Origin of the sequence: Psychrobacter immobilis (assembly GCF_904846235.1) — a bacterium.
In the GTDB taxonomy this organism is placed as follows: Bacteria; Pseudomonadota; Gammaproteobacteria; order Pseudomonadales; family Moraxellaceae; genus Psychrobacter; species Psychrobacter immobilis_C.
In genome coordinates this window covers 57,672-220,765 of the sequence record NZ_CAJGZN010000004.1, presented here as the reverse complement: position 1 = coordinate 220,765, position 163,094 = coordinate 57,672, and the positions used below count along the sequence as shown (strand labels likewise).

The following is a 163,094-nucleotide window of genomic DNA, read 5'->3' as shown; positions in this document are numbered from 1 at the left end:
CGGGCGGTTAGAAAGACTTGTTGCTTCTCAAAAAAGCTTGATAATCACTTTAAAGTATTCGATCTGGTGTTCTTTTATATCAATTATGGCTACGTCTGATGCCAGCATACTTTTTAGAACACCACCAACATTTTATTTAAATACTAATGCAAGATATTATTGCATCAATAGTTAATTTGCAAATGATTTTACAATCGGTTCAATTAGTAATTGCAAGTATATCTTGCAATTAATATTTGGCTTATATTCATATGGCTCTAAATCTCTTATATAGACTATAAAAGGTATAGATATCAAAATTACATCTTTACCCATCATTATCTAAAATTAATTTGCTATATTTAACTCAGTCAATCGCTTCAATCATGTTGTCTATCTCACAATATAAAGAGTGCTTTTCTTATATATGCCTTGAATAGTGTGCCGATAACCAACAGATAGAGCACGTCGTTCTCATAATCATATGGCGATAAAATAGTTACCGAGATTAGATAATAAATACTCGAATAAGGATAAATTATGCAAGACAATCAACTAAGCAAAGAAGAGATCAGCCAGTTGACTGAAGCTGACTGGAAAGAGCGTTTAACCGCTGATGAGTATCATATTATGCGTGAGAAGGGCACTGAACGCCCATTTACAGGTGTATATAATGATGCGACTGATGATGGCGTTTACCGTTGTAAAGGCTGCGGTGCAAGCTTATTTGACTCAAGCAATAAATTTGATGCGAGCTGTGGCTGGCCAAGCTTTGATCAAGGTATCGATAACAGCGCGATTGAAGAGCACGTCGATAACTCGCTAGGCATGACTCGCACCGAAGTCACTTGTAGCAACTGCGGCGCACATTTGGGCCATGTATTCCCTGATGGTCCTACCGAGACAACAGGCATGCGCTATTGCATCAACTCAGTATCTATCGATTTAGATAAGTCTGAGAAGTAAGTAGTCTAAGTAGTATTAGAAGTGTGAAAGGGAAGTGCACGGTGCTTCCTTTTCAATAGTTTTATTATGTGTATGATAGAAAAAGAAGTAGCGCATAAACACCCAAAACAATAAAAACCTCAATTTAAGGATAAATAATGAGCACAATTTATGATTTTACGGCTGAGCGCATGGATGGTAGCTCGCAAGCGTTTTCAGATTACCAAGATAAAGTGTTATTAATCGTCAATACCGCAAGCAAATGTGGATTTACGCCGCAGTTCGAAGGCTTAGAGTCGCTATATCAACAGTATAAAGATCAAGGACTGGTCGTCGTCGGTTTTCCTTGTAACCAATTTGGTAGCCAAGACCCAGGTAGCAACGATGAGATTGGTGCGTTTTGCCAAAAGAACTATGGTGTCAGCTTTCCGATGATGGCAAAGACTGATGTTAATGGCGCAAATGCTCATCCTATCTATGAATGGCTCAAAGAACAAAAGGGTGGTGTGCTGACAGATGGTATCAAGTGGAATTTCACCAAGTTCCTAGTCGATAGTAAAGGTCAGGTGATTGACCGCTATGCACCAACGACCAAGCCAGAAGCCATCAAAAATGACATCGAGCAAGCATTGGCTAACAAATAAGCATTAAACCTAAAAAATATTGATTTTGTATGAAAATATAAAATCAATAAAAACAAATGCTTGCTAGATATTCTCATAAAAATTGAAAAAATACCTAAAAAAGTGGTAAATACTGTTTGACACCCAACAGTAAATCTATATAATACACACCCACAGCAACGGAGCTTAGTGACAAACTTAAGAGCTCAGTTGATGTTGAATAAATTGCCTAGCAATTGTTCGAAGGGTGATTAGCTCAGTTGGTAGAGCGTCTGCCTTACACGCAGAATGTCGGCGGTTCGAATCCGTCATCACCCACCACTTCTTAGCAAGTGGCTAAACAAGCTAAGAGACCTAAGCAGCGGTAGTTCAGTTGGTTAGAATACCGGCCTGTCACGCCGGGGGTCGCGGGTTCGAGTCCCGTCCGCTGCGCCATATTTAAAACGAATTTAAACTTCCGAGTTTAAGCAAGTTTCGCCTCAAGCATTAGATTGTTTGAGGTTTTTTTGTGTCTGTTTTTTATGTATCTATGTTCTATGAGTGATAAGTCAGGTAAGAAAATACAGTAAGAGTCAGAATCTAGAATTAGAACCTAGTACTATGACTTATATTTACTTAAGTCATATCGCTTAAAGGTCAGATAAATACGACGACCCTTCTTTTATATCAGTCTTATACTGAGGAAAATAAGGGTCGTTGTACTTATTTTAGGTATAGCATGTCTTAGTTACAGTACATTAAAATGCCTCTGCTTAAAACTCATTGTTTAAAACTTGAGACGCGTTTAGCTCGTTGTGAATTTTAGCTACAAATAAAAGGCTATTCATGCGTTGCTTGCCATGCGCCCATTGACCCTAGATAGATATCAATGTGCTCAAAACCTCGACTAGCGAGCCACCCTGCTGCTATTGTTGCTCGAGCACCACTGGCGCACATCAATGTATAGTGGCGACTTTGGTCAAGCTCATGCCAACGCTTGTTTAGGTGACCAACATAGATATGCTGTGAGCCTTCAATCGCATTGGTATTCCTCTCATCAATATCGCGCACATCGAGCAATGTCCAGTTCTGAGCATTATTAAGACGATTTTCTACCTCGGTTGTATCGATCATAGGGGTTTGCTGCATCTGCTCACCTTTAGCAGCGGCAGGGACGACACCCACATAGCCACCTATAACATTATCAAAAGCAATACGTACCAGATGCTCCATCGCAGTCGCAAGTTGTTCTTCATCAGAGGCAATCAGTACCAAGCTTTGTCCTTCCTCGATAAACCATCCAGCAAACGCAGGTAGCATGTTGACAGGTAAGCTCATAGAACCGGGCAGGTGTCCTGACGCATACGCCATTGGTTCACGAATATCGATGAGATGATCAGCATCGCAGTCATGCAGCTGTTTGAGCGAAAGGTTACGCGGACGCATAACGACTGGAGGCGCTTCACCACCTTCCATATTAAGGCGCTCCATCAATCTGAAGTAGGGTGGTTGATAATGGTTTTCGCTCGTCTTGAAGTCAATAAATGTCTCACGATCGGTAATCTGTAAACGTGGGTTGTTCATTCTTTCGTGACCGACGGTAGAAAACTCGCGTTCTGCCATGCCTGAACCACAGACGGAGCCTGCACCATGAGCTGGATAAATAATCGCTTGATCCCCAAGCACTAAAATATCTTGTAACGAATCATAAAGTAAACCTGCAACTTCTCTACGACGCTCAGGATAGAAGTCAGTACGACCGACATCACCTACAAAGAGCGCATCGCCAGTAAAAACGCCAACCGCCTTGTCTGGGTACGCCGTATCGAACAGCGCATAAGCAAGATGATCATCAGTATGACCAGGCGTTTCTAAGACACGGATTTCTAATTGGCCAATTGAAAAGCAATCACCATTACGTGCGGTCTCAGCATAGACCACAGGTTGTTCTGGATTAGAGCCATGTAAAACTGTCGCTCCCGTCATTGCGGCCAAGATAGGTACGCCAGAAACCAAATCCTCATTACGATGTGTCTCAAAAATATGAGTAATCTCAAGTCCTGCTGCGCGCGCTTTTTCTACATATATCGCACAGTCACGACGTGGGTCAATTACCGCTGCTTGACCGCCAGAGCCTACCAAGTAGGATAGGTGCGAAAGTCCAGGTGTCTTAAATTTCTCTAGTAACATGGTCATTTCCTTATTATAGTTATGTCAAATGAGCTTTTTGCCAGTAGCATATTGCTAGCCACGTTGATTTATCTGATTGAATTCTTATTCGGGGAAATTATTTAATAGCTATCAATATACAATAACATATATTAACTTTATATTTATATAGGTATTTATCCCATGAACAGTGCTTTTTTGGATTGATGAATGAAGTAAAAGAATATAGATATAATAATTTTTTGGCATTACGATCGTGAATTTGAGTAAGTGCAATAGGTACAGAAGGAGTCCATGTGGAAAGACGAGACTTGTGAAAAGCAACCATTATCATATGGTGTCATTTATATTGAAGCCGTAGGATATATATTAATCCAACGTGAAAATTATAAGTAAGTCACTATTCATTTAAGTTCACTATTCTAGTATTCTAAGAGCGGTAGTTTCTTTAATACGGTTCCTTGTATTTGGCATTGTAGGCTCTGTTTTGTTGTTGTTTACAAAAGTAGTTCTAGGTTACTTACTTTCCTATAATATTTCCTTTTCTGGTAAGAATGATTATAAAAAACAAATTATAGTGACTCAGCCTATGTACGAAATATTTCTTTTATATACCATGCTCTTATTTTCTTCGCTTATCACTATTATTATAGTGGGTACTTTTTTAGTAGATGCATTTGTCTATTTATTTGGAGAGAAAATCAACTTCAAGACCGTTTCATATAACATATCTCCTGTTGGTAGAGAGTTTTGCTTAGGACATTGGCACTCTATAAATATAGTCTACGAATATGAGGTATCAGAAGAGAACTATAGTAGTAATTTACTTAATTCTACGAATTCTGTGATGAAGCTTAGCTATGAAAGTGCTAATGCGAGACTGTTAAAGTGTCTGAATGAAAGTAAAGTTTACGTTGTTAAATCATTTCCTAAAATATCGATGATAATGCCTTTCAATCAAGATCTTAGATATTATTTAGGATTGATATTTAGCGTCTCATGTATGCTTTTTTCAGGACTAAAAATTCTATAGGTGAAATAAAGTTATTAAATGGTAGGTAGTGGGGCTGAGGACAGACGGCACATGGCTATTTATCCTTGGCAGCGCACAACTACTTATCAAACCATTGATTAAACTAGTCAGCTTGATTCATGTTGGTAGGGTATTTAAACGCGCAAAAAAATAATAAGTTGCCGGGGCAGGTAATATTATATCAAGCCATAGCATCAAATTATTTAATACTATCCCTATCCAATCTTACTTCCGAAACTGATAATTTCTAATACTTAAGATGCATTGCTTATCATGGTTTGACTCGTCGTGCCATGATCAGTAATGCCTGATGTCTCTAGGAAATAATAACCTTGTTCAAAACATATTGAACTATTTTTAATATGTCTGTATTATTGGACATATGGAAATAACTAATGCTATCGCAAGCTTTGCTGCGCTCTCTCAAGATACTCGTTTAAAGGCTTTTAAGCTGCTAGTCAGCCATGAGCCTGAAGGCCTACCTGCGGGTGAAATAGCCCGTCAGCTCTCTGTCCCTCACAACACAATGTCAGCCCATCTATCGGTGTTGGCACGAGCAGGCTGGGTAGTCTCACAGCGTCATAGCCGACAGATTATCTATCGTGCTTCGCTATCACATATGGATAACGTCATTCAGTTCCTGCTGCAAGATTGCTGTGCGGGACATCCAGAATTGTGTGCATCACTCATGGATAGTCTGAGCGGGTGTAGAGTAAATGAGTCTGCTGAGCAAGGTAATGATTAAACCAATTATCAATTCAATAAATACATAAAATAGGTGTAAACACTATGAAGCCATTAATCTTTCATAATCCTAAATGCGGAACCTCTCGTAACACGCTTGCCATTATTAAAGCATCAGGTGAAGAGCCAGAAGTGGTGGAATATCTGAAAAATACACCAACCCGCGACCGTTTAGTTGAACTATTGGCACAAATGCAGATTTCGCCTAGAGAGCTACTAAGAAGCAAAGAAGCTATCAATGATGAGCTTGGTCTAGACAATCCTGAAATGTCTGACGATCAAATTATCGATGCCATGATTGCGCATCCTATTTTAATCAATCGTCCTATCGTGGTGACTGATAAAGGCGCTGCTCTATGTCGCCCTTCAGAGCGTGTGTTTAAACTGCTAGCAAATCCAGTAAGTAGCTTCACAAAAGAAGACGGCGAGGTTGTTACTCATGACAAGCACTGAGGTTGACCACACATCGTCAGTTGATCCTACTGTTTCGCCAGAGTCTGGCTTCGACGATTTGCCCAATATCGATATAGATAATCTTCAGCCTATCGACATTGAGTCTCTGGTTGCGCCAAATGACTCACGTCATCCGCCGAAAATATTAGTGCTATACGGTTCTGTCCGTGCACGCTCGTTTTCTAGATTGGCCGCTGAAGAGTCTAGCCGATTGCTACGTTGGTATGGTTGTGAAGTAAAAATGTTTGATCCATCCGGCTTGCCGTTGCCTGACGATGTAGACTCAGACCATCCCAAAGTGCAAGAGTTACGGGAGCTGGCGCAGTGGTCAGAAGGCATGCTGTGGGTGAGTCCAGAGCGTCATGGTAGTATCACCAGTATCATGAAAGCGCAAATCGACTGGATACCGCTGTCACTAGGTGGCGTGCGTCCAACTCAAGGTAAAACACTAGCACTGATGCAGGTCAGTGGTGGTAGTCAGAGCTTTAATACGGTTAATCAGATGCGTATTCTCGGGCGCTGGATGCGGATGATTACTATCCCCAACCAATCTTCGATACCCAAAGCGTTCTTAGAGTTCAACGACGACAATCGCATGGATATGTCTCCGTTATATCTGCGTCTTGTCGATGTCTGTGAAGAACTAGTGAAGTTTACCTGGCTCACACGCGGACGTTCAGATTATCTCACTGATCGTTATTCAGAACGCGTTGAGAGTGCTGAAGAACTATCGAGCCGCGTCAATCAAAAATCGATCTAACCTCCTAATTGATCTAACCCCCTAATCGATCTAATTCCCTATATTAAATCGGCTGAATAAAGTCAGCTTAAGTAAGGTCGTATAATGCTTGCATTTGCTATTTTTGTGGTCACTTTAGTCTTAGTTATTTGGCAACCTAAAGGATTGGGCATCGGCTGGAGCGCCATGGGTGGTGCTTTAGTCGCGTTAGCGCTTGGCGTCGTGCAGTTATCAGATGTGGGTATCGTCTGGGATATTGTCTGGGATGCGACCTTTACTTTTGTGGCGCTGATTATCATCTCGCTTATCTTAGATCGGGCAGGGTTTTTTGGCTGGGCAGCATTGCACGTGGCACGCCTTGGTAATGGGCAAGGGCGCTTATTGTTTCCGATGATTGTCGTGCTCGGCGCCTTTATTTCTGCCTTTTTTGCCAATGATGGTGCAGCGCTACTACTGACTCCGATCGTCATCGCTATCTTGCTACGTCTGAAATTTTCGCCACCATCAGCGCTGGCATTTATCATAGCGACTGGTTTTATCGCTGATACGGCAAGCCTGCCATTGGTTACCTCAAATTTAGTCAATATCGTCAGTGCCAATTATTTTGATATTGGTTTCGGTCGTTATGCGGCTGTGATGGTACCGGTCAATATAGTGTCTGTATTAGCGACGCTACTGGTGTTGTGGGTTGTCTATGCACGTCATATTCCAAAAACCTACTCGACTAGCGAGCTAAGCGCTCCAGAGTCTGCTATTACCGATCCATTGGTATTCCGAGCTGCTTTTCCACTATTGGGCTTACTACTGGTCGCCTATTTTGCGACTGAGCCGTTGGGGCTACCTATTTCATTGGTCACGGGCATCGCTGCTGTCGCGTTAATGGCAATCGCTGGTCGTATATGGCAAGGCGGGCGTGGTGCGGTGGTCTCGGTGAGCGATGTGGTACGCAAGGCGCCTTGGCAAATCGTACTATTTTCAATCGGTATGTATCTAGTGGTATACGGTCTGGGTAATGCAGGTCTTACCGCCTATGGCGCGCAAGTACTTAACTGGTTGGGTCAACAAGGCGCAGTCATTGCTACGGTTGGAACTGGGTTTTTGTCCGCTATAGTCGCTTCTGTTATGAATAATATGCCAGCAACCCTAGTCGGCGCGCTTGCTATTGATCAAGCACAAGTGCCTGCTGCAACGCGAGAGCTGATGATTTATGCCAATGTCATTGGTAATGATTTAGGACCTAAGTTTACGCCGATTGGTAGTCTTGCAACCCTTTTATGGCTGCATGTGTTGGCAGAGAAGGATTACAAAATCAGTTGGGGACAGTATATTAAGATTGGATTAGTGATTACACCGCCAGTGTTGTTAGTGACCTTGTTAGCCTTGGTGTTCTGGTTGCCACTGTTGCCAAGCTAAGCTAGCCAATAGATAACTTGCTATAGTAATATTCTATCGTGACAATGATATTTACTTTTGAATATCATTGTCATAATCAAGTATGAGATAAAGTAGTGATTAGCGCTTATCAAAATGGCAAAATAGATAAACAATATTAGGGTCTGTTGAACATCCAAATATTAGGACTGCTGATCGCTAAAATCGCATCAAACTAGGCGTAAACCGACGATAATGTCGAGACCTTAACTAGGCTTGCAACAACGTTTGAGGTGATTTTAGCATCAGCCTTTCAAGACAAGGCTATTTTTTGCCAATACATGGCGAAATTGTCTAACCTAGAACGACTAGGCGTCAAAAATTTCACTGCGTATTGTTTAAAAAATAGTCACTGCCAGTACCACATTTGAATGTTCAACAGACCCTAAATGAGACACATAAAAAAACCCCCATCAAAGTGATGAGGGTTTTGGCAAATGCCATAATTGAATTAATCATAATTCAAAAAATTTACTACTAAAATGTGGCTCTCCAACCTGGGCTCGAACCAGGGACACACGGATTAACAGTCCGTTGCTCTACCAACTGAGCTATTGGAGAATAGGCTGTAAGTAACTAATCGCTTACAACGAGCCTTAGAAGTCTCTAACGAGTTCTTGCTAAGTGGGGCGTATTCTAGCAAAGTTAAAAAATACGTCAAGCCTTTTTTTGCATAATTAGTAAAAATTGTCATTTTAATGATGAGATAGCGTGTTTTTCCTAGTTATGCCCAAGCCTCGCGTAAAAAAAGACGCCCTATATAATGTATAGGGCGTCTTTTTTATGAACAGCGGTAAGACTGATTGCTCTTTACGATTTATTCAGCAACGTCTAAGTCAGCCACTGCTTTTTCGATACGTGATAGTGCATCTTTCAATGTTGCCTCATCAGTAGCGTACGAGATACGCATATAGCCGCCAAGACCGAACGCATCACCAGGTACGACTGCCACGCCAACTTTGTCCAATAACCATGCTGAGAATTCAGTACATGACGACAGGCCCGCCGCTTTGATGAGCGGTACGATATTTGGATACACATAAAATGCGCCATCAGGACGCAGGCAAGTAATGCCTTTAATGGCGTTTAGACCATTAACAACTAGGTCGCAGCGCTTCTCAAATGCCGCTACCATTGGCTCAAGTACGCTCTGATCGCCACTGATGGCTGCTTCTGCAGCGACTTGGCTGATGGAGGTTGGGCATGAAGTAGACTGTGACTGTACTTTTTTCATCGCGCCGATGAGTTTGGCAGGGCCGCCAGCGTAGCCAATACGCCAGCCTGTCATCGCATAAGCTTTAGACACACCGTTTAGGATAATGGCACGGTCTTTTAGCTCAGGCGCGGCATTGAGGATATTGTAGAACTTATCACCCGTCCAGCGGATGTGCTCGTACATGTCGTCTGATGCCACATACACGTGTGGATGCTTTTTCAATACTTCAGCGATGGCCTTTAGCTCATCTAACGTATAAATCATACCCGTTGGGTTAGATGGGCTGTTTAATACCAACAATTTAGTCTTGTCAGTGATCGCTTCTTCTAGCTGCTCAGGGGTGATTTTGAAGTCTTGCTCAGCCGGGCATTTGACGATGACTGGCACGCCTTCTGCGATGATAACCATGTCAGGATAGCTGACCCAGTATGGCGCTGGAATGATGACTTCGTCGCCAGGATTGATAAACGCTTGGGCAAGGTTAAAGAATGACTGCTTACCACCGACCGATACTAGGATTTCGTTTGGCTCGTAGCTGATGTCATTGTCACGCTTGAATTTCTCGATGATGGCTGTTTTTAGCTCTGGCGTACCATCGACAGCCGTATATTTAGTGAAGCCATCATTGATTGCATCGATTGCTGCTTTTTTGATGTGTTCAGGGGTATCAAAATCAGGTTCACCAGCGCCCAAACCGATAATGTCTTTACCAGCTGCTTTTAGCTCTTTGGCTTTATTGGTAATCGCTAGCGTAGGTGATGGTTGGATGTTGTTGACGCGGTCAGACAGTTGCAACTCGCTCATGAGAGATCCTTTTTTATATGAGGGTGGGGTTGGTGAAAATCTGATATTAATTATATAACGTTTTCATTGCTATCAGGACAAGATGTCAGATAGTTTTAAAAAAGATAGCGTTATCTTACCGTGATACGGCGGTCATTCGACTATAGACGATGGTGATGATGCTTCGGCAAACGACGCGATTGCTAGTTTTTGCATTGTAGCATGCTGATATTGAGCTGTCTTATGACGCTAGTAACAGAATATTGTGTTGTTGCTTGTGATAGCAGGGTACTTGTGAAAATGACAAATAAAACGCTGAGATTAAGCTTAAGCCTATATGATTGCGAAGACACAACAATAAACCTGTAGCCGACCACTATAATTATTTAGATTTGTTAAATAAAATGGCTTATAGCTTAATGAAATGCGACCAATGATATCTGCGAAGAATAACAATAATAGCTAGCTGTTATCAAAAATCTAAGGTTTTATTAGGTAATCAGTTTAAGAGCATTAATTCCATATTATGAAAATACTTAAAAAGATAAGAATACTCAAAAAGGATATTTGCGATGACAGATTCTACTGAAAAATTACATATTCTCATTACTGGGGCGACGTCAGGCATTGGTAAGCAGTTGGCAAAAGACTATCTGCTAGCAGAACATCATGTATATGCAGTTGGCCGTGACGACGAAGCGTTGTCTGAACTTCAGGCGTTAGGCGCGGAAACGATTGATTTAGACCTCATGGATCGAGAAAAGGTCATCGAAGCTTTTGAAAAAATCGACAATGTTGATTTAGCTATTTGCGGTGCTGGCATGTGCGAGTACTTAGATATGCCGAACTTTGATAGCAGTGTGTTTATGAAAGTGATGTCGGTCAATGTGGGAACGTTGTCGCATGCGATCGAAGGGGTATTACCAAAGCTAATTGCTTCAAAAGGTTGCTTGGTCGGTATCGGTTCAGCGTCTGCTTATGTGCCTTTTGCGCGCGCTGAAGCCTATGGTAGCTCAAAAGCTGCTATCCATTATCTGATGAAGACCCTACAGATTAGCCTTGCTCCGTATGATGTGTCAGTCAGCTTAGTCGTACCTGGTTTTGTTGAGACACCGATGACCAAACAGAATGACTTTCCGATGCCATTTATCCAGACGCCAGTGCAGGCCAGTCAAGCCATACGCGATGGTATCGAAAGCGGGCATGAGGTGATTGAATTTCCAAAAAAACTAACCATGCCTTTAAAAGCATTGGGTACGTTGCCTGATTTGGTTTGGCAGCAAGTTAGTGAAAAACTTAATAAAAAGTAATCTACTATCAGTAGAACTCTCAGCCATCATATCGACAGAAAAATACAGAAGGGAATGCTTTTATGCCGTTTACTCGTTTCAAACGTGCCAGTAGCCAAGAAAATGCTACCGATGCTGCAACAAATTCTGACCATCAGACTGCCCAAAAACGTATTGCTATCATCGGCTCAGGTGTATCAGGACTGACATGCGCCCATTATTTAGGTACGCAACATGATGTGACGGTATTTGAAGCCAATGATTATATCGGCGGGCATGTAAATACGATTGATGTGGCACTACAAGACGGTAGAAAAGCAAAGAGTAGCAATGTAGAGAGTAGTGCGATAGATACAGGATTTATTGTTTTTAATGAGCGCACATACCCGAACTTCTTTCGTTTGCTTCATGAGTTGCAGGTGCCGTTTCAGGCAACGGACATGAGTTTTTCTGTCAAGAATACTGCACGTCATTTTGAATACAATGGTCATACGCTTAATACTTTATTGTCACAACGTAAAAACGTACTTAATCCAAAATTTTGGCAATTTATCAAAGATATCTTGCAGTTTAATAAGCATATCAAACAGCTACGCCAAGATTATGATAGTGCGCGCTCTCAAGGACAAGATGTCAGTAGCTTTGCAGAACAAACGCTTGGTGGTTACTTAGCACAAAAGAAGTATGGTCAGCTATTTACTGATAACTATCTATTGCCAATGGTCTCGGCTATTTGGTCAACCAGCCTAGATGAAGTACAAGATTTTCCACTGGTGTTTTTTGCACAATTCTTTGACAACCACGGTTTGCTCGATGTGGTCAATCGTCCGCAGTGGTTTACGATAAAAGGCGGTTCAAAACAGTATGTCAATAAACTGATTCCACGCTTTATCAAAGCGGGTGGCAAGATACGAGTCAATAGCCCAGTACAATCTGTGGTTCGTGATGGTGATCAAGTGATTTTGACGGTGAAGAATGCTTTGACAGTGCAGGATAAAGATAACGCTGACAACCGTAGCGAAAATCTTGTATTCGATGAAGTTATCTTTGCTTGTCATGCAGATACTGCGCTAAAGATTCTAAAGGATGCAAGCACCGATGAATCTGAAGTATTAGGTCATTTCCGCTTTACCAAAAACACGGCTGTATTGCACACCGATACCAGTGTCCTGCCGAAGAAACCACTGGCATGGGCAAGTTGGAATTACTTAATAGATGAAACAGTTTCAGGCAGTGTTAAGGATGACCAAGCGTCTGGAAACGCACAAGTACCTGCAAAGCCAGTGCTGACTTATCATATGAATATCCTGCAACGTCTGACCAAAAAACACAATTATTTGGTCACACTAAACCCATCTGTAGACAATAAAAGTGTCGATGATAAGCAGATAGTTAAAAGCATCGATTATAGTCATCCAGTGTTCGATCTTGCGATGATTGATGCGCAGACTAAATGGTCGAGTATCTCTGGGAACGGTTCGCACACGCATTTCTGCGGGGCTTATTGGTTTAACGGCTTTCATGAAGATGGCGTACGTAGTGGATTACGCGTCTGTCAGGCGCTTGGTCTTGATATTGATATAAAAAACGAGGTTGATCCAGCTCATTTACCTGACGCTGATAGCGCACATACGCCGTTCCGTTATAAAGATTTGCCTATAAAAGCGGATACCAAATTACGTAGGTTGAATAAACGTGAAGTAACCACAGCGACGACTAATCAGGAACTGGTTGAGTATGCTAATCGTTTACAGAATTCAGCTGCTGATACTAGCCAATATAAGAAACGTGGCTTATTCGGTCGCCGTAAAACCAAATAATGTGACGATTAATGCCGTTATGTATTCTAAGTGTTTTGAAAAATTCGCCATATAAAAAGTACGCCGTTACACAAGAGATTATTTATGACCACGTCCGCTCAAGATACCAATGCTATGCCAAGTCATGAGTCTTCTTATGATACAAATGCATTGCCGCATCAGCTGTTTGAGGGCACGACATGGCACAGTCGGCTGCTACCTAGTATAAATAAATTCGTTTACCCGTATCGCTATTGGGGCGTCAATATCAGTGCGCTAGCAGCAGGGCAAGAACTTCCTGAAATTAACACGGCAGCATTTGATGAGAGTAAGTTTTTAGAAAAATTACCATTACGTACAGTGTTACCAAAAAAGCTACTAGCAAAAGGTCTGCCTCTATTTTCAGCAAAGAAAAATGCGCTACAACGATTCTGTGCTGATGATTATTTACAGCATATTGAGCTACAGCATACTGACCTACAGAGTACCAATAGCCTAAGCAATGATAGAAAGCTTGATAGTAATGGACAGTCTGTTCAAGCACTAGAAAAACGCATAAGCCGAGCATTCGAGAAATATGCAGGGAGCGCACCTGAAGGCGATATGTTGGGATTACTTGTCTGCCGTAATATGGGCATGTACTTTAGCCCAGTTAATTTTTACTTAGGGTTTGATGCGCAGCAAACGCCCACTCATTTGCTGGCTGAAGTGTCTAATACGCCATGGGACAAGCGTCATTACTACGGGTTTTTGTTAGAAGGAGAGAATTCTGAGTTCTGTCATGACAAGGACTTTCACGTATCACCTTTTAACCCTATCGATCAGCTGTATCGCTGGCAGGTTACGGTAAAACGTACAAAGACAGACGAGCAACCTAATACTGGCTTACAAGTGCGTATCGCTATCAATATCAGCGATGAGCGCGGTGACGTTCTAAAAACTGGCATAAAGATATCAGGAGTGCCAATGACAGAAGATGCTGTTCGTCATAGCTTGCGAAAAAACCCATTGATGAATATGACATCATTAACCCGTATTTATTGGCATGCGTTTAAGCTCTATGCGATTAAAAAGGTGCCGTATATCAACTACGATGAAAAATTGGCCGACAGTCAACAGAAAAGCAGCTAGCAGTATCGAACGCAAAAGATGTCTTATATTTACAGCAATCTTAAATATCAACAATCTAAAAATCTCGTTAATGTACTACTAAAAATCAACTATTGAACAATAAAGCATTTAAACAAGGATAAATACACGATGCCAGCACGACCGACCGATCGAGCACCAGTCACAAAACTAGAAAAATTAACTGCTCGTGTGAGCAAAGTGGTTAATGAAAGTGCTGTACTACAGCCAGTCAGCAATAGTGTGAATCACTTAGCTAGAAAGCTTATATTTCGTGCGTTACAGCACATTCAGTTTGGTAGCCTCACGCTGATTGAAACATTTGGCGAGCAGGAACCTAAGACAAGTAGTTTTGGTAAAGTAGCTACTAAAGACGCTGGTAGTTCAGCGGTTGGTCGCCATTCACTACATGTGACATTACAGATTCATGATAGCGCTGTCTATCGTCAGCTATTACTTGGTGGCTCTATCGCGCTAGCAGACAGCTATATCGATGGTGAATGGGATACGGATGATCTAACAGGTTTGATTCGTTTGGCAGCTCGTAACTTAGCCGTACTCAATAAACTAGAAAATCGTTTTGCTGGTATTAGTAAAGCATTTGAAAAAGCGAAGCATCAACTACGTAGCAATGACAAATCTGGATCCAAATCCAATATCCTAGCGCATTATGATTTGGGCAATGACATGTATGAACGGTTTTTGGACGATACGATGATGTACTCATCAGCAGTTTATCCTACACCTGACGTGACGCTTAGCGATGCTCAGCAGCACAAACTATCGCTTATATGCCAACGTTTACAGCTCAGTGCTAATGATAATGTGATCGAAATTGGTACAGGGTGGGGCGGCTTTGCTATCTTTGCGGCCAAGCACTACGGTTGCCATGTGACCACCACGACTATCTCTGATGCTCAGTATGATGAAGCACAGCGACGAGTCGAGGCGGCAGGTCTGTCTGACAAGATTACATTGCTTAAGCAAGATTACCGCGAGCTGACAGGTCAATATGACAAGCTAGTCAGTATCGAGATGATTGAAGCGGTGGGCCATGAGTACTTACCGACTTTCTTTGCTAAGTGTAATAGCTTGCTCAAGCCGACAGGTCTTATGGTATTGCAGGCTATCACCTTTAATGATCAAAATTATCAAGACTATATCGACTCGGTTGATTTTATACAAACACACATTTTCCCAGGTGGTTGTCTGCTCTCAAACCAAGAGCTGACGACCCAATTTACTGAGCAGACCGATATGGTCGTCAAACAATTGCATGATTATGGCTTCGATTACGCCTACACACTGCGTGATTGGCGTGCTGCGTTTATGGCGCAGCGTGCAGAGATTCAAGCGCTTGGCTATGACGATGCCTTTATCCGCCTATGGGAGTTTTACTTTTGCTATTGCGAAGGTGGCTTTTTGGAGCGCACGATCGGTGTGGTACAAGTTACTGCGGTGAAGCCTAACAACATTGATACGCTGCATTTTTCCGATTTGCCATCTGCTGTCTTAAATCATAAAACGGTTTTGAACAATGAGACATTTAGTGAAGAAGATAGGGCAGACACAGCATCGGTATAAGTTAAGTGATACAGATATGGTTTGTTCATAACATTCATAGAGTCTCATACTGCATGAACAGTTTGAGACACATATGTTGAGAGGTTGTACATTGAAAAGTTCTACATCGAAAGGTTGTATATTGAATGGTTCTATGATGCTTGCAGGGCACGCTTATCACGAAGACCTGAATAGCGTGTGACCGCTAATGCCATTAAAGAGATAACAGCACCGATCCAAGCCGTGTCTTGCAATGACATATTTTCAACCACGCTACCACCGATGATTGAGCCTAGTGCAATACCGATATTGAATGCAGCAATATTCAATCCAGAGGCAACATCGACAGCGTTTGGTGTATATTTTTCAGCTTGCTTGACCACGTAGATCTGTAGGCCTGGTACACTACCAAAGGCGAAAGCACCCCATACCAAAATAGTCAGCACAGCAGCAATCTTGGACTGCATAGTAAAGGTGAACAGTAAAAGAATGACACTTAAGGCGCTAAATATAATGCTAAGCGCACTAATAGGGCCACGTTTATCTGCAAGTTTTCCGCCCCAGATATTACCGATAGCAACGGACACGCCATATACGAGCATGATAAGCCCAATGGCTGATGGCGCAAATTTGGTCTGCTGCTCTAAGATAGGTGCTAGGTAGGTAAATGCCGTAAACGTACCGCCATAACCAAGAATAGTCATGAGATAAACCAGCAGTAATTGTGGTTTTACAATGACTTGTAGTTGCTCTTTGAACGTTGCAGGGATAGATTTTTTGAGGTTTTTCGGTACCAATATGGCGCTACCAATTAAAGCGATTAAACCCAGTACTGAGACGACCAAAAACGTAGCGCGCCAACCGAAATGCTGTCCAATCCATGTGCCAAGAGGTACGCCAGTGACGAGCGCTACGGTAAGCCCAGTAAACATAATGGCAATTGCGCTGGCTTCTTTTTCTTTACTGACGAGACTGGTAGCAATCATGGAACCAATAGAGAAAAACACACCATGCGCCAGACCGGTCAAGATACGGGCAAGTATTAAGGTTTCATAACTGGGTGCTTGCCAAGCTAGCAAGTTGCCGATGACAAACAGACCCATTAGGCTCATCAGTACTATTTTTCGATTCCAGCGGCCAGTGAGTGCGGTAAGTATAGGGGCACCGATGGCAACACCGACAGCATATAAGCTAACGAGTAACCCTGCTGAAGGTAAGCTCACGCCCAGATCGGCGGCAATAGTTGGTACCAATCCAACGATGACAAATTCGGTTGTCCCAATTGCAAATGCGCTTAAAGTAAGCGCCCATAAAGCGAGTGGCATAACGACATCCTAATAATTAAATGATGCGCGTAGTTTGACGGATTTATAGTTTGCGAAAAACAGCACAAATGACAAAATACCTTTGTCAATTTTGTAAAGGTAATCATGATGATGGGACATGCTAAAACAGAAGACATAGAGATATTTTTGACGGTAGTAGACACGGGTAGTTTTACTGGCGCTGCCAACCTACTGAATCAGCAAGTAGCCAAGGTATCTCGTGCAGTGTCCAGACTCGAAGACACGCTGCAATGTACGCTGTTAAATAGAACGACACGGCGTTTGGAGCTGACGGAGGAAGGGCATGTCTTTATAAGATATGCGCGTGAGAGTTTAAATACGTTATATACCGGTGAAGAAGCGATTAAGCTGTTAAAACAAGCGCCGAGTGGGCATCTACGAATTGACGCCGCGAGCCCGTTTGTCTTTCATCAATTGACGCCTTTGGTTGGTGATTTTGTGGCGCAATATCCACACATTACTCTCGACCTTACCTCGCATGACAATATTATTGATTTGCTTGAGCATAAGACGGATCTAGCTATCAGAATTGGCGACTTAAAAGACTCAAATTTGCATGCACGTCTATTAGGTAAAAGTAAGCTGCGGCTAGTAGCCAGTCCTGAATACTTACACCAGCATAATGAAGTGACTCATATTGATAATTTGAATGTTGATGATTTAACCACCCATAAATTAATTGGCTTTAACGATGCGTCAAAACTAAATAGTTGGCCACTAAAAACTCCAGTGAAGCTCAATTTTCATATGACTGGGAGTAGTGGCGAGACTCTACGTCAGCTATGTCTAAATCATCAGGGTATCGCTTTACTATCACATTTTATGATTGGTAAAGATTTGGAATCTGGACGATTGATTGAGGTATTACCTGAAGCAATAGTCAGACCAAACAACCGTGAAGCCATACAGGCGGTATATTACAAAAACAGTGCCGTATCTTCGCGTATTCTGGCATTTTTAGACTTTATTCAACCAAGACTGACACTATAAATTTTATCCGTTTTTATTCATTTTATAAGAGGTAATATCATGGGTTACGTTTTTATTTATCTCGCTGCTGTGGTTATCTTTTTGGGTGTCGATGCTGTATGGCTAACGACCATGAAAGGCGCCTTTTATGAGTCGCGTATCGGGCATCTATTGGCTGATGAGCCAAACATGATGGCCGCTGGCGTTTTTTATATGTTTTATATATTGGCGCTTTGTATTCTGGTGCTATATCCGCAAATCAAAGCTGGCGCATCTGTTGGTCATATCTTCTTACTCGGCGGGTTAATTGGCTTGATGGCTTATGGAACATACGACTTTACCAATTTGGCACTGTATAAGGGCTTTACGCTAGATACAGCGTTGGTTGACTTTGTATGGGGTGGTATTTTGACCGGTTCGGTTAGCGCCATAGTAGCGTGGCTTGCGTATCGCTTTCACTGGTTAAGCTAATGCTTATATCTTGGCCTATATAACGCTGTTTAAATAGCTCCAATTTACATAATTTAGACTGTCTAATGACAGAGGTCTGTTTGTGCTAGACGGCGACCTGCTGTATAAATGGTAGACATAATAAATAAGTGTCAAACCATTAAGGAATATTATGCCGCAATACAATACCAGCTCCACTGCCAAAAAAGCCCCATTAAACCATGAATTATATATGTCAGTACTTATGACGCCCGATATGGCGAATTTCATTGGCAACGTGCATGGTGGAGATTTGCTGAAGATGCTTGATCAGGTCGCTTATGCCTGTGCCAGTCGCTATAGTGGTAACTATGTGGTGACACTGTCTGTCGATCAGGTGATGTTCCGTGAGCCGATATATGTGGGCGAGTTGGTTACTTTTGCCGCCAGTGTCAATTATGTTGGTAACACCTCAATGGAAGTAGGTATCCGCGTCGAAGCAGAAGATGTGCGCGGTCGTACCGTCCGTCATACCAATAGTTGTTACTTTACGATGGTGGCTATCGATGACAATGGTAAACCGACATCCGCACCGCCACTCGATATCAAAAACAAGATGCAGCAATGTCGAGCCGATGCAGCAAAAGAACGAAAGAAGCTGCGTATGGAAAGCTCACATCGTCCTAGTTGCGACTTCGAGGAGATTAACAAGCAGTTTGGCGAGAACGAAGAAAATGCCGAGGTGGAAAAGTAGCCCAAGTTATTCAAAGCTATCTAAAGTTATTCAAAGCTATCTAAAATTGTATAAAGTTATCTAGTTTTATTGAATTAATAATTCATACAACGACTCACTAAAAAGACACTGATATTGTAGAGCGCTTATTTTAAGCTGATATATATTTCAAGCCATCTATCTACGGCAAAAATTCTATATAAATACGTTATTTCAGTGAGTCTAGCATGAGTCTAAAGCCATCTATTGCTAATCCCCAGCGTCATTTACCAGCCTCTCCTAAAGCGCAAACACCTCGTGCACGTGGGGCGGGCAATCCTAAAATTCCAAATGACCCTGAATTAAAACATACCCTTAACCAAAGCCCTGAAACCAACGATGAGCATTCAGGCTCACTCATTACCGTGTTGATTGCGGTTGGGGCCAATCTGGTTATTGCAATCGCAAAAACTGTTGCCGCCTTTATGACAGGCTCAGCCTCCATGATTGCAGAAGCAGCTCACTCATGGGCAGATGCTGGCAATGGTACTTTGCTGATCGTCGCAGAAAAAAAATCCATCAAACCTGCTGATAAAAGCCATCCGTTAGGCTATGGCAAAGAGTCTTATGTTTGGTCGATGATTGCGGCTTTCGGTGTATTTACGGCAGGCTCGATTGTCTCTATCTATACCGGTATTAAGGAATGGAACGCTACTGAGTCTGAGACTAACTATACGATTGGCTTTATCGTATTGGCAGTGGCGTTTGTGCTCGAAGGTATCTCATTGGTTCAGGCATACAGACAGAGTAAAAAACATGGCGAGGCACTTGATATCAGTGCACTTGGCTATGTCGTAGATACTTCTAACCCAACGTTGCGCGGCGTATTCTTTGAAGATTTAGCAGCGGTTATCGGCTTGGTGATTGCCGCTGCTGCTATGGGTATGCACGCTTATACGGGTGAACCATATTGGGATGCGTTAGGGTCTATCATTGTTGGTCTACTATTGGGTGTCGTTGCCATATTCTTGATCAGTCGTAACCGAGATTTCTTAGTCGGGCATAGAGTCACTGACCGGATGCACGAATACGTTTTAAGCGAGCTGCTGAATCATCCAGATATCGACAGTGTGTCCTACCTGCATCTAGAGTGGGTTGGACCAAAAAAGATATTTATGGTGGCGGCAGTAGATATCGCCGGCAATCAAAAAGAAGAGCATATCGCTCAGAAGTTTGAAGAGATTGAAAATCTATTCAGAGGTAATCCAGTCTTTCAAGAGGCTATCTTGACACTGTCCGAACCTAACGCTGAGCTGCTAAGTTTAGAGAATATTTAATTTAAAAGCTTAGTAGATTAAGTATGTGGTAGAGAAATCCTATCGAATGCTTTTAAGTATTCTTTTTAAATTAACAAAACGCTAAATACAAAAAAGCCGTCAATCATGACGGCTTTTTTTATAACTTTATAACTCTAGTACTTAGTGACTAGTCGAATTAAATACTATTAGTTCTTTGGTGCGTTTGCGCCGATGAACCATGCATCTTTATCGACAATGCGACTAGCTTCTGTAAATAAGTCAGCGGTGTCTTCATCACCTGCATCGCCAGCTGTGGCAATTGCTTCACGCAATGTCTCGGCTACTTTCTTGTAGCGGCTTGTTAGCTCACGTACATGCTGATCTACCTCAGTGATGTCGGTTGGGTAGTCATCTAGGATAGACTCTTTTACTACTCGACTTGCTAAACCGTTTGGTTGGCCACCTAGGATTACAATACGCTCTGCGATAGTATCTGATACTTCAAGGATACGATCTGACGTCTCATCTAGTAATTGATGCACACCGATAAAGCCAGTACCTTGTAGATTCCAATGGCACTGTTTACCATCTAAGGTTAAATCGATAACGTTTGCTAGGTTAGCGTTTAGCAAATCAATCATTTTTTTCGCAGTTTCGTCTGAAATACCACTTGCGTAACGTTCTCTCATATTTTACTCCGTCATTTATTTAAAATTATTATATTGAATGAAAGTTCAATGTATTTTTATTGGTCTTCTATTCGATGACAATCAATTCAAAACTAATCATAGGAATTGCTATAAAGCTATCTATTCACTAGTACTGCTCACTAATACTCAAAAGTCATCAACTTGTTAATTCAAGAACGATAATAGCAGCTTAACTCAGTGTTGGAACCCTTGAGTGTTAGGCTTTGTTGAGTGGTCGTGTAACGAGTCTGTTAACCGTGAAAAGCTTTGTAAATTTATCGAATACTGTGTGCGTTTTTTATAACGATGTAAGTTTTATCCGCTACTATTAAGCCTTAACTTTTAATAAATCTTACCTTTATATACTCATATTTTGGGCAACGAGAGAGCGTTTCGACTATAGGATAAGACTCCTTATTCTCCTTTAAAAACCGCTGCTCAGACCCCATATTGTTATAAACCTTAAGAAGAAGAAAACCATTATGCGAATGCCTGAACCGCGCTCATCGCGTCAGTTAAATCAATTGGCCACTCAGCTCCAAGGCGAAGCTGAAATTAGTGGTGTTAATGCGTCAGGGACGCAAATATCAAGTCGTGCCTTTGAGATGGTGACTGACTTTGAGCCAGCAGGCGACCAGCCGCAAGCCATCAAAAAGCTAGTTAACGGTATCAATTCGGACATGGACGAGCAGTTGCTACTAGGTGTGACTGGCTCTGGTAAGACCTATACCATGGCGAAGGTCATCGCTGAAACTCAGCGTCCGACCATTATCATGGCGCACAACAAAACGTTAGCGGCTCAGCTATATGGTGAGTTCAAATCGTTTTTTCCTAATAATGCGGTCGAATATTTTGTCAGCTATTATGATTATTATCAGCCAGAAGCGTATGTCGCAGCGAGTGATACCTTTATCGAAAAAGACAGCGCCATTAACGATCATATTGATCAGATGCGCCTGTCAGCCACGCGTGCCTTGTTAGAGCGTCGTGATGCGATTATTGTCGCTTCGGTATCCTGTATCTATGGTTTGGGTGATCCAGAAAGCTATCTAAAAATGCTACTGCATGTCGTTGTGGGCGATAACATTGACCGTACGGCAACTATCAAGCGTTTGGTTGAGATGCAGTACACGCGTAATGAGCTAGATTTTGGTCGTGGTACGTATCGGTTGCGTGGAGAGCTGTTAGATATCTATCCTGCTGAGTCTGAGCAGCTAGCCGTACGCGTGCATTTATTTGACAACGAAGTCGAAAAGATTACGTGGTTTGATCCCTTAACAGGGAAAACAGTACGTAGTGTGCCGCGTATTACGATTTATCCAAAGTCGCACTATGTGACGCCGCGTAATAAGCTAGAAGCTGCCAGCCACACGATTCGTGCTGAGTTAGAGCCGCGTTTAGAGTACTTCCGTGACAACAATAAGTTGATTGAAGCACAACGTCTCAAAGAGCGTACTCAATATGACTTGGAGATGATTCAGCAGCTTGGTTACTGTAACGGTATCGAAAACTACTCGCAGCATCTCTCTGGCCGTCCATCAGGGGAAGCGCCGCCGACATTGTTTGATTATATTCCAGAAGATGCCTTGTTGTTCCTTGATGAATCACATGTGACGGTTTCGCAGATTGGCGCAATGTATAAAGGCGATAGATCACGCAAAGAAAACTTGGTCAATTATGGTTTTAGATTACCCAGTGCGATGAATAACCGCCCGATGAAGTTTGAAGAGTGGGAGCGTATCAAGCCCAAAACCATTTATGTCAGTGCCACGCCAGCATTGTATGAGCTTGAGCATAGCGAGCAAGTCGTAGAGCAGGTCGTCCGTCCGACGGGTCTGATTGATCCTGAGATTGAGATACGTCCTGTATTGACGCAAGTCGATGATGTGCTATCAGAGATTACCAAACGCCGCGAAAAGGACGAGCGTGTACTGATTACTACATTGACCAAGCGTATGTCAGAAGATTTGACCAGTTACCTCAAAGAGTATGATGTAAAAGTCGCCTATCTACATTCGGACATCGATACTGTCGAGCGTATGCAGATTATTCATGAGCTTCGTACTGGCGTACATGATGTTCTGGTCGGTATCAACTTATTACGCGAAGGCTTGGATATGCCTGAGGTATCACTGGTAGCGATATTTGATGCGGATAAAGAAGGCTTCTTGCGTTCAGAGCGTTCGCTTATTCAGACCATTGGTCGTGCCGCCCGTCACTTGAATGGTAAAGCCATTCTCTATGCTGATCGCATTACGCCAAGTATGCAAAAGGCAATAGATGAGACGGATCGCCGCCGTGATAAGCAGATTGCCTTTAACCTTGAGCATAACATCACGCCAAAAGGTGCTCGCCGTAGTATCACGGACAAGATTGATACGGGCGAAAGCTTGGATGCCAATGACAATCAAGCTATCCCAGTTAAGAGTAACTTGCCAGATATCGATATCAATATCTTGCGTAGCCCCGATCTGCTTGCCAAAGAAATCAAACGATTAGAGAAGCAAATGCAGCAAATGTCGCGTGATTTGAAGTTTGAAGAAGCAGCAAAAACGCGTGATAAAGTGCTGGAGCTAAAAGCACATTTAATCTGATAACTTGGGTCGAATATTGAAGCTAAAAAGAGGCTAAACAATAGCGAAGGTGAGGTGCTTTTTAAGTACCTCACTTTTTTATGGTTTATTCAATATCGGAACGTACAGAATACTTGTAATACAACGCATTGCCACTTACCATATCCGCATAAATCTCACCATCCATATAATATCTCAAAAATTTAAGTCACATGCTAACAAGCCGAGCACGTGTAATGCTCTATTTGGGCTAGGCTTATTGTTCTTATAGGTCACATCGTCAACATAGACTGAATTTTTGGAATAGACATAATCTAGGCGTATTATTCACTGTGCTTACCAACAACTTAATAGAATTAAACTCTAACGAAAATTCACTCGGCATGTCAGATGCTGCCAAACAAGCCGTTATCGACTCTTTAGACATCAGCTTTCGCTATCCCGATGACCAACGTGCGGCGCTGATTACCAAAGTTGCTGAGATAAATGATGTGACAGAGAGTCAAATTTCTCTAGGCAGTGGCTCTAGTGAAAATATTCGTACTGTCGTCCAAATGCTACAAAATCAAGCATTAGTAGAAGGCAAAAAATTCCAAGTTATCGTGCCGCATCCAACCTTTGCCTATGCTGAGTTATATGCGACATCTATCGATGTACCTGTGGTCAAAGTACCACTGACGACTGAAAATTACGCCTTTGACTTGCAAGGTATGCAAAAAGTGGCTGATGACTTTGACGGTATTAGCTTGTTTTATCTGTGCAATCCAAACAACCCAACGTCGACTATTACTGACACAGTAAATCTCAAAGAATGGGTAGGAAATGCAACAAGTAACCATTACTTTTTATTAGATGAAGCTTATTCGGAATATGTGACTGATCCAAGTTTTGAGAGTGGTGTTACATGGATACGAGAGGAGTACTCTGAAAATATCGTTGTGGTGCGTACCTTTTCAAAACTATGTGCACTCGCTGGCATGCGTGTCGGCTATGCAGTTGCTAGCCCGCAAATGATTGCTAGATTAGAAGCATTCATCTCGATTGATAATACTAACTTATCAGGCGCTGTAGCTGCATTAGCAACTCTAGATGATGAAGATTTTCTAGCATTGAGCTTACGTACAGCCAATCAATCACGTCAACTGGTTGAGCAAACATTAGATGAGCTTGGTTTACGCTATTTGCCATCACAGGCAAGCTTTATATTTCATGAGATACAAGGCGATGTGCAAGCCTATATCGATAGAATGCGTGAGCATGGTATTGCGGTCGGGCGTGAATTTGCGCCAATCACTGGCTTTAATCGCTTAACACTTGGCAGACCTGATGAGATGGCGGTATTTGTAGGGGTACTCAAATCATTTCGTGAAAAGGGTTGGGTCTAGCTAAATTAGTTAATGTAGTTCAATAATATAAAAAGGAAATTGCTTATTGGCAGCTTCCTTTTTTGCTGAATCTATTTTTCTGGTTCTGTTTCGTTGGATCTATATCCCATTCAAAATCAATCGCACATTTTTACCAACATCAAACGCAGTTTTACATATCGCACCTTAACTAATCTAACGCTATCTTATAGGATAACTGAGTAAAGCATGACCCGTTAATCACACAGATGAATACTGGGTAACAGTCACAGTGCTCGGCATGCTCACGTACCTTATAATTATAAAGTTAGGGATGTACCTATGTTCGATATCAAATCATTTTTTAAACGAGAAGTAGAAAAAAAGCTTATCAATGTAGATGACTATATTTTTATGCCAGAACGCGTAGAGATGGAAATTGAAGGTGGACTATTAAATTGTGTGTTGAATAGTGATGGTCGCGTAGATATTTTTTATAGTAAAGACGGTGTCACTGAGGTGGGTTCAGCGTCGCGCAAGCACCCATTTACAGCATTTGAAAAAGAGCTATACCATGGTATTTATGATGATGTGATTAATGATTTAATTAAGGAAGTAGATAAAATTATTGATAGTACTTCGAAGTATTTCCGTCGTAGCCAATCATTACCTTTTACGGCCTCTATAACTTCTCAAGCATCTGACACAAATAAATTTTAGGCTAATTAATTGAACTAATCTATTAGCAATAAAAAGGGTGCATTATGTATAACGCACCCTCTTTATTATTTTTTATTCTAATAAATAACTTAATTGTTCTATTGAACAAAGCTTGTATAGCAGCTCTGTAGAGATTTGGCGACGACTTGTGCGACTAACTGAGTACGGTACTGAGAGTCAATCGCGGCATTGCCCAGCTCAACAATCGTCACTTGCTGCGGTGCTTGCTCACTGACACAGCCACAAACATTGGTTTTAACAGATTCTTGCTGTGCTTCTGTCATGGCGACGCTTGCAACACGCCATGCGTTTTGTTTTTCAATTTGGCTACGGCATTGGTTGTCAATCGCAGCTCTAAAAACATTCATGCCGATCTCGTTTGCGGTACCGATTGCTGTACCTGTGCCGTTGTTTGTAGCACCTGTTGTGGTACATCCCGCCAAGGCAAAAGTCGCTAGCATCATCGTTGAAGCCAAGATTTTTTTCATAAGTTAGTCCTTTAAGGTGTCTGTCATAAATAAAGCTGTATATTATCAGTAAAACCTAGCAATGACATCATTAACCACAGGGGCATTTTATTTTAGAACTCTATAACCTATATGTATTAACCACAAAAAAGCCAGCTAAGTAATCACTTAACTGGCTTGATATAGACTAAGCTATTCGGCTTATTTATACGTTTTTGCCGTGTTCTTTTTGCTGAATATCTTTTGCCAATTTATAGCATTCGTTGATATGGTCATTAGCAATTTTCTTAAAAATCGTATAGCCCATAGTCGCAGCAACCAATTGACCGCCAAGTGGGATAAACTTAGTCACTTGTTTGGCAGCGATACGACCACCGAAACCTTGAATGGTTTTCTTAACGATACCGCGTGTTGCCATGAGTCCAGCGAAATCTACAGTACGATCTTTTACTGCGCTCCAATGCACTTCGCGAGATTCCAAGTTAATGGCTGATTGACGGTCTTCAATGAGACCAAAACGCTCACTAATCTCTGGAATCAACTGCGTCAACATCCCCGCGTCAACTGCCACATCAAAAAATGGTACTGGCACAACCGCTACACCAGCAGAAACTCTAGCGCGTCTTTTTACCATTCCCTGACATTCTTTTTTAACCTTCTCAAGGTCTAGGTTAGGGTCGATCGTATTTGGAAGTTTTTCAGCAAGTGGCGTGGTTTTCATAAAGTGTCCTTATAAATAATTAAAATATAAATGATAAAAAGTTCAATAAACAACAAATTCTTTAGTTGCTTACTATTTTATGGATTTATGCGTGGCTTACAATCATTGCTTTGTAGCAAAATGAATGAAATTACTCATACTATGCACCTTTTTTGTAAGTGATTAAACGAAGGCAGTTTACATGAGCTATAAAAATGGCAGTATCAATTATTGCTAATTTACAGGCATTATTCATCAGGTTGTACAATGCCTAATGATATACAGAGGTAGTATAAATTGTCATTGTGAGCCTCTACTAAAGCCAGTAGAATACCCTCATGCTAAATTTAACCTCCCGTTATACCAGCACTCGCATCGACGAGTTGCCCGCCGCGCTGCAACCATTTGCCGCTCAATCATTCACGCTTGCCCGTCTGTATGCAGGGCGAGGTATCACTGCGCCTGATGAGCTGGAGACTAGCCTATCAGGTCTATTGCCTGCTGAGGCCCTACACGGTGTCACAGAAGCCGTGCGCTTATTAGATATGGCCATTGATGAGCATCAGCGTATCTTGATCGTTGGTGACTTTGACTGTGATGGTGCCACCAGTACAGCCTTAATGATGCGCGCGCTCACAAAGATGGGTGCGGTCGTTGATTTCCTAGTACCAGATCGTTTTAAGTACGGTTATGGTCTGACGCCAGAGATTGTCGAGTTAGGTATTGAGACTTTTCAGCCAGACGTGATAGTGACGGTTGATAATGGTATCTCAAGTCATGAGGGCGTAGCGCGTGCCCAAGCTGATGGCATCACAGTGATTATCACTGACCATCATCTCACGACCAAAGAGACGCCACCTGCGGAAGCAGTGGTCAATCCAAATCAGCTAGGTTGTGACTTTGCTAGTAAGGCATTGGTTGGAGTAGGCGTAGCATTTTATGTGCTCGGACGCTTAGCAAAGCTACGCCGCGAAGCTGGCAAGTCTACGGTACAGGTGAGTCAATATTTGGATTTGGTCGCACTTGGGACGATTGCAGACGTTGGGGTACTGGATAAAAACAACCGCATTTTGGTACATCATGGATTATCAGCTATTCGTCAAGGCCGCTGCTGTATGGGAATACTGGCATTGCTTGAGCAAGCGGGCCGTGATCCCAAGCAGCTTCATGCGCAGGATTTCGGTTTTGTATTAGGCCCACGTATCAATGCAGCTGGGCGCATGGACAATATGCGCATCGGTATCGAGTGCTTATTAACTGAAGACTGGAGCACCGCACAACGTTTGGCACAAGAGCTTGAACAGCTGAACCGTACGCGTCGTCATGTAGAGGGCGAGATGCGTGCGCAAGCTGATAGTATCGTACAAGCATTGGCTAATGAAGATAATAGTGATGAGAGTGTGAGTAGTGATAGTGATGATAATGGCAGTAACGATGACACAATTACTCAAGCTTTCTCTACTGCTAAGGCTAGCAATGCAGGTGCACGTAGTATTATTTTATACCAAGATGACTGGCATCAAGGAGTCATTGGCATTGTCGCTGGTCGCCTAAAAGAAAGCCATTATTTACCCAGTATCGTTTTTGCACCCGCAGACACTGAACAAACGGATGAAGATAGTGCCATCAAAGGCTCTGCACGTTCTATCGCTGGCGTACATATTCGTGATGCGATTGAACAAGTTGCTGAGCGTTATCCAGACTTAATCAGTCACTTCGGTGGGCATGCGATGGCGGCAGGTCTGACCCTCAAGCGACGCAACTTTGAGGCATTTGTCACAGCTTTTAATGAAGTGATGGCTCAGATGGATGATGAGGTATTTGCAGAGCAAAAATTCACCGATGGACCTTTGCAAGCAAGCGATTTTAGCTTATGGTTTGCCGAGCATTTAGCCGATGCCAGTATCTGGGGTCATGGGTTTGCACCGCCGATATTTGATGGTGTGTTTGAGGTATTGAGCTTTAAGATTTTAAAAGACAAACATCTTAAGTTATCGCTGCGCTATCCAGACGTTCAATATCCGATAGAGGCCATTTGCTTTAACTTCGATAATGAGGCGTGGGATTACCGTGCTAAGCAAGTCCATTTGTTATTTCAGCTAGACATCAATGAATGGAATGGCAAACAAAGCTTACAGCTGATGGTCAAGGATTTGGCTGTGGTAGAGCACGGCTAAAGCGACAATGTCAAACCGATAATACTAAACGCGCTCAAATATGGACGCGTTGGCATTATTGACGCTCAATTAGTTTAGGGCGTGTTTTCAATTCACCCGATAGTCATCTAAATGGGCTAAAAATGGCTAAATCTTGCCAAACATCGTCAAATAGCTGGTTGATATCCCGATATTATCTGCGCTATTTTTCTTGTTTGATGGCAATTTATCTCATTTCTATCACTGTCTTTGAAATGAAGACACGCCCTAGTATCAGTATTTCCACTCTAATGTGGGGAACTGCCAATCGTAACGAATAGCCAGCATACGCAAAGTAAAAATCGTACTCATCGTAGAGATGTCAGCTACCCAATCTGTCACGCCTAAGTTCTTTAGAGCGAAGTACAGCACCCCACCCGTCAACGCTGCCGTAATATAAATCTCTTGCTGTAGTACCAATGGAATCTCATTGCAAATCATATCGCGAATGATGCCACCAACTACGATGGTAATCACACCTAACAATAGCGCTACAGGTACATTGGCACCTATACTATCAGCGACTTTGATACCGATCAGCGTAAATGCTGATAGACCAATGGTGTCAGATAGTTTGAGGAACTTATCCACTCGTCTGGAGTTTGGATGAAAAAATATCTGCATCGCTAGTGATGAAATCGTAATGAGGGTCAGATAGCTCATATCTACCATCCAAAATAACGGATGGCGATCCAGAATGACATCACGTACCGTGCCGCCGCCGATAGCAGTGACAATAGACACGAGCAGACAGCCGAAGACGTCGAAGTTTTTGTGCTTGGCAAGTATCGTGCCTGAAACGCTACAGGCGATGATGCCAATCATATCGAAGAAATATATCAAAGAGCGTGGGTCAAAAGTAGTGATCAGTACGGTAGGGTCCAATACGATAGCCAACATGGGCAGTTCTCACTATTTTCAATTATTGTCAGTCAAACAAAGGCTATCTACGCAGAGTCTTGCTCAATTAATCAGTTTACGAGTCGAATAGAAGGCAGATGCCAGTCGAATCTGAGCGCGAGCATACGAACTGCAAAGATGACAAACAGCATAATAAATTCATTGAGACTGGCACCGACTCCAAAATACTGTAAGCATAAATACGTCACAGACCCTGCGATACTGGCAGTAATATAAATTTCACGCTGTAGTACCAGCGGAATCTCATTACAAATGATATCACGTAGTAAACCACCGATAATGGCAGTCCAGACACCCATCATAATAGCAATGAGGGGAGACATGTCTAAGGTTAAGGCTACCTTAAAACCAATGACACTAAAAGCTGCTAGCCCAATAGCATCAAAGAGCTTTAACGCATTATCAATCTTATGATAAAGGTGAAAGAAGATTTGTAAGATAAGGGAGGTCACCGTGATAACGATCACGTAATTAAGATCAGTCATCCAAAATAGAGGATGACGGTCGAGAGCCATATCGCGTAATGTCCCACCGCCGATGGCATTGACCATCGCCACCAAGATACAACCAGCGATATCGAAGCCTTTATGTTGCGCAAGTAAAGTCCCTGCAATCGCGCAGGCAACAATGCCAACCATGTCCAATAAATATAATAGAATATCAGGAAAAATCAAAGCATTACCCATGGTTATATTGCCAAATCGTGATCATCAAAGTGATAGGTGTTTTTTAGGCGGTTATTCAATGCATAAATTTGACGAAAGAGGTGTAGTGTTACAGTGCCATTTAGCCATCTTTTGCAAATAATATCAGTCCTACAATAATCAGCCCTATACCGACCAGTCCCATCGCCGAAGGTATGGCGTTATCTAACAATAATATACCCCCAATTAAAGCAAAGATAACTTCACTGGCTTGGGTTGAGTCGACGCCTGCAACCTCGCTTGAAGTAACAGCTTGCTCGCGCGCATACAAAAATATAGTGGTCGCTGCCACGCCTGCTAATAGGGCAACGAGCAACGTATTGATTATTTGTGAGGGGTGGGGCTGGTCAGGGCGCACTATAATGCCCAAAAACAGCCAAAATGGCAAACACCCGAGAGTCATTAGCCACACCTTGTTAAAAGCATTTTGCAGTAGCGTGGTTTCGATAGAAGGAATACGAGCAATTAGATTTTGTAGGGATGAGGTTGCCGCAGTGTTGTTACTTTGAAGTACGCTATCGAGGTCGGTAGCATCATATGTCGTAGCTGGCAAATCATAAGCTTCGGATATGAGCGGTTCACTCTGCTCGTTAATATCAATACTGATGCTAGCTCGTTGAGCGTTCAACGCCGCTGCTTCTTGTAGATGAGTATTGCGCTGGCGAGCATTATGAGAAGCCTGCCAAACCAGCTGGTTACCAATTGGGTAGCTAAAAGCAGCGATAAGAGCAGGTAGCGCACCGTACAGCAGCATGTCAGACATGGGAACGGTGTCAGTTATAGAGGCAGCATGCAGACCTTCGCTGATATTGACGAGCGCCACACCGATAAAGACAATGACAGCATATACGATGAATTTTTTATCAAAACGTTGACCAAATGCCAATAGCACAAGCAAACTGGCGACGACGGTAAACATAAAGGTAGCCGCTACTACCCATCCCGCAACATGATCTGCGGCATAGCAAATACCAGTATAAAACAGTCCAAACCCGATACTACCAGTAATGCCCCAGAAGCCCCAATGCTGTAGAAAAATTCTCATTAGCGCTTTAATACGACCAAAGCCATGTTGCATCGTAATAATGGCGGTAATAATGACTAGCATAAAGACATAGCGTAGACTCGCTGACCAAAACCAATGTCCACCTGCGCTACTCATAAGCTCATTTAAGATAAATGTCGAGCTAAAAAACGCACCTGCTAGCAAGCCCAATAAAATGAGTTTGATCATACCGCTACCTTATCCATGGCACTCAACGTGTTCACACTTTTTGTTTGTTACTTGCTGATAATTACTTGCTGATAGTTACTTGCCTTTGGCATCTGCCCAAATGATCTTATGCAATTGTAGCTGAAAGCGAACTGGCAAGGCATCAGCCAACATCCATTCTGCTAGCTCGCGCGCCAATACAGGTACTTCAGGGCTGAGCTGTTCATCGACATCATCTGCGACATTAAACATCGGAGAGAACCATACCGTACCGACCAATTCGTTTAGCTTATACTCGGTCAATTTAGCTTTTGCCCAGTCGTAATCTGTACGATTCATAATGACAAACTTGATTTGATCGTGCTGAGTGAGATAGTCGAGGTTTGACCATAGATTTTTATCGACTTCGCCTGAGCTTGGCGTTTTGAGATCCATCACCTTACTGACTGGTGCTGGCACGTTTTCTACCGTGAGTGCGCCTGCGGTCTCAAGGGATATCTCATACCCGTCGCTCAGCAAACGTTTCATCAATTCAATGGCATTTGGCTGTGCTAATGGTTCACCGCCCGTCAGACAGATACGCTTGCACGGATAACCTTTGATGGTTTCTATGATGGTTTCTAATGATTGACGTTCGCCGCCAGTAAAAGCATATTCGGTATCACAATAGACGCAGCGCAGCGGACAGCCCGTTAGACGCACAAATATCGTCGGCAAGCCTGAAGTGATTGCCTCACCTTGTAAGGAATAAAAAATCTCAGTCAGACGTAATCCTGCTTCGGGGTCAGTAACAGGGATAGCGGCGGTGCGTAATGATGATTCACTCATAATATTTCAAATACAGTTAAAGGTCGATAAGACGATGAAGCGCTTATCAATCGTAATAAAAAGGCAGGGGATGGTACGAATGATTTTGTGTTTGTATAAAGACAAACTAAAAGAGGATTATAACGTAACGCGTTATATTAAGCTGCAAAAAAGATGCTGGAGTCATCCCCCAGCATCTTCATATAAAACAATATTATGTACCAAATAATGGTACGTGCCAAATATTTAGGCTAGGCGTAATAGCTCGTTTACTGATGTTTTTGCACGAGTTTGCGCGTCAACTTTTTTCACGATGATGGCAGCGTACAAGCTGTGCGTGCCATCTTCTGACGGTAAGCTACCTGGTACGACAACAGAACCTGCTGGTACACGGCCACGATGAATCTCGCCAGTTTCGCGATCATAGATGCGCGTCGATTGACCTATATAGACACCCATAGAGATGACAGCGCCTTCTTCAACGATAACGCCTTCAACGATTTCAGAGCGTGCACCGATGAAGCAGTTGTCTTCGATGATAGTAGGGTTTGCTTGCAATGGCTCTAATACACCGCCGATGCCAACGCCACCTGATAAATGCACGTTTTTACCGATTTGAGCACATGAACCAACGGTCGCCCACGTATCAACCATCGCACCTTGATCGACATAGGCACCGATGTTGACGTATGACGGCATCAATACTGCGCCTGCTGCGATGAAAGAACCTCTACGTGCGACAGCTGGTGGTACAACGCGTACGCCTGCTTCTTTAAACTGCGCTTCGGTCCAGTTAGCAAATTTAGTTGGAACTTTGTCATAGAACTGTACGTGTTCGCCAGCGGCTTGGACGTAGTTGTCGTTTAGACGGAAAGACAATAGTACGGCTTTTTTGGCCCACTGATTGACAACCCATTCACCATCTTTCTTTTCTGCTACGCGCAGGCTACCGTTGTCTAGTTGCTCAAGTACTTGATTGATAGCATCACGCACGTCTTGTGGCATATTAGCTGGGCTGTATTCGTTGCGATTTTCAAATGCTTGTTCGATGGTTTGTTGTAATGACATAAAGGTTCCTAAAATGAATGAAAGGGAGGGTGATCTTAATGTTATGGTTAAAGGCTTATATGACCCAGCCTAAAGAAAATTCAAGGTATGGCTTGGTCCAAAAACTTGCTTGCCATATTGTCGCTAATTTGACCGCTTTTAGCAAACGCGTTGAGGGTCTTATTGTGACAATATTGAATGAGTTGTTTTCAGATACTCCCTCAAAACAACTCATTTATCATAATTTAATTGTCTGCCGTGTTGGTCTCTATCCACTCTAAAATATCTTGATAAACGGTCTGTTTATCCTTTTCGTGCAGCACTTCATGGCGCATATTAGGATACAGCTGAATATCGACATGACTGAAATGACGTTTGTCCAGACGCGTGACAACCCTACGTATACCGCGACCCATTTCACCAATCGGATCATCTTCACCGCTGATAAATAGCATTGGGAAGTTTTTGGCAATAGTGGTAGCCCAATTTTTATTCAGTCCAGTATCCATAAGCGTGAACAATGTCATAAAGCCATTATTGGTAAAGTCAAAACCAGTCTTAGGATCGGCTTCATAGGCTTCAATGTTTGCGGTATTTTCACTGAGCCACGCAAACTGTGAGGACGAATTGCGATCAGATAGTTGGCTGTTAAGGACTTTGTTCATCACCTTGGCAAAAACTGTATTCGGTTGTCGTGGGGCGACTCTGGCTAGTAGCTTGTTAATAGGTAATAGAACCTTGGCCAGTGGGTTAGCGTCTGCGGAACCCATTAGGATGGCGCCTGTGAAATTATGCGCATGATGCTTGAGTACATTGCGCACGATAAACGACCCCATCGAGTGACCCATCACAAAATGCGGAACGTCTGGATGACGGTCTTTTAAGCTATCGGCCATGACAATCACGTCTTTTAAAAGTGACTGTACCGGATGCTCTTCACCGAAAAACCCAAGATCGGCCTCAGTCTTGATCGTCTGTCCATGACCCAAATGGTCATAAGTCGCCACAGCGATACCATTGTCTGCCAAAAACTGTGCAAAATCGCTATAGCGACCGCTGTGCTCTGCCATGCCATGCACAATCAATAAAGTTGCGCTAATCTCGACGTCTTTGCTACTTGGCTCAAAAAAGTCATGATGCAAGTAGTGAATATTGTCAGAAGACAAAATGTGATCGTTACTGTTATCGATATTGGTGCTCATGTAATGTTCCTTGATTACTTATAATTTTCATTAACGGTTTTGACGATGTTTCTCAAATAATGGGTCAAGCAGCGCAATTTATCATGCGGCTCTTATAATGTCCTATTGTACTGGGCGATGATAAATAATTTCATCTTATTTTATGATTTTAATTCAGTTATACAAAATCTCATTCTACTAATAACGGTTAAAGCAGTAACTATGATTGAATCCGTATAAGCCACATGAGTCACATAAGCCATTTACGCTCTTACTGTTCGCCCGCAACAGACTGGTCTTATTTATATGATACTTTTAAATGAGTTTTTAAAGTCATTTATATCAATCAACATTCCATCAAATATTAACAGCAACTAACCGCCTTGATAAAATCATCTATGACGAAATTTTCATCGAAAAAGACACTACTATTGGCAGGCGCAGGTCATGCTCATATTGGTATGTTGCGTCGACTTAGCGCCGCGCGTTTAAAGGACGCCGATACGATAGAGGCAGACATTCATTTAATTAGTGAGCAACCGCAAACCATCTATTCTGGCATGTTACCAGGTTGGATGGCAGGGCATTATCAGCTGCATGATATCAGTATCGATATCAAATCGCTTTGTGTGCGAGCAGGTGTGAGATTCATTCAGCAGTCGCTTGTAAAAGTAAACGCAGCGTCAAACAAGGTGGTTACGACTGGCGATGAACAAACGGATTTTGACTATGATGTCTTGTCTCTAAATACGGGCGCAGATACAGACATGCGTTGGCAACCTGACCACAATAGCTACAACGAGTACAGAAGCGATAATGACGATAACAATACTGGCGCTGCTAATACTAACGTGATTGCCATACGACCATTATCAACATTTATCACTCAATGGCAGCGGATTCTAAAGGCCGCTCAGCAGTCTGAAAAGTATCAATTGGCTATTATCGGAGCAGGTGCTGCGGCCATAGAATTGGTGATGGCAGCCCAAGTCGCGCTACGGAACATCAATCGTAATCATCAGGTGACATTAGTATGCGGTGAGAATCTATTGTCAGGGTTTAACTCAGGCTTTCGTCACCGAGTTGTTCAGCAGTTACATCGCCATGGCATTACGATAATTCGAGAACGAGCGACCGATTATCGTGATGGTAAATTATTGACTACGCATAAATCATTGCCCATAAATGCTGTCATCGCTGCGACTGGCGTCATAGGGTCGGCATGGACGGGTTCTACAGATTTGGAGATAGAAGGTGATGGGTTTATCGCGGTGAACGATAAGCAACAGAGCATCTCTCATCCTAACGTGTTTGCGGTTGGTGATGTGGCGACACGAATCGATAAATACGTGGCGCACTCGGGGGTTCATTCAGTGCATGGTGGTGCTGTCGAAGCTGATAACTTATTGGCCTATCTGGGTGACAACGTAATGAAGAGTTATCAGCCAAAGTCGCGCACGCTATATCTGCTGTCTTGCGGTGACAAATACGCCATTGGTAGTTGGGGTAATGTAAACCTACAAGGCCGCTGGGTATGGCATCTCAAGAAGTATATCGATAAGCGTTTTATCGAAGTTAATAAGAATTGACGAAGCTGATAAGAACTAACGAAGGTTAATGCTCATTTAGAATAAACCATAAAATCCATATGATTAGTTGTCAATGCTTATTGATAATCAGGTATGATTGATTAGATAAACCGTAAAGTGAGCAATCAAGTTTTACGTTGTCAAACTTAAAAATAAACAGTAAAAGCAATGCGCTATCTATGTTTTCTAATCTTCAATGTCACGTTGCTATCCTTTTTTAGTTGTACTGCTAACAGGATTTTAGACCACCATGAAATCAACTATCGAGCTACTTGAGCATACGGATTTTCCAGCGATAAAACGACGTCAATTGACGATATTGCAAGTCAATATGGGCTATTTATGTAATATGTCCTGCGTGCACTGTCATGTGGCTGCCAGTCCTTATCGTACCGAGATGATGTCACGTGAGTTGGTTGAGCTGATACCAGAGGTATTACAAGCACAAAACATCGATACGCTTGATTTGACGGGCGGTGCGCCTGAAATGCATGAGGATTTTAAGTATTTGGTCACGGCCGCTCGGGCTCTAGGTGTCAAAGTGATAGACCGTTGTAATCTGACTATCCTTATGGAAGAGGGTTATGAGGATATGGCGCAGTTTTTAGCAGACAACCAAGTGGAAGTGGTGGCATCTTTGCCTTGTTATTCCTTAGAAAATGTCGATAAACAGCGCGGCAAAGGTGCGTTTGACGACAGTATATTGGGATTGCAGAAGCTCAATCAGCTGGGGTATGGCAAGCTTAATTCAGATTTAACATTAAACTTGGTTTTCAATCCGCAAGGTGCGACGCTACCGCCCAATCAACAACAGCTTGAAGCAGATTATAAGCGTGAGTTAAAAGCGCACTTTGATATTGAGTTTAACCATCTATTTGCCCTAACAAATATGCCGATTCAGCGTTTTGGGGCGGTGCTACTGGCAAAAGACCAGTTCCACCCGTATATGGATTTGCTCAAAACTAATTATATGGCTGCCAATTTAGCCGAAATCATGTGCCGTTCGACCATTAGTGTCAACTGGTTGGGTGAACTGTTTGATTGTGATTTCAATCAGCAGTTAGAGATACCTGTACCAAATAAGTCACGGCGACACCTAAGTGATTTGTTAACGCAAAACCCGTCTGGTGATGACATTGCCATTGCTGACCACTGCTATGGCTGTACAGCAGGACAGGGTAGTAGCTGTGGCGGCGCGTTAGAAGAGGCAGTAGAGCCAGCGCTAGTAGCCACGCCTTAGCCGTTCTAATGTCAGTGCTTTTAATATAAGCACTTTAAACATAGGTGCTTTTAGCATACATAAAAATTTAGGTAAAAAACAATCAGTGTAAACGGAGTAAGTCCTATGTCAGTATTTAACTTTTCTGCGAAGACGTTTTTCGCCCAACCAGTTATTGCTACGACTATTTTATTAGCAAGCGTGGCTGCTCATGCTGACTTCAACCATCAGAGCTGGGATAGCTTATTAAATAAGCATGTGACTATGACCAACGGTGGCAAAGCTTCAGTGGTCAATTATGCTGGTATGAAAGCAGATCAAAGTAAGCTGACAAGCTATCTGGAAGCGACGAGCAAAGTGTCTCAATCAGAGTTCAATCGTTGGAGTAAAAACGAGCAGTTGGCATTTTTAATCAACGTTTATAACGCTGGTACGGTTGATTTGGTATTGACGAAATATCCAAACGTCGAATCCATCAAAGATATCGGCGGACTGTTTGGGTCACCATGGAAGCAAGAGTTTGTTTCGCTACTTGGTAAGACGCGCTCACTTGATGATATTGAGCACAACCTGATTCGTGGTTCTAAACGTTACAACGATCCGCGCATTCACTTTGCAGTCAATTGTGCCAGTATTGGTTGCCCTGCATTGCAAGATGATGCCTTTACCGGCAAGCGTTTAGACAGTCAATTAGAGCAGGCAACGTCTAAGTTTTTAGCAGACAGTAGCCGCAATAGTCTCAAAGGCGATACGCTAAGAGTGTCACCAATTTTTAAATGGTATAAAGAGGATTTTGCAACCAACTGGCGCGGCACAAAAGATTTAGCAGGTTTTCTAGGTTGTTATAGCTCGTCATTAGGATTGAGTAAAGCTCAGACAGCGGATCTCAAACAAGGCAAGATAAAAATCAGCTATACCGATTACAACTGGAATTTGAATAAAAAATAAGCCAGTTTTTAATCTTAATCGCTGATTAACGTGACGGTATATCCATTGAACCTATCAATTATTGTTCCTTTATTAAATGAAGCGGATAACTTGCCTAAGCTTATGGCTCATATTGCCAGTCTCGATCTAGCACCCCAGCAAGTGATATTGGTCGATGGTGGTTCAGTAGATGGCTCGGTTGCTATCGCCAACAATTTGCTCAAAAGTACAGAGATTGCTCAATCAATCATTGATTGGCATATTATCGAATCTACCGTAGGGCGCGCACAGCAAATGAATGCGGGCGCTATATTGGCAACAGGTGACGTGCTGCTATTTTTACATGCTGATACCGAGCTACCAGCTGACGCGATAGATAACGTTCAGCAGGCAATAGCTCAGTACGATTGGGGACGTTTTGATGTCTGTTTAGATAGCCGTGAGCCATTGTTAAAAATCGTCGGGTTCATGATAAATCAACGCTCGCGCTTAATGGGTATAGCCACTGGCGATCAAGCAGTTTTTATCAAAAAGTCTTTGTTTGGGCGAATGCATGGCTATCCTGATCAGCCACTGATGGAAGATATCGAACTGTGTAAACGGCTAAAGAAAATTGCTCGACCAGCTTGTCTAAAAACTAAAGTCACGACCTCAGCGCGGCGTTGGCAGCAGCATGGTACATGGCGGACGATTTTTTTGATGTGGCAGTTGCGCTTTGATTATTGGCGAGGCGTATCGCCTAGCGTCTTAAAGCAACGCTACTATAATTAGTGAAGTTATTTGGTTTATCAACATGATAGACAAAAGAAGAAAGAGTTTGTCCTTGTACATTTGACCAATTGAGAGACCGTTATAGTGACAGCTGATTCATCTGCAAAACAGCAAGATACCTGCATCCTTCTGTTTGCAAAATATCCAGCGCCTAATAAGGCGAAAACCCGCTTACAGCCAGCACTGGGTATAGATGGCGCTGCACGTATGGCAAGGCAGCTATTACTGCATAGTATTGAGCAGGCTATTGATACGGGCTTTTCCGTTGAGCTATGTGTGAGTCCAGCACCAACAGATCCATGTTGGCAGGCGCTTGATTTGCCCAACTCACTGCGTTGGTCTACGCAGGCCGACGGTGATTTGGGTTTGCGTATGTTGATAGCCAGTCAGCGGGCATTGGGACGTTTTGACAAGGTTGTATTAATTGGTACGGACTGTCCTAGTCTTACGACAGCATGTATTCAGACAGCGGTACAGCAGCTAAATCAAAACGATGCGGTCATGATTCCAGCGACTGATGGTGGTTATGTGCTGCTAGGGTTTAGACAAGTTAATGACAGCATGTTTTCGGACATTGTTTGGAGTACGACTAGTGTTGCTGCTGTCACCAAGCAGCGCATAGCGGCATTAGTTTGGACACTTGCACTATTTGATCCTTTGCACGATATTGATGAGCCTAAAGATCTAGTACATTTGCCGTCAGGCTGGCTAGATTCTTACATCAATATTAATATCAAAGTGGATAACTACTGATAACCGATAAGTGACAACTAGGTTGATAAACTCACTAATGTAGTTGCATATTCTAAGATGATTCACTAAGAATTTTAACTGGATGGCACATTCAATAAGGATATTGTTATGCATGACGTCGTGCAAAATTACTATGGAAAAGAGTTACAGAGTACCAATGATTTAAAGACCTCGGCTTGTTGTGATATCAGCAATATGCCTGAGTGGCTCAAGCCATTACTCGCAAATATTCATGATGAAGTATTGAATCGCTATTATGGCTGCGGTCTGGTATGTCCAGCACTGCTTGAAGGCTGTCGAATTTTAGACTTGGGCAGTGGCTCAGGCCGAGATGTCTATGCATTAGCGCAATTGGTGGGCGAGAGTGGGCACGTAGTCGGTGTGGATATGACCGATGAGCAGCTAGCGGTCGCCAAGCAGCATCAAGCCTATCATGTCGATAAGTTTGGTTATGACAATGTGACTTTTTTACATGGCTATATCGAGAAACTAGATGAACTAGACCTTGAGGCTAATAGCTTTGATATTATCGTCTCAAATTGTGTTATCAATCTATCACCAGATAAAGCCGCGGTCATGGCCAGTGTGCAGCGTTTGCTGAAACCTGGTGGGGAGTTTTATTTTTCTGACGTCTATGCCGATCGCCGTATCCCGCAACACTTAATCGATGATCCCGTTTTATATGGAGAGTGTTTGAGCGGTGCATTGTATTGGAAGGATTTTAACCGTTTGGCACGAGATGCAGGATTCTTAGACATACGTTTGGTTGAAGATCGCCCACTTGAGATTACAGATCCTGCTTTGGCAGCTAAAATCGGTGATATTCAGTTTTTCTCTGCAACTTACCGCCTATTTAAAATCGACTCGCTTGAGGATGCTTGCGAAGATCACGGACAAGCGGTGATATATAAAGGCTCTATCGAGCAGTCCCCGCATCGGTTTGATTTAGATAAACATCATGCTATCGAAGCTGGTCGGGTATTCCCAGTATGTGGCAATACGTTTCGAATGCTGCAAGAATCGCGCTTTGCGCCGCATTTTGAGTTTATCGGTGATGACAGTCGCCACTACGGTATTTTTGCAGGTTGCGGTGAATTAATGCCATTTAATCAACCTATGATGCTGGCATCTGGTGCAGGTGGTTGTTGCTAACATTAAAGTGGTGTATTTAGCATAAATTTAAATATACATGCTTAATTATAAAAAAGGCCATTATTTTAGATAATGGCCTTTTTTGATTCAATGGGAAACAGCACGATTAAAATTAGACCGATTAGCAGTAGTCAGTCCAAAATGAAGAGTACGTATTAAGATTACGTTAGCAAGGCGGCCAGTCTAATCTTGGTATGCTCGTCCATCGCATCTATAGGTGTGACTAATGCTTGTGCAAGGGCATTGTGAGCGATTGACTCAGGTAGTTCGGCAGAAATTAAAGCAACAGCTTCCTGTATCACTTTTTGAGCATTGTCCGCATTTTTCATTAGGTTCTTTATCGCATAGTCGGCACTGACGGCTTCTTCCGTCGGATGCCAACAGTCGAAGTCTGTCACCAGAGCTAACGTGGCATAAGCAATACTGGCTTCACGTGCCAATTTGGCTTCTGGCATATTGGTCATGCCAATAATATCTGCCTGCATTTGACGATACCATTCTGACTCTGCACGGGTTGAGAACTGTGGACCCTCGATACAGACATAGGTCGCTTTTGAGTGACTGGTGCCTTCTGCAATATCTGCATTGTCATATGCACGCGTCAAGATTTCTGCGAGGGCAGGACAAAGCGGGTCGGCCATTGATACATGAGCGACTGCGCCCGCGCCAAAGAAAGTACTCACTCGCTGCTTGGTCATATCAATCATTTGATTTGGAATGACCATATCTAGTGGCTTAAGCGATTCTCGTAGAGAGCCAACTGCTGATACGGATACGATATAGCGTACCCCAAGCGTTTTTAGCGCATAGATATTGGCACGATAAGGCACTTCGGACGGGGTCAGTCTGTGGCCCTGACCATGCCGTGTTAGAAATGCGACGGTCACTCCCTCAAGCTCACCTAAGACAATATCATCAGATGGACTACCATAAGGCGTCTGTATCGTTATACTGCGTTTGTTGGTCAGTGATGACATTTGGTAGAGACCGCTGCCACCGATGATAGCAATATCAGCAGATAACGTTGCCAGTACTTCCGTGTGGGGTATTGTCATAAGGACTATCCGAATGGGTTAATAAAAGAGAGACACAGGCTAGTGCCATGTAATATCCTGAACCAAAAAATAGCTCAGATAAAATATAGCAGAACTTTTGTACTTATAGTTATAAATCGAGATAGTTATAAATCGAGAATTCTCATTAATTTGCTATATCTAAAGATTCCTAAGAAATAATACATCATGGCGATATTTGTCAGATATCGATAAAGGTTTACAATAGCGACAATTTTTGTTTTAATATTTATTAAATGGAACTTTGTTTCGCATAGCAAAACATACGTATATGTTAGCTCAATGAATGAATGACCTATATTTTCTCTAATAGCTTTAAATATAAGGTATTGAAAGAAAAAGAGAAAGTAAGCTAAGGTTTATTTGTTGGCGGAATTACTATATTATTACTCGTCTGTAACGTATTTATGTATAAATACGTATATTGTTAAACGTATAAAACCGATCACTTCAAGGATGAATTCAATGCTTAATTCTTTAAAATCCCCATTACTTTTGTCAGCTATGTTGAGTGCTGCGTTAGGTCTAACTGCATGCTCATCTCCAAGCTCAGAGGGCAGTGATACTGCATCTGCAGATAGCGCGGCAACAGATACTGCAGCAGATAAGCTTGATACTAAGTTTTTGACCATCGCTACTGGTGGCGCGTCTGGCCCTTATAACATCATTGGTACTTCATTGTCTGAAGTCTATGTCAAAACTTTTGGCGTAAACTCAAAAACTCAAACCACTGGCGCATCAGTCGAAAACGTCAATCTATTGACCCAAGGCAAGGTCGACATGGTTTTGGCACTAAGTGACGTGGTGACGGATGCTGTCGAAGGTAAAAACAACTTTGAGCAGCCAATCACTAACATTCAACAGATTGCTGTTTTGTACCCTAATGTGGTGCAAATCGTAACCTCGAAAAAATCTGGTATCAAAAACATTGAAGATTTACGAGGCAAGCGCATTGCGGTAGGCGATCAAGGTTCTGGTACAGAAGTCAACGCTCGTACTTTACTGGAAGGGTTTGGTATCACATATGATGATGTCACCGTTGATTATCTAGGCTTTGCTGAAGCTGCTGATGGTATGAAAGCAGGTAAGATCGAAGCGGCATTCTTTAGTAGCGGCCTACCAAACTCATCTTTGATGGAGTTAGAACAAGGCTTAGATTTGCAGATTGTCACTATCAACCAAGACAAGCTAAAAGAAATCATCGCGACCAAGCCTTACTTCAAAACCTTTGAGATTCCTGCTGGCACTTATGGCAACGAAACAGCCGTACCAACTGCCGCAATCATGAATGCACTATTGGTTAGCTCTGACCTATCTGAAGCGGATGGTTATAAACTAACCAAAGCATTGTTTGATAATTTAGATGGTCTAAAAACAGCTCACCAAGCGGCCAATGATATCAGTCTAGAAACCGCTCGTGATGGCATGGTAGCCCCAATCCATCCTGGAGCTAAAAAATACTATGACGAACAAGCAGCCAAGTAATTCATTATGGTTATCAACTGGCGCGGCATTTATTGCAGCGCTGGTTTTTTTTACGCTATGGTTAGGCTCTACGCTTCAGTCTGTCGTTGAAGTGCGAGTCGCAGGCGTAGACGGTGCTGATGATAAGGTTTGTTATTTCACTGAGCCTGATTTTCAGATACGTTGGATACATTCTGTAGAAAAACAGTGGTGGGAAGAACAGTATCAACGCATAGACGGCAGCAGTACAGCAGGTGCGGAGCTGTTACTGACCACGACCTATTTTGAAGCGTTCGGTGCAGGGACGCCCTCCACCGAAATGCTCGCTCCTATACAAAAGCCTGGCTATCTGGGTTATCAAATTAACGAAAAACTGCCTCGCCTTAATTGGGTCGTATCTAGACTGACCAAAGGTGAAATGGATTATGGTGGTCATCGTTTCTTGATTCACCAGTGGGTGCCAGACTATTCTGAAGTGGTGATCATGCCTAAGACGTATGATTTAATTGATAGATTTAAAAAGGACTTTTGTCATGAACTCCCAAGTGACGGATCAAGGTAGTGTGACTACCATGCCAGATGCTCAAGTTGATAACGATGCTGAGGCGGATGCGGTCAACCGAGCAGTATTGGAAAAATATGACCGAGAGTCAATCACGCGTCATATCACTCAAGGACCAGTAAAATATTTCATTGCTGGCATTTGTATACTCTATTCACTGTTTCATTTATATATCACTTTTAATCCAATGCCAGCACTGTTACAGCGCTCTGTACACGTGGGTGTTGGTTTTGCATTGATATTCCTAATTTTTCCAGCCAGCAAAAAAAGCAGTCGCAAGCGAGTGGCATGGTATGACTGGATTTGGTTTGCCTTGTCTCTATCCGGTATGGGCTATCTCATTTATGAGTATCAAGATATCGTTACCTCGCGTGGCGGTATGGCCAATCAGGTCGATGTGATATTTTCTTTGATTACGGTAGTCTGCGTGTTAGAAGGCAGTCGCCGTATTACTGGTTGGATTTTGCCAATCTTGGCCGGCATATTTTTGGCCTATCCATTTGTTAGTCATTTAGACTTTATGCCTGACAGGCTTTTGACTCGCCCTTATGATATGGGTGATATTTTTGGTCAATTATTCTTAAAAACAGAAGGTCTATACTCTGTCGCGATTGGGGCATCGGTAACGTTCATTTTCTTATTCATTCTGTTTGGTGCGTTCTTAGCACGTTCGGGAATGGGGCAGTTGTTCAATGATTTAGCATTGGCCATCGCTGGTCATAAGAAGGGCGGACCTGCAAAAGTAGCAGTCATCTCTAGTGGTTTTATGGGTAGTATCAATGGCTCAGCTTTATCCAATGTGGTTAGTACGGGTGCCTTTACCATTCCGTTGATGAAAAAAGTCGGCTATCACAAAGATTTCGCAGGTGCAGTTGAGGCCAGTGCTTCGGTTGGTGGGCAGATTTTGCCACCGATTATGGGTGCTAGTGCCTTCATCATGGCTGAGACAACAGGCTTGCCGTATAGCACGATTGCCTTAGCAGCATTATTGCCAGCGATATTGTACTATTTAGGCGTCATTGCGCAGGTGCATTTCCGTGCTGGACGTCGCGATCTAAAAGGTATCGCTAAAGAAAATTTACCAGCGGTCAAAGAAGTATTAAAAGCCCGCGGTCACATGCTATTGCCGATTGTCTTCTTGATTTTCTTATTAATCAGAAACGTACCTGTGGGATATGCAGCAGCTTATACCATTGGCTTTACCGTTGTGATCAGTATGCTACGTGCTGAAACGCGCATGAGCTTTTCTGATATTCTGGGTGCATTAGAAGATGGTGCGCGCCAGTCACTAGCGGTCATGGCGGCTTGTGCGGTTGTCGGTATTATTATTGGGGTTGTGAGCCTGACCAGTTTTGGTACGGTGATGACCTCATCTATCGTCACGCTAGGTGCAGGATCACTATTCTTTACGCTTATCTTAACGATGTTGGCATCAATGGTTTTAGGCATGGGATTACCATCTATTCCTGCCTATATCATTACGGCGACCATGGCTGCACCAGCATTGGCCGGTTTTGATATTCCAATCTTATCAGCGCACATGTTTGTTTTCTATTTTGGTATCTTTGCCAATATTACACCGCCTGTATGTCTCGCAGCCTTTGCGGGTGCAGGTATATCCGGTGGTGATCCGATGAAGACAGGGTTCTTGTCCCTCAAGCTTGCCCTAGCTGGATTCATCGTGCCGTTTATGTTTATCTATAATCCAACGATGTTGATGATAGATCCAACCGGTTTGGCAGTTACAGCAAAAGATTTCCCGCTGCCACCTATTGTAGATATTATTACAGTGGTAGTGACTTCGGTAACTGGTGTCATTGCACTGAGCTCAGCACTCGAAGGGTACTTCAGAGGCGGTATGAATACGGTGACTCGTGTTATCTTAGCTATTGGTGCTTTGCTATTGATTTATCCTGAGATTACGACTGGTATCGCAGGTGGTGTGATTGTTCTTGGTATTGCTGTATTCAATATAAAAACAGCTGGAAAGCCAACGCCAACTTTAACCGTGTAAAGCATTGGGTTTAATCATTCTTAAATCTAACAAAGCTCAAAAAAAGGGTGAATAACAAATTTGTTATTCACCCTTTTTAATATTCTTAAGAAATGTTTTAGCGACTGCTGTTCGCAACTACTTTCACATCACTTTATTGCTAAATTAGCAGCCAAGTTTACCTTCAGCTTCTAATGCTTTTTTGCTACGGATAGGTGCTGGGCAGTCTTCGCCGTAGTACTGACGATCTGCAAAGTAGCTTGAGCGTACCATTGGACCTGCCCAAATGCTAAAGAAGCCAATCTTTTTGCCGTAGTCCATATAGCGTTGGAACTCGTCTGGATGGACATAACGATCGACAGGCGCATGGTTTTTACTAGGCTGTAGATACTGACCGATAGTGATCATATCTACATCATGAGCTTTTAGATCATCGAGTAGGGCATAGATCTCTTCTTCTGTCTCGCCAAGACCAACCATAAAGCCGCACTTGGTGGCGATATCAGGACGACGCTCTTTATAAATCTTAAGCAAATCTAGCGAATGCTGATAGTCAGAACCTGGACGGAAAGCTTTGTATAGACGTGGCACGGTTTCGATGTTGTGGTTAAACACATCTGGTGCAGTCTCTGTCAATAAATCTAATGCGATATCCATACGACCACGGAAATCTGGCACTAATATTTCAATCAAACAGTTTGGGCTAAGCGCTCTTGACTCGTTTAGCACTTCTACAAAATGTCCCGCACCGCCGTCTTTTAGGTCATCGCGATCGACAGAGGTGATTACGGCATACTTAAGCTGTAAACCTTGAATGGTCTCAGCAGTATGACGCGGCTCATCCTTGTCTAGCTCATTAGGACGACCATGTCCTACATCACAGAATGGGCAGCGACGCGTACAGATATCACCCATGATCATAAAGGTGGCTGTACCATCAGCGAAGCACTGTGGCAGGTTAGGGCAGGCCGCTTCTTCACAAACGGTATAAAGCTTTTGCTCACGCAAGGTTGCTTTGATACGAGCGACTTCAGCAGGCGAGGACATTTTTACCCGAATCCAATCAGGCTTTTTCTTTGCCTCGACAGTCGGGATCACCTTAATTGGGATACGGGCAACTTTGTCATAGCCACGCAGCTTTTCGCCTTGGATGGCTTTTTTTGGTTTGGCCTTAGCAGCAGGTACATGTGTTTGTACGGCAGTTGTCATAATGGAGTTATCTCTTAACCCTTTATATTATAAGGGTTTATGGAATTATCAGAATGTTTTATGAGTGCAGATATTATAGCAGAAATTTGATCGTCAATTTTTAAACAATATTGTTAAGATTACTATGATTGCTCGGACGACCATAGTTTTAAATATCTATATCAATTTCTAACTCATTCAGTATATCTATGGCAGCGCGAAACGCTTCTTGAGTAGCAGGTGCACCGCAGTACGGCAAGCTATGCATGAGCACTTCTCTAATCTCAGCGACACTAGCCCCGTTGTTAATGGCACCGCGTATATGTCCTTTCAACTCATTTGGGCTTTTTTGGGCAATTAAAAAGGCAATAGTGATTAATGAGCGATACTTGCGTGGTAATACTGAGTCATCTTGCCAAGTGCTGCCCCAAGCGTGTTCAATAATCCAATCTTGCAGCGGTTGGGTAAATCCTGTGGCAGCATCAAGCGAGCGTTTGACATGCTGCTCACCCATCACCTCAGTACGTACCTTGAGACCATTGTCATAGTTAGGATTGTTGTCCGTATTGCTATCAGTCATATCGTCGTCCTTAATGTTTTTACCAAATCGACTGCTAATCAATCGACCATTAACAAATCGATATTGCTACATTTTTTTAAGCGAGACTTTATCGAAGTTGTTTCTTACAAAAGCGTATATCAGTCATATGGTGTCTGCTCAGTCATAAAGCAAGTACTTATTGATAAGCGTAATCAGGCAAATGCCAGTTATAATGAGCGCTATAATCATATTATTGATGGCACTATTTTTATAATAAATGTTCAATATGGCCTTACTATGCGCCTTTTCAGAGCTGAGCCATTAACATTTAAAGCGTTTTAAGCTATGATTGCACGGATAATTATTTCATATAGTATATAGACGCAGGCAGTCATGCTGACTACCCACGTAATGTGCTACACCCCAACTGACGAGGACGACTATTGTGTTAGAAGCTTATCGTAAACATGTCGAAGAACGTGCTGAGCTAGGAACTGTACCCCTACCACTAAATGAAAAACAAGTAGTAGAGTTGGTTGAATTATTAAAGAACCCGCCTGCAGGCGAAGATGCGTTCTTGATGAACCTATTAGAAAACCGTATCCCTGCTGGTGTTGACCAAGCAGCATACGTTAAAGCGGCATTTCTGGCTGCTATCTTAAAGGGTGAAACATCATCACCACTTATCAGCAAGCAAAAAGCCGTTGAAATTCTAGGCACTATGCAAGGTGGCTACAACGTTCAGCCATTAGTTGCTGCATTAGATGATAGCGAAGTTGCACAAGACGCTGCTGAAGCACTAAAGAAAACTTTGCTAGTATTTGACGCGTTCAATGACGTGACTGAAAAAGCTGAAGCTGGCAACACTATTGCTAAAGAAGTGATTCAGTCTTGGGCTGACGCAGAATGGTTCTTGAACCGTGCTGAAGTACCAAAGAAAACCACGTATACGACGTTCAAAGTAACTGGCGAAACCAACACGGATGACTTGTCACCTGCGCAAGACGCATGGAGCCGTCCTGATATCCCATTGCATTCACTAGCCATGCACAAAAACTCTCGCGACGGTATCAATGCTGACGAAGAGGGCGTTGTTGGCCCAATGAAGCAAATCGAAGCGCTTAAAGAAAAAGGCCATCCGCTAGCCTATGTTGGTGATGTTGTTGGTACTGGTTCTAGCCGTAAGTCTGCAACCAACTCAGTATTGTGGTTGATGGGTGAAGATATCCCTAACGTGCCAAACAAACGTGGCGGCGGTTTAGTACTTGGTAACAATATCGCTCCTATCTTCTTCAACACTATGGAAGATTCTGGCGCATTGCCAATCGAAAAAGTGGCAGTTGATAACCTAAACATGGGTGATGTGTTTGACATCTATCCGTACGAAGGCAAAATCACTAAGCATGACTCTGATGAAGTACTATCAACGTTCTCACTAAACTCACCAACATTGCTTGATGAAGTTCGTGCTGGCGGCCGTATTCCATTAATTGTTGGTCGTGGTTTGACTAACCGTGCTCGTGAATACATGGGTCTTGGTCATTCAGACATCTTTGCTAAGCCAGAAGAGCCAGCTGATACTGGTAAAGGCTTTACGCTTGCCCAGAAAATGGTTGGTAAAGCGTGTGGTCTGACAGGCGTACGTCCAGGTATGTACTGTGAGCCTAAGATGACGACTGTCGGCTCTCAGGATACGACTGGTCCGATGACGCGTGATGAGCTAAAAGACTTGGCATGTTTGGGCTTCCAAGCGGATCTCGTGATGCAGTCATTCTGTCATACTGCTGCTTATCCAAAGCCAGTTGACGTTGAGACTCAGCACACACTACCTGACTTTATCATGAACCGTGGCGGCGTAAGCTTACGTCCAGGTGATGGTATCATTCACTCGTGGCTTAACCGTATGCTACTTCCAGATACCGTTGGTACTGGTGGTGACTCGCATACTCGTTTCCCAATGGGTATCTCGTTCCCAGCGGGTTCTGGTCTAGTTGCTTTCGCAGCTGCAACTGGTGTAATGCCACTTGATATGCCTGAATCTGTTCGTGTTCGTTTTGTTGGTGAGCGTCAGCCTGGTATCACCCTACGTGACCTAGTACATGCTATCCCTTATCAAGCGATCAAAGAAGGTTACTTGACGGTTGATAAGAAAGGTAAAATCAACGAGTTCAACGGCCGTATTCTTGAAATCGAAGGTCTAGAAGATTTGACTGCTGAGCAAGCGTTTGAATTATCTGATGCCTCAGCTGAGCGTAGTGCTGCTGGTTGTACCATCACTTTGTCTGAAGCGTCAGTGACTGAGTACCTAAACTCAAACATCACGCTGCTTAAGTGGATGATTTCAGAAGGCTATGGCGATGCACGTACGATCAGCCGCCGTGTTGAGCAAATGCAAGAGTGGTTGGCTAACCCAAGCCTCATGCGTGCTGACGACGATGCTGAATACGCGATCGACATCACTATCGATATGAGCGAAATCAAAGAGCCTATCCTTTGCTGCCCGAACGATCCAGATGATGCAAAAACGCTAGCAGACGTGGCTGGTGATACCATTGATGAAGTATTCATTGGTTCATGTATGACCAACATCGGTCACTTCCGTGCCGCTGGTAAATTGCTACAAGACGTACCAGCAGGTAGCTTGAAGACTCGTCTATGGATTGCACCACCTACTAAGATGGATGCACGCCAGTTGATGGAAGAGGGTTACTACAACATCTATGCACAAGCCGGCGCTCGTACTGAAATGCCAGGTTGTTCACTATGTATGGGTAACCAAGCACGTATCGCACCGAAATCTACTGCGGTATCGACCTCAACTCGTAACTTCCCGAACCGTCTAGGTCAAGGCGCTAACGTATACCTAGCTTCTGCAGAGCTTGCAGCAGTCGCAGCGGTACTTGGTAAATTGCCGACTAACGATGAGTATCAGCAGTATGCTGGCATGCTAAACAGCATGGGTGATGAAGTCTATCAATACATGAACTTCGACCGTATGGAAGACTATACTGAAGAAGCAGATAAGATTAACGTTGCTCAGTTGACTTAATATATGGTCTAAAACGTTTTTAAGTTCTAAAAATAAACCCCGTATCGTTATGATGCGGGGTTTTTTGCTGATGGCTTCAAGACAAGTAGTATTCATTTACAAACTTTTATTGAGTATCTATAATCAAAGCCAATGGTTGATAATTTTCACTGACGATTTCTACTTTTCACGACTGAGATAAAAAGCCCTATGGAAAATAATATCAAGCTCAATAAAGCGACACCGCCACCATTGCCCGGATCTACGATGGCTAACAATCATAATGATGAAGAAAATTACGGCATCATTGACTGGTTTAAAAAAGGCATGAGAAATTACACGAATTTTTCTGGCCGTGCTCGCCGTAAAGAGTATTGGTATTTTTTTCTAGTACAAATGGGAGTGATGATCGTTGCAATGCTGATAGACGCAATAATATTCAGCTCAGAGACAGGTTTATTTTACATAGTAGCAGTACTTGGTTTATTTCTGCCTGGTCTTGCCGTGACTATCCGCCGCTTGCATGATACTAGCCGCTCAGGATGGTGGTTTTTGATAGGGATAGTACCACTAATAGGATCTATTATATTGCTGGTATTTCTAGCGAGTGATACCAAGCCTGAAACCAATAAATGGGGTCTACCGGCAAAATAGTCCGGCTAAAACAGGCGCCAATCGTTAATAAAACGGCTTACGCCTGTTTACAAATGTCCTCACTGATTTTTGAGTTTGGTTTCTGTATAATATAGGGGCAGGCGGAAACCGTGGCTCTGCACTTCATTGATTTTTTCTAACTCGGGACGGACCGATACTTTGATATGCATCTTGCTATTTAAATACAGGTGCTTTGGAGTCTTGGTTGATGACCTTATCACCGCTTAAACGTCGCTTAATTTATGTGACTACTTTCGAAATTATCGCGATTATCTTATCTACTCTTATATTGATGAAACTCAGTCACAGTGATGCATCAGAATCCTTACCAATCGCCGTAATGATGTCGGTAGCAGCCGTCGTTTGGAACTTTATATATAATACCGCTTTTGAAGCGTGGGAGCGCCGCAGGCGTATTGTACGTCGTACGTTATGGATACGCAGTGTTCATGCTTTTGGTTTTGAAGGTGGGTTGGTATTGATCTGCTTGCCACTATATATGATTTGGTACGATGTTGGTCTAGTAAAAGCCTTTATGATGGAAGTAGCGCTACTGCTATTTTTCTTAGTTTACACTTTTACGTTTACTCTGATTTTTGACAAGATATTTACTTTACCTCATCATTCTAAACCCGCGACCGCTTCTTGATCAAAGGCATTGGATAAAAAAGGGCTACCATATTGGCAGCCCTTTTTTGATGGCATTATTGTTTATCTTGTTATTTACCTTGATATACAGGCTTACGCTTTGCTATAAAGGCGCTAACCCCTTCGATAAAGTCATCAGTTTTTGCCATTACGGTCTGTTGCTCTACTTCCGTATCTAAAGCTGCGCTCAAACCAGCGAAGGCGTGTACGTTGAAGCTCTCTTTCATAGCGGCCAACGCTTTGCCTGGCAACTGGCTCAATCGTAGCGCCAATGCTTGTACGGTGGCGTCTAGCTCGTCAGCACTAACCACGTTGTTTACCAGATTTAAGCGCGCCATATCTTCTGCTTTTAGCTTATCACCTAGCATTACAAGCTCAGTGGCTTTTGCTGCACCAACCAATTGGTTTAATAAGTAAATACCACCTGCATCTGGCACTAGGCCAATATTGACGAACGCTTGTACAAACTTCGCATTGTCTGCGGCAATTCGGAAGTCACAAGTAAGCGCCAAGTTCATACCAGCACCAGCTACAGCGCCTTCTAATTTGGCAATAATCGGCTTATGGATATGACGTAACTTTAAGCTGACTTCGCCTACGCCTTCTACCATGCCTCTTAATTTGTTTGAAACAATATCCTTGTCTAATCCTTCAGACAACATCTCTTTAATATCGCCGCCGCTTGAGAAGTTACCACCAGCCCCTTGTAAAATAATTGCACGTACTTGATCATCTGCGGCCGCTTTATCTAGCGCTATCAAGACTTGGTTTTTTAAGGGTGTGCCAAAAGCGTTTAAGCTTTTTGGATCGTTAAAGGTAATGGTAGCAATGTGCTCTGCAACTTGATAATCGACGAGAGACTGTGACATTTGAGATTTCCTTATTTTAAATGACTGTTTTAATATGTTGTATCAATGACAACGCTTTTAGATAAAGGTGAAAATGGTTCAATGCTGATTACTATAGCAGCTTGCTACGATTATAAAAGCGTGTTTTGTGGGCGCGTAAGACACATCTAAATACTGGTAAACTTTACTATTCTATCGTAAAAGCTGATGCTAGCTAATGAGACAAAACGACTGGCTCGTAAAAAGGCTATGACCTAAGGGGTTAATGGATTATGCTAATATGTTAGGTTGAGCGTAAAAGAGTCGTAAAAGACACAAGGGTACGCTCGAACTTTTCATTGATCAAACAAGGATGTGGTTATGCCAACTATCACTGTAAATAACGCTGATATTTATTACGAAGACAGCGCACCGAATGACACACAAAAGCCTGTTATGGTATTTGCTCATGGTCTACTGTGGAGCTCACAGATGTATGATAAGCAAGTGGAGCACTTTCAAACAGACTATCGTTGTATTGCTTTTGATTTTCGCGGGCAAGGTCAGTCGCAGGTTACCAAATCTGGCTACGATATGGAGACGCTGACTGAAGATACGCTTGGCTTACTTGCAGCGCTTGGTATTGATAAATGTCACTTCGTTGGGCTATCTATGGGCGGGTTCGTGGCTCAACGTATCGCGCTCAAACGCCCTGAGCTGCTATTGTCATTAACGCTGTTAGAAACCTCTGCTGACCCTGAAGATCCAAAAAACATACCTCAGTATCGCAAGCTGGTCAAAGCGATTCGCTGGCTAGGTATGAAGCGTGTGAGTAATAAAGTGATGCCAATCATGTTTGGCAGTACGTTTTTGGCGGACAAACTGCGCAAATCTGACCGTAAGCAGTGGCTAACAATGCTACAAAGCAATCGCAAGGGCGGTGTGGTCAAAGCAACAATGGGCGTGATTGAGCGTACCGGTACTTATGAGCAGTTGGGTGAGATTACAACGCCGACACTGATTGTGGTTGGTGATGAAGATGCTGCCACGCCTTATGCCAAATCTGAACGCATGCATTTTGCTATCGCTGGGTCTAAGCTTGCTATTATCAAAGGTGCGGGTCATACATCGACAGTAGAAGAGCCTGATCAAGTGAACCAGGTACTTCGTCAGTTTTTGGAAAGTTGTGCTTAATATAGCTACTGTGCGAGAGCTTTAAAACCTCATATCTATAAAAAACCTGAGCATATATCTATATAAAAAAGCCGCTACCTGTTATTTGATAGCGGCTTTTTGTATGGTGCAAGTTGTTAAATGGCAGATAGCTAGCTATATCAGCGATGACAGCTACATTCGTGAGCTGTACTGGCTATGCCCGTCATCAATGGTTCCAAAGGCTTCTGCACGATTGACAATCTCAGTCGCCCAAGCACGGTGCGTCGCAGGCTCTAGCATCGTATTATTGTACTTAAACACCGCTTTGGCTTCAGTGTGAAGGATCGCTTGCGCTTCATCCAGTGTACTCAGTGGCACACAGTAAGCTTGCTGTACCAATGCAATTTGGCTTGGATGAATGACAGTTTTGCCCACCATCCCTAAGCTGACATCTCGGTTTAGCTCTTGCATAAATAGCGTCGGTTGATCCAAGTACTCAAATACTGGCGCGGTAAGATAAAATCCGTGCGGCACAAAACAGCCCAGCATTTGATAAGCCAACGTACCGATAGGTGAATCGTAAACAATACTGTTTTTTGGGCGACGTAAGCGCAATGCTGCGAATAAGTCATTACCACCGATACGTAATGCAAAAACTGGCTGGCTAAACGCTTCTTTAAAAGCGATGGCAAGCTCCTGATTGTGATGCGGATTAAACAGCGCTGCGGTTTCGAGCGTCGGCATAAGTAGTTGATCTACTTTTAGGTTCTGACAAGCCATGCGCCAGTTAGATAGGCTATACATATCAACTTTTGGCATGACGAAACCATCGATAAGATCGATATGGGTATAGTCAGCCAGTTGCTGTAGCATCATCGGGCTACGTGGACGTATAAAGACCAGCGGACGCGTCGGATACTGGGCATGAATTTTCGCCGATTTAGATGGTGCATTGATGCTATTCACATGTTCTGCCCAAGTATCCAGCAGGGTGCGCAAACGCTCAAGCGCTAACTCTACATCCTGCTGACTGACCGCATCCTCTAGACAGATAATAATACTATTAATCGTCGGTAGTTTATCTCGCTTGATGACTTGCCAAATATCTTGGCGAGTCGCAGGCATGTATAAGCTAGCACCGAGCTGATATGGATGGTGTGTGTGCGGTTTGACCATCGCATGACGCTCAGTGATCAGATGCGCATAAGATTGGGTATCATTGTAAAGGTCTGACTCGGTTTTTAGCATATCTGACATAATTGGCATCATAAGTAGAGAATATAAGAGAACGAAAAAGAAAGTATTTAATACCGTTAAATGTATTAAGTGTCTTGGGAGCGCTGCTTGATAAGCGTGATGGCTTGATAAGGCAGTATTTTATCACCTAATACACTGATAGTGATGTTTCGTTGCGCACATAAGTGGCGTAGCAGCACGGTATCAGGGTGCTCAGCAGTGGCGAGCAATATGCGCTCTGGATCACGGCGCAATATGGCACGTGTTGCCTCGGCAATAGTCGGCTTAATACGGTTGCGATTGACGATATGATAATCTGCTGCCAGCGTCTCTATCAACGCCGCAGTCTGGTAGCGTGGCTGCTTGTAAGTCGGTAAACGAGTTGGAGTTGCAGCCAATGATCGTCTTACGGCATCGATATGATCAATAAATGCCAAGCTGTGATCTACCTCAATTAAATCATCATAAAAAACACTGCGATGCAGGCCTGTTGACGGCTCTGTATACAAACTGCGTGAAATTAATCCCGATACGGTGCTGTTTAACAACCCTGATGGGATCAACCAGTCTTCTTCACTAGCCGCCAGCCAAGCAACGCCAGCCGGATCGGCAAGAGTCAATAGCGGAATGACGTCAGCGCCTTGATGAAAAATATTGGCAAAATTAGCATGAGTAGAATCACTAAAAGTCTCTAGACTACGAGCCAACTCTTGATAAATAGCACCTTTACCTGTCCAGCCATCAACGAATACGACTGGACTGTTTGGATAAGCCTCTAGTAGCATTTGCAGTGCCACTGGATCAAGACCACGATCGCGAATGATACTGATGCCATAATGTACACTTGGCAAGCGATAGCTACTGTCTGTATCCGATAGCGCACGCTGCAATAATACCCCGATCGGTAGACCAGCTCGCACCAAACTGACCAAAACCAGTGGATACTCATCACTCACATTCTGCTGAAAAACATGATGTAGCGTATGAGACAAATGAGCGATATCGGTCGCGGTCCTTGTTGACCCTTGCTCTAATGCCTGTATGTATAGCTGCTCATGAATTGTAGTAGGTGCTTGCTCTAAAGTCAGCATGTCAGAGTAATGGCGTTGTCCGCTTTGGATAAGTGCTTCTTTTTGACTGACGGGCACATCGGCAACCGAGTCCTTATCCACCATATCGAGTAGGACAGTGACATCGCTTGCAAGATAGCTGCCTGAGCCATAGTTTTGCAGAGCAGCTCTTTTTATCTGTATATTAGGTAAAGTCATAGTATGAATAATAGCACTCGTGATGATAACAGTGGATTTGCGTGGCTGCAGTTTAAGCTGATGATTTAAACTAATGGTTTAGCCTGACGATTTAGACTGGTATTGCTCATGCAGTTGGCCATGATTGGGCATACCGTACCAGTCCAATAACTGCAAGAAAGGCAGGTCAGCTAAGCTATCACCAAAGCCAAAACTGGGACGCTGATGGTCTAAATGATGCTCTAATAAAAACTGTACCGCATGACGCTTATGAACCGCATGGGGCAATATCGCTAGGTTATTAGCATTCACATGTACATAGAAATCTTGATCAAAATCACGTATTAGAGTGGGCAGTTTCTCAGCTAAATCTACGAGCGCTTGATGGTCTTTCTGTGCATGTTTGATAGCCAGATAAATGGTTAGCTCTTCATCAACAGAACCATTATTAAAGCTATCGATATGCGGTGTAAATACTAGATGACTTTGCTCGCTTTGACTATGACTGGCAAACAATTGACTTAACTTAGTAAGCTTATCTTGCAATGGCACAAGCTTACTATATATATGCTGCTGCCAACTGCTCAGCAGCGCTCCGTCAGACGTTAAAATAATCGCTCCATGGGTCAATACTTGCCAGCTATCAAATAGCAGTTTAACGCGTTTTATTTCACTACGATCCCGCGCCGTCACTACGATTAATTCAGTGCTGGCAAGTAGCCAATTAAAAAAGGTTGCTTGGCGCTGGCTCATAAAACTCAGTGGCTCGTCTTGTTTATTGACCGTCGCACAAACCAAAGTTTCAGGCTCAGTAGTGGGTAAATCCCAAGCGTTAATTTTACGCTGGGTTTGGAACAACGTGTCATCCAAATCCATCAAGGCATAAGGCTTGATGATATCTGGGTTGGCTTTAAAAAATGAGGTAGTCATATGTTCCTATTGCATTGATTGTCTTTGAATAATTGACTTTGATGTACAAATTCGTCTATCAAGTTTTTTGTTCTCAAATAAGTTCTTACTGCATCAATTTTGAATAATAAATATGCTTCTAGTATGTAGAGAGGTATCATTGCAATATAAAATAGTGTTTGATTTTGAAAGAGAACGAGAGATAAAAAACCTACTATCAGTATCCAGATCAAGAAAAAAATAATAATGAAAATATTGAATCGATGATAGTTATTGCTCCAATAGCTACTTAAACCTCTAACCTTCTTGATGTACTGTCCATCTTCGAATCTTATTATAGAACCTGATTTTAAAGCGCTAAGCTCATGTAGGTTAATTTTTAAAAACTTCTGAGACATCAGAAACTCTATTTCTTCAACCTTATAGTCTTTGAGTAGGTACAAGCGCTTGTAAAAAAGTTGCTTGATTAGGAATGGTTGGTTACTCAGTCGTTCAAGAAAATTTTCGTCATCAATTATTTTATAGAGCATTTCAAACTGTTTATCATCTTTAGCATCAACACGATTAACGATATAAATAAAAAGCTTTACTAATACGAAAATACCGGAAAATATAAGCGCTATGATTGCTAGTGAGGATTCACCAAACCCTGTAATGGTTTTGATATAAGTCAGGAGCTCAGCTATTTCCATGACCTGCACCTACCACCAGCACGTTATCCAAACCTTGCCACATAGCATCCACGCTATCAGCTGATGTTTCTATACACAACACTATCAAATCCCAATTACTAGGCTCAACGTTATAAGCAAAATTGGTCATACCCAGCCCGTAATTGTCACTAAAGCTCAGCATCGTGGTAATTGCTCCACCAAGCGCAATCGGTGAACGGGTTAATGCGCTAAAATTAACCATGGACGCTGTATCGTCGTTGAGCTTGTCGGACTCTGTTTCAAGCCATTCAGCCAATAGAAATGGCAACCAAACAAACTCATTGCTACCCAATACTAGGATTCTTTTTGGTAGCTGAGTAACATCGAAGTTTTCCTGGCCATCGAAGCGCGTAAATGCAGTCTGAAAACTTGAAAGATAGTTAGCAAAACCCTCTGTACTGTCTAGCGTTGGAAAACGCCCCCAGTTGCCCGTATCACCGAGCGCCTGACTACCAGCGGCAGTAGTATCAACCGATGGCATCGTGATGGGTTCAGGATTGGGTGCATCTGTCCATTGCCATGCACCAGACAGTAAATGATGACGATGAAACTCAATACCAGCGAGACGATCGGCCATACGTGCAGGTTTAGCATCTGACTGTGGATTAGGTGTTTCTTGATCTAATGACCAGTCGACCAATGTTGTTAGATGCACTTGCTCTAACTGGCTCAGTCCTGCTTCACGTAAGGCAGTGACGACATTCACACAGGTATTACCCGTTGAGGCTTCATCATCGACCATAATCAGTGTTTTACTAGCCAGTAGCTGCGCTTGAGTAACGCTATCTTTACTCTGATAAATCAAATGCTGGCTGGCATGACTGTGGTCTTCACAAAATGTCGTCAGCAAGGAGTCGGTACCATTCGGATCACTACTTTCATCGTGCTGTGCATGACGCGTAGAGTTCAATAGCAGAGCTTGAGGATAGCGCGTTTGGAGTGCTTGATGGACACCAGCAGATAGACCAACAGCGGTCTCTGCCATACCAATGACTAGTACTGGTTCAGCCAAGTCACTAGGCACTAAATCAGCCAAATCAGTAAATGCGTTTCGCATAGTGCTTGGCGCAACGGGAATATGACGACCTAGTACTTTTGAGACAAACAAAAACGCACGCTTTGGATTGATACGCTGTGCAAATCCAAGTAAGTCTTCTAATTGATAATGGTCGTGTTGTTCTGCGCCATTTTTATTAGTGACTGATTTATTAGTGGCTGAGTTGGTTTGGTAAGTCAGATCTAGCGTACCACGGGGTAGGGTGATGGTCGTACTGTGTTGCTCATTTAACATTCATATTCCTTGGCGCTTTTATTTATATATCGAATAGATTTCTTAACCCTGACAGCCAACCAGCCATAAGGCACTGCGACTTTGCTTGCTTAGCTGAGGTGTTGTAAGAGGCGTAGCACTGGTCAAATCAGACGTGTTCTCCAAACTGATGCCAGCGCTCGCCAGTAGGGCAGATAATAACTGAAATTTCACCGCATAGTTCATATTTTGTGCATGTTCATGTACCAGACTGGATGTGACCATACCGACCACCTCTCCAGTCGGCAATAATAAAGGACTACCACTAGATCCAGGCTGAATGGGTGCGGTGAATTGCATATGACGGATATCGTTATTTAAACCTGTCAATCCTGATATACAGCCTTGAGTGACTTGCAGTTGGCTACTCAGTCCTGATAACGGAAACCCCAGTGTGGTAATGGTCTCACCCAATATATCAACACATTGCTGCGCCAATGGGAGGTAGCTAGGCAAAGGGTCGCTAACTCTAATAATAGCTGAATCGCTTCCGATATCGCTGAATACGACTTGTGCCTCGCGATCAGGCTGACCTTGCTGACGTATGCCAACCATTGCTGCTGACTCAATCACATGATAGCAGGTCAGCAGATGATAGGGATCAATAGCAAACGCTGTTCCTGTCCAAGTCTCGCCTGCTTGTACATGACGGGGAGGGCGAGCTTCGTTTTTTGGTTGAGTACGCTGCTGCTGTTGCGCTTCTTGAATAAGTGTATGTGTGCTAGGTGGACGAATATCCAGACTAACCTGTACATGATGCTCAAGGCTTGCTAAGCCTTGTGTTGATGCCTCACCAAGTGCCCGACACTTGAACTGTCCATTACGCTGATATATTTCTAATATAATCGCTGCTTTGACATGCCGCTCGTTCGTTGTGAAGTTATAGCGAATATCTCCGTTGTTGAGCGTGAGGCTTACGTCGTTCAACTCTACCGCTGGCAAGTTTAGGCTTGGCTCATGATAAACATAAGCAATCAGTTGTAAGAAACTAACGCCAAGCGTATCAAATAGCTGGGGTAAATCTAACTGCCATGTACTTGGATTATCCTTGTTATCGAGCTGAGCCCAGTCTTTAGACTCATGTAAATAAGCAGGACTACAAACGGCTTTACGATAGGCATCTAATGGCAACCACAATAGCCCAAGCTGCTGTCCAAATCCCAATGATTTAGTAGTAGAAAATGCGATCGAACACTTTGTATTTTCGATAACCGTATTGGCTCCTAGCACTAATTCGACTTGCTTCAACATCACATTTCCTTAGTTTATTTGCGTGATTATAATTATTTTTATTGTTTAATGATTTTATCCTTGAGACTAAAGTCTGACTATACAAAGGTTTTTTATTTTATTTTGAACCTATTATTCTACAAAGAGAAAATGTTAATAGGTGTTTTAATATATAGTTAAGATTAATTGCATAATAGATATATCAAGATATATAGGTTTAAATAGTTTCGGAATTCCTTTTAATAATTAATTACTTTTAGAAAATAATGATGGGGGTTTATAGTCTAGCCATTTGTCGGTTAATGTAGCCACTTATCGGACAAAGCCATATAGTGTATTGCTACAAAACAAGATTCCGGTGATAATACAATCAAAATCTATTGCTATTTAGTAACTCTACTGTGACTAAGTGTTATCTGTAAATTCTAAATATAGTATTTGATTTAAACCTATTAATTCTAATCTTATTTTCAAGCTTATTACTGTTTCTCGATTAATGAATTTCTAGTAGTTAGAGCGCTTATATGCCTAATAACTATAAAAATCGAAGTTTCATCTACTGAATATAGTTCATTTCTTATAATATAAAAGATATATAAAAACTATCATATGGTTGATGTCTGCATATCTTTTATATTGTGAGAAAGCCAGTTGGTCGGACCTTTGAAACGTTATTCACATTAGCTTATCTAGATGGCTTGATATAAGAAAGCGTAGCAGTATTTTAAGAAAAGGAGTGCTCTGTGAAATTCTCTTGTGCATTAGAAACGTCTTCTGAACGTATTCGTCTGGTCAATGTTATTTCGCCGCTTATCAAAGCAGGTTATCAGCTGGTCTCCCAAAGACAAGAGGCTTCAGAGAATGGTGGTAATATCATTCATGTGATCGCAAGAAGCCTAGGCTCTAAAACGCAAGCAGATCTAATCGATGACTTGTCTTCAATTGAAGGCTGTACGCTTTTTAATCTAGAAATCGATGAAGAGGGCGGCTCGTCAGCTGCCCCTGCAAAGAAGACATTGGATGAGAAAAGCGTCTTATCAGCCATCGGTGCTTATTACCCTAAAATAGCAGATATTGTCAGTCAGTATGAAGATAGTTTACCTATTGAGCGACGTGTGACGGCATTGCAGGAGTTGGGTCGTAAGGTTGGCGGCGGTATTTACCAGCGTGATTATTCACTTGGTAGTCCACTAAAGATGCCTACTACGATCACTCGTGAGCTTGTACCAGCACTAAAAGGTCTGTCTAAAGTTAAAGCAAAGAATAATGTGATCTATTTAATCAAATGTCCATTCTGTAAGTCGTCAGATCATACTCACTCAGGATGCCATTTTATTGTGGGCTATATAGAAGGCTTTTTGGCAAGCAACCCTGCTATAGATGTGGTTCAAGTTGAAGAGACTAACTGCGGCGCAGGCAGTACCAATATTTGTGAATTTACCATTGGGTAAGAAAAACTGCGTGTAGATAATTTCATGTCTATGCAAAAAAATCAACGAGCGAATGACGCACCATGTTGCAATAAAAGTAACGTTATTTGACTCAATTCTTATGATAGATAAAAGGCAAAAAAATGATGGAAGTTGAATATAACTTACTTTTGGTGTTGGTCTCATACGCCATTGCAGTATTTGGTTCTTATGTTGGCTTAAACCTTGCCATTCGAGTACCTTCTGCTAAGCCAGGAACGGATTTGTATTTTTGGGTAGCGCTATCATCGATTGCTATCGGTGGTGCGATTTGGTCTATGCATTATATCGGTATGATGGCTGTAGATATGAAGATGCCTGTGACTTATGACTTAGGGCTAACAATTGTCTCAATGCTACTCGCGATTTGTTTCGTTGCAGTTGGTATTGTTATCGTAGGTCGTGGTGAACCAAGCGTTGCTAAGTTAATCGGTGGCGGTGTGCTTACTGGGCTAGGTGTTGCAGCCATGCATTATACTGGTATGGCTTCTATGCAAATGGACGCTATCATGTCATACAATATACCGCTGCTTATCCTATCGATTGTGATTGCTATTGCAGCTGCTATCGCTGCGCTATGGTTGGCATTCAATCTACGTGGTACATTACAGCGTTTTGGTAGTGCCTTCATCATGGGTCTTGCAGTTTGTGGTATGCATTACACTGGTATAGCCGCGATGGAAATGACGATGACTGATCATTCGATGTCTATGGATTATACGCATGCAGGTGCTATTTCTTCATCAATTATGATCTTCATCGGTTCAGCAATTGTATTAAGCTTACTATGGGTCATCGCTTCTAAAAATGCACCTAAGCAAGCGACACTAGCATTTGGCGAGTAATTTTAAACGCTCATTTTTAATACCAATTGAAAGTGAAAATAAAAAAGGGTTTTTAGATATTAATCTAAAAACCTTTTTTATGCCTATTCAAATCATTTGCTAACCACGTGCATGCTTAGCAGACTATTTATTCATCACCCTTTTCAATTTTCACACTCATCATAATAGAGCGTACTTGGCATGGTTCAATATGCTGAATATTGGTCTCTAAGTTAGGTCTCTCTGATAACCCCAACCAATAAGAAAACCCAATTTGCGTTAAGTCAATCCCGCTATGAGATGTATAACCAATACCACCTGATGGACGACTATTGATCTCAAGAACACGGTGCTGACCGCTATCATCAGCCTTAGTTTGTACACTGACGATGCCATCACAGCCAAAAGCCCTAATCAGTGGGATTACGACATCCATGACAGACTGCTCATAACCAACGTGTTGTATTTTCCCTGTTTTATGACGAGTAACAGCAGCTAGGACTTCACCATATTCACAGACCACATCGATAGAGTATTCTTGCCCTGATAAATAAGGCATAAGCAGCATGGGAATAGGGCGCTCATGTACCATTTGACTGTTAGTATAGGCATTTACAAATTGGGCTGTATTTATTTTTTTCTCTTCAGTGAAATATAAGTGCTCAAAGCTATCGTACTGCTCGTCATATTCTTTACCAGTGTCTAGTCGCCAAAACCCTTGTGCAAAAATACCGACGACAGGTTTCACGCATAGAGGTTGGTCACCATGCTCGGCTAATAAAGCCTCAAGCTCCGCCGTATTATTAAAACGCCATGCGTCTGCCACTGGAATGTTATGAGTGTGACAATGCTGCATAAAAGCAAATTTATCATCGATTGATTCTAGTGCTGTTACGCTGGTTGCGCCCGTCAATAAGCGAATACCAGCAGCGTCAAATTTCTCACGATGCACTTCATAATCGATACCATTGCGTCCAGTCAGTAGTACTTTTACGTTATGCTTTTGAGCTTGCTCCAATACGAACTGCCAACGTGGTATAGCAGTTTCATCAGTCATTTGGATATCAGTATCTACGATCGAGTCAGATGGCTCACGATAAATCATATCGGCGAATTCGAAAATCTCAGGTCTATCATGACGGTGTGAGGCAATAACTTGAAAAGGGTTATTTGATTTGCTCTTTAGACTTTGTAAGCTCTCTAACATATCACGCTGGCTAGATTGGCCTTCAGCTAACCACGCTGCTACTGGCATTGAAGGGTTACTATTGTCAGCAAGATTATTCATAATTCTCTCAGCGTTGTCGTTAGGTGTAGGGGAATGGGCAAGTCAATATTGCTACTGCAAATCTAGTAGTAATATTAGCAAAGGTATACGGTTTAATAGGACGTATTATATACAAATGATATGCGTTATAAACGCCTCTAATAAAATAGTCACAGGGATTTGTAAGGATGACTTTAGCGCTTATATCGCGATTGTCTGGTTCAAAAAATTCATAATATCCATGCTACTATATGACGACAGTCAGCATGACAATGACAACAGCATAATAAACAATCTAAAGGACGTATGATGAGTCAAAATCAACCTCAAAAACTAATTGCAGGTGCCAATGCACCACTATCAACTGACAATATTAGCATTCGTATTTTAAGCCAAAATGCCATCGATTGTGCCGCTTATCGCCTGACTAATGACGGAAAAGTACGCGGTGATGGTGACATGATATTTTATGGTCAGACGCGTAGTGATGACGGCAATGTTAGCTTCCGAGGTCATGACAGTGATGGTTTTTTTGATGTTAACTTGTCTGCACAGCCTGCAAATATTGAGAAAATTGCATTAGCGTTCTCTAGTGCGCAAACATTGTCGCAAGTTGGCGATGTGGACATTCAAGTTCTGCAAGGTAATCAAGTGCTAATGACTTGTCAGCTGAGTAGCGCTGGACGTAATGAAAAGGCCATTATATTGGCTGAATGCTATCGCAGACAAGGGAGCTGGAAATTCCGTTTTATCGCCCAAGGTTTTGAGGGAGGGTTAAAACCTTTGTCTGAGCATTTTGGTGTTGAAATAGCTGATGACGCACCTGCTCAAAATCATAATCCTGCACCAAGCCAACCTCAACCTATCAACACGCAGCGACCAATCAATACGCAAAAAGCAGGCAGCATGTCTCAAGCTAACAACCCGCCACCGATTCCTGCCAGTCCTTCGATTAACTTAAGTAAAATAACCTTAACTAAAAACCAATCTAGCATTAATCTAAAAAAACGTGATGACTTTGGCAAAATTTCAGTCAATTTAGACTGGAACCAACGCCCTCAAAGTGATAAATCAGCGCCCAAAAAAGGCATACTGGGAGACCTGTTTAAGCAGCATCAATCAAGCGGTATCGATTTAGATGTCGGCGCTATGATTCATCTAAAAAACGGTGAAAAAACCCTGATTCAAGCGTTGGGCAATCGCTTTGGTAGTTTACAATCAGCGCCTTATGTTTGCCTACGTGCGGATGATAGAACGGGGCAGGTAAGTGGCGGTGAATGGCTAGATATTAACGGTCAGCAATGGTCACAGATTGAAGAAGTATTTATCTTTGCATTTATCTATGAAGGCGCACCTAACTGGGAAAAAACCGATGGGGTTGTGACTATTCATGTCCCAGAGCAATCACCGATTGAGACACGTTTGACCGAAGGTGCTGGTAACTTACCGATGTGTGCCATTGCCCGTTTGGTCAATCAGCAGGGCAGTATTAATGTTGAGCGTATCAACCAATATTTCAAAGGTCATCAAGAGATGGACAAAGCGTTTAATTGGGGCTTTAGCTGGAAACGTGGACGTAAATAGTATTCTTAACTATAGATAATAAGCATAAAAGAGCGGCCCATCTATTGATAGATGGGCCGCTCTTTTTTGAAATAAACTACTTAACTAGATTGGTAATAATCCAGTTCAAGTCTCAAGTCAATTATGCATGCGGTGTTATAGCAGGCATTAAGTCGTGGAAAGTACGGCCAGAAGCTGTCTCGCCAATCGCATGCATTTTCCACTCATTATTATGACGATAGACCTTTGCCATTACCATCGCTGTATGTCCACCTTGGGCAGACAAGTTATAACGTGCTACTTCGCTATTGTTATTGGCATTAACGATACGGCAAAAAGCATTTTCTACGGTCTCAAACGTTTGACCAGTAAAGCTATTGACCGTAAATACCAATGAGACCACATTAGCAGGTACTCTTGAGAGGTCAACGTTGATGACTTCATCATCGCCATCACCGTCGCCAGTACGGTTATCACCAGTATGCACGATACTGCCGTCTTTCGATTTTAGCTGACTAAACCAAATGGCATCGACCGCTTGCTTATTAGCATCAAACATAATGCATGAAGCATCTAAATCGATAGAATCGCCGCCAGAACCGCCGCCGAATAATTTTCCTAAGAAGCCACCTTTTTTATCTTGTGGCCCTTGCGCAACATCCCAGCCTAGACCTAGTTTAACTTGAGTCAGCTCGCCACCAGCCTCTTTGCTTAGGGAGATTTTTTGACCTTTTTGAAGACTAACTGCCATGTGAGTATCCTTATAATAATTGTGGGTAAAACCGTTGAAAAATAACGCTAAAAAGTATTATAAATTGCGAAAGGTGTTATAAGATATTGTCTAAAAAGCCACCACCGCCGCCACGTCCGCCTGAGCTACTACCTAGGACGCTTTGTATCCAACCTTGATAACTGTCACGATTGCGTGAACAAATAATGACTTTGCCACTTCCGGAGAAGTTCAGAACCATACCTTCGCCACTAGTAACAGAGTTGATAATATTGCTCATGATGCCTTTTTTCTTACTGGTCGAAACTGACAACTTGTATTCAAGATTCGAGTCCCAGCAGACCACATGACCGTTATCAATAATGACGTCTTTGTCTGGTGTGACATCAATCTCAAACAACGAGCCAAAACCAGATACCACGACTTGGCCTTGGCCTTGGGTCTGCATCACCATAAAGCCGCCCGTATCACCAAATACTGCACCGCCTAAATTGCGCTGAATATTGGCTCTAATGTCGACGCCAGTTTGGGCCGCGACAAATGCACCATCGCTGAGTGTATACTGCTGCTTGCCAACTTCTATGATTTGCATATCACCATCGAGCGTGGGCGCAAGCAAACAGTCGCCCTCACCATTAACCGCTTCAATCTGCTGTTGAAACAACGATTCATCGTTTGCAAAGCGGCGCATCAGTGACTGCATCAGCCCACCTTGTAGCTTACCTTTCAGCTCAAGATTGGACTCCATCATCACCATTGCATTGGCTTCACAATAAATTGAATCGCCTTTTTTAAGATTACAATGCAAAAAAGGTTCAATAGTACCGATTAAACTGAATGTTGCGGCCATGGCTTGCAAATCCTTATTCTAATATCTTTGTTAAATGCTCTTAATGTGTGCGTGTGCTTTTAGGTACTCTATAGCTTTTATGATAAGCCAATTAAATTTAAAGCCATCAAATGCGTTAAAGGGGCACAATTGATGGCTTATTAGATCATAACCAGACGTCTGATTATGATAATTGGCTTGCTAAACGTTTACGTTGGTTCTAACGTTAAACATTTACGCCATAAGAGGCTGCTAATGGTCCAAGACCACCGCTGAAACCTTGACCAACCGCACGGAATTTCCAATCACCGCTGTGACGATATAATTCACCGAAAATCATCGCTGTCTCAGTGCTGCCGTCTTCTGATAGGTCGTAACGAGCGATTTCAGACTCACCATTGTCGTTTACAACGCGGATGTAAGCATCACCAACTTGACCGAAGTTTTGGTTACGTGCTTGGCCTTCATAGATGATGGCACAGATAGCTACTTTGTTGACGTCAGCTGGAATGCTCGCAAGATTGATTTTGATTTTCTCATCATCGCCATCGCCTTCGCCAGTACGGTTATCACCAGTATGCTCAACAGCGCCGTTGTCTGATTTTAGGTTATTGAAAAAGATAAAATCTTGGTCGTTACGGACTTTGCCTGCTTCATTAATCAAGAAACCGATTGCATCTAAATCAAACTCTTGGCCGTCAGTGGCACGTGGATCCCAGCCTAGGCCGACTGTAATGTTAGTTAAACCTGGTGCTTCTTTTGATAAGTTTACGTTGCCGCCTTTTGTTAAGCTAATAGCCATACAAATATCCTTTGGATTAATAGTTAAGTGGATTGATTGATAAAAAATAAACTAAAAGTTGTGCAGTGACTGATACCTCAGAGCAAATAATAAAAACTTACCTGTACGCTATGCCCTGCATATCATTAGGTTTTACTATACTAAGCGTTTGCTCACTAAGCAAGGCGTATTTTGTGCGCTTACTATATGCTTACTAAGGGACATAATACTTCTGTATCTTTGATAATTTCTAATCAACTTAGCAATAGTCGTTAAGATATTGTTATGAAAAGTAATGTTTCATACAAAAAGGATTTAGCACAAAGGTAGCTTAGATAAAACAATCGCTTTAAAAAGCACCGACTGACTATATGGGCTTAGAATAAACCAACTCATGCCTTAGGTATGCTTCGCAGCTAGTATGAGAGCATGGCATTATATAAAAAACCTATTTAGATAAATATACATGTATCTCTCATTCTGCAAAAACCGACCAGCCAGTTTTTTGTACGAAGCGCTCTAGTGCTTTTAGTCCAAGCTTAGAGTTACCTACATGATCAAGCCCTGGTGACCAAACCGCGATAGACCCTTTACCCGGTGCTATCGTCAAAATACCGCCACCAACACCACTTTTGCCTGGTAAGCCCACACGGTAAGCAAATTCGCCAGAACCATCATAATGACCACACATCATCATCAATGAGTTAATACGACGTGCTCGTTTTTCATTGATTACACGTACTCCTGAGTGCTTATCAACTCCGTTAGATACTAAATAAAGACCGGCACTGGCCAGCTGTTGGCAGTTCATTGCAATTGAGCACTGATGAAAATACGTACCTAATACATTATCCACATCGTGTCTTAAACGACCAAAGGATTTCATAAAGTGCGCCAGAGAGGCATTCCGGTCCTTGTGCGCCATCTCAGAAGCCGCTACTTTATGATCAAAGCGAATGGACTCATCATCTGCAATGAGGTGAACAAACTGCAGAATTTCACCCAGTGTCTCTTTGGGTTTATGCCCCATCATAATAGCATCCACCACGGCAATGGCACCAGCATTGATAAATGGGTTGCGCGGTCGGCCAGACTCATGCTCGAGCATCACAATTGAATTAAAAGGATCGCCAGATGGTTCGCGTCCGACGTGTGTCCAAAGTGTATCGCCTAGCTTGCCAAGACCAATGGTTAGGGTAAATACCTTAGAGATACTTTGGATGGAAAACAGAGTGCTTGCATCACCTGCTGCATACATATGCCCATCAGGAGTCGCTACAGCTATACCGAACTGGTTCGGATCAACATGAGCCAATTGCGGGATATAATCTGCTACTTTGCCGCGGTCAGTTTCTCTTGCCATCTCTGCGGCAATATCATCAAGAATTTTTTGCATATCGTTTATAGGGTCTTATTTCGACAAGTTATTTAAAGATGAGGATTTTAACTGAAGATAGGGTAATAGTAACAGGGCAAACGTAACTTTAACCATTGATTGTCTCAATTATTGGTTATTCCGATATCTTGGGGCTTCAATATGACCTGATAGGGTGGCAAAAACAGTAAGGCAAAATTGTCAAAAAAACAGGCCATACCTGATGATATGACCTGCTTAGATGTATAACTAAATACAGACTACACTGAGAACATGCCTTAGTTCAGGCTTGCTTTCTCAGCTTTACGATGCTGAAGTGACGCTAGCAGCGCCCAACCAATAAAGGCAATACCAATCAGACCAGTGATAATCTCTGGTACATGGAACTTCACTGACAATAGCATAATCAGTGCCAATGCGCCGATTGCATAATGCGCACCATGCTCAAGATAGATGAACTCGTCAAGCGTGCCTTTGTCTACCAAGAAAATAGTCATAGAACGTACGAACATCGCACCAATCGCAAGACCTAACATGATGACAATCACGTCATTGGTAATTGCAAATGCGCCAATCACACCATCGAAACTGAATGAAGCATCTAGGACTTCTAAGTATAAGAAACCAATGATACCGCCCTTCATAATGGCACTGGTCGCCGCAGCGCCCGAACCGTTTTCTTCATTTTCTAGGTCTTCTTCCAAATCGCCCTCAAGCATACCTGATACGACCTGTACGCCCAGATAAACCAAGATACCCCAAACACCTGCGATTAGAACAGCGCTTGACTGCTCTGCATTAGCCCACGATACCGCAATCATCAAGACGATAAGCGCTACAAATACGCTCATGGCATCGACTTTGCCTAGCTTAGCTAAACGGCTCTCAAGCCAGTCAAACCAATGTACTTCTTTGTCATCAAAAATAAAGTTCAAGAATACCAATAGTAAGAAAATACCACCAAATGCTGAGATTTCCGCATGGTGTGCCATTAGTCTTGCCGAGTACTCTTCAGGGCTATATAAAGCCAAGTTGATGACTTCCATCATACCAAGGTCGGCAGTAACCGCGACGATGACAATAGGGAAGACCAATCGCATACCGAATACGGCGATTAGGATACCAACGGTTAAAAATATCTTTTTCCAAAATTCGTCCCAGCCCTTAAGGACTGAAGCATTGACCACCGCATTATCAAAAGATAATGAAATCTCCATGACGGCCAAAATAGCGGTAATAGAAAGAGTGGCTATCATGCCACCCATACCGCCATGTGAATATCCCCACCATGCTGCTATTGCCAAAGCAATTGCGGTGAAAATAAAGTCTAAATAAAAATGTCTCATGACACATCCTGTATGGTTGCGTAAAGCTAAGGTCTACCTAGTATAGGCATGAACCGCAAAAAAGCGGTTATTACTAACCACTTTTTATGCATAATTTTAAACGAAACGTAAAGCATTACTAGTCATTTGGCCATTAAAAATGTGACTATTTGCAACGATGGCGGTTTGCTATTTTGGACGTGATGACGGTGACTAATAACTGACTAAATACCAGTAAATAATAGTTTTAGATATCAACACCGTATTGCTGACACATCGCTTGCAAACCGCCTGAATAGCCTTGACCAACAGCACGGAATTTCCATTCGCCGTTGTGACGATATACTTCGCCAAACACCATCGCTGTCTCTACAGAGTAGTCTTCTGCTAAATCAAAACGTACCACTTCAGTGCCTGTCTCTTCGTTAACGACACGGATAAAGGCGTTTGCGACTTGACCAAAGTTCTGGCTGCGAGCAGCAGCGTCATGAATAGTCACGGTCACGACTACTTTATCTACGTCTGCAGGTACTTGAGTTAGGTTTACTTTGATAACTTCATCATCACCGTCACCTTCGCCAGTACGGTTGTCACCAGTATGCTCGACAGCGCCATTGTCAGACTTCAGCTGATTATAAAAGATAAAGTCATGATCGCCGCGCACTTTGCCTGCGCCATTTAACAGAAATACGCTAGCATCAAGGTCGAACTCAGCACCAGAGGTGGCGCGCTCATCCCAACCAAGACCGATAAGTAGCTTGGTTAAGTTTGGGTCGGTTTTCGTTAGCGATAAATTACCGCCTTTATTAAGTGATAAAGCCATGGTGTTATCCTTTTTATTAGACGTTAGTGGTTTATGAGGTCATCGAAAAAAGGCGATGCTTACGCAATAACTGCGCAAATCCATCGCCTAGTAACGCTCTATCATAGCAACAAAAAATGGCCCAATCAAAGCTGATTGGGCCATTGTTATATTTCATATACATTCGGCAAAAAACAGAAGTTTCAGATACTTATATTGCCCTTATAAATCTATAGTCTTATTTATCAAAATCCTGTTTAAGGTCTTTAAGTTTTAAATCTAAAACTTCGAATTATAGACTTTGACGGTGACGAATCTCAAAGCTTTGATGAATCGGTTTTTTGATATTGAAATCAAAGCCAATGGTTTTTTGCGTGATATCAATGATGTCATAACGCTGAGTCAACTGCTCATCTAACTCAAAACGCGTAAAGTTGTTAGAAAAGTACAAGACACCATCAGAGGTTAGGCGGTTCATCGCACGATTAATCAATGCCGCATGATCACGTTGCACATCAAAAGTACCTTGGAATTTTTTAGAGTTTGAGAAAGTCGGCGGATCAATAAAGATAACATCGAACTGTTCGGTATTGTCTTTAATCCACTCAAAGATATCGGCAGCAACGAATTGGTATTTATTTCGGCTAACGTCCAAACCGTTCAAGACAAAGTTTTGTTTGCCCCAATCTAGATAGTTCTGTGACAAATCGACGCTAGTGACTTTTTTCGCACCAGCAAGCGCTGCATGCACACTTGCGGTACAAGTATAAGCGAACAGGTTAAGTACTGCTTTACCGCGACTGTTATCTTTGATACGAGCACGCATATTACGGTGATCGATAAACAGACCAGTATCTAAATAATCTGTAAAATTGACGTAAAGGTAAGCACCATCTTCGCGCGCAACATGAAACTTGCCACGTTTTTCTGTGGTGTTCTGCTTGCTGTACTGATCGTTACCAGACTGACGAGCACGCGTTTTGATAAAGATCTGTTCACGGTTAATATCAAAGACTTCACGGATACCCATCAATGCCAAGTTGAAGCGTTTCTTTGCAGTCTCAGGTGGGATGGTCTTTGGTGGTGCATATTCTTGCACATGCGCATAATCACCATATAAATCAATCGCGACTTTAAAATCAGGTAAATCAGCATCGTATACACGAATATTGCTTACATTGTCTTTTTTGGCCAGTTTCTTAAGCTTAGCAAGGTTTTTTTGCAGACGATTGATAAAGTCTTGTCCATCTTCTACTTCAATCTCGCGTTTCTCAAAACGACTGACAAGGTTGCCCGTTTGCCCAGCGATGAGCGTTCCGTAGCGGAAATAGACGGTAATAGCACCATTATGACAACGTAAGGTTTTTGGTTCTTTAATCGGTAGAATATCTACTTGTTCAACATGAGAGGCCAATATGCCAAGCATCGGGTCAATGCCACTACCGGCAAAGCTGTCTTGCAAGATAAGCCCAATTGCTTGATACAACGGCTTAATCATTTCTTCATCACCCAAACGCTCACCATACGGTGGGTTGGTAATGACCAAAGGATTGCTCAATCGACCATCATTGACTAATGGCTTGAGCACGTTGCTGAGTTGGTCAAGCGCACGATGTTCGATATCGAGTAGCGGTAAAAGGTCTTGTAAACCTGCGGCAATAAGGTTTTTCTCTGTAGCAAGAATCGCACCACTATCAGCATCAAAGCCCAGCATAAGCGGCAATGTATCAGGCTGCTCATTGGCAATCTCTAATGCTTCACGAAAACGCGTTTGAGCATCATCGATCATTTCTTGCCATAACGTCTCGTCATGATGCTGCCACTGATAAAAACCAAATTGATTGGCAGCTTTGTCGATACCCACGGCATAGTCGCAATGCATCAATAGCGCTTCGATAAGGAAAGTTCCAGAGCCGCACATTGGGTCAATTAACGCATTATAGAAAGGTGCATCGCCAGCTTCATTTTTCTTGTGCCAACCAGCACTATAAAGTAGGGCAGCTGCTAAGTTTTCTTTTAATGGTGCTTCTGTCATAGCCACACGGTAACCACGGCGATGCAAACTGGTACCTGATAAATCTAGATACAACTCAGCTTGCTTGTCATTGATGGTTGCAAAAACAGAGAAGTCTGGGTTTTTGCTATCGACGTTAGGACGGCTGTCGTAAACTTCGTTAAAGGTATCGGCAATCGCATCTTTGATACGTAGCATGGCAAACTGCTGACTGACGGCGACACGCTTATCGACAGACAGACGAATAGCAAAGGTTTGCTCTAGGCTAAACTGCTCAGTCCAATTGACCGATTTTGCCAAGCCGTATAGCTGCTCCGCAACGTCGTATTCTGCATTGATGTTTTTACGTTTAATTAGCATCAATACCCGCGATGCCACGCGTGACCATAGGCAGATAGTATATAGCTCACGTAAGCCACCAGTTACGGCTAGACGGCCGGTACTTTTGATTTCGCTGTCAATGCCAAAACTGGTTAGCTCAGTCTGCAGTGGTGCCTCAAGCCCATCGGCACAGGTAATAATAAGATCAAGCGACAACTCTGGTGAAGCTGCTGTTAGAGATGCGGGCGCGGTTTGTTCGGTCATACGGGTACCTGTGGGCTAAATTGACAAAAAAGCAAATAATAAGATAATCGGTGTAACCGGCAATTTTACCATAATTCACAGTAGGATGGTTCAAAGTAGCCGTGTTTAAGATTTTAAGATGTGATAGTCAAATACGTGAAAATAAATTCTCTACTTACCCTTCGTCAGTGGTAATTCCTCTGGAACGATTTGAGTGGTGGTTGCAAAGGGCTTGGTCGCAATAGGGTAGTCAACATCCTTTGGCATTAGCAGTCGCATATGCGGATAGGGCGTAGAGATATTAGCCGCATCAAATGCAATTTTAATTTCTTCTTGCAGCACTTCTTTAATTTTAGGTATACGTGCCACGGCTGCTGGTTTGACCCAAAAACGTACGATAAAGAACACCCCGTACTCGCCAATTTCTGCCACGGTCGCTGAGGTCTCAGGACGATTAAGCACCGCATCGGTATCGCTAAGTACTTGCAAAATTTCCTTGCGAGCTGTTTCTATATCATCTTCGAATGCGATACGTACGCGAATATCAAAACGTATAAAGTTCTTGGAAGTCAGGTTAATTACCTCGGAGGAGGCAACGTTAGAGTTTGGGATAATGACAGTGATGTTGTCTCGAGTGAGGATATGAGTGGTGCGCAAGGCAATAAGCACCACGCGTCCCTCATTATCATTGATATGAATCCAGTCCCCAACTTGAAACGACTGCTCCAGCAAAATAGTGATACCGGCGATAAAGTTGGCAAGCGTCGATTGAGCAGCGAAACCGACAGCTAAACCGACAATACCCAAACCTGCAACTAACGATACGATATCAAAACCAAATTGTGCCATCACGCTGGCAAGCCCAAGTACCAATAGGAGTACCGACAAGATATTTTTGAGCAGCTGCTCTATCGAGGCATTGAGTCCATAATGCTGTAGGACTTTATGAATAATCTGACCAGACGACGCCCACAGTACGTAGTAGATACCAGCCCACGTACTTGCTTTTGCTGTAGCCTTGATGGTTTCTGGTTCAAAGTTTATCTGACTCATGATCGCTATCAGACTGGCGACAATCCAAACGTAACGTAGCGTTGAGCGTGCAATCTTGGTACGGCGATCATTTAAACGAATTTTGGCTCTGCTTTGCTTGAGAATATAATTGGCCAACCAATAAAAAAATCCCAATACCGCAAGCAGTATTAGGATCTTTATGCCAGTGCTAGCAAGCTCTACTGCTTGAGAAGACCAATTGAGCGACTCTTCATCTATAGATCCGCCAAGCGCAAGGTAGAGACTAGTATGTAGGTCACGAATGATTTCTTTAAAAAAGTCGGTAACACTAGCGATTGACATTGCTTCGTCCATGCAGGGTGTGTGTATACAAGGTTTGATAAATGAGGTGTCCGGTCACACGTCACCTCAAGTTGTCTAGTCAATCAAATATAGCATGAGTGATGACTAAGCCTAACTCTATTTTTTAGAGCAAGACCTAACTGTAAATTAAAAATTGTCTTCTTGCGCGTCTTGAGATTGATAGGGTATCTCCATTTTGTCCTGCACATCACGTAATGCCGTACGCAGTCCTTCTAATATCGTAGGGTGATAAAAAGGCGTGTCAAGCATCTCTTTAATGCTCAAGTCATTGGTAATCGCTGTGGCTAATATATGACCGATGTATTCGGCATCAGGGCCCACCATGCTCGCGCCTAATATTCTGTCGGTTTTTTTGCAGGCATAGATATGTAGTAAGCCGCAGTTGACACCCATCACACGGCTACGTCCTTGATTATCAAAGCTCACGCTACCGATAACAAATTCGAGTTCTGAATCTTTTTGAATCTCTGGTAGCGACATACCAACATTGACGATTTGCGGTGAGCAAAATACGATAGAAAACGGCGTCGCAGGTGGGCGAATATAGGCCGCTTCTGTATTTTCGCAGACCATACTACCTGCACTATAGCCTTCATCGCTGGCCACATGCAATAACGGAATATTAGCATTGGCATCACCAACGATATAGACGTTTAAGTCGCCAATCTGACCTGTTTTTTTACTTAAATCTTTTGGACGGTTCTTATCGTCTAGCTCAACACCTAAGTTTTCGACACCTAGCTGCTTAATATTGTTGCGACGACCAGTAGCAACTAAGACGTACTCGCCTTGCCATTGCTGAGACTCACCAGCACTGTCTTCATATTTGATAAACGCACTTTTATTACCTTCATCTGCTTTTGTGCCTACATCGGTAATTTCGCTGCCTAGATGCATGGTCAATTCATGACCTAAGCAATCGATCGCTTTATTATTGATATCATCATCTTTTAGACCAGCCACTTGTTTGGCACGGTTTAGCAGCGTAACTTCCACACCTAAACGTGTAAATGCTTGCGCAAGCTCTAGACCAATAGCACCAGCACCGACGACAGCCATCGTTTTTGGTAAGTCTTCAAGTTCAAAGACACTATCAGACGTTAGCATGGTATCACCAAGCTTATCTGCCCATCCATCAGGAATAAACGGCGAGCTACCGGTGGCGATAATGATTTGCTCAGCAGCAATCAGCTCATCATTGACCTCGATTAGCCCTTGCTCATTAATACGAGCACGACCGTCGATTTTCTTATGATCAGGCCAGCTGTCCACTTGCTTTTTAATGTAGCTGGCAAAATGACTGCGTTCGTCACGTACACGTTCCATGACTCGTTTGCCATCAATTTGCGCGGTCGCATGGATACCAAACTCAGCAGAACGGTTGGCATCATGTGCGCGATCAGCAGCTGCAATTAGCAGCTTACTAGGCATACAGCCGACCGCTATACAGGTCGTGGTCCAAAATCCTTCATTAATAATGACCACGTCATCTTTGATTTTACTTGCTTGGCGAAAAGCGTTTTGACCTGCGGTACCAGCACCAATAATAGCGACAGATACTTTGCGCGTGACTTCTCTTGGCGTATCGTCAGTGGTCGTGCCAGATTGTTTATTCATATTATTCTCTAATAGGGGCAAGGTTATATTCAGTAATAGACTGAATGCTTGGCTTATATTTTTTATTCGGTTTTTATCGTTCTTATGATTAATACTGATTCAACTATAACGTCAATAATACTAATTTAATTACAGAACCAGTGATTACGGCGCCAATATAGTCAGTAAGCGACTGGTATAGTCTTTGGCACGTAGATTACGCTGCGCATGAGTCAGCTCGCTGTCTTTATTGAATACAAATGCTGAACGTACAAGGCCTAACGTAACTTTGCCATACATATTCTTTTCTTTGATAACGTCAAAATACTGGCATAGCTTTTCGTCGGCATCACTGATGAGTGGAATCTGTAAATCATACTTGTCGATAAATTTTTCATGAGATTCAACGCTGTCACGAGAGACGCCGATAATGTCGTAGCCCAATTCGTCAAAATCATGAAGGTGCGAGGTAAACTCTGTTGCTTGTGTGGTGCAGCCTGGCGTATTGTCTTTGGGATAAAAATATAAAATCAAGCCTTTATCAGTATTAGCGACCATTTCTTTTAGATTGATTTCATCATGAATAAAGTTACCAGCAAGTTTGCGTACTATGGTTACTGGAAAATCAGGTAGGTGAATGGTTTCTGTTGTAGGCTTGGCCATTATAAAATCCTTATTAGTTTTAGTTATGTGTATTGGCTTAATGATGGTTCTATTTATAGTGTTCTTATTATAGGCAGATTAGTAGAAATAAATAATCAGTTTTACACTTTGCCCATTCATTGGCAACAAAAAGACTGGCAATAGCCAGTCTTTTGTATATCAAACGATTAGAGGTTACGCAGGTTTTTGCGGCTTTTTCAAATCCAAGCCAACGGTGCACTGCTGCAAATCTTTTTGCATCGCTTTCACATATGGCAGATTAGAAGGGTCTTTCTTATCTTGTGCGTAGCTTTCAATTTCCCACATTTGACCAATAGTCATGTTGCTGCGCACACCAATAGTACAGTTACATAGTTTGGTTGCGTTGCTTTTATCAGCGACTTTGTATTTGACTGCGCCATTGACACATGAATTGATATTGTCTTGCTTAATGTCAGCAGCGTTGGCTTGTGGCATGGCAAACAGGGCCGCTAAGGCTAGGGGTAGTACTGGCAACAACTTCATAAATTTCCTCTTACGGGTAGCGTCAATTTTTTATCTTTTGCTAAATGCAAAGTCAACTCATCAATATATGAGTGACCGATATCGTCAGTTACATCTTTCGATAAATATAATCGTTCATACGATAGCAAGTATGTCGATTAGAATACAAGAACGACGTGCTGTGTTAATGCAAGCGAATGTTGCGCGAATGTTGATGGGTATCACCATTTCACGCAATATTTAGCGTTAATGCATAGTCAGTTCGATATGATTTAAACATAAGGTAGGCGAGTAGACGTAATGCAAGTAGTAGACTAAGCACGCCTTATACCGTATCCAACTGATATAGGACTGACTAAAATTAATTAAGACTGATAATGAGTAGGGTCGGTTACGCCAGCTTGGGCAAAGCCTTGACGACGCAATGCGCAACTATCACAAACACCGCAAGCAAGACCATTGGCATCTGCACGATAACAAGAAATCGTCTGTCCATAATCGACACCTAATGACAGACCAAGCTCAATAGTTTGGGCTTTTGACAGTTGCTGCAATGGCGTTTGAATCGATAAGCGATGACCAGTAACGCCCGCTTTTGTCGCGAGATTGGCCATATGTTCAAAGGCAGCTATATACTCTGGGCGACAATCAGGGTAGCCAGAATAGTCAACTGAGCTGACACCGATGACGATATGATTGGCGTCAGCGACTTCGGCGACTGCTAACGCGTACGATAAGAAGATAGTGTTACGCGCAGGCACATAGGTATTTGGGATAGCGTCGTTATCGATTTCGTCGCGTTTTTTGCTAGGGAATTTGTCCGAATCACCGTCTGGCACAATCATGCTGTGATCTGTTAGTGATGAACCACCCAGTTGTGCGATATCAATATCGATGATTCTATGATTGACGCCTGCTGTCTCAGCGATGGTCTTTGCGGCCACAAGTTCACTATTATGACGCTGACCATAGTTAAAGCTGACTGCTGTCACTGATGCATAGCGCGCTTTTGCCCAATATAAGCAAGTCACCGAATCGAGACCGCCTGATAAAAGGACAACCGCATTTTGGCTTTTGGTAAGAGCAGCTAAGCCAGCATCGGATGCTTGATTGGAAGTGTTTTGCAAAGTAACGTTAGTCATAGTGATGTCTATTATTGGTTTACGAAAACGGCTATTTTAGCAAAAATACGTCTACTACAGAACCACGAAGCGACCAATCACCCGTCACTAAGCTGCCAAAGCAAATTTAAACAACAGGGTCATAAAATAAAGTCGGTATTACTGTCATCTTTTCAATCTGTTAGCAATATTTGTTATAATCGCAGCTTTTAAAGTATCAGTCACATGACATTGCAGATAATGCTTTAAAAGCCTTATCGCAAATCGCTTTATAGTAAAACCACCCTTATAAAGATATTGAGTAACTTATGACCGCAGCAACCTTATTTACGCCAAATATTCCTTCTCAAGCTGATGATGTATCTGATGCAACGAGCTTTGATACTCAGGCTTTAAACACCGATACTGATAGTAGGGAGTACGATGACGTCTCTGAAGATGGCAGTGATGAGGACATGATTGACGAGCAGTTTGCCGATGCGCAAGCACCTACTGAATCAGCGTACTTTCGTAAACTACAAAAGAAGCTGCGTCGCCAAGTCTCTTGGGCAATCCGCGATTTTAATATGATTGAAGATGGCGATGTGGTGATGGTCTGTGTTTCGGGTGGTAAAGACAGCTATACCTTACTTGATATTTTATTGCTGTTAAAACGCATTGCACCGATTCATTTTGATATCGTCGCGGTGAATCTTGATCAAAAGCAGCCAGGCTATCCGGAAGACATTTTACCTGCGTATCTAAACGAGCAGGGCATCGCCCACTATATTTTAGAAAAAGACACCTATAGCATCGTCAAAAGCGTGGTGCCAGAAGGTAAGACTTACTGCTCGGCATGCTCACGTCTACGCCGCGGCTCACTATATGGCTTTGCTAAACAAATTGGCGCGACTAAGATTGCCCTTGGCCATCATCGTGACGATATGCTGGCGACCTTCTTTTTGAACTTATTTCATGGTGGTGCGCTCAAATCAATGCCGCCCAAGCTACTGAGTGATGACAAGCAAAATATGCTGATTCGCCCATTGGCCTATGTCGAAGAAAAAGACATTATTGAATATGCCAAATTAAAGGAATTCCCAATCATTCCTTGTAACCTATGTGGCAGCCAGACCAACCTACAACGTGCTATTATCAATGACATGCTACGTGAATGGGATAATGCTCACCCGCAGCGTTTGGCTTCGATCTTTAAGGCAATGCAAAACGTTGCGCCATCACAATTAGCTGATCGTGAGCTTTTTGATTTTGAAACACTCAGTCTTGACCGTGATAATAATGAGCGTTTATTTGAAGGCGACAATATTCAAGCGGGGCAGACAGATAGTTTGGCTGAGATTGGTTTACCGGTATCACCAATGACGCAAACGTTCAATCCTAAGTTTGCTAGTGACAAGCCTTATTCGACAGAGACGGATAAAGCCGCGCAAAATGAGCGTAAAACACAGAAAATTCCAACGATTAACCCAGTGATTTAGTAGTTGATGGATTAAAGCTATATTAGATAATACCTATTAATTATTAGGCTATTAAATAGCTCAAAAAAAACCAGCCAATCTTTGATGAATGGCTGGTTTTTTTATGTCTGGATGCTAATAACAGCATTAACTCTTTGCAAAAACCGGTAGCGGGTCAAAACTGACCTTTGAACGAGGCAGTTTTGCGACATCTTGCATACGCCAATCATCTTTACCGTCGTTACTAACCTGTAGGTAATACTTGGCTTTTACAGGATCAATATCGACTTGGGCGCTGTATTTATTGCCCTCAACATGCTTAAGGACAACATCGCGGTCTTTTTTGATATCCGTTGCATGAGAAATAGAAAGTTCCAACGTATCAGGATAGGTAAGTGGTGTGCCGTTTAGCAGCTTGCCTGACTGGACGCTTTGCTCAGGGTAGTTAAGATAAAACACAATATCGCCATTTTCTGCAAATTGCATTTGTCCATGCAAGTCTAAGTCATACGTGAGCTTGTCACGAGACACATCGTGATAGAGCGTTTTGCCATCCATATACCAGTCGTCACGTACTACGCTATCACGGATCTGGTAAGAGTAATAAACAAACCAAATACAAGCGATCACGACCGCAGCAGGCATGCCAATCACAAAGATAACGACCATGTAATTTTTATACCATGGCTGCTTATCTTGATGTTTAAAGTTCGGTGCTGGAGTAGACATAAAATACCTATGCATCAGATACGCATTCAATAGATAGCTGTTCATTATATATCTACAAATGGTATCAACGGATAATTTGGCGGCTAAGCGCTGCCAGTTTAATGATAAAACGTGTATCCAATAGCCTTTCGCTATAACAATTAGTTATTTAACTACTTGCACTAGCTACAGACTACCGAATGATATACATGAAATTAAACAATAGGTCTGCTAATCATTTACTGACCTTGGGTCGTAAAGATATTTTGTTTGCTTACCTTATACTTACCGTTTTCGCTGCTCACATTTAGCGTGACAGGTGTTTGGCCAAACTCTATCACATCAGGATCACCATAAATACTAACTGGCATATCAAAGCTTTCGCCAGCTTCTAATGGTACATCGTTAAAGCGCAGCTCTAAGCTCAGCCCTTTTTGCGGTGCAAGCGTTATCGTGTAGGTATGAGCGTCCTGAGTCTTGTTGGTTAGCTTAACGATATAGCTGTTTTCGATCATGCCTTGATTGTTGATAGATGACAACTGATTACGGTCACGGCGGATATCAATCTCTAAGGGCACGCGATCGGTTAATGCATATATAACACCGCCACATAGTACGGCTAATAATGTCAAATAAGCAAATAATCGTGGACGCAATACGCGGCTTGGCTCTTTTTCTGCTAGCTGACGTTCGGTCGTATAACGAATCAGTCCACGCGGATAGCCGACCTTGTCCATCACTTCATTACAGGCATCAATACAAGCCGCACACTGGATACAGGCAACTTGTAACCCATCACGAATATCGATACCAGTAGGGCAGACCTGCACGCACATGGTACATTCAATGCAGTCGCCTAAGTGCTCTGGATTTGTGCCTTTTTTACGAGCGCCGCGCGGCTCACCGCGTTCATAATCATAAGATACGATCAATGTGTCTTTATCAAACATCACACTTTGAAAGCGGCCATAAGGACAAATCTGTACACACATTTGCTCACGCATGTAGCCTGCATTGGCATAAGTGGCAAAGGTAAAGATAAACATTGAAACCCATACCCATGTTGGCCAGTCAGGGAAGGGAATCACTCCTATTGACTGCCAGCTATGATATAGAGAATCTGTACCTGCCACATAACTAACAAAGGTCGCTGCTGTAATCACAGAAAGCAAAAACCAAATTGAATACACAACCGTACGTTTGAATACTTTGCTCGCGCTTAATGGCGCTTTATCAAACTTGATACGTTTATTACGGTCGCCAATCACCCATTTTTCGACATATTGGTATAGATGCGTCCATATCGTTTGAGGGCAAGCATAACCACACCAACCGCGCCCTGCATATACCGTCACCATAAACAGCGTAAACGCGGCAATAATGGCAAATGCAGCAATAAAATAAAAATCTTGCGTCAAAAACGTCATGCCAAAAATATAATAATGCTGAGATGGCACATCAAACCATATTGCTTGTCTATCATTATAGCGCAGCCATGGCAAAAGTAAAAAAGCCGCCAAAAGGGCATACATCGTGATGACACGAATATTTTGATAAAAACCTGTGACAAACCTCGGATGCACACGATGCTTGGTTGCATCAAGATCGACTTGTTGTACAGGAATTTTATTGGATTGTTGTGCTGACATAAACGTGCCTCTTTAAAAAAGAATCAGTCTGCTGGCATGATGAACAAACACCTCTAGCGTCGAGGTATATGAGTGTATGATGTTATCAATGTCAGTAAATAGCGGATAGGAAATTCGATGAAAAACCTTCTAATCTGCTTACCAAATGATCGATTGTAAATATAGTTGGTTCAACATAATCTTGATACAAGCAAAGGGGAGTAAAGGTACTACAAATAGTAGACTAAACAAACCTGCATCTAATTTATGTGAAGTTGACTATCGTGTTATGTGATTGAGTCAGAGCGATATAAAGCCATAACCAATAGACTATTTTAAAAAATAGCTATTCTAACATTCTCCCTACTAATAATGGGGTGATAATCGTAAAAAGCAACGAATATATGAGAACGTTTTCTAGTGTTTATAGCCGCTCATCATTGACATTTCTAAATAAAAATCAATACCGCTATACGCAAAAGGGAGAACTGCAATAACAGTTCTCCCTTCATTAAATCTCGTCCATATTCAGTACAGTAACAACGTCTTAGTTAGCAGTTGCTTCTTCATTTGCTACAGGCTGAGTAGCTGCAGCAGTAACCGGTGCTGCTTCAGGTGATTTGCTTGTTTTATCTGATAGTGAGTAGATATAAGCAGCAAGTAGCATGATGCGCTCATTACCTAGCTTAGTTTCCCACTGAGGCATAACGCCAGCACGGCCATAACGTAATGTATTACGTACAGTCTCACGCTCACCGCCATATAACCAGATATTGTCAGTCAAGTTTGGTGCACCTGCTGAAATCATACCTTTACCGCTTTCAGAGTGACATAGTGCACATTGTTGCTTAAAGATAGCTTCGCCTTGATTAACCAAGGTTTGATCAAGTTCACCGTTACTCTTACTACCGTTATTTGGAGATAGTGACAATACATATTCAGAAGCTGCACGTACACCGTCTTCGCCGATCTGATCGCGCCAAGCAGGCATACCGCCAATACGACCATTATGTAGCGTAGTCAGAATGTTGCTAGCTTCGCCGCCGTATAACCAATCATTGTCTGTTAGGTTAGGGTAGCCTGTCGCACCTTTAGCGTTAGAGCCATGACATACAGAACAGTTCTGTAGGAACAAGCGGCTACCAACTTTTAAAGCATTTGGATTTTCAGACAGTTTCTCGACGTAAGGAGCAAGTTCTGCAACTTTTTCGTCAATTTTAGTCTGTAGATCTGCTGGTGGGTTTTCGCTACGACGCATGGTCGCTTGTAACTCGTTTAGCGTACCAAGTGTCGTAGTCGCGCCTGCAGCGTCTGCTTTTACCAAAATGCTTTTTTCAAAGTTATCAGTAAATACTTTGTTGTTCTGTTCAAGTTCACTGAACAACTCGTTTTTAGAGGTCCAAGGTACCGTTTCGCCATCGACTTCTACTGTGGCAATACCGTCCCAATGCTTAGGGAACATGGCTGGGAAAAACACCCAGTAAGCGATGCCCCAGACGATTGAGCCAAAAAATATCACTAACCACCACTTGGGCAGGGGTTTGTCGTATTCTCGGATGCCATCATATTCATGACCTGTTGTACCGTCTTCTTCTACTTCTGGCTTGTACTTTAGAACCATCAAAAGGACGCCAAGAATAAATAGCCAACAAGCAAAACTAAATACAGTGATCCAAGAACTCCAAAAAAATGTCATCGTTTATCCTTATTGCGCTGCTCTTCAGACAGAGACTTTATATCCTCGTCATCAAGCGCAAGTTGTGCATCTTCTTCGAAGCGTTTTTTGTTTTTTGGCGAATACGCCCACCATGCAACGCCTACAAAGGCAACAAAGGCAGAAACGGTCGCAATTGTTTGTAATTCACCAATACCCATTAGCGCTGTCCTTCCATTGCGGTACCTAACTGCTGTAGATAGGCGACCAAAGCGTCAAGCTCAGTAGCGCCAAGCACTGCATCTGGAGCGCCTTCAATGTCTTCTTCAGTATAAGGAACACCGAAGCGATCGCGGAATAGACGCATTTTAGCTTGAATGTTTTCGCCATCTACTTCGTTAGTCGCCAACCAAGGGAAACCTGGCATAACTGATTCAGGCACTAGCGAACGTGGATTGATCAAATGTTGCTTTTGCCAATCTTCAGAATAACGGCCACCAACACGTGCTAAATCTGGTCCAGTACGTTTCGATCCCCATAAGAATGGATGATCCCACGTCGACTCAGCGGCACGTGAATATGGTCCATAACGTTCAACTTCTGCACGTAATGGGCGAACCATTTGAGTATGACAAACGTGACATCCTTCACGGATATAAATATCACGACCTTCAAATTCAAGCGCTGTCCAAGGCTCCATGGCAGGAAGGGGAGCGTTCACCCCACCTTCTTCAGGACCCTTGTTGTCATAGATCAATGGCACGATTTCAACTAGCGTTGCAAAACTAATAGCAATCACGATACCAATGACTAACAAGCCTGTATTTTTTTCAATAATTTCATGCGGTGTACCAGCCATGATCGCTCCTTATACGTTAGCTGTCGAAGGTTTTTCGACACTAGGTTCATGATCCGTTGGATCAGCGACATCTACAGGCTTACCTTCTGGCATTTTGAGTGTTTTATAGCAGTTATAAGCCATTACAAACATACCCGATACATATAAGAAGCCACCAAATGCACGGCCAATATATGGGAAATGCGAGAATTCAACAGTATCAACGAAGCTATATACCAAAGTACCGTCTGGGTTAGTAGCAAGCCACATCATGCCTTGGCCAATACCTGAGATCCACATAGACACGATATAGAAGATCGTTCCTGCAGTCGCAAGCCAAAAATGCGTGGTGATTAAGCTGATAGAGTACATCTTCGGTTTGTTATAAATACGTGGTAACAGTACGTATAGCGAACCAATCGTAATCATACCAACCCAGCCAAGTGCGCCTGAGTGTACGTGACCAACTGTCCAGTCAGTGTTATGCGATAGCGCATTCACTGTTTTGATAGACATCATTGGGCCTTCGAACGTCGACATCGCGTAGAACGACAATGCAACAATCATAAAGCGAATGATCGGATCGGTACGCAGCTTATCCCAACTACCTGATAGCGTTAGTACACCGTTAATCATACCACCCCAAGATGGTGCGAATAGGATGATTGAGAAGACCATAGCAAGAGACTGCGTCCAATCAGGAAGCGCTGAATAATGCAAATGGTGACCACCAGCCCACATATATGAAGCAATCAATGCCCAAAAGTGAACGATAGACAAACGATAAGAATAGATAGGACGGCCAATCTGTACAGGAACGAAATAATACATCATTCCAAGGAAGGCTGCCGTTAAGTAAAAACCTACCGCATTATGCCCGTACCACCACTGCACCATCGCATCAGTTGCACCGCCAAATAGCGAGTAAGATTTGAACGCGCTAACAGGAATCGCCATGCTGTTTACGATGTGTAGTAGTGCAATCGTAATGATGAAGGCGGCAAAGAACCAGTTAGCCACATAAATATGTGAGGTTTTACGTTTGATGAGTGTACCGAAAAATACGATGGCATAAGAGATCCATACCAAGGCAATTAGGATATCGATCGGCCACTCAAGCTCAGCGTATTCTTTAGTTGAGGTCAAACCTAGAGGAAGGGTAATAACAGCGGATACGATAACCGCTTGCCAACCCCAAAAGGTAAACCAAGCCAAATATGGCGCAAATAAACGCGTCTTACAGGTACGCTGAACGATGTAGTAAGACGTTGCGAACAGGGCAGAGCCACCGAACGCAAAAATCACCGCATTGGTATGCAGTGGTCTTAAACGACTAAAGGTCAGCCATGGAATGTCAAAGTTGAGTGCTGGCCATGCTAACTGTGAAGCAATGAACACACCAAGACTCATGCCGACGATGCCCCAAACGACAGCCATGATCGTAAAAAATCTTACGATAGTAATTTCATACTCACGGTCAACTGGGGCGACTGCTGTGTTTTGTAAACTCATTGGATGATTCCTTTACAGCCCGAATTATCAACAGAATTAACCAACAATCTATGTTGTCTGCACTATAAACACTCTCAAATTTGTATTTATACTAGCGCCAACACATGTTGTTTTTTGGCTTATTTAGTGTAATGACGTCATTAACTATCGATTTAGGCCCTTACTGTCTATTAGTTAATACTAATAAATAGAAATAGGCATTTCGTACATCTTACTTAAGGTCAATCGATAGTAGGATTGTTAATAGATCATCAAGGTAAATAAGAAGACGCGCCGTTTTGAGCATCAAACATCTCATAAGGCTAAATATGTATCTTAATTATTACGAAAAAATCTGTACTAATGAAGATAGATACCCATATCTATAGGGCTATTAAAACGCATTGACCATAGATGTATGCTAGCGGCGGCTGACAAAAAACACGATTATGTAATGTTTGGTTAAAACTCCCGACTCTGTTTAAGGGTATTGTAACGCAATCCTAATTAAATATCATCAGAACTATGCGCCAAAATACAAACTCTTTGGTATAAATGTTAGCGAGCAACTTATTATTGCTGTGCTACTCCTCTATTTTATACACAATTTTGTCACTATTCTAGATGCTCATTTTGATTGGATAGGGAAAGAAGTCGCTAGACATAAGCGTAGGCTTGCAAAGAAGTTTTGTAACAATAACATTGCTGAGCCGATAAATAGGTTTTACTTCTTATCAAGTCGCCCTTTATAATGAGGCTGAACGTCATTAATGGCTATGTATTGCATAGGTCTATTGATAGCAATCATTTTAATAATTCTAATAGTTAGGCCAACAGCGCCTCAAATGGTATTGGTCTGACAGAATATCAATTAAGGATAATATAATATGGCAGTTTTTTTGACAGATGAATGGTTTGAGCAAGTAGAAAAAATGGGCAACGAAGCAGGTGAGTTAAATTTACCGCCAGTACTTGCCAATATGGTCGTCAACCTAAAAGTGGCTGAAGCTGATAAAACTATCGAAGCCAATTTTGCAAATGGTTTGCTGCATCGCGGCTTAAACGATAATGCAACAACGACACTGCTACTAGATCGCGATATTCTACAGTCTATCATCACTGATTTTGATACCAATCAAATCATGGGTGCGTTTATGAGTGGCAAAATCCGTGTCGAAGGTGATATGTCTCAGTTGATGGCAGTACAGACTGCACGTCCAAGCGCAGAGCAAAAAGAGCTATACACTCGCATCAAATCAATGACGACGATGGCTTAATTGTATATTGATACGAATCTTACGTTACGTTTTTGCGTTGTAAGTCAGTAAGACATAAAAAAGCCCCTAATTCACATTAGGGGCTTTTTCGTTGGGTAATTACATAAGTAATAGCATAAAAAGCTGTAAAAAGTCTTTCAAACAGGTTAGCTAGCTTTTGATTGCTGCGTCGCATTTGATTGGTTTTCTTTGTATATCGCTGCTTGTAGCCATACGTTTGCTTGGACGTAGTCATGTACTTTGATGCTATTAGTCTCAGCAGTGTTGAGCGCACCAATACGCACTACAAAAGGATCTGCATCCTGCTCACGTAGCGTCACCACATCAAACAATATGATAGATTTACCATTGAAGACGGTTTCTTGCTTGCCAAGTACTTGACCCTGACACCAAGCTTCGTCTTCTTGTCCTAGCGTATCACCGAACAAGTAAGCGCACATATGACCCAAGTTAATCTCGACGGGTGCCATTTGTTCTTTGGTTTCAGGCTTCCATTCACTGATTTGCTCTTGTAGGTCATCAGGGATTTTTCCGTCATTTGCTGCCACGATATCGTTAAAGGCACGATGATAACGGATAGACTCTTGATCTTCGACCATGATGACTTCGTTTTGCTCGCTTAGCTTAATTTCGTGCGCCCAAGCACTAAAGTTCACATAGTAAGAGGTGTCGCGTTGATAAAGATGACGGTTGGTCGTATAGAGTTGATCAAATGCATAAATAATGCTGCCATCAGCAGTACGTAAGCGCAACACTGCATCGTGCGAGTTGTCATTGGCGATGACACGCTCAATTTTACAGTTCAATCCATAAGGACTATCGACACAAGGATAAGCATTGATAAAGCATTCTGGCTTACCATCCTTCATCGCGAGCACTTGATTAATATGGCATGGCTGATCTTCTGATAGAAGCAGGCAGCTGTCTTTTGCACTAACGTTGTTGTTCAGGCCTTTAGGCATAGCAGCGACTTCGATCATTTTTTGTAGCCATTCAGGCACATCATGACTCATATCATCGGTCAGAATACGCCAGTGATCGGCGTGACCTGCAGACTGCTCATCGGTCAACGTGATCTTGGTAGGAGATTGAATGTTTTTGTATTGATAATTTATGGTCATGAAAATACTCAAAATTAAGTCAGCGTGAGGTTTGTATCTAATACTGTGTTTGCTTGTGTACCATCGAACATTTTAAATGATTGGTTTATGATGGTCAGCGATATTATCAGTAAATAGCGAGTAAACCTCAATGAGGGGTTAATGACAATTGTCTTTAGCATATAATATATAGGTATTGGTACAGCTAATAGCAAGCCCCCTATAAAAAATAATAACAAAACCCAGTTTTTTGGTAAAAAATACTCTCAGTTGTTGCTAATGACTGGCACATATCAGCTAGTTTGTGTCAAACTAGCTCCCTTTTGACAGCTGTTATTGGCTCGTCTGACACCCTGTTTTTGTGTTTGATTTATATGTGAGTAGTAGCAACTGTATGATGCATTTACTACTGCTCGTTATGCAACCTATATAAAGTCGCACGTAGATAAGATAAAGAGTTTGAATATGTTTCGTCCTTTAGCGTTATTTATCGGCTTACGATATACCCGAGCAGAACGTAGTAATGGCTTTATCTCCTTTATATCACTCATCTCGATGATTGGTCTGACGCTTGGGGTTGCCGTATTGATTACGGTGCTATCAGTGATGAACGGCTTTGACCGTGAACTGAAAACCCGCATTTTGGGAATGGTACCGCAGGCTACTGTGGTCTCATCAGAAATTATTGGCGACTGGGAACAGCTCGCTGATCAGATTAAAGAAGACCCAGAAGTGGCAGCTGTGGCACCATTCATTCAACTGCAAGGGATGCTGACATCAAATGGTCAGGTCGCAGGTATCATGGTGACAGGTGTCGAGCCTGAATACGAAAAAAACGTCTCTATCATCAATGAGCATATGATTGAAGGTAGTATTGACACCCTGAAAAGTGGCGATTTCAGTATCGTGTTGGGCGAGGAGATGGTGCAGTCTTTGGGTCTGCAAATAGGGGATAAAGTGACGCTGGTATTGCCAGAAGCGTCACCATCACCAGCAGGTGTGATACCGCGATTTAAGCGGTTTACTCTGACAGGCATCTTTACGATCAGCCCAGAAGTAGATAGTCTCATGGCGTTTATCCCGATGGGAGATGCGGCAAAGTTACTGCGTCTGCCAGAAGGCGCGCAGGGCGTACGCATGAAGCTTAACGATATCTTTACTGCGCCTATAGCTGCGGAAAAAGCGGCTGCGATAGCACCTGAAAAGCTGTATCCAAATGACTGGACACAGACGCATGGCAATCTGTTTGGAGCAATTCAAATGGAAAAAGCCATGGTCGGCCTATTGCTATTTTTGATTATCTTAGTTGCTGCTTTTAACATTGTCTCAAGTCTGGTCATGCTAGTGACCGATAAAAAAGCAGATATCGCAATCTTAAAAACCTTTGGTGCGTCTCCTCGCTTGATTACGCAAGTCTTTATGGTACAAGGTGTGGTCATCGGGGTGATCGGTACTATCGCTGGTACGATACTGGGTGTGATATTTGCGCTTACGGTCAGCGATATTTTAGGCTTTATTAACCAAGCCTTTGGTCTGAACCTGTTTGATGCGTATTTTGTCAATTACTTGCCATCGCAGTTGCGTTTGTTAGATGTGGTATTAATCACAGGTGCATCGTTTGTACTGAGCTTTTTGGCTACGATTTATCCAGCGCGCCGAGCGGCTAAGATTCAGCCTGCTCAAACGCTACGCTATGAGTAATCGCAAACGCCTAAACATCGAAATAAATACCGAAATAAATAAAATAAAGGAAGCGCTATGTCTGCCATTTTAGAGGCGACCAATATCAATAAGATATATGATGAAGGCGCGGTCAGTACACAAGTATTGACTGGTCTTGATCTGACTGTTCATGCGGGTGAGCGCATCGCTATCGTTGGAACCAGTGGTTCAGGTAAAAGTACGTTGCTACATTTGCTTGGCGGTCTAGATACGCCAACCAGTGGTGAGGTTTGGTTGCATGGTCAGTTATTAAATAGCATGAATGAAACTGAGCGCGGTGCAATGCGTAACAAGCATTTGGGCTTTATTTACCAGTTTCACCATCTGTTGGCAGAATTTACAGCAATCGAAAACGTAGCCATGCCGTTGCTCATGCGTCCAGAAGTATCAACGACTGATGCTCGTAAGCAGGCAGTTGAGATTCTAGAAAATGTCGGTCTTGAGCATCGTCTGATGCATAGACCAGGTGAACTATCAGGTGGCGAGCGTCAACGTGTAGCGATTGCACGCGCGCTAGTGACCAAGCCATCGCTTATTTTGGCGGACGAGCCAACAGGTAACTTGGACTATGATAATGCGCAGAGCGTTTTTGGTCTGTTGTCAGAGCTACAAAGCACCATGCAAACGGCGCTACTTATGGTGACGCATGATCGCAATTTAGCGGCGCTTGCTGACCGTCAGTTGTTGCTACGCAATGGGCATTGGGAACAGTATTAATAGTTTTGTGTATTAGGTCGAAAAACTGACTGAAACGCATCTATTGGCGTTTGTTATGGATTTGATGGATGTCATATTAAAGAGTTATTGTTGTATTATTAAAAAAATATATCATAGAAACTAGCGATTAAGCGGTTGTGAGCCAGCCGCCTTATCTATTTTATAAGGATGCGTAAAATGCGTGAAGATGATAATCCAATTGCGGCTTTTGGCAGTGCAGAAGAAGGTGATGAGCCGTTAAAGCCTTACATCGATCCAACTTTGTTTGAAACGCTCGATAGACAGGCGCAAACCGAGCTACTGACTCCTGTGTTTGATGCCATCACTTTGGCTGGGGTTGATTATGACCTAAAAGTCCAAGACAGCGCGACAGGTAAGCGTTATACGCTTTGCAAAAATGATGAAGTCATTGAGATCGTACCGATGGATAGCAATTTCACTGACAAAGTTTTGAATGCTATAGAGAACAGTAAAGAAGAATAAGCTTTTCTAGCTTAGTTTAGCTAGGGCGTAAGCGTTATAGCCAGATAACAAAGATAAATTGCCTTATAACTTGTCAGATTCGTCAGAAGGTTTTTGCTGACGTTTCTGCCAGCTCGCTACGGTCTTATAACGCCAAATGGCCTTAAATGCCAAACCGCAAATAAGACTGGTGACTACGGCCAAAATCGTTAATCCGATACAAAATGCAGCAAGTGATACTGTACCGCGATAAGTAATGAACGGATTGGCACCATTTGATAATGCCCATAAGCTAAAATCAGCAATCATTCTACCGATGAATCGCAAGCTAATCACAGGTGCATCAATGATTTTTGCGCCGATATAGTATCCAGCATAAAAGATGGGCAAGCTAGTGACTGGGTTGGTAATCCATGTCAAACCAAGCGCCATAGGGACATTGGCACGAAAAATAAGCGAGCCAATAAGTGCCAGTAACATCTGTCCTGGCAGCGGAAAAAATGCACTTAGTACACCGATATAGACGGCCTTATTTAGGCTGTGTCGATTGAAATGCCATAACCTTGGATCAGCCAAGTGCGGTGCAAACAGCTTTAAAGTGCGACTTTCTAAGATTTTCTCTGGTGTAGGAAGTAGGTCTTTTAGACGTTTTTGGGGCACAGGATCGCCTTTAATCATTAACTACAGTCTACTCAATGGTATTGAGAAGCTGGTATAAAGTAATATATGGTGAGTAGGATAAAGGTTAGAACACACAGAATGGTGGTGTCAGATAGTTACCACCTAATACGTTGCCTCAGTATAGGGTAATATAAATATAAATGCTATTGCATCGCGTGTCATTTGCTATAGTAAGTAACCATATTTGGCCGAATAATATTTAAGTCATCAAGCAAGGAGTGCTGGTGTACTGGTTGATTGGTAGCCTAATAATTATAGTTATGATGGGCGTATTGGCAGTCGCAGATAATGTGATAATGCCAACTGACTTATCCTTGCTAGATATGATTGATCCATCCAATCTGTCGTTGGCGCTGATTGTATTTGCTACGTTTCTGTTGGCTTCTGCTCAACTCAACATACCCTCGATAGACAGCCACAGCGCTGATAACAGTACATCTAACAACACATCTCGCCATACTAAACTTCCTTTCCGAATTATTAGATACTTAGTCTTAGCTTTGTTAGCGACTGCGTTAGTGATAGGTAGCGCACTGCAAGCTTTGGTTACTCATCAACAAGCAGAAACCACTGAAATAACTGCACCGATACGAGTACAAGCACTCGTGCGTATCGAAGGGTTGAGCGACAGTGTTTATGATGCCACTACAGACAGCGGTTATCGCCAAGCAGCGGTGATAACGAACATCGCTCCATTGACCGTTGAGCTGACGCCCCAAGAGTTAGCAACTAAAACATCCGACTACTTAGATGCAAATAAAAATAGCCTAAGCACCAATTACGATGTTAATCCCAATGAAGTTAATATCAGAGTCAGCGAACACCGAATCTTACTTAACGCCTATCCAAGAAAGTCTGCGAATAAGAGCCAGTTTGCAGCCTTAAACGATTTGCAGCCCGGTGATGAGATATTCATGAGCCTAGCACTGGCGCCGTTAGCTACTTCTGAGCAAGCAGTCAATAACCCTACTGGCTTTGACAGTTATCGCTGGTTACGAGGTCGGCATATTGATGGCGTTGCAAATATTTTGGCCGTTAGCCCTACATTGGTAAATAGTAGCGAAATTAGCAATGAAATCAGCGATAAAAAATATTCGAAGCAGTCGCTAGACTCTGATTCATATCTTCAGCGCTTTCGTACTCGTATCGATCAGGGGCGTTGGCGATTACGACAGCATTTCTATCAAGACTGGTCAGCACAAACGACAGCAGAGCAACAAGCAAAAGCCGTGACATTAAGTCTGCTCACGGGTGATCGTAGCTTGATTAATCGTGATACTAAGGACTTATATCAACTGGCAGGTATCTCACATCTGCTCGCTATTTCAGGCACGCACGTACTGTTTTTAGCTATTGTATTGGCAGGCATAGTTGTACTGCTGTTTGATCGTAATTATTCAGCGATTTATCGTCGTATTCCGCGTTGGCAAGTGCGCTGGTGGGTAATGATTGGTGCCGCTTTTATTTATGCGCTATTTACTGGTTTTGACGTGCCTGCTGCTCGTACGGCTTGGATGTTATTAGCGATTGGATTCGTCAGATTGATATTGCTTCCTATCAGTACGATGCGCGTGCTATTGGCATTGGCTATATTGATGGCTTGGCGTGACCCTTACGTATTATGGCAGGCGGGGTATTGGCTGTCTTTTATCGCAGTGGCGTTATTACTCAAGTATGACGATAAGTCGTATCAGCATCAGACTACTGCTGTAACGAATTTATACGATGATAAGCCGCGTACTTATATCAATAGCGCGCTATCTAACCGTGTTTGGCAAACGATCAAGCGTGTATTTAAACTACAGTTTTGGCTGTTTCTTACTTTATTACCCGTTACGTTGCTTTTATTTGGTAAGGCGTCGTTATGGGGACTTTTTATCAATTTATTTGCTATCGGGCTATTTGGTTGGGTGATTGTACCGCTCAATCTATTAGCAGGACTATGTTACCTTCTGGTGCCGAGTATTGCTGATATTCTTTGGGTAATTATTAGTACGATAGTTGGTCATCTACACGATTTGATGAGTTGGCTCACGTCATTGCCAGCGCTATCGGATGCGTGGCTCTATACACCAGTTAATATCGCGATACTATCGATGGCTTTGCTAAGTGCATTGCCTTGGCTGCTGCCACGAGGTTTACTCAGTCGTTGGTTGATGTTACCACCATTAACGTTGCTGATGATGACGGTGTATGCCAATCAGCAGTCATTTGTCACGATGCCGACCCTATATATTCTACCAACAGGTGATTCGTATATAACGGTGGCATTGCTGCAATATCCTACCGTCAATGAAAACAGTACCAATTGGTTGTTCTTAGCTGATCATAGACCAGCATCTACACGAACGATGCCAAGCAGCCTAACAGCAGACAAATTATCTGAAACTTTAAAGCAGCAATTGGGTAGTTTATCTGTCGATAAGTTAGAGAGTATTGTCGTACAAAGCAGTAGTATTGGCCTGACTGATACGTTAATTCCTGACGATAAGAATATTGCTAATACCAAAAATCCTGAATTACTACCGACGACCGTTGCTCAATTAAATGACCGCTTAACCATTAGCCAATATTGGCAAGCAGGGCGTTCTGATCGTTGGTCTACATTTCAGCAAGCCTATAAAACAGTTAGGCAATCTGAAGATACGCCTATTATTAGTGCTCAACGTTGTGAGCAAGGCAAAATATGGCAATCGACTAACGATGAGTTGTCAGTACAGGCCATCACTGGTTGGAATGAAATAGGTGATACCAGCGTTTGGGATTGTACGATTGCTCTTGATACTAATTTGCCTATACGAGTTCTGAGATACAATGCGGCAGATCCACTCAATTCGTTACCTGTCAATTCACCTGTTAGCCCTCAAGTACAAGTAGCATCTAACCAGTTAACTGGCAAACAGTCAGAGTCTTTCCAGTCACGTCTGATTTTAAATGCTGATACTCATCAACGCGTTTGGCAACTGTGGTCATTACTATGTTCAGTTGAATCGAATAATGATGACATGCTATTCAAAAATACACGTTGGCTTGGTCATAGTACCTCGCAAATTACAGCTGATGCCATAAGTCGTCAAAGAGTCGATGAAGTTATAACCTATGATAATAAACCCTTAGACGCGGCATTATTGCTAAACAACTAAATCGCTAAATAACATTGATAGCACTCCCAATGCCGAAACTACTAACCCTCAAAAATAAGGCTTATATTATCAGTGTTACAATATAGTGATATTTCACAGTTATACTATTGAACCATTATCGAAATACCACCATACTTAGCAGCCTATTAATACAGGTCACAGATACTGTGAGACAGTATCAGTCAGGTATACACCACTGTTCTAGCTGTATTTCTCGACAACCTCATTTCATTGTTTTAGATTGTTTCTAACTTAGGAAGTTATATGCCCAACTGGCCACCAGACCCTAACAAACGTCCTGATAACTCGGCAAATCAGTCAACGCAACTGCAGCAACCAAGCCCGCCAAGTGGACAAGAATGGAGGGTGCTGGAAAACACGTTATTAGCGAGTGTGGTTGAGCAGCGCCGCGCTCGTCGTTGGAGTATCTTTTTTAAACTACTGACTTTTGGTTATATCTTATTGATATTTTTGACTCTTGGTCGTGGTTGCAGCAGTACGCCCACAGGTATGGACGCAGTCGATACTAGCGATCCACATTTGGCAGTGGTTGAGCTGCAAGGTGTCATCAGTAATGACGATGTGGCTAATGCGTATGATGTCAATGAAGCATTGAGAGACGCTTTTTCAAACAGTAACTCAAAAGCAGTAGCATTGGACATTAACTCACCTGGCGGTTCACCGGTACAGTCTGATGAGATTTGGCAGACCATGATGGACTTACGCCAAGAGTACCCAGACAAAAAGCTTTATGCGGTGATTGGTGATATCGGTGCGTCAGGTGCTTATTATATTGCGTCTGCTGCAGATGAGATTTATGTTAATCCATCAAGTCTGGTCGGATCTATTGGGGTCATTATGCCAAGCTATAATGTTAAAGGCTTAATGGACAAGGTTGGCGTAGAAGATCGTACGATTACGGCTGGTGAGTATAAAGATATCTTAAGCTTATCTCGTCCGTTGACTGACTATGAAGAAAATCATGTCGAAAAAGTACTAGCAAACACGCACAAGCATTTCATCAATGCTGTCAAAGAAGGTCGCGGTGACCGTCTGAAGAATCCTGAGCAAAACAAACTATTCTCGGGGTTATTCTGGACAGGTGAACAGTCTATTGAGCTAGGCTTAGCAGACAAAACAGGTAGTATCACAAGTCTAAGTAAGCAACTAGATCTAGATACGATCATTAGCTATAGCCCAACCGATCCGTTCCAAATGTTTATGGATCGTTTTGCAGTAAAGTTAGGTGCAGGTATTGGCTCTAGCGTTAGTCTCGACGTATTGCCACAAGAAAGCAACACTGGGCAGATGCGTTAAGCGTTTTATGTTCTAGATATAATGTGTATGATTGTTAAGGCTGAGCATATAATTGTGCTTAGCCTTAATTGTATGCACTACCAAATAAAAACCTTGGTCTGAGTGATAGCCTGATTAAATTAGCTATACAACTGTAACCATCAAACACAGTCGTCAAACTTGTCATATAAACATGGTTGGTTTTGAAGGGATTAGTTTTGATGCTGTTGGTTTTGACAATAGTACAAGGTTCAATCATTAAAAATAATATATAACATAAACGTTCCCACGAGAGTCTGTCATGAGTGATGAAATAAATTTGCAGTCCTTTGCTAAACTGCCTGTCTCTAAAATAACCAATAAACCTGTGCTGCATTTTGCTCATGCTAATGGAATGCCAAGCGCTGTATATGAGCCATTTTTTGAAGGTTTATCAGAGTTTTTTACGATTGAATATATTGCGATGTTGGGCGATACGCCTGATTATCCAGTGGATGATCATTGGCGTAGTCTGACGCAGCAAATCATTGATAGCGTAAACAGTGCTTGCGAAAAGCATGGCGTTGCACAGGTAGTAGGAGTAGGGCATTCGCTTGGGGCTATGTGTACGTTGCAGGCCACGTATCGTCAGCCTGATTTGTTTGCACAAGCGGTGCTTATGGACCCGCCTTGGATTTATGGCAAAGTCAGCTTGTTGTGGCATTTGGCAAAGACAGCAGACAGATTACCGCTTATGAATAATCGTCTGATGGACAAACTATCACCAGCTGGTGTGTCCAAACATCGCCGTGATGTGTGGGATAGCCGAGATGAAGCATATGAGAAAATGCGACATAAAGGGTTTTTTAAAAATTTTGATGAGCGTAGCTTTCAAGGATATATCGATCACGGCTTACATGAGCGCGCGGATGGCAAAGTGACATTGGCTATCCCTAAAGCCAGCGAAGTTGCTGTGTTCCGTACCAATCCCTCTTGGTATTGGCTTGCACCAAACCGTGGCCCCAAAGTGCCTGTAACTTTAATCATTGGTCAAGACAGCATCTTTTTGAAGCGTCGCTTTCCGCAGCAGATAAAATCGCGCTTGGGTATTCCTTATGAGACTCACGAAGGAGGGCATATGTTCCCACTTGAGCATCCAGAGTCTGTCTCAAAGCTAGTGTTAGGATTGATCAAGCAGCAACTGTCAAAATAAATGCAACATACCGTCAGTCATGCTTGTAATTGATATGAGCTGCCAGAGTATTTTTAAGTGATACCTTTATGCCAAAAAACCTAACTGCTTCATCTAGTACGACTGTCTCACTTAAGTCTCTGCCGCTATTTTCGCGCGTGGGTACATTCGTGCTAACAGTAGGAATGGTGCTTGCGTTTTTTATCAGTCAGTTGGTAGGTGTTTATGTCGCTGGCAAGATGGTATTACCTGCCGATGAAAGGACATCGATAGGGCGGATATTCTATTTTGGTAGTAATGATGGAACAGTTGTGAGCCTGTCTATACTCATCGGCTGTGTATTGCTAGTGGCAATTAGCATGCTTATCATTCGTTTAAAAGGTGGCAGTCTGTGTCAATATTTAGCACTAAAACCGTTCTCACTGTCGGTGGGTATAGGCATGCTTGGGTTGCTACTGATATTTATGATTGCCAGTCAGGCGCTGACGTATGTACTCGATATGACGCCGTTGGTGTTTGTTGATCCACTCTATCAGTCTGTCATTTCGGTTTGGCTGTTGGTGTTTGCCATGGTGGTCGTCGCGCCAATTTATGAAGAAGTTATCTTTCGCGGTATATTGTGGTCAGCCATCGCAGAACAGTTCACAGCATCATCATATTCAGCGAATCATGGGGCGATTGTCGCCAGCATTGTGACAAGTTTGATATTCGCTGTGATCCATGTGCAGTATGGCATCTATGAGATTAGTACCATCGTAGTGTTGGCATTGATATTTTGCTACGCACGGATTAAGTCGGGCTCGCTATTACTGCCAATCGTACTACACATTGTCAATAATGGTGCAGCGATGTGGCAGTATATTGTGCAAGCGGCGTAGATAAAATGCTGACCACAACGATGGCTGGCATGTAAATTCTATCGAGCCAGTTAGATATCAAAATTTGGCTACGTGTTAGAATTATGCATCAGGATTTAACGATAGCACTTCATCGGCCGCTCGCTTAATATCATCAATCGTAAGCTGAGGTTTGCCGCTCAATGCTTGACGCCACTTACGCGCGCCCATCAGACCTTGGAAAAGTCCCAAATAATGTCTTGTCATCGTTGGCAGCGCTTCGCCTTTTGCGAGTTGTTCTTCGAGATAGGGATAAAGCTGCGCTAAAATCTCCGAGCGCTTAGGTATTGTCTCAGGAGTTGCCTCATTCCATAAGCTATTGGCCTCTGCTAATAGATACGGATTGTGATAAAACGCCCGACCAATCATCACGCCATCGATATGCTGTAGATGCATTTTTATATCTTCAATTGTATCGATACCGCCATTGATTTCAATATCCAGCTCAGGGAAGTCCTGCTTTAGACGGTACACATCATCGTAACGCAGCGGTGGTATTTCGCGGTTTTGCTTAGGGCTGAGCCCCTGCAACCATGCCGTACGCGCATGTACGATAAAGCGGGTACAACCTGCCGCTGCGACTGTCTGCACAAAGTCCACCATAAACTCATAACTATCAAAGTCATCGATGCCAATACGATGCTTGACCGTCACTGGAATATCGACTGCAGCTTGCATATGCTTGACCAAGTCAGCGACGGTCTGAGGTTCTGCCATCAGACAGGCACCTATCTTATTGTGCTGTACGCGATCTGAGGGGCAGCCAACATTGATATTGACCTCGTCATAGCCATATTGCTGAGCAAACTCTGCGCATTGTGTCATTTCACCGATGTCTGCACCGCCGAGCTGCAATACAAGAGGATGCTCAAGCGTATCAAAGCGCAAATGCCGTGCTCGATTGCCATGTATCAATGCGCCAGTACTGATCATCTCGGTATATAGATAGGTATGTGGATTAAATAGTCGTGCAAAATAACGATAATCTGTCGTAGTCCAGTCGATCATTGGCGCAACTGAGAGGCGTTTGTTGGTCATATCAACCATGGTGATTAAGCCTTAATATTTGTGTCTTAAATAAATGGAGAAGGTGCAATGGATGAGACAACCCATTGCACCTTATTTTCAAGATTTTCTAGAGCTTCAAGCGTTATGCGAAGCGGCGATTGACTATCTTACTTATACAATAACGTGGTCAATCTTTTTTAACTCGGGCAAATTATAGAAATAAAGCCCCATAATAATACCGATAGAGCCCACAAAGGCAATATATAGCGCTGGCGAGAAACTGATGAGTGTCGTGGCGTAACCAAGACCAAAGGGTATCAGCACACCCACGATACCGTAGGTAATATTATAACAAAAAGAAATGCCGGTGAGACGTACATTGGTCGGAAATAGCTGCACTAAAATGGCAGGGATCATGCCCACGATACCGGCACAGAACCCTAGCAATGCATACATGATTAAGATATAGTCGCCACCCGCCTGCAGATGATAAAAGAACGCCAGTGTTTGAGCGATAAGTAAAACAGAACCAATGACCAAAATTTTACCAAAGTTCTCATGGGTCGAGATCATGCCATAAAAGACACAGCCAAGAACCATAAATACGATGCCCAAGCTATGAGAAAAGCTAAACAAATCACTGTCTAAAGTAAAGTTGATTTCTATTAGTTCTGGCAGTAGTAGGACAATGACAGAGGTGATACTAGATATCACTATAGTCAGTACCATACTGACAAAGATAGAGTGTTTGCAGCGCTTGAATAATACCGTAAATGGTCTACCTAGATTCTTACCAGTTTTTGGCTTATCTAACGCCAAGAAAAACGGAGTTTCTTTAACCAATCGCCATACCAACAATGGCAGACAGGTTAGTAAGGCGCCAACAAAAAACGGCAAACGCCAGCCATAATCAGTCAGCTGTACGGTGGTCATAAAGTCAGTCAGCCACAGAAAAAACGCATTAGAGAACAGTACACCTACCAAAAAGCTAGCCGTAACGTAGCTACAAGCCACTGACAAATACTGCCGAGGGACATGCTCCGCCACAAATACCCAAGATAGCGGTGCGTAAAGACCAAATGCCATACCTTGTATGATTCTCAGCAATATGAATAACGCAGGTGCAAGCGCACCCCACTGCGCATAAGTAGGCAGACACGCCATTGCGAGCAAGCTACCTGCCGTAACGATTATGCTCAGAAAAAAGGTCGGCTTTCGACCTTTGAGATCACCATAACGCCCGAACAGAATACCACCAAATGGCCGAGCCAAGTAACCAATGACAAACAGCCCCATTCCTTGCAGCTTAGCAACCGTAGGATCGTTATTAGCGGGGAAAATAGCAGCTGAGACAATGTCTGCAATGTACAAATAAATCAAGAAATCAAAAAAGATTACAGCGCTGATAAAGCTTACGAATATGACTGTATTTTTGTCTTTTTTAGACATCAGGGCGTATTGAGAACGAGTCGGCATAATAGATCACGCATCCACGGAGTAAAGTGGTCATTAAGACGATCATCGTTTAGATAATCGGCCATGATAAAAACCGGCAAATCAAAGTATATAAACAATGATTCGCCGGAACAGTAATTTTGTGTATTGTAATAAGAACTTTGATTACAGGATTTGGCTTTTAACAAAAGCAAAACTGCACATCCTGCAATTTTAGGGACTATTTAGAAAAGAGTTTACATATTACAGTAGCCAGTCAATGGGTAACCAAGACATAATAGTAAGCCAGATATGATCACTCATATCGACCCGTGGCTCTGACTCGTAAACGACTTCTTTGCCATCTTCCATGGTGTGCCACTCCAAGCTACCGTTGTCTAGCAGCTTAACTTCATAAGCTTGGTTTAGTAAATCATCACTCAGCGCCCCGTGCAGCTGTCTTGCCAACTCATCATCATTGATGATTACACCCATTTCAGTATTGATATTGGCAGAGCGAGGGTCAACGTTGTAGGAACCGATAAACACTTGATAGTCGTCTACCGCAAACGTTTTTGCATGTAGGCTGGTTGATGACTGACTGCGTGCACGCCAGAGTTTATTGTCACGTTTTTCTTCAGCTGCCGTTGATTTTAGCTCGTATATTTTTACGCCTGACCGCAGCAGGCTAGGGCGCCATTGACTATAACCAGAATGCACGGCAGTCACATCGGTCGCATCAAATGAGTTGGTTAGTATCTTAATATCGACACCAGCTTCAGCCAGTTTAACCAACGTATCGACGCCATCTTTGGTCGGTACAAAATAAGAAGAAATAATCGTCAATTTCTTGGTTGGGCTACCAAGCAAGTTACGCAACTGATGAACCAGGTTGGTATCGGCAGGAACTGTTTTACTTAGTTTGCCAACATCATCACTCAAGAACTGCATGTCGGTCCAACGGAAAGGCACACGCTTATTAATCAAGTCACTATCAATCGTAGAGTCTTTGATCGCAGCTTTATAAACCGTCAAGCTGCTGCCTTCGTTGTTCTCTTCATCCAGACCTAGCTTGTCTAATGCCTTCAAAAAATCAGGTGTAACGTCATCATCAAATTTCGCTAAAGTTTCGATGTCAAACGACAGCGGCGATGACCAGTAACTGGCAAAGCTATTATCAATGTCTGCGACGACTTTACCAATCAGTAAAACATCCAAATCCGCAAACTGGCTGCTTTGATCGTTACTCAGGTACTCATTACCGATATTACGTCCGCCGATAATGGTAATCTGTTTATCAAACGTCATGCTTTTATTGTGCATACGGCGATTGATACGCGGCAAACCTGTGACGTAGTTCAATGTTGAAAACTTACGGTGCATTAATGGGTTGATGATACGCACCGCAATGTTAGGATGACTGGCAAAGCGTAATAAATGCTGGTCGAACTTGGCACTATTATTAAAATCATCTAACAACAATCGCACGATTACGCCGCGCTCAGCCGCGTCCCATAAGTCTTTTAGTAGAAGCTGGCCAGCCTGATCGTTATGCCAAATATAGTACTGTGCATCAATATTGCGCGTGGCCATATCTGTCAAGATGCTACGTGCCGCAAAAGCATTCGCTCCGGTCACGATTGGGTAATAACCAGACAAATCAGGATGGATGTCGTTCTGCGCACTAATAGCAGAGACCAAGTCAGTGCTGCTGGTCTTAATCGTCTCACCTTGCGTCGTTTGCTCGTCTGAATATAGCGCCTCTACGCGTGCTGATAGTGCTTGGCTTTCCGGTAAATGTGGCTGCTTGGGCAAACTCTGGCAAGCGCTAAGACCTAAAGTCAGTCCTAGTGTTAGACTCAACGATAAGCTGCTTGGTTCTATACTGAACATCGACATAACGAATTTACCTTAATGAGCCTAAATGTACTGATAAATAATGATTCTGAGTGTTTAAAATACTCTTTTTAGATGTATTACCAGACTGTTGTTGTATTACGCGTGGCAAAATCTAAATCGTCGCTAAGCTTAGCAGCTGTTATGATATCTGCCTATTATAAATACGTTATTTTTGTTAGATTTAGCGCACGAAATCATTGTTTTTTAAGTAGTGTTTAATTATATATGTGGCAGATTTTAAGCAGTAGAATTGATGCATCTTTGGTATTCGAAAATAATATTTAGTGGCCATTTGAAACCAGCTGTGCGGAATAAGTCGACATGATATGATAACGCTGATAAATTCGGTCGATAATCAGAAGAATAAGCAGTCATTTTATTTCAATTAAAACACCAACCAAAGTAACGGAAAGTTTATGAGTCAGTCGCAAAACCATGATGAGAGCAGTTTGAACAAGTTAGATCCAAACTGGCGCAACGATGCCTTAGATTTAGGGCTTGATTATGGCATGCAGACCATCGCAGTGCGGGCAGGTCAACATCGTACAGACGAAGGCGAGCATTCAGAGCCTATTTTTACCACCAGCTCTTACGTTTATCGTTCAGCCGCTGATGCCGCTGCTCATTTTGACGGTACAAAAACAGGCAATGTTTACTCTCGCCATACTAATCCAAGTGTACGTACTTTTGAGCGTCGCTTGGCTGCATTAGAAAACGGTGAACGCGCGGTTGCGACGGCCTCTGGTATGGGTGCAATCCTAACCATGTGCTTGGCATACCTAAAAGCGGGCGACCATCTGCTCGCTGCCAATCAGTTATTTGGCTCGTCTATCGGTCTGTTTAACAACTATATGGCCAAGTTTGGTGTTGAAGTTAGCTATGTTGATTGCTTTGACAATGAGGCATGGGCTAATGCGGTTCAACCAAATACCAAGGTGATCTATTGCGAAAGCCCAAGTAATCCATTGGCGCAGATTTGTGATATCGGTTATTTGAGCGAGCTGTGCAAAGCCAATGACATATTACTCGTCGTTGACAACTGCTTTGCAACGCCAGCATTGCAGCGCCCGCTAGACTTGGGTGCGGATGTGGTCATTCACTCTGCAACTAAATATTTAGATGGACAGGGTCGAGTGCTGGGCGGAGCGTTGGTTGGTAGTGACAAATTGATGCAAGAAGCGTTCACGGTGGTACGCTCAGGCGGTATCAGCATGAGTCCGTTTAATGCTTGGGTATTTACCAAGGGGCTTGAGACACTTAAATTACGTATGCAAGCACACTGCCAAAATGCCAATCAAGTGGCAGAATTCTTGGTCAATCATCCTAATGTGAGCACGGTACATTTCTCAGGCTTGAGTGATCACCCCGCGCATGAGCTTGCCACACGTCAGCATCATATGAAAGATGGCTATGGTGCTATCATGGGTTTTGAAGTCAAGGCATCTGATAGCCGCGATACAAAAGAAGCGGCGTGGCATGTGATTGATTCAACACAAATGGTCTCTATCACCAATAACTTGGGCGATGCCAAAACCACGATTACTCATCCTGCAACCACCACGCATTTCCGTCTAACTGCTGAGGCTCGTGCCGAAGCTGGTGTCAAAGATGGTCTGATTCGTCTATCGGTAGGTCTAGAAGATGTGGAAGATATTATCAAAGACTTGGCACGTGGTTTAGACAGTTTGTAAAGATAACGGTATAATCTGCATTAACGCATTGCATTAACTTTACGTTATTAATTATTCATTACTATACGCACTAGCATAAAATACAAACCATAAATAACAAAAGAGGCAACTATGAACATTCAAGCATTGATGCAACAAGCACAAACGATGCAAAAGAAAGTAGAAGCGAACGTTGAAAACGCTAAGAAAGAACTTGCTAACAAAGAAGTGCAAGCAGAAGCGGGCAGTGGACTAGTTAAAGTAACGATGACTGGTCGTCATGTGGTTAAGCGTTTGACTATTGATCCAAGTCTGTTAGAAGATGAGCCAGATATGATCGAAGATCTTATCGCTGCTGCTATCAATGATGCGGTTCGTCAAGCAGATGCACTATATGAAGAAACGATGGCTGGCGCGACCTCGGGCATGGGTCTGCCACCAGGTATGCAAGGCATGTTTTAAGCATTAAATACTTCATACTGAAGACAAAAATGGGGTTGTTATCGATACGATACGACCCCATTTTTATAGCTACGATTTATAAATTCAGTTAGATAAAGTCAACTAAAGGAAGCTACTTTGCTTACAGCCAAATTTGATCAGCTGGTCAAACAGCTGCGTATATTGCCAGGCGTCGGTCAAAAAAGTGCCCAACGAATGGCGTTACATCTGCTCAGTAAAAAACGCCCACAAGGCATGGCACTCGCTCAAGCGCTTGATGATGCCATGCGTGATATTGTTGAATGTCAGCGTTGCCATAGCTTTAGCGACGATGCGGTTTGTCCACTATGCCAAGACCCTAGGCGTGATGACAGTTTACTCTGTGTGGTTGAGACCGCAGCAGATGTGATGGCGATTGAGCAAACCGCTGGCTATCGCGGTCGCTATTTTGTGCTTGGTGGACATTTATCCCCGATTGATGGAATCAGTGCGGATGACTTAAATATTGATCAGCTGGTATGGCGAGTCAAACAAGAGCCTGTTGAAGAGATTATACTGGCGACAGGTACGACGGTTGAAGGCCAGACCACCGCACATTTTATTAGCGAGGCCGTGAGTCGTCATGTCAATAAAGTCACACGTTTGGCACAAGGGGTGCCGATGGGCGGCGAGCTTGAGTATCTAGATAGTATGACGCTGGGTCAAGCCATGCAAAACCGCTCTTTTTTGTAAGGTTTTGATTGCATCAAAGTCTTGCCCCTTTCATTCTATGAAATTGTTATAATTGCTTTATTATTGTTCTCTTTTCTAATTTTATTAAGACGCAGTATCGCGTTTTATTTTCTCCTATTTATGCAGGTATCTGCCCGTGTCCAACAACGTTTCGAACGCTTCGGTCAAATCAAATACTTCCGAGATTACTGACAACTCATCACAAAAAGCAGCTAATACTGAGATGACATCAGTGGCGACACCTTCGGAATCAAATGACGTTGCACTGGATGTTGATGCAATTGATATCGATGCACTGTTGGATATCGCTGATGCTGTCGATGTCACTTGGGTGCGTGAGCAGCACCAATTGGCTGAGGTCATCAATGCCTTGGCAACTTGTGGCCGCGTCGCACTGGATACTGAGTTTATCAAGCGCGACACCTACTATCCCCGTCTGGCACTTGTACAGTTAAATACGGGTGATCACGTATATTTACTGGATGCGCCAGAATTGCAACTGTCTGAGCTGTGGGAAGCGCTACGCAAAGTCGATGTGGCTATCTGGCATGCTTGCGGTGAAGATTTAGGCATTTTTTATCTGCTATCTGGTTGTCCGCCATTGACCAATATTTTTGATACGCAAATTGCGTTGTCTTATTTAACCGGTCAATTGCAAATGGGCTATCAGCAGGCATTAGCGGATCAGCTAGATATGCATATCGATAAAGAGCACAGTCAGTCTGATTGGCTCCAGCGCCCGTTGACAGACGAACAAGAGCAGTATGCCATCGATGATGTGCGTTATTTGCCAGCGCTATATCTCAGTATCGAACATGCGCTTAAGGCACAAGGGTTGTATGATTATGTCTGGGCTGACTGCCAGCTCTATGCCAGTGATTTGTATGACTTGCAGCACGTTAAAGATGAAGCGATGTATCTGACAATGGCTGATTATCGCTATAACTCACAGCAAATGGCGATACTCAAAGGAGTGGCTACATGGCGAGAAGAGCTGGCACGTGCGACCAATCAACCGCGTACCTTTGTGATAAAAAAACAAGCAGTACGAGAGATTGTCACTGAAAAGCCAAACAGCATGCGAGAGCTGGCACACAAAACAACCATGCACCGTAGTATGCTGCGACTATATGGTGAAGAGCTGCTGAAAGTAATCAGAGATGCCAAGAGTCTACCCCCTACAGAGCATCCAGACTGTCTAGTGCCACCATATCGCTCAAAAAATAAAGTATTATCGAAAGCAGTGCAGCAAGCGATTGATGAGCATGCGCGTGAGATTGGTATACCTGCTAGCGTATTGATGCGCAAAAAATGGCTAGGGCAATTATATGAAGTGGTTGCTCTTGATAAAGACGTGAGCGAACTGCCGCAAGGGCTAAAAGGTTGGCGTAACGATTGGGTTGTTAAAATCTTAATTCCAGTCATCAAAAAGCATAAAACCGAACTGCAGCAGGGCATGGGTATTCGTGTTCAATAAGGAATCGTTCGATAATACGGTGTTTAATAAGGCACCGTTTAACAAGAAATCGTTCGACAAAAATGAGAACTGACCTTCAAGTATTCATACAGCTCTTAGCGTTTAAATCGTCCATGCTCTAAAAAGTATCGAGTCTGCTCGGCGACCTCTGGATTTACTAGCATGCCAGTATGTGAGACTGGCATGATGATATGATCAGCTGCAGACTCTATTTTCGTCTCCTCTATATATACTGTCCCGTCATGTGCAAGCTGCTCTTTAAGGGGTGGCTTATCAGATTTGCGCAGTTTGCGATTGTGATACTGCAAAAACAGCTGACCTAGACCATAAGGTCGGTTGCCAGCGATGACGCCTAGCGTCACATGTTTGGGCAATGGTGCGACTGTACCGTCGAGTGCGTCGACATACGAGCGACCTACGACAACAGGAGTCAATCGCCAGATATAATCTGCACAAACACTACCTATATGCGGTGTTCCTAGAGTCACGCAACGTCCAATTTTCCATTTTGGATACTGAGCGACAAAGTCACGAATGATCAAACCACCTAAACTATGTCCGACCAAATCTATAGGATGATCTGGGTGATGGTTTGTTTCTAGCCAGCTATTTAGGCGAGCGCTATTGGTTTTGATACCATCACGCATACTACGGTAGCCATACTGATGGGTATCAAATCCTGCTGCTTGCAGGCGCTTGGCTAATGGTCGCATGATCCATGGGGTTTGGTGTAGCCCGTGAATTAGAATGACGCGAGTTTTTTGTTTAGGCGCTTTATGTTGCATAGCAGTGTCCAATGGTTGCTTCAGAAATTTAAGATAAATAGCTTATTATCAATATAAGCTTTTATTACATTGAGTTCTTATCGTTTATTTTATTGATAATATTACCTGCTAACGTAATAGATAAAAAGTCAGACAAATAAAAACCTCCAAGTCAGCTGCTGACTTGGAGGTTTTTTACTACAGAGAATAACTATCCGAAATAATAATTACATATAGTTTTCGATACTTGGGCAAGAGCACATTAAGTTCTTGTCACCATAAGCATCATCGACACGAGCGACACTTGGCCAGAACTTGTTTGCACGGATGTACGGCAGTGGGAATGCAGCCGTCTCACGGCTGTAAGGATGCGTCCACTCTTCGCTAGTAATCATAGCAGCCGTATGCGGTGCATTGACTAATGGGTTGTCTTCTAGCGTCCAGTTATCTTCACCAGCTTTTGCTTTCATGGCTTCAGCTTTGATAGATTTTAGCGCACTGATAAAGCGATCCAACTCTTCTTTTGATTCAGACTCTGTTGGCTCAATCATAAGCGTGCCAGCGACTGGGAAGCTCATCGTTGGCGAATGGAAACCATAGTCCATCAAGCGCTTAGCGATATCGCTTTCTGTGATGCCAGTCTCTTCTTTTAACGGACGAATATCGATGATGCATTCGTGAGCCACGCGGCCATTTTTGCCTGCATACAAGACAGGGTAGTGACCTTTTAATTCGGCTGCTACGTAGTTGGCGTTCAGTAATGCTAGCTCCGTTGCTTTTAATAGACCATCACGGCCCATCATAGCAATGTACATCCATGAGATAGGTAAGATGCTCGCTGAACCATAAGGTGCTGCTGATACTGCTGAGCAGTCCTTTTGTGCATTGTGTACAGGGCTCAAGGTATGATTGGCCATAAACGTTGCCAAATGCGCTTTCATACCGATAGGACCCATGCCTGGACCGCCGCCACCATGCGGAATACAGAAGGTTTTGTGCAGGTTCATATGTAGTACATCAGCACCAACGTCTGCAGGCTGCATCATGCCTACCTGAGCATTCATGTTCGCGCCGTCCATATAGACCTGACCACCATGCTTGTGGGTCAAATCACAGATATGACGGATGCCTTCTTCGAATACACCGTGCGTCGATGGATAAGTGATCATTAGAGCACCTAGGCGGTCGCTATATTCTTCACATTTGGCCGTTAGATCATCGATATCAACGTTGCCATTTTCATCAGTTTTGACCACGACTACTTGCATACCCATCATCATGGCAGTAGCAGGGTTGGTACCGTGCGCCGACATAGGAATCAAGCAAACATCGCGATTGGTTTCGCCCAATGACTCATGATAACGGCGAATCGCTAACAGACCAGCATATTCACCAGAGGCACCAGAGTTTGGCTGCATAGAGACATCATCAAACCCAGTGATAGCTTTTAATTGATCTTGCAAGCTATCGATCATCGCGATATAGCCAGTAACTTGATCACGCGGTGCAAAAGGATGCACGTTGGCAAACTCAGGCCAAGTAATCGGTAGCATCTCACTGGTGGCGTTTAGCTTCATGGTACAGCTACCCAGTGAAATCATGCTGCGGTTCATCGCTAGATCTTTGTCTTCAAGCGACTTTAGGTAGCGTAGCATTTCATGCTCGGTGTGATGCGAGTTGAATACTGGATGAGTCAAGATATCATCCGTACGCAGATGTGCGCTATCTAGAGAGACGCGAGCTGTTTCAGGTAGGTCGTGTGACTTGTCGACGAATAGCTGAGTCAACGTGTTGAAATCTTGCTGATCGCTGGTTTCACTAAAGGCAACGCTTAATTTGGTGTCGCTTAGACGCCATAAGTTATAGCCAACGTTGTCTGCATTTTTAAAAATTTGAGTAGCAAGCTTCTCTGAACCACAATCAACTACAACTGTATCGAAGAATTGATCATGCACTACGCTCAAGCTGCTGTCGTTAGACTCTGTGATAGCATCAGCAAACGCAGTGGCAAAAGCATGAATACGAGTGGCAATACGTTTTACACCGCCTGGACCATGATATACCGCGTACATACCAGCGAGGTTGGCTAGTAATACTTGTGAGGTACAGATGTTTGAGTTGGCTTTTTCGCGGCGGATATGCTGCTCACGCGTTTGTAGAGCCATACGTAATGCAGTATTGCCTTGAGCGTCTTTAGATACGCCAATGATACGACCAGGTGCTGAACGCTTGGCTTTATCAGAGAACGCAAAATAAGCGGCATGTGGACCACCAAAGCCCATTGGAATACCGAAACGCTGAGTACTACCTAGCGCTACGTCGGCACCCATATCGGCTGGTGATTTTAATAACACCAAGCTCATGATGTCACTGACAACGCTGACATAAGTCTTATTTTCTTTTACTGCATTGATGACGTCTGTTAAGTCTTTAACGTCGCCTTCAGCACCAACATACTGGAATAGCGCACCAAAATAGTCGCCAGATTTAGCGGTTTCAAAGTCACCAACAACGACTTCCCAACCGAAGTATTTAGCACGAGTATTAATAACATCTAGCGTCTGTGGATAGACGCGCTCATCGACGAAATACTGTGTTGATTTACTTTTGCTCACACGCTTTGACATCGCCATCGCTTCTGCCGCTGCTGTTGCTTCATCAAGCAATGATGCACCAGCCAGCTCAAGACCAGTCAAATCGATACATACTTGTTGGAAGTTCAGCAGTGCTTCTAGACGACCTTGAGCGATTTCCGCTTGGTAAGGCGTATAAGCGGTATACCAGCCTGGATTTTCGAGGACGTTGCGCTGAATGACGGCAGGCATACGAACCGGAGAGTAGCCTTGACCGATATAGCTCTTATTGACGGTGATGTCATCTGCCATCGTGCGTAGTTTGGCAAGTGCCGCGTGCTCACTCATCGCTACTGGCAAATCCAACTCTTTGTGCAAACGTACTGGCTCAGGCACAGTGTCATTGATAAAGCTTTGCATATCTTTATAACCAACAGCGCTGAGTAAGTCAGCTTGCTTGGTCTCATTTGAACCTAAGTGGCGATAGACAAATTCAGCTTCGTTGAACAATCCTTGAAAGGTATCAAACGATGGGTTTTGAGAGATAGTCATGACAATCCTTGGTTAAGGGAGTAATAAACAAAATAGCAATTAAGGGAATAATGTGAGCGGTACGTTATACGTAATGCACAAACTGTTTTTGATCAAAGCGGAACTGGGTGTTGTAAACGCCACTGTCAGCGCGCTCGCCTGCGCCAAGCATCATAACGATATGATGGTCGTCGCTAAGATTGAGCAACGCTTTCATGGCAGGCTCATCAAAGCCGCCCATAGGACAGCTATCAAAACCATGAGCGCGTAATGCTAGCATCAGGTTTTCGGCGGCAAGCGCGGTGTTATTGGTTGCCCAGTTTTTGGTGTCTTCAAAGGTATAATAAGGCGATTTGATTGGGCCTTTTACGCGTCTGACCACTTGCGTTGCGCCCCATTTTGCAGCCGAAACCACGTTGGCTGGGCCGCGCAAAAAGTCCATAGTGACGACTTTGTTATAGTAGTCTTTCACTTTTTTAGGGACTGGCTGATCAGGATATTCGCGTAATACTTGCTGAGCATGATCTTGCCAAACGTCAGTACGAGCAACGATGGCAATCAAACGAGCCGATGTTTTCGCTGCGTTTTGGTTCATACAGTTTTTGATGGCGCGTTTGCGATTGTCAGCATCATCGATAACATAAAACTCCCACGGCTGTAAGTTGCTAGAGTTTGGTGCTAGCATGGCCAAACGCAGACAGTCTGCCAGTACGTCGTCAGGGATGGGCGTGTCAGTAAAACGGCGCACGGAACGGCGTGATTCTACGATATCGCGAAAGGCTTGTAGCTGCGGTGTATGGTTTGGTGTGGCGATGGGGTCTTTATTATCGGTGTTGGCGTTCATATTGGGATCCATGCTGAGAATTGGGTTATCAGTTTGCGTCATTATTGATAGCACGTATTCATTGGGATTCGAATAGGCGGCCAATACGAGTCAATGAGATAACGCTTGGGAGCAATAACATCGGACGATAATGATTTGTGGTGGTCTATATACAAAGCTGCTTTCAAATAGTAAGCATGGGTAATGAGCCAACGCTATTAATCAGAAAGGTTTTTCAAACAGTTTAAATTGAGAGTATAGATACCAGCTGTTGCCAGTATCTATGTTTAGTCGGGGCTAGTGCTTTGTACGAGCTAAAGTCTTACAAGTGCTAATGTCTTGTGAGAGCATGCTTAGCTTGCGTGCTTAGCTTGCGTGCTTAGCTTATAAGTCGCTTTCGTACTCGTCAGCAGTCATTAGTGCTTCGTAGTCAGCGATGTTGTCAGGCTTCATTCTGAAGAACCAACCTTCGCCGTATGGGTCAGAGTTGATGATTTCAGGATCATCTTCTAGTGCTTCATTGATAGCGATCACTTCACCTGAAATAGGCGCATAAACGTCAGAAGCCGCTTTTACTGATTCAACAACTGAGATTTCGTCATCAACAGCGATGATATCGCCCACATCTGGTAGCTCAACGAATACCACATCACCCAATAGATCTTGAGCATGGTCAGTGATACCAACAGTGATCGTACCGTCGTCTTCTAGGCGTAGCCACTCGTGACTAGCAATATATTTTAGCTCTGCTGGGATGTTGCTCATGGTCTCTCTCCTAAGTGATAGAGGTTAATTAACAAAAATAATGGAGGCTAGGCGTGTTGCCATTTTTATAATTGCGCGCAAAATGACAACGCGCTCTAATGATAGAATTTATAAGACCTAAGAGTCAAACTGTTGCTTGCCGTTACGGACAAAAGGTAGCTTTAGTACGCGTACATCGACGAATTTACCTTTGCCGCGTAGATCGACTTGTACGCTGTCATCTTCTGATAAGCTGGTAGGTACACGAGCAATCGCGATTGAATTTTTTAGGCTAGGGGAGAATGTACCGCTGGTGATAATGCCAGTTTGCTCGTTATCAGTGCCTTGATTGATAGTCACTGTCATGCCTTCACGCAATACGCCGCGCGTGGTCAATAGCAAGCCCACTTGCTTCATAGCGGTGTTGTCTTCTTTTGACTGCTTACGTTTGCTGACCAATGCTTCACGACCGACAAAGGCGCGGTCGTCTTTGAGCGCTAGCGTCCAGCCCATGTTGCACTCGTAAGGGCTGATGGTCTCGTCCATGTCATGGCCATAAAGGTTCATGCCTGCTTCCATACGCAAGGTATCACGTGCGCCAAGACCGGCAGGTTTGATGCCATTTGCTTTTAGCTGCTCAAAGAAAGCAGGGGCATCATCGGCATGCATAATGACTTCGACGCCATCTTCACCAGTATAGCCGGTACGAGCTACAAACCAATCGGTGCCTTCGATATCGGTCAAATCAGCACCAACGAAAGGTTTTAGTGCTGCTAAAGTATCTGTCCAACTTGGTTTGGCTTGAGCCAGTTTTGCAATAGCATTTGGACCTTGCACGGCAAGCATAGCAAGCTCAGGACGCTCGGTAATCTCAATATTGAAACCTTCGGCGACTTTATTAAACTGTGCTAAGTCTTTGTCACGAGTGGCCGCGTTAGAGACGATACGGTACTCAGTTTCCTCTGCATTCATGAGATAGACGATCAAATCATCGATGACGCCGCCTTGCTCATTGAGCATACCAGAGTACAGCGCTTTACCAGCGGTAGTGAGTTTGTTGACATCGTTTGCGAGCAGCTTTTGTAGCCATGCTTTAGTATCAGCGCCTTTGATATCAGTCACAACCATATGTGAGACATCAAACATACCTGCATCTGTGCGTACTGCTTCGTGCTCTTCGATTTGTGAACCATAATGAATTGGCAATTCCCAACCAGAGAAATCGACCAGTTTGCCCTCACTATCAATATGAGACTGGTAAAAAGGGGTGCGCTGAGGAGCTTGGCTTTGATCGTTTTGAGAAGTGATGTCTTGAGAATGGGTATCAGTCATAACAAATCCTTATGTGTACATCAGTCGTACTCGGTAGAGTAAGGAGTGATGCGCAACGTAAAAGTAGCGAGAAGCAATATTGCAAGGCGCAAATATCACATCAAAGGGTGACACAGAAAGCAAAGATGAAGACGTAAGCCAAACAGACGCTATACGTCAGTTTGAGCTAAAGCCCTATCTGTCCTGTGACCTGAGATTTTCAACACGAACCATCATTTTTGGGCAGTTGTATGAGCCCTATCGTCGATGATAGCGTATTTTCTCCCCTTCGGTGGGTAAGACGTCGTCCGTTCTTACCACTCTCCAGATTTGTTATGCCTTATGTTTGATAAAAAAGTAGTGCGCTATGAGCGTCATACTACTAAACATTATCAAACAACAGTGACATGCGTTTTTCAGTCCTTTTACCTGAGCGATTGGCAGGGTGGATGCGCCTTCGGTGGTTATCTAGCAATTGCGATAGTTGTATAACCAATAGGGTTCAATACAAAAACGATGCTGATAAACTCTCTCCTGAAAAACGCTTTTATTATGAAAGGTTCAAAGCGCTTTTACAAGTCATCAAAGCCATTAAAATAAATAAATTTGGCAAAAATAATGTTTTGATAGGGCAGTCTATGAAATAGGTTATGTTTTACAACGATATTTTTATCGCTCATATCAGCGTTTTATCTGTGTGTTTTGACAAAAATTACCATAGCAAAACGCAAAGCGACTACTGGTATTTGCCTGAAATATGCTAACCTACGCCCATAGTTTCTGATAGGTGGTTTTTATGCATTGCGATATTTATAAATTTCCAAAACATGACGACATGTATATCTACATTGCGCGTCCTGATTATCCTGACGATACTGATGAGATCAAAGACTGGCTTGGCGTATTACCAAAAGATTTCCGTGCAGGTTTAGGCCGTAGTAAGTTCGTCATGCATTTGGACTTATCAACTAAAGATAAGCTCGCTCGTGTCGATAAAGGAGAAGTATTGGCAAAATTACAGTCTCAAGGTTACTTTGTGCAGTTGCCGCCGCAAGACGTGATGCGCCGCCAAGCAGAGCTGCGTGCTCGTGAATCGCAGGACAGCATCTACAATTAATAGATTTGTCAGCAAGTAATTGTGGTAGGACATATCAATGCGCTACCTTGAAAATAGCGTCGATAAAAACTACGACACACTTGCTCACATGCATTTGAGTAGAGAGTCGTGATAAACTGACACCCTACGCAATGTACATATAAGCTTACATAATGCATAAGTTCATTATGTAGTCGGCCTCATTCTGGTTCTACAGAACGCACATATACCGCTAGACACAGATTGTGTCACCGGCGATAAACGCAGGTAAATAAACACGCATGGACTGGTTAAAAAATATCTTACATAGCTTACCGCTAGAGTCTATCAGTGACATTCTCGGTGAGATTGCCATTTGGTGGGGCCAAATGGTAAAGGATGTCCCGCCCGCTGATTTGCCGATGTATGCTTATCTGGGCGGTGCTGTTTTGGTACTGGTGCTATGGATACTCGTTGCTCGTGTACTGCCAAAACCATTGGGCGGTATGAGCTGGATGGTTCTGTTTGCGGTATTACTAGCACCAGGTACAGCGCTTGGTGATCCGAGCGAGCTTGCACCAGCCAGTATTAGCGTCGTCTATGCTGTGATGATGAAAGATTACGCAGGCGCGGTTGCCAATATGTTGCCGATATTGGTGATACTGGTCGCAGGGTTGTTTGTTGGTTTTGTATGGCAGTTGATACGCAGCGCATTTGCATCAAGCTTGGATAAAGCCCGTAGCCGCAGCGCAGAAGATACACAGGCCACGTTACAAATGACCACAGGCAGTTATTTGCCAGAAGGCACTACCGTAACCGGACAGCCTGACACTAACGTGAGCTTAAAAAAAGACAATGCATTGGCTAAGAAAATGGATAGCGATACGTCTGATAAGTGATAAAAATAGGCTAGGCATTAAGATAGTACTATTTTTTTAGAATTTATTTGATACCCGAATAAAAAGACACCGCTGCGTGTCTTTTTTTATGCTCGACTGTTTATTAGACATATAAATAATTGCTCACTATACATTGCACATAACAATTGTTAATAAATGCGAACGCATGAGTATTTTGGCAATGTATCAGGCTGTGCTAATCTAATTTATTCTTTACTAATTTATCCTTTATTAGTCATTTATGTTTTAGACCTATCCATTTATAACAACTTATCTATAACAACAATCGAGATCTGATTATGACCACAGCTGACAATACTAAGAAAAACTTTACTGGTACCAGTAGTTATATTGCTACCGATGATTTGCAACTGGCCGTAAATGCCGCTATGACATTACAAAAGCCATTGCTGATCAAAGGTGAGCCTGGCACAGGTAAGACATTGCTTGCCGAAGAAGTCGCTGAAAGCTTGGGTATGCCACTGATTACTTGGCACGTCAAATCGACGACTAAGGCTGAGCAAGGACTGTATGAGTATGATGCGGTATCACGCCTGCGGGATTCGCAGTTGGGTGATGATAAGGTCTATGACATTGCCAACTATATCAAGCCGGGCAAGCTGTGGGACGCTTTTACCAGTACAGAGCGTAGTGTACTACTGATTGATGAGATTGATAAAGCCGATATCGAGTTCCCAAATGACTTGCTACATGAGCTTGATAAGATGTCTTTTTATGTTTATGAGACGGGTGAAACTATTACAGCGGCGCAGCGTCCAGTGGTTATTATTACCTCAAACAATGAAAAAGAGCTACCAGATGCATTTTTGCGTCGTTGTTTCTTCCACTATATTGATTTCCCAGAAGAAGAAACCATGCGCCAAATCATCGAAGTGCATTTTCCAGACATTCAAGAAAAACTGGTCAATGATGCATTGGATATCTTCTATAAACTGCGCGGTATTCAAGGTCTTAAAAAGCCGCCATCAACGTCTGAGTTGGTCGATTGGTTAACTTTGTTACTTGCTGATGATATGGCTCAAGACGAGCTAGAAGAAAATCTGCGCGGCGAAAAGTCTATCCCGCCTCTATATGGCGCATTGCTCAAAAATGAAGCAGATGTGAGTTTATTACAGCGTTTTGCCAATATGATGCGTCGTTAATGTTTGCAGCTTGCGTTGACTTTAACCTTTTATGTCCGATATCGGATGTCTATTATGAAGGTCAATGCAAACGCTCAATCTGTAACTGTACCAATTAATGATATCAGCAATATCACCAGATAATAATATCAGCCAATAAGTGATACGACTCTTATGTTTATCAAACTATTCTATACCTTGCGTACTTATGGCGTGCCAGTCAGTACGCGCGAGCTGCTCGATCTCAATGCCGCGTTAGATAAAGGGCTGATGATGCAGTCGCATCCTGAAGATCCAGCACTGACTACTTTTGCTAGCCGCGAAGATATGTACCGGTTGATCCGACTGTGCATGGTCAAAGACGAGCGCCATTTTGATAAGTTCGATCGGGCCATGGCGGATTATTTTGAAGGTGTCGATAGTCTCGATATGGATGAGCTATTGGCCAAGCTGACGGACGTGCCTAAAGAGTGGTTGGATTTAAAACTTGATCCAAAAAATCTAACCGAAGAGCAACGTCGATTACTCAAAAAATATGGTTCGCTAGAGGAGTTGATGAAGGCCTTAGAAGAGCGGTTAAAAGAGCAAAAAGAACGTCATCAAGGTGGTAGCAAATGGGTTGGCACAGGTGGTACTTCACCATTTGGTGCCTATGGCGATCATCCAGAAGGCGTTCGGGTTGGTGGCGAGTCACGTAAGCGCAGCGCCGCCAAAGTTTGGGAGCAGCGTAAATATCGCAATCTAGACGACGATAGTCAGTTGGGTACTCGTCAAATTCAAATGGCGCTACGCAATCTGCGTCAGTTTGCGCGGACTGGCAGTGCTGACGAGCTAGATATTCATGAGACTATTAAACGCACGGCAAAAAAAGGGGTGCTCGATATACATATGCAAGCCGAGCGCCGTAACCGAGTCAAAGTGCTGATGCTGTTTGATGTGGGCGGCAGTATGGACATCCATGTCGAAGCGCTCGAAAAACTGTTTTCTGCGGCAAAAAATGAATTCAAAACCTTAGAGTTCTTTTATTTTCATAACTGCTTGTATGACTATGTGTGGAAGGACAACAATCGTCGCCATAGTGCACCGATGCCAACGTTTGAGCTACTCAATAAATATGGCCGAGAGTATCGTGTTATCTTCGTCGGTGATGCATCGATGTCACCTTATGAGCTGATGACAGTAGGCGGCAGCGTAGAGTATATGAATAATGAAGCGGGCATCGTATGGTTGAAGCGAGTACTTGAGCATTTTGATAAAGTAACTTGGCTCAATCCTGAAAACCCGTCATATTGGCAATATACGCAAACCATCGTTGAAATTAAAAAGCTGTTCGAAAATAAAATGTATCCGATGACGCTACATGGTGTTGAAGAAATGACTCAATATATGGCACGGTAATTTTGATATTCAACCTGATTGATAAAGCCTGTTAACACAGCTTGAATCCTTATAAAAACAGCCGTTATGACAACATAGCGGCTATTTTTTTGTTGATGCAAATGAACTCTGTATTGATTGTATATTGGTATGCCTAGTAAAGTGTGATAACATTCATTTTAAATGAATGTTATCAATATTCTGAATTGATTTGCTAAAAATTTTGATGACACTGTAAAAAGGTCCGCTCATTATTGCCAGTTTAGACGGATTATTTTTAACATCTCAATTTATCAATGCAGTTAATGACTAAGAGAAACAACATGGCCTCACCAAAAACGTTAGAAATCGTCACCGCAACTGTTCCTGTACTCGAAGAGCATGGCGTTGCGATTACCACTGTGTTTTATAAAAATATGTTTAATGAGCATCCTGAGCTGTTAGATATTTTTAATGAAACCAATCAAAAATTGGGAAGACAGCAGACGGCGCTAGCAACGACAGTATTGGCCGCTGCCAAGCACTTGGACAAACTGGCTACGCTATTGCCACAAGTGACCCAGATTAGCCATAAGCATAGAGCGTTACAGATATTACCTGAGCATTATCCTATCGTCGGCAAACATCTAATTGGGGCGATAAAAGAAGTGCTAGGAGAGGCAGCCACTGACGACATCATTACCGCTTGGACAGAAGCTTATGATGAGATCGCCTCAGTATTTATTCAGATTGAACATGGTATGTATGAAGAAGCAATGTGGCAGGGGTTTGCACTGTTTAAGGTCACTAAAAAAGAAGCGGTCGCTACAGATATCGCAGCCTTTACCGTGGTACCAGTTAATCAGAGTGAGAACAATGCAGACAATGACTCAGTAAACAGTCAAAATATTGACCTGAGTAAATTGACCTTAACCGCTGGTCAATATATTACGGTGAAAACAGACCCAAAGGACAGTGAACATATAGCCCTGCGTCATTATTCTCTATACTCTGCCAGTACCGATGCAGGCATTCAGTTTGCGGTTCGACGTGATAACCGCAATGAGCATCATGGGTTGGTTTCTAACTATATGCATGATCAACTAGAAGTCGGTGATACGGTTTTATTATCAGCTCCAGCTGGTGACTTTGCGCTCAATCAAGATTTGGTACAGCAAAATGATACTCCGTTAGTATTGATAAGTGCAGGAGTCGGGGTTACGCCTGTACTGGCTATGCTAGAGGCGCAAGTATTAGCCAATCCTAAACGACCTATTATTTGGGTTTATGCATGTCAAAATATCGCTCATCATGCTTTTTCTGATCAAGTTAGTAAGTTACTCGAACAGGCTGAGAGTGTAGAAAAGCATATTTTTCACTTTGAGTCTGGGCAGATATTGGATGCCGCGTGGCTTGCTACCTTGCCTAAGCCTGCCGATATCTATGTGTGCGGCTCGATGCCATTTATGGAAAGCATGATCGATGGGTTAGTAGCATTAGATCATGGTGTCGATAGTGTTCACTACGAACCGTTTGGCCCTAAGATGAGCTTGGGTGGTTAGTTTTTAACATATAGTCGGTGAACTACTAAACCGCTACGTCGTTACCCTCCTTAGATTTACTAATTGTACAATCTACAGTCGGCTGCCTTGTATCCATTTTAAAGTTATTTGACTATAATATTCAAAATAAACGTTTATAAAAAAGCACTTAGCATGAAATAATCACGCTAAGTGCTTTTTAATCTTAGTTGAAAATAAAGAGTATCAGGGTACATTACTCTTTATTTTCAACCAATCCAATCATCACGCCCATCTCTTTTTTATCCTGCTTGTCGATACTAGGTGCATACAACGCTGAGGCAATACCACCGTCTAAAAACAGCGCGTTTGAACAACCCAGCTCATCCTTAAATAATTCTGCAAACTGATAAAAAGTCACAGGCTCATCGCTATTAACGAGCTGTATACTGCCGTCACGGCAAACACCTGCACCATTACGCAGTTTGATTGAGCTGCTATCAGGGTTGAACTGTGGGTGTATCTCGTTATTGATGACCAGCATAGGACCCGATTGCGTCGCATACCAAGGCTGCACATCACCGTTATTTAGCTGATCATTTAACGCATTACTTTCGGTGATTTGCACGTTGCCAGCTTTGTCCCACCACATAACCCCATTAGGTAATAGATGAAAATTACCACCACCTTCTCTTACATTTAGCGATTTGAGTTCTTTGCCTTCGATGACGGTATAGCCAATCGGCGCATAGTTTTCATTGTACATGCCTGCATTCATCGCAAAGTTAAGGGTCTCATTGTTCGGTAATGTAGCCAATAACGCATCAAAGGTTAGCAGAGGCTCATTGTTATCAGAGGATTGCCAAAACAGTTGTAATGAATAACGCTCGCTCGCTAACGCGGTAGCATCCACTCGGCAAACGCTATAAGTAAAAGGCGTGTCTTCAGTCTGACATGACCAACTATCGGTATCGCTACTAGCCGCATTGGTATTTGTCTGCTGGCAAGCGCTCAGACCTAGCGCAAGCACTATCGTTGATAGAGATAAGGTAAAAATAGAACTTGGCATCGATCACGTGTCTTTTAATATACTAATTATTTAAGTTTGGTTGCTATCTACTGCTTAATTATACTTTCATTACTATTTTTTTAAGTACAACAATTTAGGCGCTGAATCAATCGCTAGTAGGCGGGAAGTCGCGGATTGTATTATTCACATTACCAATTAATCGTCCACCATCGGTGAGATTGGTCAAATGCTCAGAATTGTATCCAGCGCTGTGTTCTGTTGGCGCGCCAGTTTCTTTGCCCTTATCACGCGAGTCTTTGTTATAAGCAATGAGTGCGTCATTATTGGCTAAGAAGCTATCAGGGTTTGCCATGACCCACATCTGGTTAAATACATCGGCACGGGCACTATGATCGAGCAATGCGCCTTTATCAGTAAAGTAGAAGAATTTGGATAACAGCTTAATCTGCCCATCGTCTAAGCGGCGTGCAATATGATACGGCTGTAATTGGCTAGGATGCTGTAAACCAACCGCACCTACGATACTGGCAAGCGATTTTAGCGTGTTTTTATGGAAACTTGCAACACGCTCAGCTTTACTAGGGACGTCGAGCGCCTTTTGACGATATGGATCTTGGGTAGCTACACCCGTTGGGCAGGTGTTGGTATGACAAGAGCGCGACTGAATGCAGCCAACCGCAAACATAAAACCACGTGCTGAGTTACACCAATCGGCACCTAGCGCAATCATGCGCGCAATATCAAAGCCTGATACGATCTTGCCACTGACGCCAAGCTTAATTTTGTCACGAATACCTGCACCGACTAAAGTATTATGTACGAGCAAAAACCCTTCAACCATTGGCATGCCGACATTGTCCATAAACTCGACAGGCGCTGCACCTGTGCCGCCTTCTGCACCATCAATAACGATAAAATCAGGATAGTTATCCGTCTCTATCATCGCTTTGACAATCGCCATAAACTGCCATGGCTGACCAATACATAGCTTGAAGCCAACTGGCTTGCCACCAGATAACTCACGCAGCTGCTGCCAAAAGGCGACTAACTCGCGCGGGGTGCTAAATGCGGTATGCGAAGAAGGCGAGATACAGTCTTGACCCGTAGGTACTTGACGTGTGTCTGCAATCTCTTGCGTGATTTTGCTAGAGGGAAGGACGCCACCTTTACCAGGCTTGGCACCTTGTGAAAGCTTGATTTCAATCATTTTAACTTGAGGATCGACGGCTTTTTCAGCAAAAGACTGTGGATCAAAGTTACCATCATTATCACGGCAACCAAAGTAGCCTGTACCCAATTCCCAAATCAAATCACCACCGAACTTACGATGATAAGGGCTGATCGCGCCTTCGCCCGTGTCATGAGTAAATCCGCCCAATTTTGCGCCTTGATTGAGTGCCATGATGGCGTTCGCTGAGAGACTGCCAAAGCTCATCGCGGAGATATTGAATACCGACATATCGTGTGGCTGCTGACAACGCTCACCGCCGACCATAATACGAAAGTCTTTGTTTTCTAACGGTGCACTGATGGTAGATTGCAAAAACCATTCTTTACCATGAGTATATAGATTGTCCAACGTACCAAAGGCGTTGGTGTCACTGACGTTCTTAGCACGTTGATAGACTAGCGCACGCTGCTGACGTGAGAACGGTACTTGTTCTTTATCGTCCTCAAGCAAGTACTGGCGAATCTCAGGACGGAAATCTTCCAATACATAGCGAATATGTCCAGCGACAGGGTAGTTGCTCAATATCGCGTGCTTGGACTGAATCAAATCATAAATACCAAGCGCCACAGCCAAACCACCGATTACAATCAGCCACCAACTTACCAATAATAAGCCCGCTAATAGAATTAAAATCGCCGCGCCAAACGTGCTATAGCGAAGTAATAATCCGATAAAATACGGCGAGCTGGTTTTTGGTTCAGGGTTTAGATTGGTACGAGATTCAGGCATAGCGAGGCTCAATAGTAATGATTGATATAAATAAGATGCTTACATTTGTCGCGTACATCATACACGCATGACGTCATTACGTCGGTATCAATGGGTAACAGGGTGATCCAAATCATTTCTGTTGAGAGCGGCATTAGTTCGATTACGGAAATAAGTAATGACAGTATATGCAATAAAGTGATTAAAAATAGCCCATATGTTACTTTAAACAGCGAAACCGTTGAGCAGGGTAGCCATAATATTTTAAGAAAATATCTCAATGAAGACATGCTGACAACTATTGATCCGTTTGATGCAGTGCAATTGGCATATGTGATTGAGGTTTGTATCAACCATAAAAACCAAGCGGCGGCTGGGCGCTATCTGTACGCCAACTCCAGAACTCAGCTGAAAAGCAATAACGACAGCGACCGACTGCGTAAGTATCTGCTAAAGTTTGGGCTGAGGTTTGATGGGTTAAAACGATAATATTAAAAAGGATAAGACATGAACAACACAGGATTTGTGGCAGGGACTTTGATTCTTACAGACAAAGGTTTAGTGCCAATCCAAGATATCAAAGTGGGTGACTTAGTTTTATCAAAGCCTGTACTCTCCAAGCCTGAAGATGGTAGCGGTGACATAGAGTATAAGCCTGTGGTCAAGACCTTTGTGCATGAAGACAAAGAGATGTGGATCGTACGTTTAGAGAAAAATAATACTTCGCCTTATAGATTAAAACCAGGTGATGAAAACTTTGATATTCAAAATTATCTGCTTGCTGATAAAAAAATTCAATCAGCTAGTCGCTTCAGTGATTTTCTAGCGACGCCCAATCACCCTGTTTGGGTGGTCGGAGCCATGGAAAATCCACAGGCGGACATTGAGTTCTATGATCAGCCTCACTTTAAACGTGTGGACGAACTACAACAGTATGAGATTGCTGTGAATGCCGATGGCGTAATGTATACCGTTGAGCGTGTGCAACCTACCTATCAAATCGCTCATGAAGATTTGGAGAGTAATCCAAACTATTTTTGGTATCAAAAGCATTATCATGAAGACTACTACGATGATTACGTACAAGATGCCGAAGCACACATGCTCGACTATAGTAAGGCAGAATATAAAGGTATAGGCTATGTTAAAGATCTTAGTTTTTACCAGCAAAATGGTTACTTGAATAAGGGGGGTTTAAACAAAGAAGGTGGGCTACGAACACTAAATTATTTAAAAGACCATCAAGATAAGCCTATTCCTTATACGACAACCGTCTACAACTTTGAGGTGGCAGACAATCATACTTGTTTTATTGATCAAGCAGGACTATGGGTACATGATGCCAGTTCAAATAACTAATTGCATCAATAATAAAAACAGTAAAAGGAAAGCTAATGAATAACAAAGGATTTGTGGCAGGGACGCTCGTACATACCGATAAAGGTCTAGTGCCGATTCAAGATATCAAAGTAGGTGACTTAATTTTATCAAAGCCTGTACTCTCTAAGTCTGAAGATGGTAGTGGTGATATAGATTACAAACCCGTACTCAGCACCTTTAAATCACCCAATAAGAAAAGTATCTTTAAAGTTGAGTATTTTAATGAGACCGCTGATGCGCGAGGAGAAAAGGGTAGCAATTATATCTTTTGTACCAGCAATCACCCATTCTGGGTAACTCGCCAGCCTGAAGATAAGGAAGGTGAATGGTTGTCGGCGGAGCGTTTACCAGCTAGATATCTAACGTCTGCTCATGGTGATACGATTGCACTTGATGATTACTCGTTTATCCCTGTACGTACTTTACCGAACTACCCTGAAGGCTGTGCTTACATACAAAACATACAAGACAAAGACTTATGGGAAACTGACGGACTGGTTCAATTTGTAAAATTCTCAGATAGTGGCTATCAGTATGTAAGTTTAGCCAATACAGAAGAAGCGTTCAAAGAAGAAATCAAAACTGTCAATCTGCAAACTTCTGATGCTAAGTTGCTCATCAATGAAAAGGCACCCTTTATTATAGACCCTGATCTTTATAAAACATTGAATGTAAGATTACGTCAAGACATAGCGCCTAAGACACATAGTGCAGAAAGGTTTGTAAGAGAGATGCACTCACCTCTAATCTTTGAGGGAAAAATAATCAAAGAAAATAGAATTGGTGATGAAGGTTTATTCAAAAAAGCTTTAGCCAGTATCAAAAAGTATGGCGATTCAATGGGATTAACAGATGAAAGTATTCATAAGCAGATGCGACGCTATAACGATATATGCCCTAACCCTTAGAGGACCACGTCTATAACATAGAAGTGGCGGACCATCATACGTATTTTGTTGGACACGATGCTGTGTGGGTATTAGACGCTAAAGAGCCAGCCAATTAACCAGCTCTTTAATTTATATCAATAGAAAAGTGTCATGACTGGCTAAAAGGCTTATATCTTCACCATATTACTGTTTTAAACCCCGCCACCAATCCGCTCCGCCAACGCCTGCAATTTTGGCACGATCATCGCAGCATACTCATCCGCTTCCCAGTTGGCACTTGGTACACTGGCATTGAGCGAATAAGCATATTGTCCTGTTGCGACATCATATACCCCAACCGCGACTGCCAAAATATCAGTAGAAAACTCCCCATCAGAGACGGTATAGCCATACTTTTCATAATACTTTGCCGCACTGGCTAGGGCAGTTTGCGCATGGTTATAATCTTCAACAGACAAATTCTCTTGTAGATTACTAATGATGACCGCCTTTCTCGCTTGCGTACTTACCGCATAAAAAGCACGTCCAATGGCAGTGCGTGCGACAGGTACGGCGGAGCCAACCTGCAAGTTGACTGATAGGCGAGCAGGACTACGGCAACAGGCGTGATAGCGCATTTCTCCCTCGACTTCGGTTGCCAAATTTACAGATACTTCATTCTCACTAGCAAACTGACGCAGTAAAGGCTCAGCTGCTGCGACCATATCGTGACGACTCCATGCGGTCGCACTTAATCGGACAGCACTACTGCCCAATTGATACTGTCCGTGCTCAGTGACACGTAAAAACCCAAGCGTGGTTAAGGTATGGATAAGGCGAGTAATGGTTGCCTTTGGCAGATCTGTCATCTGACACAATTGCTGATGAGTGAGCCTGTCATCATGTTCAAATGCTGCGAGTAGAGACAGCCCACGACCCAATGCCGTCACAAACTGTCGGTCATTCTCTTCCTTGTTTTGACTCATTGTTGCATGCATGCGTTCGAGTAGCGGAGTAGCTGTTGATAAGGGTTTCGTCATTTTATACTCATCTTTTTTTGATAAAGGTTTACAGCGCAGCGAAAGTTTGGTTAAATGGTTTTAAATTATGAAACTAAGTTTCGCACAGCGGAATAATGAAGTCAATGACTTGTTAGACCAAATGATGTATCAATCACTATTCGTCAGTCAGGATGACTGATACCAAGGAGATCCACATGGCAACATCTACTAGCCCACGCTTTGATTGGGAAGATCCTTTTTTACTACGTGACCAGCTCACTGAAGAAGAGCGCATGGTCACCGACAGCGCGCGTCAGTTTTTTCAAAAAGAGCTGATGCCTGGCATTATTGAGGCCAATCGCAATGAGAATTTTGACCGTAATATCATGCGTCAAATGGGTGAAATGGGTCTGCTTGGTGTCACGATTGAAGGTTATGGCTGTGCTGGCTTATCGAGTGTTGCTTATGGTCTGATTGCCAAGGAAGTAGAAGCCGTTGATTCGGGCTACCGTTCAGCGATGAGCGTACAGTCAAGCTTGGTTATGCATCCTATTTGGGCGTATGGCACAGAAGAGCAAAGAGAGCGTTATTTGCCTAAGCTTGCCACAGGTGAGTATGTAGGCTGCTTCGGTCTGACTGAACCAGACTCAGGATCTGATCCTTCATCGATGTCTACTCGTGCGCGCGCTGTAGATGGCGGTTATGAGTTGACTGGTAATAAAATGTGGATCACCAACAGTCCTATCGCTGACGTATTTGTCGTGTGGGCAAAAGACGATGCTGGCGAGATTCGCGGTTTTGTTTTAGACAAAGGCATGAAAGGATTATCTGCGCCGAAAATCGAAGGTAAGTTCTCATTACGTGCGTCAGTCACTGGTGAGATTGTTATGGACAAAGTATTCGTTCCTGAAGCCAATGCTTTCCCAGATATCCGTGGTCTAAAAGGGCCATTTGGCTGCTTAAACAAAGCCCGTTATGGTATCGCATGGGGTTCGATGGGTGCGGCTGAGTTCTGCTGGAAAGCTGCTCGTCAGTACACGCTCGATCGTAAGCAGTTTGGTCGTCCGCTAGCGGCAACGCAGCTGGTACAGTTGAAGCTGGCTAATATGCAGACTGAAATTACCTTAGGTCTACAAGCAGCGCTACGCGTGGGTCGTCTGATGGATGAAGACAATGCAGCACCTGAAATGATTTCACTTATTAAGCGTAACAATTGCGGCAAGGCGCTTGATATCGCTCGCATCGCTCGTGACATGCATGGCGGTAACGGTATCTCTGATGAGTTCCATATCATCCGTCACGTGATGAACTTGGAAGCCGTCAATACTTACGAGGGTACACATGATATTCATGCGCTTATCCTAGGCCGTGCACAGACAGGCATTCAAGCGTTCTTTTAAGAATTTTTAGCTAATAATTTTTGGTACAACTGTATTTTATGACGTACGTTACTGCTTGGCTTTTTATCAAAAGAGCATTAACAGTAGCGTACGTTTTTCAGTTGTTATTCATGATTCAACGGTTAAATAGCTAAATCATGAATAACAATTTTATGATTAAAAGTCGCAAAATACGCGACAGAGTAAGGGAAGCTCATGACAGATATGATTGATATGGCTAATATGCCAAAGGGCGCATTGCATGGTATTAAAGTGCTTGATTTATCGAGAGTGTTGGCAGGGCCTTCTTGTACCCAAGTGCTTGCTGATCTTGGTGCCGAAGTCATCAAGGTTGAGCGTCCACATATCGGTGATGAGACACGTCATTGGGCACCGCCAGTATTCAGTGACGATACCTCCGCTTATTACGCTACGATTAACCGCAATAAAAAGTCGCTCACGGTAGATATCACTACGCCGACAGGGCAAACCATCATTAAACAGCTAATCGCTGAGAGTGATATTTTGGTTGAGAACTTCAAAGTCGGTGGTCTAAAAAAATACGGCTTGGATTATGACAGCTTAAAACAAGACAATCCGCGGCTGATTTATGCGTCATTGACAGGCTTTGGGCAGACAGGTCCCGATGCCGAACGCCCCGGCTATGATTATATTATCCAAGGATTGTCAGGGCTGATGAGTATCACGGGTCCAAGCGATGGCGAGCCGCACAAAGTTGGCGTGGCAGTCGTCGATTTGTTTGCAGGTTTACAGTTGACGATTGGTATTCAGGCGGCACTATTGGCGCGTCAAAATACGGGTGTTGGTCAACATGTCGATGTGGCATTGCTCGATAGCGCGCTCGCCATGCTGGCCAATGTCGGTATGAATCATTTGGCTTCAGACAAGATTCCACCAAGACTGGGCAATCAGCATCCTAATATTGTGCCGTATCAAGTGTTTGCTGGCGAGGGCGAGCAGCACTTTATTTTAGCCTGTGGTAATGACAGTCAGTTTGCCAAACTGTGTGACGTGCTCGCAGTTGATTGGCATACCGACGAGCGTTTTACGACCAATCCACAACGCGTTGCCAATCGTGAACTGCTGTGCGGTGAGCTGACTAAACAATTTGCCAAGCAACCTCGCACCTATTGGCTAGAGGTTTTAGATCAAGCAGGTATTCCATGCGGCGCCATTCATAATGTGGCTGAAGCCTTGGCCATGCCGCAAGCGCAAGCGAGGAATATGATTGTTAATTTCGCGGAGCAAGGCAGTCCAGTACGTGCACTTGGTAACCCTATCAAGTTATCCGTATCACCAGTCAGCTATCGTACGCCGCCACCCCAGTTGAGTGAGCATACTGCCAGTACGCTTGCTGATTTGGGCTATGACAGTGAGATGATCGCAAAGCTAAAAGCCGATGGGATTGTCTAACAGAATTTTTTGGATTATATTTTCTAGACCTACATCGATATTCAATCCTAACGCTACCTTTCAGCGTTAGGATTAAAGCCTAAATGCTGCTCAATTTGCTCCGCCAATTCAATCAATACCGCACTGACCTCAGCCCGTTTAGACTCATACTCTCCTTGCAAAAAACTCACGGCCATACCAGCGACTGCATTGCCTGACGCATTACGAATATAAGTCCCTAAGCAGTACATCCCATCGCGCAATTGTCCATCATCGAGAGACACTCGGCTTTCTTGTATCGCCGCAAGCTCGGTTGCCAAATCGGTAAAATTACTCACTCCATGCTGGGTCATCGGCGTCGGAAACGCATCTTTATACAATGATTTGATGCTGTCCATCGACAACGTGGATAGCATGGCTTTACCTGTCGCCGAAAAGACGGCAGGTACGCGGACCCCCGCACGAAAAGTAAAGCCAAGCGGCGCAGGCGACTCATGACAAGCCAAAAATACCACTTCGCCCAAATCAAGCTTGGACAAGGTAACCGTGTGCTGAAGAAGTACCGGATACTGCACAATCAAATCTTTAAACAAATGCACCACGCCTTGCTGCTGCTCGTACTTGCCTGCCCAGTACATCAAATATGAACCCAAATAAAAACGGCTTTCAGGGTCTTTATAAATGACATGCTTGGTCAATAGGCTTTGCAAAATATTGTGAGTCGAGCTACGCGGTAGCCCCAGTTCCTTGGCGATATGAGCCGCTGTCAGAGGCTGTGAGCTATCGGTAATCAAGTCCAAAATCTGAAACGTTTTGTCTAGCGCAGGTACGGCAGTCGAGCTCATAAATAACCTATAAAGTGAAATAAAAGAAAGAAGTACAAGATAATTTTTAAAATAATGAGATTAAGGGTTGCAAATCGCGTCATATCGTTCTTATAATAACGTCTCGTATATAGAATACGTGTTCAGTATATTGAACAAATAATGAATTATCAATAATTATTTACGACTTACTATTTTATTCATTCTTATAAACACACTCTAAATGACAAGGAGCGTCAACATGTCACACGCGCTGCAGTTATCAAATCCAGATTTACTCAAACAATCTTGCTTCATCAAAGACGGCTGGCATGCTGCTAGTGATGAAGCTTCGCTCGATGTAAACAATCCTTTTAATGGCGAGCTCATTGGTACTGTACCCAGCCTGACCACAGAAGATGTCAACGAAGCTGTTGCTTATGCTCATGACGTCCAAGCAGACTGGGCAGCAAAAACCGCCAAAGAGCGTGCAGAATTATTGCAAAAGTGGGCAGACCTCATCGATGCCAATAAAGAAGACTTGGCCATCATCATGACTGCTGAGCAAGGTAAGCCGCTGACTGAGTCACGTGGTGAAGTAGGTTATGCCAACAGCTTTATCCGTTGGTTCGCTGAAGAAGGCAAACGCGTCTATGGTGATGTGATTCCTGCTAATAGCACACAGCTACGTCATGTCGTTCTCAAGCAGCCGGTTGGTGTTTGTGCTGCTATCACACCTTGGAACTTCCCAGCTGCGATGATTACGCGCAAAGTTGCTCCTGCACTAGCAGCAGGCTGTACGATTATCGTCAAACCTGCCACCGAGACACCTTACTCTGCATTGGCACTAGGTGTGTTGGCAGAGCAAGCGGGCATTCCAGCTGGCGTCATTCAGATCGTAACCGGTAAGTCTTCTGTCATCGGCGACATCCTAACGGGTGATGCACGCATTCATAAACTATCATTTACAGGCTCTACAGAAGTAGGCCGTACGCTGATGGCACAATGCGCGCCAACTATTAAGAAGTTATCGCTAGAGTTGGGTGGCAATGCGCCATTTATCGTCTTTGATGATGCCGATCTAGAGAAAGCCGCTGCCGGTTTAATCGCTTCTAAATATCGTAATGCTGGTCAGACTTGTGTCTGCGCCAATCGAGTATACGTTCAAGACAGCATTAAAGATAAATTCTTAGATGTCTTTGTCAAAAAAGTCGCCGAATTAAAAGTAGGTAACGGCTTAGAAGAAGGCGTAGATATCGGTCCTCTTATCAACAAAAAAGCGTTAGATAAAGTACAAGCCTTGCTAAAAGACGCGCTAGATAAAGGCGCAAAACTGGTCACTGGTGGTAGTGTCAATGACGCATCAGAGCTGACTTATAACCCAACGGTTATCACCGATATTAGTAGCGATATGGACATCGCCTCTGAAGAAATCTTTGGACCGATTGCGACCATCTTTACCTTCAAAGACGAAGCAGAAGTTATCCGTGCTGCTAACGATACTATCTATGGCTTGGCCGCTTACTTCTATAGTAGCGACTATGCCCGCTCATGGCGCGTTACCGAAGGTCTTGAGTACGGCATCATCGGTCATAATACTGGTCTAATTTCTACAGAAGTTGCCCCATTTGGCGGCGTGAAGCAATCTGGCTTTGGCCGTGAAGGTTCAAAATACGGTATCGAAGACTATATCACGACCAAATACTGGTGCTCTGATATCACCTAATAGCCATAACCTAATGAGTTGGTTTAATGGTTAGCAAAGTAACAATGAGCAAAGCATCAACTAGCGCAAATTTTTGGATATCTATGGTGTTTTGGGTCAAATAAACACCATGTGATATCTACTGAGTAAAAAACAGACATCAAATAAACCGCCAATCTTTAGATGGCACTTATGTTACGAACAAAGAAAAGGACATTCCCATGACTACCAATCAATCATTACTTGAGCGCCGCAAAGCTGTTTTACCAACAGGACTTGGGGTTGCCTTTCCTATCTTTGCAGAAAAAGCAAAGAACTCAGAAATCTGGGACATCGAAGGCAAGCGCTATATCGACTTTGTCGGTGGTATCTCAGTATTGAACACGGGTCATAGCCATCCAAAAATTACCCAACGTGTCCATGAGCAGCTAGACAAATTTACGCACACTGCAGCGCAAATGATTAACTACGAATGCTACGTGGATCTGGCTGAAAAGCTGTGTGAAAAAGCGCCTATCAGTGGCGATACTAAAGCATTCTTTTTGACCACTGGCGCAGAAGCGGTTGAAAACTGCATCAAGATTGCTCGTGCTAAAACCCGTCGTCCAGGCGTGATTTCTTTTGTTGGTGGCTGGCATGGTCGTACCATGATGTGTATGAGTCTGACAGGCAAAGTACTACCATATAAAAAGAACTTTGGCCCGATGCCAGGACCTGTGTTCCATGCGTTGTTCCCTGCAGAAGAGTTGAACGTAACAGAAGCGCAAGCGTTACATAGCCTTGACATGATCTTCCAAGCAGACATCGATCCTAGTGAAGTAGCGGCAATGATCATTGAGCCAGTCCAAGGCGAGGGTGGTTTCCATCAGGTAACGCCGTCATTTGCCAAAGCGTTGCGCGAGATTTGTGATGAGCATGGCATCGTGCTTATTTTTGATGAAGTACAGTGTGGTTTTGCGAGAACCGGTACCTTGTTTGCAGGTGAACAGCTAGGGGTTGAGCCTGATCTAATGACTGCCGCGAAGAGTTTGGCTGGTGGTTATCCTATCTCTGCGGTCATTGGGCGTGCTGACATTATGGATGCGCCGCAAGTCGGTGGCTTGGGCGGTACTTATTCTGGTAACCCACTTGCTTGTGTGGCGGCGCTTGCTGTTATGGAAGTTATCGAAGAAGAAAACTTACTTGAGCGTAGTGTGGTGATTGGTGATACCATCGCCGCGTTCTTAAAAGGCTTGAACCTAAGCAGTATCGGTCATATCCGTTATAAAGGCGCTATGCTAGCGTTTGAATTGATTGATAGCGAAGGCAAACCTGATGCCGCCGCTGCTGCCAATCTAAAAGCAAAATCATTTGAGCAAGGCTTGCTATTAGCGTCTTGTGGTATGTATGGCAATGCCATTCGTGTAATGGTGCCATTGACGGTTGAGGATGAAGTGCTACAAGAAGGCCTTGATATCATCAAAGGTATTCTAACCGCATAAGCAATACTGAGTGTCATTTACTTTAGCGATGGATCGCTTTTAACCAAGCACAGCTAGTTCAAGTACCGATATTGGTTAAAAGATTGTATGAAAGATAACGGCAAGGTTGCCCTTATGACACTCGCTTTGAGTGAGTTTTTCAACGGCGCCTTGCAAGTCAAGACGCCGTTTTTGTTTTTGCTGTTTGAATACTATACCGACGGCAAATACAAGTTTTTCGGCGACGCGACAGACACAACAAACATGATGGGTATGATTCCATGAAACAAAAATAGTGTAACTGTAACAGGTTGACACGGATGACACACAGACAAGGAGTAAGTTATGTCTGAACTAAAGAAATCGTTAGGAACGCTGGATATTATTGCATTAGCATTTGGTGCAATGGTTGGTTGGGGCTGGGTAGTGTTGGCAGGTGGTTGGATTTTATCTGCGGGTACGTGGGGCGCGATGTTGGCGTTCTTGATAGGCGGGCTAGCAGTGATACTGATCGGCGTGACGTATGCTGAGCTTGCTGCCTCTATGCCGATTACTGGTGGCGAGCATACCTATACGCATCGAGCGCTAGGGGTCAATGTCTCCTTTATTTGCTCGTGGAGTATTTTATTCGGTTACTTCTCAGTCGTCGCGTTCGAGGCGGTTGCCTTACCGACAGTCGTAGAATATTTCATTCCTAATTATAACCAAGGGTATCTTTGGACCATTGCTGGGTGGGATGTGTATGCCACTTGGGTGGGCGTCGGAATGCTGGGATCTGTCATCGTCACTTGGCTGAATATACGCGGCATGGAAGTCAGTGCTTGGTTCCAAAAAACGGCCGTATTGGGCATTTTATTCGTTGGTACGTTATTGTTCATCGGTGCGGTCTTGTTCAATCCCGAAACCTCAAACTCGATACAAGCGCCAGCATTCATTGGTGGGGTTGGCGGTATCATGGCAGTGATTGTCATGGTGCCTTTTATGTTTGTCGGTTTTGATGTCATTCCACAAGCGGCAGAAGAGATTGATTTAACTCGGCCCAATATTGGCAAGTTTTTGATTGTCTCTATTGTGGTTGCCGTGCTGTGGTATGTGGGTATCGCTTGGAGCGTCGGCACGACTTTGCCACTTGTCCAAGCAGAGAACTCAACCCTCGCTACTGCTGATGCGATGACCAATGCGTGGCAAGGTAAGTGGGCAGGTATCTTACTGGTTATCGGTGGTGTGCTGGGTATTTTATCAAGCTGGAATGCATTTCTTATCGGTGGTAGTCGCCTGTTGTACGCGATGTCAAAAGCACATATGTTGCCAGCGTTTTTGGGCAAATTGCATCCAAAATACAATACGCCATCAAATGCTATCTTATTGATTGGTGGTTTGGCGACGTTAGCACCATTATTTGGTCGTAAAATGCTGGTTTGGATCGTAGATGCAGGTGGTTTTGGCATCGTCATTGCTTATACCTGTGTGGCGATATCATTCTTAGTATTACGCTATCGTGAGCCTGATATGGTACGTCCATTCAAAATACCCGCAGGTAAACTGGTCGGTATGGTCACGATTGCGCTCAGCATTGGTATGTTGATGCTGTATATGCCAGGTATGCCATCGGCACTGACACCAATCGAGTGGTGGATTTTCTTTGGCTGGACTGTCTTGGGCATCGTGTTATATGGCTATGCGAGAGTGAAATATCCGGGTATTAGTGAGGCAATCATGGCAGAAGAGCTGCGTGAATTAAAAATCGTCAATCAGTTGTGGTTAAAAGACAATCCTCCCAAACGTTAAGCTTGTCGAGCAGAACTTTTAGCCAAATCATCCTTCAAAAAAAGGCCTAACATTCAATGTTAGGCCTTTTGCTATTCTAGAAACCACGCTATTGATTAAGACTTATCACGAATCAGCTTATAGTTTAAGAACTCAGTGATACCAAGCGTACCAAGCTCGCGACCAAATCCTGAACGTTTAACGCCGCCAAATGGGGTATTGGCTTCGGTACCAGACGGCGCGTTGATAGTGACCATGCCCACTTCTAATTTATCAGCAATATCAGCAGCTAGGGCAGCATCTTGCGTTTGGATAGAAGCACCAAGACCAAAAGGCACATCATTAGCAATCTTGATAGCGTGATCGACATCACGAGCCTTGTAGACGACAGCGACAGGACCAAACAGCTCCTCACGATATACATCCATGGATTCAGTCACATCAGTCAGTACCGCAGGCTTAAACCAAGCGCCAGGCTTGTCTTTTTCCATGCCGCCTTCTACCAATACTGTCGCACCTGCTTGAATAGCACTGTCTAGCTGCGCTTGCAAGTTGACCGCAGCGGCTTTTGATGACATTGGGCCAATAAACGTATCTTCCTTAAGCGGGTCGGCCAAAGTCATGCTGCTGACTGCATTGGTAAAACCTTCGACGAATTTGTCATAGACTGATTCAATGACGATCAAACGCTTGGCTGCGTTACAGGCTTGTCCAGTATTACCAAAACGACCAGAGATAGCGCCTTGTATTGCTTGTTCGATATCGGCATCGGCTGCGACGATAAAGGCATCTGAACCACCCAATTCTAAAACGACTTTTTTGAGTGCGCCGCCAGCTTCTTTTGCAACGGCTTGTCCAGCGCGTTCAGAACCTGTTAGCGAGACACCTTGTACGCGTGTGTCATTGATGATGGTCGCTGATTGCTCGTTGGTCGCAAAGATATTGTTATAGACACCTTCAGGTACGCCAGCATCTTTAAAGATATCGACGATAATTTCTGCGGTGTTTGGACACTGCGGTGCGTGTTTTAGAATAATTGTATTACCCGCCATAAAGTTTGGCGCGACAAAACGTGCCACTTGATAATGTGGATAGTTCCACGGCATGATACCGAGTAGAACGCCAACAGGACGTTTTTCTACCGAAGCTGATCCTGAGTCAACGTCAATGGTATTCGGCGCGAGTAGCTGCTCAGCATTGTCTGCATAGTAACGATAGATCTCAGCGACCAGACCGATTTCACCCTTGGCTTGTGCAACGGGTTTACCCATCTCACCCGCCACGATACGAGCCAGCTCGTCTTGACGCTCAAGATAGATATCGGCAATTTTATGCAGTAGTGCACTGCGCTCACTCAATGAGACTTGACGCCAGTCTTGATAGGCGTTGTCAGCCTGCTCGATGACTTGCTGGATGTCTTGTTCAGTGGCGGTAGGGTAAGTGGCTTCTAGTTCGCCAGTGGCTGGATTGTTGATTTGATAATCGCTCATACTTTTTCCTTATTTTTAGCGTGTTTTTGGGTTTAAAATCCATTTTTGTGTTTATGCTTATACTTTCAGTTGCTAATAAGTGCGATTTATTATGGTTCATTCTATGCCAAGCGGCGTGTTTTAGAGTGACGCTTTGGTTACAGGTTGTTGCTGGGTAATACAATGAATATTACCGCCGCCATAGACAATCTCTTTTGTGCGTATTCCCACTACTTGATGGTGCGGAAAGATTTTTTCAAGCTGCTCGATGGCGAGTGCATCATTTATATCATCATATTGCGGTACGATGACCGCGTCATTACAAATCAAAAAATTGGCATAGGAGGCGATACAAACATCACCCGTTAGGCGAGGTTTGGCGTCATGAGATTGATGAGTGTTTACAGTGGTTGATTGTCTTCAGTTGTTTCTGTCGTATCGACATTATCCGTTGCCTTCGATTTTTCCTTGGTTAGCTTTATTTTTGGATTCTTAGCAACAGGTTCGATATTTTTCACGGCGACATTCAGGGCAGGTTTAGATGCTTTTTTTAGACTGCGTTTGATGCGTCGAACTGCGATAGCATCTGCTTTGGCTTGTTCTTCGGCAAGCGCCGTATCATGTAAGCTTTGATATACTTCAAGCGTCTTTTCGATCATCTCACGCATGGTGAATTTGTTGGTCATTTCAGGACGCGTGACACTTTCTAGCTGGTTTCTAACTGCTTTACAAAGCGCATTGGCATTGTATTTTTTAACCAAGCCTTGCGGGTAGAGCGGTTGTAAAATCTCGCTAAAGGCAGCTTGATCCCAACCAATGACTGGCGTACCTAGATGTATGGCTTGTAGGGCATTGATACCGATTGACTCGGGTTCATTAGCAAGTGCCATGACAATATTGGCCGCCGATAGCCATTCTCGCATATCATTACGCTTGCTGCCCACATAGGTAATGCGCTCAGCGAGTCCCAAGCTATTAGTACGTTGACGAAAATCTTCATGAGCGACATCGCCGTCTTTATAGTCTTCATCCATAATAATGACATGAATATTGGGGAACTGCTCTTGCAGGTTACCCAAAATATCTATCAGCCATTCTTGCCCATACTCGTTACCGATGACGGTTGGGAATACGAGCCATTTTTTGTGCTCAAGCTCAGGGTATTCAGCAAAGGTATGACGTAACCAATAGACCGAAGGATTATGACGATAAGGGTAGCGCCGAGTATCGACACCGCGATAGATACGCGTGATGACTTTGGGATCTACGTCTTCGATGCGCAGTCCTTTTTTTAAGTATTGCGTGACGCTATCAGATACGGTGATTATCGTATCAACATTGAGTAGGGCTTGAGAGTACTTATTAATAGGATAAAACCCATACATGGTCGAGACCAGTTTGGGAAAACGTCTAACGCGAGCACGGCGCAATGCCAAATGCAATATCCATGCAGGGGTACGCGAATGCACATGAATGACATCGGGCTCGTACTTTTCTATCAAATGCCGTAGGGCAGAGACTTGCAATAGCGATAGCCAAGACTTTTTATTCACATGTAGCTGATGGTAAATATTGCCATCACGTTTGAGACGTCTAACCAAGTCATTGTCTTCATCGGCACTAGAGACAATGATAGAGGTATGCTCATTTTTGACCAATGCTCGCCCAAGATGAAAAATACCGCGCTCGGATTCATCATGCTTTAGAGACGACAGTAAGCGCATAACTTTCATAATAGCGTTGGTCACCGGTTAGTAATATCAATTTGCTATTGTCAGTTAAAAGCGATTAAAACTCAACCATCAAGATAAAAAGATGAGGTCAGATAGGTAGTTTTTAGAATATATAAGCGTAAGCCATGGATTAATAAACATCAAAAGCCGTTAGCGTCGTTTTTGTAAGTGCTCAGCATTGGGCAGTACTTGTTTTTCACTCAAGTATTTCCAGTAGCGCTGCGGGAGATATTGTTTATGCAGCTTAGGGTTTTTGCGCTCTTTGATATTGACGTTAGTAAAGTAACCTTGCCAGAATTTTTGATAGCGCTGCTCATCAGGACTATGGATGCTGGCAGGGTTACGTAGTACCGCATCATCAAGATTAGTGATGGTTTGCAGCTTTGCTGGACGTGATGGCGTGCTATTATTTTTATCATAATAGATGCCGTAGCCCCGAGTCAGATCATAGATTGCCCATTGTTGATCCTGATAACGCTGCCGAAAGTGCTCTCCGATTAATGGTAATACGTTAAAATCAGGCTCTACACGTGCAAAATAAATATCATCAGTCGTATGCTCAAAACGTACAAACGCTTCCATGCGATGTTTCTCACGGCCGACAGATTTGACTGTCTGTACTAGCTCCAGAACATCTAAATTACCTAAATCTTGCATGATCTGACGGCTAGGGTAGTCGATGGCGTATTTGACCACGCGAAACAATGTCGTACCGATATCGTCTTTCTCTGATAAAAATCCCCATAAGATATTTCGCATGCCTGAGTGACCCAATAAGGTATTTAATTTGACTAACACCCGCTCGGCTTTATCCTCATCGGTTGCCACGCTAGTCGCCTGAGCGATGAGTGATGGCACATAGCAATCTTGAGCGGTTAGCTTTAGCGCCACATCGTTCTGTAGACGATTGGCATAGACATAAAACACAGCACTCAGCCAACCTTCAAAGCTAGGCTCATACAGTACAATGCTAGGCGTCAATTGACCGACAGCGTAAGAGTCGTTTTGCATAAGTGCTGACATGTTTTATCCTACATTTCTATCATAAATACAGTAACGTGATAGCAGGTTTTTTAACCCATGCTATCTAGAGCTATTCTAAAATAAAGCCAACTGCCCAGTACGCTGATCATTAAACTTGGTTTGCGTTTGAGCCAATACATACTGACGGAAATTATCGCGCGTTAGATGTGCAAGGTGTTCGTTTTTGCCAGTGGTCGCGATAAAGTATTTAGCACGGTTGACCGCAGCGCCCATTTTTTTTAGATGGTATAGCGTCAATTGATTGAACTTACGTGCTTTGACGATTTTCTTGGCAGTCTTTGTACCGATACCTGGGATACGCACTATCATTTCATAAGTCGCTGTCTGGATATTGACTGGGAAATGCTCGCGATGGCGTATTGCCCAAGCAAGCTTTGGGTCGCAGTCTAAATCTAAAAATGGCGACTCCGGCTCTACAATCTCATGCGCACCAAAACCATAAAAACGCATTAACCAGTCTGCTTGATACAGACGATTCTCCCGCACCATCGGCACGGGCGTTCCAATCGTAGGCAAGCGATTATCAGAGAGCATAGGTACATAACCTGAGTAATAGACCCGCTTGAGATCATACGTTTTGTAGAAGTGACTCGATAACTGAATCACTTGCAAGTCAGTCTCGTTACTCGCACCAACGATCATTTGACTGGTCTGACCTGCTGGCGTGAACTTAGGCGCTTTCTTGTGAGTTTTACGGCTTTCACGAATGGTGATGATTTCTTCTTTTACCGTCTCCATTGGTGCTTTTAATTGATCATGTGATTTCTCTGGTGCAAGCAAAGCCAATCCTGATTTGGTCGGAATCTCGATATTGACGCTCAAACGATCCGCATATAATCCTGCTTCTAGCAGCAGTTCTTTTGACGCACCTGGAATGGTCTTTAGATGGATGTAACCATTAAAGCGCTCACGCGTACGTAAGAGTTTGGCAACTTCGACCAGTCGCTCCATCGTATAATCGCCACTTTTAAAGATACCAGAGCTAAGAAATAGCCCTTCGATATAGTTACGGCGATAAAACTGCATGGTTAAGTCGACGACTTCTTCGACACTGAACGCAGCACGCGGCGTGTCATTGCTTTTACGTGAGGTGCAATAAGCACAGTCGTAAATGCAGTGATTGGTCAAAAGAATCTTTAATAGGCTGACGCAGCGACCATCTTCGGTATAGCTGTGACAGATACCCGTTGCTGAGGCATCGCCTAGTCCGCCGCCTTGGTTTTTTCGAGTACCAGCGGAGGATGAGCAGGAAACATCATACTTGGCAGCATCAGCCAAAATATTGAGTTTGCCCTGTAATCTTTCATAATTGATGTTTGCCATAAGTCGCGTTTTACCAATTAATTGATGAAAGACTATTTTACCAAAATTATCGCTAAGTCATTGTATTTATAGGAGAATCCCAAAAACAACACGACAAATAGTGTCGTATGATTCGTGTCTAATATAGTAAACAGTAGTTTGAGGTTTATTTAAAGGCTAAACTCTGTAGCTTAATATATCTATCTTTTAAGTGCGAATATAGATTCTTTCAAACATTCCATAAAAGGGTCTTTTAGAGAAATTTTATGCTCAAAAAATTTAAAGAAAAATCAGCGTCTCAAAAGTTCGATACGTTTCTAAATGTCTCGTTTATATCTTTTTTCATTGCACTCAATTTTTTGGAATGGCAGGGTAGAGATTTTCCGCAGGAGTCAGAGCTACAATACAGTGAAGGCATTATCACTGATACGGGATTTAGTATAGCCTTGCAATCTATCGAAAATCCTAAACAAATAACGCTTTACGGCTGTAGCTATAATGTATTTGGCTTTATTAATACTGGGTCATGTATGGGTCCTACATACCTTGAACCTAGGCTTGGCAAGTACGCAAGAGTTGGTTGGTACTATCAGCCCAATTTTTTAGGCGTATCGAATAATTTACCGCAATTAGTCAGCTTAGACATTAGAGGATCAGAGGAGGATCTGCAAATAACTTACGAAGATACCAAAAACCTAATGTTCGATCAAAACATGATAAGAGTGCTCACTACGTCAATCTTTGGTTTTGGTTTTATCTTTTTTATGACAAAACTTAATAATCTAATTAATCGGCCTATTCTGTATAAAGAAAAATGATCTTCTCTAAAAGCTCAGCTATTTCTGCCACTGCATCAAGCATTTATATCCTAAGCTTAAAGCAGTGCTTTACCACACTCAAAACCAAGCCACCGACACAAAAAAGGTCTTGCTGACTAGATAACTAGTCCACAAGACCTTTTACATATACTGGTATCTATTCAATAATAATACGCTATAACCCAATTTTTATTGAACCTTGGCACGTATGACGACGGTTTTGGCTGCATTGGCATCAAAGTTCACCAAGTTCCATTTTAGACCAGAGTAGTTTTCTTGGACAACCACCGTATTGCCAACTTGCTGAATGGTTTGATAGCTGTCTCCGCCAGTGGTGGCAAGCGTCGGCAGAGGACTATTCAACGAGACTAACTGGACGCCACTTGGTAATGAGATCATGGCGTTGATGTCATTGACCGGCTGTGCTGAGGTGTTGGTATAAGTGGTGTGATACTCAATCACATCGCCAGGGGCAATATGATTGGCAGGAACGGCAACTTCACGTCCATCAGCATTTTTTAGAATTTTCATGACTTTGGTATTTGCATTGACCACGCCAGGCGTACTAAAGGTAGGAGTCAGTTGCAACGTATCCAAAGTTGTCGTCGTGGTCGTTACTTGATTGGTCACTGGCTGCTGCATAATCACTGGCGGGGTGACATTGGTTGCGACAGGTAGTACTTGCGTCACGCTGCTGGCAGGCGTGGTAATCACATCTACTTTAGTGACCTTGTTGGTAATAGAGTTAGTCACTGGTACGCTAGTAACGGTCGTCGTACCTTGGACAACAGGAGACTGATGCACGACATAGCGTGGCACAGTGGTCACCTGAGTCACCGCGTACGGCATGCCGTCTTGCATGGTGATACCGTTTGGTGTCGCCGTAATCGTAGCAGTTTTGCCATCAGAATATTGCTCGACCACCGTGGTGCTACCGCTCGCAGAGGAGCTAATGGCAATCTCAGGGGCAGCATTGGCCGATGATGTAGCCAACACGATACCTGCTAGCAATGCAGACATAGCTGCATTTTTTGCCATAGTCGTTTCAGCAGTTGATGCTTGAAAACCATCGTTCATAATCATGAAAGACTCCTCAAAAATAATAGTAAGTAATACAACAATAGATAATGCCTAGATAAACAAAACCCCCGCTAAATGACACCGAAAAATATGCCAAATAACGAGGGTAGTAGTGCTGATATTAGCCTATGTGTGCGATCAGACCATCATTATTTTTAGTAAGAGCGCAGCAGTGCTAACTTGTATAAAAGCTATTCAATCTTAACTATTTCTTATTGAATAAACTTAATATTGAAGTTATGGTGCACTCAAACTCAAATAATTATGCGCCAAAACAAATCATGGATAAAAGCAGCATTGTGTAACCGAAACGGTATAAATGCTATCTATGTGTAGTACAGCTTTCATCTATGGAATTGCATAACTAAGTAGCCAGTCACAATCATTGTCATAAAAACTATTATCTAAAAGTCATTTCTCAAACTATCTACAATTGAGAGTATCAAAACTCTAGATTAGAACGTAGTGTAGCTATTAGTCGTAGATAACTTTCATAACTTCATATTCAACGACGCCCTTTGGCGTTTCGATGCGCACTTCGTCGCCTTCAAACTTACCAATCAAACCACGAGCGATTGGTGAGTTGACTGAGATTTTGCCAGCTTTAAAGTCAGCTTCATCATCGCCGACGATTTTGTATTGTTTTTCTTCTTCGGTGTCCATGTTTTCGATCACGACGCTAACACCAAATACAATACGGCCTTCTTTTGGCAGTGTCGAAGGATCGATGACTTGAGCGCCACCAAGTTTGGCTTCGATATCACGAATACGTGCTTCACAAAAACCTTGCTGCTCACGGGCAGCATGGTATTCAGCATTTTCTTTCAAATCGCCGTGTTCGCGTGCTTCAGCAATCGATGCTGTGATGCGTGGACGGTCGACACTTTTTAGCTGTTTTAATTCGGCTTCTAGAGCCGCGTGTCCTTGCGGAGTCATTGGGTAACGTTGCATGTTTTTTCCTTAAACCAATAACACCACACCACCTCATAATGAGATGGTGTCAGTGTTGTTGCAATGGATATAAAATATAAAAGAGTGATAATTAAGACGATGTAATGAATAAGTTGGCCATTATTTATGAGTGCATCTCACCTCAATTCAAGCATAGGCGCACTTAAGCTTACGTAATAAAAAGCATAGTCGCAATTTAGCCACTATGCTTTTTAGGTCTATCACGGTAAAGGTATCGTTCCTCAAGCATGGTTGGCTATATTTAAAGCAAACAACGATACTTGAGTGAGCTTTTAGGCAAGCCTAACGGTTATGCTTAATCTACTGAAATTATTCAGCCACGTCAATAGACTTTGCTTGCTCATGCAAATCTTGTAACTTATAGACATCAAACGGTAAGTCAATCGCGTAAGATTTGCAGACGGCATCAGCGGCACCTAACGTGGTGACGTAGAATACTTTGCCCTGTAGCGCACTACGGCGAATAGAGAACGAATCCTCTTGAGCTTGCTTACCTTCAGTAGTATTGATGATAAGGTCGATTTTGCCGTTTTTCAAGGCATCAACGATATGCGGGCGACCTTCAGTAACTTTGTTGATTTGCTGACTTTCGATACCAGCGTCGCTCAGTACTTTTTGCGTGCCAGTGGTCGAGACAATCTTAAAGCCAAAGTCTGCAAGCTGACGAGCAATCGGAGCGATTTGGGCTTTATCACTGTCACGAACTGAGATAAAGACGGTTTTTGTCTCGCCTTCAGTTGGTAGACCTGGCAGACGCTCATTACTACCGATAATGGCCTTGTAGAATGCTTCGCCAAAGGTTTTGCCCACGCCCATAACTTCGCCCGTTGATTTCATCTCAGGACTCAAGATTGGGTCAACACCTGGAAACTTAGCGAATGGGAATACCGCTTCTTTGACCGCATAGAATGCTGGAACAATCTCAGTGGTAAAGCCTTGATCTTTAAGCGAAGTACCAGCCATACAGCGCGCAGCAACCTGTGCTAAAGAAGTACCGATACACTTAGAGACGAACGGTACTGTACGTGCAGCACGTGGGTTCACTTCTAGGATATATACGGTTTCGCCTTTTACTGCGAACTGTACGTTCATCAGACCGATAACGCCTAGCTCTTTTGCCATGGCGACCGTCTGTGCGCGCATAACATCACATAGCTCTTTAGACAGTGAGTATGGCGGCAGTGAACATGCTGAGTCACCTGAGTGAACGCCAGCCTGTTCGATATGCTGCATGATACCGCCAATAACGACATCAGTGCCATCGCATACACAGTCGACATCAACTTCGATAGCATCATCTAAGAAGCGATCTAGTAGGACAGGCGCTTCGTTCGATGCTTGTACCGCAGTACGTAGGTAATGTCTTAGCTCGTCTTCGTTGTAGACGATTTCCATCGCGCGGCCACCTAACACATAAGATGGACGTACAACCAATGGATAGCCTACGTCTTTTGCTTTCACTAAGCCGTCTTCTAAGCTGGTTGCTAGTGCGTTTGACGGCTGTACTAGGTTTAGCTGCTGAATCATATGCTGGAAGCGCTCACGATCTTCGGCACGGTCAATTGCATCTGGGCTAGTACCGATGATTTTAACGCCTGCTGACTCTAGTGCACGAGCAAGTTTCAATGGCGTTTGACCACCGAACTGTACAATCACGCCATCAGGGTTTTCGATACGAACGATTTCTAGCACGTCTTCTAATGTGATTGGCTCAAAGTATAGACGGTCAGAAGTGTCATAATCGGTTGAAACCGTTTCAGGGTTACAGTTGACCATGATGGTCTCGTAACCATCTTCACGCATAGCAAGCGCTGCATGCACACAGCAGTAATCAAATTCAATACCTTGGCCGATACGGTTAGGACCGCCGCCGATAACCATGATTTTCTTTTTGTCTGTTGGGTTCGCTTCACATTCGCTATCGTACGTCGAGTACATATAAGCCGTGCTAGTAGCAAACTCTGCGGCACAGGTATCGACACGCTTATAGACTGGATAGACGTTTAGATCCCAACGCTTTTTGCGAAGTTGCTTTTGTGAGATACCAAGCAATTTAGCCAAACGCAAATCTGATAAACCTTTACGTTTAAAGCTACGTAGATTTTTCTCGTTCAATCCGCCAAAACCAAGTGATTTTACGGTAGCTTCTGTTTTAACGATGTCTTCTATCTGTACCAAGAACCATGGGTCAATCTTGGTAAAGTTAAACACTTCATCGACACTCATACCGACGCGGAATGCATCAGCAACGTAGTAGATACGCTCAGGTGTTGGAATAGTTAGGCGGTTTATGATTTCGCTACGTGCTTTTTCAACGCTTACTTTTGATAAGTCAATTTGCTCATCAAAACCATCCGCACCTGTTTCCATACCGCGTAAGGCTTTTTGCATCGACTCTTGGAAATTACGACCAATCGCCATCACTTCACCGACCGATTTCATCTGAGTCGATAGGATGTTGTCTGCTTGCGGGAATTTTTCGAAGTTGAAACGAGGTATCTTGGTCACGACATAATCAAGCGCAGGCTCAAAACTGGCTGGCGTTTTGCCACCAGTGATGTCGTTTTGCAATTCGTCTAGCGTATAACCAATCGCCAGTTTTGCTGCGATTTTGGCAATCGGGAAGCCAGTGGCCTTTGAGGCTAGGGCAGACGAGCGTGATACGCGTGGGTTCATCTCGATGACGACCATGCGACCGGTATCAGGGTTGATACCGAACTGTACATTTGAGCCGCCCGTTTCTACACCGATTTCACGCAGTACTGCTAATGACGCATTACGCATGATTTGGTATTCTTTGTCGGTCAAGGTCTGTGCTGGTGCGACGGTGATTGAGTCGCCTGTATGCACGCCCATTGGGTCAAAGTTTTCGATGGCGCAGATGATGATGCAGTTGTCGTTTTTGTCACGAACCACTTCCATCTCGTATTCTTTCCAACCAATCAATGACTCATCGATGAGTAGCTGATGGTTTGGAGACAAATCAAAACCACGCTCGCAGATTTCGATGAACTCATCGCGGTTATAAGCGATACCGCCGCCTGAACCGCCCATCGTGAATGATGGACGAATGATACATGGATAGCCCATTTTTTCTTGAGTAGCAAAGGCTTCTTCCATGGTTTCAGCCGTTTCAGCGCGAGGGCACTCAAGGCCGATACGCTTCATGGCTTTATCAAACAAGTTGCGATCTTCTGCCATTTCGATTGAGTCTTTGGTTGCACCAATCAACTCGCAGTTATACTTAGTCAATACACCGTGCTTGTCTAGCTCTAGCGCACAGTTTAGAGCCGTCTGTCCGCCCATCGTTGGCAAGATTGCATCTGGACGTTCTTTGGCAATGATTTGCTCAACGGTTTGCCAAGTAATCGGCTCGATGTAGGTCGCGTCAGCCATGACAGGGTCGGTCATGATTGTTGCAGGGTTTGAGTTGACCAAGATGACGCGGTAGCCTTCTTCTTTTAGTGCTTTACACGCCTGTGCGCCTGAATAGTCAAACTCACATGCTTGGCCGATGACGATAGGGCCTGCGCCAATGATAAGAATGCTTTTTATGTCGGTACGTTTTGGCATAGTTGGAGCTACCTTCGTTTGGGTGATAATTTGAGTAATCTTTATTTTTGATAACGCTCAATGCGTTTTATGCTTGCAGTGCTTTATTTAGTGCCGCTTGAACCGCTATGGGCGATTCAAGCGTTTACTTATTATGTATTTATAATCAACCGTTTACGCTTGGGCAGTTTTAGCCGCTTCCATCATATCTGCAAACTTATCAAACAATGGCGCGCAGTCATGTGGACCAGGGCTGGCTTCTGGGTGACCTTGGAAGCTAAAGACTGGCTTATCGGTCAGCTCGATACCTTGGTTGGTACCATCGAATAATGAGCGATGAGTAGATTTAACGTTGTCAGGTAGCGTGTCTTCATCAACCGCAAAACCATGGTTCTGACTGGTAATCATCACCGTGCCAGTCGCTAAGTCTTGTACTGGATGGTTGGCACCATGATGGCCCGTTTTCATTTTGATGGTATTTGCACCGCTAGCCAGACCAATCAGTTGATGGCCTAAGCAAATGCCAAACGTTGGCACGTCAGTTTGCTCAATGATGTGACGTACCGCATCGATAGCGTAATCACAAGCTGCAGGATCACCAGGGCCGTTTGATAAGAAGATGCCATCTGGGTTCATTGCTAGCACATCTGCGATAGGGGTCTGTGCTGGTACAACCGTTACGTGACAACCGCGGTCAACGAGCATGCGTAGGATGTTGGTTTTGCTACCGAAGTCATAAGCAACGACGTTGTATTTAGAATCGATATGAGTGCCAAGTTGCTTAAAGAAGCCGCCAGTACCGCTATCATGACTACCATGAATATCACGGTTGAGTAGGGTGTCTGATAAATCCCAAGTACCTGCTGTCCACTCGAAGTTCTCTTTAGTGCAGCATTCTTTTGCCAAGTCCATGCCTTTTAGACCTGCAAAGCCTTTTGCTAACTCAATCGCTTTTTGCTCATCGTCGCTACTGATAGTCTCGCCGTTTGAGGCAGTCATGATACAGCCGTTCTGTGCACCTTTATCACGTAATAAGCGTGTTAGCTGACGCGTATCAATTTCAGCGATAGCCACTGTCTCATTACGCTGTAAATAGTCGCTAAGTGACTCTGAGTTACGGAAGTTAGAGGTTGCCATGGTGGCATCACGAATGATAAGACCGTCTGCCCATACTTTGTGACCATTGCCAGATTCTGTGTCCTCGCTATTGGTGCCTGTATTACCGATGTGAGGGTAAGTCAAAGTCACCAGCTGGCGGGCATAACTTGGATCGGTTAGGATTTCTTGATACCCTGTCATGGCGGTATTAAATACGACCTCACCAATACGATGACCTAGGCTGCCGATACTGACACCGCGAAAGATTGTACCGTCTGCTAGTGCCAAAATTGCTTGTATTTCTGCCGATGAATTCAAGGATTGCCTCCGCTGTTATTGGTGAGTGCCATCGTGTTTTGTTGGTCTAAAATTGCTCCGTATCCTTTTATTTACGGCATTTGACTGTTGTCATATAGAAGTAATAAAAGGACGACACACAAAAATTTTCCACAAAAAAGCGAGAAGACATTATTGATGAAAACTACAAAACCCACTAGATAGTGAATAGGTAACTTGCATCATGTCCGCTCGCTTAGGCACAGATTTTGCGTATTATATACAAAATAGTAACTTATGGCTAGTATCAAGGGCAAACTGAGTGATTAAAACTGGTAGTGGACAGACAGCCCGTAATAGTCAGGCGCAAGATTGGTTGTGATGAGAAGCTGATCGTTATAGCTTTTGGTCAAATACATACTACTGGCAACCCCTAGTGCTGCACCAGCAAATACATCAGCCACATCATGTTTTTCCGCTTTAACACGGCTATAACCTACAAAAGTTGCGCCAACATAAGCTGGAATACTATATTCTAATCCATAGCGTTTATGAATGAAGCTTGCGCCCTGAAATGCCAAAGAAGTATGTCCTGATGGGAAGGAGTCATTGTCGCTATGGTCAGGGCGCTCTTTATTAATGGTTGACTTCACAGCATAGGTCACGGCAAGATTGGTAGCAAATGATTGATAAAATTGCTGACGTCCCTCTTTGTCATTCATATAATGCGTGCTGCCATAAGCAATGGCAGGTATGGCAACCGCAACAATGTCACCGGCTCTCTCCAAACTTGAGGTATCTTCAGCATAACTGGGCGCGGTGATGATCACACTACTTGCCAACAAGATAATAGGTACGTGTGTTTCGCGAAGCATGGATGCGTCCTTAGTAGGGTAGCGGTACTTGTTAGGGCAGGCGCTACGATAGCAAAATGAGAATGTTGGCCTTGCTAATTGTACTATAAAGTGGACACACGATAAGGTATTAAATGGGACTGTATACTGTAAAATATATTTTTTATGGCTATGGTCCAAAGTGAGATGGTTCTTTGACATGCGAATCAAATAAGCATAAAAATGATTGTGGTATAACCAATGACTTACTCCAAAATAACATTATCCTTACTAAGGAAAAACGATGATATTTAAATATTTAGACAAAACCCCTGAGTTTGCCGTACCATTCAATGGTTGGGTCGCTGACTCGGCACAAGTAATCGGTGATGTGTATTTGGGTTATCAGGTCAATGTTTGGTTTGGTGCGGTGATACGCGGCGATAACGATCGTATTCATATCGGCGACTATAGTAATGTGCAAGAAAACAGTGTGATTCATACTGATGCAGGTATCAAAGTGACTATTGGTAATTACGTGACTATCGGTCATCTAGCGATGCTGCATGGCTGTGAAGTCGGTGATAATAGCCTGATTGGTATTGGTGCTGTGGTACTTAATAATGTCAAAATTGGCAAAAACTGTCTGATAGGGGCAAAAGCCTTGATTACTGAAGGTCAGGTTATTCCTGATAACTCGCTAGTGATGGGCGCGCCTGCAAAAGTGGTCAAGACGCTGACAGATGAGCAAGCAGCGATGCTAAAAATGTCAGCGCTACATTATGCTGAGCGTTGCCAGAAATTTAAAACAGGCTTGACAGAAATAGCGATGCCTGATTAAGGGTAAGTAAACGAGCTAAGTTTAAATAGATAGACGATAGGGCGCAGACTTATTTCATTGATAGACTGTTCAATTAATACGGTCAGCCTTAATGCATAACGTACCCAGTTTTATAAAACGATTCATATTTTTTCGCAACCAACGATAAGGTCTCACCATGCAGGCAAATCAAGCACAAACACAACAAAAACAACTGGCATTATTTGATTTAGATCATACATTACTTGATGTCGATAGCGATTATCTCTGGGGTGAGTATATCGTAAAGCATGACCTTGTCGATGAGGCGCAGTACCGCACTGCCAATCAGAAATTTTATAATGACTATATTGAAGGTACGCTAGATGCGACAGAGTACAATGAATTCGTCGCGCAGTTTTTAAGCAGTCTGCCGCTTGATAGACTTGATGAGCTAAGAGAAGACTATATTAAAAGCGAAATCGAGCCACATATTCGCCCAAAAGCGATGGAAGCGTTATGTCAGCACATTGAGCAAGGGCACGATGTGGTGATTATTTCTGCGACCAATGATTTTGTGGTATCGGCTATTGCCAAGCGTTTTGGCGTGGAAGAAGCCAATGTATTGGCAACGCCATTAGAGATCAAAGACAATCGCTATACAGGTAAGCTAACTGACAGACCAAACTTCCAAGCGGGCAAAATATACCATTTGGATAAATGGCTAAATAAACAGCAAGCCTCTGGCATCACCTTTGAAAAAACGTACGCGTATTCAGATTCCAAAAATGATATTCCGTTACTGGAATGGGCTGATGTGGCCGTTTGCGTGTCACCTGATGATGCGTTACATGCGCATGCTTTGGCACATCGCTGGGCAGTAGAAGATTGGTCGATCTAGGCTGTCTAATCTAATAATAGTAGCAATATTGGCATCAGCGATAATTAACGAACCATTTAGTATCAATCTCATTTAAAATAGCGCCACATGCATTATTTATTTTTATTAGAAAAACAGGAACATTTATGGAAATCAATCCGTATCAAGAGCAAATTAAAGATTTATCAGAGCGTGGGCAGGATTTGCGGAGGTATCTTTGACTTCGATGGTAAGCAAGAACGCTTAGAAGAAGTCAATTTAGAGTTAGAAAACCCTGAGCTATGGAACGATCCAGAGCGTGCGACCAAAATTAATAAAGAAAAAAGTCACCTTGATGGTGTCATCGATGTGGTGGTTTCTCTTGAGACGACACTAGAAGACGCGTCTGCCATGCTAGAGTTGGCAGTCGAAGCAGAAGACGAGTCATTGCTAGCTGATGTGCAGAGCGAGCTAGATAGCGCTGAGAAACGCGTTGCTGATTTGGAATTCCGCCGGATGTTTAGCGGTGAGATGGATCCAAATAACTGCTACTTGGATATTCAGTCAGGTAGTGGCGGCACTGAAGCGCAAGATTGGGCTGAAATGCTACTACGCATGTACACGCGCTGGGCAGAAGCACATGGTTTCAAAGTAGATGTTATTGAAGTGTCATCAGGTAGCGTGGCTGGTATCAAGTCGGCAACCATTGAGATTAAAGGCGATTATGCGTTTGGCTGGTTGCGTACCGAGATTGGTGTCCACCGTCTAGTACGTAAGTCACCATTTGATAGTAATAATGGTCGTCATACGTCGTTTGCTGCGGTGTTTGTGTCGCCTGAGATTGACGACAACGTCGAGATTGATATCAATCCAGCGGATTTGCGTATCGATACCTATCGCTCATCTGGCGCGGGTGGTCAGCACGTAAACACGACAGATTCTGCGGTACGTATTACCCATGAGCCGTCGGGCGTGGTAGTGACCTGTCAGAATGAGCGTAGTCAACATGGTAACAAAGCCACGGCGATGAAAATGCTACGTGCTAAGCTCTATGAGCTGGAAATGCAAAAACGTATGGAATCACAGCAAGCGGTTGAAGATGGTAAGTCTGATGTCGGCTGGGGCAGTCAAATTCGCTCATACGTACTTGATGACTCACGTATCAAAGACTTGCGTACGGGTGTTGAGACCTTTAACACTGGTGCTGTGCTAGATGGTGACCTCGATCAGTTTATTGAAGCGAGTCTAAAAGCAGGACTGTAAAAGGCCGTTTTAAATAAGCAGCCGTTCTAAAATAGTAACCAATATTTAATTAAGGAAAATTATGCCAAGCGTTAATAATTATTTTGATGATAAAGTGACTTCTATTGCTTTTCAAACGGCTACCAAGCCTGCGACTGTCGGCGTCATGGAAATTGGTGAGTATGAGTTTGGCACTAGTGAATTCGAAACCATGAGTGTGGTGAGCGGTACATTGACTGTTAAGCTACCAGAGAGTGATGAGTGGCAAACGTTTAACGCTGGCGAGCAATTTACTGTTGAAGCTGATAAAAAGTTCCAAGTGAAAGTAGACGTCGAAACCGCTTACTTATGTGTATACGGCAAATAACGACTTCTAAGTTATAGCAATATTAAAACGAAAAACGTCAAGTATTTTATGCTTGGCTTTTTTTATTTCCGAACTATAAAAAACTATAAGTTTTTACGGTACTGCACCATGTCCGTTAAGCTTGCGACTTTGTCATACAGTTGGCGTGCATTAGCATTACTTTCTTGAGTTTTCCAATAAACGTGATTACAGCCTTTTTCATCAGCAAAACCATATACGGCTTCAATTAATATTCGTCCGATGCTCTGTCCACGTACAGACTCATCGACATAGAGGTCTTGTAGATAACAACATGCCGTACTACTCCAAGTCGTTGGATGTATTACGACATGGGTAAAACCTACCAATGTACCATTCTTCCACGCCCCAATTCCATAAACAGGGATGTCATCATCAAGCAGATTGCGCCACGTCGTCTCCGTCGTGCCTGACGGCAAATTGGTCTCATAAAATGTCAGATAGTTTTGCCATAAGTGCGCCCAAAGATCATGATCGGCGAGGGCGAGTGCCTTTATTTTCACAGGTGAATGGTCCATTTTTTATAAACTTAAGTCGTGAGTAGTGCTGAATTATGCCTCAAAAATACAGCATTTAGAACCCGTATCGCTATTTTTATCACTGCTTTATTTTACACAGCATTACACTTTGTCTGTGCCAAATAAACAGCAAAAACTACCGTCATTAATTATGCTAAAACCATGAATTCTCAAAGGTATACAGGTTTATGGCAAAGGCAACAGTAAAGGCAAACCAGCAGATAATGACCAAAGACGTGCGTCATGATTACGAGCATCTCGCACGCCGTGCCAATTTGCGTTATGTGAGTGACAATGAACCAGGCTACGAGCGTAGACGTTGGGGTCGCGGCTTTACTTATCGTGATGCAACAGGCAACACGGTCAAAGACAAAGCATTACGTCAGCGTTTTGATGCATTGGTGATACCGCCCATGTGGTCAGAGGTGTGGATATGCCAAGACGAACGAGGCCATCTGCAATCAACAGGACGAGACGAAAAATCTCGCAAACAGTACCTGTATCATCCGTCATGGAACAATATCCGTGACCAAGCAAAATTTGATGCGATGATAGGGTTTGCAGAGGCGCTGCCCAATCTACGCGCACAGGTGGAGGCAGATTTGGAAGCAGAGTCATTGTCACGCACCAACGTACTTGCTGCCGTTGTTAAATTGCTAGAGACCACTTTGATTCGTATTGGCAATAGTCGTTATGCCAAGCAAAATAAAAGCTATGGTCTGAGTACGCTACGCAGCAAGCATGTCAGTGAAACCGACAATGGACTGGCGTTTGATTTTGTCGGCAAAAGCGCAAAAGAACACCACATTGAGCTGCAAGATGAACGTTTAATAGATATCGTGCAAGCCTGTTCTGAGCTGCCAGGCTATCAGATATTCAAATATCTAGATGACAACGGACATAAGCAAGTCGTTGACAGTAGCGATATCAATGATTACTTACGGATGCACACGTGCGGCATGGACTGTGAAAGCAAGCTATACAGCGCAAAGGATTTTCGTACATGGATGGCAAGTGTACTTGCGGCAAGCTACCTATATGATGAGCTACAAACGTCTGCAGGCGCTAATATATTAACCAGTGCACCAGAAAGCGCTGAGCGACAGCAATTAGTTACTGAGATGGTAAAAAGTGTCGCAGCAGAGCTAGGCAACACGCCGACCGTATGCCGTGCCTCTTATATTCATCCCATTGTCATTGAGCGTTTTTTGGCAGGGCAGTTCTTTGAAACTTACAAACAAGCGCGCCGTGGACGAACTAAGAAATACCAAAGCTGTGAAGAAAAAGCGTTATTAGGGTTTTTAAGAGCTGATGTTTAAGTGTGAGGTTTTAGATAATAATATTGAGGTGTTAATTCTTTAATAGGAAATTGAAAATATGCGGCAGTACTTTGGCTATTGTAGGTGTCTTCGCGGACTTATAGCGAATTAATGATAATTAGTTATAGATTATCTCTATTTCTATAAAATAAAAATGATACGTTATGTATTGAAATAAAATTAGAAATGCGTTACTAATAGAGCATGATAAATACGAACCTATGAAACGGTCTATAGGATGTGGCCGTTCTTCAATTATAAATACCATTTTACCAGTTACCTGCTATTGCTAAAGGATTAGCTTATGAAAACCGCCTCTCAAACCCCGACGAATATTGATACAGATACTACCGTCACGCCCAAAAACTATACCGATTACTATAATAATTTTGATATGGATACACTGCTGTCAGAAATATTTGGCGAGCAGGTGGACGATCGACTAAATGCTTATATGGCTTGCTGTGGTCGTCATGTACGTGACGGCCGCGCTGACAATGCCGCGCTAGTACACGAAGATACCGCAGGCAATATAACACGCATGAGCTTTGGTGAGCTTGACAAAGCGAGTGCTCAAATCGCTAACTTGCTACAGTCGTATGGGGTAAAAGCGGGCGACAAAGTAGCGACGATGCTACCACGCACGCCTGAGCTACTGACTGTTGTATTGGCAACATGGCGTATCGGCGCCGTATATCAGCCGCTATTTACCGCTTTTGGCTATGACTCCATCAAATATCGGATGGATAAAGCCGATACCAAAGTCGTTTTTACTAACTTAGAAAATCGCAGCAAGTTTGAAGATTTGGCTGAGCAAACTAAAATGGTATTGGTCGGCAGTGCTGAGGATGCTCAGACATGGGGTGACGATCACTATAGCCAGTCTATGGAAGCACAGTCGCAAACGATCGAACCAGTGATGCTCGATACGAATGCGCCATTTTTGCAAATGTTTACCTCAGGTACGGTTGGTAAATCAAAAGGCGTCAGCGTCCCATTGGCTGCGTTACCTGCTTTTTACCTATATATGCGTTATGCCATCGACCTACGCGTAGATGATCAGTATTGGAATATGGCCGATCCTGGCTGGGCATATGGCTTGTACTATGCCATCACAGGGCCTCTGCTACTGGGCATGACCACTTATTTTAATGAAGCAGGATTTGACGCGACCAATACCCGTGAGTTTATGGTACGTCATAAGATTACCAATTTGGCCTCTTCACCAACTGCATTTCGAATGATGAAATCTAGTGGTGTATTTGATAGTGTTAATGAAGGCTCTCATAACGATACCAATGCTAAGCTATCTTTGCGCTGTGCCAACTCGGCAGGGGAGACATTAAATACAGAAGTGGTCAACTGGGTTGAAAACTATCTGGCGTGCCAAGTCAAAGACCAATATGGCCAAACAGAGACTGGCATGACTTGCTGTGCACATCATGCATTGGCGCATGATTGTCCTGTTGGTTCGATGGGTATGGCGCTCCCAGGTCATACACTAGTCGTATTAGATGATGATATGAATGTACTGCCAGATGGTGAGCAAGGGCAACTGGCAGTCGTCGTCAGTCAGTCACCTGCGTTTTATTTCCGTGGCTATAGCTGGAATGAAAAACAAGCCTTTGTAGATGATTACTATCTGACAGGCGACGTAGTCGAGCGTCATAGTGATGGTAGTTACTGGTTCTCAGGCCGTGATGATGACATCATTATTACCGCAGGTTACCGCGTAGGCCCCACTGATGTCGAAAACACTGTATTAGAGCATGAAGCAGTGGCAGAGTCTGCGGCGGTAGGTGTGCCAGATGAAGTGCGCGGTCACACTATTAAATCTTACGTGGTACTAAAAGATGGCATCGAAGGCAGTGAGCAAATCGCTAAAGAAATCCAAGAGCTGGTACGCAAACGGCTATCCACTCATGCGTATCCGCGTGAGGTCGAGTTTGTGACAGAACTGCCGAAAACGCCAAGTGGTAAGATTCAACGCTTTTTGCTGCGTAGTCTGTCTGCCGCATAAATAATTTGGTAAAACTTACATAAATTTAATAGAAAAATATCTAATAAGAAGCAAAAATTTAAAGGAATAATCATGCAAGTTAAAGAAAACAGCTTTTTGGTCACAGGCGGTGCATCAGGTTTGGGAGAGTCAGTGGCTCGGGCGATCGTAAGTCAAGGTGGCAACGTCGTTATCGCTGATTTAAATGAATCTGCTGGGCAAGCATTGATCGCTGAGTTAGGTGATAGTGCGCGTTTTGTACGCTGTGATATCACTAACGGTGATGAAGTGCAGTCAGCGGTCGACATGGCAGAGTCAGCTTTCGGCGGCCTACAAGGTTCAATCAACTGTGCTGGTATTGTAGTGGTACAAAAACTGCTAGATCGCGATAACAATCCGGCAGAGCTTGAGGCATTTAGTCGCGGGGTCAATATTAATTTGGTCGGTTCATTCAATGTTGCCCGTTTGGTTGCTGCTAGCATTGCCAAGCGTATAGCGAATGACAGTAGTGCAGGCGACCATGTAGAGAAGAATGTAGATCAAGGTATTATTATTAATACAGCCTCTATCGCAGCCTTTGACGGACAAGTAGGTCAAGCCAGCTATTCATCGTCTAAAGCAGGCGTGGTTGGTTTAACCTTGCCACTTGCTCGCGAGCTAGCACGTCATGGTATTCGCGTAATGACCATCGCACCAGGTGTCTTTGCTACGCCGATGATGGAAAGCATTCCTGAAAAGGCACGAGAGCAGCTAGAGGCAGGTGTGCCATACCCTAAACGTTTAGGCGCTCCCAATGAGTTTGCCAAATTGGTCACTCATATCATCGATAATGCTTACCTAAATGGTGAAGTCATTCGCTTAGATGGTGCGATTCGCATGGTGTAGCAGTCTAGTGAGTGATTCATCATTTTTGCACAAAACGTATCTACAGAATCTGGCATAGTGCTTTAATACATATGATTAATGACAAAAAATTAATTATGGGAATCAAAGTCTATGCCATTTTTTTATAAGAAATCTTACTCATCAAATGAGCAGCGTACGCCTTGGTTGCCCATTATCATTGGTCTTAGTCTTGCTGCTATTGTCAGCACCAGCGCTATTGCTTATGTCAAAAGCACCTCAAAACCCGAAAACCCCATTCCTTCCTCTATAGTGATTGATCGAGTCTTCGTCGACAAATCAGATCGTATCTTAAAGCTAATGAGCGGTGGTAAAGTCATTAGGTGGTATCGTATTGCGCTAGGGGGCAGTCCATCAGGTCATAAGCAACAAGAAGGCGATCAGCGTACGCCCGTTGGGATTTATACCTTAGATTATAAAAACGAGAACTCTATTGCCCATCGCTCTATCCATATTAGCTATCCTAATGATGAAGACAAGGCACGAGTGAATTCATTAGGGGTCAATCCGGGCGGCGATATCATGATTCATGGGCAAATGAATGGCTTTGGACATTTGGGCTGGTTGAATCAACGACGCGATTGGACAGATGGTTGTATCGCGGTTACCAATGATGAGATGGATGAAATTATGGCAGCGGTGATACTTGGTACTCCTATCGAAATCGTGGAGTAGAATAGTCGGATTATGATTGGGTCTAGACTAAATAAATGCATTGCTTATTACCGTATTCAACGGAGATTTCTCTTCAATTTATATCAATAAGATGACGTTTCTTATCTACTAACTTCCTTTAACTAGTATTAATAGCCCATTTAAATATTATTAATAATAAATATCATTGTCTTAAGTAAGGTTTTATTTGGTAATCGTCTTGAAATAGGTGTATATATACCTTATATAAGTGACAGATAACAGTGGGCACTAGACTAAAATAGTCCCTAGAAGTTCCACTAAAAATACTAATTATAAAAGGATATAAACATGAGATTTGAGAAATTCACTCAAAAACTGCAATCAGCGATTCAAGAAGCTCAGAGCCTAGCGTTAGGTCGCGATCACACGGGCATTGATCCTGTACATTTGCTTGCAGTTTTGCTACAAGATGAGTCTAATTTATCTATCTGCCAACAAGCAGGCGCTTCTATTCCAGCGCTAAAAAATGGCGTGGCCAAAGCATTAGATAACCAAGCGACCATTTCGGAGCCTACAGGTGACGTCAACCTAAACCCAAACTCGGTCAAAATATTGAACTTGGCCGATCGTCAGGCGCAGAAAGAAGGCGATGATTTTATCGCAACAGAATGGGTGATGTTGGCACTCGCTGAGCAAGGCGAAACCAAAAAGATATTTGAAAGTGCTGGAGTGACAGCAAGCAAACTAAAAGCGGTGATTGAGCAATTACGCGGTGATGATACAGTGAATAACCAAAACGCAGAAGATCAGCGTGATGCACTCAATAAATATACGATCAATCTGACTGAACAAGCAGAGCTTGGCAAGCTAGATCCTGTCATTGGCCGTGACGAAGAGATCCGCCGTACTATTCAGGTGCTGTCACGCCGTACCAAGAATAACCCTGTGCTGATTGGTGAGCCGGGCGTTGGTAAAACAGCCATCGTCGAAGGTTTGGCACAAAAAATTATCAATGGTGACGTACCAGAAGGTCTGCGCCGTAAAGAAGTGCTGTCGTTAGATTTGGGAGCGCTAATCGCTGGGGCAAAATTCCGTGGTGAGTTTGAAGAGCGCCTCAAAAGCGTACTCAGTGATTTGGCCAAGCAAGAAGGCAATGTCATCCTATTCATCGATGAGCTACATACGATGGTTGGTGCGGGTAAATCTGAAGGTGCAATGGATGCGGGTAATATGCTAAAACCTGCATTGGCACGCGGTGAGCTGCATTGTGTCGGAGCGACGACGCTTGATGAATACCGCAAGTACATCGAAAAAGATGCAGCGCTTGAGCGTCGTTTCCAAAAAGTACTAGTCGATGAGCCAACGGTCGAAGATACCATTGCGATATTACGTGGTCTAAAAGAGCGTTACGAGCTGCATCATGGCGTCGATATTCAAGATAGTGCCATTATCGCTGCTGCGCGCATGAGTCATCGCTATATCACTGACCGTAAGCTACCAGATAAAGCGATTGATTTAATTGACGAAGCGGCCAGTCGTCTGCGCATGGAGATGGATAGCAAGCCTGAATCATTAGGTAAGCTTGATAGCCGTTTGATTCAATTAAAAATGCAGCGTGAAGTGCTCAAAAATGAAGAAGATGCTGGCGCGCAAGCCGAGCGTAAAGTGCTCGATACGCAAATAGCGGAATTGGAAAAAGAGTATGCTGATCTCAACGAGGTTTGGCAGGCAGAGAAAGCACTGGTCAAAGGCAGTCAACAGCTAAAAGACGAGCTAGATAAAGCCCGTATTGCGTATGACAAAGCCAGCCGCGAAGGCGATTACGAGACCATGAGTAAGCTGCAATACGAAACCATTCCGCAGTTAGAACGTCGTATTCATGAGTCTGATTTGGCTGAGCAAAAAGAGCAGACAGGTGAAGGTAGCGGTGTGAAATTGTTACGTAACAAGGTGACAGACAACGAAATCGCCGAAGTGGTTGCGGCCGCTACTGGTATTCCAGTCAGCAAAATGATGCAAGGCGAGCGTGACAAGATGATCGCAATGGAAGAAAAGCTCCATGAGCGTGTCATCGGTCAAAACGAAGCGGTCGAATCGGTGGCCAATGCGGTACGTCGTAGCCGTGCAGGCTTATCTGATCCCAATCGTCCTTCTGGTTCGTTCTTATTTCTGGGACCTACTGGTGTTGGTAAAACTGAGCTGACTAAGTCACTAGCAAACTTCTTGTTTGACTCTGAAGATGCGATTGTACGTATCGACATGAGTGAGTATATGGAAAAACACAGTGTCAGCCGCTTAGTGGGCGCGCCTCCAGGTTATGTCGGTTATGAAGAGGGCGGTACATTAACGGAAGCAGTACGCCGTAAGCCATATAGTGTCATATTGTTCGATGAAGTAGAAAAAGCGCATCCTGATGTGTTCAACATCTTACTGCAAGTATTGGACGATGGTCGCTTAACCGATTCGCAAGGTCGGGTGGTAGATTTCAAAAACACCGTGATTATCATGACCAGTAACTTGGGTTCACATAAGATTCAAGAGATGGTTGGTGAGAGCTATGAGGATATCAAAGCGGAAGTAATGGATTCTGTTGGGCAGCATTTTCGTCCAGAGTTCGTCAACCGTATTGACGAAATCGTAGTTTTCCATCCGCTTGGTATGTCGCAGATGGCAGGTATTGCGGATATTCAACTGGATCGATTACGTCAGCGTATACAAGAGCGTGAGATGGATATTGAGCTGTCAGCAGATGCGATGAATAAATTGGTTGCGGTGGGTTATGACCCTGTTTATGGCGCTCGTCCTTTGAAGCGTGCCATTCAACAAGAGATCGAAAACCCATTGTCATTGAAACTATTAGCAGGGGATTTTGTCGCTGGTGATATTATCAAAGTCGATGTGGGTGCCGATGACAAGCTAACTTTTGATAAGCTTAGAATGAGCTAATCACATTGGCATCGATGTCTTTATGACCTAACGATACTCTTAAAATCAGCCCCTTATCTGCAAGCGTAGGTAAGGGGTTGCAAACAGTTAAATAAAATATATACAAACCTACCTATTTATTACTATAAAAGATAAATTATATCTATTATATAGAGAGCGAGTTATGGGGAAACTGGTTAGTATTGGGGAGGCTGCCAAACATTTCGGGGTTGCTCAATCCACATTAAGACGTTGGGATGAGGATGGTACGTTAGTCGCCAAGCGAACCGAAAACGGGCATAGGCGATATGATTTAAGTGAAATCAGACCACATTCTTTGAATACACCACCTAAATTAGACAGAAAAACCATTGCTTATGCTCGTGTATCGAGTCGTAATCAAAAAGACGACTTACTTCGCCAATCTCAAGTTTTGGAACTTTATTGCGCTAAGCAAGGCTGGACTTTTGAGACGATTACCGATCTTGATACTGGAGTGAATTATAAAAAGAAAGGCTTGAAAAGCCTGCTTGACGACATACTGGACAATCAAGTTGAACGGCTGGTAATTACCCATAAAGACAGGCTTTTGCGATTTGGTGCTGGACTGGTTTTCATGTTGTGTGAGGCTTGTGACGTTGAAGTGGTAATAATCAATGAGGGTGAGGAGCTTAGTTTTGAGCAAGAATTAGCACAAGATGTATTGGAGATTATCACCGTATTTTCAGCAAGACTCTACGGCTCTCGCAGCAAGAAAAACCAACAGTTAATAGAGGCGGTTAAAAAAG

At 43.2% G+C, this 163,094-nt stretch carries 138 protein-coding genes, 3 tRNA genes, 2 pseudogenes and 2 riboswitches (1 of these 145 only partly in view); of the genes and pseudogenes, 76 read left to right on the top strand and 67 right to left on the bottom strand.

The window, feature by feature from the left end; genetic code table 11:
• Nucleotides 1-519 precede the first annotated feature (519 nt).
• The 4 genes from msrB to JMX07_RS04410 all read left to right on the top strand — a co-directional run bounded on the left by msrB (nucleotide 520) and on the right by JMX07_RS04410 (nucleotide 1,982).
• Nucleotides 520-945: a peptide-methionine (R)-S-oxide reductase MsrB gene (gene msrB / locus JMX07_RS04425; protein WP_057760931.1), complete on the top strand. Its 426-nt coding sequence runs from the start codon at nucleotides 520-522 to the stop codon at nucleotides 943-945.
• A 137-nt stretch (nucleotides 946-1,082) separates the two neighbouring features.
• Nucleotides 1,083-1,568, top strand: a complete 486-nt coding sequence (locus JMX07_RS04420; protein WP_201606531.1) for a glutathione peroxidase — start codon at nucleotides 1,083-1,085, stop codon at nucleotides 1,566-1,568.
• Nucleotides 1,569-1,792: 224 nt separating this feature from the next.
• Nucleotides 1,793-1,868: transfer RNA gene (locus JMX07_RS04415), tRNA-Val, on the top strand.
• 37 nt (nucleotides 1,869-1,905) lie between these two features.
• Nucleotides 1,906-1,982, top strand: a tRNA-Asp gene (locus JMX07_RS04410).
• 384 nt (nucleotides 1,983-2,366) lie between these two features.
• On the opposite strand, the gene JMX07_RS04405 is transcribed toward JMX07_RS04410, so the two are convergent.
• The gene (locus JMX07_RS04405; protein WP_201606529.1) at nucleotides 2,367-3,716 is read right to left on the bottom strand and encodes an MBL fold metallo-hydrolase; all 1,350 of its coding nucleotides are present in this window, start codon (nucleotides 3,714-3,716) and stop codon (nucleotides 2,367-2,369) included.
• A gap of 1,040 nt (nucleotides 3,717-4,756) precedes the next feature.
• On the opposite strand from JMX07_RS04405, the gene JMX07_RS13740 reads away from it, so the two are divergent.
• The 5 genes from JMX07_RS13740 to JMX07_RS04380 all read left to right on the top strand — a co-directional run bounded on the left by JMX07_RS13740 (nucleotide 4,757) and on the right by JMX07_RS04380 (nucleotide 8,077).
• Nucleotides 4,757-4,882 (top strand): YrhK family protein, encoded by a 126-nt coding sequence (locus JMX07_RS13740; protein WP_201606527.1) that lies wholly within the window; start codon nucleotides 4,757-4,759, stop codon nucleotides 4,880-4,882.
• A 228-nt stretch (nucleotides 4,883-5,110) separates the two neighbouring features.
• Nucleotides 5,111-5,473 (top strand): ArsR/SmtB family transcription factor, encoded by a 363-nt coding sequence (locus tag JMX07_RS04395; RefSeq protein WP_201579761.1) that lies wholly within the window; start codon nucleotides 5,111-5,113, stop codon nucleotides 5,471-5,473.
• A 44-nt stretch (nucleotides 5,474-5,517) separates the two neighbouring features.
• Nucleotides 5,518-5,925 carry an arsenate reductase (glutaredoxin) gene (gene arsC, locus JMX07_RS04390; protein ID WP_201606520.1) on the top strand — a complete coding sequence of 136 codons (408 nt, stop codon included), beginning with the start codon at nucleotides 5,518-5,520 and terminating at the stop codon, nucleotides 5,923-5,925.
• Nucleotides 5,912-6,685, top strand: a complete 774-nt coding sequence (gene arsH, locus JMX07_RS04385) for an arsenical resistance protein ArsH (protein WP_227684618.1) — start codon at nucleotides 5,912-5,914, stop codon at nucleotides 6,683-6,685. Before arsC ends, arsH begins: the two co-directional genes overlap by 14 nt.
• Nucleotides 6,686-6,766: 81 nt before the next feature.
• Nucleotides 6,767-8,077 carry an arsenic transporter gene (locus JMX07_RS04380; protein ID WP_201606565.1) on the top strand — a complete coding sequence of 437 codons (1,311 nt, stop codon included), beginning with the start codon at nucleotides 6,767-6,769 and terminating at the stop codon, nucleotides 8,075-8,077.
• Between the two features lie 503 nt (nucleotides 8,078-8,580).
• Here the strand turns inward: JMX07_RS04380 and JMX07_RS04375 are convergent.
• Both JMX07_RS04375 and JMX07_RS04370 read right to left on the bottom strand, forming a co-directional pair.
• Nucleotides 8,581-8,656, bottom strand: a tRNA-Asn gene (locus JMX07_RS04375).
• A gap of 256 nt (nucleotides 8,657-8,912) precedes the next feature.
• Nucleotides 8,913-10,115 (bottom strand): pyridoxal phosphate-dependent aminotransferase, encoded by a 1,203-nt coding sequence (locus tag JMX07_RS04370; RefSeq protein WP_201606516.1) that lies wholly within the window; start codon nucleotides 10,113-10,115, stop codon nucleotides 8,913-8,915.
• Nucleotides 10,116-10,666: 551 nt separating this feature from the next.
• On the opposite strand from JMX07_RS04370, the gene JMX07_RS04365 reads away from it, so the two are divergent.
• From JMX07_RS04365 to JMX07_RS04350, 4 genes are all read left to right on the top strand, one after another.
• Nucleotides 10,667-11,404 carry an SDR family NAD(P)-dependent oxidoreductase gene (locus tag JMX07_RS04365; RefSeq protein ID WP_201606514.1) on the top strand — a complete coding sequence of 246 codons (738 nt, stop codon included), beginning with the start codon at nucleotides 10,667-10,669 and terminating at the stop codon, nucleotides 11,402-11,404.
• A gap of 62 nt (nucleotides 11,405-11,466) precedes the next feature.
• Nucleotides 11,467-13,203 (top strand): NAD(P)/FAD-dependent oxidoreductase, encoded by a 1,737-nt coding sequence (locus JMX07_RS04360; protein ID WP_201606510.1) that lies wholly within the window; start codon nucleotides 11,467-11,469, stop codon nucleotides 13,201-13,203.
• An 84-nt stretch (nucleotides 13,204-13,287) separates the two neighbouring features.
• Nucleotides 13,288-14,313 (top strand): DUF1365 domain-containing protein, encoded by a 1,026-nt coding sequence (locus JMX07_RS04355; RefSeq protein WP_201606504.1) that lies wholly within the window; start codon nucleotides 13,288-13,290, stop codon nucleotides 14,311-14,313.
• Between the two features lie 129 nt (nucleotides 14,314-14,442).
• Nucleotides 14,443-15,894, top strand: a complete 1,452-nt coding sequence (locus tag JMX07_RS04350; RefSeq protein WP_201606503.1) for an SAM-dependent methyltransferase — start codon at nucleotides 14,443-14,445, stop codon at nucleotides 15,892-15,894.
• A gap of 131 nt (nucleotides 15,895-16,025) precedes the next feature.
• On the opposite strand, the gene JMX07_RS04345 is transcribed toward JMX07_RS04350, so the two are convergent.
• Nucleotides 16,026-17,198 (bottom strand): MFS transporter, encoded by a 1,173-nt coding sequence (locus JMX07_RS04345; protein ID WP_201606502.1) that lies wholly within the window; start codon nucleotides 17,196-17,198, stop codon nucleotides 16,026-16,028.
• A 105-nt stretch (nucleotides 17,199-17,303) separates the two neighbouring features.
• Here JMX07_RS04345 and JMX07_RS04340 point away from each other — a divergent pair, with 105 nt between their 5' ends.
• The 4 genes from JMX07_RS04340 to JMX07_RS04325 all read left to right on the top strand — a co-directional run bounded on the left by JMX07_RS04340 (nucleotide 17,304) and on the right by JMX07_RS04325 (nucleotide 20,666).
• Nucleotides 17,304-18,209 carry a LysR family transcriptional regulator gene (locus tag JMX07_RS04340; protein ID WP_265088340.1) on the top strand — a complete coding sequence of 302 codons (906 nt, stop codon included), beginning with the start codon at nucleotides 17,304-17,306 and terminating at the stop codon, nucleotides 18,207-18,209.
• Between the two features lie 39 nt (nucleotides 18,210-18,248).
• Nucleotides 18,249-18,659 carry a DUF2177 family protein gene (locus JMX07_RS04335; protein ID WP_057760908.1) on the top strand — a complete coding sequence of 137 codons (411 nt, stop codon included), beginning with the start codon at nucleotides 18,249-18,251 and terminating at the stop codon, nucleotides 18,657-18,659.
• Nucleotides 18,660-18,810: 151 nt separating this feature from the next.
• Entirely contained in the window at nucleotides 18,811-19,371 is a 561-nt protein-coding gene (locus JMX07_RS04330) for an acyl-CoA thioesterase (RefSeq protein ID WP_057760906.1), read from the top strand.
• Nucleotides 19,372-19,577: 206 nt separating this feature from the next.
• Nucleotides 19,578-20,666, top strand: a complete 1,089-nt coding sequence (locus JMX07_RS04325; RefSeq protein ID WP_201606501.1) for a cation diffusion facilitator family transporter — start codon at nucleotides 19,578-19,580, stop codon at nucleotides 20,664-20,666.
• A 167-nt stretch (nucleotides 20,667-20,833) separates the two neighbouring features.
• Here JMX07_RS04325 and dps read toward each other — a convergent pair whose 3' ends face one another.
• Nucleotides 20,834-21,316 (bottom strand): DNA starvation/stationary phase protection protein Dps, encoded by a 483-nt coding sequence (dps, locus tag JMX07_RS04320; protein WP_101206410.1) that lies wholly within the window; start codon nucleotides 21,314-21,316, stop codon nucleotides 20,834-20,836.
• A 482-nt stretch (nucleotides 21,317-21,798) separates the two neighbouring features.
• Here dps and uvrB point away from each other — a divergent pair, with 482 nt between their 5' ends.
• The 3 genes from uvrB to JMX07_RS04305 all read left to right on the top strand — a co-directional run bounded on the left by uvrB (nucleotide 21,799) and on the right by JMX07_RS04305 (nucleotide 25,952).
• A complete protein-coding gene (gene uvrB / locus JMX07_RS04315) occupies nucleotides 21,799-23,910 on the top strand; it encodes an excinuclease ABC subunit UvrB (protein ID WP_201606500.1) in 2,112 nt (703 codons plus the stop codon).
• 311 nt (nucleotides 23,911-24,221) lie between these two features.
• Nucleotides 24,222-25,274: a pyridoxal phosphate-dependent aminotransferase gene (locus JMX07_RS04310; RefSeq protein WP_227684617.1), complete on the top strand. Its 1,053-nt coding sequence runs from the start codon at nucleotides 24,222-24,224 to the stop codon at nucleotides 25,272-25,274.
• 300 nt (nucleotides 25,275-25,574) lie between these two features.
• Nucleotides 25,575-25,952, top strand: a complete 378-nt coding sequence (locus JMX07_RS04305) for a hypothetical protein (RefSeq protein ID WP_101206413.1) — start codon at nucleotides 25,575-25,577, stop codon at nucleotides 25,950-25,952.
• 98 nt (nucleotides 25,953-26,050) lie between these two features.
• Here the strand turns inward: JMX07_RS04305 and JMX07_RS04300 are convergent, their stop codons facing one another.
• Nucleotides 26,051-26,440: a hypothetical protein gene (locus JMX07_RS04300; RefSeq protein WP_201567403.1), complete on the bottom strand. Its 390-nt coding sequence runs from the start codon at nucleotides 26,438-26,440 to the stop codon at nucleotides 26,051-26,053.
• A 184-nt stretch (nucleotides 26,441-26,624) separates the two neighbouring features.
• Nucleotides 26,625-27,140, bottom strand: coding sequence for a hypothetical protein (locus tag JMX07_RS04295; protein ID WP_101206415.1), 516 nt, complete (start codon nucleotides 27,138-27,140; stop codon nucleotides 26,625-26,627).
• A 317-nt stretch (nucleotides 27,141-27,457) separates the two neighbouring features.
• Here JMX07_RS04295 and recJ point away from each other — a divergent pair, with 317 nt between their 5' ends.
• Entirely contained in the window at nucleotides 27,458-29,296 is a 1,839-nt protein-coding gene (gene recJ, locus JMX07_RS04290) for a single-stranded-DNA-specific exonuclease RecJ (protein ID WP_201606497.1), read from the top strand.
• 252 nt (nucleotides 29,297-29,548) lie between these two features.
• On the opposite strand, the gene JMX07_RS04285 is transcribed toward recJ, so the two are convergent.
• The 6 genes from JMX07_RS04285 to JMX07_RS04260 all read right to left on the bottom strand — a co-directional run bounded on the left by JMX07_RS04285 (nucleotide 29,549) and on the right by JMX07_RS04260 (nucleotide 35,208).
• Nucleotides 29,549-30,214, bottom strand: coding sequence for a trimeric intracellular cation channel family protein (locus JMX07_RS04285; protein WP_201606495.1), 666 nt, complete (start codon nucleotides 30,212-30,214; stop codon nucleotides 29,549-29,551).
• Between the two features lie 71 nt (nucleotides 30,215-30,285).
• On the bottom strand, nucleotides 30,286-30,921 hold the full coding sequence (locus JMX07_RS04280; protein ID WP_057760886.1) for a trimeric intracellular cation channel family protein: 636 nt from the start codon (nucleotides 30,919-30,921) through the stop codon (nucleotides 30,286-30,288).
• A gap of 100 nt (nucleotides 30,922-31,021) precedes the next feature.
• Entirely contained in the window at nucleotides 31,022-32,173 is a 1,152-nt protein-coding gene (locus tag JMX07_RS04275) for a multidrug resistance efflux transporter family protein (protein ID WP_201606493.1), read from the bottom strand.
• A 75-nt stretch (nucleotides 32,174-32,248) separates the two neighbouring features.
• Nucleotides 32,249-32,980 carry a 7-carboxy-7-deazaguanine synthase QueE gene (gene queE, locus JMX07_RS04270; protein WP_201606491.1) on the bottom strand — a complete coding sequence of 244 codons (732 nt, stop codon included), beginning with the start codon at nucleotides 32,978-32,980 and terminating at the stop codon, nucleotides 32,249-32,251.
• 225 nt (nucleotides 32,981-33,205) lie between these two features.
• On the bottom strand, nucleotides 33,206-34,027 hold the full coding sequence (gene dapD / locus JMX07_RS04265) for a 2,3,4,5-tetrahydropyridine-2,6-dicarboxylate N-succinyltransferase (protein ID WP_057760881.1): 822 nt from the start codon (nucleotides 34,025-34,027) through the stop codon (nucleotides 33,206-33,208).
• A gap of 224 nt (nucleotides 34,028-34,251) precedes the next feature.
• Entirely contained in the window at nucleotides 34,252-35,208 is a 957-nt protein-coding gene (locus JMX07_RS04260; protein ID WP_201606489.1) for an alpha/beta fold hydrolase, read from the bottom strand.
• A gap of 377 nt (nucleotides 35,209-35,585) precedes the next feature.
• On the opposite strand from JMX07_RS04260, the gene JMX07_RS04255 reads away from it, so the two are divergent.
• The 6 genes from JMX07_RS04255 to JMX07_RS04230 all read left to right on the top strand — a co-directional run bounded on the left by JMX07_RS04255 (nucleotide 35,586) and on the right by JMX07_RS04230 (nucleotide 41,598).
• Nucleotides 35,586-36,776: an FAD-dependent oxidoreductase gene (locus tag JMX07_RS04255; RefSeq protein WP_201606487.1), complete on the top strand. Its 1,191-nt coding sequence runs from the start codon at nucleotides 35,586-35,588 to the stop codon at nucleotides 36,774-36,776.
• Between the two features lie 250 nt (nucleotides 36,777-37,026).
• Nucleotides 37,027-38,016, top strand: coding sequence for an arsenosugar biosynthesis radical SAM (seleno)protein ArsS (gene arsS, locus JMX07_RS04250; protein ID WP_201606486.1), 990 nt, complete (start codon nucleotides 37,027-37,029; stop codon nucleotides 38,014-38,016).
• A gap of 105 nt (nucleotides 38,017-38,121) precedes the next feature.
• Nucleotides 38,122-38,943: a DUF547 domain-containing protein gene (locus JMX07_RS04245; RefSeq protein ID WP_201606479.1), complete on the top strand. Its 822-nt coding sequence runs from the start codon at nucleotides 38,122-38,124 to the stop codon at nucleotides 38,941-38,943.
• A gap of 45 nt (nucleotides 38,944-38,988) precedes the next feature.
• On the top strand, nucleotides 38,989-39,693 hold the full coding sequence (locus JMX07_RS04240) for a TIGR04283 family arsenosugar biosynthesis glycosyltransferase (protein ID WP_227684616.1): 705 nt from the start codon (nucleotides 38,989-38,991) through the stop codon (nucleotides 39,691-39,693).
• A gap of 84 nt (nucleotides 39,694-39,777) precedes the next feature.
• Complete coding sequence (locus JMX07_RS04235; RefSeq protein WP_201606474.1) at nucleotides 39,778-40,446, top strand: TIGR04282 family arsenosugar biosynthesis glycosyltransferase; 669 nt, start codon at nucleotides 39,778-39,780, stop codon at nucleotides 40,444-40,446.
• 108 nt (nucleotides 40,447-40,554) lie between these two features.
• Nucleotides 40,555-41,598 carry a methyltransferase domain-containing protein gene (locus JMX07_RS04230; RefSeq protein WP_201606470.1) on the top strand — a complete coding sequence of 348 codons (1,044 nt, stop codon included), beginning with the start codon at nucleotides 40,555-40,557 and terminating at the stop codon, nucleotides 41,596-41,598.
• 161 nt (nucleotides 41,599-41,759) lie between these two features.
• On the opposite strand, the gene mtnP is transcribed toward JMX07_RS04230, so the two are convergent.
• A complete protein-coding gene (gene mtnP, locus JMX07_RS04225) occupies nucleotides 41,760-42,653 on the bottom strand; it encodes an S-methyl-5'-thioadenosine phosphorylase (RefSeq protein WP_201606469.1) in 894 nt (297 codons plus the stop codon).
• Nucleotides 42,654-43,136: 483 nt separating this feature from the next.
• Here mtnP and JMX07_RS04220 point away from each other — a divergent pair, with 483 nt between their 5' ends.
• From JMX07_RS04220 to JMX07_RS04210, 3 genes are read left to right on the top strand one after another with little or no spacing between them, the layout of a single operon-like run.
• A complete protein-coding gene (locus JMX07_RS04220; protein ID WP_057760864.1) occupies nucleotides 43,137-44,156 on the top strand; it encodes a TAXI family TRAP transporter solute-binding subunit in 1,020 nt (339 codons plus the stop codon).
• Nucleotides 44,134-44,697: a DUF1850 domain-containing protein gene (locus tag JMX07_RS04215; RefSeq protein ID WP_201606466.1), complete on the top strand. Its 564-nt coding sequence runs from the start codon at nucleotides 44,134-44,136 to the stop codon at nucleotides 44,695-44,697. Before JMX07_RS04220 ends, JMX07_RS04215 begins: the two co-directional genes overlap by 23 nt.
• A 10-nt stretch (nucleotides 44,698-44,707) precedes the next feature.
• Entirely contained in the window at nucleotides 44,708-46,711 is a 2,004-nt protein-coding gene (locus JMX07_RS04210) for a TRAP transporter permease (RefSeq protein ID WP_201606558.1), read from the top strand.
• 144 nt (nucleotides 46,712-46,855) lie between these two features.
• Here the strand turns inward: JMX07_RS04210 and lipA are convergent, their stop codons facing one another.
• Together lipA and JMX07_RS04200 are read right to left on the bottom strand one after the other, a co-directional pair.
• Complete coding sequence (lipA, locus tag JMX07_RS04205; protein WP_057760861.1) at nucleotides 46,856-47,899, bottom strand: lipoyl synthase; 1,044 nt, start codon at nucleotides 47,897-47,899, stop codon at nucleotides 46,856-46,858.
• Nucleotides 47,900-48,047: 148 nt separating this feature from the next.
• Complete coding sequence (locus JMX07_RS04200) at nucleotides 48,048-48,458, bottom strand: carboxymuconolactone decarboxylase family protein (protein ID WP_057760859.1); 411 nt, start codon at nucleotides 48,456-48,458, stop codon at nucleotides 48,048-48,050.
• A 406-nt stretch (nucleotides 48,459-48,864) separates the two neighbouring features.
• Here JMX07_RS04200 and acnB point away from each other — a divergent pair, with 406 nt between their 5' ends.
• The 3 genes from acnB (at nucleotide 48,865) to JMX07_RS04185 (ending at nucleotide 52,750) form a co-directional block, all read left to right on the top strand.
• The gene (gene acnB, locus JMX07_RS04195) at nucleotides 48,865-51,468 is read left to right on the top strand and encodes a bifunctional aconitate hydratase 2/2-methylisocitrate dehydratase (protein WP_201606464.1); all 2,604 of its coding nucleotides are present in this window, start codon (nucleotides 48,865-48,867) and stop codon (nucleotides 51,466-51,468) included.
• A gap of 189 nt (nucleotides 51,469-51,657) precedes the next feature.
• A complete protein-coding gene (locus JMX07_RS04190; protein ID WP_227684614.1) occupies nucleotides 51,658-52,101 on the top strand; it encodes a DUF805 domain-containing protein in 444 nt (147 codons plus the stop codon).
• 208 nt (nucleotides 52,102-52,309) lie between these two features.
• Nucleotides 52,310-52,750 carry a PACE efflux transporter gene (locus tag JMX07_RS04185; protein ID WP_201606556.1) on the top strand — a complete coding sequence of 147 codons (441 nt, stop codon included), beginning with the start codon at nucleotides 52,310-52,312 and terminating at the stop codon, nucleotides 52,748-52,750.
• Between the two features lie 70 nt (nucleotides 52,751-52,820).
• On the opposite strand, the gene JMX07_RS04180 is transcribed toward JMX07_RS04185, so the two are convergent.
• Nucleotides 52,821-53,618 carry an enoyl-CoA hydratase/isomerase family protein gene (locus JMX07_RS04180; protein WP_201606463.1) on the bottom strand — a complete coding sequence of 266 codons (798 nt, stop codon included), beginning with the start codon at nucleotides 53,616-53,618 and terminating at the stop codon, nucleotides 52,821-52,823.
• 339 nt (nucleotides 53,619-53,957) lie between these two features.
• Between JMX07_RS04180 and JMX07_RS04175 the strand changes: the two genes are divergently transcribed.
• Nucleotides 53,958-54,770 (top strand): alpha/beta fold hydrolase, encoded by an 813-nt coding sequence (locus JMX07_RS04175; protein WP_201606462.1) that lies wholly within the window; start codon nucleotides 53,958-53,960, stop codon nucleotides 54,768-54,770.
• A gap of 153 nt (nucleotides 54,771-54,923) precedes the next feature.
• On the opposite strand, the gene JMX07_RS04170 is transcribed toward JMX07_RS04175, so the two are convergent.
• The 6 genes from JMX07_RS04170 to JMX07_RS04145 all read right to left on the bottom strand — a co-directional run bounded on the left by JMX07_RS04170 (nucleotide 54,924) and on the right by JMX07_RS04145 (nucleotide 61,396).
• Nucleotides 54,924-55,988, bottom strand: a complete 1,065-nt coding sequence (locus JMX07_RS04170; protein ID WP_227684613.1) for an HpcH/HpaI aldolase/citrate lyase family protein — start codon at nucleotides 55,986-55,988, stop codon at nucleotides 54,924-54,926.
• Between the two features lie 65 nt (nucleotides 55,989-56,053).
• Complete coding sequence (locus tag JMX07_RS04165; protein WP_201606461.1) at nucleotides 56,054-57,235, bottom strand: cysteine protease StiP domain-containing protein; 1,182 nt, start codon at nucleotides 57,233-57,235, stop codon at nucleotides 56,054-56,056.
• Nucleotides 57,236-57,313: 78 nt separating this feature from the next.
• Complete coding sequence (locus JMX07_RS04160; RefSeq protein ID WP_201606460.1) at nucleotides 57,314-58,144, bottom strand: HAD hydrolase family protein; 831 nt, start codon at nucleotides 58,142-58,144, stop codon at nucleotides 57,314-57,316.
• Nucleotides 58,141-58,815 carry a hypothetical protein gene (locus JMX07_RS04155; protein ID WP_201606458.1) on the bottom strand — a complete coding sequence of 225 codons (675 nt, stop codon included), beginning with the start codon at nucleotides 58,813-58,815 and terminating at the stop codon, nucleotides 58,141-58,143. The genes JMX07_RS04160 and JMX07_RS04155 overlap by 4 nt, the downstream gene beginning before the upstream one ends.
• The gene (locus JMX07_RS04150; protein WP_201606456.1) at nucleotides 58,802-60,127 is read right to left on the bottom strand and encodes a phosphoribosyltransferase domain-containing protein; all 1,326 of its coding nucleotides are present in this window, start codon (nucleotides 60,125-60,127) and stop codon (nucleotides 58,802-58,804) included. The genes JMX07_RS04155 and JMX07_RS04150 overlap by 14 nt, the downstream gene beginning before the upstream one ends.
• Nucleotides 60,128-60,169: 42 nt before the next feature.
• Nucleotides 60,170-61,396, bottom strand: a complete 1,227-nt coding sequence (locus tag JMX07_RS04145; protein WP_201606453.1) for a trypsin-like peptidase domain-containing protein — start codon at nucleotides 61,394-61,396, stop codon at nucleotides 60,170-60,172.
• A gap of 722 nt (nucleotides 61,397-62,118) precedes the next feature.
• On the opposite strand from JMX07_RS04145, the gene JMX07_RS04140 reads away from it, so the two are divergent.
• Entirely contained in the window at nucleotides 62,119-62,826 is a 708-nt protein-coding gene (locus tag JMX07_RS04140) for a hypothetical protein (protein WP_165596808.1), read from the top strand.
• Nucleotides 62,827-62,948: 122 nt separating this feature from the next.
• Nucleotides 62,949-63,689, top strand: a complete 741-nt coding sequence (locus JMX07_RS04135; protein WP_201606451.1) for an MHYT domain-containing protein — start codon at nucleotides 62,949-62,951, stop codon at nucleotides 63,687-63,689.
• 127 nt (nucleotides 63,690-63,816) lie between these two features.
• Here JMX07_RS04135 and JMX07_RS04130 read toward each other — a convergent pair whose 3' ends face one another.
• Nucleotides 63,817-64,956, bottom strand: coding sequence for an ATP-grasp domain-containing protein (locus JMX07_RS04130; RefSeq protein ID WP_201606448.1), 1,140 nt, complete (start codon nucleotides 64,954-64,956; stop codon nucleotides 63,817-63,819).
• A gap of 288 nt (nucleotides 64,957-65,244) precedes the next feature.
• On the opposite strand from JMX07_RS04130, the gene JMX07_RS04125 reads away from it, so the two are divergent.
• On the top strand, nucleotides 65,245-66,519 hold the full coding sequence (locus JMX07_RS04125) for a TerD family protein (protein WP_201606447.1): 1,275 nt from the start codon (nucleotides 65,245-65,247) through the stop codon (nucleotides 66,517-66,519).
• A 121-nt stretch (nucleotides 66,520-66,640) separates the two neighbouring features.
• Here the strand turns inward: JMX07_RS04125 and JMX07_RS04120 are convergent, their stop codons facing one another.
• The 12 genes from JMX07_RS04120 to queC all read right to left on the bottom strand — a co-directional run bounded on the left by JMX07_RS04120 (nucleotide 66,641) and on the right by queC (nucleotide 80,179).
• The gene (locus tag JMX07_RS04120; RefSeq protein WP_057760836.1) at nucleotides 66,641-67,249 is read right to left on the bottom strand and encodes a TerD family protein; all 609 of its coding nucleotides are present in this window, start codon (nucleotides 67,247-67,249) and stop codon (nucleotides 66,641-66,643) included.
• Between the two features lie 76 nt (nucleotides 67,250-67,325).
• Nucleotides 67,326-68,078, bottom strand: coding sequence for a TIGR00266 family protein (locus tag JMX07_RS04115; RefSeq protein WP_057760834.1), 753 nt, complete (start codon nucleotides 68,076-68,078; stop codon nucleotides 67,326-67,328).
• Between the two features lie 205 nt (nucleotides 68,079-68,283).
• Nucleotides 68,284-68,859 (bottom strand): TerD family protein, encoded by a 576-nt coding sequence (locus JMX07_RS04110; RefSeq protein WP_057760832.1) that lies wholly within the window; start codon nucleotides 68,857-68,859, stop codon nucleotides 68,284-68,286.
• A gap of 454 nt (nucleotides 68,860-69,313) precedes the next feature.
• Complete coding sequence (locus tag JMX07_RS04105; RefSeq protein ID WP_201606445.1) at nucleotides 69,314-70,234, bottom strand: glutaminase; 921 nt, start codon at nucleotides 70,232-70,234, stop codon at nucleotides 69,314-69,316.
• 257 nt (nucleotides 70,235-70,491) lie between these two features.
• On the bottom strand, nucleotides 70,492-71,559 hold the full coding sequence (locus JMX07_RS04100; protein ID WP_057760827.1) for a DUF475 domain-containing protein: 1,068 nt from the start codon (nucleotides 71,557-71,559) through the stop codon (nucleotides 70,492-70,494).
• A gap of 226 nt (nucleotides 71,560-71,785) precedes the next feature.
• Nucleotides 71,786-72,361 carry a TerD family protein gene (locus tag JMX07_RS04095; RefSeq protein ID WP_057760825.1) on the bottom strand — a complete coding sequence of 192 codons (576 nt, stop codon included), beginning with the start codon at nucleotides 72,359-72,361 and terminating at the stop codon, nucleotides 71,786-71,788.
• A 271-nt stretch (nucleotides 72,362-72,632) separates the two neighbouring features.
• Complete coding sequence (rlmKL, locus tag JMX07_RS04090) at nucleotides 72,633-74,939, bottom strand: bifunctional 23S rRNA (guanine(2069)-N(7))-methyltransferase RlmK/23S rRNA (guanine(2445)-N(2))-methyltransferase RlmL (RefSeq protein WP_101206444.1); 2,307 nt, start codon at nucleotides 74,937-74,939, stop codon at nucleotides 72,633-72,635.
• Nucleotides 74,940-75,089: 150 nt separating this feature from the next.
• On the bottom strand, nucleotides 75,090-76,274 hold the full coding sequence (locus tag JMX07_RS04085; RefSeq protein WP_201606443.1) for a mechanosensitive ion channel family protein: 1,185 nt from the start codon (nucleotides 76,272-76,274) through the stop codon (nucleotides 75,090-75,092).
• 147 nt (nucleotides 76,275-76,421) lie between these two features.
• Nucleotides 76,422-77,912: a dihydrolipoyl dehydrogenase gene (locus JMX07_RS04080; protein ID WP_201606441.1), complete on the bottom strand. Its 1,491-nt coding sequence runs from the start codon at nucleotides 77,910-77,912 to the stop codon at nucleotides 76,422-76,424.
• A 144-nt stretch (nucleotides 77,913-78,056) separates the two neighbouring features.
• Nucleotides 78,057-78,554 carry a peroxiredoxin gene (locus tag JMX07_RS04075; protein ID WP_102093622.1) on the bottom strand — a complete coding sequence of 166 codons (498 nt, stop codon included), beginning with the start codon at nucleotides 78,552-78,554 and terminating at the stop codon, nucleotides 78,057-78,059.
• A 174-nt stretch (nucleotides 78,555-78,728) separates the two neighbouring features.
• Complete coding sequence (locus tag JMX07_RS04070) at nucleotides 78,729-79,058, bottom strand: hypothetical protein (protein ID WP_057760815.1); 330 nt, start codon at nucleotides 79,056-79,058, stop codon at nucleotides 78,729-78,731.
• 344 nt (nucleotides 79,059-79,402) lie between these two features.
• Entirely contained in the window at nucleotides 79,403-80,179 is a 777-nt protein-coding gene (gene queC / locus JMX07_RS04065) for a 7-cyano-7-deazaguanine synthase QueC (RefSeq protein ID WP_201606440.1), read from the bottom strand.
• A gap of 287 nt (nucleotides 80,180-80,466) precedes the next feature.
• Here queC and ttcA point away from each other — a divergent pair, with 287 nt between their 5' ends.
• Entirely contained in the window at nucleotides 80,467-81,636 is a 1,170-nt protein-coding gene (gene ttcA / locus JMX07_RS04060) for a tRNA 2-thiocytidine(32) synthetase TtcA (RefSeq protein ID WP_201606435.1), read from the top strand.
• A 126-nt stretch (nucleotides 81,637-81,762) separates the two neighbouring features.
• On the opposite strand, the gene JMX07_RS04055 is transcribed toward ttcA, so the two are convergent.
• The 6 genes from JMX07_RS04055 to ccoN all read right to left on the bottom strand — a co-directional run bounded on the left by JMX07_RS04055 (nucleotide 81,763) and on the right by ccoN (nucleotide 87,955).
• Nucleotides 81,763-82,344 (bottom strand): FixH family protein, encoded by a 582-nt coding sequence (locus JMX07_RS04055; RefSeq protein WP_057760810.1) that lies wholly within the window; start codon nucleotides 82,342-82,344, stop codon nucleotides 81,763-81,765.
• 218 nt (nucleotides 82,345-82,562) lie between these two features.
• Entirely contained in the window at nucleotides 82,563-83,972 is a 1,410-nt protein-coding gene (gene ccoG, locus JMX07_RS04050) for a cytochrome c oxidase accessory protein CcoG (RefSeq protein WP_201606426.1), read from the bottom strand.
• Between the two features lie 526 nt (nucleotides 83,973-84,498).
• Nucleotides 84,499-85,647: a c-type cytochrome gene (locus tag JMX07_RS04045; RefSeq protein ID WP_201606424.1), complete on the bottom strand. Its 1,149-nt coding sequence runs from the start codon at nucleotides 85,645-85,647 to the stop codon at nucleotides 84,499-84,501.
• Nucleotides 85,644-85,826, bottom strand: a complete 183-nt coding sequence (locus JMX07_RS04040) for a CcoQ/FixQ family Cbb3-type cytochrome c oxidase assembly chaperone (protein WP_010199605.1) — start codon at nucleotides 85,824-85,826, stop codon at nucleotides 85,644-85,646. The genes JMX07_RS04045 and JMX07_RS04040 overlap by 4 nt, the downstream gene beginning before the upstream one ends.
• Nucleotides 85,826-86,464 (bottom strand): cytochrome-c oxidase, cbb3-type subunit II, encoded by a 639-nt coding sequence (ccoO, locus tag JMX07_RS04035; protein ID WP_057760802.1) that lies wholly within the window; start codon nucleotides 86,462-86,464, stop codon nucleotides 85,826-85,828. Before ccoO ends, JMX07_RS04040 begins: the two co-directional genes overlap by 1 nt.
• 9 nt (nucleotides 86,465-86,473) lie before the next feature.
• Nucleotides 86,474-87,955: a cytochrome-c oxidase, cbb3-type subunit I gene (gene ccoN, locus JMX07_RS04030; protein ID WP_057760799.1), complete on the bottom strand. Its 1,482-nt coding sequence runs from the start codon at nucleotides 87,953-87,955 to the stop codon at nucleotides 86,474-86,476.
• Nucleotides 87,956-88,821: 866 nt separating this feature from the next.
• On the opposite strand from ccoN, the gene JMX07_RS04025 reads away from it, so the two are divergent.
• Nucleotides 88,822-89,211: an SCP2 sterol-binding domain-containing protein gene (locus tag JMX07_RS04025; RefSeq protein ID WP_057760797.1), complete on the top strand. Its 390-nt coding sequence runs from the start codon at nucleotides 88,822-88,824 to the stop codon at nucleotides 89,209-89,211.
• A 146-nt stretch (nucleotides 89,212-89,357) separates the two neighbouring features.
• Here the strand turns inward: JMX07_RS04025 and JMX07_RS04020 are convergent, their stop codons facing one another.
• Complete coding sequence (locus JMX07_RS04020; RefSeq protein ID WP_165596796.1) at nucleotides 89,358-90,332, bottom strand: hypothetical protein; 975 nt, start codon at nucleotides 90,330-90,332, stop codon at nucleotides 89,358-89,360.
• 444 nt (nucleotides 90,333-90,776) lie between these two features.
• Here JMX07_RS04020 and JMX07_RS04015 point away from each other — a divergent pair, with 444 nt between their 5' ends.
• The 3 genes from JMX07_RS04015 to JMX07_RS04005 all read left to right on the top strand — a co-directional run bounded on the left by JMX07_RS04015 (nucleotide 90,777) and on the right by JMX07_RS04005 (nucleotide 93,233).
• Nucleotides 90,777-92,012, top strand: a complete 1,236-nt coding sequence (locus JMX07_RS04015) for a lipoprotein-releasing ABC transporter permease subunit (RefSeq protein ID WP_102092330.1) — start codon at nucleotides 90,777-90,779, stop codon at nucleotides 92,010-92,012.
• Between the two features lie 57 nt (nucleotides 92,013-92,069).
• Nucleotides 92,070-92,750, top strand: coding sequence for a lipoprotein-releasing ABC transporter ATP-binding protein LolD (gene lolD / locus JMX07_RS04010; protein ID WP_057760792.1), 681 nt, complete (start codon nucleotides 92,070-92,072; stop codon nucleotides 92,748-92,750).
• Between the two features lie 177 nt (nucleotides 92,751-92,927).
• Nucleotides 92,928-93,233, top strand: a complete 306-nt coding sequence (locus tag JMX07_RS04005; RefSeq protein WP_057760791.1) for a hypothetical protein — start codon at nucleotides 92,928-92,930, stop codon at nucleotides 93,231-93,233.
• Nucleotides 93,234-93,296: 63 nt separating this feature from the next.
• Here JMX07_RS04005 and JMX07_RS04000 read toward each other — a convergent pair whose 3' ends face one another.
• A complete protein-coding gene (locus JMX07_RS04000) occupies nucleotides 93,297-93,872 on the bottom strand; it encodes a DUF2062 domain-containing protein (RefSeq protein WP_227522947.1) in 576 nt (191 codons plus the stop codon).
• A gap of 245 nt (nucleotides 93,873-94,117) precedes the next feature.
• On the opposite strand from JMX07_RS04000, the gene JMX07_RS03995 reads away from it, so the two are divergent.
• The 4 genes from JMX07_RS03995 to JMX07_RS03980 all read left to right on the top strand — a co-directional run bounded on the left by JMX07_RS03995 (nucleotide 94,118) and on the right by JMX07_RS03980 (nucleotide 100,381).
• Nucleotides 94,118-97,036 (top strand): ComEC/Rec2 family competence protein, encoded by a 2,919-nt coding sequence (locus JMX07_RS03995; protein ID WP_227684612.1) that lies wholly within the window; start codon nucleotides 94,118-94,120, stop codon nucleotides 97,034-97,036.
• 264 nt (nucleotides 97,037-97,300) lie between these two features.
• Nucleotides 97,301-98,353, top strand: coding sequence for a signal peptide peptidase SppA (gene sppA / locus JMX07_RS03990; protein ID WP_227684611.1), 1,053 nt, complete (start codon nucleotides 97,301-97,303; stop codon nucleotides 98,351-98,353).
• Between the two features lie 280 nt (nucleotides 98,354-98,633).
• On the top strand, nucleotides 98,634-99,524 hold the full coding sequence (locus tag JMX07_RS03985) for an alpha/beta fold hydrolase (protein ID WP_201606423.1): 891 nt from the start codon (nucleotides 98,634-98,636) through the stop codon (nucleotides 99,522-99,524).
• Between the two features lie 68 nt (nucleotides 99,525-99,592).
• Nucleotides 99,593-100,381: a CPBP family intramembrane glutamic endopeptidase gene (locus JMX07_RS03980; protein WP_201606422.1), complete on the top strand. Its 789-nt coding sequence runs from the start codon at nucleotides 99,593-99,595 to the stop codon at nucleotides 100,379-100,381.
• 81 nt (nucleotides 100,382-100,462) lie between these two features.
• On the opposite strand, the gene dusA is transcribed toward JMX07_RS03980, so the two are convergent.
• The 3 genes from dusA to JMX07_RS03965 form a co-directional block, all read right to left on the bottom strand.
• On the bottom strand, nucleotides 100,463-101,446 hold the full coding sequence (gene dusA / locus JMX07_RS03975; protein ID WP_201606421.1) for a tRNA dihydrouridine(20/20a) synthase DusA: 984 nt from the start codon (nucleotides 101,444-101,446) through the stop codon (nucleotides 100,463-100,465).
• 132 nt (nucleotides 101,447-101,578) lie between these two features.
• A complete protein-coding gene (locus tag JMX07_RS03970) occupies nucleotides 101,579-102,883 on the bottom strand; it encodes an MFS transporter (RefSeq protein WP_179798252.1) in 1,305 nt (434 codons plus the stop codon).
• A 222-nt stretch (nucleotides 102,884-103,105) separates the two neighbouring features.
• Nucleotides 103,106-104,740, bottom strand: coding sequence for a phospholipase D family protein (locus JMX07_RS03965; protein ID WP_201606420.1), 1,635 nt, complete (start codon nucleotides 104,738-104,740; stop codon nucleotides 103,106-103,108).
• Between the two features lie 416 nt (nucleotides 104,741-105,156).
• Between JMX07_RS03965 and JMX07_RS03960 the strand changes: the two genes are divergently transcribed.
• From JMX07_RS03960 to JMX07_RS03945, 4 genes are all read left to right on the top strand, one after another.
• Complete coding sequence (locus JMX07_RS03960) at nucleotides 105,157-106,431, top strand: O-succinylhomoserine sulfhydrylase (protein ID WP_201606419.1); 1,275 nt, start codon at nucleotides 105,157-105,159, stop codon at nucleotides 106,429-106,431.
• Nucleotides 106,432-106,542: 111 nt separating this feature from the next.
• The gene (locus JMX07_RS03955; protein WP_045445429.1) at nucleotides 106,543-106,872 is read left to right on the top strand and encodes a YbaB/EbfC family nucleoid-associated protein; all 330 of its coding nucleotides are present in this window, start codon (nucleotides 106,543-106,545) and stop codon (nucleotides 106,870-106,872) included.
• Nucleotides 106,873-106,989: 117 nt separating this feature from the next.
• The gene (gene recR, locus JMX07_RS03950) at nucleotides 106,990-107,583 is read left to right on the top strand and encodes a recombination mediator RecR (RefSeq protein ID WP_201606417.1); all 594 of its coding nucleotides are present in this window, start codon (nucleotides 106,990-106,992) and stop codon (nucleotides 107,581-107,583) included.
• 136 nt (nucleotides 107,584-107,719) lie between these two features.
• Nucleotides 107,720-109,060, top strand: a complete 1,341-nt coding sequence (locus JMX07_RS03945) for a ribonuclease D (protein WP_227684610.1) — start codon at nucleotides 107,720-107,722, stop codon at nucleotides 109,058-109,060.
• 95 nt (nucleotides 109,061-109,155) lie between these two features.
• Here the strand turns inward: JMX07_RS03945 and JMX07_RS03940 are convergent, their stop codons facing one another.
• The 5 genes from JMX07_RS03940 to gcvT form a co-directional block, all read right to left on the bottom strand.
• A complete protein-coding gene (locus JMX07_RS03940; protein ID WP_201606415.1) occupies nucleotides 109,156-109,845 on the bottom strand; it encodes an esterase/lipase family protein in 690 nt (229 codons plus the stop codon).
• Nucleotides 109,846-110,051: 206 nt separating this feature from the next.
• Nucleotides 110,052-112,949, bottom strand: a complete 2,898-nt coding sequence (gene gcvP / locus JMX07_RS03935; RefSeq protein ID WP_201606410.1) for an aminomethyl-transferring glycine dehydrogenase — start codon at nucleotides 112,947-112,949, stop codon at nucleotides 110,052-110,054.
• A gap of 64 nt (nucleotides 112,950-113,013) precedes the next feature.
• Nucleotides 113,014-113,772, bottom strand: coding sequence for a nitroreductase family protein (locus tag JMX07_RS03930; protein WP_201606409.1), 759 nt, complete (start codon nucleotides 113,770-113,772; stop codon nucleotides 113,014-113,016).
• Between the two features lie 363 nt (nucleotides 113,773-114,135).
• Nucleotides 114,136-114,516, bottom strand: coding sequence for a glycine cleavage system protein GcvH (gene gcvH / locus JMX07_RS03925; RefSeq protein WP_057760766.1), 381 nt, complete (start codon nucleotides 114,514-114,516; stop codon nucleotides 114,136-114,138).
• A gap of 117 nt (nucleotides 114,517-114,633) precedes the next feature.
• Nucleotides 114,634-115,827 (bottom strand): glycine cleavage system aminomethyltransferase GcvT, encoded by a 1,194-nt coding sequence (gcvT, locus tag JMX07_RS03920; RefSeq protein ID WP_201606407.1) that lies wholly within the window; start codon nucleotides 115,825-115,827, stop codon nucleotides 114,634-114,636.
• Between the two features lie 168 nt (nucleotides 115,828-115,995).
• Nucleotides 115,996-116,144, bottom strand: a riboswitch (glycine riboswitch).
• A 69-nt stretch (nucleotides 116,145-116,213) separates the two neighbouring features.
• Nucleotides 116,214-116,353, bottom strand: a riboswitch (glycine riboswitch).
• Between the two features lie 249 nt (nucleotides 116,354-116,602).
• Between gcvT and JMX07_RS03915 the strand changes: the two genes are divergently transcribed.
• From JMX07_RS03915 to JMX07_RS03895, 5 genes are all read left to right on the top strand, one after another.
• On the top strand, nucleotides 116,603-116,923 hold the full coding sequence (locus JMX07_RS03915) for a YcgL domain-containing protein (RefSeq protein WP_101205697.1): 321 nt from the start codon (nucleotides 116,603-116,605) through the stop codon (nucleotides 116,921-116,923).
• A gap of 260 nt (nucleotides 116,924-117,183) precedes the next feature.
• Complete coding sequence (locus JMX07_RS03910; protein WP_101205696.1) at nucleotides 117,184-117,780, top strand: hypothetical protein; 597 nt, start codon at nucleotides 117,184-117,186, stop codon at nucleotides 117,778-117,780.
• Between the two features lie 299 nt (nucleotides 117,781-118,079).
• Nucleotides 118,080-118,943 carry an AAA family ATPase gene (locus tag JMX07_RS03905; RefSeq protein WP_101205695.1) on the top strand — a complete coding sequence of 288 codons (864 nt, stop codon included), beginning with the start codon at nucleotides 118,080-118,082 and terminating at the stop codon, nucleotides 118,941-118,943.
• A 153-nt stretch (nucleotides 118,944-119,096) separates the two neighbouring features.
• Nucleotides 119,097-120,320 carry a vWA domain-containing protein gene (locus JMX07_RS03900; protein WP_201606405.1) on the top strand — a complete coding sequence of 408 codons (1,224 nt, stop codon included), beginning with the start codon at nucleotides 119,097-119,099 and terminating at the stop codon, nucleotides 120,318-120,320.
• Between the two features lie 302 nt (nucleotides 120,321-120,622).
• Entirely contained in the window at nucleotides 120,623-121,840 is a 1,218-nt protein-coding gene (locus tag JMX07_RS03895) for a globin domain-containing protein (RefSeq protein ID WP_201606402.1), read from the top strand.
• Nucleotides 121,841-122,054: 214 nt separating this feature from the next.
• Here JMX07_RS03895 and JMX07_RS03890 read toward each other — a convergent pair whose 3' ends face one another.
• Nucleotides 122,055-122,867 carry a phosphodiester glycosidase family protein gene (locus JMX07_RS03890; RefSeq protein WP_201606400.1) on the bottom strand — a complete coding sequence of 271 codons (813 nt, stop codon included), beginning with the start codon at nucleotides 122,865-122,867 and terminating at the stop codon, nucleotides 122,055-122,057.
• 106 nt (nucleotides 122,868-122,973) lie between these two features.
• Nucleotides 122,974-124,788, bottom strand: coding sequence for an FMN-binding glutamate synthase family protein (locus JMX07_RS03885; protein ID WP_201606392.1), 1,815 nt, complete (start codon nucleotides 124,786-124,788; stop codon nucleotides 122,974-122,976).
• A gap of 102 nt (nucleotides 124,789-124,890) precedes the next feature.
• On the opposite strand from JMX07_RS03885, the gene JMX07_RS03880 reads away from it, so the two are divergent.
• From JMX07_RS03880 to JMX07_RS13735, 4 genes and pseudogenes are all read left to right on the top strand, one after another.
• Nucleotides 124,891-125,256: a hypothetical protein gene (locus JMX07_RS03880; protein ID WP_201606390.1), complete on the top strand. Its 366-nt coding sequence runs from the start codon at nucleotides 124,891-124,893 to the stop codon at nucleotides 125,254-125,256.
• 18 nt (nucleotides 125,257-125,274) lie between these two features.
• Nucleotides 125,275-126,126 (top strand): hypothetical protein, encoded by an 852-nt coding sequence (locus tag JMX07_RS03875; protein WP_201606567.1) that lies wholly within the window; start codon nucleotides 125,275-125,277, stop codon nucleotides 126,124-126,126.
• A 35-nt stretch (nucleotides 126,127-126,161) separates the two neighbouring features.
• Complete coding sequence (locus tag JMX07_RS03870) at nucleotides 126,162-127,055, top strand: Hint domain-containing protein (RefSeq protein WP_201606566.1); 894 nt, start codon at nucleotides 126,162-126,164, stop codon at nucleotides 127,053-127,055.
• 5 nt (nucleotides 127,056-127,060) lie between these two features.
• Nucleotides 127,061-127,153 (top strand): annotated as a pseudogene (locus tag JMX07_RS13735) (hypothetical protein); the annotation flags it as partial.
• A gap of 75 nt (nucleotides 127,154-127,228) precedes the next feature.
• On the opposite strand, the gene JMX07_RS03860 reads toward JMX07_RS13735, so the two are convergent.
• Nucleotides 127,229-128,056, bottom strand: a complete 828-nt coding sequence (locus JMX07_RS03860; protein WP_201606383.1) for an IclR family transcriptional regulator — start codon at nucleotides 128,054-128,056, stop codon at nucleotides 127,229-127,231.
• A gap of 176 nt (nucleotides 128,057-128,232) precedes the next feature.
• Here JMX07_RS03860 and JMX07_RS03855 point away from each other — a divergent pair, with 176 nt between their 5' ends.
• The gene (locus JMX07_RS03855) at nucleotides 128,233-129,417 is read left to right on the top strand and encodes an acyl-CoA dehydrogenase (protein WP_179799224.1); all 1,185 of its coding nucleotides are present in this window, start codon (nucleotides 128,233-128,235) and stop codon (nucleotides 129,415-129,417) included.
• Nucleotides 129,418-129,621: 204 nt separating this feature from the next.
• Complete coding sequence (locus JMX07_RS03850) at nucleotides 129,622-130,830, top strand: CaiB/BaiF CoA transferase family protein (RefSeq protein ID WP_201606541.1); 1,209 nt, start codon at nucleotides 129,622-129,624, stop codon at nucleotides 130,828-130,830.
• A 53-nt stretch (nucleotides 130,831-130,883) separates the two neighbouring features.
• Here the strand turns inward: JMX07_RS03850 and JMX07_RS03845 are convergent, their stop codons facing one another.
• Entirely contained in the window at nucleotides 130,884-131,654 is a 771-nt protein-coding gene (locus JMX07_RS03845) for an IclR family transcriptional regulator (protein WP_201606380.1), read from the bottom strand.
• 220 nt (nucleotides 131,655-131,874) lie between these two features.
• On the opposite strand from JMX07_RS03845, the gene JMX07_RS03840 reads away from it, so the two are divergent.
• The 4 genes from JMX07_RS03840 to JMX07_RS03825 all read left to right on the top strand — a co-directional run bounded on the left by JMX07_RS03840 (nucleotide 131,875) and on the right by JMX07_RS03825 (nucleotide 136,565).
• A complete protein-coding gene (locus JMX07_RS03840) occupies nucleotides 131,875-133,338 on the top strand; it encodes an NAD-dependent succinate-semialdehyde dehydrogenase (RefSeq protein ID WP_201606378.1) in 1,464 nt (487 codons plus the stop codon).
• Between the two features lie 200 nt (nucleotides 133,339-133,538).
• Nucleotides 133,539-134,798: a 4-aminobutyrate--2-oxoglutarate transaminase gene (gabT, locus tag JMX07_RS03835; RefSeq protein WP_201606376.1), complete on the top strand. Its 1,260-nt coding sequence runs from the start codon at nucleotides 133,539-133,541 to the stop codon at nucleotides 134,796-134,798.
• A 114-nt stretch (nucleotides 134,799-134,912) separates the two neighbouring features.
• Nucleotides 134,913-135,062 (top strand): hypothetical protein, encoded by a 150-nt coding sequence (locus JMX07_RS03830; RefSeq protein WP_166739214.1) that lies wholly within the window; start codon nucleotides 134,913-134,915, stop codon nucleotides 135,060-135,062.
• A 60-nt stretch (nucleotides 135,063-135,122) separates the two neighbouring features.
• On the top strand, nucleotides 135,123-136,565 hold the full coding sequence (locus JMX07_RS03825) for an APC family permease (protein ID WP_102083155.1): 1,443 nt from the start codon (nucleotides 135,123-135,125) through the stop codon (nucleotides 136,563-136,565).
• A 95-nt stretch (nucleotides 136,566-136,660) separates the two neighbouring features.
• Here the strand turns inward: JMX07_RS03825 and JMX07_RS03820 are convergent, their stop codons facing one another.
• From JMX07_RS03820 to JMX07_RS03800, 5 genes and pseudogenes are all read right to left on the bottom strand, one after another.
• Nucleotides 136,661-138,034, bottom strand: a complete 1,374-nt coding sequence (locus JMX07_RS03820) for an NAD-dependent succinate-semialdehyde dehydrogenase (RefSeq protein ID WP_201606373.1) — start codon at nucleotides 138,032-138,034, stop codon at nucleotides 136,661-136,663.
• A 120-nt stretch (nucleotides 138,035-138,154) separates the two neighbouring features.
• Nucleotides 138,155-138,370: pseudogene (locus JMX07_RS03815) on the bottom strand (agmatine deiminase family protein); the annotation flags it as partial.
• Between the two features lie 44 nt (nucleotides 138,371-138,414).
• Nucleotides 138,415-139,746, bottom strand: coding sequence for a glycosyltransferase family 4 protein (locus JMX07_RS03810; RefSeq protein WP_227684609.1), 1,332 nt, complete (start codon nucleotides 139,744-139,746; stop codon nucleotides 138,415-138,417).
• A 150-nt stretch (nucleotides 139,747-139,896) separates the two neighbouring features.
• A complete protein-coding gene (locus tag JMX07_RS03805) occupies nucleotides 139,897-140,769 on the bottom strand; it encodes a TIGR03915 family putative DNA repair protein (protein ID WP_201606372.1) in 873 nt (290 codons plus the stop codon).
• A 75-nt stretch (nucleotides 140,770-140,844) separates the two neighbouring features.
• Nucleotides 140,845-142,113, bottom strand: a complete 1,269-nt coding sequence (locus tag JMX07_RS03800) for a putative DNA modification/repair radical SAM protein (protein WP_201606371.1) — start codon at nucleotides 142,111-142,113, stop codon at nucleotides 140,845-140,847.
• 245 nt (nucleotides 142,114-142,358) lie between these two features.
• Between JMX07_RS03800 and JMX07_RS03795 the strand changes: the two genes are divergently transcribed.
• The gene (locus JMX07_RS03795) at nucleotides 142,359-142,910 is read left to right on the top strand and encodes a hypothetical protein (protein WP_201606370.1); all 552 of its coding nucleotides are present in this window, start codon (nucleotides 142,359-142,361) and stop codon (nucleotides 142,908-142,910) included.
• A 189-nt stretch (nucleotides 142,911-143,099) separates the two neighbouring features.
• On the opposite strand, the gene JMX07_RS03790 is transcribed toward JMX07_RS03795, so the two are convergent.
• The 5 genes from JMX07_RS03790 to JMX07_RS03770 all read right to left on the bottom strand — a co-directional run bounded on the left by JMX07_RS03790 (nucleotide 143,100) and on the right by JMX07_RS03770 (nucleotide 150,763).
• Nucleotides 143,100-143,993 (bottom strand): hypothetical protein, encoded by an 894-nt coding sequence (locus JMX07_RS03790; RefSeq protein ID WP_227684608.1) that lies wholly within the window; start codon nucleotides 143,991-143,993, stop codon nucleotides 143,100-143,102.
• A gap of 471 nt (nucleotides 143,994-144,464) precedes the next feature.
• Nucleotides 144,465-144,941 carry a transcription elongation factor GreA gene (gene greA, locus JMX07_RS03785; protein ID WP_057760725.1) on the bottom strand — a complete coding sequence of 159 codons (477 nt, stop codon included), beginning with the start codon at nucleotides 144,939-144,941 and terminating at the stop codon, nucleotides 144,465-144,467.
• 330 nt (nucleotides 144,942-145,271) lie between these two features.
• Nucleotides 145,272-148,535 (bottom strand): carbamoyl-phosphate synthase large subunit, encoded by a 3,264-nt coding sequence (gene carB, locus JMX07_RS03780; protein WP_102078365.1) that lies wholly within the window; start codon nucleotides 148,533-148,535, stop codon nucleotides 145,272-145,274.
• Nucleotides 148,536-148,688: 153 nt separating this feature from the next.
• On the bottom strand, nucleotides 148,689-149,930 hold the full coding sequence (gene carA, locus JMX07_RS03775) for a glutamine-hydrolyzing carbamoyl-phosphate synthase small subunit (protein ID WP_201606369.1): 1,242 nt from the start codon (nucleotides 149,928-149,930) through the stop codon (nucleotides 148,689-148,691).
• A 284-nt stretch (nucleotides 149,931-150,214) separates the two neighbouring features.
• A complete protein-coding gene (locus JMX07_RS03770; protein ID WP_058025191.1) occupies nucleotides 150,215-150,763 on the bottom strand; it encodes a phosphatase PAP2 family protein in 549 nt (182 codons plus the stop codon).
• A 262-nt stretch (nucleotides 150,764-151,025) separates the two neighbouring features.
• On the opposite strand from JMX07_RS03770, the gene JMX07_RS03765 reads away from it, so the two are divergent.
• The 4 genes from JMX07_RS03765 to JMX07_RS03750 all read left to right on the top strand — a co-directional run bounded on the left by JMX07_RS03765 (nucleotide 151,026) and on the right by JMX07_RS03750 (nucleotide 153,988).
• Nucleotides 151,026-151,562 (top strand): gamma carbonic anhydrase family protein, encoded by a 537-nt coding sequence (locus JMX07_RS03765; protein ID WP_201606368.1) that lies wholly within the window; start codon nucleotides 151,026-151,028, stop codon nucleotides 151,560-151,562.
• 157 nt (nucleotides 151,563-151,719) lie between these two features.
• On the top strand, nucleotides 151,720-152,421 hold the full coding sequence (locus JMX07_RS03760; RefSeq protein WP_191113847.1) for an HAD family hydrolase: 702 nt from the start codon (nucleotides 151,720-151,722) through the stop codon (nucleotides 152,419-152,421).
• A gap of 125 nt (nucleotides 152,422-152,546) precedes the next feature.
• Nucleotides 152,547-153,642, top strand: a protein-coding gene (prfB, locus tag JMX07_RS03755; RefSeq protein ID WP_102078362.1) for a peptide chain release factor 2 whose coding sequence is annotated in 2 segments (ribosomal slippage) — nucleotides 152,547-152,618 and nucleotides 152,620-153,642 — 1,095 coding nt in all. Because the reading frame shifts where the segments join, the coding sequence is not laid out codon by codon here.
• A 61-nt stretch (nucleotides 153,643-153,703) separates the two neighbouring features.
• A complete protein-coding gene (locus JMX07_RS03750; RefSeq protein ID WP_201606367.1) occupies nucleotides 153,704-153,988 on the top strand; it encodes a pyrimidine/purine nucleoside phosphorylase in 285 nt (94 codons plus the stop codon).
• An 83-nt stretch (nucleotides 153,989-154,071) separates the two neighbouring features.
• On the opposite strand, the gene JMX07_RS03745 is transcribed toward JMX07_RS03750, so the two are convergent.
• On the bottom strand, nucleotides 154,072-154,524 hold the full coding sequence (locus tag JMX07_RS03745) for a GNAT family N-acetyltransferase (protein ID WP_201606366.1): 453 nt from the start codon (nucleotides 154,522-154,524) through the stop codon (nucleotides 154,072-154,074).
• A gap of 188 nt (nucleotides 154,525-154,712) precedes the next feature.
• On the opposite strand from JMX07_RS03745, the gene JMX07_RS03740 reads away from it, so the two are divergent.
• The 6 genes from JMX07_RS03740 to JMX07_RS03715 all read left to right on the top strand — a co-directional run.
• Nucleotides 154,713-155,843: a DNA topoisomerase IB gene (locus tag JMX07_RS03740; protein WP_201606365.1), complete on the top strand. Its 1,131-nt coding sequence runs from the start codon at nucleotides 154,713-154,715 to the stop codon at nucleotides 155,841-155,843.
• A 304-nt stretch (nucleotides 155,844-156,147) separates the two neighbouring features.
• The gene (locus tag JMX07_RS03735; protein ID WP_201606364.1) at nucleotides 156,148-157,863 is read left to right on the top strand and encodes an AMP-binding protein; all 1,716 of its coding nucleotides are present in this window, start codon (nucleotides 156,148-156,150) and stop codon (nucleotides 157,861-157,863) included.
• Nucleotides 157,864-157,935: 72 nt separating this feature from the next.
• Nucleotides 157,936-158,727 carry an SDR family NAD(P)-dependent oxidoreductase gene (locus JMX07_RS03730; protein WP_201606363.1) on the top strand — a complete coding sequence of 264 codons (792 nt, stop codon included), beginning with the start codon at nucleotides 157,936-157,938 and terminating at the stop codon, nucleotides 158,725-158,727.
• A 111-nt stretch (nucleotides 158,728-158,838) separates the two neighbouring features.
• Nucleotides 158,839-159,420, top strand: coding sequence for a L,D-transpeptidase family protein (locus tag JMX07_RS03725; protein WP_201606362.1), 582 nt, complete (start codon nucleotides 158,839-158,841; stop codon nucleotides 159,418-159,420).
• A 309-nt stretch (nucleotides 159,421-159,729) separates the two neighbouring features.
• Complete coding sequence (gene clpB / locus JMX07_RS03720) at nucleotides 159,730-162,327, top strand: ATP-dependent chaperone ClpB (protein ID WP_201606361.1); 2,598 nt, start codon at nucleotides 159,730-159,732, stop codon at nucleotides 162,325-162,327.
• A 163-nt stretch (nucleotides 162,328-162,490) separates the two neighbouring features.
• Nucleotides 162,491-163,094 carry the 5' portion of an IS607 family transposase gene (locus JMX07_RS03715; RefSeq protein WP_201606360.1) on the top strand. It continues 8 nt past the right edge of the window, so the window shows 604 of its 612 coding nt (coding positions 1-604); it begins with the start codon at nucleotides 162,491-162,493; its stop codon lies beyond the right edge, outside the window.

Bases quoted from the DNA above. Each gene is read 5' to 3' on its own strand.
- JMX07_RS03800 (WP_201606371.1), bottom strand. From the start codon at position 142,113: ATGGCAAACATCAATTATGAAAGATTACAGGGCAAACTCAATATTTTG.
- JMX07_RS04295 (WP_101206415.1), bottom strand. From the start codon at position 27,140: ATGAAAACCACGCCACTTGCTGAAAAACTTCCAAATACGATCGACCCT.
- JMX07_RS04165 (WP_201606461.1), bottom strand. From the start codon at position 57,235: ATGACTTTACCTAATATACAGATAAAAAGAGCTGCTCTGCAAAACTAT.
- JMX07_RS04085 (WP_201606443.1), bottom strand. From the start codon at position 76,274: ATGTCAATCGCTAGTGTTACCGACTTTTTTAAAGAAATCATTCGTGAC.
- JMX07_RS04025 (WP_057760797.1), top strand. From the start codon at position 88,822: ATGGCAGTTTTTTTGACAGATGAATGGTTTGAGCAAGTAGAAAAAATG.
- gcvT (WP_201606407.1), bottom strand. From the start codon at position 115,827: ATGACTGATACCCATTCTCAAGACATCACTTCTCAAAACGATCAAAGC.
- JMX07_RS04005 (WP_057760791.1), top strand. From the start codon at position 92,928: ATGCGTGAAGATGATAATCCAATTGCGGCTTTTGGCAGTGCAGAAGAA.
- JMX07_RS04155 (WP_201606458.1), bottom strand. From the start codon at position 58,815: ATGGAAATAGCTGAGCTCCTGACTTATATCAAAACCATTACAGGGTTT.
- JMX07_RS04360 (WP_201606510.1), top strand. From the start codon at position 11,467: ATGCCGTTTACTCGTTTCAAACGTGCCAGTAGCCAAGAAAATGCTACC.
- JMX07_RS04215 (WP_201606466.1), top strand. From the start codon at position 44,134: ATGACGAACAAGCAGCCAAGTAATTCATTATGGTTATCAACTGGCGCG.
- JMX07_RS03750 (WP_201606367.1), top strand. From the start codon at position 153,704: ATGCCAAGCGTTAATAATTATTTTGATGATAAAGTGACTTCTATTGCT.
- arsH (WP_227684618.1), top strand. From the start codon at position 5,912: ATGACAAGCACTGAGGTTGACCACACATCGTCAGTTGATCCTACTGTT.
- JMX07_RS04055 (WP_057760810.1), bottom strand. From the start codon at position 82,344: ATGTCTACTCCAGCACCGAACTTTAAACATCAAGATAAGCAGCCATGG.
- JMX07_RS04150 (WP_201606456.1), bottom strand. From the start codon at position 60,127: ATGTTAAATGAGCAACACAGTACGACCATCACCCTACCCCGTGGTACG.
- JMX07_RS03915 (WP_101205697.1), top strand. From the start codon at position 116,603: ATGCATTGCGATATTTATAAATTTCCAAAACATGACGACATGTATATC.
- JMX07_RS04280 (WP_057760886.1), bottom strand. From the start codon at position 30,921: ATGGGTAATGCTTTGATTTTTCCTGATATTCTATTATATTTATTGGAC.
- JMX07_RS03875 (WP_201606567.1), top strand. From the start codon at position 125,275: ATGAACAACACAGGATTTGTGGCAGGGACTTTGATTCTTACAGACAAA.
- JMX07_RS03770 (WP_058025191.1), bottom strand. From the start codon at position 150,763: ATGCTTCGCGAAACACACGTACCTATTATCTTGTTGGCAAGTAGTGTG.
- JMX07_RS04070 (WP_057760815.1), bottom strand. From the start codon at position 79,058: ATGAAGTTGTTGCCAGTACTACCCCTAGCCTTAGCGGCCCTGTTTGCC.
- JMX07_RS03820 (WP_201606373.1), bottom strand. From the start codon at position 138,034: ATGAGCGATTATCAAATCAACAATCCAGCCACTGGCGAACTAGAAGCC.
- JMX07_RS03910 (WP_101205696.1), top strand. From the start codon at position 117,184: ATGGACTGGTTAAAAAATATCTTACATAGCTTACCGCTAGAGTCTATC.
- JMX07_RS04185 (WP_201606556.1), top strand. From the start codon at position 52,310: ATGACCTTATCACCGCTTAAACGTCGCTTAATTTATGTGACTACTTTC.
- sppA (WP_227684611.1), top strand. From the start codon at position 97,301: ATGCCCAACTGGCCACCAGACCCTAACAAACGTCCTGATAACTCGGCA.
- JMX07_RS03730 (WP_201606363.1), top strand. From the start codon at position 157,936: ATGCAAGTTAAAGAAAACAGCTTTTTGGTCACAGGCGGTGCATCAGGT.
- JMX07_RS04285 (WP_201606495.1), bottom strand. From the start codon at position 30,214: ATGTTGGCTATCGTATTGGACCCTACCGTACTGATCACTACTTTTGAC.
- JMX07_RS04200 (WP_057760859.1), bottom strand. From the start codon at position 48,458: ATGACTGATAGCAATACGGACAACAATCCTAACTATGACAATGGTCTC.
- JMX07_RS04330 (WP_057760906.1), top strand. From the start codon at position 18,811: ATGCCGCAATACAATACCAGCTCCACTGCCAAAAAAGCCCCATTAAAC.
- JMX07_RS03745 (WP_201606366.1), bottom strand. From the start codon at position 154,524: ATGGACCATTCACCTGTGAAAATAAAGGCACTCGCCCTCGCCGATCAT.
- JMX07_RS04015 (WP_102092330.1), top strand. From the start codon at position 90,777: ATGTTTCGTCCTTTAGCGTTATTTATCGGCTTACGATATACCCGAGCA.
- JMX07_RS04190 (WP_227684614.1), top strand. From the start codon at position 51,658: ATGGAAAATAATATCAAGCTCAATAAAGCGACACCGCCACCATTGCCC.
- JMX07_RS03760 (WP_191113847.1), top strand. From the start codon at position 151,720: ATGCAGGCAAATCAAGCACAAACACAACAAAAACAACTGGCATTATTT.
- lolD (WP_057760792.1), top strand. From the start codon at position 92,070: ATGTCTGCCATTTTAGAGGCGACCAATATCAATAAGATATATGATGAA.
- JMX07_RS04305 (WP_101206413.1), top strand. From the start codon at position 25,575: ATGTTCGATATCAAATCATTTTTTAAACGAGAAGTAGAAAAAAAGCTT.
- JMX07_RS03850 (WP_201606541.1), top strand. From the start codon at position 129,622: ATGATTGATATGGCTAATATGCCAAAGGGCGCATTGCATGGTATTAAA.
- JMX07_RS04110 (WP_057760832.1), bottom strand. From the start codon at position 68,859: ATGGCTATTAGCTTAACAAAAGGCGGCAACGTAAACTTATCAAAAGAA.
- mtnP (WP_201606469.1), bottom strand. From the start codon at position 42,653: ATGACAATACCCCACACGGAAGTACTGGCAACGTTATCTGCTGATATT.
- ccoG (WP_201606426.1), bottom strand. From the start codon at position 83,972: ATGTCAGCACAACAATCCAATAAAATTCCTGTACAACAAGTCGATCTT.
- JMX07_RS04355 (WP_201606504.1), top strand. From the start codon at position 13,288: ATGACCACGTCCGCTCAAGATACCAATGCTATGCCAAGTCATGAGTCT.
- JMX07_RS03735 (WP_201606364.1), top strand. From the start codon at position 156,148: ATGAAAACCGCCTCTCAAACCCCGACGAATATTGATACAGATACTACC.
- JMX07_RS04350 (WP_201606503.1), top strand. From the start codon at position 14,443: ATGCCAGCACGACCGACCGATCGAGCACCAGTCACAAAACTAGAAAAA.
- JMX07_RS04175 (WP_201606462.1), top strand. From the start codon at position 53,958: ATGCCAACTATCACTGTAAATAACGCTGATATTTATTACGAAGACAGC.
- JMX07_RS04370 (WP_201606516.1), bottom strand. From the start codon at position 10,115: ATGAGCGAGTTGCAACTGTCTGACCGCGTCAACAACATCCAACCATCA.
- JMX07_RS04100 (WP_057760827.1), bottom strand. From the start codon at position 71,559: ATGAGACATTTTTATTTAGACTTTATTTTCACCGCAATTGCTTTGGCA.
- JMX07_RS04260 (WP_201606489.1), bottom strand. From the start codon at position 35,208: ATGAGCACCAATATCGATAACAGTAACGATCACATTTTGTCTTCTGAC.
- JMX07_RS04105 (WP_201606445.1), bottom strand. From the start codon at position 70,234: ATGCAAAAAATTCTTGATGATATTGCCGCAGAGATGGCAAGAGAAACT.
- gcvP (WP_201606410.1), bottom strand. From the start codon at position 112,949: ATGACTATCTCTCAAAACCCATCGTTTGATACCTTTCAAGGATTGTTC.
- JMX07_RS03940 (WP_201606415.1), bottom strand. From the start codon at position 109,845: ATGCAACATAAAGCGCCTAAACAAAAAACTCGCGTCATTCTAATTCAC.
- JMX07_RS04395 (WP_201579761.1), top strand. From the start codon at position 5,111: ATGGAAATAACTAATGCTATCGCAAGCTTTGCTGCGCTCTCTCAAGAT.
- JMX07_RS04255 (WP_201606487.1), top strand. From the start codon at position 35,586: ATGACGAAATTTTCATCGAAAAAGACACTACTATTGGCAGGCGCAGGT.
- JMX07_RS03825 (WP_102083155.1), top strand. From the start codon at position 135,123: ATGTCTGAACTAAAGAAATCGTTAGGAACGCTGGATATTATTGCATTA.
- JMX07_RS04335 (WP_057760908.1), top strand. From the start codon at position 18,249: ATGGGTTACGTTTTTATTTATCTCGCTGCTGTGGTTATCTTTTTGGGT.
- JMX07_RS03885 (WP_201606392.1), bottom strand. From the start codon at position 124,788: ATGCCTGAATCTCGTACCAATCTAAACCCTGAACCAAAAACCAGCTCG.
- JMX07_RS04325 (WP_201606501.1), top strand. From the start codon at position 19,578: ATGAGTCTAAAGCCATCTATTGCTAATCCCCAGCGTCATTTACCAGCC.
- gabT (WP_201606376.1), top strand. From the start codon at position 133,539: ATGACTACCAATCAATCATTACTTGAGCGCCGCAAAGCTGTTTTACCA.
- JMX07_RS04040 (WP_010199605.1), bottom strand. From the start codon at position 85,826: ATGGGTATTGGTGAATTACAAACAATTGCGACCGTTTCTGCCTTTGTT.
- JMX07_RS03890 (WP_201606400.1), bottom strand. From the start codon at position 122,867: ATGCCAAGTTCTATTTTTACCTTATCTCTATCAACGATAGTGCTTGCG.
- JMX07_RS04340 (WP_265088340.1), top strand. From the start codon at position 17,304: ATGATGATGGGACATGCTAAAACAGAAGACATAGAGATATTTTTGACG.
- JMX07_RS03765 (WP_201606368.1), top strand. From the start codon at position 151,026: ATGATATTTAAATATTTAGACAAAACCCCTGAGTTTGCCGTACCATTC.
- JMX07_RS04045 (WP_201606424.1), bottom strand. From the start codon at position 85,647: ATGACATTTTTTTGGAGTTCTTGGATCACTGTATTTAGTTTTGCTTGT.
- JMX07_RS04120 (WP_057760836.1), bottom strand. From the start codon at position 67,249: ATGGCAGTTAGTCTTCAAAAAGGTCAAAAAATCTCCCTAAGCAAAGAG.
- clpB (WP_201606361.1), top strand. From the start codon at position 159,730: ATGAGATTTGAGAAATTCACTCAAAAACTGCAATCAGCGATTCAAGAA.
- JMX07_RS03845 (WP_201606380.1), bottom strand. From the start codon at position 131,654: ATGAGCTCGACTGCCGTACCTGCGCTAGACAAAACGTTTCAGATTTTG.
- JMX07_RS04130 (WP_201606448.1), bottom strand. From the start codon at position 64,956: ATGAATAATCTTGCTGACAATAGTAACCCTTCAATGCCAGTAGCAGCG.
- JMX07_RS03870 (WP_201606566.1), top strand. From the start codon at position 126,162: ATGAATAACAAAGGATTTGTGGCAGGGACGCTCGTACATACCGATAAA.
- JMX07_RS04170 (WP_227684613.1), bottom strand. From the start codon at position 55,988: ATGTCAGATATGCTAAAAACCGAGTCAGACCTTTACAATGATACCCAA.
- JMX07_RS03905 (WP_101205695.1), top strand. From the start codon at position 118,080: ATGACCACAGCTGACAATACTAAGAAAAACTTTACTGGTACCAGTAGT.
- JMX07_RS04230 (WP_201606470.1), top strand. From the start codon at position 40,555: ATGCATGACGTCGTGCAAAATTACTATGGAAAAGAGTTACAGAGTACC.
- JMX07_RS03970 (WP_179798252.1), bottom strand. From the start codon at position 102,883: ATGCCGACTCGTTCTCAATACGCCCTGATGTCTAAAAAAGACAAAAAT.
- carB (WP_102078365.1), bottom strand. From the start codon at position 148,535: ATGCCAAAACGTACCGACATAAAAAGCATTCTTATCATTGGCGCAGGC.
- ttcA (WP_201606435.1), top strand. From the start codon at position 80,467: ATGACCGCAGCAACCTTATTTACGCCAAATATTCCTTCTCAAGCTGAT.
- JMX07_RS04020 (WP_165596796.1), bottom strand. From the start codon at position 90,332: ATGACCATAAATTATCAATACAAAAACATTCAATCTCCTACCAAGATC.
- arsC (WP_201606520.1), top strand. From the start codon at position 5,518: ATGAAGCCATTAATCTTTCATAATCCTAAATGCGGAACCTCTCGTAAC.
- JMX07_RS03930 (WP_201606409.1), bottom strand. From the start codon at position 113,772: ATGAACGCCAACACCGATAATAAAGACCCCATCGCCACACCAAACCAT.
- queC (WP_201606440.1), bottom strand. From the start codon at position 80,179: ATGACTAACGTTACTTTGCAAAACACTTCCAATCAAGCATCCGATGCT.
- queE (WP_201606491.1), bottom strand. From the start codon at position 32,980: ATGAGTGAATCATCATTACGCACCGCCGCTATCCCTGTTACTGACCCC.
- msrB (WP_057760931.1), top strand. From the start codon at position 520: ATGCAAGACAATCAACTAAGCAAAGAAGAGATCAGCCAGTTGACTGAA.
- gcvH (WP_057760766.1), bottom strand. From the start codon at position 114,516: ATGAGCAACATCCCAGCAGAGCTAAAATATATTGCTAGTCACGAGTGG.
- JMX07_RS03740 (WP_201606365.1), top strand. From the start codon at position 154,713: ATGGCAAAGGCAACAGTAAAGGCAAACCAGCAGATAATGACCAAAGAC.
- JMX07_RS04245 (WP_201606479.1), top strand. From the start codon at position 38,122: ATGTCAGTATTTAACTTTTCTGCGAAGACGTTTTTCGCCCAACCAGTT.
- JMX07_RS04180 (WP_201606463.1), bottom strand. From the start codon at position 53,618: ATGTCACAGTCTCTCGTCGATTATCAAGTTGCAGAGCACATTGCTACC.
- JMX07_RS04080 (WP_201606441.1), bottom strand. From the start codon at position 77,912: ATGAATAAACAATCTGGCACGACCACTGACGATACGCCAAGAGAAGTC.
- JMX07_RS03955 (WP_045445429.1), top strand. From the start codon at position 106,543: ATGAACATTCAAGCATTGATGCAACAAGCACAAACGATGCAAAAGAAA.
- JMX07_RS03965 (WP_201606420.1), bottom strand. From the start codon at position 104,740: ATGTCGATGTTCAGTATAGAACCAAGCAGCTTATCGTTGAGTCTAACA.
- ccoN (WP_057760799.1), bottom strand. From the start codon at position 87,955: ATGAGTTTACAAAACACAGCAGTCGCCCCAGTTGACCGTGAGTATGAA.
- JMX07_RS03985 (WP_201606423.1), top strand. From the start codon at position 98,634: ATGAGTGATGAAATAAATTTGCAGTCCTTTGCTAAACTGCCTGTCTCT.
- JMX07_RS04275 (WP_201606493.1), bottom strand. From the start codon at position 32,173: ATGATCAAACTCATTTTATTGGGCTTGCTAGCAGGTGCGTTTTTTAGC.
- JMX07_RS04210 (WP_201606558.1), top strand. From the start codon at position 44,708: ATGCCAGATGCTCAAGTTGATAACGATGCTGAGGCGGATGCGGTCAAC.
- JMX07_RS03805 (WP_201606372.1), bottom strand. From the start codon at position 140,769: ATGTCAGCACTTATGCAAAACGACTCTTACGCTGTCGGTCAATTGACG.
- JMX07_RS04420 (WP_201606531.1), top strand. From the start codon at position 1,083: ATGAGCACAATTTATGATTTTACGGCTGAGCGCATGGATGGTAGCTCG.
- JMX07_RS03960 (WP_201606419.1), top strand. From the start codon at position 105,157: ATGAGTCAGTCGCAAAACCATGATGAGAGCAGTTTGAACAAGTTAGAT.
- JMX07_RS04075 (WP_102093622.1), bottom strand. From the start codon at position 78,554: ATGGCCAAGCCTACAACAGAAACCATTCACCTACCTGATTTTCCAGTA.
- dusA (WP_201606421.1), bottom strand. From the start codon at position 101,446: ATGGTTGATATGACCAACAAACGCCTCTCAGTTGCGCCAATGATCGAC.
- JMX07_RS03830 (WP_166739214.1), top strand. From the start codon at position 134,913: ATGACACTCGCTTTGAGTGAGTTTTTCAACGGCGCCTTGCAAGTCAAG.
- JMX07_RS03795 (WP_201606370.1), top strand. From the start codon at position 142,359: ATGCTCAAAAAATTTAAAGAAAAATCAGCGTCTCAAAAGTTCGATACG.
- JMX07_RS03810 (WP_227684609.1), bottom strand. From the start codon at position 139,746: ATGAAAGTTATGCGCTTACTGTCGTCTCTAAAGCATGATGAATCCGAG.
- JMX07_RS04345 (WP_201606502.1), bottom strand. From the start codon at position 17,198: ATGCCACTCGCTTTATGGGCGCTTACTTTAAGCGCATTTGCAATTGGG.
- JMX07_RS04145 (WP_201606453.1), bottom strand. From the start codon at position 61,396: ATGTTGAAGCAAGTCGAATTAGTGCTAGGAGCCAATACGGTTATCGAA.
- rlmKL (WP_101206444.1), bottom strand. From the start codon at position 74,939: ATGACCGAACAAACCGCGCCCGCATCTCTAACAGCAGCTTCACCAGAG.
- JMX07_RS04095 (WP_057760825.1), bottom strand. From the start codon at position 72,361: ATGGCTTTATCACTTAATAAAGGCGGTAATTTATCGCTAACGAAAACC.
- JMX07_RS03895 (WP_201606402.1), top strand. From the start codon at position 120,623: ATGGCCTCACCAAAAACGTTAGAAATCGTCACCGCAACTGTTCCTGTA.
- JMX07_RS04220 (WP_057760864.1), top strand. From the start codon at position 43,137: ATGCTTAATTCTTTAAAATCCCCATTACTTTTGTCAGCTATGTTGAGT.
- JMX07_RS03725 (WP_201606362.1), top strand. From the start codon at position 158,839: ATGCCATTTTTTTATAAGAAATCTTACTCATCAAATGAGCAGCGTACG.
- JMX07_RS03860 (WP_201606383.1), bottom strand. From the start codon at position 128,056: ATGACGAAACCCTTATCAACAGCTACTCCGCTACTCGAACGCATGCAT.
- JMX07_RS04405 (WP_201606529.1), bottom strand. From the start codon at position 3,716: ATGTTACTAGAGAAATTTAAGACACCTGGACTTTCGCACCTATCCTAC.
- JMX07_RS04365 (WP_201606514.1), top strand. From the start codon at position 10,667: ATGACAGATTCTACTGAAAAATTACATATTCTCATTACTGGGGCGACG.
- lipA (WP_057760861.1), bottom strand. From the start codon at position 47,899: ATGACAACTGCCGTACAAACACATGTACCTGCTGCTAAGGCCAAACCA.
- JMX07_RS03790 (WP_227684608.1), bottom strand. From the start codon at position 143,993: ATGATTATGAACGATGGTTTTCAAGCATCAACTGCTGAAACGACTATG.
- greA (WP_057760725.1), bottom strand. From the start codon at position 144,941: ATGCAACGTTACCCAATGACTCCGCAAGGACACGCGGCTCTAGAAGCC.
- JMX07_RS04135 (WP_201606451.1), top strand. From the start codon at position 62,949: ATGATGGAAGTTGAATATAACTTACTTTTGGTGTTGGTCTCATACGCC.
- JMX07_RS03900 (WP_201606405.1), top strand. From the start codon at position 119,097: ATGTTTATCAAACTATTCTATACCTTGCGTACTTATGGCGTGCCAGTC.
- dps (WP_101206410.1), bottom strand. From the start codon at position 21,316: ATGAGAGAACGTTACGCAAGTGGTATTTCAGACGAAACTGCGAAAAAA.
- JMX07_RS04160 (WP_201606460.1), bottom strand. From the start codon at position 58,144: ATGACTACCTCATTTTTTAAAGCCAACCCAGATATCATCAAGCCTTAT.
- JMX07_RS04125 (WP_201606447.1), top strand. From the start codon at position 65,245: ATGAGTCAAAATCAACCTCAAAAACTAATTGCAGGTGCCAATGCACCA.
- JMX07_RS03855 (WP_179799224.1), top strand. From the start codon at position 128,233: ATGGCAACATCTACTAGCCCACGCTTTGATTGGGAAGATCCTTTTTTA.
- ccoO (WP_057760802.1), bottom strand. From the start codon at position 86,464: ATGGCTGGTACACCGCATGAAATTATTGAAAAAAATACAGGCTTGTTA.
- JMX07_RS04115 (WP_057760834.1), bottom strand. From the start codon at position 68,078: ATGGCCGCAACATTCAGTTTAATCGGTACTATTGAACCTTTTTTGCAT.
- arsS (WP_201606486.1), top strand. From the start codon at position 37,027: ATGAAATCAACTATCGAGCTACTTGAGCATACGGATTTTCCAGCGATA.
- JMX07_RS04300 (WP_201567403.1), bottom strand. From the start codon at position 26,440: ATGAAAAAAATCTTGGCTTCAACGATGATGCTAGCGACTTTTGCCTTG.
- JMX07_RS03840 (WP_201606378.1), top strand. From the start codon at position 131,875: ATGTCACACGCGCTGCAGTTATCAAATCCAGATTTACTCAAACAATCT.
- JMX07_RS03980 (WP_201606422.1), top strand. From the start codon at position 99,593: ATGCCAAAAAACCTAACTGCTTCATCTAGTACGACTGTCTCACTTAAG.
- uvrB (WP_201606500.1), top strand. From the start codon at position 21,799: ATGCGAATGCCTGAACCGCGCTCATCGCGTCAGTTAAATCAATTGGCC.
- recJ (WP_201606497.1), top strand. From the start codon at position 27,458: ATGCTAAATTTAACCTCCCGTTATACCAGCACTCGCATCGACGAGTTG.
- dapD (WP_057760881.1), bottom strand. From the start codon at position 34,027: ATGTCATTACAACAAACCATCGAACAAGCATTTGAAAATCGCAACGAA.